This window comes from Phytohabitans aurantiacus (assembly GCF_027923225.1).
Classification (GTDB): domain Bacteria; phylum Actinomycetota; class Actinomycetes; order Mycobacteriales; family Micromonosporaceae; genus Phytohabitans; species Phytohabitans aurantiacus.
This window is the reverse complement of the sequence record NZ_BSDI01000011.1, coordinates 1-224,123: the sequence shown is the minus strand read 5'-3', so window position 1 is coordinate 224,123 and position 224,123 is coordinate 1. Positions and strand designations below refer to the sequence as shown.

Annotated in this window: 172 protein-coding genes and 2 pseudogenes; 66 read left to right on the top strand and 108 right to left on the bottom strand. The window is 70.6% G+C overall.

What is annotated here, in order from left to right; genetic code table 11:
* Positions 1-35: 35 nt before the first annotated feature.
* Entirely contained in the window at positions 36-944 is a 909-nt protein-coding gene (locus QMG73_RS14690) for a COX15/CtaA family protein (RefSeq protein ID WP_407676802.1), read from the top strand.
* 11 nt (positions 945-955) lie between these two features.
* On the opposite strand, the gene QMG73_RS14685 is transcribed toward QMG73_RS14690, so the two are convergent.
* The 10 genes from QMG73_RS14685 to QMG73_RS14640 all read right to left on the bottom strand — a co-directional run bounded on the left by QMG73_RS14685 (position 956) and on the right by QMG73_RS14640 (position 12,030).
* Positions 956-1,132: a hypothetical protein gene (locus QMG73_RS14685; RefSeq protein ID WP_281895724.1), complete on the bottom strand. Its 177-nt coding sequence runs from the start codon at positions 1,130-1,132 to the stop codon at positions 956-958.
* Positions 1,133-1,139: 7 nt separating this feature from the next.
* Positions 1,140-2,378 (bottom strand): ABC transporter permease, encoded by a 1,239-nt coding sequence (locus QMG73_RS14680; protein ID WP_281895722.1) that lies wholly within the window; start codon positions 2,376-2,378, stop codon positions 1,140-1,142.
* Positions 2,375-3,073 carry an ABC transporter ATP-binding protein gene (locus QMG73_RS14675; protein WP_281895718.1) on the bottom strand — a complete coding sequence of 233 codons (699 nt, stop codon included), beginning with the start codon at positions 3,071-3,073 and terminating at the stop codon, positions 2,375-2,377. Before QMG73_RS14675 ends, QMG73_RS14680 begins: the two co-directional genes overlap by 4 nt.
* Complete coding sequence (locus QMG73_RS14670; RefSeq protein ID WP_281895716.1) at positions 3,070-4,473, bottom strand: peptidoglycan-binding domain-containing protein; 1,404 nt, start codon at positions 4,471-4,473, stop codon at positions 3,070-3,072. Before QMG73_RS14670 ends, QMG73_RS14675 begins: the two co-directional genes overlap by 4 nt.
* Positions 4,473-5,393 carry a hypothetical protein gene (locus tag QMG73_RS14665; protein WP_281895714.1) on the bottom strand — a complete coding sequence of 307 codons (921 nt, stop codon included), beginning with the start codon at positions 5,391-5,393 and terminating at the stop codon, positions 4,473-4,475. The genes QMG73_RS14670 and QMG73_RS14665 overlap by 1 nt, the downstream gene beginning before the upstream one ends.
* Before the next feature lie 193 nt (positions 5,394-5,586).
* Positions 5,587-6,000 carry a peptidase inhibitor family I36 protein gene (locus QMG73_RS14660; RefSeq protein WP_281895713.1) on the bottom strand — a complete coding sequence of 138 codons (414 nt, stop codon included), beginning with the start codon at positions 5,998-6,000 and terminating at the stop codon, positions 5,587-5,589.
* Between the two features lie 241 nt (positions 6,001-6,241).
* Positions 6,242-9,448, bottom strand: coding sequence for a S8 family serine peptidase (locus QMG73_RS14655; protein WP_281895712.1), 3,207 nt, complete (start codon positions 9,446-9,448; stop codon positions 6,242-6,244).
* A 152-nt stretch (positions 9,449-9,600) separates the two neighbouring features.
* Entirely contained in the window at positions 9,601-10,509 is a 909-nt protein-coding gene (locus QMG73_RS14650; protein ID WP_281895709.1) for an ATP-grasp domain-containing protein, read from the bottom strand.
* A gap of 3 nt (positions 10,510-10,512) precedes the next feature.
* Positions 10,513-10,848, bottom strand: a complete 336-nt coding sequence (locus QMG73_RS14645) for a hypothetical protein (RefSeq protein ID WP_265252679.1) — start codon at positions 10,846-10,848, stop codon at positions 10,513-10,515.
* A 210-nt stretch (positions 10,849-11,058) separates the two neighbouring features.
* Positions 11,059-12,030, bottom strand: a complete 972-nt coding sequence (locus QMG73_RS14640; protein ID WP_281895706.1) for a heme o synthase — start codon at positions 12,028-12,030, stop codon at positions 11,059-11,061.
* Between the two features lie 244 nt (positions 12,031-12,274).
* On the opposite strand from QMG73_RS14640, the gene tkt reads away from it, so the two are divergent.
* From tkt to pgl, 6 genes are read left to right on the top strand one after another with little or no spacing between them, the layout of a single operon-like run.
* A complete protein-coding gene (tkt, locus tag QMG73_RS14635; RefSeq protein ID WP_281895704.1) occupies positions 12,275-14,404 on the top strand; it encodes a transketolase in 2,130 nt (709 codons plus the stop codon).
* A 14-nt stretch (positions 14,405-14,418) separates the two neighbouring features.
* A complete protein-coding gene (tal, locus tag QMG73_RS14630; protein ID WP_281895703.1) occupies positions 14,419-15,525 on the top strand; it encodes a transaldolase in 1,107 nt (368 codons plus the stop codon).
* Between the two features lie 12 nt (positions 15,526-15,537).
* Positions 15,538-16,842 (top strand): glucose-6-phosphate isomerase, encoded by a 1,305-nt coding sequence (locus QMG73_RS14625; protein ID WP_281895701.1) that lies wholly within the window; start codon positions 15,538-15,540, stop codon positions 16,840-16,842.
* Between the two features lie 12 nt (positions 16,843-16,854).
* Entirely contained in the window at positions 16,855-18,372 is a 1,518-nt protein-coding gene (zwf, locus tag QMG73_RS14620; protein WP_281895698.1) for a glucose-6-phosphate dehydrogenase, read from the top strand.
* Positions 18,373-18,403: 31 nt separating this feature from the next.
* Positions 18,404-19,417 (top strand): glucose-6-phosphate dehydrogenase assembly protein OpcA, encoded by a 1,014-nt coding sequence (locus QMG73_RS14615; RefSeq protein ID WP_281895696.1) that lies wholly within the window; start codon positions 18,404-18,406, stop codon positions 19,415-19,417.
* Positions 19,410-20,180 carry a 6-phosphogluconolactonase gene (gene pgl / locus QMG73_RS14610; RefSeq protein ID WP_281895695.1) on the top strand — a complete coding sequence of 257 codons (771 nt, stop codon included), beginning with the start codon at positions 19,410-19,412 and terminating at the stop codon, positions 20,178-20,180. The genes QMG73_RS14615 and pgl overlap by 8 nt, the downstream gene beginning before the upstream one ends.
* A 72-nt stretch (positions 20,181-20,252) precedes the next feature.
* Here pgl and QMG73_RS14605 read toward each other — a convergent pair whose 3' ends face one another.
* The 12 genes and pseudogenes from QMG73_RS14605 to rsgA all read right to left on the bottom strand — a co-directional run bounded on the left by QMG73_RS14605 (position 20,253) and on the right by rsgA (position 35,190).
* Positions 20,253-20,597, bottom strand: a complete 345-nt coding sequence (locus tag QMG73_RS14605) for an RNA polymerase-binding protein RbpA (protein ID WP_281895692.1) — start codon at positions 20,595-20,597, stop codon at positions 20,253-20,255.
* A gap of 125 nt (positions 20,598-20,722) precedes the next feature.
* A complete protein-coding gene (gene secG, locus QMG73_RS14600) occupies positions 20,723-20,977 on the bottom strand; it encodes a preprotein translocase subunit SecG (RefSeq protein WP_173038233.1) in 255 nt (84 codons plus the stop codon).
* A gap of 50 nt (positions 20,978-21,027) precedes the next feature.
* The gene (gene tpiA, locus QMG73_RS14595; RefSeq protein WP_281895688.1) at positions 21,028-21,819 is read right to left on the bottom strand and encodes a triose-phosphate isomerase; all 792 of its coding nucleotides are present in this window, start codon (positions 21,817-21,819) and stop codon (positions 21,028-21,030) included.
* Complete coding sequence (locus QMG73_RS14590) at positions 21,819-23,012, bottom strand: phosphoglycerate kinase (protein WP_281895686.1); 1,194 nt, start codon at positions 23,010-23,012, stop codon at positions 21,819-21,821. Before QMG73_RS14590 ends, tpiA begins: the two co-directional genes overlap by 1 nt.
* Complete coding sequence (gap, locus tag QMG73_RS14585; RefSeq protein ID WP_281895683.1) at positions 23,009-24,013, bottom strand: type I glyceraldehyde-3-phosphate dehydrogenase; 1,005 nt, start codon at positions 24,011-24,013, stop codon at positions 23,009-23,011. Before gap ends, QMG73_RS14590 begins: the two co-directional genes overlap by 4 nt.
* A gap of 127 nt (positions 24,014-24,140) precedes the next feature.
* The gene (gene whiA / locus QMG73_RS14580; RefSeq protein WP_281895681.1) at positions 24,141-25,121 is read right to left on the bottom strand and encodes a DNA-binding protein WhiA; all 981 of its coding nucleotides are present in this window, start codon (positions 25,119-25,121) and stop codon (positions 24,141-24,143) included.
* A 75-nt stretch (positions 25,122-25,196) separates the two neighbouring features.
* Complete coding sequence (locus QMG73_RS14575; protein ID WP_281895679.1) at positions 25,197-26,195, bottom strand: gluconeogenesis factor YvcK family protein; 999 nt, start codon at positions 26,193-26,195, stop codon at positions 25,197-25,199.
* Entirely contained in the window at positions 26,192-27,079 is an 888-nt protein-coding gene (rapZ, locus tag QMG73_RS14570; protein WP_281895677.1) for an RNase adapter RapZ, read from the bottom strand. The genes QMG73_RS14575 and rapZ overlap by 4 nt, the downstream gene beginning before the upstream one ends.
* A 9-nt stretch (positions 27,080-27,088) precedes the next feature.
* Positions 27,089-29,008, bottom strand: coding sequence for an excinuclease ABC subunit UvrC (uvrC, locus tag QMG73_RS14565; RefSeq protein WP_281895675.1), 1,920 nt, complete (start codon positions 29,006-29,008; stop codon positions 27,089-27,091).
* 31 nt (positions 29,009-29,039) lie between these two features.
* Positions 29,040-29,495, bottom strand: coding sequence for a Rieske (2Fe-2S) protein (locus QMG73_RS14560; RefSeq protein ID WP_281895673.1), 456 nt, complete (start codon positions 29,493-29,495; stop codon positions 29,040-29,042).
* Positions 29,496-31,084: 1,589 nt separating this feature from the next.
* Positions 31,085-34,039, bottom strand: a pseudogene (gene uvrA, locus QMG73_RS14555) (excinuclease ABC subunit UvrA); the annotation flags it as partial.
* Between the two features lie 98 nt (positions 34,040-34,137).
* Positions 34,138-35,190: a ribosome small subunit-dependent GTPase A gene (gene rsgA, locus QMG73_RS14550; protein ID WP_281895671.1), complete on the bottom strand. Its 1,053-nt coding sequence runs from the start codon at positions 35,188-35,190 to the stop codon at positions 34,138-34,140.
* A 305-nt stretch (positions 35,191-35,495) separates the two neighbouring features.
* Between rsgA and QMG73_RS14545 the strand changes: the two genes are divergently transcribed.
* From QMG73_RS14545 to QMG73_RS14525, 5 genes and pseudogenes are all read left to right on the top strand, one after another.
* Positions 35,496-36,236: a maleylpyruvate isomerase family mycothiol-dependent enzyme gene (locus QMG73_RS14545; protein WP_281895668.1), complete on the top strand. Its 741-nt coding sequence runs from the start codon at positions 35,496-35,498 to the stop codon at positions 36,234-36,236.
* 2 nt (positions 36,237-36,238) lie between these two features.
* Positions 36,239-36,889, top strand: coding sequence for an MBL fold metallo-hydrolase (locus QMG73_RS14540; protein ID WP_281895666.1), 651 nt, complete (start codon positions 36,239-36,241; stop codon positions 36,887-36,889).
* A 79-nt stretch (positions 36,890-36,968) separates the two neighbouring features.
* Complete coding sequence (locus QMG73_RS14535) at positions 36,969-37,178, top strand: type II toxin-antitoxin system VapB family antitoxin (RefSeq protein ID WP_281895664.1); 210 nt, start codon at positions 36,969-36,971, stop codon at positions 37,176-37,178.
* A complete protein-coding gene (locus QMG73_RS14530; protein WP_281895663.1) occupies positions 37,175-37,600 on the top strand; it encodes a PIN domain nuclease in 426 nt (141 codons plus the stop codon). Before QMG73_RS14535 ends, QMG73_RS14530 begins: the two co-directional genes overlap by 4 nt.
* A 16-nt stretch (positions 37,601-37,616) precedes the next feature.
* Positions 37,617-37,787 (top strand): annotated as a pseudogene (locus QMG73_RS14525) (MBL fold metallo-hydrolase); the annotation flags it as partial.
* A 475-nt stretch (positions 37,788-38,262) separates the two neighbouring features.
* On the opposite strand, the gene QMG73_RS14520 reads toward QMG73_RS14525, so the two are convergent.
* The 3 genes from QMG73_RS14520 to QMG73_RS14510 all read right to left on the bottom strand — a co-directional run bounded on the left by QMG73_RS14520 (position 38,263) and on the right by QMG73_RS14510 (position 40,339).
* A complete protein-coding gene (locus tag QMG73_RS14520) occupies positions 38,263-38,697 on the bottom strand; it encodes a hypothetical protein (RefSeq protein ID WP_281895661.1) in 435 nt (144 codons plus the stop codon).
* Complete coding sequence (locus tag QMG73_RS14515; RefSeq protein WP_281895659.1) at positions 38,694-39,125, bottom strand: HIT family protein; 432 nt, start codon at positions 39,123-39,125, stop codon at positions 38,694-38,696. The genes QMG73_RS14520 and QMG73_RS14515 overlap by 4 nt, the downstream gene beginning before the upstream one ends.
* Positions 39,126-39,487: 362 nt before the next feature.
* A complete protein-coding gene (locus tag QMG73_RS14510; RefSeq protein ID WP_281895657.1) occupies positions 39,488-40,339 on the bottom strand; it encodes an AfsR/SARP family transcriptional regulator in 852 nt (283 codons plus the stop codon).
* 96 nt (positions 40,340-40,435) lie between these two features.
* On the opposite strand from QMG73_RS14510, the gene QMG73_RS14505 reads away from it, so the two are divergent.
* A complete protein-coding gene (locus tag QMG73_RS14505; RefSeq protein WP_281895655.1) occupies positions 40,436-41,623 on the top strand; it encodes a hypothetical protein in 1,188 nt (395 codons plus the stop codon).
* A 5-nt stretch (positions 41,624-41,628) separates the two neighbouring features.
* Positions 41,629-42,567: a carbohydrate kinase family protein gene (locus QMG73_RS14500; protein ID WP_281895652.1), complete on the top strand. Its 939-nt coding sequence runs from the start codon at positions 41,629-41,631 to the stop codon at positions 42,565-42,567.
* Here the strand turns inward: QMG73_RS14500 and QMG73_RS14495 are convergent.
* Both QMG73_RS14495 and QMG73_RS14490 read right to left on the bottom strand, forming a co-directional pair.
* Positions 42,517-44,667 (bottom strand): ATP-binding protein, encoded by a 2,151-nt coding sequence (locus QMG73_RS14495; protein WP_281895650.1) that lies wholly within the window; start codon positions 44,665-44,667, stop codon positions 42,517-42,519. The two genes, QMG73_RS14500 and QMG73_RS14495, sit on opposite strands and share 51 nt — an antisense overlap.
* Positions 44,668-44,701: 34 nt before the next feature.
* Positions 44,702-45,082, bottom strand: coding sequence for a hypothetical protein (locus QMG73_RS14490; RefSeq protein WP_281895647.1), 381 nt, complete (start codon positions 45,080-45,082; stop codon positions 44,702-44,704).
* 236 nt (positions 45,083-45,318) lie between these two features.
* On the opposite strand from QMG73_RS14490, the gene QMG73_RS14485 reads away from it, so the two are divergent.
* Both QMG73_RS14485 and QMG73_RS14480 read left to right on the top strand, forming a co-directional pair.
* A complete protein-coding gene (locus QMG73_RS14485) occupies positions 45,319-47,877 on the top strand; it encodes an ATP-binding protein (protein WP_281895645.1) in 2,559 nt (852 codons plus the stop codon).
* Complete coding sequence (locus tag QMG73_RS14480) at positions 47,874-48,734, top strand: LLM class flavin-dependent oxidoreductase (RefSeq protein ID WP_281895644.1); 861 nt, start codon at positions 47,874-47,876, stop codon at positions 48,732-48,734. Before QMG73_RS14485 ends, QMG73_RS14480 begins: the two co-directional genes overlap by 4 nt.
* Here QMG73_RS14480 and QMG73_RS14475 read toward each other — a convergent pair.
* Entirely contained in the window at positions 48,731-49,765 is a 1,035-nt protein-coding gene (locus QMG73_RS14475; protein WP_281895643.1) for a LysR family transcriptional regulator, read from the bottom strand. The genes QMG73_RS14480 and QMG73_RS14475 overlap by 4 nt on opposite strands.
* A gap of 449 nt (positions 49,766-50,214) precedes the next feature.
* Between QMG73_RS14475 and QMG73_RS14470 the strand changes: the two genes are divergently transcribed.
* Both QMG73_RS14470 and QMG73_RS14465 read left to right on the top strand, forming a co-directional pair.
* Positions 50,215-50,484 (top strand): hypothetical protein, encoded by a 270-nt coding sequence (locus QMG73_RS14470; protein ID WP_281895641.1) that lies wholly within the window; start codon positions 50,215-50,217, stop codon positions 50,482-50,484.
* Complete coding sequence (locus tag QMG73_RS14465) at positions 50,433-50,894, top strand: aminoacyl-tRNA deacylase (RefSeq protein ID WP_281895640.1); 462 nt, start codon at positions 50,433-50,435, stop codon at positions 50,892-50,894. Before QMG73_RS14470 ends, QMG73_RS14465 begins: the two co-directional genes overlap by 52 nt.
* On the opposite strand, the gene QMG73_RS14460 is transcribed toward QMG73_RS14465, so the two are convergent.
* From QMG73_RS14460 to QMG73_RS14440, 5 genes are all read right to left on the bottom strand, one after another.
* Positions 50,875-53,619 (bottom strand): ATP-binding protein, encoded by a 2,745-nt coding sequence (locus QMG73_RS14460; RefSeq protein ID WP_281895638.1) that lies wholly within the window; start codon positions 53,617-53,619, stop codon positions 50,875-50,877. The two genes, QMG73_RS14465 and QMG73_RS14460, sit on opposite strands and share 20 nt — an antisense overlap.
* Positions 53,586-53,786 (bottom strand): hypothetical protein, encoded by a 201-nt coding sequence (locus tag QMG73_RS14455; RefSeq protein ID WP_281895772.1) that lies wholly within the window; start codon positions 53,784-53,786, stop codon positions 53,586-53,588. Before QMG73_RS14455 ends, QMG73_RS14460 begins: the two co-directional genes overlap by 34 nt.
* Positions 53,787-53,920: 134 nt before the next feature.
* Positions 53,921-55,615, bottom strand: a complete 1,695-nt coding sequence (locus tag QMG73_RS14450; RefSeq protein WP_281895636.1) for an AfsR/SARP family transcriptional regulator — start codon at positions 55,613-55,615, stop codon at positions 53,921-53,923.
* A 99-nt stretch (positions 55,616-55,714) separates the two neighbouring features.
* A complete protein-coding gene (locus QMG73_RS14445) occupies positions 55,715-56,524 on the bottom strand; it encodes a class I SAM-dependent methyltransferase (protein ID WP_281895634.1) in 810 nt (269 codons plus the stop codon).
* Positions 56,525-56,548: 24 nt separating this feature from the next.
* A complete protein-coding gene (locus tag QMG73_RS14440) occupies positions 56,549-58,684 on the bottom strand; it encodes a molybdopterin oxidoreductase family protein (RefSeq protein ID WP_281895631.1) in 2,136 nt (711 codons plus the stop codon).
* Positions 58,685-58,757: 73 nt separating this feature from the next.
* Between QMG73_RS14440 and QMG73_RS14435 the strand changes: the two genes are divergently transcribed.
* A complete protein-coding gene (locus QMG73_RS14435) occupies positions 58,758-59,426 on the top strand; it encodes a hypothetical protein (RefSeq protein WP_281895630.1) in 669 nt (222 codons plus the stop codon).
* On the opposite strand, the gene QMG73_RS14430 is transcribed toward QMG73_RS14435, so the two are convergent.
* Positions 59,416-60,405 carry a GlxA family transcriptional regulator gene (locus QMG73_RS14430; RefSeq protein ID WP_281895628.1) on the bottom strand — a complete coding sequence of 330 codons (990 nt, stop codon included), beginning with the start codon at positions 60,403-60,405 and terminating at the stop codon, positions 59,416-59,418. The two genes, QMG73_RS14435 and QMG73_RS14430, sit on opposite strands and share 11 nt — an antisense overlap.
* Positions 60,406-60,458: 53 nt before the next feature.
* Between QMG73_RS14430 and QMG73_RS14425 the strand changes: the two genes are divergently transcribed.
* The 3 genes from QMG73_RS14425 to QMG73_RS14415 are packed head-to-tail and all read left to right on the top strand — an operon-like array spanning position 60,459 to position 64,064.
* Positions 60,459-61,775, top strand: a complete 1,317-nt coding sequence (locus QMG73_RS14425; RefSeq protein WP_281895626.1) for an MFS transporter — start codon at positions 60,459-60,461, stop codon at positions 61,773-61,775.
* Positions 61,772-62,677 carry a threonine/serine dehydratase gene (locus QMG73_RS14420; protein ID WP_281895624.1) on the top strand — a complete coding sequence of 302 codons (906 nt, stop codon included), beginning with the start codon at positions 61,772-61,774 and terminating at the stop codon, positions 62,675-62,677. The genes QMG73_RS14425 and QMG73_RS14420 overlap by 4 nt, the downstream gene beginning before the upstream one ends.
* Positions 62,678-62,717: 40 nt before the next feature.
* On the top strand, positions 62,718-64,064 hold the full coding sequence (locus QMG73_RS14415) for a glutamate-cysteine ligase family protein (protein WP_281895623.1): 1,347 nt from the start codon (positions 62,718-62,720) through the stop codon (positions 64,062-64,064).
* 55 nt (positions 64,065-64,119) lie between these two features.
* On the opposite strand, the gene QMG73_RS14410 is transcribed toward QMG73_RS14415, so the two are convergent.
* Positions 64,120-65,691, bottom strand: coding sequence for a hypothetical protein (locus tag QMG73_RS14410; RefSeq protein ID WP_281895620.1), 1,572 nt, complete (start codon positions 65,689-65,691; stop codon positions 64,120-64,122).
* Between the two features lie 22 nt (positions 65,692-65,713).
* A complete protein-coding gene (locus tag QMG73_RS14405) occupies positions 65,714-66,766 on the bottom strand; it encodes an ROK family transcriptional regulator (RefSeq protein WP_281895618.1) in 1,053 nt (350 codons plus the stop codon).
* A gap of 71 nt (positions 66,767-66,837) precedes the next feature.
* Between QMG73_RS14405 and QMG73_RS14400 the strand changes: the two genes are divergently transcribed.
* From QMG73_RS14400 to QMG73_RS14390, 3 genes are read left to right on the top strand one after another with little or no spacing between them, the layout of a single operon-like run.
* Complete coding sequence (locus tag QMG73_RS14400; RefSeq protein WP_281895616.1) at positions 66,838-68,091, top strand: Gfo/Idh/MocA family protein; 1,254 nt, start codon at positions 66,838-66,840, stop codon at positions 68,089-68,091.
* Positions 68,088-69,659, top strand: coding sequence for an alkaline phosphatase D family protein (locus QMG73_RS14395; protein ID WP_281895615.1), 1,572 nt, complete (start codon positions 68,088-68,090; stop codon positions 69,657-69,659). The genes QMG73_RS14400 and QMG73_RS14395 overlap by 4 nt, the downstream gene beginning before the upstream one ends.
* Before the next feature lie 2 nt (positions 69,660-69,661).
* Positions 69,662-70,480, top strand: coding sequence for a polysaccharide lyase family protein (locus QMG73_RS14390; protein WP_281895614.1), 819 nt, complete (start codon positions 69,662-69,664; stop codon positions 70,478-70,480).
* An 836-nt stretch (positions 70,481-71,316) separates the two neighbouring features.
* Here the strand turns inward: QMG73_RS14390 and QMG73_RS14385 are convergent.
* Positions 71,317-71,961 (bottom strand): glycerophosphodiester phosphodiesterase, encoded by a 645-nt coding sequence (locus tag QMG73_RS14385; RefSeq protein ID WP_281895613.1) that lies wholly within the window; start codon positions 71,959-71,961, stop codon positions 71,317-71,319.
* 146 nt (positions 71,962-72,107) lie between these two features.
* Here QMG73_RS14385 and QMG73_RS14380 point away from each other — a divergent pair, with 146 nt between their 5' ends.
* A complete protein-coding gene (locus tag QMG73_RS14380) occupies positions 72,108-72,578 on the top strand; it encodes a general stress protein (protein WP_281895769.1) in 471 nt (156 codons plus the stop codon).
* Positions 72,579-72,624: 46 nt separating this feature from the next.
* On the opposite strand, the gene QMG73_RS14375 is transcribed toward QMG73_RS14380, so the two are convergent.
* Positions 72,625-73,212, bottom strand: a complete 588-nt coding sequence (locus QMG73_RS14375) for a DUF1684 domain-containing protein (protein ID WP_281895611.1) — start codon at positions 73,210-73,212, stop codon at positions 72,625-72,627.
* A 150-nt stretch (positions 73,213-73,362) separates the two neighbouring features.
* On the opposite strand from QMG73_RS14375, the gene QMG73_RS14370 reads away from it, so the two are divergent.
* From QMG73_RS14370 to QMG73_RS14355, 4 genes are all read left to right on the top strand, one after another.
* Positions 73,363-74,223, top strand: coding sequence for an NAD(+)/NADH kinase (locus QMG73_RS14370; RefSeq protein ID WP_281895609.1), 861 nt, complete (start codon positions 73,363-73,365; stop codon positions 74,221-74,223).
* Between the two features lie 29 nt (positions 74,224-74,252).
* Positions 74,253-74,720, top strand: coding sequence for a MarR family winged helix-turn-helix transcriptional regulator (locus tag QMG73_RS14365; protein ID WP_281895606.1), 468 nt, complete (start codon positions 74,253-74,255; stop codon positions 74,718-74,720).
* Position 74,721: 1 nt separating this feature from the next.
* Positions 74,722-75,675 (top strand): pirin family protein, encoded by a 954-nt coding sequence (locus tag QMG73_RS14360; RefSeq protein ID WP_281895603.1) that lies wholly within the window; start codon positions 74,722-74,724, stop codon positions 75,673-75,675.
* Between the two features lie 195 nt (positions 75,676-75,870).
* Positions 75,871-77,454 (top strand): phospholipase D family protein, encoded by a 1,584-nt coding sequence (locus QMG73_RS14355; RefSeq protein WP_281895601.1) that lies wholly within the window; start codon positions 75,871-75,873, stop codon positions 77,452-77,454.
* Here the strand turns inward: QMG73_RS14355 and QMG73_RS14350 are convergent.
* From QMG73_RS14350 to sthA, 3 genes are all read right to left on the bottom strand, one after another.
* Complete coding sequence (locus tag QMG73_RS14350; protein ID WP_281895600.1) at positions 77,439-78,524, bottom strand: protein-L-isoaspartate O-methyltransferase family protein; 1,086 nt, start codon at positions 78,522-78,524, stop codon at positions 77,439-77,441. The two genes, QMG73_RS14355 and QMG73_RS14350, sit on opposite strands and share 16 nt — an antisense overlap.
* The gene (locus tag QMG73_RS14345; protein ID WP_281895599.1) at positions 78,524-79,762 is read right to left on the bottom strand and encodes an asparaginase; all 1,239 of its coding nucleotides are present in this window, start codon (positions 79,760-79,762) and stop codon (positions 78,524-78,526) included. The genes QMG73_RS14350 and QMG73_RS14345 overlap by 1 nt, the downstream gene beginning before the upstream one ends.
* 98 nt (positions 79,763-79,860) lie before the next feature.
* Positions 79,861-81,267: a Si-specific NAD(P)(+) transhydrogenase gene (gene sthA / locus QMG73_RS14340; RefSeq protein WP_281895598.1), complete on the bottom strand. Its 1,407-nt coding sequence runs from the start codon at positions 81,265-81,267 to the stop codon at positions 79,861-79,863.
* 58 nt (positions 81,268-81,325) lie between these two features.
* Between sthA and QMG73_RS14335 the strand changes: the two genes are divergently transcribed.
* A complete protein-coding gene (locus QMG73_RS14335; protein ID WP_407676798.1) occupies positions 81,326-82,360 on the top strand; it encodes an MBL fold metallo-hydrolase in 1,035 nt (344 codons plus the stop codon).
* A 385-nt stretch (positions 82,361-82,745) separates the two neighbouring features.
* On the opposite strand, the gene manD is transcribed toward QMG73_RS14335, so the two are convergent.
* The 7 genes from manD to QMG73_RS14300 form a co-directional block, all read right to left on the bottom strand.
* Entirely contained in the window at positions 82,746-83,954 is a 1,209-nt protein-coding gene (manD, locus tag QMG73_RS14330; RefSeq protein ID WP_281895597.1) for a D-mannonate dehydratase ManD, read from the bottom strand.
* A 694-nt stretch (positions 83,955-84,648) separates the two neighbouring features.
* Complete coding sequence (gene alc / locus QMG73_RS14325) at positions 84,649-85,746, bottom strand: allantoicase (RefSeq protein ID WP_281895595.1); 1,098 nt, start codon at positions 85,744-85,746, stop codon at positions 84,649-84,651.
* Positions 85,743-87,017 (bottom strand): allantoinase AllB, encoded by a 1,275-nt coding sequence (gene allB, locus QMG73_RS14320; RefSeq protein WP_281895593.1) that lies wholly within the window; start codon positions 87,015-87,017, stop codon positions 85,743-85,745. The genes alc and allB overlap by 4 nt, the downstream gene beginning before the upstream one ends.
* Entirely contained in the window at positions 87,014-88,177 is a 1,164-nt protein-coding gene (locus QMG73_RS14315; RefSeq protein WP_281895591.1) for a DUF6986 family protein, read from the bottom strand. The genes allB and QMG73_RS14315 overlap by 4 nt, the downstream gene beginning before the upstream one ends.
* Positions 88,178-88,181: 4 nt before the next feature.
* The gene (gene aceB, locus QMG73_RS14310) at positions 88,182-89,708 is read right to left on the bottom strand and encodes a malate synthase A (RefSeq protein ID WP_281895588.1); all 1,527 of its coding nucleotides are present in this window, start codon (positions 89,706-89,708) and stop codon (positions 88,182-88,184) included.
* A gap of 15 nt (positions 89,709-89,723) precedes the next feature.
* Entirely contained in the window at positions 89,724-91,259 is a 1,536-nt protein-coding gene (locus tag QMG73_RS14305; protein WP_281895586.1) for an NADH-quinone oxidoreductase subunit NuoF family protein, read from the bottom strand.
* Entirely contained in the window at positions 91,256-93,274 is a 2,019-nt protein-coding gene (locus QMG73_RS14300; protein ID WP_281895584.1) for a hypothetical protein, read from the bottom strand. The genes QMG73_RS14305 and QMG73_RS14300 overlap by 4 nt, the downstream gene beginning before the upstream one ends.
* Positions 93,275-94,413: 1,139 nt before the next feature.
* Between QMG73_RS14300 and QMG73_RS14295 the strand changes: the two genes are divergently transcribed.
* Both QMG73_RS14295 and QMG73_RS14290 read left to right on the top strand, forming a co-directional pair.
* The gene (locus QMG73_RS14295) at positions 94,414-95,505 is read left to right on the top strand and encodes an LLM class flavin-dependent oxidoreductase (RefSeq protein WP_281895582.1); all 1,092 of its coding nucleotides are present in this window, start codon (positions 94,414-94,416) and stop codon (positions 95,503-95,505) included.
* Positions 95,502-96,101 (top strand): FMN reductase, encoded by a 600-nt coding sequence (locus QMG73_RS14290; protein ID WP_281895581.1) that lies wholly within the window; start codon positions 95,502-95,504, stop codon positions 96,099-96,101. Before QMG73_RS14295 ends, QMG73_RS14290 begins: the two co-directional genes overlap by 4 nt.
* A gap of 119 nt (positions 96,102-96,220) precedes the next feature.
* Here the strand turns inward: QMG73_RS14290 and QMG73_RS14285 are convergent, their stop codons facing one another.
* From QMG73_RS14285 to uraD, 8 genes are read right to left on the bottom strand one after another with little or no spacing between them, the layout of a single operon-like run.
* Complete coding sequence (locus QMG73_RS14285) at positions 96,221-96,706, bottom strand: potassium channel family protein (RefSeq protein WP_281895579.1); 486 nt, start codon at positions 96,704-96,706, stop codon at positions 96,221-96,223.
* A 5-nt stretch (positions 96,707-96,711) separates the two neighbouring features.
* The gene (gene pucD / locus QMG73_RS14280) at positions 96,712-98,922 is read right to left on the bottom strand and encodes a xanthine dehydrogenase subunit D (RefSeq protein ID WP_281895577.1); all 2,211 of its coding nucleotides are present in this window, start codon (positions 98,920-98,922) and stop codon (positions 96,712-96,714) included.
* Entirely contained in the window at positions 98,919-100,253 is a 1,335-nt protein-coding gene (locus QMG73_RS14275; RefSeq protein WP_281895576.1) for an 8-oxoguanine deaminase, read from the bottom strand. Before QMG73_RS14275 ends, pucD begins: the two co-directional genes overlap by 4 nt.
* Positions 100,250-100,696: a (2Fe-2S)-binding protein gene (locus QMG73_RS14270; RefSeq protein WP_281895575.1), complete on the bottom strand. Its 447-nt coding sequence runs from the start codon at positions 100,694-100,696 to the stop codon at positions 100,250-100,252. The genes QMG73_RS14275 and QMG73_RS14270 overlap by 4 nt, the downstream gene beginning before the upstream one ends.
* 34 nt (positions 100,697-100,730) lie before the next feature.
* Positions 100,731-101,588 (bottom strand): FAD binding domain-containing protein, encoded by an 858-nt coding sequence (locus QMG73_RS14265; protein ID WP_281895571.1) that lies wholly within the window; start codon positions 101,586-101,588, stop codon positions 100,731-100,733.
* Entirely contained in the window at positions 101,588-102,442 is an 855-nt protein-coding gene (pucL, locus tag QMG73_RS14260; protein ID WP_281895568.1) for a factor-independent urate hydroxylase, read from the bottom strand. The genes QMG73_RS14265 and pucL overlap by 1 nt, the downstream gene beginning before the upstream one ends.
* Before the next feature lie 2 nt (positions 102,443-102,444).
* Entirely contained in the window at positions 102,445-102,771 is a 327-nt protein-coding gene (gene uraH, locus QMG73_RS14255; RefSeq protein ID WP_281895565.1) for a hydroxyisourate hydrolase, read from the bottom strand.
* On the bottom strand, positions 102,768-103,256 hold the full coding sequence (gene uraD / locus QMG73_RS14250; RefSeq protein ID WP_281895562.1) for a 2-oxo-4-hydroxy-4-carboxy-5-ureidoimidazoline decarboxylase: 489 nt from the start codon (positions 103,254-103,256) through the stop codon (positions 102,768-102,770). The genes uraH and uraD overlap by 4 nt, the downstream gene beginning before the upstream one ends.
* 114 nt (positions 103,257-103,370) lie before the next feature.
* On the opposite strand from uraD, the gene QMG73_RS14245 reads away from it, so the two are divergent.
* A complete protein-coding gene (locus QMG73_RS14245; RefSeq protein WP_281895559.1) occupies positions 103,371-104,897 on the top strand; it encodes a PucR family transcriptional regulator in 1,527 nt (508 codons plus the stop codon).
* Positions 104,898-105,363: 466 nt separating this feature from the next.
* On the opposite strand, the gene QMG73_RS14240 is transcribed toward QMG73_RS14245, so the two are convergent.
* Positions 105,364-106,503, bottom strand: coding sequence for an epoxide hydrolase family protein (locus QMG73_RS14240; RefSeq protein ID WP_407676797.1), 1,140 nt, complete (start codon positions 106,501-106,503; stop codon positions 105,364-105,366).
* Positions 106,504-106,508: 5 nt separating this feature from the next.
* On the opposite strand from QMG73_RS14240, the gene QMG73_RS14235 reads away from it, so the two are divergent.
* Both QMG73_RS14235 and QMG73_RS14230 read left to right on the top strand, forming a co-directional pair.
* The gene (locus QMG73_RS14235) at positions 106,509-107,084 is read left to right on the top strand and encodes a nucleotidyltransferase family protein (protein ID WP_407676796.1); all 576 of its coding nucleotides are present in this window, start codon (positions 106,509-106,511) and stop codon (positions 107,082-107,084) included.
* Positions 107,077-108,186 (top strand): XdhC family protein, encoded by a 1,110-nt coding sequence (locus tag QMG73_RS14230; RefSeq protein WP_281895550.1) that lies wholly within the window; start codon positions 107,077-107,079, stop codon positions 108,184-108,186. Before QMG73_RS14235 ends, QMG73_RS14230 begins: the two co-directional genes overlap by 8 nt.
* 6 nt (positions 108,187-108,192) lie before the next feature.
* Here QMG73_RS14230 and QMG73_RS14225 read toward each other — a convergent pair whose 3' ends face one another.
* Both QMG73_RS14225 and QMG73_RS14220 read right to left on the bottom strand, forming a co-directional pair.
* Positions 108,193-108,573, bottom strand: a complete 381-nt coding sequence (locus tag QMG73_RS14225) for a VOC family protein (protein WP_281895547.1) — start codon at positions 108,571-108,573, stop codon at positions 108,193-108,195.
* 123 nt (positions 108,574-108,696) lie between these two features.
* On the bottom strand, positions 108,697-108,990 hold the full coding sequence (locus tag QMG73_RS14220) for a hypothetical protein (RefSeq protein WP_281895544.1): 294 nt from the start codon (positions 108,988-108,990) through the stop codon (positions 108,697-108,699).
* Between the two features lie 129 nt (positions 108,991-109,119).
* Here QMG73_RS14220 and QMG73_RS14215 point away from each other — a divergent pair, with 129 nt between their 5' ends.
* The 6 genes from QMG73_RS14215 to QMG73_RS14190 all read left to right on the top strand — a co-directional run bounded on the left by QMG73_RS14215 (position 109,120) and on the right by QMG73_RS14190 (position 118,420).
* Positions 109,120-110,001: a fructosamine kinase family protein gene (locus QMG73_RS14215; protein ID WP_281895542.1), complete on the top strand. Its 882-nt coding sequence runs from the start codon at positions 109,120-109,122 to the stop codon at positions 109,999-110,001.
* Positions 109,998-110,954 (top strand): DNA polymerase domain-containing protein, encoded by a 957-nt coding sequence (locus QMG73_RS14210; RefSeq protein ID WP_281895540.1) that lies wholly within the window; start codon positions 109,998-110,000, stop codon positions 110,952-110,954. Before QMG73_RS14215 ends, QMG73_RS14210 begins: the two co-directional genes overlap by 4 nt.
* Before the next feature lie 774 nt (positions 110,955-111,728).
* Positions 111,729-113,834 carry a glycogen debranching protein GlgX gene (gene glgX / locus QMG73_RS14205; RefSeq protein WP_281895538.1) on the top strand — a complete coding sequence of 702 codons (2,106 nt, stop codon included), beginning with the start codon at positions 111,729-111,731 and terminating at the stop codon, positions 113,832-113,834.
* Positions 113,835-113,836: 2 nt separating this feature from the next.
* Positions 113,837-116,071 (top strand): malto-oligosyltrehalose synthase, encoded by a 2,235-nt coding sequence (treY, locus tag QMG73_RS14200; protein ID WP_281895536.1) that lies wholly within the window; start codon positions 113,837-113,839, stop codon positions 116,069-116,071.
* The gene (locus QMG73_RS14195; RefSeq protein WP_281895533.1) at positions 116,068-117,561 is read left to right on the top strand and encodes an alpha-amylase family glycosyl hydrolase; all 1,494 of its coding nucleotides are present in this window, start codon (positions 116,068-116,070) and stop codon (positions 117,559-117,561) included. Before treY ends, QMG73_RS14195 begins: the two co-directional genes overlap by 4 nt.
* A gap of 184 nt (positions 117,562-117,745) precedes the next feature.
* Positions 117,746-118,420: an O-methyltransferase gene (locus QMG73_RS14190; protein WP_281895530.1), complete on the top strand. Its 675-nt coding sequence runs from the start codon at positions 117,746-117,748 to the stop codon at positions 118,418-118,420.
* Between the two features lie 830 nt (positions 118,421-119,250).
* Here the strand turns inward: QMG73_RS14190 and QMG73_RS14185 are convergent.
* Positions 119,251-120,057 (bottom strand): cyclase family protein, encoded by an 807-nt coding sequence (locus QMG73_RS14185; RefSeq protein ID WP_281895528.1) that lies wholly within the window; start codon positions 120,055-120,057, stop codon positions 119,251-119,253.
* A complete protein-coding gene (locus tag QMG73_RS14180; RefSeq protein WP_281895527.1) occupies positions 120,054-120,653 on the bottom strand; it encodes a SigE family RNA polymerase sigma factor in 600 nt (199 codons plus the stop codon). Before QMG73_RS14180 ends, QMG73_RS14185 begins: the two co-directional genes overlap by 4 nt.
* Before the next feature lie 34 nt (positions 120,654-120,687).
* Between QMG73_RS14180 and QMG73_RS14175 the strand changes: the two genes are divergently transcribed.
* On the top strand, positions 120,688-121,506 hold the full coding sequence (locus QMG73_RS14175; RefSeq protein ID WP_281895526.1) for an alpha/beta hydrolase: 819 nt from the start codon (positions 120,688-120,690) through the stop codon (positions 121,504-121,506).
* On the opposite strand, the gene QMG73_RS14170 is transcribed toward QMG73_RS14175, so the two are convergent.
* Positions 121,436-121,798 carry a YciI family protein gene (locus QMG73_RS14170; RefSeq protein ID WP_281895523.1) on the bottom strand — a complete coding sequence of 121 codons (363 nt, stop codon included), beginning with the start codon at positions 121,796-121,798 and terminating at the stop codon, positions 121,436-121,438. The two genes, QMG73_RS14175 and QMG73_RS14170, sit on opposite strands and share 71 nt — an antisense overlap.
* 123 nt (positions 121,799-121,921) lie before the next feature.
* Here QMG73_RS14170 and QMG73_RS14165 point away from each other — a divergent pair, with 123 nt between their 5' ends.
* Positions 121,922-122,563 (top strand): Crp/Fnr family transcriptional regulator, encoded by a 642-nt coding sequence (locus QMG73_RS14165; protein ID WP_281895521.1) that lies wholly within the window; start codon positions 121,922-121,924, stop codon positions 122,561-122,563.
* 175 nt (positions 122,564-122,738) lie between these two features.
* Here QMG73_RS14165 and QMG73_RS14160 read toward each other — a convergent pair whose 3' ends face one another.
* Complete coding sequence (locus QMG73_RS14160) at positions 122,739-125,030, bottom strand: putative bifunctional diguanylate cyclase/phosphodiesterase (protein ID WP_281895519.1); 2,292 nt, start codon at positions 125,028-125,030, stop codon at positions 122,739-122,741.
* A gap of 102 nt (positions 125,031-125,132) precedes the next feature.
* Positions 125,133-125,855, bottom strand: a complete 723-nt coding sequence (locus QMG73_RS14155) for a PP2C family protein-serine/threonine phosphatase (protein ID WP_281895516.1) — start codon at positions 125,853-125,855, stop codon at positions 125,133-125,135.
* A gap of 30 nt (positions 125,856-125,885) precedes the next feature.
* On the opposite strand from QMG73_RS14155, the gene QMG73_RS14150 reads away from it, so the two are divergent.
* Positions 125,886-126,278, top strand: a complete 393-nt coding sequence (locus tag QMG73_RS14150) for a CPCC family cysteine-rich protein (protein WP_281895514.1) — start codon at positions 125,886-125,888, stop codon at positions 126,276-126,278.
* 176 nt (positions 126,279-126,454) lie between these two features.
* Here the strand turns inward: QMG73_RS14150 and QMG73_RS14145 are convergent, their stop codons facing one another.
* A complete protein-coding gene (locus tag QMG73_RS14145; protein ID WP_281895513.1) occupies positions 126,455-127,831 on the bottom strand; it encodes an Nramp family divalent metal transporter in 1,377 nt (458 codons plus the stop codon).
* Positions 127,832-127,972: 141 nt separating this feature from the next.
* Here QMG73_RS14145 and QMG73_RS14140 point away from each other — a divergent pair, with 141 nt between their 5' ends.
* Complete coding sequence (locus tag QMG73_RS14140; RefSeq protein ID WP_281895510.1) at positions 127,973-128,410, top strand: DUF3307 domain-containing protein; 438 nt, start codon at positions 127,973-127,975, stop codon at positions 128,408-128,410.
* Between the two features lie 117 nt (positions 128,411-128,527).
* Here QMG73_RS14140 and QMG73_RS14135 read toward each other — a convergent pair whose 3' ends face one another.
* The 5 genes from QMG73_RS14135 to QMG73_RS14115 are packed head-to-tail and all read right to left on the bottom strand — an operon-like array spanning position 128,528 to position 133,024.
* On the bottom strand, positions 128,528-129,484 hold the full coding sequence (locus tag QMG73_RS14135) for a TIGR03885 family FMN-dependent LLM class oxidoreductase (RefSeq protein WP_281895508.1): 957 nt from the start codon (positions 129,482-129,484) through the stop codon (positions 128,528-128,530).
* 25 nt (positions 129,485-129,509) lie between these two features.
* Entirely contained in the window at positions 129,510-129,767 is a 258-nt protein-coding gene (locus QMG73_RS14130) for a UBP-type zinc finger domain-containing protein (protein ID WP_281895506.1), read from the bottom strand.
* A 2-nt stretch (positions 129,768-129,769) separates the two neighbouring features.
* Entirely contained in the window at positions 129,770-131,338 is a 1,569-nt protein-coding gene (locus QMG73_RS14125) for a Na+/H+ antiporter (protein ID WP_281895505.1), read from the bottom strand.
* A 17-nt stretch (positions 131,339-131,355) separates the two neighbouring features.
* A complete protein-coding gene (locus QMG73_RS14120; protein WP_281895503.1) occupies positions 131,356-132,729 on the bottom strand; it encodes an NADP-dependent succinic semialdehyde dehydrogenase in 1,374 nt (457 codons plus the stop codon).
* 31 nt (positions 132,730-132,760) lie between these two features.
* Complete coding sequence (locus QMG73_RS14115) at positions 132,761-133,024, bottom strand: DUF6343 family protein (protein ID WP_281895501.1); 264 nt, start codon at positions 133,022-133,024, stop codon at positions 132,761-132,763.
* A gap of 57 nt (positions 133,025-133,081) precedes the next feature.
* Here QMG73_RS14115 and QMG73_RS14110 point away from each other — a divergent pair, with 57 nt between their 5' ends.
* Positions 133,082-133,936, top strand: a complete 855-nt coding sequence (locus QMG73_RS14110; RefSeq protein ID WP_281895499.1) for an SGNH/GDSL hydrolase family protein — start codon at positions 133,082-133,084, stop codon at positions 133,934-133,936.
* On the opposite strand, the gene QMG73_RS14105 is transcribed toward QMG73_RS14110, so the two are convergent.
* Both QMG73_RS14105 and QMG73_RS14100 read right to left on the bottom strand, forming a co-directional pair.
* Positions 133,933-134,640 (bottom strand): EcsC family protein, encoded by a 708-nt coding sequence (locus QMG73_RS14105; RefSeq protein WP_281895496.1) that lies wholly within the window; start codon positions 134,638-134,640, stop codon positions 133,933-133,935. The two genes, QMG73_RS14110 and QMG73_RS14105, sit on opposite strands and share 4 nt — an antisense overlap.
* Positions 134,641-134,699: 59 nt before the next feature.
* Positions 134,700-135,584: a hypothetical protein gene (locus QMG73_RS14100; RefSeq protein WP_281895494.1), complete on the bottom strand. Its 885-nt coding sequence runs from the start codon at positions 135,582-135,584 to the stop codon at positions 134,700-134,702.
* Positions 135,585-135,798: 214 nt separating this feature from the next.
* On the opposite strand from QMG73_RS14100, the gene add reads away from it, so the two are divergent.
* Both add and QMG73_RS14090 read left to right on the top strand, forming a co-directional pair.
* Entirely contained in the window at positions 135,799-136,800 is a 1,002-nt protein-coding gene (add, locus tag QMG73_RS14095) for an adenosine deaminase (protein WP_281895492.1), read from the top strand.
* A 34-nt stretch (positions 136,801-136,834) separates the two neighbouring features.
* Complete coding sequence (locus tag QMG73_RS14090) at positions 136,835-137,743, top strand: proteasome assembly chaperone family protein (protein ID WP_281895490.1); 909 nt, start codon at positions 136,835-136,837, stop codon at positions 137,741-137,743.
* A 61-nt stretch (positions 137,744-137,804) separates the two neighbouring features.
* Here the strand turns inward: QMG73_RS14090 and QMG73_RS14085 are convergent, their stop codons facing one another.
* A complete protein-coding gene (locus QMG73_RS14085) occupies positions 137,805-138,443 on the bottom strand; it encodes a hypothetical protein (protein ID WP_281895488.1) in 639 nt (212 codons plus the stop codon).
* Between the two features lie 121 nt (positions 138,444-138,564).
* On the opposite strand from QMG73_RS14085, the gene QMG73_RS14080 reads away from it, so the two are divergent.
* Entirely contained in the window at positions 138,565-139,455 is an 891-nt protein-coding gene (locus QMG73_RS14080) for a TAXI family TRAP transporter solute-binding subunit (RefSeq protein WP_407676801.1), read from the top strand.
* Here the strand turns inward: QMG73_RS14080 and QMG73_RS14075 are convergent.
* From QMG73_RS14075 to QMG73_RS14040, 8 genes are all read right to left on the bottom strand, one after another.
* Entirely contained in the window at positions 139,408-140,841 is a 1,434-nt protein-coding gene (locus tag QMG73_RS14075; RefSeq protein ID WP_281895486.1) for a sensor histidine kinase, read from the bottom strand. The two genes, QMG73_RS14080 and QMG73_RS14075, sit on opposite strands and share 48 nt — an antisense overlap.
* Positions 140,842-140,987: 146 nt before the next feature.
* Entirely contained in the window at positions 140,988-141,644 is a 657-nt protein-coding gene (locus tag QMG73_RS14070) for a response regulator transcription factor (RefSeq protein WP_281895485.1), read from the bottom strand.
* Between the two features lie 15 nt (positions 141,645-141,659).
* A complete protein-coding gene (locus tag QMG73_RS14065) occupies positions 141,660-143,495 on the bottom strand; it encodes an AfsR/SARP family transcriptional regulator (protein WP_281895483.1) in 1,836 nt (611 codons plus the stop codon).
* 103 nt (positions 143,496-143,598) lie between these two features.
* The gene (locus QMG73_RS14060) at positions 143,599-149,679 is read right to left on the bottom strand and encodes an RHS repeat-associated core domain-containing protein (RefSeq protein WP_281895481.1); all 6,081 of its coding nucleotides are present in this window, start codon (positions 149,677-149,679) and stop codon (positions 143,599-143,601) included.
* Between the two features lie 11 nt (positions 149,680-149,690).
* The gene (locus QMG73_RS14055) at positions 149,691-155,684 is read right to left on the bottom strand and encodes an RHS repeat domain-containing protein (protein WP_281895479.1); all 5,994 of its coding nucleotides are present in this window, start codon (positions 155,682-155,684) and stop codon (positions 149,691-149,693) included.
* A gap of 147 nt (positions 155,685-155,831) precedes the next feature.
* Entirely contained in the window at positions 155,832-159,137 is a 3,306-nt protein-coding gene (locus tag QMG73_RS14050) for a LamG-like jellyroll fold domain-containing protein (RefSeq protein ID WP_281895477.1), read from the bottom strand.
* Positions 159,138-159,201: 64 nt separating this feature from the next.
* Complete coding sequence (locus QMG73_RS14045; RefSeq protein WP_281895475.1) at positions 159,202-159,954, bottom strand: ROK family protein; 753 nt, start codon at positions 159,952-159,954, stop codon at positions 159,202-159,204.
* Between the two features lie 56 nt (positions 159,955-160,010).
* The gene (locus tag QMG73_RS14040; RefSeq protein WP_281895474.1) at positions 160,011-161,507 is read right to left on the bottom strand and encodes a PQQ-dependent sugar dehydrogenase; all 1,497 of its coding nucleotides are present in this window, start codon (positions 161,505-161,507) and stop codon (positions 160,011-160,013) included.
* An 84-nt stretch (positions 161,508-161,591) separates the two neighbouring features.
* Here QMG73_RS14040 and QMG73_RS14035 point away from each other — a divergent pair, with 84 nt between their 5' ends.
* Positions 161,592-162,104: a hypothetical protein gene (locus tag QMG73_RS14035; RefSeq protein ID WP_281895473.1), complete on the top strand. Its 513-nt coding sequence runs from the start codon at positions 161,592-161,594 to the stop codon at positions 162,102-162,104.
* A 2-nt stretch (positions 162,105-162,106) separates the two neighbouring features.
* Here the strand turns inward: QMG73_RS14035 and QMG73_RS46380 are convergent, their stop codons facing one another.
* Both QMG73_RS46380 and QMG73_RS14020 read right to left on the bottom strand, forming a co-directional pair.
* Positions 162,107-162,907, bottom strand: a complete 801-nt coding sequence (locus QMG73_RS46380; protein ID WP_407676800.1) for a class F sortase — start codon at positions 162,905-162,907, stop codon at positions 162,107-162,109.
* Between the two features lie 348 nt (positions 162,908-163,255).
* A complete protein-coding gene (locus QMG73_RS14020; protein ID WP_281895470.1) occupies positions 163,256-164,359 on the bottom strand; it encodes a cellulose binding domain-containing protein in 1,104 nt (367 codons plus the stop codon).
* A gap of 46 nt (positions 164,360-164,405) precedes the next feature.
* Here QMG73_RS14020 and QMG73_RS14015 point away from each other — a divergent pair, with 46 nt between their 5' ends.
* From QMG73_RS14015 to QMG73_RS14005, 3 genes are read left to right on the top strand one after another with little or no spacing between them, the layout of a single operon-like run.
* Positions 164,406-165,095 (top strand): hypothetical protein, encoded by a 690-nt coding sequence (locus QMG73_RS14015; protein ID WP_407676795.1) that lies wholly within the window; start codon positions 164,406-164,408, stop codon positions 165,093-165,095.
* A gap of 19 nt (positions 165,096-165,114) precedes the next feature.
* Positions 165,115-165,801: a tRNA (guanosine(46)-N7)-methyltransferase TrmB gene (trmB, locus tag QMG73_RS14010; protein WP_281895468.1), complete on the top strand. Its 687-nt coding sequence runs from the start codon at positions 165,115-165,117 to the stop codon at positions 165,799-165,801.
* 58 nt (positions 165,802-165,859) lie between these two features.
* Positions 165,860-166,819 carry a C40 family peptidase gene (locus QMG73_RS14005; RefSeq protein ID WP_281895465.1) on the top strand — a complete coding sequence of 320 codons (960 nt, stop codon included), beginning with the start codon at positions 165,860-165,862 and terminating at the stop codon, positions 166,817-166,819.
* Here the strand turns inward: QMG73_RS14005 and QMG73_RS14000 are convergent.
* Entirely contained in the window at positions 166,808-169,645 is a 2,838-nt protein-coding gene (locus QMG73_RS14000) for an AfsR/SARP family transcriptional regulator (protein WP_281895462.1), read from the bottom strand. The genes QMG73_RS14005 and QMG73_RS14000 overlap by 12 nt on opposite strands.
* Positions 169,646-169,726: 81 nt before the next feature.
* Positions 169,727-172,867, bottom strand: coding sequence for a S8 family serine peptidase (locus QMG73_RS13995; protein WP_281895459.1), 3,141 nt, complete (start codon positions 172,865-172,867; stop codon positions 169,727-169,729).
* A 233-nt stretch (positions 172,868-173,100) separates the two neighbouring features.
* On the opposite strand from QMG73_RS13995, the gene QMG73_RS13990 reads away from it, so the two are divergent.
* Positions 173,101-174,084 (top strand): TrmB family transcriptional regulator, encoded by a 984-nt coding sequence (locus QMG73_RS13990; RefSeq protein WP_281895455.1) that lies wholly within the window; start codon positions 173,101-173,103, stop codon positions 174,082-174,084.
* 79 nt (positions 174,085-174,163) lie between these two features.
* Positions 174,164-176,632 (top strand): DEAD/DEAH box helicase, encoded by a 2,469-nt coding sequence (locus QMG73_RS13985; RefSeq protein WP_281895453.1) that lies wholly within the window; start codon positions 174,164-174,166, stop codon positions 176,630-176,632.
* Positions 176,633-176,693: 61 nt separating this feature from the next.
* Here the strand turns inward: QMG73_RS13985 and QMG73_RS13980 are convergent, their stop codons facing one another.
* Genes QMG73_RS13980 through QMG73_RS13940 form a run of 9 tightly spaced genes read right to left on the bottom strand, consistent with a single transcriptional unit; the run spans position 176,694 to position 187,543 of the window.
* Positions 176,694-177,785, bottom strand: coding sequence for a DUF4185 domain-containing protein (locus QMG73_RS13980; protein ID WP_281895451.1), 1,092 nt, complete (start codon positions 177,783-177,785; stop codon positions 176,694-176,696).
* Between the two features lie 15 nt (positions 177,786-177,800).
* Positions 177,801-178,574, bottom strand: coding sequence for an SDR family NAD(P)-dependent oxidoreductase (locus QMG73_RS13975; protein ID WP_281895449.1), 774 nt, complete (start codon positions 178,572-178,574; stop codon positions 177,801-177,803).
* Positions 178,571-179,551 (bottom strand): DUF4432 family protein, encoded by a 981-nt coding sequence (locus QMG73_RS13970; RefSeq protein WP_281895446.1) that lies wholly within the window; start codon positions 179,549-179,551, stop codon positions 178,571-178,573. Before QMG73_RS13970 ends, QMG73_RS13975 begins: the two co-directional genes overlap by 4 nt.
* Entirely contained in the window at positions 179,548-180,759 is a 1,212-nt protein-coding gene (locus tag QMG73_RS13965) for an enolase C-terminal domain-like protein (RefSeq protein WP_281895443.1), read from the bottom strand. Before QMG73_RS13965 ends, QMG73_RS13970 begins: the two co-directional genes overlap by 4 nt.
* A complete protein-coding gene (locus QMG73_RS13960; protein WP_281895440.1) occupies positions 180,756-183,779 on the bottom strand; it encodes a glycoside hydrolase family 38 N-terminal domain-containing protein in 3,024 nt (1,007 codons plus the stop codon). The genes QMG73_RS13965 and QMG73_RS13960 overlap by 4 nt, the downstream gene beginning before the upstream one ends.
* 14 nt (positions 183,780-183,793) lie before the next feature.
* Positions 183,794-184,600: a carbohydrate ABC transporter permease gene (locus QMG73_RS13955; protein ID WP_281895437.1), complete on the bottom strand. Its 807-nt coding sequence runs from the start codon at positions 184,598-184,600 to the stop codon at positions 183,794-183,796.
* Positions 184,597-185,547, bottom strand: coding sequence for a carbohydrate ABC transporter permease (locus QMG73_RS13950; protein ID WP_281895434.1), 951 nt, complete (start codon positions 185,545-185,547; stop codon positions 184,597-184,599). Before QMG73_RS13950 ends, QMG73_RS13955 begins: the two co-directional genes overlap by 4 nt.
* On the bottom strand, positions 185,547-186,803 hold the full coding sequence (locus QMG73_RS13945; RefSeq protein WP_281895431.1) for an ABC transporter substrate-binding protein: 1,257 nt from the start codon (positions 186,801-186,803) through the stop codon (positions 185,547-185,549). Before QMG73_RS13945 ends, QMG73_RS13950 begins: the two co-directional genes overlap by 1 nt.
* A 26-nt stretch (positions 186,804-186,829) precedes the next feature.
* Positions 186,830-187,543, bottom strand: a complete 714-nt coding sequence (locus QMG73_RS13940; protein ID WP_281895430.1) for a FadR/GntR family transcriptional regulator — start codon at positions 187,541-187,543, stop codon at positions 186,830-186,832.
* A 105-nt stretch (positions 187,544-187,648) separates the two neighbouring features.
* Between QMG73_RS13940 and QMG73_RS13935 the strand changes: the two genes are divergently transcribed.
* The 3 genes from QMG73_RS13935 (at position 187,649) to QMG73_RS13925 (ending at position 190,018) form a co-directional block, all read left to right on the top strand.
* Complete coding sequence (locus QMG73_RS13935; RefSeq protein WP_281895429.1) at positions 187,649-188,341, top strand: FadR/GntR family transcriptional regulator; 693 nt, start codon at positions 187,649-187,651, stop codon at positions 188,339-188,341.
* A 1-nt stretch (position 188,342) separates the two neighbouring features.
* Entirely contained in the window at positions 188,343-189,215 is an 873-nt protein-coding gene (locus QMG73_RS13930) for a helix-turn-helix domain-containing protein (protein ID WP_281895428.1), read from the top strand.
* A gap of 65 nt (positions 189,216-189,280) precedes the next feature.
* A complete protein-coding gene (locus tag QMG73_RS13925; RefSeq protein WP_281895425.1) occupies positions 189,281-190,018 on the top strand; it encodes a phytanoyl-CoA dioxygenase family protein in 738 nt (245 codons plus the stop codon).
* Between the two features lie 66 nt (positions 190,019-190,084).
* Here the strand turns inward: QMG73_RS13925 and QMG73_RS13920 are convergent, their stop codons facing one another.
* The 3 genes from QMG73_RS13920 to QMG73_RS13910 all read right to left on the bottom strand — a co-directional run bounded on the left by QMG73_RS13920 (position 190,085) and on the right by QMG73_RS13910 (position 198,481).
* Entirely contained in the window at positions 190,085-191,680 is a 1,596-nt protein-coding gene (locus QMG73_RS13920; protein ID WP_281895423.1) for an alpha/beta hydrolase, read from the bottom strand.
* 66 nt (positions 191,681-191,746) lie between these two features.
* Complete coding sequence (locus QMG73_RS13915; protein WP_281895422.1) at positions 191,747-194,842, bottom strand: M14 family metallopeptidase; 3,096 nt, start codon at positions 194,840-194,842, stop codon at positions 191,747-191,749.
* A 135-nt stretch (positions 194,843-194,977) separates the two neighbouring features.
* On the bottom strand, positions 194,978-198,481 hold the full coding sequence (locus QMG73_RS13910; RefSeq protein WP_281895421.1) for a S8 family serine peptidase: 3,504 nt from the start codon (positions 198,479-198,481) through the stop codon (positions 194,978-194,980).
* A 127-nt stretch (positions 198,482-198,608) separates the two neighbouring features.
* Here QMG73_RS13910 and QMG73_RS13905 point away from each other — a divergent pair, with 127 nt between their 5' ends.
* The gene (locus tag QMG73_RS13905) at positions 198,609-199,739 is read left to right on the top strand and encodes a metal-dependent hydrolase family protein (protein WP_281895420.1); all 1,131 of its coding nucleotides are present in this window, start codon (positions 198,609-198,611) and stop codon (positions 199,737-199,739) included.
* Positions 199,740-199,746: 7 nt separating this feature from the next.
* On the opposite strand, the gene QMG73_RS13900 is transcribed toward QMG73_RS13905, so the two are convergent.
* The 3 genes from QMG73_RS13900 to QMG73_RS13890 form a co-directional block, all read right to left on the bottom strand.
* Entirely contained in the window at positions 199,747-200,190 is a 444-nt protein-coding gene (locus QMG73_RS13900; protein WP_281895418.1) for a DUF6232 family protein, read from the bottom strand.
* An 81-nt stretch (positions 200,191-200,271) separates the two neighbouring features.
* Positions 200,272-203,937 carry an ATP-dependent RNA helicase HrpA gene (gene hrpA / locus QMG73_RS13895; RefSeq protein ID WP_281895416.1) on the bottom strand — a complete coding sequence of 1,222 codons (3,666 nt, stop codon included), beginning with the start codon at positions 203,935-203,937 and terminating at the stop codon, positions 200,272-200,274.
* 118 nt (positions 203,938-204,055) lie between these two features.
* Entirely contained in the window at positions 204,056-205,411 is a 1,356-nt protein-coding gene (locus QMG73_RS13890) for a type I glutamate--ammonia ligase (protein WP_281895414.1), read from the bottom strand.
* Between the two features lie 73 nt (positions 205,412-205,484).
* Here QMG73_RS13890 and QMG73_RS13885 point away from each other — a divergent pair, with 73 nt between their 5' ends.
* The gene (locus QMG73_RS13885; protein WP_281895412.1) at positions 205,485-206,354 is read left to right on the top strand and encodes a response regulator transcription factor; all 870 of its coding nucleotides are present in this window, start codon (positions 205,485-205,487) and stop codon (positions 206,352-206,354) included.
* Between the two features lie 8 nt (positions 206,355-206,362).
* On the opposite strand, the gene QMG73_RS13880 is transcribed toward QMG73_RS13885, so the two are convergent.
* Complete coding sequence (locus tag QMG73_RS13880; RefSeq protein WP_281895410.1) at positions 206,363-208,624, bottom strand: peroxidase family protein; 2,262 nt, start codon at positions 208,622-208,624, stop codon at positions 206,363-206,365.
* Positions 208,625-208,926: 302 nt separating this feature from the next.
* On the opposite strand from QMG73_RS13880, the gene QMG73_RS13875 reads away from it, so the two are divergent.
* Positions 208,927-209,835, top strand: coding sequence for a carbohydrate-binding protein (locus tag QMG73_RS13875; RefSeq protein ID WP_281895409.1), 909 nt, complete (start codon positions 208,927-208,929; stop codon positions 209,833-209,835).
* A 26-nt stretch (positions 209,836-209,861) separates the two neighbouring features.
* Here the strand turns inward: QMG73_RS13875 and pdxR are convergent, their stop codons facing one another.
* The gene (gene pdxR, locus QMG73_RS13870) at positions 209,862-211,289 is read right to left on the bottom strand and encodes a MocR-like pyridoxine biosynthesis transcription factor PdxR (RefSeq protein ID WP_281895407.1); all 1,428 of its coding nucleotides are present in this window, start codon (positions 211,287-211,289) and stop codon (positions 209,862-209,864) included.
* Between the two features lie 77 nt (positions 211,290-211,366).
* Here pdxR and QMG73_RS13865 point away from each other — a divergent pair, with 77 nt between their 5' ends.
* Positions 211,367-212,632, top strand: a complete 1,266-nt coding sequence (locus QMG73_RS13865) for an APC family permease (RefSeq protein ID WP_281895764.1) — start codon at positions 211,367-211,369, stop codon at positions 212,630-212,632.
* On the opposite strand, the gene QMG73_RS13860 is transcribed toward QMG73_RS13865, so the two are convergent.
* Both QMG73_RS13860 and QMG73_RS13855 read right to left on the bottom strand, forming a co-directional pair.
* Positions 212,587-215,586, bottom strand: a complete 3,000-nt coding sequence (locus QMG73_RS13860; RefSeq protein WP_281895405.1) for an AfsR/SARP family transcriptional regulator — start codon at positions 215,584-215,586, stop codon at positions 212,587-212,589. The genes QMG73_RS13865 and QMG73_RS13860 overlap by 46 nt on opposite strands.
* A gap of 185 nt (positions 215,587-215,771) precedes the next feature.
* On the bottom strand, positions 215,772-216,209 hold the full coding sequence (locus QMG73_RS13855) for an acyl-CoA thioesterase (protein ID WP_281895402.1): 438 nt from the start codon (positions 216,207-216,209) through the stop codon (positions 215,772-215,774).
* 37 nt (positions 216,210-216,246) lie between these two features.
* Here QMG73_RS13855 and QMG73_RS13850 point away from each other — a divergent pair, with 37 nt between their 5' ends.
* Entirely contained in the window at positions 216,247-217,623 is a 1,377-nt protein-coding gene (locus QMG73_RS13850; protein WP_281895761.1) for an acyl-CoA synthetase, read from the top strand.
* 75 nt (positions 217,624-217,698) lie between these two features.
* Here the strand turns inward: QMG73_RS13850 and QMG73_RS13845 are convergent, their stop codons facing one another.
* The 3 genes from QMG73_RS13845 to QMG73_RS13835 are packed head-to-tail and all read right to left on the bottom strand — an operon-like array spanning position 217,699 to position 220,553.
* Positions 217,699-218,682, bottom strand: a complete 984-nt coding sequence (locus QMG73_RS13845; RefSeq protein ID WP_281895399.1) for an EamA family transporter — start codon at positions 218,680-218,682, stop codon at positions 217,699-217,701.
* Entirely contained in the window at positions 218,682-219,728 is a 1,047-nt protein-coding gene (locus QMG73_RS13840; protein WP_281895397.1) for a winged helix DNA-binding domain-containing protein, read from the bottom strand. Before QMG73_RS13840 ends, QMG73_RS13845 begins: the two co-directional genes overlap by 1 nt.
* A gap of 48 nt (positions 219,729-219,776) precedes the next feature.
* A complete protein-coding gene (locus QMG73_RS13835; RefSeq protein ID WP_281895395.1) occupies positions 219,777-220,553 on the bottom strand; it encodes a hypothetical protein in 777 nt (258 codons plus the stop codon).
* 178 nt (positions 220,554-220,731) lie between these two features.
* Here QMG73_RS13835 and QMG73_RS13830 point away from each other — a divergent pair, with 178 nt between their 5' ends.
* Positions 220,732-221,409, top strand: a complete 678-nt coding sequence (locus QMG73_RS13830; protein WP_281895394.1) for a FadR/GntR family transcriptional regulator — start codon at positions 220,732-220,734, stop codon at positions 221,407-221,409.
* On the top strand, positions 221,406-222,026 hold the full coding sequence (locus QMG73_RS13825) for a bifunctional 4-hydroxy-2-oxoglutarate aldolase/2-dehydro-3-deoxy-phosphogluconate aldolase (protein ID WP_281895391.1): 621 nt from the start codon (positions 221,406-221,408) through the stop codon (positions 222,024-222,026). Before QMG73_RS13830 ends, QMG73_RS13825 begins: the two co-directional genes overlap by 4 nt.
* 183 nt (positions 222,027-222,209) lie before the next feature.
* Here QMG73_RS13825 and QMG73_RS13820 read toward each other — a convergent pair whose 3' ends face one another.
* Positions 222,210-223,325: a hypothetical protein gene (locus QMG73_RS13820; protein ID WP_281895390.1), complete on the bottom strand. Its 1,116-nt coding sequence runs from the start codon at positions 223,323-223,325 to the stop codon at positions 222,210-222,212.
* Positions 223,326-224,123 lie beyond the last annotated feature (798 nt).

The following is a 224,123-nucleotide window of genomic DNA, read 5'->3' as shown; positions in this document are numbered from 1 at the left end:
CCCCCCGCACCCCACCGCAACTACTACGTAGGATAGTGACCGTGCTCCCCCGCCTAGCCCTGACCTCCGTCGTAGCCAACGTAGCCATCGTCGTAACCGGCGGCGCCGTAAGGCTGACCGACTCCGGCCTAGGCTGCCCCACCTGGCCCAGATGCACCGACCAGTCCTACACCGCGAACCAGGAAATGGGCATCCACGGCGCCATCGAGTTCGGCAACCGCCTGCTCGGCGTCGTCGTCGTCGGTGTCGCCATCGCCTGCCTGGTGGGCGCCCTGCGGCGGCGGCCCCGCCAGCGCCGGCTCGTGTGGCTCTCCGGCGCGGTCGTCTTCGGCGTCTTCGCGCAGATCCTGATCGGCGGGCTCACCGTGCTGACCACGCTCAACCCGTGGTTGGTGGGCGTGCACTTCCTCGGCTCGATGGCGGTACTGATCGCGGCCTACGCCTTCTGGCGTGCCCTCCGCGCGCCGGTCACGCCTGAGGCGATCCCGGGGCCGCTGCGCGCACTCGGCTGGGTGATCGTGGCGGTCACGACGGCCACGATCACCGTGGGCACGTGGGTCACCGGCAGCGGCCCGCACGCCGGCGACCACGGCGCCGCCCGCATCGACATCGACGCCGAGACGATCTCCCAGGTCCATGCCGACCTCGTGTTCCTGCTGATCGGTCTCTCGGTGGCGGCGTGGCTGGCGCTGTGGGGCATCGGCGCTCAGCGCGCCGCAAAGGCGGCTCTGGTACTGGTCGCGGTCGAGCTCGCGCAGGGGTTGATCGGTTTGGTCCAGTACTTCACGGGCCTTCCCGAGATTCTCGTGGGCGCCCACATGCTCGGCGCCTCGCTGGTGTGGCTCGCGACGCTGGCCCTGCTCGCCAATCTTGCCGATGTCAGGTTCCAAACCAGGCTCATCGACATGACACCCGCAAGATCGGCGGACTACTCCGTGAAGTGAGCGTTGCGGGGCTACGTCGGGCTGGGTTCGCCGGGCAGTGGCGGAAGGTGCGCGCTGTCGGCGGGGCTGGGCGACTCGAACGGGGTCGGGTCGTCGCTGGAGTCACCGCTGGGGCAGCCGGCCAGGGCGGTGGCCAGGAGTAGGGCGAGGGTCAGGCGACCGATCGTGGCCGCGACAGTACGGCTCATGGCTCTCCTATCGCTGCAGGGCTTGGATGGGTGGGATGCGGGAGGCCCGCAGGGCCGGGTAGAGGCCGGCGACGATGCCGGTGAGGGTGCCGAGGGCGGGCGCCGGCAGGACGGCCCAGGGTTCGAGGACGGCGGTCCATTCCCACAGGACCGCGACGGCGACGACCGCGGTGGCCCCGAGGGCGGTGCCGGCAAGGCCGCCGAGGGTGCCCAGGACGGCGCTTTCGGTGAGGAACTGGGCAGCCACGTGCCGGCCGCGGGCGCCGAGGCAGCGGCGCAGGCCAATCTCCGGTACGCGTTCGAGGACGGCGACCAGCGTGGTGTTCGCGATGCCGACGGCACCGATGACCAGGCAGATCCCGGCGAGCAAGAGGAACAGGGCGCTGAGGTCGGCGGCGACGCCTTCCTGGAGGCTGCGTGGGTCGGGCGGCGCGGTGACGCGTAGCCGGTTCGCCGCGTCGGGACGCAGAGCGACGGCGAGCTGCGCGGCGACGACCTGGGCGGCGCCGAGCCGGGTCTCGACGATCATGCGCGTGGGATCACCGCTGGCCGGCGGTCCCCAGAGGTCTTCCGCCGTGGCCCGCGGGACGGTGACCGAGAGCAGCAGCTCACCGTGGCGCTGGGCATCGGCGACGATGCCGATGACGGTGAGGGGCACGCCGTCGACGAAGACGGCGGGCTGGGTATCGAGGCGGGTGATGCCGAGGCGTTGGGCGACGGCCTGCCCGAGTACGGCGACGTGTTGCCGGTGGCCGTCGTGGAACTCGTCGTAGAGGCGGCCGGCGGCCAGAGTGGGGCGCATGGCGAGGACGGCACCGGGGCTGGCGGCCACGACAGGGTAGGCGTCGAGTTTGGCGGAGTCTGCCATAGGCAGCCTGCCGACCGGGCGGCTGCCGGCGAACCAGTAGACGCCAGCCTGGTCGACGCCGTCGATGGCCAGCGCCCGGGACTCCGCGTCGGGGGTGAACGGAGGGCCTTCCAGATCCGCGTCGGCGGCTATGTCCTCGACGGTGACCTCGGTAGCCGCCAGCACCGTGAACCGCTTGCTGATCTGGGCGCCGGTGGTGGCTGTCAGGCCGAGCACGGCCACGAACGTCGCGACGCCGACGACAGTGCCCAGGGTTGTCAAGGTGGAGCGAGCCGGGCGTTGCAGCACGCCAGCGAGCGCCTCTCGGACGAGGTCGCGGGTGCTGATCCGGGCCGGCGGCACGGCGTGCGGCCGGCGCCACCGGCCCAGCACCCTCACGGCCGCGCCTCGGTGGGGTAACGGCGCTCCTCCAGGATGCCGTCGCGGATCGTGATGACATGTTGGGCGCGGACCGCCACGTCGTCATTGTGGGTGACCACCACCAGGGTGACGCCGGTGCGGTGCAGGTCGTCGAAGAGGTCCAGGATGGCGGTGGCGGTGGCCGAGTCGAGGTTTCCGGTGGGCTCGTCGCACAGCAGCAGGCTGGGCCGGTTGACCAGGGCCCGCGCCACCGCGACGCGCTGGCGCTCGCCGCCGGACATGGTGGTGGGTAGGGCGGCGACGCGGTGCGCGAGCCCGACACTGGCGAGCGCGTCTGCTGCGCGGGCAGCCCGCTCGCCGTGCTGGACGCCGGTGTAGAGCATCGCGAGCATCACGTTTTCCGTGGCGGTGCGGTGCGGCATCAGGTGGAACGCCTGGAATACGAAGCCGATCCGGCGTCCGCGCAGGGCGCCGCGTTGCGGTTCGGACAGCTGCCCGACGTCGATGCCGTCGAGACGGTACCGGCCGGTGGTCGGCGTGTCGAGCAGGCCGATCAGGTTGAGGAACGTGCTCTTGCCCGAGCCGGAGGGGCCCACCACCGCTACGTACTGCCCCTGCTCGATGATCAAGTCGGCGGGTTGGAGCGCGCGCACCGGCGGCGGGCCGGGATAGGTGCGTCCGACCCCGGCGAACTCGACCGCGGGAGTGCTCACCGCTGCCCCACCACGACCCGGTCGCCCGCCTGGAGCTGACCGGCGGGTGCGGACACCTCGACGTATCCGTCACCAGTGCGCCCAACGGTCACCGGCACCGTGCGTTGCTCGTCCGCCCCCGCGACGACGGTGACCGTCGCCTGCGAATCCGCGCCGGCCGAAACGGCGGCCACCGGCACCACCAGCACCGGCTGCGCCGAGCTGGCCACGACGATGCTGAGCCGCACCCCCTGCCCGACCAGTGCCTCGTCGAGTTGCGCATCGCCGGCCACCGCCACGGCGTACCCGGTCGGGACCGTCCCGCCGCTGGAGTCACCGGACTCGCCCGAGCCGCCCGGGGCGGCCGCCATCGCGGCTGCCGCCTCACCGACCGCGACGACCTTGCCCGGCAGGGTTTCGCCGCTCTCGCCGGCTCTTATCTGCACCGGCAGGTCGACCACCACACCCTGTGGATCCGCTCCGGCCAGGGTGCCCACGGCCACCACGTCGCCCACCGCGAGAACGGCCAGCGTCCCGGTCACCTCCTGGCCGACCACCGCGTCGACCTTTACCACCCGCGCCGGAAACCGCGGCACGAACGCGACCTCGCCCATCGGCAACATCGGCCCGGTGCGCGCCACCAGCGCCGCGAGGTCGGCCTTCGCCTGCGTCAGCGCCTGCTTGGCGTCGGCCACGCTGGACGTACCCGGCGCCGGCGTGGCCACCGCCTGCGCCTGCCGCAGCGCGCGCTCGGCCGCCGTCACCTGAGCGCGGGCGGCCCGCACCGCCTGCGCGTCGGCCTCACCCGTCGTCGGCACCGGATAGCCCAGCGCGTCGTACAGTCGGGTCAGCGCCGCCTTCGTCGATGGCCCGAACACCGTCTCCGTCGCCACTCGGTACCCCAGGCTGCGCAGCGCCGCCTGCAACTGCGCGACGTCCTTGCCTCGCGCGCCCGGGCGAATGTCTCGATACGCGGGAAACGCGCCCGGCAGCACCACGACCGGGCGGCCGGACACCTCGGCAACCACCGCGCCCTTGGCCAGCCGCTGCCCAGCCTTGACCCGGACCCCGGTGACGACCATCCGCTCCGCCTCGAAGACCGCGGCCGGGCGGATCTCCACCGGGCGGGTCTGCACCACCGTGCCGCGTAACACCACTGTGTCTTCGAGCAACCGCTGCTCCACGACCGCGGTCAACACCGTGCGCTCGGGCGCCTCGGTCTCCGCCGCGACCTGCGCGGGCGACCGGACCAGCGTGGACAGGCCGAGCACGGCTACGCACAGCAGCGCCACCACGGCCGCGCCCCAGGTCAGCCAGCGCTGCCGCCGCGCCAGCACCGAACCTACCGCCGGCGCCCCCTCGGCCACCTCGCCGGCATCGGGCGCCTCGTCGGCCCGCCCAGGCTCGTCGGGCGTCGCCATCAAGCGCCGCCGCTGGCCAGCACCCGCCCAGCTGTGGCCGCCCGTGCCTGCACGTACGCCTTGACCGCGGTCAGCTCGGTGCCGTGCTGCTCGACCTGCCGCCGCTGGTAAGCCCGCTCCACCGCCAGCATCGTCCCGACCACGTTGGCCTTGTCCTTGCACTTCACGTCGGCGACCGCCGTCGCGGTCTCCTCCGCACTGATCGTCTCGCTCTGCCACCGCTGGTCGTCGTTGGCCGCGAACGGATCGGGATAGCTGAAACCCTCATCCTTCATGCACGCGCTCCACGCCGCGAAGACCTTCACCACCCGGCTGTCGGCCATCGTGCGCCCCCGCGCCTCGACCTGGAGGCGTTGCACGAGCGCCAGGTCGGCCTCCCGCACACCCCCGGCGAGCTTGTCCGTCGCCTCCTTCGCACAGCCGCCGGCGGGCACCGGCTCCCCGTTGTACGAGCTCTGCCCGCGTCCCGCCCACACGTTCATCGCCTCCCTCGACGGCGTCGGAGCATTCGCGTCCAGCTCGGCGAGGGCGCGCTGCCGCTTGATGATGTCGACCGCGTGATAACCCTCCACCGACGCCTTCTCCACATCAATGATCGAATAACGCCGGGCATACGGATCGACCTCGAACGAGCCTGACACCCGCGCCGCTGGCCAGTCAAGACCGAAACGCTTCATGCACTGCCGACCCAGAATGTTGACAGCGTCGGTAATGGCGTGTTCTTGATCTTCGGTCTGTGCGAAGTCATCCAATGGGAGAACCAGTTCCGAAGACGACCGGATCACCGGGACCGCGTCGATGGCCGGCTCGTCCGCGTCATCTGAGGCGTCTTTGGTGCAGCCAACCAACACGACGACCAGCGCCGCGACGGCGATGGCGCCCCATGTGGATGACCGTCGCCCTTGCGGGACTGGAATCATTTAGATCTCCTCGATGGGACGTGATACACCGTTCGCAGTTGTAATGAAATATTCTGCGCGAATTCATATTTGGAGCGTGTTGGCCAACGGGCCCTAACGGTGCCCCGCCCGGCCACGGCCAGGCCGTGGCTTGGACGGGACACCGCCTCTCACCGTTCCATGTCCCGGAGCGCCGCGCGCCCCGCGACTAGAGCTAGAAGAACAAGTGGGAGCTCAGGTTGTCGTTGAAGCTGCCCAGGCTGTAGTACGCCCAGCTGACGTTGCCTGACGCCTGCCCGTACGGGAGGACCGAGATGTACGGGTAGGTGTAGTTGGCGTGCTGGTATGTACGAAGGCTCCGGGTCTGGTGATAGTTGGCAATGCTGCTCGCGCGGTCGTTGAGCTGGGTGCCCGAGTTGACGAAGAAGTACCCGCTGTAGTTAGCAAGGTTTCCATTGCTGTCGTACAGCGCCCCACCGTAGTTGGAGTGCTCCCACAGCACGAACTCGCCGTACTCGATCACGCCATTGCCGGGCGCGGCGGCGGCGGGCGCCGAGGCCCCGAACACTCCGACCGCCGCGACGCCTGCGAATGCCGCAGCAGCGGCAATCGCCTTCTTGATTCTCATGGGTCTGTATTCCCCCTTGGTGAATTCACACCAGGACCTCGCTGGATGCGTTGCCGAGGCGCTCTGCTTGTTGGCACTTCCGGACCTACGCGCAGGAATCCCCGAGGAATATCTCGGCCGCCGAACCCCCCGAAGACATGAGCCGCCCAGTCGCGAGCCGGGCAACCCGCTATAACCCTGCCACAGGATGCGTTGGCGTCAATACATCAGTCGGCTTTAGGCAGCTGCGTATCAAGGAGGATCAAGCGAGCTTGTAGGCGCGGATCACCGTCTGCTCGACCGTGTTGCCTGATTCGTCCTCCGCCACCGCCCTCAGCGATACGTAACCGGGCCCAGCGGGGTGCTGCAGCACGACCGCGTTGCCGGCGCGCGTGGCGACGACCCACGACTTGCCGTCGTCGAACGACGCCTCCACGCGCAGCGACGCGTTCGGGGCGGCCGCCGAATCCGGTTGCGGCGTCACGGTCACGGGGATCGTGGCGGGCTGGCCGGCGGGCGCGGCGTTTTCGCTGTTGACCGGCGGCGCGAACTGCACCGTCGACAGCGGCATCCGCACCGCCTCCGCACCTTCCACATGCCCGGACCGGAACGTCCACGCCACCCGTACCTCGGTCGACAGCGTCGCCGGGCCTGACCGCTGCGCCACCATCTCCAGGCGGTAGTCGGCTGGCTCGGGCGGCACCTCGAACTCCCCGTTCAGCTCGCTGAGCTCGGCGTTTTTGACACCATCGAGGAAGAGCGTGATGCGGCCCGTCGCGATGCCCGAGTACCCGGCCCGACCCACCCCGTCGCCGTACAGCGGGGCGAGCACGAGCAGCTTGTCACCGGTGCGGGTGACCCACTGGTGCTCGTACGCCGGTGACGCCACCGTCGGGCCGAAGACGCCGCGGCTCCACTGCTCCTGGTACGCCTGACCGGGCTTGTAGGAAAGCGGCGGCGCGACGGTGGTCGTGACGTACTCGTCCGCGGTCATCTCGTCGAACGACCGGAACCACCGCATCCGCCCGCCCGCGTTGTAGTACTCGGTGCGGGTCGACGGCAGCGCGAACGCCAGCGGATGCGCGAAGCCGCCCATCAGCGCGTCGGGCAGTACCGGCCAGGCCAGCTTCCGTCCCGTCGTGCCGGACGCCTCGTGACCGTGGTCGGCCCGTACCGTGGCGAGGTCGGCGGCGGTCAACTCCTGCGCCATCCCCGTGATCATGTGATCCTCGGTGAGCCACCCCAGCAGGTACGCCGTGTCGGGCGCCTCGAACGTCGCCGTCACGCGCGACACGAAGCCCTCTGCGGTGCTGGCGTCGACCGCGCCCGCGTACAGGCCGGCGAACGTGCGGCCGAGCGTGCCCACCTCGACGGTGCGCCCGGTGGCGATGGCGCTGGCCGCCACCTCGGCGAAGGCCTGGCCGGCATCCGCGCGCGGCACCGACGCCGACAGCGGCCGGCCCGTTCGCGAGTCCAGCGTGATGGTCACGGCGCCGCCCACGTCGAGGCTGGGCTGGGCGAGCATCGTCGTGGCATAGCCGGCACCGTCCGGCGCGGTGATCGCGCTGAGCACCGTGTACCGGCCCTTGGGCAGCCGGGTGCGCACGGTACCGGTGGAGGCGGGCAGCGTGCGCGCGATCTTGCCGTCCCAGCTCGCCAGGACCGTCACGTACCCCTCTGCGGGTGCGCCGTCGCGGCCCAGGTGCGCCACCGTGACCTCGTAGCTCTCCACCTCACGGTCGAACGCCAGCGGCGTGTGCGTGTCACCGGCCGTCAGGTGGCCGGTGAGCAACCCGTTCGCCCCGTCCACCCGCCCGTCGACGGTGACCGTGACTTCGGCGGTGCCGCCCGCCGGCACGGTGACGGCGGCCGGCTCGACGGTGACCATGGCGGCCGGCAGCCCGTCGACAGCGGGCGTGAGGGTGACCGGTTCGGTGCCGTCGTTGCGGTACGTGACGGTCTTCGCGACCGGGGTGTCGTCGTCGTGCGGCCACGGTTGCCGCCCGAAGCTGAGGCTCGCCGGCACGGCGGTGACCGTCCGGGTGACCGCCGCGGCCACGTCGAGCCGCCCGGCACCCTGCGCGAACACGCTCAGCGCCGGATCGGGCTTTGCCGCACCCATCAGCCCGGCCTTGATCTGCGCCGGGGTCCAGTCGGGACGCCGCTGAGCGAGGATCGCGGCGGCGCCAGCGGCGTGTGGGGCGGCCATGGAAGTACCGGACAGGGTGGTGTGCGTGTCACCCGGCAGCGTCGAATCGGCGCTGCGGGCGGCGGTGATGGCGACGCCCGGGGCGGTGATGTCCGGCTTGAGCGCGCCGTCCTCGGCGCGCGGGCCCTGGCTGGAAAAGTCGGCGAGCCGGTCGGCTTTCGTGACCGCACCCACCGCGAGCGCCGCGTCCGCCGTGGCCGGCGACGAGATCGTGCCCGCGCCCGGGATGTTGCCCGCCGCGACCACGAAGAGCGTGCCGGTCAGGACCTGCACCGCCCGCTCCACCGGGTCGAGCCCGGGGGTGTCGGGGCCACCGAGGCTGAGGTTGGCGACCGTGGCGCCTTGCTTGGCCGCCCACTCCATCCCGGCGACGATCCACGACTCGGCGCACCCACCGTCGACACACACCTTGCCGTCGAGCAGCCGGGCGCCCGGCGCCACACCGTCGGCACCGGCCACCGTCGCGGCCACGTGCGTGCCGTGACCCGTGTGATCCTTGTCGTCCTCGTTACCGTCGGTGAAGTTCTGCCGCGCGGTCACCCGGCCCGCCAGATCCGCGTGACCCGCGTCCACACCACTATCAAGTACGGCGACCGTGCTGCCCGTGCCGTCGAAGCCGGCCGCCCACGCCGCCGGCGCGCCGATCTGCGGCACGCTCTCGGCCAGGGCCGGCTGGCGCAGCCCGTCGAGCCAGATCGCGTCGACACCGATCGTCATGCGCCGCTCGGCCGGCCCCCCAACGGTGAACGTCGACCAGAAGTCGGTGAGATTGTCAGTATCCGCCGCGACCGCGTGCCCCTCCACCGGCACGAGATCACGCACGACCCGCGCACCGCCCTCGGCCACTCGTTCCCGCCCCCGGGCCCGCGCGTCGGTCCCGTCGTAGGTGACGATGAGCGGCAACTCGGCCAGTCCGTCATAGCCAAACTCGAACAGGGTGGTGACGTCGAACAGCCGCGGATCCAGATCGCCCGCTCGCAGCAGCGCCAACGCGTCGGCCGGAATCACGTGCAGATGGTCGCCGTCCCGCCGAGTCACGAACCGCATGTCCTCGCGCCCTTCGCCGGGCGAGACCGACGCCTTGTCGCCAGCGGTGACGGTGACGCGATCGCCGCTGACGAGCGTGACAGAGCGGGCGTCCGCGGTGGGCGCGGCAGCGGCGGACACGGTGGGCGCCGCTTCCCCGTTGGCGACAGCGGGTACGGCCGCAGCCGCACACAGCACCACAAGCGCGACCACACCCCGCGTACCCACCCTCACCTAGATCCACCTCCACAAAGCAACCAAAGCCAGACATAGACCAAAGCAGATGCCTCCCAGATCCGCAACCCCACCACTGACGTGATCAGGGCGTCCCTCAAGTCGTTCTAGCGACTTGAGGGACGCCCTGATCACGTAAATGCGGGGTGGAGTTAGCGGTGGGAGGCGATTGCCCTGGCTAGGCGGGCGGGGGCGGCCTCGGCGGTGGCCAGGAACAAGGAAGGCTCGGTCAGCTCGAGCTCTACCAGCAGCGGCCGGCCGGCTTCGTCGGGGATCACGTCGACGCGGGCGTACAGCAGGCGGTCGGGGCCGCCGGGGATCGCTGCCAGCGCCTGCTCGCCCACTGCCAACTCGGCGTCGATCGGCACGCGGGGCTTGATGGTCTCTTCCTTGTAGAGGCCGGTCGCACCGGTGTCGGGGCCGTCGAGCATGGCGCCCTTGCGGATGGCGTGGCTGAACGCCAGCTTGCCGGACTCGTCGGGGAGGTACAGCAGGGCGGTCTCGCCGTACGTGTCGACGGCTGGCAGGTACGGCTGGATCATCACGGTGCGGCCGGCGGCGATCAGGCGGGCGGCGTGTTCGCGGGCGAGCCGCGCCTCGTCGGGGTCGCCGAGGCGGTACCGGCCGGTGTCGACGCTGCCGGCACCGACCGAAGGCTTCACCACGTACGCCTCGCCGGCCGGCGGGGTCCACGTGTCGTCGGTGGCCCACGCGGTCGGTACGACGGGGACGCCAGCCGCCGTCAGGTCGCCCAGGTAGCGCTTGTCGGTGTTCCACTGGACGATGTCGGCCGGGTTCGCCAAAGACGGCACACCGGCGGCCCAGGCCACGAACTCGTCGCGGCGTGCCGTGTAGTCCCAGGGAGAGCGGAGCACGGCGAGGCGGAAGGACGACCAGTCGACGCCGGTCGCGTCCCAGGCGACCGGGGTCGCCTCGATGCCGAAGGCGCGCAGGGGCTCGATCAGCAACCGGTCGTCGGGGTCGAGATCGGGCAGTTCGGCGCACGTAACGAGAGCGACCCGGGATCGCTCCCGGGCCGCTGGGTCGACGTTAACTGTCACGGGTCAGCGGGCCAGATTGCGCCGGCCCATCGAGCGCCAGAGGTCGTTGCTCGGCCGCATCTGGTCCATGAGCTCGCGCTCCCACTCGTTCTCCACCTCGACGCCTGCCTTGACGCATGCCGTGCGCGCCACGTCGGTGGCCTCAGCGAACTGGTCTGCCCACACGCCGTCTTCCCCCACGAGGACGATTCGTGCGCCACGCTTGCCGACGTACTCGATGACCGCCTTAGCTCCCCCGTGCCCGGCGGCGAACGCCCGAATGCCCGCGACGAGACCCGCAGGGGTCGACGCCGGAGCAGTCGGATCAGTAGCCAGCTTCGTATCGGAACCATCTGCCATGAGCCGAAGCCTATGCAGACGCAGAGGCTTGGCGCGGGGCACCGACAATTATTTGTGATGCCAATTACCCAGACGTTTACCTCGACCAGGCGACACTTTCGCCCGATTTTTCCGGACATTTTGGTAAACGCCGGGACGGCAAATCAGACCTATTGCCGGGTGCCAAAAAGTCGACCCGTAACTGCGGAGATTCGCCTCGAAAAGGACAATTTAGATGAGCGCGTCGGCGGCGACCGCGACGAAGAGGATCGTCAGGTACGTCGTCGACCAGTGGAACAGGCGCATCGGACGGAGCGGCTCTCCCCGCCGGGAACGACCGACCAACCGGTGCGCCTCCAGTACAAAGAGCGCTCCGAAGACCAGCGCTGTTACTCCGTACACGAGACTCATGCCCAGCGGCCAGACCGCGAGTGACGTCGCCAGCGTGAGCCAGGCGAAGATCAGGATCTCGGCATTGACGCGGCGTGCCGAGGCGACCACCGGGAGCATCGGAATGCCCGCCCGCGCGTAGTCGTCCTTGAACTTGATCGCCAGCGCGTAGAAGTGCGGCATCTGCCAGAAGAACACGACACCGAACAGCGCCCATGCGAGCGGCGACAGCCCGCCCGTGACCGCCGCCCAGCCGATCAGCACCGGCGCCGCGCCGCACGCGCCACCCCAGAAGGTGTTCTGCGGCGTCGAGCGCTTGAGCCACAGCGTGTAGACGACGTCGTAGTAGATGATCGCGGCGAGCGTCAGCCCGGTGGCCAGCCAGTTGGTGAAGGCGGCCATCAGCGCGATCGACACGACGCCCAGTACGAGGCCGAAGACCAGCGCGTTGCGCGGCGCGACCCGGTGCGCGGGCAGCGGGCGGCGGGACGTGCGCTTCATGACCTGGTCGATGTCGCGGTCGATATAGCAGTTCAGCGCGTTGGCGGCGCCGGCCGCGAGCGAGCCGCCGACCAGGACCACCGCGACCAGCCACAACGACGGCAGGCCGTCGGCGGCGAGCATCATCGCCGGTACCGTCGTCACGAGCAGCAGCTCGACGATGCGCGGCTTGGTGAGCGCGACGTACGCCTTGACCACCGCCGCCACGTCCGGACGGGACCGCGTGCGGCTCCGCGCGAGGTCACGCGGGGCGACCGGACGCGGATCGACGACGCCCGCCGGTGGGGCTGGGCGCTCGGTGATCATGCTCACGTAACCAGGCCACCTTCCGGCGTCGCGGGCGCTTGGATGGCGTGCGACCAGCAAGGTCAGCGCGCCGACCGACAGGGTACGCGCAGGGTTGATCCGCACTGACTCCTACCCCGTGTAGAAGAACCGGGCGTGTGCCCCGTCACAGCTCGTGAACGGACGTGGCGTGAGATCCGGGCGCAGACGTTTAGCACGGGTAGATAGGGTCAACGCAAGAGGGTCGACGCATTGCCGAGGAGCACACATCGTGACCGCGAACGAAACATCTCTCACCTGGTCAGAGCTCGACCGCAAAGCGGTCGACACCGTACGGACGCTGGCTATGGACGCCGTGGAGAAGTCCGGCAACGGTCATCCCGGCACCGCGATGAGCATGGCCCCGGCGGCGTACCTGCTCTTCAACAAGCTGCTGAAGCACGATCCGACCGACGCGAACTGGGCCGGCCGCGACCGGTTCGTGCTCTCCATGGGCCACTCCAGCCTGACCCTCTACATCCAGCTGTACCTGTCGGGCTACGGCCTGAGCCTTTCCGACCTCAAGTCCCTGCGGCAGTGGGGCTCGCTCACCCCGGGTCACCCCGAGCACGGGCACACGGTCGGCGTCGAGACCACGACTGGGCCGCTTGGCCAGGGTGTGGGCAACGCGGTCGGCATGGCGTTCGCGGCGCGGCGCGAGCGGGGCTTGTACGACCCGGAGGCGGCGCCCGGTGAGTCGCCGTTCGACCACCACATCTGGGCGTTCGCCTCGGACGGTGACCTCGAAGAGGGCATCAGCCACGAGGCCAGCGCGCTCGCCGGCCACCAGAAGCTCGGCAACCTGATCCTCGTCTGGGACGACAACGAGATCTCGATCGAAGACGACACCCGCATCGCCAAGAGCGAGGACATCGCGGCGCGGTACGAGGCGTACGGCTGGCACGTCGAGACGGTCAACTGGCGCAAGGGTCACCCCGAAGAGGGCGAGTACCACGAGGACGTCGAGGCTCTGCACGCCGCCCTGCAGCGGGCCAAGGCCGAGACCGACCGCCCCTCGTTCATCGCCCTGCGCACGATCATCGCGTGGCCGGCACCCAACAAGCAGAACACCGGCAAGTCGCACGGCTCGGCGCTCGGCAAGGACGAGGTGGCCGCCACCAAGAAGCTGCTCGGCTTCGACCCGGAGCAGTCGTTCGCCGTCGACGACAAGGTGCTCGCCCACGCCCGCGAGGTCGTCGACCGGGGTCGGGCCGCGCACGCCGAGTGGCAGCAGAAGTTCGACGCCTGGGCCACCGCCAACCCCGAGCGCAAGGCCCTCTTCGACCGCCTCTCCACCCGCAGCCTGCCCGAGGCATGGACCGAGGCGCTGCCGGAGTTCCCGGCCGACGCCAAGGGCATCGCCACCCGCGCGGCGTCCGGCAAGGTGCTCGACGCGCTCGCCCCGGTGCTGCCCGAGCTGTGGGGCGGCTCGGCCGACCTGGCGGAGAGCAACAACACGACGATGAAGGGCGAGCCCTCGTTCGTGCCGACCGAGCACGCGACGAAGGAGTTCCCCGGCAACGAGTACGGCCGCACGCTGCACTTCGGCATCCGCGAGCACGGCATGGGCGCGATCCTCAACGGCATCGTGCTGCACGGCGGCACCCGCCCGTACGGCGGCACCTTCCTTGTCTTCAGCGACTACATGCGGCCGGCCGTGCGGCTCGCCGCGCTGATGAAGCTGCCGGTGATCTACGTCTGGACGCACGACTCGATCGGCCTCGGCGAAGACGGCCCGACCCACCAGCCGATCGAACACCTGTCCGCGCTGCGGGCCATCCCCGGCCTCGACGTCGTACGCCCCGGTGACGCCAACGAGACGGCGTGGGCGTGGCGCCTGGCGCTGGAGCACACCGACCGGCCGACCGCGCTCGCGCTGACCCGGCAGGCGCTGCCGGTGTTCGACCGCACCGAGCTGGCGCCGGCCGAGGGCGTGGCCAAGGGCGGATACGTGCTGGCCGAGGCGTCCGGCGGCCAGCCCAAGGTGATCCTCATCGGCACCGGCTCGGAGGTGGCGCTCTGCCTGACCGCCCGCGAGCGGCTGGAGGCCGAGGGCACGCCGACCCGGGTCGTGTCGATGCCCTGCCAGGAGTGGTTCCGCGCCCAGGACCAGGCATATCGCGACTCGGTGCTGCCGAGCGACGTCAAGGCCCGCGTCTCGGTCGAGGCCGCGATCGCCATGTCGTGGCACGACATCGTGGGCGACAGTGGGGAATGCGTCAGCATTGAACACTATGGGGCAAGCGCGCCGTACCAGGTGCTGTTCGAGCAGTTCGGCTTCACTCCCGACCGGGTCGTGGCCGCGGCGCACGCGTCGCTGTCCCGCGTCGGCGACATCACAGGTACGACGACCGGTAACTGAGGGAGCGTAAAACTATGACGGACCGGCTTGGTGAGCTTTCCGCCGCTGGTGTAGCGGTGTGGATCGACGATCTCTCCCGGGTGCGGCTGGAGTCCGGTGGGCTCGATCAGTTGCGTCGGGAAAAGCACGTGGTCGGCGTGACGACCAACCCGACCATTTTCGCCAAGGCGCTCAGCGACGCCGAGGCGTACGACGGGCAGGTGCGCGACCTCGCCGTGCGCGGGGTCAACGTCGAGGAGACCGTGCGCATGCTGACCACGTACGACGTGCGGTGGGCGTGTGACGTGATGAAGCCGGCGTACGACGCCTCGGCGGGCGTCGACGGCCGGGTCTCCATCGAGGTAGACCCGCGGCTGGCGCACGAGACGGAGAAGACGGTCGCCGAGGCCAAGGCGCTGTGGTGGCTGGTCGACCGGCAGAACCTCTTCATCAAGATCCCGGCGACCGTCGAGGGCCTGCCGGCGATCACGGCGGTACTCGCGGCGGGCATCAGCGTCAACGTGACGCTGATCTTCTCGCTCGAGCGGTACCAGCAGGTGATGGAGGCGTTCCTCGCCGGCCTGGAGCAGGCCAAGGCCAACGGCCACGACCTGACCAAGATCGGCTCGGTGGCGTCGTTCTTCGTGTCCCGTGTGGACACCGAGGTCGACAAGCGCCTCGACAAGGTCGGCTCGGCGGAGGCGAAGGCGTTGCAGGGCAAGGCCGCCATCGCCAACGCGCAGCTGGCCTACGAGCGGTACACGCAGGTGTTCTCCTCCGACCGGTGGCAGGCGCTCGCCGACGCGGGCGCGCACCCGCAGCGTCCACTGTGGGCGTCCACCTCGACGAAGAACCCGGCCATGCGTGACGTCATCTACGTCGAGGAGCTGGTCGCTCCCGGCATCGTCAACACGATGCCGGCGGCCACCATCGACGCGTACGCCGACCACGGCGAGACCCGCGGCGACACGGTCACCGGCTCGTACGCGCAGGCTCGCAAGGTGCTCGACGACCTGGCGCAGCTCGGCATCGACTACGACGACGTGGTGGAGACGCTGGAGCGCGAGGGCGTCGAGAAGTTCGAGCAGAGCTGGCTGGAGCTGCTCCAGACCGTCGACGGTCAGCTCCAGACGAGCAAGTAAAGGTACAGGGACGTGAAGGAAGTCGAGGCGGCGGCCGGGCTCGCTGTTTGGCGAGCCAGCCGCCTCGGCGCCGACTTGACGGCGGATCACGGGCCGCCCGGGCTCGACCCCCTGCTTCCGCTGCTGGCTGAGCTGGCGGAGGAAGTGGCCGACCTCGACCACGTCGTGGCGGTGGGTCCGTCGCTGGCCGCTCAGGCGATCACGCGCACGCTCGGGCGCCCGCTGACCGCTCTGGACACGGCCGACCCCGGCCCTGTCGAACGCGCGCTCGGCGACCGCCTCGACCGCACGGTCGTGGTGGTCACCGCCGCGTCCGACGTCACCGACGCGATCCGCCGGGCATACCTGAGCGCGTTCCTCGACTCGGGCCTGACCGAGGCGGAGGCCGCACGCCGGTTCGTCCAGGTCGACGACGTGGTGCCCGCCGGCCGTTCGGCGCTGAGCGCCGCCGCGCTCGTGCCGGCGGCGCTGGCGGGTGTCGACGTGGCCGAGCTGGTCGACCAGGCCAGCGAGCTGTCGGCCGCGCTGGCGCGGGGTGAAGACAACCCCGCGCGGGCGCTGGCTTCGACGCTCGCCGCCGGCTACGACACGGTCGCGGTGGTATCGGACGGCACCGGCCTGATCGGCCTGACCGACTGGGTCGGCCGGCTGCTGGCCGCGTCGCTGGGCGTCCTGCCCGTGGTACTGGAAGACCCGGCCGCCCCGGTGGCCGGCGACCGGACCCTCACCGTCACCGTGGGTGGCTCGCTGGGTGCGGGCACGGTGCCAGGCGGCGGCGTCTGGCCCGACGTGGCGGTCAACGGGCCGCTGGGCGCCCAGTTCCTGGTGTGGGAGCACGCCATCGGGCTCACCCCTCAGCGATCCACTCCTTCGGCGACGCCGGCCCCGCATATCGGGGAGACGTTCACCGAGGGCTCGGTGACCGGATACGGGACGTCCGCCGGGAGCGTCGTCGAAGCGCTTGGCGGGCTGCTGCTCGGCAGCCGCCCCGACGGATACCTGTCGATCACCGCGTACCTCGATCCGGTCGCCGATGCCCAGGTCGCGCGGCTGCGGCCGCTGCTGGCCGAGGTGGCCGGCCGTCCGGTCGCGTTCGGCTGGGGGCCGCAGCCCCGCCCGCCGGCCGGCACTCATCTTCAGATCACCGGGGCGGTCGCTTCTGACCAGTACCAACTCGGCGATCTTCAGGCGGCGCAGGCCGCCGCAGACCGCGCGGAGCTGGCGCGAGACGGACGCCGGATCGTGCGTCTCGACCTGGCCGAGCGCGCAGCAGGGATCGTTCAACTGTTGGACGCCGCCCGGGCCTTGGGAAACTGAGAGGATAAGTCCGTGGGTAACCCGTTGCGCGATCCACAGGATCGCCGGCTGCCACGTATCCCGGAGCCCTGCGCTCTGGTGATCTTCGGGGTGACCGGCGACCTGTCTCGCAAGAAGCTTCTTCCCGCCATATATGACCTGGCCAACCGGGGTCTGCTGCCACCCGGCTTCGTGGTTCTGGGCTTCGCCCGCCGCGACTGGGGGCATGGCGACTTCGAGTCGATGGCCTATGAGCACGCCAAGGCGCACGCGCGCACACCGTGGCGCGAGGAGGTGTGGGCGCGGCTCTCCGGCAACATGAAGTTCGTGGGCGGGGCGTTCGACGACGACGCCGCGTTCGACAACCTCGCCTCGACGCTCGACGAGCTGCGCGACTCGCACGGCATCCACGGCAACGCGGCGTTCTACCTGTCGATCCCGCCGTCGGCCTTCCCGACCGTGCTCAAGCAGCTCGCCCGCACCGGCATGGCCGACAACGAGCGCTGCGGCGGCTGGCGCCGGGTGATCGTGGAGAAGCCCTTCGGCACCGACCTGACCTCGGCCAAGTCGCTCAACGACCTCGTCGACGACGTCTTCACCGGGCCCGACGTCTTCCGCATCGACCACTACCTGGGCAAAGAGACCGTCCAGAACATCATGGCGCTGCGGTTCGCCAACTCGCTGTTCGAGCCGGTGTGGAACTCCAAGTACGTCGACTCGGTGCAGATCACCATGGCCGAAGACGTCGGCATCGGCACCCGGGCCGCCTTCTACGACGCCACCGGCACCGCCCGCGACGTGCTCCAGAACCACCTGCTCCAGCTCCTGGCGCTGGTCGCGATGGAGGAGCCGACCAGCTTCGACGCCGCCGAGATCCGCGCCGAGAAGCTGAAGGTGCTGCGCGCGATCAGCCTGCCCAAGGACATCAAGGCCGGCACGGTGCGCGGCCAGTACCTGCAGGGCTGGGTCGCCGGCGAGCGCGCCAAGGGATACCTGGAAGAGGAGGGCGTGCCGCAGGACTCCAACACGGAGACGTACGTGGCGGTGCGGCTCGGCATCCAAAATAGGCGCTGGGCCGGCGTGCCGTTCTACATCCGGGCCGGCAAGCGGCTGCCGCGCCGGGTCACCGAGGTGGCGGTGCTGTTCAAGAAGGCGCCGCACCTGCCGTTCAACCCGGCCGACGTCGAGGCGCTCGGCGAAAACCAGCTCGTGATCCGGGTCCAGCCGGAAGAGGGCGTGGTGCTCAAGTTCGGCTCCAAGGTGCCGGGCACCACGATGGAGCTGCGCGACATCGCGATGGACTTCCAGTACGGCGAGGCGTTCACCGAGTCCAGCCCGGAGGCGTACGAGCGGCTGGTGCTCGACGTGCTCATCGGCGACCGGACGCTGTTCCCCGACGCCGCCGAGGTCGAGCAGAGCTGGCATGTGGTCGATCCGCTGGAAGAGGCGTGGGAGGGCGTGAAGCCCGAGCAGTACCGGTCCGGCGAGTGGGGGCCGCGCGCGGCCGACGAGATGCTGGCCCGCGAGGGCCGTCACTGGAGGCGTGCATGAGCGAGCGTAGCGAGCGAACCAGGAGCTCAGGATGATTGGTCTTTGGGACACCACCGGCAACGAGGTGGTCAAGGCGCTGTCCGCGGAGCGGCGCAGCGCTGGTGGCGTGGCCAGCGGCATGGCACTGTCGCTGATCGTCGTGGTCGACGAGAAGCGGGTACGCGAGGCCGAGGCGGCCGCCACGATCGCGGCGGCCGCGCACCCGTGCCGGCTGCTGATGGTCGTGCGCGACGACTTCGAGCGCCCCAACAACCGGCTCGACGCCGAGATCGTCGTGGGTGGGCGGCTCGGCCCGTGCGAGGCCGTGGTCATGCGCATGTACGGCCGGCTCGCGCTGCACGCCGAGTCGGTGGTCATGCCGCTTCTGGTACCCGACGTGCCGGTGGTCACCTGGTGGCACGGCGAGCCGCCGGACCGGATCGCCAACGACTACCTGGGCATCGTGGCCGACCGCCGCATCACCGACAGCGCGATGGCCGCCGACCGGGTCGGCGCCCTGCGGCAGCGGGCCGTCGACTACGCGGCCGGCGACACCGACCTCGCCTGGACCCGGATCACCCCGTGGCGCACCCTGCTGGCCGGCGCTTTCGACACCGTCGAAGCCAAGGTCACGAGCGCGACGATCGTGGCGCCGGAGAGTGACCCGACCGCCGCGATCATGACCGGTTGGCTGGCCGCCCGCCTCGGCATCCGGCCCCGGCTGGAGCCGACGACCTCGTTCCCGCGCATGCGTTCGGTCGCGCTGGAGTGCGCCAACGGCGACGTGCTCACGCTCACCCGCGAAGACAGCAGCGCCATCTTCACGCGTACCGGCCAGGCCGACCGCACGCTGCCGCTGGTCCGCCGGCCGGTGGGTGACGAACTGGCCGAGGAGCTGCGCCGGCTCGACGCCGACGGCGTGTACGCCGAGGCGCTGAGCGCCTTCGCCCGGGTGCCGGGGCTCAACAGCCGGCCCCCGAAGCGGGTGCACGAGTGGAAGGACCCGGCCGTCGAAAAGCGCAATGTCGGCGCGGTGGGCCCGGTCAATGCGGGCGTCAATGGCTGAGACCGGCGTCGTCGTCCACGCCGACCCAGACGTCCTCGCGCAGGCGGTGGCCGCTCGGCTGATCATCAAGCTGATCGACGCGCAGGCCGAGCGGGGCAGCGCGGGCGTGGTGCTGACCGGTGGCCGGGTCGCCGCGGCGGTGTACCGCGCCGTCCGCGACCTGCCCGCCAGTGACGCCGTCGACTGGTCGCGGGTCGACGTGTGGTGGGGTGACGAGCGGTTCCTGCCCGCCGGCGACCCCGACCGCAACGAGACCCAGGCACGGGCGGCGCTGCTCGACGCGCTGCCGCTCGACCCGGCCCGGGTGCACCCGATGCCGGCCTCCGACGGTCCCGATGGCGCCGATCCGGAGGCGGCCGCCGCCCGGTACGCGGACACGCTCGCCGCGGCTGCCAAGCCGGGTCACGCCGCCCTGCCGCACTTCGACGTGCTCATGCTCGGGGTCGGCGAAGACGGCCACGTGGCCTCGGTCTTCCCCGAGCACCCGGTGGCGTACGAGACACGGCCGGTGAGCGCCGTGCGTGGCAGCCCCAAGCCGCCGCCGATCCGCACCACGCTCACCATCCCCACCATCAACACGGCGGAAGAGGTGTGGCTGGTCGCGGCCGGCACCGACAAGTCCAAGGCGGTGGGCATGGCGATGGCGGGCGGCGGCCCGGTGCAGGTGCCGGCGGCCGGCGTCCACGGCGTCGAGCGCACCCTGTGGCTCCTGGACCGCGCGGCAGCCGCCGAGGTCGCTCCCCGCCTACGCAGCCTCCGCTAGCCACGTCCTTCCGTGATCATTGCGTCATTCAAGGCGTCATAGCGACTTGAATGACGCAATGATCACGGGGCGCTAGAGCTCGCCGCGGCGGTGGCGGAGGGCTGCCAGCGCCTCGGCGAGGATCGCCTCGCCATCGGCGTCGGAGCGCCGCTCCTTCACGTACGCCAGGTGGGTCTTGTATGGCTCGGCGCGCGACGGGCCGGGCGGGTTCTGCGCGTCCTGGCCGGCCTGCTGGCCGCAGCGCGGGCAGTCCCAGGTCGGCGGCGCGGGGGCGTCAGCGGCGAGCAGTACTTCCAACGAGTGGCCCTTCGCGCACCAGTAGGTGACTTCGCGTCGGGGGGCTGGTTCGCACCGTTCGACGGGTCGGATGGGACCGGAACCGACTCGGGTGCCTCGGATGGCGCTGCCATGTGGCACGACTCTTCGCTCCTGTCGATGGAGGGGGGTTCTCGACCGGAATGAGGCTCTAAAGGAAAAACTCTACGCGCGGCCCGAAAACGGACCGCGCGCAGAGTCTACGACTACCAGTGGTGCTGGTGGGACTAGCTGTTCATCGCGAGTTTGAGCCAGAGGCCCAGGCCGACAATGCACGCAAACCACACGATGCCCACCAAAATGGTGTATCGGTCGAGGTTCTTCTCAGCGACCGACGAGCCGGCCAGGCTGGTGCTCACGCCACCGCCGAACATGCTCGACAGGCCGCCACCCTTACCGCGGTGCAGCAGAATCAGGAGCATGAGCAGGAAGCTCGTGATGACAAGCAACACGATCAACGTGTATGCGAACGCGATCGGCATGGCGGCGGTCAATCCTCTCGAAATGGGAGCGGACCAAGGATAGCCGAACGTCAGCGGCTGACGTGCTCCGGGAAGCGGCAGATCTGTACCCACTCCTCGGCGTCGATGCTCGCGCCGCCGACGAGGGCCCCGTCGACGTCCGGCTTTGCCATGATGCTCGCGACGTTTACGGCCTTGACCGAGCCTCCGTAGAGCACGCGCACGACGGCCGCGGTCTCGGCGCCGAACTTCTCGGCGATGCGTGCCCGGATCGCGGCACACACCTCCTGGGCGTCTTCCGGCGTCGCCGTCTTGCCGGTGCCGATGGCCCACACCGGTTCGTACGCCACGACGACCTTGGCCACCTGCTCGGCCTTGAGCTTGTCGAGAGCCGCGTCGAGCTGGCTCACGCAGTGAGCGACGTGCTCGCCCGCCTCGCGGATCGGAAGGCCCTCGCCGATGCACAGGATCGGCGTGATCTCGTGCCCGAGTGCCGTCTTGACCTTGGCGTTGACCAGCGCGTCGTCTTCGTGGTGGTACTGCCGGCGCTCGGAGTGCCCCACGACGACGTACTGGCAGCCGAGCTTGGCGAGCATCGCACCGGAGATCTCACCGGTGTAGGCGCCCTTGGCGTGTGGCGACAGGTCCTGCGCGCCGTATCCGATCATCAGCTTGTCGCCGTCGACCAGGGTCTGCACGGTGCGGATGTCGGTGTACGGCGGGAGGACGACGACCTCGACGTCGCTGAGCTGCTGCTCGTTGAGGCTGGCCGCCAGCTTCTGCACGAAGAGGTTGGCCTCGAGGTGGTTGAGGTTCATCTTCCAGTTGCCGGCCATCAGGGGCCGGCGAGCGGGGGCAGCCATCACTTCTCCAGAGCAGCGACGCCGGGGAGGGTCTTGCCCTCCAGGTACTCCAATGACGCACCGCCACCGGTCGAGATATGACCGAACGCGGTCTCGTCGATCCCGAGCGTGCGCACCGCCGCGGCCGAGTCACCGCCGCCGACGACCGAGAACCCGTCGATCTTGGCGATCGCCTCGGCGACCCCGCGGGTGCCGGCGGCGAACGGGGCGAGTTCGAACACGCCCATCGGGCCGTTCCAGAACACGGTCTTCGCGGTGCTGACCGCCTCGGCGAACAGCGCGACGCTCTCCGGGCCGATGTCGAGGCCAAGCCGGTCAGCGGGGATCCCGTCAGCGGGGACGACGTCATGATCAGCGTCGGCCGCGAAAGCCGTCGCCGCCACCACGTCGACCGGCAGCACGATCCGGCCTGCGGCACGGTCGAGCAGGTCGCGGCAGGTGTCGATCATCTCGGCTTCGAGCAGCGACTTGCCGACCTCGTGGCCCTGGGCCTTGAGGAACGTGAAGCACATGCCGCCGCCGACGAGCAGCTTGTCGACCTTGGGCAGGAGCGCCTCGATGACGGCCAGCTTGTCGGAGACCTTCGAACCGCCGAGCACCACCACGTACGGCCGGTCGGGCTGGCCGGTCAGGCGCGCCAGCACCTGCACCTCGCGCAGCACCAGGCCACCAGCGAAGTGCGGCAGGCGCGCCGGCACGTCGTACACGCTGGCGTGCTTGCGGTGGACGGCGCCGAACGCGTCGTCGACGTACGCCTCGCCGAAGGCGGCCAGCTGGTCGGCGAACGCGCCGCGTTCGGCCTCGTCTTTGCTGGTCTCGCCCGCGTTGAAGCGCAGGTTTTCGAGCAGGGCCACCTGCCCCGCGCTCAGGCTCTCGACGATCGAAACCGCCGATGAGCCCACCGTGTCGGCCGCGAACGCGACCGGCGCGCCCAGCAGCTCACCGAGGCGAGCGGCGACCGGCGCGAGGGTGTACTTCGGGTCGGGCGCGCCCTTCGGACGGCCCAGGTGGGACATGACGATCACCGCGGCGCCGGCGTCGCGCAGGGCGACCAGCGTCGGCAGCACCGCGCGGATGCGGCCGTCGTCAGTGATCGTCGACCCGTCGAGGGGGACGTTCAGGTCGGCGCGCACGAGCACGCGCCGACCCTGCACACCCTCGGCGAGAAGATCGTCGAGAGTCTTGATCGTCACAGCGAGGAACCCACCAGCTTGACCAGGTCGACGAGGCGGTTCGAGTAGCCCCACTCGTTGTCGTACCAGCCGACGACCTTGACCTGGTCGCCGATGACCTTGGTGAGGCCGGCGTCGAAGATGCAGGAGGCCGGGTCGGTGACGATGTCAGCCGAGACGATCTCGTCTTCGGTGTAGCTGAGGAAGCCCTTGAGCGGGCCCTCGGCGGCCGCCTTCACCGCGGCGTTGACCTCTTCGACGGTGACCTCACGGGCCAGCGTCACGGTGAGGTCGGTCGCCGAGCCGGTCGGGATCGGCACGCGCAGCGCGTAGCCGTCGAGCTTGCCCTTGAGCTCCGGCAGCACCAGGCTGATCGCCTTGGCGGCACCGGTGGAGGTCGGCACCACGTTGAGCGCGGCGGCGCGGGCCCGGCGCAGGTCCTTGTGCGGGCCGTCCTGCAGGTTCTGGTCCTGCGTGTAGGCGTGGATCGTGGTCATCAGACCGCGCTCGATGGTGAACGAGTCGTGCAGCACCTTGGCCATCGGGGCGAGGCAGTTGGTGGTGCAGGACGCGTTCGAAATGATCGAGTGCTTCGCCGGGTCGTACGACTCGTGGTTGACGCCCATGACGACCGTCACGTCTTCGTTCTTCGCCGGGGCGGAGATGATGACCTTCTTGGCGCCGGCGTCGATGTGCGCCTTGGCCTTGGTGGCGTCGGTGAAGAAGCCGGTCGACTCGATGACGACGTCGGCGCCCAGGTCGCCCCAGGGCAGCTTGCCCGGGTCGCGCTCGGCGAGCGCCTTGAACGTCTTGCCGTTGACGGTGATCTCGTCGCCGGTGGCCTTGACCTCGTAAGGCAGGCGGCCCAGGATGCTGTCGTACTTGAGCAGGTGCGCAAGCGTCGCGTTGTCGGTGAGGTCGTTCGCGCCGACGAGCTCGATGTCGGCGCCGGAGGCGAGCACCGCCCGGAAGAAGTTACGGCCGATACGGCCGAAGCCGTTGATGCCAACCCGGATGGTCACAGGTCCATCTCCTCGTGTTCTGGTCCGCCGGGCGGAAGCCATAACCGGCGGAGAGTGTTTCGGCCCCGTCGCCGTTGCACCTCGACCCTATCCGAGTTGCGGTGCCGACCCGGGGCCGGGGTCCACGTCAGCCGACCAGCATCTCAGGTGTGACGGCCGCCTCAGTGTCCGGAATGCCCAGGTCACGGGCGCGCTTGTCGGCCAGCGCGAGCAGCCGGCGGATGCGTCCCGCGATCGCGTCCTTGGTCAGCGGCGGGTCGGCCAGCGCACCCAGCTCTTCCAGTGACGCCTGACGATGCTCCAGCCGCAGCTGGCCCGCCGAGGTGAGGTGGTTGGGCGCGTCTTCGGACAGGATGTCGAGCGCCCGCGTGACCCGTGCCGCGGCGGCCACCGCCGCCCGGGCGGAACGCCGCAGGTTGGCATCGTCGAAGTTGGCCAGCCGGTTGGCGGTGGCCCGCACCTCACGACGTACCCGGCGCTCCTCCCACGCGAGCACGCTGGAGTGCGCTCCTATGCGGGTGAGCAGCGCGGCGATCGCGTCTCCGTCCTTGACCACCACGCGGTCGACGTGGCGCACCTCGCGCTGCTTGGCCGTGACGCTCATCCGCCGCGCGGCACCGACCAGCGCCAGCGCGGACTCCGGCCCCGGGCTCGTGATCTCCAGCGCGCAGGAGCGGCCGGGCTCGGTCAGCGAGCCGTGCGCCATGAACGCGCCCCGCCAGGCGGCCACCGCGCAGCACACTCCCGCCGACACCACGTGCGAAGGCAGGCCGCGCACCGGACGGCCACGCACGTCGAGCAGCCCGGTCTGGCGGGCCAGCGCCTCGCCGTCCTTGACGACCCGGACGATCCAGTGGCTGCCCTTGCGCAAGCCGCCCGACGCCAGCACGTGAATCTCGCTCGGGTAGCCGTACACCTCGGCAACCTCGCGCCGCAGGCGGCGCGCGACGTTGCCGGTGTCGAGCTCGGCTTCCACGACGACTCTCCCCGAGACGATGTGCAACCCGCCAGCGAAGCGCAACAGGGCGGCCATCTCCGCCCGACGGCAGCATGGCTTGGGTACGTCGACCCGGCTCAGCTCGTCTTTGACCGCCGCGGTCATCGCCATTTCGGTGTCATCTCCTGGACATCTGTGAGGTGCTTTATTTGGGTCTCTGGATATCTCTGCGTGCTTTATTTGGGTCTAACGACCGGAGGCCAATACCGGCACCAATGCGGCGCCGAGAGCGCCGGGATCGTGCCGAGCGGTGCCGTCCGGTGCTGCCACGGGCGCCACCGCGAGTTGCGCACCCAGAGATTCTGCCGCATGCCGCACGGGTTCGGGGTCGCCTACCGCTTTCCCGTCGGCGAGAACCGTGTCGACTTTCAGGGCGGGCAGGTACCACCGGAGGGCCGCGAGGTGGTCAGCGAGCGACAGTCCGAGGGTCTCGCTCTCCTCCGCCAGGTTGAGGGTGACCAGCCGGCGGGCCGGGCTCGCGACGATCGCCGCGGCCAGTTCGGGCACGAGCAGATGCGGGATCACGCTCGTGTACCAGCTGCCCGGGCCGAAGATCAACCAGTCGGCGTCGGTGATCGCCGCCACGGCCTGCGGGCAGGCGGGCGCGTCGGCCGGTGTGATCCGCACCGACTCGACCTGGCCCGGTGTCACGGCGATGTTGTGCTGGCCGCGCACGATGACCACCTCGTCGGGGCGCGCCGGATCGGCGCCGCGCACGTTGGCCTCGATGCCCAGCGGCTGGCACGACATCGGCAGCACCCGACCCACCGCCCGGACCATGCCGGCGGCCTGCGCGAGCGCCTCGACCGGGTCACCGAGCAGCTCCATCAGCCCGAGCAGCACCAGGTTGCCCACGGTGTGGCCGGTGAGCGGGCCGGGCGGCTCGAAGCGATGCTGGAAGAGGTCGGCGGTCAGCTTGCGGTCGTCGTCGGCGAGGGCCGCGAGGGCCTGGCGCAGGTCGCCCGGTGGCAGGCCGCCGCGCTCCGCACGCAAGCGACCGCTGGATCCGCCATCGTCACCGACGGTGACTACAGCCGTGATGTCCAAATCAAGATCAGGAGCGGTGCGGCGCAATGCCCGTAACGAAGCGCCGAGCCCGTGGCCGCCTCCAAAAGCGACAACTTTGGTACGCCGTCCGGCGCCCCCGGGTGCCGTTGGTGCTCCCGCGGCGGCGTGTCCGCTCATTCCCGCCCCAGGTCGCGGTGCTGGGCGTTGGCGGCCAGGCGGGCGTGGCGCAGCCGCGTGGCCAGCTCCTCCGCGATCGCGACGCTGCGGTGCTTTCCACCGGTGCATCCGACCGCCACGGTCAGATACCGCTTGCCCTCCCGCTCGAAGCCGGGCGCCGTCGCGTTGATCAGCCGGGCGTACGTCTCCACGAACGTCACCGCGCCCCGCTGCCCCAGCACGTACTGGCTCACTTCTTCCTCACGACCCGTGTGTTCACGCAACTCCGGTACCCAGTACGGGTTGGGCAGGAAACGGGCATCGAGCACGAAGTCGGCGTCAGGCGGCAGGCCGTACTTGAACCCGAACGACAGCACGGTGACCCGCAGCCGGCGCGCGTCTTCCCCGCCGAACATCTCCTCCACGCGCCGCCGAAGCTGGTTGACGTTGAGGTGGCTGGTGTCGATGATCACGTCGGCCTGGTCGCGGGCCTCCTCCAGCAGCTTGCGCTCGGCCGCGATGCCGTCGGCCAGCCGCCCGTCGCCCTGCATCGGATGCGACCGCCGCACGCTCTCGAACCGCCGGATCAGCACCTCGTCGTCGGCGTCGACGAACACCACCCGCGGCTGGAACCCGCGTTCCTTCAGCGCCCGGATCGCACCGACCAGATCGGCGGAGAACGCCCGGCTCCGCACGTCGAGCACCATCGCGGTGCGCTGGGCGGCGCCACCGGCCTTCTGCGCGAGCTCGGCCATGTCGAGCATCAGCGCCTGGGGCAGGTTGTCGACCACGTAAAAACCGACATTTTCCAAGGCCCGCGCCACCGTGCTGCGGCCGCCGCCGGACACACCGGTGACCACCACCAGCTCGGTTTCCTGATCGTCCCGCCGGGCGTCGTCGTGCACCACTAGATCCTATGGGGTGGGTTCGGCAGGTGCGTTCAACGCCGCCACGATCGCTTCGGCTGTTCGCCGTCCGATACCCGGCACCTCGGCGATCTCCTCGGGCGTGGCGGCGGCCAGCCGCTTCAACGACCCGAACTGCCGCAGCAACGCCTTGCGCCGCACCTCGCCAAGCCCCGGCACACCGTCGAGCCCAGAGGTGATCATGCGCTTCGACCGCCGCTGCCGATGGAACGTGATCGCGAACCGGTGCGCCTCGTCACGCAGCCGCTGCAACAGATACAGCCCTTCGGACGCTCGCGGCAGGATCACCGGGAAATCGTCGCCGGGCAGCCACACCTCTTCCAGCCGCTTAGCGAGACCGCAGAGCGCGACGTCGTCGATCCCGAGGTCCGCGAGCACCGCGGCCGCCGCGGCCACCTGTGGTTGCCCACCGTCGACCACGACGAGCTGCGGCGGGTACGCGAACTTGCGCGGCTTTCCGGTCGTCGGATCGATGCCGGGCGTCTCTTCCGCGTCCAGCTCGCCGATCTCGGCCCGCGCCTCTATATATCTGGCGAACCGCCGCCGCAGCACCTCAGACAGCGCCGACAGGTCGTCCGTGGCGCCCCGCACCGCGAACCGCCGATACTCGCTCTTACGCGCCAACCCGTCTTCGAACACGACCATGCTCGCCACGACATCGGTGCCCTGGATCTGCGACACGTCGTAGCACTCGATGCGCAGCGGCGCCGTCGACATCCCGAGCGCCTCGGCGATCTCCTCAAGCGCCTTGCTGCGGGTGGTCAGGTCACCGGACCGCCGCAGCTTGTGCCGCGTCAGCACCTCGGCCGCGTTGCGCGCCACCGTCTCCAGCAACGCCTTCTTATCTCCACGCTGCGGCACCCGCAGGCTCACCCGGCTGCCCCGATGCTGCGTCAGCCAGTCGGCGAGCGCGTCGGCGTCGGCGGGCAGCGCCGGCACCAGCATCTCCCGCGGCACATCGCTCTCACCGTGCTCACCGCCGTAGACCTGGCTGCAAAAATGGTGCACCAGATCTCCGGTGGACAGATCCTCGACCTTTTCCACGACCCAGCCGCGCTGGCCGCGCACCCGCCCACCCCGCACGTGAAACACCTGCACCGCCGCTTCGAGCGGATCCTCCGCGAACGCCACCACGTCGGCGTCGGTGCCGTCGCCCAGCACCACGGTCTGCTTCTCCATCGCCCGCCGCAGCGCCACCAGATCATCGCGGAGCCGCGCCGCCCGCTCGAACTCCAGCTCCTGCGACGCGGCCATCATCTCCCGCTCCAGCCGCTTCACCATCGCGTCGGTGCGCCCGGCCATGAAGTCGCAGAAGTCGAGGACGATGTCGCGGTGCTCTTCGACGGACACCCGCCCGACGCACGGCGCCGAACACTTGCCGATGTCGCCCAGCAGGCAGGGCCGGCCAATCTGGCCGGCACGCTTGAAAACACCGGAAGAACAGGTCCGCGCCGGGAAGACCCGCAGGAGAAGGTCGAGCGTCTCGCGGATCGCCCACGCGTGAGAATACGGACCGAAGTAGCGCACGCCCTTGCGCTTGGCGCCGCGCATCACCTGCAGCCTCGGGTACTCCTCGTCGAGCGTGACAGCAAGAAACGGGTATGACTTGTCGTCGCGGTACTTCACGTTGAACCGCGGGTCATACTCCTTGATCCAGGAGTATTCGAGCTGGAGCGCCTCGACCTCGCTGCCCACCGTGACCCAGTCGACCGACGCCGCGGTGGTGACCATCTGCTGGGTGCGCTGGTGCAGGTGCCACAGATCCCCAAAGTACGAATTCAGCCGACTGCGCAGGCTCTTCGCCTTGCCGACATAGATCACCCGGCCGCTGGGATCGCGAAAGCGGTAGACCCCAGGAGCGTCGGGAATGGTGCCCGGCGCGGGACGGTAGGTTGCGGGGTCGGCCACGCAATCAGCCTAGCCCGCACCAGTGACACTCCTACGCGAGCGTGATGTTCTCGCCTTCGACGTTGAGCTGACGCTCGGTCAGCGGCTTGGTGGCCGGCCCCTTCTTCACGGAGCCGTCCTCAATGGAAAACTTGCTGCCGTGGCAGTTGCAGTTGATCGTGCCGCCATCGACACTGGTGACCGGGCACCCTTGATGCGTACAGGTACTGCTGAACGCCTTGAACTCCCCCTGCGCCGGCTGAGTCACCACGACGCTCTGCGCCGCGAAAATCGTGCCACCCTCGACGGGGATCTCGCTCGTCTTGGCCAGCGCCCCGCCACCGCTACCCTGCGTGGCGGTCGGTGACTGACTGCCGCTGCCCGCATCCTCATCGGGATCAGTGCCGCAAGCCGCCAAGACAGCGGTGGCGCCGATCGCACCCGCGCCCGCGAGCAGCACCCGCCGGCTCGTGACGGCCGGATCAATCACCGGCTGTTCCTCGCTCATGGCTCACCCTTCCTGTTGAACGCGACCACGCCAATAGACACGGAGCGTCACCCCGATCGGTTCACTTTGAGCCGTACGCCCTTTTCCACCCCACCCCCTAGCCCACTCCCCCGAACCCGCCCCGCCCGCCGCGCCGCACCGCGGCGAGCGGCGGGCCGCGCGGCAACGCCGCCCCGCCCCGCCCGCCGCGCCGCCCGCCGCGTCGCATCGCGCGTCGCATCGCGGCGCACGACCCGCGGCAACGCCGCCCTCTCCCCGCCGATCAAGGGCGCCGCGCACCGCCCAGCCCAGCCCAGCGCGACGCGACGCGACGCGACGCGACGCGCGATAGCGCCGCCCTCTCCCCGCCGATCAAGGGCAAATGCACGTGCTTCGATCGCTTTTCCGCGTGCGTTCGCCCTTGATCCACGCAGATGCCCTTGATCGCCGCCCGCCGTCCGCCGCCGGCAGCCCGCCGCCCGGCGCCCGCTGCCCCGCCGCCGCTCGTCCGCCCGCAGCCCGCAGCCCGCAGCCCGCACCGACAAGGCCGGCATATAACCGGCATATAACCCGCCCGATCGCGGGCGAATACCCCCGCCGCCGGCCAGGTCGCTGGCCGTCCATGGCCCACCCGCGACACGCCGCGCGACACGCCGCCCCTCCCATCGATCAAGGGCGAATGCACGCGGAAAGCGATCGAACCGCGTGCATTCGCCCTTGATCCATGCAGATCTCCTTGATCGCCGAGCCACCAGACCGCCGGACCCGCCGGAATGAGAGCGCGGCGCGGTCGCTCCGACCGCTATGCCCCTGATATCTGGCGCCGGAGATCGACACACGGGCGACCCAGCCCAATGCGGCCCGCGGACCCGGCGGCGTTACGACAACTTCAGGGAACTTGCTGGATCAGACCCGGTCGGAAGGCGCACTTTCCCGGAAATTGCGGCATCCCACACCGCGCCAGCGTCGCGACGCCAGGCCGCCCGGCTTAAGGCCGCGAGGCGGATGTGGTCGAGACCGCCGCGAAGCCCGCCGATCAAGGCCGTTCGCATCGATCAAGGGCGAACGCACGCGGAAAAGCGATCGAACCACGTGCATTCGCCCTTGATCGGCGAGAAGAGGCAGCAGCGCAGAGGGGAGCCCAACCGCCAGCGCGCAAGCACGCAGAGCGCAAGGCCCGCGCGGAGCGCAACCACCAGCGCGCAGCGCCAGTCCCGCCGCAAGCGCAAGCACACAGAGCGCAACGCCGGCGCACAAGCGCAACCACCAGCGCAACGCCCGCGCAGAGCGGCGACGTTGTACAGAACCGGGCGTTAGCCCCGAGACCTGGCCGGAGCGCGCCGAGCCTTCGGCGCCGCCGCCTTCGCGGCCTTCGCCGCACCGGGAGCCTCGCCCTTCGACGCAGCCGCCCCCTTCGCCCCGGCCGCGCTCTTCGAGCCCGGCGTCGCCTTCGACGCCGGTGTCGCCTTCGACGCTGACGCTGCCTTCGATGCCGTCGCAGCCTTCGACGCTGGCACCGCCTTCGAGGCAGCCGCCGCCGTCTTCGACGCCGCCCTGGTCTTGGACGCGCCCGCGGCTACGCCAGCCGCCGGAGCGGCCCCGGACGACGAGGCCGACGAGGCTGACGAGCCCGCCCCGGATGCCGACCGCGACGTCGCCTTCTTCGCCACCCCATTGGCCTTGGCGGCGCGCGACGTGGCCTCCGCGCCTCCGGTCGGTGTGCCGTCGAGCCCGAACACGTGCCGCAGGTACTGCCCGGTGTGGCTCTCGGGCACCTCGGCCACCTCCTCGGGCGTACCGGTAGCGATCACTGTGCCGCCCTTGTGACCGCCCTCGGGACCCATGTCGATCAGCCAGTCGGCCGTCTTGATCACGTCGAGGTTGTGCTCGATGACGATGACCGTGTTGCCCTTGTCGACCAGGCTCTCCAGGACTCGCAGCAGCTTGCGGATGTCTTCGAAGTGCAAGCCTGTCGTCGGCTCGTCGAGCACGTACACCGTGCGGCCGGTCGACCGTTTCTGCAGCTCGGACGCCAGCTTGACGCGCTGCGCCTCGCCACCGGACAGCGTCGGTGCCGGCTGGCCCAGGCGCACGTATCCGAGCCCCACGTCGACCAGAGTCTTGAGGTGCCGGTGGATCGCCGGGATCGCCTCGAAGAACCCGGACGCCTCCTCGATCGGCATCTCCAGCACCTCGGAGATCGTGCGCCCCTTGTAGTGCACCTCGAGGGTCTCGCGGTTGTATCGCGCGCCCTTGCACACCTCGCAGGGGACGTACACATCGGGGAGGAAGTTCATCTCGATTTTGATCGTGCCGTCACCGGCGCAGTTTTCGCACCGGCCGCCCTTGACGTTGAACGAGAACCGCCCCGGCCCGTAACCCCGCACCTTCGCCTCGGTGGTCTCGGCGAAGAGCTTGCGGATGTGGTCGAACACGCCCGTGTAGGTGGCCGGGTTGGAGCGCGGGGTGCGCCCGATCGGCGACTGGTCGACGCCGACCACCTTGTCGACCTCGTCGAGACCGGTGATGCGGGTGTGCCGCCCCGGCACCATGCGGGCGCCGTTGATCTGGTTGGCCAGCACCGTGTACAGGATGTCGTTGACCAGGGTCGACTTGCCCGACCCGGACACACCGGTGACCGCGATGAACTGCCCGAGCGGGAACGCCACCGTCAGGTTGCGCAGGTTGTGCTCGCGCGCGCCCTGCACGACCAGCTCGCGCCCGGGGATGCGCATGCGCCGCATGCCCGGAGTGGGGATCGACCGCCGGCCCGACAGGTAGGCACCGGTGATGGACTCTTCGCTCGCCAGCAGGTCAGCCACCGATCCGGTGTGGACGATGCGGCCGCCGTGCTCGCCCGCGCCCGGCCCGATGTCGACGATCCAGTCGGCGGTGCGGATGGTGTCTTCGTCGTGCTCGACGACGATCAGCGTGTTGCCGAGGTTTTTCAACCGGACCAGTGTCTCGATGAGCCGGTGGTTGTCGCGCTGGTGGAGGCCGATCGACGGCTCGTCGAGCACATACAGCACGCCGACCAGGCCGGATCCGATTTGGGTGGCGAGCCGGATCCGCTGCGCCTCGCCGCCGGAGAGGGTGCCCGCCGGCCGGTCGAGCGACAGGTAGTCCAGACCCACGTCGACCAGGAACCGCAGCCGCGCGTTGATCTCCTTGAGCACCCGCTCGGCGATCATCTTCTGCCGGTCGTTGAGCACCAGCGAACCGAGCATTTCGGCGCAGTCACCCACCGACAGCCCGCAGACCTCGGCGATGCTGCGGCCGTCGATGGTGACCGCCAGCACCTCTGGCTTGAGCCGGGCGCCGCCACACGCGGGGCACGGCACGTCGCGCATGTACCCCTCGTACTTGTCGCGCGACCAATCGGACTCGGTGTCGGAGTGCCGCCGCTCCAGCCACTGCACCACGCCCTCGAACCCGGTGTAGTAGGACCGGACCCGCCCGTACTTGTTGCGGTACCGCACATGAACCTGGTCTTCGACGCCGAACAGGATGGTCTTCTGCGCCCGCGCGGGCAGCGCGCGCCACGGGGTGTCGATGTTGAAGTGCTCGGCCTCACCGAGCGCTTCGAGGAGCCGCAGGAAGTACTCCAGGGTCTGGTTGGTCGCCCACGGCTGGATGGCGCCTTCGCGCAGCGTGCGCTCCGCGTCGGGCACGACCAGCTCGGGGTCGACCTCCTTCTTGGTGCCGAGGCCGGTGCACTCGGGGCAGGCGCCGTAGGGCGCGTTGAAGGAGAAGCTGCGCGGCTCCATCGCCTCGAACGACAGGTCGTCGTACGGGCAGGCCAGGTGCTCGGAGAAGGTGCGCTCGCGGTGCTCGTCGTCTTCGGGCAGGTCGACGAATTCGAGGATCACCACGCCCGCCGCCAGCCGCAGCGCGGTCTCGACCGAGTCGGTGAGCCGCTGCTTGGCGCTCGCCTTGACGGTGAGCCGGTCGATCACGACCTCGATGGTGTGCTTTTCCTGCTTCTTCAGCTTGGGCGGCTCCGTGAGCGGGTGCACCACCCCGTCGACCCGCACGCGCGCGTAACCCTTGGACTGGAGCTCCGCGAACAGGTCGACGTATTCACCCTTGCGGCCGCGCACGACCGGCGCGAGCACCTGGAAACGGGTGCCCTCGTCCATCGCGAGCACGCGGTCGACGATCTGCTGGGGCGTCTGCCGCGAGATCGGCCGCCCGCACTTGGGACAGTGCGGCTCGCCCACGCGCGCGAACAGAAGCCGCAGGTAGTCGTAGACCTCGGTGATCGTGCCCACGGTCGAACGCGGGTTGCGCGACGTGGACTTCTGGTCGATCGACACGGCGGGCGAAAGGCCCTCGATGAAGTCGACGTCGGGCTTGTCCATCTGCCCGAGGAACTGCCGCGCGTATGACGACAGCGACTCCACGTAACGTCGCTGCCCCTCCGCGAAGATCGTGTCGAAGGCGAGGCTGGACTTGCCCGATCCGGACAGCCCGGTGAAGACGATCATCGCGTCGCGCGGCAGGTCGAGGTTGACGTCGCGAAGGTTGTGCTCGCGCGCGCCACGGATGATCAGTCGGTCGGACACTACCTGCCCCCGGGAGAAGGTTTTCGAACACGTGTAACTGCCGGAGCAACTCTAGTCCCGGGGTACGACAATTTCCCGCGCGAGGGCATTCCCGCACCTCACGGGCGATGCCTGGCACGCACCTCCCGGTGAATCCGGCGCCACCGCGCGCGCTCCTCAGCGGCCAGGCGGACGTCTCTCCGGCGCGCCTCGAACGCGACCTCCCGCTGCAGTCGCCGCCAGCTCGCGAGCCGCCGCGGCGCCAGGTCGCCGGACTCGATCGCCGCCCGCACCGCACACCCCGGCTCGTCCTCGTGGCGACAGTCACTGAACCGGCACTCAGCCGCCAGCTCCGCCACATCGGCGAACGCCTGGTCGAGCCCCTCCGACCCGTCGAGCAGCCCGACCGACCGCACACCAGGCGTGTCCAGGATCGCCCCTCCACCCGGTACAGGAATCAATGCCCGATATGTGGTCGTGTGCCGGCCTTTACCGTCCGCACGACGGATTGATTGTGTGCCCATGACCGTCGCGCCCGCGAGCGCGTTGACCAGCGTGGACTTGCCCGCGCCCGACGGACCGAGCAGGCCGAGCGTGCGCCCGGCCGCGACCAGCGGCCGCAGGCGCTCCAGGCCATCGCCGCGCGGCGCGCTCGCCGCGACAACATCCACACCAGGTGCGAAAGCCGCGATGTCCGCGGCGACAGCATCCGGGTCCGCCGCCAGATCGCTTTTTGTGAGTACGACGACAGGCTGAGCGCCGGAATCCCAGGCGAGCGCCAACAAACGCTCGATCCGCCCGACATCGGGCGTTGGATGCATGGGCTCGACGACAGCGGCCGCGTCAATGTTGGCGGCGAGCACCTGACCCGTCGAGTCCTTGTCGGATGTGCGCCGGACGATGGCGGTGCGACGAGGTAACACTGACTCGATGGTCAGCCGGTCGTCGGGCCACGCGCGCACAGCCACCCAGTCTCCGGCGCACGGCAGGTTGGCGGGATCGTGTGCGGCGGCCGCCATCACGCCTCCGCCGAGGCTGGCCCGCACCGTGCCATCGGCGCAAAGCACGGTGCAGATCCCACGGTCCGCGCGGACGACGCGGCCCGGACGATGGTGGTTGTCTAGTTTCGGATACGAGTCATCCCAACCAAGGGACGTCAGATCGAACGTCATCGGAAAACCTTTGTGAGAGAAAGGAAGCCCTATCGCTGCGGGCGGGTCGAGGCGAGGAAGCTCATTTCGGTCCTCACCTCCTCTCGGGCCTTCGTGACGCGTCTGAAGAGACAGTAAGGTCAAGCCGGGCTGGGGGGAACTGATTTCTGTAGGGTCGGGGGTGTGACCGAGCTAGCTGGCGCCCGCTCCGCGAGCGCGGATCATGCGCCCTTTGAGCCTCCCTGTAGCCGCCAGTCCCTCTGGTCGCTGTCCTTGCTGTCTTCAGGTGGCACCACCCGCTTTGTGGCGGCGGCGGGAGGCGGCGCATGACCACTGATCCGCTCGTGTTGTTGCCTCAGCTCGACCAGGCCACCGACCGGCTGCTGCGCACCGCCGCCACCCTCGGCGACGCCGCCGGACCGTCGTCACTTCCGGGCTGGACCCGAGGGCACGTGCTGACCCACCTCGCGCGCAACGCCGACGCGTACGTCAACCTGCTCAACTGGGCACGCACCGGCGTTCGCACGCCGGCGTACCCGAGCGCGGAAGCCCGCGCCGCCGACATCGAGGCCGGCGCCGGCCGTCCCCTCGCCGAGCAGGTCGAAGACGTGCGCGCGGCCGCCACCCGCTTCGCCGAGCTGGCCGCCGACATGCCCGCGTCCGCCTGGGCGGCGACCATCGAAAAGCTCGGCGGCCGCGAAGTGCCCGCGACCATCGTGGTGTGGGACCGTTTGCGCGAGGTAGAGGTGCACCACGTCGACCTCGACGCCGGATACACCACCGCCGACTGGCCCGACGCGTTCAGCCAGCACCTGCTCCGCGAGCTCCTCAATGGCTTCGGAAAGCGCCACGACGCCCCCACCCTGATCCTGCGCCCCGACGAGCTCGGCCACGACCTGTCCCTGCGCCCCGCTCCCGCCGGCGACGACGCTGGCGACGCGGCCGGCGTTCCAGTCGTCGCCGGCCCGTCACACGCCCTCGCCGGCTGGCTGTCCGGCCGTTCCGCCGGCGACAATTTGCGCGTCATCCCCGACGGCCCGCTGCCGTCCGTGCCCGCTTGGATGTGAAAATGCCCTACACCGGAGACGTCAGCCCCGGCAGCCCGCCCGACGTCCGCGAGCTTGACGCGCTCACCATCACCAAGGTGTCCGTCGGCCCGATGGACAACAACGCATACCTTCTGCGGTGCCGCGCCACCGGCGAGCAAACTCTCATCGACGCCGCCAACGAGGCGCCGCGCCTGCTTTCCTTGATTGGCGACAGTGGACTGTCCACAGTGGTAACAACACACCAGCACATGGACCATTGGGTAGCGTTGGAAGAGGTGATCGCGGCGACCGGCGCACGCTCAGTCGCCCACGCCGCCGACGCCAGCGAGCTCCCCGTACCGTCCGAGACGGTGGCCGACGGTGAAACGGTGTCGGTGGGCGACTGCACCCTGGAAGTCATCCATCTGGTCGGGCACACGCCAGGATCGATATCCTTGCTCTACCGCGACCCAACCGGCGTCCCCCACCTCTTCACCGGCGACTCCCTCTTCCCCGGGGGTCCTGGCCGGACAACAAATCCGCGGGACTTCGACTCGCTGATGACCGATCTGGAGGCGAAAGTCTTCGGGCGGTTCCCTGACGATACCTGGTTCTATCCGGGCCACGGCAGGGATTCGACCCTGGGAGCCGAGCGCGACTCGATCCCAGAGTGGCGAGCCCGCGGCTGGTGACCAGGCGTCGGGGGATCACACCCGCGCCCGCACGAGATATACTCGGCCGCAGTTCGGTATATACGGGAGATGATCAACTATGACAAAGGTGCTTGTCGATGTTGACGATGACGCCCTCGCGGAGGCGTCGGTGCTGCTTGGCACCAAGACGAAGAAGGACACCATCAACACTGCCCTACGCCAGGCGGCTAACCAGCTACGACGGGCAAAGGCCCTGGCTCGCCTCGCAGAGCTCGGAGAGACCGGCACGTTCGACGAACTGCTGGACAAGACCACATACCGCGCATGACCCCAGCCCGCTTCCTGATCGACACCAGCGCAGTGGTCCGGCTACTGCGCGATGGTGAGGTCCGTGCCCGGTGGCAGCCACAGATCACCGCTGGTGTCATGGGTATCTGTCCGATTACCGAACTCGAACTTCTGCACAGCGCTCGGTCCAAAGCCGACCGAGAGGAATGGCTTGAGCTACTTGGCGCGACCTTCACGTGGATCGCCATGCCCGACCGGGTCTTCAGCCGTGCGACCGAGGTCCAGGCCGCCATGACCGCTCGTGGCACCCACCGCTCAGCCGGTGCGGTCGATCTGCTCCTTGCCGCGACCTCTGAGCTGAATGGTCTCTCACTCGTGCACTACGACCACGACTTCGACGAAATCGTCAAGGTCACGAGCCAGCCGGCGGTATGGATTGCCCCGCCTGGCTCCATCGCCTGACCCGGTGGTTCCGATCGGTGGGGTCGGCAACACGCGCGGAGACGCCGCCAACTTCGTGTCGCTCATCAACGACGTCGAACGTAAGCTCTTCGACCGCCTCCCCGACGAGACCTGGTTCTACCCGGGCCCCGGCAAGGACTCGACCCTGGGAGCCGAGCGCCCGTCCCTCGCGGACTGGCGATCCCGCCCTCTCCCGCCGATCAAGGGCGAATGCACGTGGTTCGATCTCTTTTCCGCGTGCATTCGCCCTTGATCGATGCGGTCGCCCTTGATCGGCGGGCGCGACCGGCGGATCTTGTAGGCCTTCGGGATTCGACTTTGAGCTGCCGCGACGTCCGCCGCGGTCATTACCGTCGCTCCCGCGACCTCACCCTGCGTGCTCCCACAAACCCGCCACACCGGCCGAGCCGGTCTTGCTCAGCTTCCTATCGGAAGCTGGAGGTGTTTCCTCCGGGCAAGCAGAGCAAAGCAGCGCAGGCATCCACCCGGGGTTGGATGCGGCGTGAACTGACCTGACGGCCGTCGCGGTCGGCGCCGTCGCTCCAGGGCCGCCCGCCGTGTCCCGCAACCCGCCTTCCTGGTAGCCGGGGGCGCCCGCTGTCCCGCTGATCAAGCCGCTCGCCGTGGCAGCGCGGACGCGATCGGCCCGATCCGGAAGGTCTCTAGGCGCCCAGTAGCGCGGCTAGTGATACGACGGCGCCGGCGACGGCGAGCGGGGAGTAGAAACCGATCACCGACCAGGAGAAGTAGATCCTGGCCCTGGAGTCGACGGACCCTTGAAACTCGTCCTTGTCCATCGAGAACGATGGCACCGCACCGTCACAGACGCCCTTGTACAGGCGCCGAAAGAGCCGCTCCTCGTGCAGGTAGTACATGTCGAGCACCGAGAACGGCAGGATCACGGCGAGCCCGAGAAGCGTCAGGTACCACCGCTCGCCGAAGGACGAGAAACCGAAGACCGCGCCGGCGATGGTCAGGGTCCATCCTTTGGCGACGGTCGACGATTGCGCCAGTCGGGCGATGACGGCCTGCACGAGTTCGAGATGCTTGCGAAGGTCTTCCGGGTCGAAGTCGGCGTCGTTCCTGTTGCTGCTCATCGCTGGCCCAGCACGGCACGGAGCTTGTCCTGCGCGGCGTCGATCGCACCGTCGCCCCAGTTGGTCTTCGATGGCCAGCCGATATCCATGGCGTCTCCCCACTGCCGGGGGACGACGTGGATGTGCAGGTGCGGCACCGATTGCGTGGCCGCCTCGCCGTTTGACTGGATCACGTTAAGACCGTCTATGGGGAGCGCCCGCCGGACGGCTTCGGCGATCTCGAGCGTGGCGTCCATGAGCGCATGACCGGTGTCTCGATCGATGGACCAGATATCGGGGGCGTGCGAGTGCGGCACTACGAGGGTGTGTCCCGGAGCGACCGGGTCCAGCGGAAAGAACGCGACGATCCTGTCGGTCCGCAGCACCTCGCGAGCGGGTCCTTCGCCTGCGACGATGGCGCAGAAAACGCAGTCAGACCGTTGGCTCACCGAAGACCCGCCTTCTTGGACGTGAGGCTCTTGTATACCAGCCCACGCGCCACCGGATTGGGTCCGGCTGATGGCTGGCAGCCGGACCCCACCGATCAGCGGATCATCTGAGCTATCAGTTTGAAGACTTCCCAGTGCACATACCCAGGTTGGATGATGGATGCCACGTCCACGGCGGCGGATGCCGTTGCCAGCAGCCAAAGTGCTCCGGCCAAAAGTCACTCCCTCATGCGCGCCTAGATCACCGAAAGTGACGCACCGTCACAGAAGGTGATCGTCCATTGTGGGGCAAGCACCCCAAGCGCGGAGGAGGCTACCTCAGACAAAGAGGGATAGGACGCGAAATCGGGAGGATCGCAGCGCTAACCCTCTGTGATGATTTGGTCGCCGGCTGACTGCCAGACCATGCCGTTGTGGGTGGCGGTCATGTGGACGCCGGCCACAGGCGTCGACGTCGCTGCCGGCTGCTCCACCGTCACGGGTACACCACCGGTCGCCAGCCGCCGCGCCAGCGCCTCGATCTCGGGGCCTGGCCGCACCTTCGCTATCTGCCACATGCGTTCGCGGGCCTGTGTCAGAAGGTCCGGGATCAGGGCGCGGTACCCCGCGTGCGCCAGCCCGCGCATGGCGAGCGACAGGACCCGCTCGGTCGCGTAGTCGTGGACGAGTTGCCGCGCCTGGGTCGCCACGATGGCGTACTCACCTAGCTTGAGTCGCAGCTCAAGGAGGGCGCACAGCGCGTCGAGATGCTCGGTGCGCAGCGCGTGGCGGCGGCCGTCGGCCCAGTCGCCGGTTATGCCGGCCAACGGCTCGCCTCGCCACAGGTCGAAAGCGCGCTCGTAGGCGACGAGGGCTTCCGCGTTGTCGCCTTGCCGAGCCGCCGAGACGATACCGGCGCGGAACCGGTGGTAGTCCACCCAGGACGGATCGACCCGTAATTCGTACGCCCTCGGGCGGTGGTTGCGGATCATTTGGCGGTCGCCGCCGGCCTGGGAGAGGATTCGCCGCACGGCGCGCACATGGGTCGCGACGGTCTCGTCGGCCTTCGCGGGTGGCTCGTCGCCCCAGATGTTGTCGATGAGGGTGCCGATCCCCACCGGCCGGCCTGCGTTGAAGGCGAGGGTGGCGAGCACGCAACGCTCCGCGGATCGGCTGAGCGAGAAGACCGATCCAGCAGATGCGATCTCGACGTTTCCCAGGAGTCGAAGGTCCATTCGCAACCTCCCGCCAACAACCCCCAGTGTCGCATGGCCCACGTGTCCGGGTTCGCGTCCGGATTTCTGTCCGACCGAGGGTCGCACCCTCTCGGCATGGAATGGCTACGAGTACCGGTGGGGCGGGACGCGGCGGCGTGGCGCACGGTACCCACCGAGCGCACGGTACTGGCGGTGGTGCACACCCTCGCGTGTCTGGGATACGTGCTGGACGCGGTGGAGCTGCTGGAACCGGATCAGCGGGTCCAGGTGGTCTTCGCACAGGCGCCGGATCTCTTCGCGGGCGGCGTGCCGGAGCGACTGCGGGCCCTGGACGCGATCACGATCGGCTGGCACCAGGCCACGCACACCGACTTCGATCTCGTGCTGGCGGCCGACTCGGGCAGCGTGCACCAGCTGCACGGGCCGGTGCTGGCGCTCGGTCACGGCGTACCGAACAACAAGCTGGCGCCGCCGGCGCTTGGCGGCCCGGCCAGCAACATGGTCGTCGGCCTGAGCCCGCCCTGGCTCACCTGGTACGGGCGGGTGGTGCCGGCCGCGGTGGCACTGCCGCACCGAAACCTCCTGCCGGTTCTCGAACGGCATTGTCCACAAGCGACTCCGGTAGCGGTCGTCACCGGCGACCTGTGCCTGGACCGGCTGCGCGCAAGCCGCCCCTACCAGCACCGGTACCGGGACGCGCTCGGCGTGAAGCGCCCGCTCGTGGCGGTCACCTCGACGTGGGGGCCCGAGTCGCTCTTCGCGCGCGGCTGGGGCGTCGTGTCGGAGTTACTGCGCTCCGGCCAGTACGACGTCGCGGCCGTGCTGCATCCGGCGGCCTGGTACGGGCACGGCACCCGCCAGGTTCTCGGCTGGCTGCGAGAGCAGCGGCGTGCCGGCCTGCTGGTCGTGGAGCCGACGAGCTGGCGTGGCCTGGTCGCGGCGGCTGACGTACTCGTCGGCGACCACGGCTCCGCGACCGCGTACGCGGCGGGTGCGGGCGTGCCCGTGCTGCGTGCGGGCGGCCCGGCGACTCACACCGCGCCGGGGTCGCCGGTCGCGCTCACGCCGATGTTGGCACCCGATCGCCCCCTCGCCGCCCAGCTCCGCGAGGCGGCCGAGAAAACCAGCGATGCCACCCAAAAAGCGAGCGAGGCCAGCGAAGCCGCGAACGCGCTCACCTCCGAACCCGGCCGGGCCGCCGGACTGCTGCGCACCCACATGTACCGCCTCATGAGCCTGCGCGAGCCCGAAACCGCCTGCGCGGCCGCTCCGGTCCCACTACCGACGCTCATCAAGGAGTGAAAAGCATGGCCAGTCGCATTGTCGTCGCCGGGGTGTCGAGCCTCGCCGTACACCTGCCGGTCTCCGGGTTCCCCGTCGAGTATGAGCCGGTGGTCAGCCCGCCATGGGTCGATACCGGCCCGGGCGGCGCCGGCGCCCAGATCGCCACGATCCTCCGGTCGCTCGGCGACGACGTCGAGCTCTGCACGGTCGTCGGCGCCGACCCGGTCGGCTCCGTCCTGCGTGGACAGTTGCGCTCCGCCGGCCTGGACGGCCCGGCGGTGGTGGAGGGGCCGGCCTCGTCGCAGTGCGTCATCCTGGTCGCGCCGGACGGCAGGCGGATGGTGTACCCGCATCTCAGCGTCGTCAACACCGTCCGGTACCCGGAGGATCGTTTCGTCGAAGCGCTGGCCGGCGCGGACCTGGCTGTGCTCACGAACACCGACTTCGTCCGCGCGCTTCTGCCACCGGCGGTGCTGCGTGGCGTACCGGTGGCGGTCGACGTCAACGTGATCGCCGACCTCGACGAGCCGTACTACCAGCCGTGGCTGGACGTGGCCGACATCATCTTCTGCAGCCACGAGCGCCTGCCCTGCCCGCCCCGGCAGTGGATCGCCGAGGTGCTGACCCGCCACCCGGGCGCCGCGATGGCGGGAGTGGGCCGCGGCCCGCGCGGAAGCATGCTGGGGCTGCGGGACGGGCAGCTGGTCACCGCGGGAGCTGTCGCGCCGCTGGGTGTGCGAAACACGTCGAGCGCTGGAGACTCGCTGTTCGCGGCGTTCCTGCACGGCTGGCTGGCGACCGGCAATCCGGTCGAGGCGTTGAGTGACGCGGTCGTCTTCGCCGGCTGGCGTATCGGCCACCGGCAGCCGACGTCGGTGACCCTCTGCGCGGACGACCTGGCCGGCCTGCGGTCACGCCACCCCGTCCGGATCAGCCTCGGTTGGTGGGACGCTGGCGAGTAACCGCCGCACCGGCTCGGCCTCAGCGTCCCCCAAGTCTTCGAAAAGCCGCAGCGCCTCGACGAGCTGCGCACGGGCCTCGGCAACCGGCCCGCCGGGCCCGAGCTGCGCACGAGCCGCGCCACCCGAGCCGACCGGAGCAACAGACGAGGACAGTGCCAGCTCGCCCAGCCGCCACAACGCACCGGCGACGCCACGCGGCGAGCCGAGCCGGCGCATCTCGCCGAGCGCGGCGGTCAGCTCCTCGCGGGCTGCCGCGCTCTCGCCGAGGCCGGCCAGCGCCCGACCGGTCTCGGTGCGGATCCGGGCCGCGTTGAACGGGTCCGGGGCGGGCAGACCGGCGAACACACCGGCCGCCTCGCGCAGCCGTTCCAGCGCCGCCCGGTGGTCGCCCAGTTCATTGTGGACGGTGCCCAGGTACTTCAACGCCATGCCGGAGCGGCGGTGCTCGCCGATGTCGCGGCAGAGCCCCACCTGCCGGTCGAAGTGGGCCACCGCATCGGCGTACCGCCGCGAGGCGAACGCCACGAGCCCCAGCCCTTCGAGCGCCGCCACCACGCCGTACCGGTCGCCGATCTCGCGGCAGATCTCCGCGCTGCGCTCGAACAGCTCCCGTGCCTCGTCGACCCGGCCGGCGTCGACGTGTGCGTGCGCCCACCGCCGCAGTAGCGCCGCCTCGCGATCGGGAGCGCCGAGCCGGCGCGCGCAGTCGACCGCGATCCGGTCGACGAGCATCCGGTCGTGGTGGTGGCGCCGGAAGTGGAACAGCGCCCACATGGCGTCGGCGATCCGCCAGGCGAGTAGCGGTTCGTCGCGGGCGGCGCGTTGGATTCCGGCGATCACGTTGACGCGCTCGGCCTCCAGCCAGTCCAGGGCCTCCCGGTGACCGGCGTGCCGCACCGCGCCCGTGTCGAGTTGAGTGAAGGGGTCGGCCGGGTCGCGCCGCCGGTGCGGTGTCAGCAGCCGGTCGGCGGCCATCACGCCCGCCAGGTACCACTCCAGCGCCCGCCGCTCGATGGCCGCCGCCTCCGGATCCGCCTCGGCTCGCTGCCGGGCGTGCAACCGCACCAGGTCGTGCAGCCGGTACCGCTCCCCCGCGACCTCCGCCACGAGGCTGGCCTCGACGAGGATGTCGAGCAGGTCGCCCGCCTCCAGTTCGTCGACACCGAGCGTCGCCGCCACCACGGGCAAGCCGAACTCGGTGCCCGGGTGCACGCCGATCGCCCGGTAGCAGCGTGCGACCGGGCCGGGCAGCGCCGCGTAGGACATGTCGAAGACGCCCTGGAGGCCGCGCAGCCGCCGGTGCTCCTGCGCCAGCTCGTCCGCGATCCGCTTGACGGGCCAGCCGGGCCGGGTGGCCAGTCGCGCGCTGGCGACGGTCAGCGCGATCGGCAGGCCCGCGCACAGGCGTACCAGCGCGGCGGTGGCGGCGGAGTCGCTGGCCGCCCGGTCGGCTCCGATCGCGCGGGCGAGCAACTCGGTGGCCGCGGTGGCCGGAAGGGGCTCGACGGCGAGGAAGGCGGCGCCGTCGCTCAGCAGGCCGCCGAGGCGCCAGCGTGCGGTCACGAGCACCGCGCAGGACGCCGACGCGGGCAGCAACGGCCGCACCTGCGCGGCCGAGACGGCGTTGTCGAGCACGATCAGCAGCCGCTTGCCGGTCGTGACGGTGCGGAACAGAGCGCTCAGGTCGGCGGTGCCGGTGGGCAGCCGCTCGGCGGGCACACCGAGCGACCGCAGCGCCTGCCCGAGGACCGCGCCCGGGTTCGCCGGGCCGGCCGCGTCGAACGCGCCAAGGTCGACGTACAGGTCGCCATCCGGGTACCGGTCGCGGGCCTCGTGCGCCCAGCGAAGAGCGAGTGCTGACTTGCCGATGCCGCCGACGCCGCTGACCACCACCAGCGCGGGACCGGCGCGCGATCGCCCGACCAGTTCTTCGATCGCGGCCAGTTCAGGCTCGCGCCCGACGAAATGGGGTGGCTGCGCGGGGAGCTGGTGCGGCACCGGTGCACTCGCGAGGGTGCCGTGCAGGTGGACTCCACCGTGGACGGTGCCGGCCTGCACCACGGGACCGCCCGCGTCGCCGTCGATGATGTTGCCGCTCATGGCCCGCCACCCGAGCAAGCGCCAAAATGCACACTCATGGCCCCGGCGCGCCGCCGAACCTGATTCCGCCGTGCACGTCGCGGGCCTGCACGACCGGCCCGTGCACGGCTCCGCCGATCGTGTTGGTGACACCCCCGTCGCGTGCGGCTGTCCACAGGAGAGTCAGCTCATCTCGGAAAGCCCGATCGCGGGCGCACGCCTCGTCGAGCGCCGCCGCCAGCCTCTCGACGAGAGCCGCGTCGTCAGGCCGGGCTTCCGCCGCTTCCAGCGCCGCCGCATCCGCCGGATCCCCGCGCAACCTGCCGCGTACCGCCCGGGTCAAAGAAGCGAAGGCGGCACGGCTCGCATCCGAAATTCCCTCGGCCAGCTTGCCGGCTATCGCCGTGGCAATGGCGACCATGATCGGATCGGTCATACGTTACCTCCGGTTTCCCGAGAACCCAGTAATACACACATTTCTCGTGGGTTCCCGATTCCAATGAGATCAACATGAATGAATACACGACACAACGAACCACTATCGATTTGTTCTCGTACCGTAGTCAAGAAGTAACTCTCTGCTCAAGGGGTGGTATCTGTGATCGTGACAACGCTGTCCACAAGCGACCGTCCCGCCGCCGCACATCGGCCACACTTACCCGGGCTCCTGTGATGACCACCGCCGACCGGAATCTCCAGGCGCGCAGCAGCGATCGCGTCTATCAGGCGGCCGGCAACCAGTACATCATCGACCGGATGCCACGCGCGGACGCCGGCTCGGCCGGCAACACGCTGCCGCGCGACACCGCCGCCTTCACCGGTCGCGAGCGCGAACTGCGCGGCCTCGTCGAGAGCGTCCGGCAGCACGCCGAGTGCGGCCGGACGATTCCGGTGTACACGATCGACGGCATGCCCGGCGTCGGCAAGACCGCACTGGCTGTCCATGCTGGACACTGCCTCGCGGACCAGTTCCCCGACGGGCAGTTCTTCCTCGACCTGCACGGGTACACCGCGGGGCGCCGCGACCGCCCGCCCGCCGGCGCGCTCTTCGACCTGTTGCTGGCGACCGGCGCCAGGCCGTCCCAGATCCCGACGGACCTCGACGCCCGCACAGCCTTGTGGCGCAAGCGAATGGCGGGACGGAAGGCTCTCCTCGTTCTCGACAACGCCGCCGGACGGTCGCAGGTCCAGCCCCTGCTGCCGGGCGCGGGCAGTTGCCTGGTGATCGTCACCAGCCGGCGCCGGCTCCTCGGCCTCGGCGCCAGCCAGTCGGCAGTACCGCTGGCGCTGGAAACGCTGCCGCCGCAAGACGCGGTCGCGCTCTTCGCGGCGACGGCCGGGCGCGATCGTGATCTCGAGGAAGCCGAAGCCGTCGCCGAGCTGGTCCGGCTGGCCGGATACCTGCCGCTGGCCATCTGCCTGCTCGCGGCCCGCATCCGTCCGGAGCCGGGATGGCTGGTCGGCGACCTGGTGGCCGACCTGGCCCGCGCGACCCGCCGCCTGGACCACCTGCGCGCCGAGGATGTCGCCGTCGGCGCGGCGTTCGACCTGTCGTACCGCCGGCTGCCGCCCGCCCGAAGGCGCTTCTTCCGCCGGCTCGGCCTGCACCCGGGCATCGACCTGGATCAGGACGCCGCCGCGGCGCTCGGCGGCACCGCGCCCGACGACGCGCGGCGGCACCTGGAGGCGCTGTACCGCGACCGGCTCGTCGACCAACCGGTGTACGGCCGGTACCGCCTGCACGACCTCATCGGCCAGTACGCGCAGGCCTTATCCGATCAGGCGGGCGCCGAGCGGGAGGCGGCCCTCGACCGGCTGGCCGCGCACTACCAGCGGGCCGCACAGGCCGCGGATCAGCGCCTCGCCCGCGGCAGCGACTGCCCGCCACCCGCCCGCCAGCAGGCGCTGCAGTGGATGCGCGTCGAGTCCGCGAACGTCTTCGCCTGCGCCGCCGCGCTGCCGATCTCCGCCGGGCACCGGTTGACCGCACTGGCCGCGGCGATGGCCGGGTACCTGCGCGCCGCCGGGCCCTGGGATCGGGCGACCGCGCTCCATCAGGCCGCGGCGCTGGCCGCCGAGCGGGTCGAGGACCGGGGTGCCCAGGCGCGCGCGCTGCTCGACCTGGGCGAGGTGTACCGGCTGACCGGGCGGTACCTCTCCGCCGAGCACGCGCTGCTGCAGGCCCTCGATCTGTTCGAGCGCGCCGGCGACGGGCTCGGCGTCGCCGGCACGCTGACCCAGCTGGCGCACGTCCAGCGGCGCACCGGTGACCAGCGGGGAGCGGCGGATCGGCTCACCGAGGCGGTCGCCGGCTACGAGAAGCTGGGAAACCTGCGCGGCCAGGCCGACGCGCTGGACGAGCTGGGCGTGGTTCGTTACCAGATCGGCGACCACCGCGCCGCGCTCGACGCGATGCGGCAGGCGCTCGCGATCCACCGCGACCTGGACGACCGGTCCGGCGAGGCGACCGCCCTCTGCCAGTTCGGCGCCTTCCAGTTGCTCACCGGCGAGTACCCGCCGGCGATCGACGCGTTCGAACGGGCGCTGGCCGTCCACCGGGAGCTGGGTGACCGGCACGGTCAGGGGTGCGCGCTCAACTACCTCGGGATCGCGCACTGCCACGCGGGCGGGTACGCCGCCGCCACCGCCGTGCTGACCGAGGCCCTGACCCTCCACTGTGAACTCGGCTACCGGCCCGGTCAGGCCAACGCCCTCAACTACCTCGGCGTCGTCGCGTGCCGCACCGGCGACCTGCCGGCGGCCGAGCGTTCGCTGACCGGTGCGCTCGCGCTGTACCGGGACCTCGGCAGCCGCCCGGGCCAGGCCGACGCGCTCAACCAGCTGGGTGTGGTCAGCCGGTTGGCCGGTGACCACGGTGCCGCGCAACGCCGGCACGAGGAGGCTCTGGCGCTCTTCCGCGGCGCCGGCGATCACCTGGGCCAGGCCGAGGCCCTGTCGAATCTCGGCGACCTGCTCCTCGCCAAAGACGACCCGGAAGCGGCGCTCGACCGGTACCGGCGTGCCCTGCCGCTCGGCCGCCGAGCGGGCAACCCGCGCGCGGAAGCGAATGCGCGGGAAGGGCTGGGCCGGTGCGCCGCGATCCTGGGCGACCACGGCAAGGCCGCCGACCAGTTCCGGCGCGCCCGTGCGATCTGGCTGCGCGTCGGCGCGCCGCACGCCGTACGGGCTCTCGACGAACTGTCGGAGGGTCTGGGCAGAATGGCGGCATGACGACCTTGGGCGCGGTGTTCCTCCCCTACCTCCCGCCGGAGCGGTTGCGCTCAGTGGCGCGTGCCGCCGACGAAGCCGGTCTCGACGAGCTGTGGCTGTGGGAAGACTGCTTCTGGGAGAGCGGCATCGCCACCGCCTCGGCCGCCCTCGCCTGGACCGAGCGGCTGCGCGTCGGCGTGGGCCTGCTGCCGGTGCCGCTGCGCAACGTCGCGCTCACCGCCATGGAGGCCGCCACGCTGCACCGGCTCTTTCCGGGGCGCGTCGACATCGCCGTCGGCCACGGCGTGCAGGACTGGATGGCGCAGGTGGGCGCGCGCGTCGAGTCGCCCATGACGCTGCTGCGGGAGTACACCATCGCGCTGCGCGCGCTGCTGCGCGGCGAGCGGGTGTCGACCCAGGGCCGCTACGTGCGGCTCGACGGGGTCGAGCTGCAATGGCCGCCGGACCAGTCACCCACCGTCTACATGGGCGCGGTGGGACCGCGCACGCTGAGGCTCGCGGGCGAGACCGCCGACGGCACCATCCTGACCGGGGGCACGACAGCTGATGCGGTACGCCGTGCGCGTGCCCTGATCGACGATGGCCGGACGGGCGACACACCGCATCGCGTGGTGGTCTACCTGCACGCCGCGACCGGCCCGGATGCCGCCGAGCGCATGGCCGCTGAGCGCCGCCGCTGGAAGTACCCGGACGACGCCGACGTGACGGTGACCGGCGACGCGGAGGCCGTGGCCGGCGCGGTCCGCCGCTGGGCCGACGCGGGCGCCGATTCGGTGATCCTCCAGCCCACCAGCGACGACCCCGATCCCGAGGGCTTCGTGCGCTTCGCCGCCGAGGAGGTCCGCCCCCTGGTCTAGCCTTTCAGGCCGGGTTGGTTGGGCGTGGCGTTGAGGCGCTCGACCGCTGTCGCCAGCGCCGCCACGATCCCGCCCAGCTTGTCGCGGTTGCCGCGCCGGATCGTCACGCACACCTCCATGCGCAGTGACCGGCCCTCGTGCCTGATCGGCACCCACTTGAACCGGTCCGCGTGGCGGCCGCCGAACTCCATGCCCTCCTTGAACGCGAGAGCGACGTCAGACGGTACGACCACCACGCGGCGGTCGCCGCGGCGCCGGCTGTACTCGTTGCGCAGCCGCATCACGCTGGTGCCGACCTCGTACGTCTCGCCGGCGACCCGCACCTCGGGGCCCGGATCGTCGATCCCCCATTTCGCGATGCTGTCTTCGAGCAGCCGGCGGGATCGCATATCGCCGGGTGGAACAAGCATCCGGTACTTCGTCACCAGGTCGGCCAGCGGCATTTCCTCGCCCGGGAAGTCGCGGTCGACCATGGCCTCCAATTGCCAGTGGTAGAGCGTCGTGGAGTCATACGTCTTCGTATCGGTGACGCGGGGTCCAATGATCAATTGGTAGACGTTCTCCCGAAGCCGGGTAACCGCGTGACGGTGAAACTCACCCTCGCCGCGATGATTCTGCTGGAGGTACTCCACGACGATCTTTTCGGTGCTTTGTGGCGTCGCGTCGAAAAGGATGTTCTCGGCGAGGGCGACGAAATGCGTATGGTGCGGCATGCACGCCAGCGTCGGCAACTTCCGGCCCGTGCCCTCGCCACGCATCACCTGGTACTGGGTGACCACCGCGCGAGCCGCTTCCAGAAACTCCTGGCCACGGTCGGTCGGATAGAGCTTGCGGTCGGCGTGGCGCTCCAGCAGCGTCTCGCCGACCCACGACTCGATCTTCTTGAGGATCTTCTCGACCGACTGGCGCTCGTACCGCCCGCCCCGCAGGGCTTTCAGGCGCTGGGCAGCCGCCTCCGCACCGTGCGTCTCCGCTACCGCGATGAACACCCGGCATTCCCACTCGTCCGGTGCGCGGAAATCGTTGGACACGTGTTCAACCTTGGAGTAGTCGACGTACTACGGAAAGTTGCCTGCCATGAATCCGACGGTTACCCATCGATCCGGAAGTTACTCACTGGTTCCTTCATACCGCAACGACTCATCGACACTCCGTAATGAGTCGGTATTGCCCGCAGTAAATTGGTAATGTGACGTACGTCACGTCAAATTTACCGTCAAAACTGGACAAGGTTCGCCGCCATCCGTTTCCAAACGACCGTAGGTGCCGATGCGATCTACCCACAGCATTCGCAGCGCACTCAGCAGTTGCCCGAGGTCCAATTACGTACTGTGACGGCAGAGCGGGACACGTACTAAGAATGACGCGGCCGGTTTCCAGGATCACGGGGTCGCCTCGAACCTGACGCACACGGCGTGCGTCGTTCTCGCTGTGGGGATCGGTCGCGCAGTCAGAAATCTGAGTCGGGAGGCGAGAAGCGGTGACGGACGTCCATCTGCAGGCCGCGATAGCCGAGGTGCACGCCGCCCGGCTGTCGCTGCAGGGTGCGCTCATCGCGCTCGACCAGGCACGCGAGGCGGGCGAGCGGCTCGCCGGCAGCACCTTGCGGGTCCTCGACGCCGAGATCCGCGGCGCCACCGAGGAGGCGGCGCTCATCACCGCCCGGCTGGCCGACGAGATCGCCTGTACTGTGCTGCCATGTCCGCCGCCACGGAGGCCCTCGACAAGGCCGCAATCGCGTACCGCGTGATCGACCACGGACCTGTCCGCAGCGTCGCCGAGGCCGCGACCGCCCGCGGCGTCGATGTGATCGACGTTGTCAAGACCATCGTCGTGCGCCGTGGCGACGGCGACTTCCTCTTCGTCCTCGTCCCCGGCGACCGGGTCATCTCATGGCCGAAGCTGCGCACGCTGCTCGGCGTCAGCCGGCTGTCCATGCCCGACGCCGCGAGCGCCAAGGAGGCCACCGGGTACGAGCGCGGCACGATCACCCCGTTCGGCTCGATGACGGCCTGGCCGGTGGTGGCCGACGAGCGCCTGCGCGGCCGCACCATCACCTTGGGCAGCGGCGCGCACGGCGTCGCCATCGCGGTCGACGCGGACGCGGCGGCGGAGGCGCTCGACGCCACCTACGCCGACGTCACCGACCCCGAGCCGTGATCACGGAGGCCACGTCTGTGCGCGAGGAGACGCCCAGCTTGCGGAGGATGTTCGACACGTGCACGGCGGCGGTCTTCGGCGAGATGTAGAGCCGCCGGGCCAGCTCCGCGTTGGTCAGCCCCTCGCTGATCAGCACCGCCACCTCGCGCTCCCTCGGGGTCAGCGCGCCCGGCCCGGTCACCGCGTCAGGGGCGTCCACCGGGGCGAGGCCGAGCTGGGCCCGCACCTGGTCGAGCTGGGCCACCCGCCAGCCGCCCCACCCCGCCAGCAGCGGCTCGGCGGCCGCCACCTGCGCGGCCGCCTCCTCCCGGCGGTCGGCCGCCAGCAGGCAGCGGGCCGCCCCGACGCGCACCGTGCCCTGGATCGCCGGCCACAGCACCGGCGCGTCGATGATGGACAGGTACCCCTCCAAGGCTGGAGCGTGCCGGCCGTACGCCTCGGCGACCTGCGCGTCCACCAGCGTCCGGAACGCGTCCCACACCGTCTCGCCGAGCAGCGCCTCGGCCAGCTCGGAAAGGCGCGCCGGCGGCAGCCCCAACGCCAGGGCGGCGGAGACCAGGTCGTGCGCCGTCGAGCCGCTGCGCCAGTCCTGCTTCGCCATCTCGGCCAGGTAGGCGTCCAGCGCTGCATCGGCGCGGGCCGCCTGGCCGCGACGGGCGGCGAGGTGGAACACCAACCCGGGTATTGACTGCGCCGGCAGGTTGGGCACCGCCTCCAGGTCGGCCACGAGCTGCTCGACCTTGTCAAGATCGCCGGCCTCCAGGGACAGCCCGGCGAGGAAGACGGCGTGCGGGTCCGCCCAGCGGCCGTGCCGCAGGTACCCGCGGTCCTGCTCGCGCCCGTCTTCCAGCGCGTCGATCGCCGCACGCAGGTCGCCCGCGCGCATCGCCAGCCGGGCACGCCCCTGGAAGTACGCGGCGACGGCCAGGGACTCGAAGCCGGCGCGCTCGGCGTCGACACGCATGCGCTCCAGCCGCTCGGCGAGCACCTCCGGGGAGTCTTCCGGCTCCTCCTGGAGCAGGTTGTTGAGCGCTCGCGCGGCCAGTACCCAGTCGCCGCGCTTCTCCGCCTCGTCGACGAGCCCGGCGAGGATCGCACGCCCCTCGGCGGCGGTCTGCGGCCGCTCGGCGAGCGCCGACCCCTTCTCCACCAGCGCCGCGAGCCGCACGTCCGGCAGATCGAACTCGTCCGCGAGCGCCACGGCGCGGTCCGTCCAGTCGAGCGTGGCCTCGAACTCGTCGCGCAGCATCGTCGACTGGGCGATCGCGGTCATCGCGCGCGCCTGGGCGCCGCCGCGCGGCAGCTCCTCGATGAGCGCCTCGATCTCGTGCGTGAGCTCGGTCATGCGGGCGAACTCGCGGGACTCCCACGCGAGGCGGACAAGCAGGTACAGCGACTCGGCCCGGTCGGTGGTCGAGGCGGCCGCGTCGTGCCAGCGGGTGCCGTACTTCAGCGCGTCGGCGAGGAGCCCGGCCAGCCAGGCGGCCCGAGCCGCGCCGGCGAGCAGCGTGGTGTCGTCGGGTGCCTCGTCGAGGCCCATCTCGGCGAGCTGCAGCGCCTGGTAGGCCGACCCGATCGACAGGTACAGCGCGGTGCCCCGGCGAGCGGCGGCGAGCATGTCGTCGTACCGGCCAGCGGCGCGGGCGTGGTGCGCGACCATGGCCGGGTCGGAGGCGCCGCCGGCGAGCAGCGCGTCCAGTGCCGCCTCGTGCAGGCGACGCCGCTGGCGGCCGAGCATCTGATCGGTGATCGCCTCGCGCACCAACGCGTGCCGGAACAGGAACTCGTCATCGCCGGACTCCACCAGCACACCCCGGGTGACCAGGTCGCGTAGTACCTGAATCAGCTCGTCCTCACCGGCACCGCTCACCGCGGCCAGCAGGTCGAAGGGCACGCGGTGCCCGAGTACCGCCGCGGCCTCGACGATGCGGTGGGTGATCGGGTCGAGGTCGTCGACCTGCCGGCGCAGCAGCTCGGCGAGGCTCCACGGCAAGGGCTGGTCGGCCAGCGTCTCCGGGTCGCCCTGCGGCAGGTCACGCAGCAGCTCTTCGAGAAAGAACGGGTTGCCGCCGGTGCGGTGGTGCAGCGCGGTCACGGCGCGCAGCGGGGCGGGCGCCCCGGTGGCGGCGGCCAGCATCGCGGCGGTCTGCGCGGGAGTGAGCCGGTCGAGGCGCACGTGGGCCACGGCGTGCCGGCGCTCCAGCCGGCCGAGCAGCCCCGCGACCGGGTGGCGGCGGGTCACCTCATCAGGCCGGTACGTGCCGATGAGCAGGCGCGGGCCGCGCTGGTCGGCGATCCGCTCGAACAGCGCCGCACTCTCCGAGTCGGCCCAGTGCAAATCCTCGAAAATAAGGACCGCCGGCGCGTCGCCGACCAGGTCGGCCACGATCGCGAGGCCCGCGTGCAGCCGCTCGACCGGGCTGCGGGCCGGGTCAGACAGCCCCGCGAGCCGCTCGTCGCCGACCTCGGGCCGCCCGTCGATCGCGTCCAGCAGCACCTCGTACGGCCGGGACAGCGAGCCGGGCTCGGCATGGCCGACCAGGACGACGGTCTCCTCGGGGAGCGTGTCGAGCAATTCTTGTACCAGCCGGGTCTTGCCGATGCCGGGCTCACCAGCGACGACGGCAACGGCCGGCTCACGCGATGCCGCGAGCTGCACCAAACGGCGCAGCTCGCGGTCGCGTCCGATCATCACCGGGCTGGCACCACCGCGCGAGGGTCGCACGAGGCCAGGGTACCGGCGGGTGCGCCACGCACCGGCTCCTTGTGCGCCCGCCGCTGGCGGCGGACGCGCAGCGCGAAGGCCAGCAGGCGGCCCCGCTCCGCTTCTTCGATCAGTTCGTGCTGCCGGTCGTGTGCCATCGCGAGCATCAGATCCGGGTGAACCATCATCACTACTGTCTCCTTGTTTGCTTACCGCTGATGGATCAATACTCGGCCGGCAAGCGTGCGGAGACATCGGACGCCGTTACCTATCTTGAGCGCCCCCACCCTGCCAGGAGGCCCTAGGTATACCTAGCCCCTACCTAGATGGACGTTAGTAAGGGAGACAGGGCGGGGTTGTCGATGTTGGCGGCTAGTAGGCGGGCGGCGTTCAGGGCCGCTCCGTCGCCCAGCCGGTACCGGTGAACATGGGCGCGCACGACCAGCTCGCGCAGGTCACAGCGGGCCGCCAGCGACCACAGCGCGTCGACCAGCCGGCGAGCACGGTCGTGGTCGCCACGGGCCAGGGCCGCTGCCGCCGCGGCGTCCAGTACGTGACCGTGCACCCATTGGTACCGGTCCGGCACGCGGTTGCAGCGCTGTGCCGCCTCGTCCAGCCACGCGCCAGCGCTCGCCGGGTCGCCCCGTCCGGCGTGTAGGAGCGCTAGGCCGCGGCCGGCCATCCCCTCCCAGCACGGGTCGCCCAACTGGCAGGCCAGCGCCCACGCCTGCTCCAACCCGTCGGCGGCGCCGTCGAGGTCGCCGCCGCGCAGGTCGAGCTCGGCGCGCAGCGTCTGGGGCCAGGGCAGGAATGCCATCCACCGCTGCTGATGTACCAACTCTAGCGAGCGTGCCAGCGCGGCCGCCGCCTGGCTGCGGTCGTCGCGCAGCAGGTGCGACCGTGCCAGTACGCCAGCCGACCATGCTTCCTGCCGCTGGTCACCGCAGCTCCGGGCCAGCTCTACCGACTCGCCGAGCTGGGCCAGCGCCACGGGATAGTTTGCCGCGTCGGAGGCGCTCATGCCGCGGATGGCCAGTACAGCGGCCAGTTCCGCGTCGGTCTCGGCCAGCTCTTGCGCTTGGGCCAGCCACGCGTCGGCGGTACCCCTGCGGCCAGCCTGGACCTCGACGAAGCCGAGCTCGCGGCGGGCGGTGACCGCGGTCGCGCGCTCGCCGGAGCGGGCGGCGACCTCGACCGCTTCCCGCAGCACGACGGCGCCTTCGTTGTCGCGGCCCCGCACCGCGTGCACGAGCGCCGACCCCAGCGCGGCCAGCGCCCGCGCCTGGAGTGCGGTGTCGCGGCAGCGCGCCGCCTCGGTGGCGGCCCGGCGCAGGCACTGGATGCCGGCGTCGGCGGCGCCGGCCACGATGGCCGCGCGTCCGGCTTCGAGCTGGCTGACCGCCGCCGCTCGTCCCCGCAACGGTGCGCCTGCCGCCGAGCCGACGCCGAGGCGGGCGGCGTCGCGGACCGCTGGCGACGGCTTCGCGCCCAGCTCGCGGCGGAACAGGTCCTCGCAGATCGCCACCTGCCGGAGCGCCGCGGCCTCGTCGCCGGCCGCCGCGAGGCAGCGCACGAGCAGCTCGTGGTTGCCCTCGTCGAGCGGCTGGCGGGCGACGGCGCGGGAGGCGTACCGGATGGCTGCTCCGGCCCGGCCGCCCGCGAGCAGCGCGACGGCCTCCTCGCGCAGCCGCGCTTCCACGGCCGCCGCGACCCGGTGGCGCGCCACCAGCAGCCACGACTCGAATTCCAGGCACGCCGGCAGGTGCACGCCGTCGAGCAGGTCACCCTCGGCGTCCGGCAGCGGCTCGCCGGCCAGCACGTCGACCTCGGCGCCGTCGAGCGCCGCCACCACCGGATCGCCGGCCAGCGCGCCCGGCACGCCCAGCGCCCGTCGCAGCTCGGCCAGCGTCCAGCGGAGCGCGCCGAGCGGGTCATCGGCGTCCGCGAACAGCAGCTCCGCGAGCTGCCGCCGGCTTGGGGCCGGTCCGACAGCACCGTGTACGCCAGCAGCGCCCACGCCTTGCGACCGCGCGGCGGACGGGTGGGCCGGCCATCGCGCTCGATGGCCGGCGCCCCCAGCAGGCGGATCGTGAGCATTCGCGCCCACCCCTCAGGTTCAGGCGCGGCGGACGCCGACCGCCTCAAGGTACTCCGACGGCGCGACCACGGTGCCGTCGTCGGCCCTGTTGTACTGCCGGGCCACCCCGGCGAGGTCGTCGGCGAACCGGTCGAGGTCGGCTTCGCTCAGCGTCCCCGAGAGCCGCGTGATCGGCCCGTAGAACCGCCGGAACCACTCCGAGAAGTGCTCGGGCGAGTGGTACCGGAACACGTAGTCGCGGCGGTGCAGCGCGGTCCACTCGACCCGGTCGCCGAACAGCTCGGTCAGGTGCTCCGGGGTACCCCACAGCGTCGGCGGGCGCACCCCTGCCGGCGGCGGCGCCCACCCGCTCACGGTCTTGAACATCTGCCCGACCATGCCGCCGGGCGTCCAGCAGGCCAGCCCGATCCGCCCGCCCGGCACCGTGACCCGGACCAGCTCGTCGGCGGCCTTCTGGTGGTCCGGCGCGAACATGACGCCGACCGTGCTCACCACCGCGTCGAACGACTCGTCGTCGAACGGCAGCTTCTCGGCGTCCCCCTCCTCGAACGTCACCGGCAGGTGCTCGGCCACGGCCCGCTCCCGCCCCTGCGCGAGCAGGTTGGCGGCGTAGTCGACGCCGGTCGCTTCGGCGAACCGCCGGGCCGCCGCGAGAGCCGCGTTGCCCTGGCCGCACGCCACGTCCAGTACCCGATCCCCCGCCCGGACGTCGATGGCCTCCACCAGCAGCTCAGCGATGATCTGCAAGGTGTTTCCGACCCGCGGGTAGTCGCCTGTCTCCCACCCTGCCCGCTGGTTGTTCTTGATCGTCTCGAAGTCGACGCTCATATGCCCCCTCCTCATGGAACGGGCTCAGCCAACCTCCCCACCGTGTGACGTGGCGTGTGACGGCGCGGCCGCCACCGTCACCCGTACGCCGTTGAACGCGGCGTTGCCGGACAGCCCGTCGAGGTACGCGTCGTCGGTGAGGTCGTTGACGCTCACGCCGGGCGTGCGACTGGCCACCGTGAGCCGTACGTCGGGGTGCCGGTGGCCCCAGCCGTGCGGCAGGCTCACCACGCCGGGCATGACGTCGTCGGTGGCGGCGACCTCGACCTCCACCTCGCCGACCCGCGACGTCACGCGCACCCGCTGCCCGTCGGCCAGCCCGCGAGCGGCCAGGTCGTCGGGGTGCATGAGCAGGTGGTGGCGGGCGCGGCCCTTCACGAGCCGGGGGTAATTGTGCATCCACGAGTTGTTGCTGCGCAGGTGCCGGCGGCCTATCAGGCGCAGCTCGCCGGGTGCGGGCGGTGCCAACAGCTCTTCGGTGGCCTCGCGCAGCGCCGCGACCAGCTCGGGCGGTGCCGCGTGCACCCGCTTGTCCTTGGTGCGCAGCCCACCGGGCAGGCTGGGCCGCAGCGGGCCGAGGTCCACACCGGACGGTCGGTGCCGCAGCGTGCGCAGCTTCACCTTGTACGGGCCGAGTCGCAGCAGGAGAGCGACGAGCTGGTGCGGTCGCGCCCGCATCTGGAGGCGCCGCGCGAGCGTCATCTTGGCGCCGATTCGCTTGCGGTACCGCCGCGCCAGCTCGGTGAAGATCTCCCAGTCGTCCTTCGAGCCGGGCGGCTTCGGCAGCACCGGCGGCGAGTACCGTGCCGTGTTGCGCACCGCGAACGTGTGGAAAATCAGGTCGTAGTGGTCGTGTTCGAGCGCGGTGGTGGGCGGCAGGATCACGTCGGCGTGCCGGGTGGTCTCGTTGACGTAGAAGTCCACCGACACCATGAAGTCGAGCTGCCCCAGGGCCCGGTCGAGCTGCGCACCGTTCGGTGTGGACAGTGCCGGGTTGCCGGCCACCGTGACGAGGGCCCGGATCTGGCCGTCGCCCGGGGTCAGCATCTCCTCGGCGAGCGCCGCCACGGGCAGTTCCCCGGCGAACTCGGGTAGCCCCCGCACCCGGCTGCGGAACTTGTCGTAGTGGCCCCGCCCGACGAGGCCGCGGCCGATCAGGTCGACGGCGGGCTTCGTAAACAGCGTGCCGCCGGGCTTGTCGAGGTTGCCGGTGGCCACGTTGAGAAGCTGGATCGCCCACTGGCACAGGGCGCCGAAGCGCTGTACCGACACACCGATCCGGCCGTAGCAGGCCGCACCGTCGGCGGCGGCGAACTCGGCGGCGATCCGTTCGATCGCCTCGGCGGGCACGCCGGTGACCTCCGCGGCGCGCTCGGGCGTGAACTCGGCGACCGCCTCGCGCACCTCGTCGAGCCCCTCGACGTACTCCTTGGCGCGGTCCTCCTTCAACACCAGGCGTACCAGCGCGAGCAGCAGCGCCGCGTCGGTGCCCGGCCGGATGAAGTGGTGCTCGTCGGCCAGCGTCGCCGTCTCGGTGCGCCGCGGGTCGAAGACGACGACCTTGCCGCCCCGTGCCTTCAGGTCGGCCAGCCGGCGCCGGACGTCCGGCACGGTCATGAGGCTGCCGTTGGAGGCCAGCGGGTTGGCGCCGAAGACGAGGAAGTAGTTGGTGCGGTCGATGTCGGGGATCGGCAGCAGCAGCTGGTGCCCGTACATCCAGTACGCGACGAGCTGGTGCGGCAACTGGTCGACCGAGGTGGCGGCGTACCGGTTGCGGGTGCGCAGCAGGCCGAGGAAGTGCCGGCCGTGCGTGAGGATGCCGTAGTTGTGCACGCTGGGGTTGCCCAGGTACACGGCGACCGCGTTGGTGCCGTGCCGCTCGCGTACTTCGACGAGCTTGTCGACCACCAGGTCATACGCCTCTTTCCAGGTGATCTCGCGCCAGCCGTCGGCCGTGCGGCGCACCGGGTGGCGCAGCCGGTCAGGGTCGCCCTGAAGGTCGGTGAGCGCGACCGCTTTGGGGCAGATGTGCCCGCGCGACAATGGATCGTCGGGGTCACCGGTGATCGACGTGATGTGCCCATCACGAATCTCGAAACGCAGCCCGCAAATGGCTTCACAGAGGTTGCAGGCGCCGTGGACGGTCCGGACCGCTCCCATCGCCCGATACTCCCCTACCGATCGGTAGAACGGAAGGGATGCCAGGGAGACGGTGAAGGGGCACACTGAGGGTATGTGGACCGCCGAGATCCGTCTCCCCGACGTGGTGCCGGTCCTGTCTCGGGGCAAGCACCGCAATCCGCGCAAGGGCGCCTGCTTCATGGAGCTGGCGTCGTTCCTGGCCGGCGAGCCGTGGAACGACCACCCGGCCTGCACGCACCCGCTGCTGGCCGGCCTCGCGCGGCTGGTCAACGACTACACGACCGATGCCGGCCGCCAGCGGCTGGCCACCCTGGTTCCGTCCGTGATCGGGCTGACCGGCGACGACCTGCACGTCGACGCCCGCATCGCGCAACGGGCCGCCACGACGGCACTGCCCGTCGTCGGCGCCGAACGGCAGAACGTGCTCGCCGTGTCGGTGCTGGCATGCGACCGCATCCTCGCCGAGCTCGACGGCCGCTCGCCCAGCCAGTTGGAGCAGACCACGCGCGACGCGCTGGCCCGGGCACCGCACGCCGCCCGCTGGGCCCGCCGCTTCGCCGAGGGCATAGCCATCTCCCCGGAGTCCTTCCGCCGCCGCAGCGCACCCATGACCGTCGAGTACGCGGTCGAGGGCATCGCGAAGGCGTGCGTGGACGACCCCGATCGCATGCTCCACACCCTGCTGGACGGGGCGATAGAGGACACCCGAGCCCTACTGACCCCCACTCCGGTGGACACCCGCGGTCTGGTCAAGGGGTAGGAGCGCGGAAGGTGCGGCGGTAGGCCGCCGGCGATACGCCTAGCGACGCCTGGAACTGGGCGCGCAGCGCGGCCGGCGTGCCGAAGCCTGCCCGCCGCGCGACCTGGTCCACGGGCAGGTCGGTCGTCTCCAGCAAGGTACGGGCGCGCTCGGTGCGGTGGCCCAGCAGCCAGCGCGCCGGGCTCACGCCGGTCTCCTCGCGAAACCGCCGGGTAAACGTGCGCACGCTCATCCGGGCGTGCCCCGCCATCGCGGCCAGCGTCAGCGGGTCGCCGAGCCGGTCCAGCGCCCACGCCCGCGTCGGCGCCGTGCCGGCCGCGCCGGCGACGGGCACCGGACGCTCGATGTACTGCGCCTGGCCGCCGTCGCGCCAGGGCGGCACCACGCAGCGCCGGGCCGCGCGGTTGGCGATCTCCGCGCCGTGGTCGGCGCGGATGATGTGCAGGCACAGGTCGAGGCCCGCGGCGACACCGGCCGAGGTCAGCACCTCGCCGTCGTCGACGAAGAGCACGTCGGGGTCCAGCTTGACGTTCGGGTACAGGTCGCGGAAGCGCTCCGCGTGGTACCAGTGAGTGGTCGCCGGGCGATCGTCGAGCAGGCCCGCCGCGGCCAGCGCGAACGCACCGGTACAGATGGACACGATGCGGGCGCTGCGGGCGTGAGCGGCACGGAGCGCCCGCGACACGGCCGGGTCGATCGTGCCGTCGGTCATCGGCGGGCCGCCGTGGATGCCGGGTACGACCACGGTCTGCGCCTCTTCGATGATCTCCAACCCGTGGTCGGGCAGCACCTGGAACCCGGCCACGCTGCGCACCGGCCCGCCGGTGGGCGTACACGTGCGGATCTTGTATCGCGGGGCGCCCGACGCGTCTCGCGCGGCGCCGAAGACCTGGGCCGGCGTGCCGAGGTCGAGCGCCACGACATGGTCGAGGGCCAGGACGGCGATCTGATGGCGGGCCATGGCCCAATTCTTGCGCATGATGGCTTGTGGGCCACTCGTCAGGGCGGATCACGACCCGAACACTGGTTCCAGTGAACCAAGACCGCCGCCTCCATCCGGCCTGGATCGTCGCCGTCGTGGCCTTCGCCGCGCTGGTCGGCGCCGCTGGCTTCCGGGCCACCCCGTCGGTGTTCCTGCATCCGCTGCACGCCGAGTTCCACTGGCCGCTGGCCACGATCTCCGCCGCCGTCTCCGTCAACCTCCTCCTCTTCGGCCTCACCGCCCCGTTCGCGGCGGCGCTCATGGACCGGTTCGGCATGCGGCGGGTCGTCTGCGCCGCCCTCCTGCTGGTCGCGGCGGGCAGCGGGCTGACCGTGTTCATGACGGCGAGCTGGCAGCTCATCCTCTGCTGGGGCGTCCTCGTCGGCCTCGGCACCGGCTCGATGGCGCTGGCCTTCGTGGCGACCGTGACGGGCCGCTGGTTCGTGCGCCGGCGCGGCCTGGTCACCGGAGTGCTGACCGCGGGCGGGGCGGCGGGCCAGCTCGTGTTCCTGCCGCTGCTGGCGTCGGTGGTAGAGGCGCGCGGATGGCGTACCGCGGCATTGATCGTCTCCCTGGCGGCACTGGCCGTCGTCGTACCCGTGCTGTTCTGGCTGCGCGACCACCCGGCGGACGTCGGGGTGACCGCCTACGGCGCGTTTTCAGATGAGCCCGCGCCGCCGGCGGACGGGCGAGGAGCGGCCCGGCGCGCCCTCGGCGCGCTCCGCGCGGCCGCCCGCACTCGCGCCTTCTGGCTGCTCGCCGGCGGCTTCGCGATCTGTGGCGCCACCACCAACGGCCTGGTCGGCACCCACTTCATCCCGGCCGCGCACGACCACGGCATGAACGAGACCACGGCGGCGAGCCTGCTCGCGCTGGTCGGGCTCTTCGACATCGCCGGCACGATCGCGTCCGGCTGGCTCACCGACCGGGTCGACAGCCGGGTACTGCTCGGCGCCTACTACGCCCTGCGCGGCCTGTCCCTGCTGGTACTGCCCAGCCTGTTCGCGGCGACCGCCCAGCCGAGCATGCTGGTGTTCGTGATCTTCTACGGCCTCGACTGGGTGGCCACCGTCCCGCCGACCGTGGCCCTCTGCCGCGAGTACTTCGGCGCCGACGGCCCGGTGGTCTTCGGCTGGGTGTTCGCGTCGCACCAGGTGGGTGCCGCGCTGGCGGCGACCGGCGCGGGCCTGGTTCGCGACCAGCTCGGCACGTACGCGATGGCCTGGTACATCGCGGGCGCCCTCGCGATCGGGGGGTCCGTACTGTCCCTGATGCTGCGCCGGCCCCCGCTCGCTCCTGCTCCCGCGCCCGGTTCTGCTCCGGCTTCCGCGCCCGCTTCGGCTTCCGCGATAGCGTCGCAGTCGTGATCACACGTGATGACGCCGTCGCGGCGGCCGCCCGCGTCGCCGGTTATATCCGGCGCACGCCCGTGGTCGAGGCGGAGCCCGGCGCGCTCTGGCTGAAGCTGGAGTTCCTGCAGCACAGCGGCTCGTTCAAGGCACGCGGCATGTTCAACCGCATCCTCGCCGGCGACGTGCCCGCAGCTGGCGTGATCGCGGCGTCCGGCGGCAACGCGGGCGGCGCCGTCGCCTACGCCGCGCAGACGCTCGGCCTGCCGGCCGAGGTGTTCGTGCCGGTCACCACGCCACCGGTCAAGATCGAGGCGCTGCACCGCCGCGGAGCCACCGTCGTCCAGCACGGCAACGAGTACGCCGAGGCGTACGAGGCTGCCACCAAGCGCGCCGCCGACAATGGCGCCCTGTTCTGTCACGCTTACGACCAGATCGACGTGTGCGCCGGCCAGGGCACGCTCGGGCTGGAGCTGCTCGAACAGGTGCCCGATGTGGACACCGTCTTGATCGCGGTCGGTGGCGGCGGCCTGATGGCCGGCGTAGCGGCCGCGCTCGAGGGGAGCGCCCGGGTGGTCGCCGTCGAGCCCGAGACGTGCCCGACGCTGCACTCCGCGCTCGCGGCGGGCGCCCCGGCCGACGTGGAAGTCTCCGGGGTGGCCGCCGACTCGCTCGGTGCCCGGCGCGTGGGCACGATCGCGTACGAGGTGGCCGTCCGCACCGGTGTGCACTCTTTGCTGGTCAGTGACGACGACATCGTGGCCGCGAGGCGCGCCCTGTGGGACCGGTACCGCGTCCTCGTCGAACACGGCACCGCCGCCGCCTACGCCGCCCTCCTGACGCGCGCCTACACGCCCGCGACGGGCGAGCGGGTCGCACTTGTCCTCTGCGGCGCCAACACCGACCCGACCCGACTCTGACTCTTGCGGTGGAGTGCCGGAGTGTGGTCAGGTCGTTGCTATGCGTGACGAGCCCGAGCTGACCCTCACCGACCTCGCCACCCTCTTCACCCCCGCCCGCGAGGAGCGCATCGGCATCGAGTTGGAGTGCGGCCTGGTCGACCCGCGTACGGGTCACAACGTCGGGTACCACCGCGCGCACGGCTTCCTCGACGCCCTCCGCCAGGAACTCGGCGGCACCCCGATGGACGAAGCCGGCGCGCTGGTCGGCGTCGAGCTGCCCGGTGGCGCGCAGGTGTCGCTGGAATTGGGCGGCGCTATCGAGTACTCGTCGGCCCCGTACCGTTCGCTGACCGACCTGGTAGGAGCGGCCCGCCGCGACATGCTCGCGGTCTCGTCCGTCGCTCGCCGGCTCGGGCTGTCGATCCTGCTCGGGGCGCTGCTGCCCTTCCCGCCTCCCGAGGGCATCCCGTGGGCGCCGAAGCCCCGGATCGGCATCATGCGCGACTATTTTCGCCGGCTCGGCCCGCCCGCCTCCTACGCCGAGCGGGTCATGGGGCTCACCCTGTCGACGCAGACCACAGTGGACTTCCTGTCACCGGTCGACTTCCGCGAGAAGCTGCGGTTGCTGGCGAAGGTCGCGCCCATCGCGGCCGCCCTGTTCGTCAACTCACCTCTCGACGACGGCCAGCCGGCGGGAGTGCTCTCGCACCGCATGCGCATGTGGGAGCGCGTGGATCCGGCCCGGTGCGGGGTGCTCGGCTTCGCGACCGCCCCTGACGTGTCCACAGAGGATGTACTCCGCTGGGCGCTCGACCTGCCGATGATCTACCGCCACACGCACGGCGGGTACACCGCCGCACCCGACCGGACGTTCGCCGAACTGATGCGCGACGGCTTCGGCGACGGCACGCGACCTGCCTTCGGCGACTGGCGGGCGCACCTGTGCCAGGTCTGGCCGCACGTGCGCGCCCGCAACACGCTGGAGATGCGCGCCTTTGACGGGCTGGGCTGGTCCGCGTTCGCGGCGGGGCCGGCGTTCGTGGTCGGCCTGGCGTACCACGCACCGTCTCGCCGGGCCGCGCTGGCGCTGCTCAGCGACCTCACCGCCGCAGACCTGGCTCGCGCCACCAGCGACGTGGCCGCCAAGGGCCTCGACGCGCTCGCCGGCCGCCACTCGGTGGGCGCGCTGGTGGAGGCGCTGCTCGGCTTGGCGCGGCAGGGTCTGCGGGCGCGGGTCGACGCCGGCATCGACTCCCCGGACGGGCCGGACCTGCTCGACCCGCTCGACGGCGTGGTGCGCAGCGGCGTCACGTTCGCCGAGCGGTACCTGAGTGACTGGGCGGGCCCCTTCCGCGAGCGCCCCGACGCCCTCGTAGCCGCCCACCGCATCCCCCCATCCCCGTGATCAGGGCGTCCCTCAAGTCGCTCTAACGACTTCAGGGACGCCCTGATCACTGCGCTCACGAAGTGAGGGTGCTTCGGAGGGTCGCCAGGTTGTCGGTGGCGCGGTGGCCGGCCGCCGTTAGGGAGTCGCGCAGGGTGCCCAGGTCGGCGACGGCCTGGTCGGCCCGGTGACGCACGGCGTTCAATGCGGTGGCGCGCGTGGCGCGACGGTGCGCGCGGTTCTGCGACTCCCGGTGCCAGCGCTTGGCTCCGACACCCACGACGACGAGTCCAGTGAGGACACTCAGGACGGCCAGCACGTGCGGCCAGCCGATCACCGCGAGGCACAGCAGTCCGCCCGCCACGAGCGTCGCGATGGTCGCCCTCGTCGGGACCCGCTCGTCCGGGTACCGGGTCTCGACCACCCGTAGGGCGCTGGCCAGGTCGGTCTCGTCTACGCCGTCGACGCCGACCCGGACGGAGACCCGCTCGATCGTCGCGGTGGCCTGTGCCGGTGGGTCGACCGCCGCCGCCTCCGCGAGCCGTTCCCCGGCCGACAACAGCCAGCCGGCGCCTGCCGTGCGGGCGAGCCGGGCAAGTGGCGAGCCGTCGGCGCGGAACGCGTCTTCCTCCAGCAACTCCAGCGGCGGCGAGAGCGGCGCGTTCCACGACTCCGGGACCGGGCGGTCTTCGAGGACGGCGCGCAGCTCGGTTGCCCTGCGCAGCAGCGCGACCTCCTCCGCACTGCCCTCGTCAACGAGCGCCCGCAACACCTCGGCAAGTGCCTGCTGCCCATCCCCACCGGCCGCCGCATCCGGGGCTGGCGCGGTCGCGCAGAGGTCGCGTAGGCGCTCCAGGCGGACGCCTGCTGTGAGCGCGTCCGCCGCGTCAGGGACGCGGTCCAGTGTGGACGGCAGCTTGGGCGCGAAGGCCTGGATGGCGTCCACGCGCTGCCGCCAGGCTTGACCTACGAGATGGGAGCGCTCCGGCGGCAGCCCGTCGACAAGCGCCTTGAGCCGCTCCGCCAACACATCCTGGCCGGTTGGGCCGAACGTGCCCGCCGCCGCTTCCGTCCACAGTGTTCGCTGGGCGCGACTGATCGGGGAACCAGGCGACAGGGTGCCCAGCGCACGCGGCAACCAGGACGTGCTGAGGTCGGCGCGTCCGGCCACGGCGGTCGCCACGGCGAGCAGCAGCGCGGTACGCCCCTCGTCGCGCTCCTGCGCCAGTGCCAGGTGCTCGCCGGCGCTCTCCCCGCGCAGCAGGGCCACCAACGCCTTCGTGGCGGGCGCCAGCCAGTACCCGGAAACGTCCTCGAACGACGCCGCGCCGGCCTCGGTGCCCTCGCTCGACGCGGCTATGACCGTGCGGGCGCGATGCCGCACCAGGGCCGGCGGCGTGAAGAGCGCGAGGATCATCCGCAGGTCGCTCAGCTCCACGAACGCGTCGAACGCGCGCGTCAGCCGGGTGAGCCGTTCCTCAACGGAACCGCGCAGGCTGCTCAGCTCGGACCGCAGCCGGCTGCTCTCCTGGAACTGGATCGAGATCGTCGAATTGAGCGACGCCACCTCGTCGTCGAGTTCCCGCAGCGCTCGCTGCTGCCGGTAGTCCATCCAGCTGTCGGAGGCGATCCAGTCCCCAAAGGTCACCGCACCACCGTAGGAGCCCTGGTCAATCCACCCGCATGAGGTCGGTCTCGATGCGGTCGAGGGCGAGCCGGACGGCACCGAGCGCCACTGACTCGTCACCCAGTTCGGAGGGTGCGATCCGGGTCGGGCTCAGGCACAGCGGGGGCACGTGCCTGGCGAGCGCGCCGGCGAGGTCGCCGCCCGTCAGCGTGAGCGGCCCGCCGACCACCACCATCTCCGGGTCGAACGCGAGCACCATCGCCGCCACGCCGGGCGCCATGCGGGCGGCCATCGCGTTGAGGCCGGTGCGTTCCCGCACCGCCGCCGTGTCGCGCAGGCCGAGCACGGGCAGTACGCCCACTTCGCCCGCCGCGCCCCACCTGCCCCGGTGCAGCCGGCCGCCGATCAGCACTCCCGCGCCGGTATGCGAGCCGGCGAGCACGTAGACGACGTCGTCGACGTCGCGGGCGGCACCGCGCCAGCGCTCGGCCACCGCGGCCAGGTTGGCGTCGTTCTCCACGAGGATGGGGCAGTTGAACGACCGGCCCATCTCCCGGCCCAACTCGAAGCCCTGCCACTCGGGCACCACGTTGCAGTACGCGATGGTCCCCTCGGGATCGACCACGCCGGGCGTGCCGGCGGCGACCGCCCACAGTTGCTTGCGGCCGATGCCGGCCGCGGCGAGGCAGGCGCGCACGGCCGCGCGCACGGCGGCGAGCCGGTCGCGGGCGGGGGCGTCGGGCGCCAGGGCCTCGCGGTGCGCGCTGACCACCTGCCCGTCCAGGTCGGTCAGGAAGAGCAGCGTGCGGTCCGTCGCTATCTCGACACCCAGCGCGTACCCGGCTTCGGCCCGGAACCTGTATCGCCTCGCCGGCCGCCCGAGGCGTTTGCCCTGCTGGGGGGCCACCTCTTCGGCGAGGCCGCGCCCGGCGAGTTCGACGAGCGCGCCTTCGGTGGTGGGCCTGGACAGGCCGACGGCACCGGCCAACTCGGTCAGGGTGGGCTCCCCGGCGCCGCGCAGCGCGCGCAGGGTGGCGGCCGCGTTGATGCGGCGTAACACCGAGGGGTCGCCCCCATGAAGTGGACGTTCGCTCACCGGCACCTCTTGACACGGCTCAGGACAGGGACAACTCTATTGCAAGATACTTTCGAAAGGATCTTGCATAAATGGTGACGCTCGCCGTCGCCGGCGCTGGCCTGCGCGGCGCCGGATACGCCCGCCGGGCAAAGGCCACCGGCGGGGCACGCGTCGTCGCGGTGGCTGAGCCCGATCCGGTACGCCGAGCCAGATTCGCCGCCGAGCACGGGATACCCCCGGAGCGCGCCTTTACGCACTGGCGCGAGCTGGCAGCGGCCGGGCGGCTCGCGGACGGCATCGTCATCGCGACCCAGGACGCCGACCACGCGGAGCCAGCCGTGCGCTTCGCCAGCCTGGGCTATCACATCCTGCTGGAAAAGCCCATGGCGACCACCGAAGCCGACTGCGTGCGCATCGTCGAGGCGGTCGAGCGTGGTGGTGTCATGCTCGCCGTCGGTCATGTCCTCCGTTATACGCCCTACACGCGTGCGATCCGGGACATTATCCGCAGTGGACGGATCGGCGATCCCATTAATGTTCAGCATCTGGAACCGGTTGGCTGGTGGCACCAGGCGCACTCCTTCGTGCGCGGCAACTGGCGAAGCGAAGCCGAGTCCGGCCCGATGCTGCTCACGAAGTCCTGCCACGACATCGACTGGATCATGTACGTGCTCGGCGACGTGCCCGCCCGGGTCAGTTCCTTCGGGCGGCTCTCGCACTTCCGGCCCGAACACCGGCCGGCCGGCGCCAGCGACCGGTGCGTGACATGCACCGTCGAGCCGGACTGCCCGTACTCGGCGACCCGCCTCTACCTCTCGTGCCTCGGCGACCCCGAGCGCGAGAGGTGGCCGCTGGGCGCCGTCACCGACGACACCACCACCGAAGGCGTGCTCGCCGCGCTCCGTGACGGCCCGTACGGCCGCTGCGTGTACGCCTGCGACAACGACGTGGTCGACCACCAGGTGGTCAACATGGAGTTCCCGTCCGGGGCGACCGCGTCGTTCACGATGACCGCGTTCACGCCACTGGCACAGCGGCAGACCCGCGTCTTCGGCAGCCGGGGCTATGTCGAGGGCGACGGCCACCGCCTGACGGTGCACGACTTCGTCAGCGGCGAGGTCGAGGTCGTCCACACCGGAGCGCCGGACGCGGCACCGACCGGGCACCAGGACGCCGACGACGCGCTCGCGGACGCGTTCGTCGCCGCGCTGGCCACCGACAACCCGACCCTGCTCAGCTCCGACGCGCGGCAGAGCCTCGCCGGCCACCGGGTGGTCTGGGCGGCTGAGGAGGCCCGCCGCAGCGGCACCGTCGTCGACATCCCTTTTGGAGGCAGCCCGTGATCCCCTTGGAACGCCGGTCGTTCCTGGCCCTCACCGGGGTCAGCACCGCGGCCGTCGTGCTCGGCACCGGCCATCCGGCCGCCGCCGGCTACGACGGCAAGGTGCCACCCGCGCCGTTCACGCTCGGCGTCGCGTCCGGCAGCCCGTTGCCCGATGGCGTCGTGCTGTGGACCCGCCTGGCACCGGAACCGCTCGCGGCCGACGGCCACGGCGGCATGCCGCGCCGTCCGTACACAGTGCACTACGAGGTCGCCGACGACGCCGCGTTCCGCCGGGTGGTCGCGCGCGGACAGGCACTCGCCTCGCCCGAGCTGGCGCACACCGTGCATGTGGAGGTCCGCGGGCTGCGGTCGAACCGCGAGTACTTCTACCGGTTCCGCGCCGGCGGCGAGATCAGCCCCGTCGGGCGTACCCGCACGGCACCCGGGCCTCGCGACACCCCCACCGAGCTGCGCTTCGCCACCGCCTCCTGCCAGGCCTGGTACCACGGCCATTTCACCGCGTACGAGCACATGGCGACCGAGGACCTCGACGTACTGTTCTTCCTCGGCGACTACATCTACGAGTACGCCATCAACGCGAACAACCTGTGGCGGCAGGGCGTGCCGATGCCGGCCCCCGAGCACAACACCGAGACCGTGACGCTTTCGCAGTACCGCCTCCGGTACTCCCTCTTCAAGACCGACCCCAACCTCCAGGCGATCCACGCGCACGTGCCGTGGCTGGTCACCACCGACGACCACGAGGTGCAGAACAACTACGCCGACGAGTGGTCCGAGACCGGCATCACGCCCGCCGACTTCCTGCGCCGGCGTGCGGTGGCGTACCGGGCGTTCTACGAGCACCTGCCGCTGCGCGCCGTGTCCCTTCCGGACGGTCCGAGCATGGCCCTGTATCAGCGGCTCGGTTGGGGCCGGCTGGCCGAGTTCACGATGCTGGACAACCGGCAGTACCGCGACACGTACCCGGCAGGCGTGGTCACCGACAACTCTCCCGAACGCCACAACCCCGACCGCACGATCCTCGGCGCTCAGCAGGAACGCTGGCTGTACGAGGGGATCGCCCGCACCCGCGCCACGTGGAACCTGCTCTCCACGGGTGTGGTGATGGCGCAGATCGACCGCGACACCGGCCCGGGTGAGCTGTACAGCAACGACATGTGGGACGGCTTCCCCGCCAACCGCGACCGGCTCTTCGCGGCGCTCCAGCGCTCGTCCGCGACACCCGTCGTGCTGAGCGGCGACATCCACCGCCACGTGGCCGCCGAGCTCAAGACCGACTGGCGCGATCCCGACTCGGCGACGCTGGGTGTGGAGTTGGTGGGCGGTTCCATCGGGTCCGATGGGGACGGTGCCGAGACCGACAGCTTCGGTCCACTGTGGCTCGGCAACCCGCACGTCAAGCTGTACAACGCCCGGCGCGGGTACCTGACCGGCCGGCTCACCCCGACCGAGCTGACCAGCGAGTTCAAGACCGTCCCGTACGTCACCCGGCCCGGCGCGCTCGTCACGACGGCGGCGCGGTTCGTCACCGAGGCCGGCCGGCCCGCCCTGAACCGAGAGGTGTGACCATGCCCGACGTCGTGCGCCGCCTGCGCGCCACCGGAGAGCTCGGCCGCATCCGGCTCTCCTGGGAGGGCGAGGCGTACCACCCGCTCGTCGACCACTACGCCATCTACGCCTCCGTCGACGGCGCCGACGAGGCGCTGCTCGCACAGACCGTCTACGCCACGTTCGTCCACAGTGGCCTCGGTGGGAGGGCGCGCAGCGTCCGGTACAGGATCGTCACGGTCGACGCCGCCGGACGCCGCAGCCGCCCGTCTTCGGCGGTCACGGGCACCAGTGTCGAGTCGGTGGCGGTGAGCGGCGCTCCTATCGCGACAGTGGGAAGCTTCGACCACAAGAGCCTGGAGTTGGCGCTCGCACCGAACGGGTACGCGCAGTTTCCGACCCGGTTCCCCAACGACGTCGACTTCACACACGGCGTACACGCACCGGGAACCGACTGGGCCTACCTGCACCCCGGCCCCGCCGACGCCTGGGCCGGACGCAAGGCGCACCGGTTCACGCTGCGCTTCGGGCTCGACGCCGTCCCGGCCGCCGACCCGTGGCTCGCGATCTGGCTGATCGACACGCACGCCACGAATCCGGGTACGGTGACGATCGCACTGAACGGGACGCCGGTGCGCGACGTGGCGCTGGAGAAGGGTGCCACTCGCGGTTCGCTGGAGGGCGACGCGACGCTCCCCGGTACCGTCCTCAAACCCTCGTACGTGGAGCTGGCGCTCCCCAGGGCGGCGCTGGCGCCGGGCGAAAACACCCTGACCATCGACAAGCCCGCCGGCTCCTGGCACGCCTACGACGCGATAGGCATCTTCACCCACCCGTAGCCCTCCAGCGGCGACTCCGCCGCGCCACCTCTCTCCGCCGATCAAGGGCGAATGCACGCGGTTGGATCTCTTTCCGCGTGCGTTCGCCCTTGATCGATGCGGATGGCCTTGATCGGCGAGGTCCGCACAGCGACAGGCCCGTGCCCGACAGCACCCACCGCGCCACGCCCAGCACCCACCACGCCCAGCACCCACCACGCCCAGCACCCGCCGCGCCCACAGCGACAGGGCCCATGCCCGGCGCGCCCGATGCGCCGCGCCCAGCGCGTCCGCACGGATAGGCCGTATGCCCGGTAGCGCCCTCACCGCGTCCATCGAACCTCGCGGCAGCGCCGCCGATGACTGTGTGCCCTCCGGGGCACCAACTCGCCACGGACGCCGCGGGCGTCCAGATCGCGGCAAGCCCGTGGCCATGCGGAGGCGCCACCCAAGGTGACGCCGACCGTCCACCCGGCGTGGGTTACGGATGCCACGCCGTCAAGGGCGCAAGCTCGCCGTTGCACCGGGACGCTGTGAACAGTTATGGCTGCTATCGCAGCCATAACTGTTCACAGCCCGAGGGGTCCGCTCCGCGGATCGGGACAATCCGGCCACCCACGGCGCCGAGCGGCACCCGGCCGCGCGGTTGCGGTGGGCGCCCCTGGACGCCGCGCCAGATCGCCTACCGCAACAGCGCCGATCAAGGCCATCTGCGTGGATCAAGGGCGAACGCACGCGGAAAAGAGATCCAACCGCCTGCATTTGCCCTTGATCGACGAGGAAAGGCGCCGCCCGGCGGCGCCACGGGCGCTGGGGGCCGCGCCCGCGCGGCAACGTTCGGCGCCGCGCGGGCGCGGCTAGCGGGAGGTCAGGACTTCGCGGAGTAGTGCCAGGTCCTTGCTGATTACCGCTGTCACGCCCAGCCGCCGGGCGTGGGCCAGGGCCGCAGGCGTGTCCACCGGCCAGACCATGACCTGCTCGACGTACCGGCGCAGCTCCGCCACCACCGGCGGGGTCAGCAGCCCGAGGCGGATCGACACGCCGTACTCAGGCTGCCGCCGCAACCGCCGGATCAGCCGACCCAGCGAGGCCCGGTTGCTCGATGACAGCACCCGCCGCACCGGCGGCTCGAACGAGTCAAGCATCCGCCAGTGTTTCGTGCACACCGTCACCGCCGCCGACGGCATCCGCTCGCGCAGCAGCGTGGCGGCCTTCGGGGCGACCGCCGCAGCCGGCCCCTTCAGGTCGAGCATCAGCCGCGGGTCGCCAGCGGCCGCGTCGAGCACGTCGGACAGTTCGGGCAGCACGATGCTGCGGCGGCGGACCAGCTCCCATTTGTCCCACAGCAGGTGCGGCCCGAGCGTCTTGCGGTGCCTGATCTCCAACGCGCCCCGGAACAGGTGTACGTCGGCCTCGACGAGGTCGACCCCCGCGTCGAGGGCGGCCCGCAGTCCGGCGACGTCGTTGCCGGCGCGGTGGGCGACAGCGAGCAAGGGCGGCATGGCGCCCACGGTAACCCGGACCGATCTCACCGTTTGCCCAGACAGCCGGCGGGGAATTCGGCAAGGTTGGATCGGAGGAGGCAAAAGTGACTACTGGACAGATACCACCATCACCCAGCGGGTTTCCCGCAACGCCCGACAAAGCCGTGCCCGCGGACGCCATCCGGCCAACCGTCTCCGTCGCGACGTACAGCGACTACCCTTCCGCGCAGCGCGCGGTCGACTACCTGTCCGACAACGAGTTCCCGGTCGAGAACACCGCGATCGTGGGCACCGACCTTCGGCTGGTCGAAAACGTGCTGGGCCGCCTGACGATCTGGCGTGCCGCGCTCGCCGGTGCGGCCAGCGGTGCCTGGTTCGGTCTGTTCATCGGGCTGCTCTTCGGCATCTTCAGCACGTCGAGCTGGGTGGGCGTGATCCTCGCCGGCCTGCTGATCGGCGCGTTCTGGGGTGCCGTCTTCGGCGGCGTGGCGCACGCGCTGACCGGTGGCCGCCGCGACTTCACGTCGACCAGCTCGCTGCAGGCGTCCCAATACGCGATCATGGTCGACGCCGAACACAGCGAACAGGCGCGCCAGCTCCTAACGAGGATGACCTGGCAGGCGGCCAACCCATGATCAAAGCTTCATTCAAGTCATAAGGGCGACTTGAATGAAGCTTTGATCATGGGACGTAGCGGAGCTCGCCCGCCTCGATAGGGGCGGGCAAGCGGTTCTCCTCGGGCGCTAGTGGACACAGCCACTGGTCGGAGTACGCGCAGCTCGGGTTGTACGCGTAGTTGAAGTCGAGCCGCACGCGCGACCCGGGCAGCACGCTGACCCCGCGACCGAAGGTGCCTTTGACGGTGTCGGTCAGGTATCGCCCGCCACCATATGTTTCGTCCCGATACGTCCCGTCCCGGAACGGTAGGAACAGCCCGCCGCCGTACGCCTCGATCCACCAGAGCGTCAGCGGTCCCCACGGCGTCTCGGCGATCGCCACCCGGCGGTACCGCACGACACCGTCCGGCCCGCCGGTGTCGATCTCCATCGCGCCGTGCGCCGGCCGGAGTGGAACATCGACGACCGCCTCATCGCGCCGTGGGAAGTACCGGAGCCCGCGGAATCCGGAGCGCGCCAACGAAGGAATTGGTGACTGTGGGTGACCGGCAAACAGCAGATCGCGTGCGGTCCGGAAGCCGGTCAGGTCGAGGTCGGAGAGGTACATCCGGGTCGTCTGTTCGCGCCAGTCCAGCAAGTCCAGGTCATCCACGGTTTCGAACCGTAACCGGAAAATTGGTGAACCGCCCATTGATCGGTAGCGGACCGCATAACGTACTCCCGCGCGATGAGGCACTATTTCGCCCCCGCTCCCCCGAGAGCGTCGCTGATACCGTTTGTCCGTGATTTCTCGGACACCACGATGATCCGCACGGTCGGCTTGGTGCTGCACCCCGAACGGGACAGCCGCGCCGCCATGTCGACCATCGCCACCTGGGTCCGCGGCCGGCAGGCGAAGCTGCTGGGCCTGCCGGAGGAGGTGGCGCGCACCGACGGCGCCATCCCAGTACCGGCCGACGAGCTGGCACACCAGTCCGATCTCATCGTCAGCCTCGGCGGCGACGGCACGATGCTGCGCTCGATGCGGCTGGCCCGCGGCGCCCGCGCACCCGTGCTCGGCGTCAACATGGGCCGGCTCGGCTTCCTGGCGGAGATCGACGTGCCGCAGCTGCCCAGCGCGCTGTCCGCGATCGACGACCGGAAGTTCACCGTCGAGGCGCGGTCCGCGGTCCGCTCGACCTTCAAGGGCCAGGAGACGGTCGGCTTCAACGAGGTCGCGCTCGTCCGCCGGCCCGGCGGGCCGATGGCGGCCATCGCGCTGTACGTCGAGGGGTGCCCCTTCATCCACTACGTCGCCGACGCGCTGATCGTCGCCACGCCGACCGGGTCGACCGCGTACAGCTTCTCGGCCGGTGGCCCGATCGTGTCGCCGCGCACGCAGGGCCTGGTGGTGACCCCGGTGGCGCCGCACTCGGCGTACAACCGGTCGCTGGTGCTCTCGGAGGGCGAGAAGGTGGCGCTCAAGGTGCTGCCCGCGAGCGGCGCCATCGGCATCGAGGCGGACGGCGCGGTCGTGGGCGAGTTGGGCCCCGGCGACGTGCTGGAGGTCACCGCGGTGCCGGCGGCCGCCAACGTGGTACGCCTCGGCCACACCACGTTCTACCAGCGCGCCCAGCGCAAGCTGCGGCTCACGGGAGCCACCGAGGTCGACCAGAGCTGGTAGCTCATTAAAATTTGAAGTACTCTCGGGGCATGGCCGAGCCGTTCACCGAGACCCAACTGGCTGGCTGGCGGGCGTATATCGAGTCCAGCCAACTGCTGATGACCCGGCTCGAAGAAGACCTGCGGGCCAGCAGTGGCCTGACGTTCAACGACTACCACGTGCTCGTGCTGCTCTCCGAGGCCCCGGGCCGCCGGCTGCGCATGGGCGAGTTGGCGAGCCGGCTGGTGTTCTCGCCCAGCCGCCTGACGTACCAGATCGGCTCGATGGAAAAGCGCGGGCTCGTGGCCCGCGAAGCGTGCCCCGCCGATCGCCGGGGTAGCGAGGCCGTCCTGACGGCCGAGGGCCTGCGCGTGCTGCGCGAGGCCGCGCCGCACCACCTCGCGTCGGTGCGCCGCCACTTCATGGACGACCTCGACGACACCGACGTCGCCCACCTCGCCAAGATCTTCAGCCGGTTGGGCAAACAGCTGAGGTCCGCACCAGGAAAAGAGAACTGACATGCCAGCCGTCACCGTGGACGACGTCCTCGTCCTCCCGCGCCTGCCGAAACTCGATCCCGCGGCCACGGCCTATCGGCCGGTCCGCCGCATGATCACCGCGCCCAGTGGCTACGAGGGCGAAGGGTTCCCCGTCCGCCGGGCCTTCGCCGGTGTACCGCTCAGCGAGCTGGACCCCTTCATCCACCTCGACCAGATGGGTGAGGTCGACTACGCCCCCGGCGAGCCGAAGGGCACCCCGTGGCACCCGCACCGGGGCTTCGAAACCGTCACGTACATCATCGACGGCGTCTTCGACCACCAGGATTCCAACGGCGGCGGTGGCACGATCACCAACGGCGACACCCAGTGGATGACCGCCGGCGCCGGGATCCTGCACATCGAGAAGCCGCCGGAGCACCTGGTCGTGAGCGGCGGCCTGTTCCACGGCCTGCAGCTCTGGGTCAACCTGCCCAAGGTCAAGAAGATGAGCCCGCCGCGCTACCAGGACATCCGCGGCAAGCAGTCCGGCCTGCTCACCACCCCGGACGGCGGGGCGCTGATCAGGGTCATCGCGGGCGAGTTGGCCGGGGTGACCGGTCCCGGCTCGACGCACACGCCGATCACGATCGCGCACGTCACGCTCCAGCCGGGCGCGGCGCTCGACCTGCCCTGGCGGCAGGACTACAACGCGCTGGTCTACGTGCTCGCCGGCAAAGGAACGATCGGCGCGGACGGCCGCCCGATCGAGACCGGGCAGCTAGCGGTGCATGGAAGTGGTGACGCCATCCGGGTCACCGCCGGTTCGCGCGAGGTGCTCGACCTGTACATCATGGGCGGCGAGCCGATCCGGGAACCCGTCGCCCACTACGGCCCATTCGTGATGAACACCCGCCAGGAGCTGATGCAGGCGTTCGAGGACTATCAGGCTGGCCGCCTCGGCGTGATCCCCGCCGAGCGCGTGCCGCACACCTGATCAGGAAATCAGGAACACACCGGCAACGCCGAGCAACACCATCACCAGCAGGACCATCAGCAGGCCACGCTCGGACTCGACGGGCTGTTGTGCCTTGGTGGGAAGGGTCTCGCTGCTCATCGTGGTCGCCCCCTAGCTGGTCGTTGATGTGCCTTTGACGGTAGGGCGGCACGGCGCCTGGGTAATCCTGGCTTCGTGCCACCCGACGACTGGTTCCTCACGCCCCCCGAGCGCGGCAACCCATATACGGCAGTACCCGGCTGGGTTGGATCAAACACCGCCGAGCCGCTAATTCACGGCAGTTCGTACTTTGACCAGCTTGTGACAGATGTGGAGGCGCTCGAAGCGGGCGATCACCTCTACTTCACCGACTGGCGCGGTGACCCCGACCAGCTCATGCGCCCCAATGGCCCCACGATCGCCGAGCTCTTCTGCCAGGCCGCCAAGCGCGGCGTGGTCGTCAAAGGGCTGATGTGGCGCTCACATTTGGACGCGCTCCAGTACAGCGAGGAGGAGAACCGGCACCTCGGCGACGCCATCGAGGAGGCGGGCGGCGAGGTACTGCTCGACCAGCGGGTGCGGCGGGGCGGCTCGCACCACCAGAAGCTCGTCGTGCTGCGCCATCCCGGCCGGGTCGAGCGCGACGTCGCGTACGTCGGCGGCATCGACCTGTGCCACAGCCGCCGCGACGACGCCGACCACCACGGTGACCCGCAGGCCGTGCGGATGTCGACCCGGTACGGCGACCGGCCACCGTGGCACGACGTGCAACTGCGGCTCCAGGGGCCGGTGGTGGGCGCGCTCGACCAGGTGTTCCGGGAGCGCTGGAACGACCCCACCTCGCTCGACACCCACCTCCCCCTGGCACACCTGCGCGACTGGCTCAGCCACGCCGACCTGTCGGCCGAGAAACTGCCGCCCCAGCCGCCCGACCCGCCGCCGTCGGGGCCGCACGCCGTGCAGGTCATGCGCACGTACGCCGCGATGCGGCCGCCGTACGACTTCGCGCCGAAGGGCGAGCGCACCGTGGCTCGCGGGTACACCAAGGCGATCCGCCGGGCGCGACGACTCATCTACCTGGAGGACCAGTACCTGTGGTCCGGCGAGGTGGCGCAACTGTTCGCCGACGCGCTCACCCGCCACCCGGACCTGCACCTCATCGTGGTGGTGCCGCGGTACCCCGATGTGGACGGTCGGCTCGCCTGGCCGCCCAACCAGGTGGGCCGTGCGAAGGCGCTGGAGGTGTGCCGGGCCGCCGGCGGCGACCGGGTGCACTCGTTCGACGTGGAGAACCACGCCGGCACGCCCGTGTACGTGCACGCGAAGGTGTGCGTCGTCGACGACGTATGGGCCAGTGTGGGCAGCGACAACTTCAACCGTCGATCGTGGACACACGACAGCGAGCTTTCGTGCGCGGTACTCGACGAAACGCGCGACGAGCGCGAGCCTGCCGACCCGGCCGGCCTCGGCGATGGCGCCCGGGTCTTCGCCCGCGACCTCCGGTTGCGGCTCCTGCGCGAGCATCTCGACCGGGAGCCGTCCGCCGACGCCGACCTGGTCGACCCGGAGTCGGCCGTGCGCGCGGTGACCGAGGCGGCGCGGGCGCTGCAGGCCTGGCACGAAGGCGGCAAGCGCGGGCCACGCCCACCCGGCCGGCTGGTGCCGCACGAACCCGAGGCGCTGCCCCGGCGCACCCGGCTGTGGGCGATGCCGGTGTACCGGATGGTCTACGACCCCGACGGCCGGCCGTGGCGGCAGCGCCGTCAGAAGTCCTGGTAACGCCACTCTCGCGGTATCCAAATTGGACGGTCGGGATCACCGGACAGCGCGAGGTCGGCGCGCCACGCGGCGACCGCTGGCTCGCCGGCGTCCTGCCAGCGGTCGAGCAGCGCGGCCAAGCGAGCGGCGTACTCCTCGGCGTGCGCGCCGCTGCCCCCGATCGCGCCATCCGAACTGACAGCGGCGCCCGCGGCGGCGGTCTCGTCCAGCACCGCGCACGCCGTGCTGTCTCCCCGGTGCGCGAGCGTGGCGCGGGAATCCCAGACGCCACAGGCGAAACAGAGATCGTGGTACCGGAAGACGTCGAGCGGCGGCTCGAACCGCGGCGGCAACATGACGACCGGATCCGGTAGCGGGCCGGCCGGCTGCGGATGCTTCCACGGGTACGCCGCGCCGAGCGGCCCGGCCGCCGCCATGAACCCGGCCGCGCACATCCCGCGCGCTCCCTCACCTGGTGTCACCCGCAGCACCGGATGGTGGCCGGCGTGCGCCACCGGCGCGAGCACGAAGCCGCCCGGCACCAACTGGTCGAACCACTGTGGAGAGACGCCGTTGATCCCGACCGTGACGACGATCCGGTCGTACCTGCCAGGAACTCCCTCGTATCCGTCGCCCTCATGAAGCTCCACATCGGACACTCCTGCCCGGGCGAGGCCGGCGAGCGCCCGGTCCAGCACGTCGGGCTGCACGTCGATGCTGGTGACGCGGGCACCGACCGCCGACATCAGCGCGGCGTTGTATCCGGTGCCAGCCCCCACCTCCAGCACGGACATGCCGGGCGCCAGGTCGAGCGCCTCGATCATCGCGGCCATCAGCGAGGGCTGGCTGGAGGAGCTGACCGGCGTCCCGTCGACGATCTTGGTGACGAGAACGTCGTTGGTGTAGACCGCGTCGAGAAAGCCCTCGTCGTCCGGGGCGACCCAACCACCGTCCCGCGCGTGGAACCCGCTCGCCACGAACGCCTCGCGCGGCACCGCCGCGAACGCCGCGGCCACTTCGGGCCGCGTGATCCCGCCTTCGCCCCGCAGGGCGTCGGCATAGCGCCGGCGCAGCTCCTCGGCAACCGCCATCAGTCCACGGTATGCCACTCCGGGTTGCCCAAAGTGGTCACCCACTGACGAACCTTCTCCACATCACCCGGCGCGAACGCCAGACTGAGCAACAGCAGCAGTCGCGCCTTCTGCGGCAGAAGGTCGTCACCGGCGACGATCGGTTGCGTGGTGCTCCCGCCGTACACCGACCCTGAGCCGGTGCGCGTGGTGGATACGAACACGACGCCCTTCGCCGCGGCCGCCGTACGCGCCGCCGTCTGAGCCGCCGACACGCCACCGGCACCGGTGCCCGCGGTCACGATGCCCTTGACGCCCGCGTCCGCGAACGCGGTAATGGCCTCACCGCCCGCCTGCTGGTAGCTCGTCACCACCTCGACGCGCGGCAGCGCCTCCGGCGCCACCTTCGCCACGTTGAACGGGGTCAGCCAGCGCTGCTTCAGGTCACAGTCCGCTACCCGAGACGGCGCCCGCCCGACCTTGATGTTCGGCCCGTCGATCCAGCCCAGTACACCGAACTCTCGCGTCTGGAAGGTGTCCATCCGGTACGCGCTGGTCTTCGTGACGTCGCGCGCCGCGTGGAACTCGTCGCCCAGCATCAGCACGGTGCCGTAGCAGTACGTGGCCTGGCTGGCGGCGAGGACGATCGCGTTGTACAGGTTGGCCGGCCCGTCCGCGCCGATCACCTGCGGCCCGTTGACCGTGCCCGCCGCCCACGGACGCATCGCGCCGGTCATGACCACCGGCTTCTGGTCGCGGACCGTGAGATCCAGCCAGTACGCGAACTCCTCCATCGTGTCGGTGCCACTGGTCACCACGACACCGTCAGAATCCTTGAGCGCCTTCTGGACGGCGAGCGTGAGCGCTTGGAACTCGGCGATCGTGTATCCGCCCGAGCCCTTGTTGCCGAACTGCACCGTCGTCACGTCGGCGACGTTGCCGAGTTCCGGCTGGAGCTGGCCGACCATGTCCGCGATCGGGATCTGCCCAGCGCGGTAGTCGGTGAAGCTGCTGCGCGACGTCGCGACACCGGCGATCGTGCCGCCCGTGCCGATGACAGTGACCTTGGGCTTCCTGGCTTTGGCGGCGGCGACGGCTTGGCGGTAGGCGACACTCTCGACGCCGTTGTCCAGGTCCACGCCGCTGACGGTGTTCTCGGGGGTTTCGGGGTCGCTGGCGGTCACGGTGATCACGACGGCTGCGGTGAGGGCGGCACTGAGAGCGGGCAGTAGGAGCGCTGAAATCGATATCTTCTTCAACAAGGAGTACCTCCACGAGGCGAACGAAGATCAACAACATCCTGTCCGCCACGCGTTACCACCCCGTTGCTCCCACATTTCTTCGTGAGACGGGAAGGTCAGTCACGCAAGCGATCTATATGCCGCATCTTGTTCATGGCGTCGAGCGCCGCCACCTTGTACGACTCAGCGAGCGTCGGGTAGTTGAACACCGTGTCGACCAGGTAGTCGATGGTCCCGTTGCACCCCATCACCGCCTGCCCGATGTGGATGATCTCGGTCGCCCCGGTGCCAAAGACATGCACTCCCAGCAGCGTCCGATCGTCCGGCGACACGAGCAGCTTCAGCATCCCGTACGAGTCGCCGATGATCTGCCCGCGCGCCAGCTCCCGGTACCGCGCGATGCCCGTCTCGAACGGCACGCCCGCCCCCGTCAGCTCCTCTTCCGTGCGCCCGACGAAGCTGATCTCCGGGATCGTGTAGATGCCGATCGGCTGGAGCTGGTGCATCGCGCGCACCGGCTCGTCGCAGGCGTGGTGGGCGGCCAGCCGGCCCTGCTCCATGGAGGTCGACGCCAGCGCCGGGAACCCGATCACGTCACCGACCGCGTAGATGTGCGAAACCGGGGTGCGGAAGTGCTCGTCGACCTGGATACGGCCGCGATTGTCGGCGCTGAGCCCGGCCGCCTCCAGCGAGAGCTGGTCGGCCATCCCCTGCCGCCCGGCCGAGTACATGACCACGTCGGCGGCGATCCGCTTGCCGCTCTCCAGCACCGCGATCGCGCCACGCGGGTGCCGCTCGACCGACGCCACCGCCTCGCTGAACCGGAAGGTCACCGCCAGGTCGCGCAGGTGGTACTTGAGCGCCTCGATGATCTCCAGATCGCAGAACTCGAGCATCCGCTCGCGCCGCTCGACCACCGTGACCTTGGTGCCCAGCGCCGCGAACATCGACGCGTACTCGATGCCGATCACCCCGGCGCCCACCACGACGAGCGACTGCGGGATGTTCTCCAGGTTGATGATGCCGTCCGAGTCGATGATGGTGCGTTCGTCGAACTCGACCGCGGCGGGACGCGCCGGCCGCGTCCCCGCGGCGATAATGATCTTCTCGGCGGTCACCTTGGTGTCTCGCCCCGCGCTGTCCTCCACCACCCGCACCGTGTGCTCGTCGGCGAACACGCCCGTGCCGGTGAGCAGCCGGATCCGGTTGCGGGCGAGCTGGCTGCGGATCACGTCGATCTCGCGACCGATGACGTGCTGGGTGCGGGCTGCCAAGTCGGCGACCGTGATGTCATCTTTGAGGCGATAACTCTGGCCGTACATCTCTCGCTGGCTCATGCCGGTGAGGTAGAGCACGGCCTCCCGGAGGGTCTTGGACGGGATGGTGCCGGTGTTGATGCACACCCCACCCACCATGTGCCGGCGCTCGATCACGCCGACCCGCCGGCCTAGCTTGGCAGCGGCGATCGCGGCCTTCTGTCCACCGGGGCCGGAGCCGAGGACGAGCACATCGAAGTCGTACACCGCATCATTGTGTCAAGATGTCGGGCCGGGTGGTGGGTTGCAGTAGAGCTACGGTTGCGTGGTGAGTCTTTTACCGGCGTCCCTGGGCGCGCGGCCCGAGGGCGAGCGCGCCACCCGGATGGGCCAATCCGCGCAGTACCGCGATGGCGCCTTCCACAACACCGTGCCCGGAAGCTCGCGCCCATCAGGCGGCGAGGTCTACCGCGAGTGGCGCTCCGGCAAGCAGCGGCGCAAGCCGCAACTTCCTGTGCCGCTGGTCAGCGAGAGCGCCGCGACGCCCGTCGACGGCCTGCACATCACCTGGTACGGGCACGCGTCCGCGCTGGTCGAGGTCGACGGCCGCCGCGTGCTGCTCGACCCCATCTGGAGCGAGCGCTGCTCGCCGTTCTCGTTCGTGGGCCCGCGGCGGCTGCACCCGCCGCCGGTGCCGCTCGCGGCCCTGCCGCCTATCGACGCCGTGATCATTTCTCATGATCACTACGACCATCTCGACCTCCGCACCATCCGCACGCTCGCGCGGTCGCAGTCGGCTCCTTTCCTGGTACCTCTCGGAGTGGGCGCCCATCTCGACCGCTGGCGCGTGCCCAGCGACCGCATCGTCGAGCTCGACTGGAACGAGAGCGTCGAGGTGGCGGGGCTGCGGTTCACCGCCACGCCGGCCCGGCACTTCTCGGGACGCGCCTTCGCCCGCGACCGCACCCTGTGGAGTTCGTGGGTGATCGCCGGCGCGACGCAGCGGGTCTACTACAGCGGCGACACCGGATACTTCGACGGTTTCGGTGCGATCGGCGCCGAGCACGGGCCATTCGACGCGACGCTGATGGCGATCGGCGCGTACAGCCCAGCCTGGCCCGACATCCACCTCAACCCTGAGCAGGCCGTCCAGGCCCACCTCGACCTGCGTGGCGGGCTGCTGATCCCGGTGCACTGGGCGACGTTCAACCTGGCGTTCCACGGCTGGAGCGAGCCCGCCGACCTCGTGTGGCGCGAGGCCAAGGCGGTCGACGCCCGCCTAGCGGTGCCCCGCCCAGGCGAGCGCGTCCAGGTGGCCGAACCCCCAGCGGTAGACGGCTGGTGGCAACCAATCGCCTAGCCCCTCTGCCGCCGATCAAGGGCAAACGCACGCGGTTCGATCTCAAAACCGCGAGCATTCGCCCTTGATCCACGCGCATGGCCTTGATCGACAATCCTTCGCGGCGCAAGGGCAGGCCCAGAACCAGGACCGACATCCGAGCTACCGCGATGCCCGTCGCGGGGCCGACCGTCGCTCCCGCAGCCTCACCCTCCGCGCCCAGTCACGTTAAAGATCCCGACAAAATCCCCGATTTTGTCGCCTCAACCGCGCCCGGAGGCAGCAACATCCGGGATTTCGCTGCTACGCGCCGGGCGGGTCGTGTAGCCGCGGAGGGCGAGGCCGCGGGAGCAACGGGCCTGGACCGCCGCGGACGTCGCGGTAGCCCAATGTCCCTTGCTCTGACTCACCAGCTGTGCAGGGTGCCGTCTTCCAGGCGGTTGACCGGGAGGGCGGCCGGGCGGTACGGATACTTGGCGGCCAGCTCCTCGTCGATGTCGACGCCCAGCCCCGGCGCCTCGCTCGGATGCAGGTACCCGTTTTCGAACCGGTACCCGTGCGGGAAGACCTCGTCGGTCTCCTCGGTGTGCGGCATGTACTCCTGCAGCCCGAAGTTGGGGATGCTCACGTCGACGTGCAGCGCCGCCGCCATGCACACCGGCGACAGGTCGGTGGCGCCGTGCGAGCCGCTGCGCACGTGATACAGCGCCGCCAGGTCGAAGATGCGGCGCAACGCGCTGATGCCGCCCGCGTGCACGACCGTGGTGCGGATGTAGTCGACGAGCTGCTCGGTGATGAGCTGCTGGCAGTCCCAGACGCTGTTGAAGACCTCGCCCACCGCCAGCGGCGTCGTCGTGTGCCGCCGGATCAGCCGGAACCCTTCCTGCAGCTCGGCCGGCACGGGATCCTCGAGCCAGGTCAACGCGTACGGCTCCAGGCTCTTGCCCAACCGCGCCGCCTCGATGGGGGTGAGCCGATGATGGGCGTCGTGCAGCAGCTTGAGCGTCGGGCCGAACTCGTCACGGACCCGCTCGAACAACGACGGCACATGATGCAGATACCGCTCCGTCGACCAGACCGCCTCGGCGGGCACCGCGGCCGACGCCGGCTCATAGACTCCCGGCCCGGTGTGCACACCGTACACACCGGACAGTCCCGGTATCCCGGCCTGTAGCCGCACCGCCTTGTACCCGTCGGCGACGTACTTGGCCACCTCGGCGAGCACACCGTCCACAGTGTCCGCACTGGCGTGCCCATACACCGTCACGCCTTCACGCGACCGCCCGCCCAGCAACTGGTACACCGGCAGCCCGGCCACCTTGCCCTTGATGTCCCACAACGCGGTGTCGACAGCGGCGATAGCTGTCATCGTCACCGGCCCACGCCGCCAGTACGCTCCCTTGTAGAGGTACTGCCAGATGTCCTCGATGCGGTGCGGATCGCGCCCGATGAGCAGCGGCACGACATGCTCGTTGAGATAGGCGGCGACGGCCAGCTCACGCCCGTTGAGCGTGGCATCGCCAACGCCGGTCACCCCCTCGTCCGTGACGATCTTCAGGGTGACGAAGTTGCGCCCCGGGCTGGTGACGATCACCCGGGCATCACTGATCTTCATTCCGCTTCCCTGAGCCGCTATTTCCGAAAGGATTCCGGAAGAACCTACCCACTCCCACCACCGACAGTCAACCTCTTGAATACCCCCCGCCACCCCATCCCCTCCCCCGCATCCCGCCACACCCCCCACGTCGCGCCACCCGCACGCGTGCCGCCCGCCACGCAGGCCCCGTCGCCCGTGCCGCACTGCCCGCAGCCCGCAGCCCGCAGCCCGCAGCCCGTGGACGCTGGCAGGCCGCGGGCGCTGGCGCTGGCGGGCCGCGCGGCCACCGCGCGCCACCCATCCCCGCCGATCAAGGGCGAACGCACGCGGTTGGATCTCATTTCCGCGTGCACTTGCCCTTGATCCATGCAAATGCCCTTGATCGGTGCGGCGGGTGCGGCGCTCGGCGCCGCGACATCACGCCCCGCGCAGCCGCGACAACGCGGCTTCCGGGCGCGGCGCGGCGGCGAAGAAGGGGATGGCGTGAGGGGCGCGGAGGGTGAGGCCGCGGGAGCTACGGTCTGGGCCACGACGAGCATCGCGGTAGCTCAAATCCCGGTTTGGACCAGATCACCCCTTGGGATCATTCGCTTAGGCGCGGGCCGCCGGCGGACCGCGCTGCCCTCGACGACGCCGTCGCGGAGCGGCCCGATCCGGGCGCCGCGATCAAGGAGAACCTCATGGATCAAGGGCGAATACACGCGAAAAGAGATCAAAGCGCGTGCGTTTGCCCTTGATCGGCGGGCCGGGCCGGGGCCCCTTGATCGGCGGGAGAGAGGGCCGGAGCGGGAGAAGGAGGGGGCGCGGAGGTTGCCTGCCAGTGGGACGTCAGCGTCGTGCGGGCGTCGTCGGTCAGGTCCCCCCACAGGCGGAGGCGGGCCATGCCACCGTCGGGGTAGATGTCCATGCGGACGTGTGACACCACCGGGCTCTCGTCCAGCGGGAAGCGATGCCGGGTGTCGGGCTGGAGGGGGATGCGGGGTAGCAGCTCGGCCCACGCCGCCGGATGGTCCATGTCGGCCGTGCGGGCGTCGAGGCCGCGCAGGCTGGCGGCGCCGGGCGCGTTGCCCTTGAAGTGACTGGTGTCGAGCTCGGCCAGCCGCACCCGCCCCGGTGCCGCCAGCTTGACCACGACCCAGTCGTTGGCGTCGTCGCGGCGGCGGGCGGTCTCCCAGCCCTCCCCCATCACCCGCGCCAGCCCGGGCGCGATGAGCTGGTGCGGCGGGCCGTAGAACATGTTGCTGCACGCCACGACCTGGCCACCATGCTCCATCGCCGCCAGGTCGATCACCGCCGGCAGCAGGCGGGGATCGGGCACGACCTCACCGTGTATCCGCAGCCGCGCCACCCCGCCGTCAGGGTAGATAGACAGCCGCACGTGCGTGACGCGACGCTCCACATTGGACACGACGAACTCGTTGCGGCTGTCGCCCGCCAACGGCGAGCGCGGCACGAGCGGAAACCATTCCGACAGCTCCGACGGGCCGGGGTGGCCGTCGACGCAGCAACCCTCCACAGAGGCGTACGGCGGGTAGTTGCCGGTGAAGAACGACGTGTCGACCACGACGCCGCGCACTATGCCGGGCGCGCCGAGCCGGACGATCGCGTGGTCGTGGCCGGGCTCGCGGCGCCGGCGGGTCTCCCAGCCGTCGTACACCTGCCCTTTGGGGCCGAAGGTGCGGGCGGAGAACGACGGTGGTTCGTCCAGTACCAGGTGGTCGGCGGCCGCGAAAAGCTCGTCGTTGGCGGCGACGACACCGCCACCGAGCCGGCGGGACGCCAGATCGGGCAGGTGGTCCCATCGGGTCATGAGTCACCTCGCACGAGCAGGCGCCCTCGCGGGGACGCGAAGTCGACGAGCACGCCGCGCAACCATGTCGAACGAACGACTCCGTGGAGTGTGCGGCCGTGGTACGGCGTAACGGGATTGCGGTGGTGCAGCGCGCCAGCGTCCACTGTGAACTCCGCTGAAGGGTCGAACGCGACCAGATCGGCGTCGTACCCGGGTGTGATCCGGCCCTTGCGTCGCAGCCCGGCGATCTCGGCGGGGCGCTGGGCCATCCACCGCGCCACGTCGGCGAGGCCGAAGCCGCGCGCCGACGCGCCCGTCCACACCAGAGAGAGGCCGAGTTGCAGCGACGAGATCCCACCCCAGGCCGCCGCGAAGTCACCGCTGCCGGAGCGCTTCAGGTCGGGAGTACACGGCGAGTGGTCGGACACGACGCAGTCGATCGCGCCCGACGCGAGCCCCTCCCACAGCGCCTCGCGGTTGGCTGAGTCGCGAATCGGCGGGCAGCACTTGTACTCGGTGGCACCGTCTGGCACGTCTTCGGATGCCAGGGTCAGGTAGTGCGGGCACGTCTCGAACGTCACGCCCGGCGCGAGCGCGTCCGCCGCCGACAGGTGCAGGATGTGCATCCGCCCACCGGTGTCCCGCGCCACCGAAGCGGCCAGCGACACCGCGCCGACCTCGGCCGCCGGCGGGCGGGAGGCCACGAAGTCGGCGTACCGGCGGGAGGCTGGCGCCGGACCCACGACCAGCGGGTCCTCGGCGTGCACGACGAAGAGCGCGTCCACCGCGCGCATCGCCTCGCGCAGGCCGCGCGCGTCGAGCGGCGGAAACTCCGGTACGCCGGAGTCGATGAGGAACGCCTTGAACCCGAACACCCCGGCGTCGTACAGCACGGGCAGGTCGGCCGTGTTGCCCGGCACCGCGCCGCCCCAGAAACCGACGTCCACATGGCACTGTCCGGTGGCCGCCTTGCGCTTGATGTCCAGGGCCAGCGCGTCGACCGTGGGCGGCAACGAGTTCAGCGGCATGTCCAGGATGGTCGTGACCCCACCCGCCGCGGCCGCCCGGGTGGCGGTGGCGAACCCCTCCCACTCGGTGCGGCCGGGCTCGTTGACGTGCACGTGGGTGTCGACGAGGCCGGGCAGCAACACCAGATCTTCAAGATCAAGACCGTCGTCCGAGTACCCTTCCACCGCCGCGATCCGTCCATCGTGGACGTAGACAGTGGCCGGTCGCTCTCCCTCCGGCGTGACCACCCGCCGGGACCGCAGCACCAGGTCATAGCTCATACCGTCTCCAGGATCGCGCGGTCGTACTCGTCCGGGTCGAGCGCGCCGCAGTCCTGCCCGCGCCGCAGAAAGCCCGCCAGCGCCCGGGCGGTGGCCGGCTCGTCGAGCACCCCGGACGCACGCCGCTCCCGGTACGCGGTCAGCCTGTCCCACGCGGCGGGCGCGCCCTCCCGGAAGAACGCGTACGTCGCCGCGAACCGGGTCGGCAACTGTGCCGGGTGCAGGTCCCAGCCCTGGTAGAACCCGCGTTCCAGGGAGCGCCGCACCAGTCCCGCGTGCAACCGCCAGGCAGCCTGCACCGCGGCCGTATCGCCGACGGGCAGTACGTTTGACGACCCGTCGGACAGCCGTACCCCGGTGCCGGCGGCTGCCACCTGCATGACCGCCTTGGCATGGTCGGCCGCGGGATGGGCCATGCTCTGATACGCGGCGGCCACCCCGACCGAAGCGCTGTAGTCGTAGGTGCCGTAGTGCAACCCGGTCAGCCGGCCGTCAGCAGCCGCGATGAGGCGGGCAACGGTCGCCGTGCCGTCGACGCCGAGCACGGCGGGCGGCGTCTCGATCTGCGCCTCGAAGCACAGCACCCCGCTCTCCAGACCGTGTGCGCGTTCGAAGAATCCACACAGGACAGCCATGGCCGCCACCTGCTCAGCGACGGACACCTTCGGCAGGGTCACCACGAATCCTGGCGGCAACCCGCCATACGCGTCGAGAAACACGTCGAGCGTGCGGATCGCCCGGTGCCGGGTCGCGCCTTCGAGGCTCTTGACGCGTAGCCCGACGAACGGCGGTGCCTGCTCCGCACGCAGCGCCGCGGCGGCGGCCCGTGCGGCGGCGTCTTCGGCCGAGTCGGAGCGCACGCCGTACCCGTCTTCGAAGTCGATCCGCAGGTCTTCGATCGGCTCCCGGTCGAGTTTGGACTCCACCCTCGCGCGCAGCGACTCGTCGAACGGCAACGGTGGGTGCGCCTCCAGCGCGTCGCGGGCGGCCGCGCCCCACTCCCCCGCCAACCCGGCACGGAACGCGTCCGCCGGCACGTACACGGTGTGCACCGGCTGGCGCCCGTCCCGGTCGCCGGGGTACCGGGACGCCAGCGCCGCGTCGACCGGCGCCAGCCGCCGATCGAGCTCCGCGTACACGTCGGCCGGTAGGCGTGCCACTTGATCAGTCAATCAGTTCGTACGCCGGGACGGTGAGAAAGTCTTCGAAGTCGTCAGCCAGCGCCACCCGTTCGAACAGCTCCCGGGCATGCTTGAACCGTGCCGGGTCACCGAGCCGGGCCAACTCCTCGTCGCCGATGCGCCGCACGAGTTCCGCCGTGATGGGGGTGCCGTCGTCGAGGCGTACCCCTTGATGGATCCACTGCCAGATCTGCGACCGCGAGATCTCCGCGGTGGCCGCGTCTTCCATCAGGTTGTTGATGGCGACCGCGCCGTTGCCGTGCAGCCACGCCTCCAGGTATTGCAGTGCCACCGAAACGTTGCCGCGCAGGCCGGCCTCGGTGACCGCGCCCGGTGTCGCCGCCACGTTCAGCAGCGCGTCGGCGGTCACCACGACGTCGGGGCGCTGCCGGTCGAGCTGGTTCGGACGGTCACCGAGCGCTCGATCGAAGACCTCGCGGCACACCGGTACCAGATCCGGATGTGCCACCCACGAGCCGTCGAATCCGTCGCCCGCCTCGCGCTCCTTGTCTTCGCGCACCTTGGTGAGCGCGACCTCGTTGACCGCCGGATCACGCCGGCTCGGTATGAAGGCGGCCATGCCGCCCATCGCGAACGCGCCGCGCCGGTGGCAGGTGGCGACGAGCAGGTCGGTGTACGCCCGCATGAACGGCGCCGTCATCGTCACGGACGCCCGGTCGGGAAGCACGAACGACGGGCCGGCATCGCGAAAGTTCTTGATGATGCTGAACAGGTAGTCCCACCGGCCGGCGTTGAGGCCGGACGCGTGCGGACGCAGCTCCCACAGGATCTCGTCCATCTCGAACGCGGCCGGGATCGTCTCGATGAGAACCGTGGCACGGATGCTGCCCTGCGGCACGCCGAGCGCGTCCTGCGCATGCGTGAAGACATCGTTCCAGAGCCGGGCTTCGAGGTGACTCTCCATCTTGGGCAGATAGAGGTAGGGCCCGCTGCCGCGCTCCAGCAGCTCCCGCGCGTTGTGGAAAAAGTACAGTCCAAAGTCGACGAGCGCGCCGACGGCCGGCTGGTCGTCCACCGGCAGGTGCCGCTCGTCGAGGTGCCAGCCGCGCGGGCGCATCACGATCGTGGGATAGGGGCCACCGCCCAGCTCGTACCGCTTCTCCGGCGTCTCGTGCGAGATGGTGCGGCGCACGGCGTCGTACAGGTTCTGCTGGCCACCGACCACGTTGGACCAGTGTGGTGTGTTGGCGTCTTCGAGGTCGGCCAGCCACACCTTGGCGCCGGAGTTGAGCGCGTTGATGGCCATCTTGCGCTCGGTCGGGCCCGTGATCTCGACGCGCCGGTCGCTCAGGTCGGCCGGCGCGGGCGGCACCTGCCACTCGGTGAGCCGGATCTCGGCGGTCTCGGGCAGGAAGTCGAGGCGCCCGGTGGCGGCGATCTCCTGCCGGCGCGCGGCCCGACGGGCCATCAGCTCGTTGCGGCGCGGCGCGAACCGGCGGTGCAGGTCGGCGACGAACTCTCGGGCTTCAGCGGAGAGAATCTCGGTCACCCCTGCAATTTAGTCCTACCTGAGCCGTTTTTCCCTGGATGGAGGCTTGGGCTTCGTCTTGCGCCTGGGCTTCGACTCCACGCCGGTCAGGCGCAGCGCGAGGCCCGGGCACATGTCGACCGCGCGCCGGGCGTCCTTCTCCAGCCACTCGGGCACCGGGGTGTCCGCGATGGCCGGGTACCCGTTTCCGTCGAGCCGCACCAACTCAGGCAGCAGGTGCGCACAGAGCCCATGCCCGTCGCAGCGGGTCCAGTCGACGACCAGCTTGCCGACGCCGCCGGTGTTCTCCTGGTGGTCGGGCGAGCTGGACAGGGGCAGGATGCCCTTGACCGGACGCCCGCACCCGTCGTGAAACGCGTGTGCGGCGATGTCCTCCGCGAAGACGTCCAGGGCCGAGAGCGCGAACCGCGACGTACCGTCAGGGTGGCTGCACGCGCCGCGGCCCTTGACCACGCCGACGGCGGCGCGGACGGCGGCTTGGCCGCCGCCGCCCTCGTAGAGCTTCTGCACGGTCCGCGCGAGGTCCGGCAGGCCGAGGCGGCAGGGACCGCATTGGCCGGCCGACTCCGCTGCCATGTAGTGCATGACCCGGGCTACCTCGCCGAGAGGACAGGTGTCCTCCGGCAGGGGGACCATGATGCCGGCACCGAGGGTGCCGCCAACCTCCGTGAGGCTCGCCTTCGAGATCTCCGCGCGGCTCGCGGCCTCCACCGAAATCCACTTTCCGTGGTACCCGCCGAGCAGCAGACCCTGACCCGCGGTGGTCCCGCACATGCGCAGGACCTCCTTCAGGGGTACTCCCGTCGGTGCCTCCACCACCATCGGCTTGCCCTTGGCGGTGATCGACAGCAGGACCGTCCCGGGCTCCTTCTCGGTGCCGACCGAGCAGTACTCGTACGGGCCGAGGCCGGCGGCGAGGGCGAGCTGGGCGTACGTCTCCGCGTTGGACAGCAGGGTGGGCAGCCCGTTGACGCCGGAATCGCTGGCACGGATCTTGCGGCCGGGCGGGATGTGCGCCTCGCCGTTGATGCCCCGGACCAACGCGCCGCCTTCGCCGGAGATGAACCGGTGCGGCACCGACACGATCCGGGTCGGCGCCGGCATCCGCCGCTCGGCGAGGGCCATGCGCAGCGACTTGCTCCCGACGTGGTCCTTCTCCACGCCGATGACGATCTCGTCGGCCTCGAGTGCCCATGCCGCGAGCGACGCGCCGTCGAGGATCAAGTGTGGCGCGCGCGCCAGCAGCACCTTGTCCTTCCAGGCGGCGGGCTCGCCCTCGGTGGCGTTGACCACCACGACGATGGGCTTGTCCTGCCGCTGGGCGGAGTCGATGACCGCCTTCATCTTCCGGGCGAACGGGAAGCCGGCACCACCGCGACCGGTCAGCTTGATCTGCTCGGCGAGCGACATCAGCTCGGCGGCCGTCATGGGCCGCAGATCGCCGTGTACCTCCTGGTGCTCGTAGAGGTCGAGACGTCCGAACTCTTCGAAGCCAGCGGTCACGCGTGCCGGCCCAGCACGGCCGACAGCAGGAACCTTGCCGCCGGTCACCTGCCGTATCCTCCCCGCGGCTGAGTCCAGTATTCGCCCGTGCCGACGTCGAGGTCTTCGCCGCCGGCCGCGCGCCGGCCGCGGCGCGGCCGGTCAGCGGAGTCGATCATGTCAGTCGCCGGAGCCGGTGGGTAGGGGCCCAGACGACCGGTGCGCCGTTCGCGTGGTTGCTCGGTCTCGTACTCGTCAGCCTGGCTGTGACGCGCGGAACGTGACCGGCGTCGCGGGGACTCGGCCTCGTCGTCGCGCACCAGCCGCAGCCCGCGGCGCGGGCGGTCCTCGGCCGGCTCGGGCCGCTCCCAGCGCTCGCCGGAGACGGGCCGGTCGGCCGAGTCCCAGCGGGCGCCGGACACCGGCGTGTCCCAGCGCTCCCCGGAGACGGGCGCGTCCCAGCGCCCTCCGGACACCGGGCGGTCGGAGGCGTCCCAGCGAGCACCCGAGACCGGACGCTCGGAGTCCCAGCGGGTACCGGAGACCGGCTCGACCGGCTCGTCGCGGCGGCTGGCCCGCTCGCGGCGGCCGCCCCGACCGGTGTCCTCACGGCGCCCGGACCCCTCACGGCGCCCAGACTCCTCGCGGCGCCCAGACTCCTCGCGGCCCGCTGCCGAGCCGTACCGCTCGTCGGCGGGAGAGGTCCAGCGCTCCGGGTCCGGCTCGCCACGGCGGCTCGAGGAGCGGCGCGAGGCGTACTCGTCCTCCCGCGGCCGGCTGTACCGGTCACGCTCGGCTTCGCGCTCCGCGGGCTGCTCGCGCAGGCTCTCGTACCAGTCGACGCCATCCTCGGCGGCGCGCTCCCGGCGGCCTCGCTTGCTCTCCGGCTCCGCCGGGCGGCTCCGCCGCTCGGCAGGCTCGGCGCCCCGGCCACCGCGTCCCTCGGCCGACCGGCCGCGACCCTCCGCGGACCGCCCGCGGCGCTCGCTGCGCGGCTGCTCGCCGGTGGACCAGCGCATCTCGTCCTCAGCGGTCCGCTCCTTCGCGGCGCGCCCGCCGCGTCCACCGGACCGTGCCGCGGCCGGCTCCTCGACATAGCGCTCCGCGCTCCGGCCCCGCCTGGTCTCCTCCACCGGCGGAACCGCGTACCCCTGGCGACCCGACCGCTCGCGCGGTGCGCCGGCCATCGTGTCGCGCTTGACGACCCGGGTCTCCCGGGTGGGCGTGGCAACCGGCTCGGGCTCCGGCTCGGCCTCGCGCGCCGCCCGCGCCGGCATCATCGGGTCGGTGATGCGCGGCATGACGGCGGTCTCCACGTTGACCCCGACCACGGCCACACCGGCCTTGGGCCCGATGGTCGTGCCGGTGGTACGGCGGCCGAGCATCACGTACAGGCGCACGAGCAGCGCGACCGCGACACCGGCCACGCAGGCGCCGTAGCTCAGGAGCACCCAGGTAGCGGCCGGCCGGCCGGCGTTCAGGCCGTGGCCGAGGGCGATCGGCCAGGCGAGGTACGCGCCACTGTGCAGTGCGCGCCACATCCACGGCCGGCCGCTGCCGGCGAACTTCGCCCGGATGATGCCGGTCCAGAACACCGAGAGCATCAGGTAGCTCGCGACCGTGCCAAGCCCGACATACATCGGGTCCGCCAGGTTGCCAAACGGGACGAACGGGTCAAGTACCGTCGCCGTCCCTTCCATGATCTTCATGGACACGTGCAGCCCGAGCGAGATGATCGCGATAATCGCCGTCGCGCGGTGCAGGCCCTGGAAGAGGACCCGGTGACCGATCTTCAGGAAGATCCGGTCGGTCGCCACGAGACCTGCCATGACCGTCAGCGACAGCGCTACCAGCGTGAATACGCCCGCGAAGAAGTTCAAGAACGCGTAGACGTACACCGAGGCCAACGCGCCGCCCGTGGTCGAGCTGGCGGCCCAGAGGCCAAACAGGAGGAACGCACCACCGCCGAGCAGCGGAAGCTTGGGCAGCTTCCGGCGCTCGCCCGTCGTACTACTAGTCGTCTCCACCGTCACCGCCACTTCACCCCGCTCCTCGTCCCGCTCGTCGTTCTTCTTTTTCAGCAAGAGTTACCGACCTTCCACATCCGCGTCGCACGCGGTCGCACCTAGTGACCTGCCTTCACCGGTTCGGATCGGACTCAATGCATTCGTCGCTCACCTCGCCCATCGCCCAAATCGCCCATATCGCGGCTCGCGCATACGTCTCCGTCCCACGTGTACGTACCGAGGGCCGAACTTGGTTGAACCATGTTTGAGGAAGTTGCGTGCCTTAAGAGACGCATAAGACGGCGCTAACCGCGGTCTGCGGTCCGAAACCGCCCCGACACCACCCTTAACCCTCCGCACCCACCCCCACACCGACGTCTCGCCCCGCGCCGCCACCGCAGCCACGCCCCGCCCACCCTGCTCGGCCCGCCCGGCGGGCCTGGCCACCCCGGCGCCGCCCGGCGCGCCGCCCGGCGCGCCGCCCGGCGGTCCGTGCCGCGCGGCGTCCCCTCCCGCGCCGATCAAGGGCGAATGCACGTGGTTGGATCGTCTTTTCCGCGTGTTTTGCCCTTGATCCATGCGATGTTCCTTGATCGACGCCCTGCGGGCGCCGCATCGCAGGGCGCCGATCGCGCGCAGCCGGACCTACGCGCGGGCGGCCAGACCTGTCCGCGCGAACGGCCGATGCCGCGTATTCGGGGAAAGTGCGCCCTCAACCCGCCGCTGATACAGCAAGTTCCCCGAACATGCTGTATCAGCGGCGCGGTCGGGGCCAGCCGCCGGGTATGAGTGAGTTTGGCAGCGGCATGTCGCCGCGCCCTGCGCGCCGATCAAGGGCAATCGCATGGATCAAGGGCAAAAACACGCGGAAAGAGATCCAACCACGTGCACTCGCCCTTGATCGACGCGCCGGGCGCGGCGACACGCCGTCGCGCGCGGGCGGCGCCGGGGAGCGGCGGGAAAGGACGGGCGTGGGCTGGGCGCCCCTCTTTCACCCACCTGTGGGCGGCGGGAGGGCGAGGGCTTCTTGATCGGCGGAGCGCACGACCAGCGCGACCAGTGGAGAGCGCGCGGCGCGGAGAGCACGAGCCGTGGGAAGAGCGACCGGCGCAGGACGAGCGCGGAGAGGATGGTCGGCGGGTGGGAATGTTGGGTGGGCGGGTATTGTTCAAAACTGAAGTAAGTGGCCGAGAGCTACCGCGGGAGAGCTGATCGAGATGCAGTTCGGAGTGTTCAGTGTGGGCGACGTGACGCCGGACCCCACCAACGGGCGCACGCCGACCGAGCACGAGCGGATCAAGGCGATGGTCGACATCGCGCTCAAGACCGAAGAGGTGGGCCTGGACGTATTCGCGACCGGCGAGCATCACAACCCGCCGTTCGTCCCGTCGTCACCGACCACGTTCCTCGGGTACGTGGCGGCGCGCACCGAGCGGATCATCCTGTCGACCGCCACGACGCTCATCACCACCAACGACCCGGTGAAGATCGCCGAGGACTACGCGTACCTCCAGCACATCGCCGACGGCCGCGTCGATCTCATGATGGGCCGTGGCAACACGGGTCCTGTGTACCCGTGGTTTGGCAAGGACATCCGAGACGGTATCGCGCTGGCCGTCGAGAATTATGCCCTGCTGCACAAGCTGTGGCGTGAGGATGTCGTCGACTGGGAGGGCAAGTTCCGCACGCCCCTGCAGGCTTTCACCGCGACGCCGCGCCCGCTCGACGGGATCCCGCCGTTCGTGTGGCACGGCTCGATCCGGAGCCCGCAGATCGCCGAGCAGGCCGCGTACTACGGCGACGGCTTCTTCCACAACAACATCTTCTGGCCGGTCGAGCACACCAAGCGCATGATCGAGCTGTACCGCCGACGGTACGAACACTATGGCCACGGCGCCGCCGACCAGGCGATCGTCGGCCTCGGTGGCCAGGTTTTCATGCGGAAGAACTCGCAGGACGCGGTGCGCGAGTTCCGGCCGTACTTCGACAACGCCCCCGTGTACGGCCACGGGCCCTCGCTCGAGGATTTCTCCCGTGAGACCCCGCTCACGGTCGGCAGTCCGCAGCAGGTCATCGACCGTACGCTGACGTTCCGGGATCACTTCGGCGACTACCAGCGCCAGCTCTTCCTGTTGGACCACGCGGGCCTGCCGCTGAAGACGGTTCTGGAGCAGCTTGACATGCTCGGCGAGGAGGTCGTACCGGTGCTGCGCCGCGAGTTCGACGCCAAGCGCCCGGCGCACGTGCCGGACGCGCCCACCCACGAATCCCTGAAGGCCGCCCGAGACGCCGCCGGAGCATCGGCATGACACGCCGTACCCTCGCGGTCGTCTCGGCGGGCCTCAGCCAGCCCTCGTCCAGCCGGCTCCTTGCCGACCAGCTCGCGGCGGCGGTCCGCCGCGAGCGGCCGGGCGTCGACGTGGTGACGATCGAGCTGCGCGACATCGCGCACGACATCACCAACAACCTGCTCACCGGCTTTCCGCCGGCGGGGCTACGGGAGGCGCTCGACACCGTGGCGCGGGCCGACGGCCTGATCGCGGTCACGCCGATCTTCAACGCGTCGTACAGCGGGCTGTTCAAATCGTTCTTCGACGTGGTCGAAGAGGGCAGCCTCGCCGACAAGCCCGTGTTGATCGCGGCGACCGGGGGCACGGCCCGCCATTCGCTCGCGCTGGAGCACGCCTTGCGGCCGATGTTCTCGTACTTGCACGCGGTCGTCGTGCCGACGGCGGTGTTCGCCGCGCCGGAAGACTGGGGCGGCGCGACCGTCCAGGGCGCGCTCGCGAGCCGCATCACCCGGGCGACGGGCGAGCTGGCACGTGAGATCTCTCGCCGCGAGCCGGTGACGGTGATCGACCCGTTCGACGAGCCCACCCCGTTCGAGGAGCTACTCGCGTCCTAAAGGATCTATTCCAAGGGATATTTGGGCTACCGCGATGCCCGCCGCGCTCCGGGCCGTTGCTCCCGCGGTCTCACCCTCCGCGGCTACACGACCCGCCCTCGACGGGCATCGCGGTAGCGCTAATTGTGGCGGGCGCGGGAGCTCAGCTCGCGGGTCAGGACCGATGCGCCGGTCGCGATGATCACCACGTTGAAGACCAACTGGGCGGCCACCACGCCGCGGGCGATCTGGCCCTCGGCGTGGATGTCGCCGTAGCCGACCGTGGTGAGCGTGGCCAGGGCGAAGTACAGCGCGTCCGTCTTGGTGGTCAGCCCGACGAACTGCCCGGACGCCGAGATCGCGGTGATGTAGTCGGCCAGGGCGAAGAACGCCACGCCGCCCACGATCGCGGTCAGCAGGCCAGCCAGCGAACCTTCTCCGGGATGGCGGATGCTCTGCCGCGCCTGGTGGACGATCAGCCAGGTGATCAGCACTCCGACCACGACCGTGGCGAGAGCGCGCACGACCATGACGGTGGTGCTGACGCCCGGCTCGACCGGTACCAGGTAATAGAGACCGACGATCAGCGCGCCCGTCAGGAGCGGCCGGCCGAGTGCGGCGCGCATCGGGGTTAGCCGACGATGTGCTCGGGCCGCACCGGTACCCGCGTCAGCGCCTTGCCGGTCGCGGCCCTGACGGCCGCGACCACCGCCGGGGTGGATGAGATCGTCGGCGGCTCGCCGACGCCGCGGAGCCCGTAGGGCGAGTGCGGGTCGGCCATTTCGAGGACGTCGACCTTCATCGGCGGCATATCGAGGATTGTAGGGATCAGATAGTCGGTGAATGACGGGTTTCGCACGATGCCGTCCACCATCTGAATCTCCTCCATGAGGGCGAGGCCGAGCCCTTGCGCGGTGCCCCCGTGGATCTGGCCCTCGACGGCGAGCGGGTTGACCGCCTTGCCCACGTCCTGCGCGGTCACGATCTCGACCACCCGCACCAGGCCCAGTTCGACGTCGACGTCGACGGTGGCCCGGTGGGCGGCGAACGCGTACTGCACGTGGGCATTTCCCTGCCCGGTCACCGGATCGAGCGGATATGTGGGCCGGTGCCGCCACTCGACGGTCTCCTCGATCGGCCCGTCGCCGATGACGGAAGCCAGGTCGGCGATGACCGCGCCACTGTCCGACAGCACCTTGCCGCCGTCGAGGCGGGCGCCGCCGACCCGGGCGAGTAGCGCTGCCCGCACCGCCTGGCAGGCGGCCCGCACGGCACCGCCGGTCATGTACGTCTGCCGGGACGCCGAGGACGAACCCGCGCTGCCCACCGACGTGTCGGCGGTCGCCACCGTCACGCGCTCGACACCGAGCTCGGTGCGCGCGATCTGCGCCTGTACGGTCACCAGGCCCTGGCCGACCTCGGCGGCGGCGGTGTGTACGAGTACCGCCGGCTCGCCGCCGATGAGCTCCAGGCGGACCCGCGCGGTGGCGTAGTCGTCGAAGCCTTCGGAGAACGCGACGTTCTTGATGCCGATGCCGTAACCGATGCCGCGGACCACGCCCTCGCCGTGCGTCGTATTCGATACGCCGCCGGGCATTTCGCGGAGGTCGCCGCTGCCTTCCGGTGCCGGTGGCGCCGACCGCACCCTGATCAGCAGGTCAGCCACTGGCGCCGGGCCCTCCACGATCTGCCCGGTGGGCATGCGCGATCCGGTGGTCATCGCGTTACGCAGCCGCACTTCCACCGGATCGAGACCCAACGCGGAAGCGAGTTTGTCCATTTGGGACTCGTACGCGAAGCACGCCTGCACCGCGCCGAACCCGCGCATCGCGCCGCACGGCGGGTTGTTCGTGTAGTACACGGAGGCGTCCATCACGACGTTTGGCACCTCGTAGGGGCCGATGCCCAGGGTGGCGGCGTTGGCGGCGACGGCGGTGGAGCTGGAGGCGTACGCGCCGCCGTCGAGCACGATCTTCGCCTTGACGTACACGAGCTTTCCGTCGCGGGTGGCGCCGTGCTCGTACCACATTGTGGCCGGGTGCCGGTGCACGTGGCCGAAGAACGACTCCTCCCGGCCGTACACCATCTTCACCGGCCGTCCAGTGTGTAGCGCCAGCAGGCTCGCGTGCACCTGCATCGAGAGGTCTTCGCGGGCACCGAACGCGCCACCGACACCGGCGAGCGTGAGCCGCACCTTCTCGGCGGGCAGACCGAGACAATCGGCGACCTGCTTCTGGTCGACGTGCAGCCATTGCGTGGCGATGTAGAGGTCGACGCCGCCGTCTTCGGCCGGCACCGCGAGTCCTGACTCGGGACCCAGGAACGCCTGATCCTGCATGCCCACCTGGTACTCGCCCGTGACGACCACGTCAGCCGTCGCATCCGGGTCGCCGGTGCGGATGGGCACGTGTCGCAAGAGGACACCCAGCGATGCCTCGGTGACGGCGGGCAGCACCTCGTAGTCGACGACGATCCGGGCGGCGGCCCGGCGGGCGGTCTCCGGGTGGTCGGCCGCCACGACGGCGACGGGCTCGCCCTGGTACTTCACCTCGCCCATCGCGAGCACCGGCTGGTCGACGATCTCCAACCCGTACCGTTTGGCGCCCGGCACGTCCTCGTGGGTGAGAACCGCGTAGACGCCGGGAAGCGCGACCGCCGCGGTGATGTCGATGCCACGGATGCGGGCGTGCGGGTGCGGGCTGCGCAGCGTCGCGCCCCACAGCATGTCGTCGGCCCACAGGTCCGAGGAGAACGCGAACTCCCCCCGTACCTTCAGCCCACCGTCGGGGCGCTTGGGACTCGTGCCCACCCCGCCGGCGACGCCAGCCTCCACAGTGGTCATCGCAGGAGCCTTTCGTGCGCCCGGACGGTGCGCCGGGCCAGGTCGCGCTCGTCGGCGGTGCGCAGGCGTCCCGCCTCGACCACCGGCCGGCCACCGACGAGGAGCAGCTCCACAGTGGCCGGTGGGCCGAACACCAGTGCCGCCACGGGATCGTCGATGCCGGCGTGACCCAGGCCGTCGATCCGCCACAGCGCGACGTCGGCGAGCTTGCCGGGCTCGAGCGAACCCAGCTCCTCGGACCGGCCAAGGCAGCGCGCACCGCCGATGGTGCCGACCGACAGTGCCTGCCGGGCGGTCAGTGCCGCCGGCCCGCTACGCAGCCGCGCGGCGTACAGCGCCTGTCGCAGCTCGCCACCGAGCTGGCTCGCCTCTTGCGACGCGGACCCGTCGACACCGAGGCCGACGGGCGCGCCAGCGGCCAGCAGATCGGGTACCGGTGACACGCCCGCGCCCAGCCGCGCGTTCGAGCTGGGACAGTGGGCCACCCCGGTGCCGGTGGCGCCGAACTTGGCCACAGCGCTCGCGTCGAGATGCACGGCGTGCGCGTGCCACACGTCGTCACCCAGCCAGCCGAGCCGTTCGGCGTACTCGACCGGGGTGCAGCCATGCTTCTCCCGGCAGTACTCCTCTTCCTCCACGGTCTCGGCGAGATGGGTGTGCAGCCGCACGCCGCGCCGGCGGGCGAGCGCCGCGGCTTCGGTCATCAGCTTCCCGGTGGCCGAGAACGGCGAGCACGGTGCCACGGCCACCCGCAGCATCGCGTCCGGCGCCGGATCGTGGTACCGGTCAATGGCAGCCTCGGTGCCGGCGAGTGCCGCCTCGGTGTCCTCGACCACTTCGTCGGGCGGCAGGCCGCCGGCTGACTTACCGAGGTCCATCGAGCCGCGGCACAGGTGGAAGCGCAGCCCGATCTCGGCCGCGGCGTTGGCCTGGGCGGCCACCAGGTCGCCGGCCCCGCTGGGAAAGACGTAGTGGTGGTCGGAGCTGGTCGTGCAGCCCGAAAGGGCCAGCCAGCCGAGTCCGGCGGCCGTCGTGTCGGCCACCACCTGCTCGTCGAGGCGCGCCCAGATGGGATACAGCTCCGTCAGCCAGCCGAACAGGTTCTCCTGCTGGGCGAGCCCGCGCGTGGCCCACTGGTAGAGGTGGTGGTGGGTGTTGACGAGGCCGGGCGTGGCGAGGCAGCCGGTGCCGTCGACCCGCTCCCCCGGTCCGGGGTACCGGCCGGCGCCCACCGCGACGATCCGGCCGTCTTCGACGGCGACATGCCCTTCGGCGTACTCGGTGCCGGCCGCGTCCACTGTGGCCACCGCGCAACCCTCGATGATCATCATCGCTGTACCGCCAGCCGGACCGCGTCGAGGATCTTCTCGTACCCCGTGCATCTGCACAGGTTGCCCGCCAACGCCTCGCGGATCTCGGGGTCGGTCGGCGCTGAGTCACGGGCCAGCAGGTCGTGCACCGCGACCACCAGTCCGGGAGTACAGAATCCACACTGGACCGCGCCGGCCGCCAGAAACGCCTGCTGCACGGGCCCGTCGGCGATGCCTTCGACGGTCACCACGTCGCGCCCCTCGGCCTGACCCGCCGCGACCAGGCAGGCGCACACCGGTGTGCCGTCCATGTAGACCGTGCACGAGCCGCACTCGCCCTGCTCGCAGGCGTTCTTGCTGCCCGGCAATCCGAGCCGCTCGCGCAGCACGTAGAGCAGGCTCTCGCCCGCCCACACGTCGTCGGCCTGCCGAGCCTCCCCGTTGACCGTGCAGTTCAGCCTCATGCTCGATTTCCTTCCCGGTGTTGCCGCGCGGCACTCATGGCCCGACCTCCCGGAACCCCTTCCAGGCCCACGCGAGCGTGCGGCGTGCGAGCACCGACAGCGCGTGGCTCCGGTACGCCGCGGTGCCGCGCACGTCGTCGATCGGCGACGCTGCCGCGGCGACCAGCTCACCGAAGCGCTGCGCCACCGATGGAGGCACCGGGCCGCGCGCCTCCCAGTCCAGCTCTCTGGAGAGAAACTCCTCGGCCTCCGTTGCCCGCAGCGGCGTCGGCGCCGCCGACCCGATACCGGTGCCGACGCTCCGCGTCTCAAGAGACAGCGACAGCGCGAACGAACACACCGCGATCACCATCGCGTTCCGCGTGCCCACCTTCGCGAACTGCTGCGCCCCGCCCGGCCGTACGAGGAACCCGGCGATCAGCTCGTCAGGCTCCAGCACGCTCCGTTTCGGACCGCGGAAGAACCCATCGACCGGCACCCGCCGCACTCCGCGTACCGACGCCAGCTCCACCAGCGCGCCAGCGGCGAGCAACGGCGGGTGCGCGTCGCCAGCGGGCGATGCCGAGCCGAGGTTGCCGCCGACCGTGCCACGGTTGCGGATCTGCGGCGAGCCGACCGTGCGGGACGCCATCGCCAGGCCGGGTAGCCGGGAGCCGAGCTCCTCGATGATCCGGCGGTACGAGACACCGGCTCCCACCCGCAACAGGTCGCCGTCGGTGCCCCACTCGGTGAGCGGTGCGACCCGGGTCAGGTCGAGAAGCGCGGGTGGGCGGCGGCGGTCGAAGTTCAGCTCCACCATCACGTCGGTGCCGCCGGCGATGGGTACCGCGTCGGGATGCGCCGCCTTGGCCGCCAGCGCCTCGTCCCATGTGGAAGGTCGCAGGAAGTCCATCAGAACGCCCCGTCGACCGGTGACGCGCCGGCACGCAGCACTGAGCCTTCGATCAGCCCGTATGGACGGTCGGCGGCGACGAAGACCTCGTTGGGGTTGTCGAGCCCGAACGGCGACAGGTCGACGAGGAGGTGGTGCTTGTTGGGCAGGGCCAGCCGCACCTCGGCGATCTCGGGCCGCTCCTCCAGCACCCGACGCCCCATCGCGTAGAGGGTCTGCTGGAGCGACAGGCTGTACGTCTCGACGAAAGCGGCAACGAGCGCGGCGCGCACGCCGTCGTAGGAGGCCGCCCAGTCCATAGTGGAAGAGGCGTGCAGCCACCGCGCGGACACCGCCGTCGCCAGCACGCGGTCCTTCGTCTCCGGCAGCGTCGTGTACTCGTCCTTCGCGTACCCCCAGAACTCCGAGTCGGTGGAGTTCAGCAGTACCAGGTCGGTGAGGCCGGAGACCACCCACTCGCCGTCACTGTCCACTGTGACCGCACACGTGCGTGTCTCGCCACCGTCGCGCTGGAAGGAGTGCGGGCCGAGCCGCCGCCACGCGTACTGCTCGATGGACACGCGCGCCCGGCCGATCGACGGTTGCGACGCGACGAAGTGCCGCGCCAGCCGCAGCCCGAACTCCTCCGGCTCACCGATGCCGTACCGCTTCGCGAACGCGTACACGGTGTTCTTCTGGGTGTCGGTCGGGAGTACCGCCGTGTTGTCGCCCGTGAGGTGGGTGCCGGCCAGGTCACCGGCCAGCGCGACACTGACGTTGAGGTCGCGCAGCTCGTGCCGTGCGCCGTCGCGCACCACCCGTACGACGCGCGTCTCCGCCTTGCCGTACTGGTTGGGGCCCAGCACGATACTCATCGTCAACTCCCCCGATAGGTGGTGTAGGCGTACGGGCTGAGCAGGAGCGGCACGTGGTGGTGCCTCCCGGTGTCGGCGACCTGGAAGACCACCGCCACCTCCGGAAAGAACGCATCGGGTCCAAGGTGGACGGCCGTGTCGAACACCAGCCGGTACACGGCCGCCCGCCACTCCCCCTCCGGTACCCAATCGCGCAGCCGCCCGTCGGCGTCGGTCTCGCCCGCGGCGACCGGCGACCAGCTGTCGCCGTCGCGGCGTTCCAGCCTCACCGGCACCCCCCGGGCCGGCGTGCCGGTGGCGTTGTCCAGTACGTGCGTGGAAAGGCTCATGACACGAGCCGCTCCAGCCGCAGCAACGCGATCTTGCGTAGTTCGTTCCGCACCACGCCCCGCTCGGTCTCCTCGTCGTTCGCCAGGCGCTCCCGGGCGGCCGCCAGCATCTCCGCGTCGGTCTTGCCCGTCGCGAAGATCAGGAAGACATGCCCGAAGCGCTCCTCGTACGCCCTGTTCGCCTCCGCGAGCGACTCCTTGGCCGACTCGGCGACGCCGGCCTGCTCGCGGCGCGACCAAGCCGCCTCCCGGTCGTCGCCCGCGGGCCGCTCGCCGATGCGCGGGTGCGCGGCCAGGGCCTGCGCGGCGTCCTCCCAGGTCAGGTGCCGCCCCGCGCGATCACCCGCCGCGCGGAGCGCCAGCACGTCCCGGTACGGCCGGCCAGCGGCGACCTCCCGGGCCCACGCGGGAGCGGCACAGCAGGCGAGCAGCTCGTGTTCCGCGTCGGCTACCGATAGGGCGTTGAACTGCGCGAGTTCCCCCATTGGACGAGTACAACAGTCGGCCGTTACGTCGTAGAAGCGGCGACAACACCGAAACCGATACACGGTCGCCGTATGGTTTTCGTAGGTTCCTCCAAACGGCCCGAAGGATCCGCGATGCTGCTGCACGAGCTGCTCGACCAGCCCCGGCTGAAGCTCGCCCTGCTCACCGGAGACCAGGGCGCCGATCGGCCGGTGAACCGGATATACGTGACAGATCTCCCCGATCCGCGCCGCTATCTGGCCGGCGGCGAGGTGGTGCTGACCGGCCTCATGTGGCGGCGCGAGCCCGGCGACTCGGAGGCGTTCGTCGCGGCGTGCGCAGCCGGCGGGGTCACCGCGATCGGTGCCGGCGACGCGGTTTACGGCTCAGTGCCGCCTGACCTGGTCACCGCGTGCCGGCGCCACGGCGTGCCGCTGTTCGAGGTACCCGTCGAGGTGTCCTTCCGGGAGATCGTCGACCAGGTCAACCAGTCGCTCTGGGCGCACCGCGCGAGCGGCCTCGCCTCGGTACTCGGGCGCCAGCGTGGCCTTATGGCGGCGATGGCCGCGGGTGCCCGCCTGGCCGACCTACTCCCGCCCATGGCCGCCGACCTGGGCGTGGCCTGCTGGATCCTGTCACCGGCCGGGCGGCTGATCGCCGGCACCGCGCCGCTGGGCGCCCCGGCCGCGGCGCTCGCGCGGGCGTTCCTGGCCGCCAGCCGGCTTCCCGCCGTGGTCACCGTCGACGGCCAGCGATACCACCTCGTCGCCGTGCCCGGCCGGCCCGAACACCGCCTGGCATCCTGGTTCCTCGCGTGTCCCGCCGAAGGCGACACGCACCGCCCGCCGGAAGCCCTCGACGAGCTCGCCAGCCTCGCGGTACTCGAACGCACCCAGCTCGACGAGGTCGTCCGCGTCGAACACCGCCTCGCCGACGGCCTCGGCCACCTCCTGGCGACCGGCGCCGAGCCGGCCGACGTGCGGGCCGGGCTGCTGTCGTGCGGCCTCGCTCCCGACGCGACGCTCGTCGCGGTGGTCGCCGACCTGACCGGCCTGCGCGCCCCGCCCGAGCTGGCCCTCGCGGTACTGCAAGAGGCGCTACGCACAGTCACCGACCGCCCCGTGGTGACACCCCTGCCCGAGGCGGGGGTGCTCGCCCTCGTCGCGGCGCCACCGGGCGCCGACATCGCCGCCGCGCTGCGCACGGCGATCGACGCGCTCGCGCCCGGCCTGGGCTCGGGCCAGCTCGCGATCGGCGTCAGCGGTCCGGCAACGGGCCCGTCGACGCTGGCGGGCGCCGTCGAGGAGGCCAGACACGCATACCGGTCCGCCGCCGGCCGCACGGCCGTGGTCGCGTCCAGCGACCTGGCGTCATATCAACTCCTGCTGGCCCGGGTACCGATGGAGGCGCGCGCCGCCTTCCGGGAGCGCCTGCTCGGGCCGCTCTTCGACTACGACCGCGCGCACGACGCCGACCTGGTCAGGACGCTCGGCGACTTCCTGGACTGCGGCGGCTCGTGGACGCGCTGCGCCGAGCGGCTGCACGTACACGTCAACACGCTGCGCTACCGCGTCGGCCGCATCGAGGCCCTGACCGGCAGAGATCTGACAGCGTTCGCCGACCGCGTCGACCTCTTCCTAGCCCTCCACCTGACCCCCTAACAGCCCAACGCAGGCCGCCCGCCGCGCCGCGCGGCGCGCGGCGCGCGGCTCCGCACGGTGGCCGCGCGGCTCGCCGCAGGCGCCTTTTCCGCCGATCAAGGGCGAATGCACGTGGTTGGATCTCTTTTCCGCGTGCCTTTGCCCTTGATCCATGCAGATCTCCTTGATCGACGTCGCTTCGGGGCATGCGCCGCGTCGCCGCGTCGCGGCGACGCGACCCGGCCGCGATCTTGTAGTGGTCATGGCGGAATGCCTGGTTTGGGCCGTGACAACTGCAAGATCGCGGGCGCCCGACGCCCCTCGGGCCTCGCCACGCAGCTCACCAGACCCGCGATCAAGGAAGTCCGGGTGGATCAAGGGCGAATGCACGCGGAAAAGAGATCCAACCACGTGCATTCGCCCTTGATCGGCGGGCAAAGCGGCGCGGGACGCGCAGGCGCGGGCGGGCGCGCGCGGGCGGGCGCCGCTAGGGCGGTGTGTTCACTGTGGTGAAGAAGGCGGTCAGGTCGTCCGCCACCAACTTCGGCTCCTCGGCTGCGGCGAAGTGGCCGCCGCGCGGCATCCGGGTCCAGCGGACCACGTTGTAGAGCCGCTCGGCCCATTCGCGCGGCGCGGCGCCCTCGTCCGAGAAGTTGTTGTCGAAGGCGGCCACCGCGGTCGGTACCCGCACGATGTCGTCCGGACCGAGCGGCGAGGCTGACCACCTGTTGTCGTAATAGTCTCGCATCGAGGTGGTGATGCTGCCGGTCACCCAGTACAGGGTAAGGGTTGTCAGGAGGAAGTCGCGCCCGAAGCGCCCATCCACATCACCGTCCGAATTGGACCACGACCGCCACTTTTCCAGGATCCACCCTGCCAACCCGGCCGGCGAGTCGGTCAGCGCGTACCCGAGCGACTGCGGTTTCGTCGCCTGTACCTCCTTGTAGCCGCCCTCGGCCCGCCACCAACCCGTGTTGTGCGCGACGTACGCACGCTCCTCTTCGGACAGTGGCCGCGATCCCGGCCCGGTGTACGGCGCCACGTCGAGGTTGCTCAGGTGTATCCCCACGAGCGGCGACGGGTCGTCCAGCGCCATGTACGTGGTGACCGCCGATCCGAAGTCCGACCCGTGCGCCCCGTACCGCTCGTATCCGAGCTCCCGCATCAACCGGTGCCACAGCCCCGCGACGTACCGCGTGGTGACGCCGGTGCGCGCCGGCCGCTCCGAGAAGCCGTACCCGGGCAGCGACGGCACCACCACGTCGAAGCCACGTTCGACCAGCATCGGCACCAGCGCCAGCATTTCCAGAAACGTGCTCGGCCAGCCGTGGGTCAGGATGAGCGGCACCCCACCACCACGCCCACGCCCACGCTCGTGTACAAAGTGGAGCGACACGCCGTCGACCACCGTCCGAAAATGGTGAAACCGGTTGAGCTCCCGCTCTCGCGCACGCCAGTCGAAGCCATCCGCCCAGTACGCCACGATGTCGCGCAGGTAGGCGAGGTCGGTGCCCTGCGACCACGGCTCGCCGGGCGCCGCGTCGGGCCAGCGCGTGTGCCGCAGTCGCGCGGCCAGGTCGTCGAGGACCGCGTCGTCGACGTGGATCTGAAAGGGTTCCACCGGCATAGAGTATGACCGTGACCGCCGCTGGACTGCTGCTCGCCGCTGGCGCCGGCCGGCGGTACGGGATGCCGAAGGCCCTGGTCCGCCGCGATGGGCGGCTGCTCGTCGAGCACGCCGCCGCCACCCTCCGCGACGGCGGTTGCGCACCGGTGGTCGTGGTGCTCGGCGCGGCCGCCGACCAGGTCCAGGCCGAGGCCCGTCTGGATCGAGCCGTCGTCAACCCGGACTGGCCGACCGGCATGGGCTCGTCGCTGCGCGCCGGCCTCGCGGCCCTGGCCGCCACCGACGCCGAGGCCGCCGTCGTGCTGCTGGTCGACCAACCCGGAGTCACGGCCGCCGCCGTGCGCAGGCTCGTCGCGCTGTCCGGGCCCGACGTCCTCGCCATGGCCGGGTACGCCGGCCGGCGCGGCCACCCCGTGCTGCTGGGACGGGATCATTGGGCCGGTGTCGCGGGGCTGGCCACCGGCGACGTGGGCGCCCGGCCCTACCTTTCGGCGCACCCGGTGCGGATCGTGCCGTGCGAGGACGTAGCCGACGATCGTGACGTGGACACGCCCGAGGAGCACACTGGGTCTCATGCGTGAGGTCATCGACGACCTGCTTCCGTGGTGGCGCGAGGGCAAGCCGGTGGGCATGGCCACGGTCGTCGCGACGTGGAGCAGCGCGCCGCGCCCGCCGGGCGCGACCATGCTGGTCGGGCCGGACGGCACGGCCGTCGGCAGCGTGTCGGGCGGGTGCGTGGAGGGCGCGGTCTACGAGCTCTGCCAGGAGGCCGTCGCCGGTGGGCCACCGCGCCTTCAGCGGTACGGGGTGAGCGACGACGACGCCTTCTCGGTGGGCCTGACGTGCGGGGGCACCATCGAGCTGTACGTCGAACGGGTCGACCGGGAGACCTTTCCGCAGCTTGCTGACGTGGCCGAGTCGATCGACAAGCAGGTGCCGGTGGGTGTACTCACCTGTGTCGAAGGGCCGGAAGAGCGGCTCGGCCGCCACCTGGTGATCTGGCCGGACCGGCGAGACGGCACCCTCGGCTCGGCACGGCTCGATGACGCCGCCACCGACGACGGGCGCGGGCTGCTCGCCGCCGGGCGTACCGGCGTGCTGCACTACGGCCCGGACGGGCAGCGCCGGGGCGGTGGGCTGAGCGTGCTGGTGCGGTCGTACGCGCCGCGACCCCGGATGATCGTCTTTGGCGCGATCGACTTCGCGGCGGCGGTCGCCCGGATCGGCGCCTTCCTCGGTTACCGCGTGACCGTCTGCGACGCCCGACCGGTCTTCGCTACCCAGCGCCGCTTCCCGGAGGCCGACGAGGTGGTGGTGGCGTGGCCACACAAGTACCTGGCGGCCGAGGCGGAAGCGGGCCGGCTCGACGAGCGCAGCGTCGTCTGCGTGCTCACACACGACCCAAAGTTCGACGTACCGGTGTTGCGGATCGCCCTGGAGATGCCGCTCGCCTACGTCGGCGCGATGGGCTCCCGCCGCACACACGACGACCGCCTCGCGCGGTTGCGTGAGGCCGGTGTCGGCGATGCCGCGCTGGGGCGGCTGTCGTCACCGATCGGGCTCGACCTCGGTGCGCGGACCCCGGAGGAGACCGCCGTGAGCATCGCGGCCGAGATCATCGCGAGTCAGTGGGGCGGTCACGGGCGCCGCCTGACCGAGACAGAGGGCCGCATCCACGGCTAGCCGCGTCTAGCTCTCCTGGAGCACCGCGATGATGTTGCCCGCCGGGTCGGTGAACCAGGCGATACCCGGGCCCATCTCGTCGCGCACGATGCCTTTTTCGTCCTGCTTGAAGCCGTCGTACCGCTCGAAGCGGACGCCCCGTGCCGTAAGAGCGTCGACCGCTTGGTCGATGTCGTCGACGGGGAAATTCAGCACCGTGAAGTTTGCCGGTGCGTGGTTGTCTTTGGGGTAGACCATGATGCGGCTATCGCCGTTTGCCGGGTGCAGGAACACCACCCCGAACTCGCTGTCGCTCACCCGCAGCCCCAGCGTGCCGCCGTAGAACTCCTTGGCCTTGGCCAGGTCGTCGACGGAGAAGCTGCTGAACGCCTTCGTGTCGCCAAACATGGATCTCTCCCTACTGCGCCTGTGGGTCGCTCGGTCGTGCGGCGCTGAAGGGCGACGCCTTCCCTCGCCGCTTCGCTCCTCAGTCCAGACGCCGCCGCGCCAACTCCCTCGCTCCCGGAGGGGTTATGCCACCAATGCCCAGCTTCGCTGATCGGGGGTGACCGGCGCTGGGCGAACGCCGTAAATTTCGTCGACGACGCCCCGGGCCCACCGCATGCGCGGCGCGGCGATCTCGGGGTGGTCGCCATAGGCAGCGGCCACGTCGGCGGCGCAGCCACGGGTGCCGCCATGGGCGCGCACCGCGGAGCGGATCGCGTCGGCGACGTCGGCCGCGGTGGGGCTGCTGCTGGTGGACAGGTGGCTGGTGAACAGCGCTTCCGCGCGAGCGGCGGTGAGCGGGTCAACCTTCGCGATCATCGGACTCATCTCCTTCTTCCTGTGTCGAACGGTTAGACGGCGCAGCGGGTGCGGACTCATCGGTGTCGAACAAAGAAATCACCCTCCTCTTGGGCCGAACGTAACAACGGGGTACGACACAATCGCGGGATGACGGAGACCGATCTCCTCGCCGCGCGACTCGCCGCTAGCGGCTTCACCGACATCGTTTCGCTGGAGCCGGCGGCCGGTGGCGTCGTCGCCCACGCCGGGCTCGCTACCAGGGAAGATGGCACGCGGCTGTTCGCCAAGACCCTCGACGACCCGGGCGCCGACATCTTCGCCGTCGAGGCTGAGGGCCTCCGGGCGCTGGCGGCTGTACCGGGTGTCCACACCCCGGGGGTACGCCTGGCGACGGCCGACCTCCTGGTGCTCGAACCGGTCGAACCGCGCCTCGACACCGCCGAGTTCTGGGCGACACTGGGGCACATGGTGGGGACGCTGCACACCACGACGGGGTCCGAACGGTTCGGCTGGCACCGCGACGGATGGCTCGGGCGGCTGCCGCAGACCAACACGTGGAGCGACGACGGGCACGCGTTCTTCGCCGAGCACCGCCTCCTGCGGTGGTTGACCGAGCCGCTGGTATCGGCCGCGCTCGACGCCGACGACCGCCGCGCGCTGGAGCATCTGTGCGATCGACTGCCGGATCTAGTACCCGATCAGCCCGCCGCCCTCACGCACGGTGACCTGTGGACGGGCAACGTGCTCGCGGACGCCGCGGGTTTGCCCGTGCTGATCGATCCTGCCGTCTCGTACACGTGGCCTGAGGTGGATCTGAGCATGATCTGGTCGTGTGACCGGCCGGCTCCGTCCGAGGCATTCTTCGACGTGTACGAGGAGGTCGCGTGGCCGCATGATGGTTGGCGCGACCGGATGCCGCTGCTTCACTTGCGCGAACTGCTCAGCCAGATCGCGCACGGCGACGGCGAGTGGGGTGCTCTCGATGTGATTCGCAAGACGATCGCGCCGTTCCGGAGGGTGAGGGCATGAGCAGCGACGAGGTGACGCTCACCAATCTCGACCAGCCTCTGTTCGAGGGGTCTGGTGCGACCAAGCGGGATCTTGTCGAGTACCTCGACGCGATGCACGACCGGATCATCCCCGAGCTGCGGGACCGGCCGCTGTCGGTGATCCGGGTACTGCGTGGGCAGAAGCCGTTCATGCAGAAGAACGTGCCCAAGTACACGCCGGAGTGGGTGCGGACGGTGACGATGTGGGCGGAGTCCTCGCACCGCGACGTCTCTTATGCGTTGTGCGACGACCGGCGGACGCTGATGTGGTTCGCGAACCAGCGCGCGATCGAGTATCACCCGGCGCTGATGCGCACCGAGCGGCGAGACCGGCCGACGCACCTGGTGCTCGACCTGGATCCGCCGGAGGGCTCCGGCGATGGCGTTCCCGCGTTCCGGCAGGCGGTGCGGGCGGCGCTGCTGGTCCGGCAGGCGCTGACCGACGTAGGTTTGGCCGGGGCGGTCAAGACGAGCGGCGCCAAGGGCGTACACGTGTTCGTACCGGTGGCGGACACCCCCTTCGACGACGCCGCGGCCGCCACCCGGGCGATCGCGGCGCGCGCCGAGCGGCTCGACCCGGTGCTCGCGACCACGGCGTTCATCCGTGAGGATCGCGGCGGCAAGGTCTTCATCGACTCGACCCGGGCGGGCGGCGCGACGGTGGTGGCGGCGTACAGTCCACGCCTGCGCCCTGGTGTGCCAGTGTCGTTTCCGGTGGCCTGGGACGACGTCGAGTCGGTGGTGCCGGCCGACTTCACGATCCACACGGCGCCGGGGCTGCTGGCGGGCGCCAACCCGTGGGCCGAGCGGCTCCCGTCGCCGCAGCACCTTCCTGAAGCGCTGGTGGCGGAGGGGCACACGATCCCGATCGCCCGAGTGCAGGCCATGCACGAGGGCAAACGCCGAGCCCGAGCCCGCCGCCCCGACCAGTAACGCTCCGCTTTCCCAGCACTCCGCCCGCGGACCCCGCTCTGCGCGCGCGGCCCGCCCTGCGCACGCTCTGCGCGCGGCTCGCTCTGCGCGCGACGTGCTCCGCGTGCGCGGCTCGCTGTGCGCACGCGCCGCGCGGCTCGCTCTGTGTGCGCTGCCCGCGCTTGCCGGGTGCTTGCCGCCGATCAAGGGCGAATGCACGTGGTTGGATCTCTTTCCGCGTGCATTTGCCCTTGATCGCTGAAGATGTCCTTGATCGGCGGCGGCGAGCCAGGGGCGCTGGCTCCGCGTCAAACCCGATCACCGCGGCGGGCCCGGCGCCGCTAGGCGCCGCCACCCGACCGGATCGTCCCGATCCGCGCAACGCGCCGTCCGGCCTCGCGCTTGACTCAACGGCGTTGCTTCCTTGATCGCGGGTCTGGCGCCTCCGGGCGAGGCCCGAGGGGCGTCGGACGCCGCGATCTTGCAGTTGTCACGGCCCAAACCGGGCATTCCGCCATGACAACTGCAAGATCGCGGCGAGGGCTGTCGCCGCGCCTCGGCGTGCGACGCAGCGCACGCCCCGAAGCGACGTCGATCAAGGAGATCTGCATGGATCAAGGGCAAAGACATGCGGAAGAGAGATCCAACCACGTGCATTCGCCCTTGATCGGCGGCAAAGGCGCCGCGCGCGGTGCGGAGCGGCGCCGCGCGCCGACGCAACGTGGGACACATCTGCGGATCGAATGATGTGTCTATGCCCGAGATGAGGTGATCATCCGACGTACCCTGGCGACCATGCTGGTTTGGCCTGGGCGCCGCTATCCATTGGGCGCGACATACGACGGGGTAGGCACAAACTTCGCAATCTACTCAGAGGTGGCTAAAGGCGTAGACCTCTGCCTGTTCGCCCCAGACGGTACGGAGCAGCGGATCGAGCTGACCGAGGTCGACGCGTTCGTCTGGCATGTCTTCCTCACCGGCGTGGAGCCGGGCCAGCGGTACGGCTTCCGCGTGCGCGGGCCCTATGATCCCGGCCGAGGGCTGCGGTGCAACCCCAACAAGCTGCTCCTCGACCCGTACGCCAAAGCGGTCGACGGGGACGTGTCGTGGCACCCGTCGCTGTACGGGTACGACATGGAACACCCGGAGCGCATGTCGGAAGCGGACTCGGGCCCGCACATGCCGAAGGCGGTCGTCGTCAACCCGTACTTCGACTGGGGCAACGACCGCCCGCCCCGGACTCCGTACCACGACACGCTCATCTACGAGGCGCACGTCAAGGGGCTCACCTGGCGGCACCCTGACATCCCCGAGGAGTTGCGCGGCACCTACGCCGCCATCGCGCACCCGGTGATGATCGACCACTTGACCCGGCTCGGTGTCACCGCGATCGAGCTGATGCCGGTGCACCAGTTCGTGCACGATCATCGCCTCGCCGAGCAGGGCAAGCGTAACTACTGGGGCTACAACACCATCGGATACTTCGCGCCCTACCACGGATACTCGGCCATGGGCCACCTCGGGCAGCAGGTGCAGGAGTTCCGCGGCATGGTGCGCGCGCTGCACGCCGCCGGCATCGAGGTGATCCTCGACGTGGTCTACAACCACACCGCCGAGGGCAACCATCTCGGACCGACGCTGGCCTTCAAGGGCATCGACAACGCCGCCTACTACCGGCTGGCCGACAACGCACCGCAGCAGTACCTGGATTACACCGGCTGCGGCAACAGCCTCAACATGCGCGGCCCGCAGACACTGCAGCTCATCATGGACTCGCTGCGGTACTGGGTCGAGGAGATGCACGTCGACGGGTTCCGCTTCGACCTGGCGGCCGCCCTGGCCCGCGAGTTCTACGAGGTCGACCGGCTATCGACGTTTTTCGAGGTGGTGCAGCAGGATCCGGTCGTCAGCCGGGTCAAGCTTATCGCCGAGCCGTGGGACATCGGGCCCGGTGGCTACCAGGTGGGCAACTTCCCTCCACTCTGGACGGAGTGGAACGGCAAGTTCCGCGACACCAGCCGGGACTTCTGGCGCTCCGCGCCGGTACTCGCCGAGTTCGCCAGCCGGATCAGCGGCTCGGCCGACCTGTACCAGGATGATGGGCGCCGGCCATTCCACAGCATCAACTTTGTCACCTGCCACGACGGGTTCACGCTCGCGGATCTGGTGTCCTACAACGATAAGCACAACGAAGCCAACGGCGAGGACAACCGGGACGGCGAAAGCTACAACCGATCGTGGAACTGCGGTGTCGAGGGTCCCACGGACGACGCGAACATTCTCGCGCTGCGCGCCCGGCAACGGCGCAACTTCCTCGCCACGCTCCTGCTCTCGCAAGGCGTGCCGATGCTGAGCCACGGCGACGAGCTTGGCCGCACCCAGCACGGAAACAACAACGGGTACTGCCAGGACAACGAACTGTCCTGGGTGGACTGGGACAATGTGGACGAGCAGATGCTGGAGTTCGTCCGGCGGCTCACCGCGTTCCGGGCTCGGCACAAGGTGTTCCGGCGACGGCGCTTCTTCACCGGCCGCCTCGTCCAGTCGCGCAACGCCGCCACACCCGTCGCCGACATGGAGTGGTTCACACCGGACGGCCGGCAGATGAACGGCACCGACTGGGACAGCGACGTCGGGGCGCTCGCGGTATTCGTCAACGGCGACGGCATCAAGGAGCGTGGCCGGTACGGCGAACGCCAGTGTGACAACTCGTTCCTGCTGTGCTTCAACGGCCACCACGAGCCGGTCGACTTCGTGCTCCCACCGGAGGAGTACGCCGAGAAGTGGCAGACGGTCGTCGACACCGCCGACGCCGGGCCGTCCACACCCGCGATGGTGGGTGCGGGTGCGCGAATCCGCGTGCCTGAGCGCTCATTGCTGGTTCTCGACCGGGCGGTCTGAGGATGAAGCCGGCAAGCACCTATCGCGTCCAGGTGCGGCCGGACTTCGATCTGCACGCCACCGCCGACCTCGCCGACTACCTCGCCGCGCTCGGCGCCACCCACCTCTACACCGCACCGCTGCTCACCGCCGCACCCGGCTCCACACACGGATACGACGTGGTCGATCACTCCCGGGTCAACCCGGAGTTGGGCGGCGAGCCGGGCCGGGAACGGCTGGTCGACGCGCTTCGTGCCCATGGGCTCGGCCTGGTCGTCGACATCGTGCCCAACCACATGGGCGTCGCCGTGCCGGCGGCGAACGCGGCCTGGTGGGACGTGCTGCGTCGCGGGCGCGAGTCACGGTTCGCGGGCTGGTTCGACATCGACTGGTCGCGCGGTCCGCTCCGGCTTCCGGTACTGGCCGACGACCCGAACGCGCTGGATGACCTGAAGGTCGTCGACGGCGAGTTGGTGTACCAGGAATCGCGTTTCCCCATCGCCGACGGCACCGGTGACGGCGAACCCAAGGACGTGCACCGGCGCCAGCACTACCGGCTGATCTCGTGGCGGCTCGGTGACACCGACGTCAACTACCGGCGGTTCTTCGCGGTGTCCACATTGGCCGGTCTGCGCGTCGAGGACCCGGCGGTCTTCGAGGCCACCCATCGGGAGGTACTGCGCTGGGCGCCGGACGGCATCCGCGTGGACCATCCGGACGGGCTGCGCGACCCCGCCGGCTACCTGGCGAGGCTGCGAAAGGCGGCGCCGCACGCGTGGCTGCTCGTCGAGAAGATCCTGGAAACGGGCGAGCAGCTGCCCCGCGAATGGCCGGTCGACGGCACCACCGGGTACGACGCGCTCGGCGAGGTGTGCGGCCTGTTCGTCGACCCGGACGGCGAAGAGCCCCTGCACCGGCTCGCCGGTGAGCCCTCCTGGCCCGGCATCAGGTACCAGGGCAAGAAGCGCGCCGCCACCACCCTGCTGGCCGCCGAACTGGGCCGCCTCGCCCAGCTCGCGCCCAACGTGCCGCACGCCGCCGAGGCGCTCGCCGAGTTGGCGGCCGCCTTCGAGGTGTACCGCTCCTACCTGCCCGCGGGCGCCCGCCACCTCGCCTCCGCCCGCACCGAAGCCGTACGGAGGCGGCCGGACCTAGCCGAGGCGCTCGCCTCGCTCAGCACCCGTCTCGCCGACCCGGCCGACGAGTTGGCTCAGCGGTTCCAGCAGTACACGGGCGCGGTCATGGCCAAAGGCGTGGAGGACACCGCGTACTACCGCCACACCCGGTTCGTCGCGCTGAACGAGGTGGGCGGTGACCCGGCCCGCTTCGGCGTAACGCCGGAGGCGTTCCATCGGGCGGCCGCCGTGCGACAACGCGACTGGCCGCGCGGCATGACCGCACTGTCCACACACGACACCAAACGCTCCGAGGACGTGCGGGCGCGGCTGGCGGTACTGTCAGAAATGCCGGCGGAATGGGCGGCGACGCTGCGCCGGTGGACGCGGGCCGCGCCGCTTGCCGACGCGAGCCTCGCGCTGTTGCTCTGGCAGACGGTGGCGGGCGCGTGGCCGGTCGAGCGCGAGCGCTTGCACGCGTACCTCGAAAAAGCCGCCCGGGAGGCCGCGACCAGCTGGGCGAACCCTGACGTGGCGGCAGAGGCCGCGCTGCACGCGGCGGCCGACCGGGCCTACGACGACCCGGACCTGCGCGCGGACATCGACGCGTTCGTCGCGACGATCACACCGTACGGCTGGACGAACTCGCTCGGGCAGAAGCTCGTGCAGCTCGCCATGCCAGGCGTGCCCGACACCTACCAGGGCACGGAACTGTGGGACTACTCCCTGGTCGACGCCGACAACCGCCGGCCGGTCGACTTCGCCCTCCGGCGGGAAATGTTGCGCCGGATCGACGCCGGGTGGCTGCCGCCCGTCGACGCCACGGGCGCCGCCAAGCTCCATGTCACCAGCCGCGTGCTCCGCGCCCGCCGGGATCACCCGTTCGACCGCTACGAACCGGTAGCCGTCGAGGGGCCGGCCGCCGAGCACGCGTTCACCTTCGATCGGGGCGGCGTTGTCGTGATCGCCACCAGATTGCCGGTGAAGTTGGCATTTCGGGGCGGCTGGGGCGGCACTAAGCTGGCGTTGGCGCCGGGGCGGTGGGGCGATGTGCTTACCGGACGCACATGGCAAGCCCGGCGGGTGCCGCTGTCCGACATGCTGTCCGCCTATCCAGTAGCGCTCCTGGTGGTGAAATCGTGACCAGGTTCAGTGTGTGGGCTCCTGACGCGCCGACGATGCGCGTGCGGGTCGCCGGAACCGACCATCCAATGACCCTGCAAGACGCCGGCTGGTGGCGTGTCGAGGTCGACTGCGCCACGCACGGCGCCGACTATTCGTACCTGCTGGGCGATTCCGAAGACGCGCTGCCCGATCCGCGTTCGCGCTGGCAGCCGCATGGAGTGCACGGCCCGAGCCGCACCTACGACCACGCGGCGTTCCGCTGGACAGACGGTGACTGGGCGGGCCGCGAGCTGACCGGCGGCGTGGTCTACGCGATGCACGTGGGAGCGTTCACACCGGAGGGCACGTTCGACGCGGCGATCGACAAGCTCGACCACCTGACGGCGCTGGGCGTCGACGCGGTCGAGCTGCGCCCCGTCAACGTCGAGCGCGGGCCGCTGCACTACACCGCTTGTTGGTACACGCCGCACCCCACCTACGGCGGCCCCGACGGCCTCAAGCGCTTCGTCGACGCCTGCCACGCGCGCGGCATCGCCGTGGTGCTCGACCTGCACTACGACCACGTCGAGGCCAGTTCGCCCCGACTGGGGCCGTACCTCGCCGACGTCGTCAACACCTGGGGCCACACGCTCGCGCTCGACGGGCCGCACGCCGACGGCATCCGCAGCTTCATCGTCGACAACGTGTCGATGTGGCTGCGCGACTACCACGCCGACGGCATCCGGCTCGACGCCGCGCACACGCTGATCGACCGCCAGGCGATGCGGCTGCTGGAGGAGCTGACCATCCAGGTCGAGACCATGTCCGCCCGGCTCGGCCGCCCGCTGTCACTGATCGCCGGCTCAGACCGCGTCGGCGCACGCCTGATCACGCCGCGCTCCGCGCCCGGCGACCTCGCCGCGCTCTGGGAGCCGGAAGACCCGCTCGACCGCAGCTACCGGGCCGAGTTCGGCACGCTGGAGCAGCTGTTCACGATCCTGCGCCAGCGATACTCCGACGTGGGCGGCACCGACCGGCCGCTGACCGCGCTCTCCCCCGGCATGCTGCGACTCGGCGCCACCCTGCTGATGACCGCGCCGTCCACGCCGGTCATCCAGATGGGCGAGGAGTGGGCGGCCCGTCCGCCCGGCGAGACCGGAGCGCACTGGCCGGCCCACGAGGCGCGAGCCCTGTCGAGCCTCGACTGGTCAGAGCTGGACAAGCGCGAGCACAGCGACATGTTCGACCTGTACCGGCGGCTGATCGCGATGCGGCGCGCGCACCCCGACCTGTCACAGCCGATGCTGCGCCGCTCCGACGTCTGGCACGGTGCCAGCTTCCTCGCGATCCGGCGCGGCCGCAGCGTGGTCGTCACCAACCTGCGCCGCACGCCGCAACGGGTCAACCTGCACGGCACCGCCCGCTCCGTCCTGGTCGCGACCGAGCCCGGGTTGGCACTGGTCCACGACTCAGCCGACCTGCCCGGCGAGTCAGCGGCGGTAGTGTCCTGCGCCCGCTTCGACCGCTAACAGCGAGAGTGCGTCCCCGCCCCCCGCACGCCCAGCGCCCGGCGTCCGGCGTCCGCGCGGTCCGCACGGTCCGGCCGCGCCTGGCCTCCGCGCGCGGCCCGCGCTTTTCCCGTCGATCAAGGGCGAACGCACGTGGTTGGATCTCTTTTCCGCGTGCATTCGCCCTTGATCGACGGAGGTTTCCTTGATCGACGCGCCACCGCCGGACGCACCGCCGCCCGGCGACGCACCGCCGCCCAGCGACGCGCCGCCACCTGGTAACGCACCGCCGCCGGACGCGCCGCCGCCCGGCGACGTGCCAGCGCTCGTGCGCGCCGCGCGCGCCGCAGCGGCCGCGCTCGGCTTCACCATGGCCTGCGACGACCACACCGGCTCGCTGCTGCGCACGCTCGCCGCCAGCAAGCCCGGCGGCCGCTTCCTAGAGATCGGCACCGGCACTGGCGTCGGCGCCGCGTGGCTGCTAGCCGGGATGACCCCCGACGCGAGGCTGACCACCGTCGAGGTCGACCCGACGACCGCCGCGACGGCGCGCGACGTCCTCAGTACAGACCCCCGCGCGCAGGTCACCGTCGCCGACGCACGATCGTGGCTGATCGGGTACTCAGGCCCGCCCTTCGACCTCGTCTTCGCCGATTGGATGACCGGCAAATTCGAGGACCGCGACCTGCTGCTGCGCCACCTCGCGCCCGGCGCCCTCTACATCGTGGACGACCTGCTCCCCCACCCCACCTGGCCCGCGGAGCACCATGAGCGCGTGGCGACCTTCCGCGCGGACCTAGCGCGCGACGCCCGCCTCCTACCCACGCTGATCGACTGGTCAACGGGCGTCGCGGTCGCGGCCATCCGTTTGAAGGTCTAAACCAGGATCTGGGCTGCCGCGACGTCCGCCGCGGTAGATGCCGTTGCTCCCGCGGCCTCACCCTCCGCGCCCAGTCACGCCCAAGATCCCAACAGAATCCCTGTTTTTGTCGCCTCTAACGCCCCCGGAGGCCGCAATATCAGGGATTTCGCTGCCACGTCCGCGCGGTTTGTGAAGCCGCAGAGGGTGAGGCCGCGGGAGCAACGGCCTGGGGCATGACGGGCGCCGCGGTAGCCCAATGTCTCTTGGGCTAGATCGGGTCCGGCGCGTCGATCAACAAGCCCTAGCCCTGCGGGCCACCCACAGGTGGGTGAAAGAGGGCAACCCAGCCCGCGCCCGTCCTCTCCCCGGCGCCGCCGCCCGCCCGTGACGGCGTGTCGCCACGCCCCGCACGCCGATCAAGGACGAACGCACGTGGTTGGATCTCTTTCTCCGCGCGCGTCCGCCCCCACGCCAGCCCGGCACGGCGTGTCGCCACGCCCGGCACGACGATCAAGGGCGAATGCACGCGGTTGGATCTCTTTTCCACGTGCATTCGCCCTTGATCCATGCGATTGGCCTTGATCAGCGCGCAGGGCGCAGGGCGTGGCGACACGCCGCCGGCGGCGATGCCAACCCCTCAAACCCGGCCAGCCCCGACCGCGACGACGCGCCGCCTCACACCCCGGAGACCTCTTCGGCGATCAAGGCCATGTGCGTGGATCAAGGGCGAACGCACGCGGAAAAGAGATCGAACCACGTGCGTTTGCCCTTGATCGGCGGCAAAAGCCGCCGCGCGGGCGGCAAAAGCGCCGCGCGGACGGCAGAGCCGCGCGCAGGGGCGGCGGAGGTTAGTGGGGTGGGATGAAAGCGAAGATGGTCGCCGTCGAGCCGGAGCCGGCCTTGTGGATCGGGCCGCCGGCCAGGACCCAGGCGCCGGTCACCGGCAGCGCGGCCAGGTTGGCGAGGTTTTCCAGGCTGATCCGGTGCTCCTGGTAGAGCGCGACCGACACCGCGAAATCGGTGTCGACGCCACGGTCGGGGCTGAACGTGTCGGTGCCGAGCGCGCCTCGGGTCGCCAGCCGGCCGGTGTCGATCAGCCACTGCGCCGCCTCGATCGTGAACCCTGGCTGGTGGATCACGCCCTCATTGTCGAGGTTCGGGTAGGCGGGCGTGCCCCACTTGTCCTCCCACCCGGTCCACAGGATCACCGCCGCGCCGGACGGGATGCGCCCGTGCCTGCGCTCGAACCGCCGCAGGTCGTCGACCGTCACCCCGTAGTCCGGGTCGGCGGCCGCCTTGCGGCGGATGTCGACCTTGACCGCCGGCAGGAACAGGTCGCCCGGGTCCAGGTCGTCGGCCAGCAGCCCGCCCTCCTGGAAGTGGCCGGGCGCTCCCCAGTGCGTGCCGGTGTGCTCCCCCTCTTCGACATACTGCATGTAGAACCCGTCCTGCGGGATCGTCGTCATCACCGTCAGGCGGAACTCGGGGTCGCCGGGGAAGACGCTGGTCGTCGCGGGATCGTTGACGTGCGAGAGGTTCACGAGCGTGAGCGCGCCGAGCCCGTGCTTGCCAGCCGCCTCCGCGGGGGCGGCGCCACCCACCATCGCGCCGAGCACGCCGGCAGCCGCCGTGCTCACCATCTGTCGTCGTCTCATGTGGTCAAACTATGCCCGACGTCCACTGCGGACACTCGGCCGATCAGCGGGTGCTGACCGGCCGTCGCATCGAGTTCCTGCGGCACCCGAATCATCAGTACCACCAATAGGGCGACCGCGATGCCGGCGGCCACGTGCTTGCGGTGGCGGCGATGCTCGTACGCGTGCCACCAGGCGACCGCGGCCTCGGCCAGCGGGCGGGCCTCCGGCCGGCGGGTCGTGCTGACCTGCGACGCCAGCCGCAGCGCGACGCTCGACCACGGCGGCGGCATGCGGTACGGGGCCGGGGCGGCGTCGCCCGGGCCGACCAGCACCTCCACCTCGACGGGGCCGAGTTGGGGCGGCTGCCACCGTTCCGAGCGGCGGGCGAAGGAACGAGCGAGGTACAGGTCAGCGGCACGGGTCTCGCCCAGCCACACCCGTGACAACTCCAGCCATCGCCACCGTCCCGCCACGTCAGCCAGCACGTCCGGGTAGAGCAGGTCGGCGTCGTGCTCGTCGCCGACCACCCGCGCGGACTCGCGGCGCAGCGCGTCGAGGTGCCGCTCGACGAACGCCACGTACTCCGGCGGAGGCTCCGTCCCCATGCGGGGCATGGCTTCATTTTCGCTTGCCGGCATACAATTTGGCATGCCTGCGGGTGGGCTCCTGCGCCTTACCTGCGCGGTGCTCCTGACGGGGGAGATCGCCGCGACGGCTGACTGCGGCGGCATCCGCGTCGATCCGCCCGTGCGGCCGCCCGCTACGACAGCGCCCGCCGAGCCCGCCCGTCCACCCGACCCGGCGGCCCGCTGCTTCGGCCCCACCGCCGTCAACGTGCCGATGACCACCGCCGATGGCGTGCGGCTGGCCGGTGTGCGGCTCGGTTCCGGCCCGCGCGGGCTGGTGCTCATCCACCAGGAAGACGGCGACATGTGCCAATGGCACCGGTACGCGCCGCGGTGGGTCGCGCAGGGGTACCACGTGCTGGTGTTCGACCTGCGATGCTTCGGTTTCAGCGAGTGCGGCGCCGTCGACGACTACGTGGCCGATACGACGATCGCGGTGGCCACGCTGCGGGCGGCGGGCGCGGCCGAGGTGGTCGTCGTCGGCGCCGGCGTCGGCGCGGGCGTCGCCCTGGTCGCCGGTGCCCACCTCGGAGACCAGGTGAGCGGGGTGGTGGCGCTGTCGGTGCCGAGCCTCACCGAGCCCGCCGCGCCGGCGGGGCGCGATCCGCGTACACCGCTGGCGGCGCGCACGGCGTTTCGCGTGCCGCTGCTGCTCGTGTACACCGAACGTGATCGCAACGCGATGTCGGCCCGCTCGGCGACCCGGTTCGTCAACGAGTCGCCGAGCCCCGACAAGCGGCTGGCCGCCTTCAGCGGCACGGCACACGGGGTCAACATGCTGCACACCGGTGGGGAGATTCCGGTACTGGTGGAGGGCTTCCTGAGGGCCCACACAGCGTGAGCGGCGCCCATTCCCGCTTGCTGATCACCTCGACGCCGGGCGTGGCGAAGTAGGGGTCCGCTGCCAGCACCTCGTCGAGCTCACGTGTCTGAAAAATGAGCACCGCACCCGACCCGTCGGCCAGCGGGCCGGCCATCCGCACGACACCGGCACGGTGCAGCTCCGCCAGGCGTTCCCGGTGCGCGGGACGGGCAGCGAGCCGCTCCGGCGCGTCCGTAAACCTCAGCTCCACGATCCACATGCCGGCACCGTACGGGCGGGCGGCGGCCGGGCGCTGTATCACTGGATACATGACCGGATTCGCTGGCGCTCGCTCCGCTCGCGCGGGTCATGCGCCCTTGACGCCTCCCTGTAGCCGCCAGTCGCTACGGTCGCTGCGCTCCCTCCGCTTTGTGGCGGCTGCGGGAGGCGGCGCATGACCTCACTGGCGACGATCCCGGCGTTCGCGGCGCTCGACGCTCGCACGCTGGTCGCGCTCGAGCGCGAGAGCCATCCCATCCGGTACGCCGCCGGCGCCGTGATCCGCCCCGCGACCGCGCCCGGTGTGGTCTGCTCGGGGCCGGTCATCTTGTTGACGCGCGGCACGATCGTCGCCGCGTATCCGGCCGCGTCCGGCGGGCAGTTCTGGGCGGGGCGCTGGGACGGCCCGGCGATCGTCGACAAGCCGGCCGCTCTCGGTGGACCTACGCCGTCCGGTGCATTGCTGGCGACGACGGCCGTGACCGGCAGGGTACTGCCCGCAGCCCGCTTCCTGCGCCTGCTCGACGAGCAGCCGTCCGTACGCCGGCACGTGCTCGGCAAGCTGGCCGCCGACGCGCTGGCACAGCGGCAGCGCATGGCCGACGCCGTCACGCTGCCCGCGGTGGCGCGGGTGGCGCGGTCGCTGCTCGCGGAGGGGACGTGGCGAGGCTCCCAGGAGGAGTTGGCTCGGGTACTGGGCCTGAGCCGCGTCACCGTCAACCGGGTCCTGGGCCGCCTGGCGGCCGCGTCCGCGGTCCGCCTGACCGAGGGTGGCGTAAGAGTGGTCAATCCGACCCGTTTGGCGACCTACACCTGACCCGCCTGCCCCCGGCGCGCCCGCGGAATCGCGCGGCGCCCGTACTGGGCGTCGTCGATCAAGGAGATTCGCGTGGATCAAGGGCGGATGCACGCGGAAATGAGATCCAACCACGTGCGTTCGCCCTTGATCGGCGAGAAAAGGGCGGCGCGCGGGGCGCGCGGCGGGGCGGGGGTTAGCCCACGGGGGCGGTTAGGCCCTGAAGGGGGCGGGGCGGGCCGTACAGGTAGCCCTGGCCCAGGCGGCATCCCAAGCGGGCCAGGGCACCCGCCCGCGATACCGTCTCGACGCCCTCGGCGACGACCGCCACCTGCAACTCGGCGCAGATCGCCAGTACCGAGCGGCAGAGCGCCTCGGCCCGCTCCGGCTCGGTCTCGATGTCGGTGAGCGCCGCGTCGAGTTTCACCACGTCGACCGGCAACGCGTGCAACTGGGCGAGCGCGTTGAAGCCGGACCCGAAGTCGTCCAGCGCGACCCGTACACCTCGGGCTCGGATGCGGCGCGCGGCGGCCGCGGCGGCGGGCAGGTCGGTGATCCGGCTGGTCTCGGTGATCTCCAGGACGAGCCGGCTGGGCCGCAGCCCGTGTGCGGCGAGGGCGCGGTCGAGCGCCGCCTCCAGCTCCGGGCGTCCCAACCGGCCCGCGGACACGTTCACATGTACGTCGATGGCCTGCCCGTACGTCTCGGCGAGCGCCGCCGCGTCGCCGCAGGCCCTGTCGAGCACGAAGTCGTCGAGGTTGGCGACCAGCCCGGCTCGCTCGGCCACCTTCACGAACACGTCGGGGTCGACCGCGCCGCCAACCGGGTGCGACCAGCGGGCCAGCGCCTCCACGGCCACCGTCGCCGCGTCTTCGAACCGCACGATCGGCTGGTAGTGCACCTCGAACCCGGCCGACGCCGGGTCACCGGTCAACGCCGCCGCCAGCAGGTCGGGCAGGTGCGGGTCGCCGCTGCCGTCGCTGACCCCGGCCTCGTACCGCACGAGCAGGCCCTTGCCGCGGCGCTTGCCCGCGTACATGGCGGCGTCGGCCCGGCGCAGCAACGAATCCGGCGTGAGCATCTCGTCGGCGTCCGGCACGACCACACCGACGCTGCCGCTGACCCGCACGGTGTGCGCGTCGACGGTGAACGGCTCGCTCAACGCGGCGATGATCCGCTCACCGACCCGCTCCGGCACCGTCGGATCACCGTCGAGCAGTATCGCGAACTCGTCGCCGCCCAACCGCGCGACGGCGTCGTCCCGGCGTACACAACCTTGAAGCCGGTCGCCGACGGCGCGCAACAGGCGGTCGCCGGCCGCGTGCCCGAGGCCGTCGTTTACCAGCTTGAAGTCGTCGAGGTCGACGAAGAGCAGCGCGACGGGCTGCCCGTGCAGCCGGTGCCGGTCGACGGCGTGCTGCAGGCGTTCACGGAAGAGCGCCCGGTTGGCGAGGCCGGTGAGCGGATCGTGAAACGCCTGGTAGGCAAGGCGCTGCTGACCTTCGGAGACCCGGGCGAGCAGCGCGGTGTTTTCCACCAGCGTCACCATCTGGCGGGCGACCACCAGGCCGAGGCCGAGCCAGCCGACGTAGATCTCCACGCTGGACAGTGCGTGGCCACCGATCGCGCGGATCACGACGAGCAGCCCGGTGGCGATGACGGGCACGTATGGGACGAGCAGGTGCAGCCAGTCCGAACGGCGGCGCGGCGCGGGCACGGGCTCCGGCGGCTGCCGGTCGACGGTGGCGGCACCGGCCAGCGCGATCAACGCGGGTCCGGCGATGAAACCGGTGTTGGCAAGGGGCGACATCGACTCGGCGCCGGTCGCCACCAGGTACGCGTAGACGCAGTCGGACAGCGACAGCGCGACCAGGCCGAGGCCCAGCAGCGAGAGTTGCGGGCGGTAGACCCGCGGCACCGGGCGGGTCGAGAACATCAGCACCACGATGGCGGTCAGCACCAGGTCGGTGATCGGATGGGCGATCGCGACGGCGAACGCGCCGCGCGTCTCCGCCCCGGCCTCGACGACCTTGCCGAGCACCGTCGCCCAGGTCAGCACCAGCAGCGAGGCCACGACGATCAAACCGTCGAGCACCAGCACCGCCCGGTCGCGATGCCGCGACTGCGGGGAGGCGGCGGCCGGTCGCGGCACCGAGGCCGCGATCGACAACAGCGCGAGCAGCGCGAAGACCGGCAGCGAGAGGTACCCGAAGTCAGCCAGCGAAGGCGACGGCAGGTGCTCGGTGCTGAAGATCTGGTACCAGCTCCAGATGATCTGACCGAACGCCCAGCCGGCCATGCCCAGCGCCATGAACCGGCGCCACGAGCGCTCCGCGCCGGTGAGCCGGCGGGCGGTCCAGGCGCAGGTCGCCACGGCAGCCAGGGCCGCCGCCAGCTGGGCCCCGTTGTCGAGGGCCGCCACGGCGCGGGCCGGCAGCCAGCCACTGCTGTTGACGCCAACTATCGCGGCGACGGCTGTCAGCGTCACCGTGACACGGGCATAGAGACGTGTCAGTCCACCCCTCCCCTGGCAGACTCGAGCACCCCCGCACGACCGGAGTAACGTACCGCAACCAAGCGCCGGGCGTGGTCAGGCGCCGCCAGTCACGTCCGCGATGATCACCGTTACGTTGTCGGGGGCGCCGGCCCGCAGCGCGAGGTCGACCAGGCGCTGTGCGCAGTCCGGCGGCTCGGGGTACGCGCCCAGCGTCTCCGCGATCGTCTCGTCTGAGACCACATTGGACAGACCATCGCTGCAGAGCAGCCAGCGGTCGCCGTCGACGGGACGCATGTACGTGAACGACGGGGTCGCGTCGCCGCCCTGGATCGCCTGGGTCACCACCGCCCGGCGCGGGTGGCTGCCGGCCTCCTCGCGCGTGATCACGCCCTCGTCGACCAGCATCTGGACGAAGGTGTCGTCGCGGGTCATCTGCCGCAGTTCCCCATCGCGCCGCAGGTACGCCCGCGAGTCGCCGACGTGCCCCAGTACCAGTGCGCTGCCGGTGAAGAGCACCGCCGTCAGCGTCGTACCCATGCCCTCGCGGTTCGGATCTTCGGCCACCGCGGCCCGGATGCGACTGTTGGCCTCGTCGAGCGCGTCCCGCAGCGCGGCGATGAGCCCATCATCGGCTATCTCTATGTCCAGCCCGGCGATGACATCGATGACGATGCGGCTGGCGAGGTCTCCGGCGGCCATCCCACCCATGCCGTCTGCCACGGCGAGCAGGCGCGGCCCGGCGTGTACCGAGTCCTGGTTCGCACTGCGAACCAAGCCGGTGTCACTCACCGCCGCGTAGCGGAGCTTGAGGGTCATGGCAGGCAGCCTGCCAGGGTGGGGGCAGGCATGTCTCTAGTAGATCACCTCAACGACCGAGAAGTACCGAAAATCCGTGTTTGTTCTTCTCCCCTTTTGGGGAGCGCAGAACCGTCCACAAAGGTGCCGCACCCGGGTTACCTCACACCCTGTTGTCGTGAAAAGCTATGGCGCGTGGTGGGTGGTCAGGCGTCAGTGATTAACCGGTGTCCCTGTTGTGGCTACCGGACAGGGTGCATAACGTGCCCGGTCTGTTTCTGGACCGACCCGGGGCAGGCCGATCCGAGCGCCTTCGTGGCGGTCGGCGGCCCAAATGGCGACCTCAGTCTCAACGAGGCACGGCTCAATTTCGCGCTGTACGGCGCGAGCCACCCGCGCTACCGCGAGGTGGTCCGCAAGCCCCGTCCAGACGAGATCCCATAGGGCGAGGAGCGAGCTAGCGCGGCGACGCCTTTCCGGCGGCGCCGCGCACGTTTACCTGCGCGGACGCGGCCGCCGCCGGAAAGGCGTCGCCTTTCAGCGCTGCGCGAGCGACCGAGCCCAGCAAGCACAGCGTCGCCTTTCAGCGCTGCGCGAGCGACCGAGCCCAGCAAGCACAGTCACCTCAACCAGTCCAGCAGGCGGTCGCCTTGCTGCCATATGGTCAGCGCCGAGAAGACGCCGAAGAGCGCCACCGCCCAGGCGAGCGCGGCCACCCGGTACGACCGCGGCTTGATCTCGTCGGGCAGCACCCGCCGATTCAGTACCAGCAGCAGGATCGAGTACAGGAACATCATCAGCCCGCCCACGCAGGCCGAGATGACGAGCAGCGGCAGCGGCTGGTCGAACCCGGCCAGCAGGATCGCGCAGCCCAGCACCACCAGGCCCCACACCAACGCGAAATAGATCCTGCTCTCGGAGACGCGCCGCAGGTACGACGTCTTCAGCACGTCGGCGGCCAACCGGCTGGTGTAGTCGACGATGCCCATCGCCGCGGCGAACAGTGAGATCGCGCCGATGAGCCAGAAAAGCACACCGAACCACGGCGCGACGAGCTCCTTGAGCCGCTCCCCCTCGACCTCGAGGAACGCGACGCTGTTGGCAAGCCCGGGCACGCCGTACACGGTCGAGTAGGCGAGCATCGACATCAGCACGATCGTCACGAACGAGATCAGTACGAACGTGGCGAGCTGCTCCTGGTTCGCGACCTTCCACCAGCGCCGCCACCGCACCAGGTTGTCAGGGGTCGGCTCGAAAACGTACCCGGCACGGTCCGGCGCCGCCTCCTCCTGCCCCGTCACCGGGCTGACCAACCGCGGCACGTAGGCGCCCATCCCGTACCGCTTGTCGCGGATCCAGTTGCTCTGGCAGAGGTTCTGGCCGCCGCCCGCACCCGCGAACACCAGCGCCGAGAGCATGAGCGCGAACCCCAACTCGGTCGGGAACTCCGGCGACGTGACGGTGCTGGGCAGCTCCTGCCACGCGTCGACCGAGATCGCGAACACCACCGCCACCACGATGAAGAGCACCACGAGGCCGACCTTGACGAACTCGACCCGCTCCAGCGCGTTGTAGATCACGGGCGCCAAGGTGAGCGTCGCGCCGATCACCAGCAGCAGGCACACCGCTATCCACTTGGGTTCGCCGCCGAAGATGTACGTGATCATGGTGGCCGAACTCGACGCCCATCCCGGCCACAGGTTCGCGAAGTACACCATGATCGCGAAGACCAGGCCCCAGTGCCGCCAGAACCGGGAAAATCCAGTCAACGCGGTCTCGCCCGTCGCCAGCGTGTACCGCTCGATCTCCATGTTGATGAAGTACTGCGTGATGATGCCGACCGCCGCCGCCCAGAGGAAAACCAGCCCCACCTGCGACGCGATGTACGGGAAAAGAATGAACTCGCCGGAGGCGAGTCCCACGCCGGCCGCGACCACTCCAGGTCCGATGATGCGCCAGGGAGAGGACGGCAAGTCCGGCAGGTCGCGTACCGTCACGCCCGGTAGATGGCGCGTCGGAAATCGATCAGCGGCGGTCTGCGTCATGGATCGTCAATACCCAGGCGACGTCCGACACATTCCCGCAAACTGTCAGCTAGCACGCAGAAACAAACCTGAGTCTTCACGCAGTATGCGTAGATGACAGGCGAGCAGTTTGGCGTGCAGACGACGTTCCTCGTGGCGCTGCTCGCGATGCTGATAGGCCACCAGGTCGGCGATCACGTCGCGCAGACCGACAAGCAGGCCATATGCAAGTCGATGGGCGGCTGGGCCGGGGCGCGGGCGCTCGCCGGACACATCACCAGCTACCACCTGACCGTCTTCGGCGTGCTCGCCGTCACGGCGTACACATTGGACGTCTCACTGTCGCCGACGGGCGTGGCGGCGGGGCTCGCGTTCAGCGTGGTGACTCACGCGGTGCTCGACCTGCGCTTCCCGGTACGCCATATTTTGCGCCTGACCCGCTCCCCCGCCTTCGCCGAACAAACGACTCCGGTCTCCGGCATGTACGTGGCCGACCAGGCCCTCCACTGGCTAGCCCTCCTGATCTCCGCCCTCATGATCGCCCGCCTCTAAGTTTCGTGATCAGGGCTGTGAACAGTCCGAGTCGCCTACCCATCGTGCGCAGGCGCCGCGCAGCGACTCGGACCGTTCATCCCTCAAGTCGTTAGGGCGACTTGAGGGACGCCCTGATCACGAGAGGTTCGGGAGGAGTTTTTCGGCGGCGGCGTCCAGGAAGGGGCGTTGGTCCTGGGCTACCTGGTGGAGGTAGATCTCGTCGAAGCCCAACTCCGCGTACGAGCGGATCCAGTCGGCGTGCTGGGACAGGTCGGAGGAGATGTTGACGACCTTCGCCACCTCTTCGCGGGTCACGAAGCGGGACGCCTCGTCGAAGTGCTCGGTCAGTTCAAGGTCCCAGCTCACCGGCGGCGCGAACACGTTGCTGCGCCATTGTTCGTGCGCGATTCGTGCCGCCTCGTCCGGGTCGGGAGCCCAGCTCAGGTGGACCTGGAGGCACAGCCTGCCGCGACCGCCGGCCGTGCGGTACGCGTCGATCATGTGGCGTAGGTGGTCGAGTGGGGCGTTCACGGTGATCAGGCCGTCGGCCCAGGTGGCGCACCACAGGGCGGTCTCGACGCTCACAGCGGCGCCGACCAGGGGCGGCGGCTCCTCGGGGCGGGTCCAGAGGCGGGCGCGGTCGACGGTGACCAGGCCCTCGTGGCTGACCTCCTCGCCGGCCAGCAGCGCGCGGATCACGTCGACGCACTCGCGCAGGCGGGCGGCGCGGAGGCTCTTTCGGGGCCAGCCGTCGCCCGTGATGTGCTCGTTGCTGGCCTCGCCGGTGCCGAGGGCGGCCCAGAAGCGGCCGGGAAACATCGCGCCGAGGGTGGCGATGGCCTGCGCGGTGATCGCCGGGTGGTAGCGCTGGCCGGGTGCGGTCACCACGCCGAACGGCAGGTCGGTGGAGGCCAGCGCGGCGCCGAGCCACGACCACGCGTACCCGGAATGGCCCTGCCGGGCGCTCCAGGGTGAGAAGTGGTCGGAGGACATGGCGGCGCCGAAGCCGGCACGCTCGGCGGTGACCACCGCGTCGAGCAGGGCGCGGGGGTGGACCTGCTCGTGGGAGGCGTGGATGCCGTACACCGTCATGCCACGGTTCTACCCAAGCGGAAAGTCAGCCAACCGCCTCGTCGACGTAGCACCAGCGCCACGACTCAGCGGGCTGGAACGACCGCACCACCGGGTGGTCGGTCGAGTGCCAGTGGGCGGTGGCGTGCTTGCGGGGCGACGAGTCGCAGCAACTGACCCGGCCGCATTCCAGGCACAGCCGCAGGTGCACCCAGTCGCGGGAACCATCGGCGAGGCAGTCCTGACAGCCATCGGTGCTCTGTGGCGCGGCCGCCTCAGCGGAAGCCAGGTGGGTACAGATCACGCTTACTCCTCCACGGTGCGGTGCAGCATGGTCTCCTCCAGGTCGAGATCGCGCTGGGCCCGGCGGAGCACCTCCTCGGGGATACGACCTTCGTCCCGTGCCGCGCGGAACACGCCACGCTCGGCGTCGATCATCTCGCGGCGCAGTCGACCGTACACCCGTGATGGGGTCTCGCCCTCGCCGCCGAGGCGTTCCCACGCCTTGTTGACGCGGTGCTCGCCGAGGTCGCGCAGCTTGTGGAGCACCCGTTCGGGTACGCCGTCGCCGGCGAGCTCGTCGAGGCGGTCGCGGGCCGCCTTGCTGGCGGCGTTCTGCACGGACGCCTCGGCGAGCGCGTCCTGGGTGGTCTCGTCCTGCGGCAGGCGGAGCCGGCGCGCCACGGCGGGCAGGGTGGCGCCCTGGAGCACCAAGGTCACCACGATCACGGCGAACGCCAGCCAGATGAACAGGTCCCGCGGGTACTCGACCTCGCTGGTGGCCGGCAGGGCGAGCGCCGCCGCGAGCGTCACCACCCCCCGCATGCCGGCCCAGCCCACCACGATCGGGTGGCTGACCGGCGGGAAGGGGTCGCGCTGGCGGATTCTCGGGATGAGGCGGGGCACGTAGGTGGACGGGAAGACCCAGAGGAAGCGGGTGACGATCAGCGTCCCGATGACGGCCGCGGTGATCCACGCGACCTCGCCCCACGGGGTGTCGAGCTCGCGGACGATGTCACGGAGCTGGAGGCCGACCAGCAGGAACACCAGGCCCTCCAGCAGAAACCGGGTGAGCTGCCAGAACGCGTCGCTCTGCAGGCGGGAGGCGGCGGACATGAGGGTGGGCATCCGGTGCCCGAGGTAGAGGCCGGCGACCACCACGGCCACGACGCCGGACGAGTGGATCTCCTCGGCGACCATCACGATGAGGAACGGGGTAAGCAGCGACAGGGCGGTGTCGAGCAACGGATCGGTGATCTTCTTGTGCAGGAAGCCGATGATCACCGCGCCCACCGCGCCGACCGCGATGCCGCCGCCGGCCGCGATGACGATGTCGCGGCCGATCTCCAGGAACCCCACAGCGGCACCGGTGGCGGCGCCGGTCGCGACGCGCAGGAGTACCAGTGCGGTCGCGTCGTTGATCAGGCTCTCGCCTTCGAGGATCGTGACCAGCCGTCGCGGCAGCCCGATGCGCCGGGCGATGGCGGTGGCGGCGACCGCGTCGGGCGGCGCCAGCACCGCTCCGAGCGCTATGCACAGCGACAGCGGCACCTCGGGCAGCAGCATGTGCAGCACGAAGCCGACCACGAGCGCCGTGAAGATCACCAATCCGACGGCGAGCAGCAGGATCGGGCGCAGGTTGAACCGGAAGGCCGGCACCGAGGTCTCGATGGCGGCGACGTAGAGCAGCGGCGGGAGGATGCCGACGAGCACCATCTCGGGTTCGAGGTGCACCTCGGGGAACCCGGGCACGAACGACAGCGCCAGGCCACCCACCACCAGCAGGATGGGTGCCAGCATGCCGAGGCGGCGGGCGAGCGCTACGCCCAGCACCGCCACCGCGACCAGAATGACGACCTCAAGCAGCCCGTCCATGCGGGGAGCTTATGTGTTCAGGCCACCCAGACGGTCTTAAGGTTGCAGAACTCACGGATGCCGTGTGCCGACAGTTCCCGCCCGTACCCGGAGTTCTTCACGCCGCCGAACGGCAACTCCGGATACGACGTGGTCATGCCGTTGAGGAACACCTGGCCGGACTCCAGGTCGGCCACGAACTGCTCCTGCTCGCCCGGGTCGGTGGTCCACGCGTTGGCGCCGAGCCCGAACGTCGTGTCGTTGGCCACCGCGACCGCCTCGTCGTACGAGCCGACCTTGTAGAGCCCGGCGACCGGACCGAAGACCTCCTCGGACCACATCCGCATCTCCGGTGTGATGCCGGCGACGACGGTCGGCGGGTACCACCAGCCGGGCCGGTCGGGGCGCTCGCCGCCGCACAGTACCCGGGCGCCCTTCTCCCTCGCGTCCGCGACCTGTTCCTCGACGTCGGTGCGGCCCTGCTCGGTCGCGAGCGGGCCCACGTCGGTGTCCGACGCCATCGGGTCGCCGAGCGTCATCGCGGACATCCGCCCGACGAACGCCTCGGCGAACGCGTCGTACGCGTCGGCGTGCACGATGAACCGCTTGGCCGAGATGCACGACTGGCCGTTGTTGAGGCAGCGGGAGGTCGCGGCGACCTGCGCGGCCCGGTCGAGGTCCGCCGAGGGCATCACGACGAACGGGTCGCTGCCGCCCAGTTCCAGGACCGTCTTCTTGAGGGCGCGGCCGGCGATCGCGGCCACCGACCGGCCCGCGGCCTCGCTGCCGGTGAGCGTGGCCGCCCGTACCCGATCGTCGGTGAGCACCCGCTCCACGGCGTCCGAGCCGATGAGCAGGGTCTGGAACGCCCCCTCGGGGAAGCCCGCCCGCTTGAACAGGTCTTCGAGGCGCAGCGCGGTCTGCGGCACGTTGGACGCGTGCTTGAGCAGGCCGACATTACCGGCCATCAGCGCCGGCGCAGCGAAGCGCATGACCTGCCACAGCGGGAAGTTCCAGGGCATGATCGCGAGCACCGGGCCGAGCGGCTGGTAGTGCGCGTACGCCAGGTGGGCGCCGACCGCGGCGGGATCGGCCGGCTCATCGGCGAGGAACCCGGCGGACCGCCCGGCGTAGAAGCGGCACGCGTACGCGCACTTGGTCACCTCCGCCTTGGCGGCGGCCAGCGTCTTGCCCATCTCGGTGGTCATCAGCGCGGCGATCTCGTCGCGCTCGTCGTCGAGCAGGTCGGCGAGGGCGCGCATCCACTCGCCGCGCTCCTTGAAGGACAGGTGCCGGACCTTGTCGAATCCGCCCATCGCGCGGTCGAGCGCGGCGTCGATCCGGTCTTCCGGCATGGGGTCGAACGTCTTGAGCACCTCGCCCGTAGCGGGGCTGACGCTAGCGATTGCCACAGCGGCTCCCTTCACTCGAATGGTGACCCTGCTACTCGAAGAGTGAATGGTGTGTGCCGGGCGGCTCGATGCGGCGCCGGGCGGCCCGGCGCTTAATGATTACCACCAGGTCGACGAGCGCGACCAGAGCCAGCACGGCCAAAACGACGGCCGCGACGGGCAGGTCGGCCCGCGCGGTGAGCACGGCCAGCACGCCGCACGAGACAAGCCCGAAGAGCGCGAAGATCAAACGCAGGTTCAGCGCGCTGTACGGGCGCCCGACCGTCCCGCGCGCGCCGCGCGGTTGCGGCTTCATGGGTACTCCCTACCCGCGGTTATCAAAGATTTAACACCCGACCCGTACAGTGTCCGTGTGCACCGACGGTGGACGACAGCGTTACTGGCAGTGGCCGCGCTCGTCGCGCTGGCCTGCAAAGAGGGTGGTGCGTCGGCAGACCCGGACCCGCCGTCGGGCTCGACGCCGCCACGCGGTGACCTACCCTCGTCGATGGCCGCGCTGGGCGACTCGGTCACGTCGGGCTTCGGCACCTGTCTCACCCTGGTGAAATGCCACCGCAACTCGTGGTCGACCGGTGACAGCGCCCGCGTCGACAGCCACTACCGCCGGATCAAGCGGGACAACGAGGCGATCGACGACCGCGCCTTCAACTACTCGGTGCCGGGCGCGCGGGCGTCGGGCCTGACCGCGCAGGCCCGTCAGGCTGTACAGTCCAAAGTGGAGTATGTGACGGTGCTGATCGGCGCCAACGACGCGTGCCGCGCCACGGTCGCCGACATGACGCCGGTCGCGTCGTTCCGGTCCAGCGTCGACGAGGCGCTCGCCGTGCTCAAGAAGGGCCTACCGAAGGCACGCGTGCTGGTGGTGAGCATCCCGGATCTCAACCGGCTGTGGCAGATCGGCCACCAGGACGAGGGCGCGGTCAAGGCGTGGCGTAAGGGGGTCTGCCCGGCGTTGCTGGCCAACGCCACGTCGACCGCCAAGGCCGACGCCGACCGCCGGGCCGCCGTCGGCAAGCGGGTCGACGGGTACAACAGCCAGCTCGCCGCGGCGTGCAAGGCGTACGGGAAGCGGTGCGTGTACGACGGCGGTGCCGTGCACAAGTTCCGCTTCACGCTCGACATGCTGAACCGGCTCGACTACTTCCACCCCGACACGGAAGGGCAGCACAAGCTGGCCGAGGTGACGTTCGGTCGCGCGTTCCGTTAGGCGGTGCGCTGCTGGGGTATCGCTGGGCGGGGGCGGTACATCGCCACGGTGCGGCGGGCCAGGTCGGTGGTGGCCGACGAGTTGGCCCAGGTGCCGAGCACGATGCCGGCGCCCGGGATGAGCTTGGCGAACAGTCGCTTGGCGGCGCGTACGCCGGCCATCTGGGCCAGCTTGACGCCGAGGCTGGCCACGGTGCGGGCGAGCGGCAACGCGGCGCGCCCGAAGAGCGCGCCCGCCCGCTCGCGCCCGGCCGCGACGCCGAGCGCCAGCCGTGCGGTCTGCGCGACCTTGTGCACCTTCTGGAGCACCAGGAGGTCGATCGCGCGGTCGTTGTGTGTCGGGTCGACGCCGTACGCCGCCGCGATGTGCAGGACCATCCGGGCCTGCGTCCACGCCAGCACGCCCACGTCGACCACCGCGCCGGGCAGTCCGGCGGCACCGGACACTGCCCCGGACAGCCGGGCCAGCTTGACGAACTTCCGGGTCGCCTGCTGTGCGAGCGCGTCGGCGTCGACGCCGGGGCCTTCGGCTCGGGCCCGGTCGGCCCAGGCCCGCGCTTGCGGGCCCAGGCGGCGCACCGCCTCCAGCGCCAGGTGTTCGGGCGCGTACTGGGGGTCGTTGCGCATCCGGTCCCAGAGCCCCGCCGGGAGTTCGGCGGTGCCGTCCGGGACGGCTTCTTCGACAGGTGGTGTGGGGTCGGTCACGTAGGGCCTCCGGGGGGCAGAGGTCAAGGGTTGCCTACCTCCATAGTGCCCGGAGCCGGCTACTTCCCGGTGACGCCGGCCTTGAGTAGCGCGTTCACGATCGCGGCCGCCCGCTGCTCGTGCTTGGCGTAGGCGTACGGGTACGCGGACACCTGTACCGCCTGCGCGGCGAGCGTCAGCGACATCCGGTTCCAGCCGGGGACCTGCATCAGGCCCGCGTAGAACTTGCCCGCGGCGTAGTCCGGCTGCATCAGCTTGGCGACCGGACCCCAGCCGCTGCTGGGCCGCTGCTGGAACAGGCCGACCGAGTCGTGGTCCGATCCGGTGCCCTGGTGGGCGTACCGCTTGGACTCGGGCAGCACCTCGCTGGCCCGGTTGAGCAGGGTGCTCTCCTGCATGGCCGTCGCCACGGCGATGACGAGGCCCCGCTGCGGTACCCCGCGCCTCAGCCCCGCCTTGACGATGGCGTGCGCGTTGTTCATCTGTACCTGGGACAGGCCGGCCACCGGCGCGACCTGGGTGGGCTCCTTCGGGGCGGGCGCGGGTGCCGCCTTCGCCGGAGCGGGAGCCGCCTTCGTCGCGGGCGCCGGGGCGGCCTGGGGCGGCTTGGGCGCGGTCCGCTGGGAGCGCGTCGCGGCTTCCGCCTGCTGCGCACGTTCCGTAATCGACCGCTCGACCGCGGCCTTGTTTCCGGCGATCGGCGAGGCCGCTTCGGTGGTCCCGTCGCGGGTCTCGGTGACCGCCGCGACCCCGAGGGCGGCCACCATGCTGGCGGCCACGGTGACCCTCGCCCATGACGGAGCGTTGATGTAGGCGGTGACGAAAGGACGGACTCGGTCGGTGCTCCGCCGGCTCTTCTTCGATAGGTCGGATACGACATCCGCCAAACGGCGGAAGGGGGATGCCGCGGCGAACTGGGGGGATTTCTTGTCGTCGTCGTGCATCCAGCGAGGCTAGGCAGGGACCCTCCGCGATTACACACGGTGATCATATGACGCTGATCACTTTGGGGTTTGGTTTTCTACGCGGCGAGTGACGGGGTGGCGCGGCACGCGTCAGACATCGCAAAACAGACATGTCCCACTCTGTCCGATTTGGACACTACGTGTAGAAAGATCCGCTACTCTCCGTATACTCAACCGTTCAGAGGAGGGGGCTATGGTCGATCGGGTGCGCGACCTCCGCAGGCTCCCCAAGGCGAACCTTCACATCCACCTCACCGGCGCCATGCGCCCCACCACGCTAGCCGAGCTGGCGGACCGGTACGGGCTGCCGCTGCCGCCGCCGCTGGATCTTGGTCGCACGCACGGCTGGGCCGCCTTCCAGACGCGCTACGACACGGCGCGTGCCTGTCTGCGTACCGCTGAGGACATCGCCCGCGTGGTGGCCGAAGCCGCCGCGGACGACGTGGCGGACGGCGCGGGCTGGGTCGAGCTCCAGGTCGACCCGACCTCGTACGCCGCGCGCCTCGGCGGCCTGGAACAGGTCGTGGAGGCCGTGCTGGCGGGCGCGCGCGGCACGCCGACCGGCGTGGTACTCGCGGCGAGCTGGGCGCGATCACCCGACGACGCGGTCACGGTGGCCCGCCTCGCGGCGAAATACGCGGGCTTCGGTTCGGGGGGTGGGAATGGCATCGTCGGGTTCGGGATCTCCAATGACGAGCGGTTGGGACGCGTCGCCGACTTCGCGCCCGCCTGCCGGATCGCCACCGAGGCGGGGCTGCTCACCGTGCCGCACGCCGGTTTCTACGAGCCCGCCTGGCATGTACGCGACTGCGTGACCCTCCTCGGCGCCGGCCGTATCGGCCACGGTCTGACCGCCCTCACCGACCCGGCGACCCTCGACCTGCTCGCCGAGCGGCGCGTGGCGCTCGAGGTGTGCCCCACGTCATATCCGCCGCTCGGTGTCACGCCGGACCTGGCCGGGGTGCCCGTCCGTGCCCTGCTCGCGGCCGGTGTGCCGGTGGCGTTGGGCTCCGACGACCCGCTGCTGTTCGCTGCCGGCTTAATCCGGCAGTACGAGATCGCGAAACACGACCTGACCTGCACGGATGCCGAGTTGGCGCGGCTCGCGCGGCACTCCGTGGAGGCCTCCGCCGCCCCGCCTGACGTGCGCACCGCGCTGCTGGCGGGAATCGACGCCTGGGTCGCGGGGGTTTAATTGCCAAAGGTGGTTTTGCCAGCGAGGAGGACCTGTGCTCGATCCGCATGCCCTGTACGACCTCACCGGGGATCTGCCCGAGCTGGGCCGGCCGGTGCTCGTACAGGCCCTGAGCGGCTACGTCGACGCGGGCAACGGCACCAAGCTGGCTCGTGAACACCTCACCAAGACGCTCGAGCACCGCACGGTCGCGACGTTCGACGTCGACCAGCTGCTGGACTACCGGTCCCGCCGCCCACCGATGATCTTCGTCGAGGACCACTGGACAGAGTACGAGGACCCGACGCTCGAGCTGCACCTGCTGCAGGACGACGCGGGCACGCCGTTCCTGCTGATGACCGGGCCCGAGCCCGACCTGCAGTGGGAGCGGTTCGTCGCGGCGGTCATCGGGCTCATCGACCGGCTCGGCGTGCAGATGACCGTGGGGCTCAACTCGATACCGATGGCGGTGCCCCACACCCGGCCCACCGGCGTCACCGCGCACGCCACCCGGCGCGACCTCATCGCCGGGTACGAGCCGTGGCTGCAGCGCGTGCAGGTGCCGGGCAGTGCCGGCAACCTGCTCGAGTACCGGTTGGGGCAGCGGGGTCACGACGCGCTCGGCTTCGCGGTGCACGTGCCGCACTACCTGGCGCAGGCCGAGTTCCCGGCGGCCGCCGAGCAACTGCTGGCGTCGCTGTCCAAGGCGACCGGGCTGTTGCTGCCCACCGATGGCCTACGGGAAAACGCCGAGCTGGTGCGCGCCGACATCGACCACCAGGTGGCGCAGTCCGAGGAGGCCACCCAGCTGGTGCGGGCGCTGGAGGAGCAGTACGACGCGTTCACCCGGGGGCGCGCGCCGGGGCGCAACCTGCTCGCCGACACCGGGCCGCTGCCGACCGCCGAGGAGCTCGGCGCCGAGCTGGAGCGCTTCCTGGCCGAGCAACAGGGCGACGGCTCTTGATGATCAGGGCGTCCCTGAAGTCGCTAGAACGACTTGAGGGACGCCCTGATCACGGAGCAGGTCAGGCGACGCGGCGCGTGGCGGGGAGCAGGGCCGTGGTGCTCAACGTGTTGAGGATGCGGGTCCGCTCCTCGGGCTCGGAGACGGTCACCAGCAGGCACCCGGGGCGTGACTCCACCATGGGCGTCACGCCGAGCAGCCGGCCGGCTCGCACCAGTACCGCTGCCATCTCCTGATCGCAGAGGCGTACCCCCAAGGAATCCGCGCGAAGCCGGCGGCCGCCCGCGAGCAGCGCGGCCCGCCACGCGGCGCGCGCCAGAGTCGCGCGTTGCGCGTTGCGCGGCGACGACGCGCCGACCAGCTCCGTGCTCAGCAAGGTGCCGCGGCCCTGCCGCCAGTACCCGGTCAGCGCGCGGACAACACTGTCGCGGTCGGCCGGCACGACGACCCGGTGCAGCCGGAACCGCCGGCGTCCGCCGCCGACGCGCACGTCGTGCGAGGCCGCGACGCCCAGGTCGGACAGGAGAAGCGCGAGCCGGTGCGCGGCGTCCTCGCGATTGAACTCCGCCAGTACGGCGGGCAGGTTCGGCCGGTATCCCTCGCCGTGTGCCCATGCGGGGCGACGCCGTCCAGCCGCCCGCGTAAGGTCGGTGCACTGCACGAGACTCATTGCCTCGAAACCGAGCTGTTCCCGGATCATCCGCGTCCCCTCTCCCCGGTCACACCCACACCGTGGCTGATCCGCCGTTCGGCCGGTACACCGCCGCCAAGGACTTGAGGGAAACTTGCGAGTGCGCCGGATTCGATCGACTGTGACGGCGATTGTCGTGTTACTCGCCGCAACCGGATGTGACGGCGGCGAGGTCGAGCAACGGCAGATCCGCATCGCGACCGGCAGCACCACGGCCGTCTACTACGCGGTGGGCTCCGCCCTGGCCCGCATCATCGAGCGCGACCTGCCAGAAGTCGACGCCAGCGTGCAGGTGACCGCGGCGTCCGCGGAAAATGTCGCGCGGGTAAACAGGGGCGACGCCGAGATCGGCTTCACGCAGGCCGACATCCTCGACGACGGCAACAGCGCCAACCTCACCGCGATCGCCCGGGTGTACGACGACCTGCTGCACCTGATCGTGCGGGCCGACAGTCCGATCCGGACACTCGCGGATCTGCGTGGCCGCCGGGTTTCGGTTGGAGCGAAGGGCTCGGGCACCGAGGTGACCGTCAAGCGGCTGCTGACCGTCGCCGGCCTTGCCAGTCCCGAGGCGATCCAGCAGGAACGGATGGGGATCGACGACTCGTCCGCGGCACTCGCCGATGGCCGGATCGACGCGTTCTTCTTCTCCGGTGGCCTGCCGGTGGGCCGCATCGCCGACCTGCGCGCCCAGGTGGCGCCGCGCCTCGTCGACCTCAGCGAGTGGGCGGAGCCGCTGCGCGACGCTTACAGCGACGCCTACGTGGTGCGTGACGTGCCCACGTCGACGTACGGGCTCGGGGCGGTCAGCACGGTCGCCGTTCCCAACCTGCTGGTCGTGTCGAGCACGATGCCCGACGACCTGGCCTACGAACTGGCCAGGCTGTTGCTGGAGCGGCGCGACGAGCTCGCCGCCGCGCACCCGGCGGCCGAACGGCTGGACTTCCGGTCGGCGATCGCCACGGCGCCGCTGTCACTCCATCCGGGTGCCGCCCGCTACTTCAAGTCCGTCAAGCCCTGACCGGCGGGCTGGCGGCGGCTCGGCCGCGGGAAACCACATGCGCACCACGAGCCCTGGCGTGCCGGGAGTCAGCGCGAGGCGGCCGCCGGACGCCTCGACGAGTACCGCCACGATGGGCAGGCCGAGGCCGGCGCCGTCGACGTTCTGGGTGTCCGGCGCGCGCCAGAACCGGTCGGTCGCCAACCGGCACTGCTCCTCGGTCAGGCCCGGCCCGCTGTCGCGCACCGAGACCGCCACGCCGCCGCCCGCGGGCTCGACCACCACGGTGACCCGCCCACCGGACGGGGTGAACTTGAGCGCGTTGTCGACGAGGGCGTCCAGCGACTGGTCCAGCGCGGTCGACACCAGCCGCGCCCACACGGGCTCGTCCGGCACCTCGGTGACCAGCTCGATGCCGCGGCGTTCGGCGAGCGGCTGCCAGGCCACCACCCGGTCCTGCGCCACCGCCACCGCGTCGAGCACCTCCACCCGGTGTTGGCCGCGCTCGGCCCGGGCCAGGGCGAGCAGGCCGTCGAGCACACCCGCCAGCCGGTCCGTCTCCGCCAGAGCGATCTCGTGGTCGGCTTTCGCCAGCGGGTCGACCAGGCCGAGGCCCAGCTCCTCGACCCGCAATCGCAGTACCGTCAACGGGTTGCGAAGCTGATGGCTGGCGTGTGCGACAAACGACCGCTGCCGTTCCAGCGCCTCGGCGACCGCGTCTGCCATCTCGTTGAAGCTGTCCGAGAGCCGCCTCAGCTCCGGCGGCCCCAGATTGGGCTGTACCCGGGCACCGCTGTCGCCGGCCGCGATCTCGTGGGTGGCGGCGTCGAGCCGGGTCACCGGCCGCAGTACCCAGCCCGCCAGCCGGAGCGCGGTGATCACGCACGCGGCCACCGCGAGCAGGCCGACGAGCCCCAGCTCCAGCCATGACTCGACGACCGCGCGCCGGACGTGGCCGGTCGGAGAGACCGTGACCACGGCGCCCAGCACCGCACCGCCGTCGCTGACCGGTACCGCGATGACCAGGGGGTCCTCCTGCCACGGCCAGATGGTGGTCGGCAGGCTCATCTGACGGCCGGCGAGCGCGCCGCGAATCGCGCGTTCGGTGGACTCCCGGTACGGCCGGGGCGCCCCGAAGACGCTGAGCACCTGCCGGTTCTGGTCGACCACGAGCGTGGCGATGCCGTAAAGCTCGTGGTACGGGCGCAACTCGTTGACGAGGGAGTCAAGCTCGCCGTCGCGCACCGCGGGCGCGGCGAGGGAAGCAAACCGGGTGGCGTCGGCCAGCCGGTCGGCGACCACACCCTGTGTCTCGCGGTTGGTCAGAGAGATGGCGAGCGGGATCTCCAGCGCCAGCAACACCATGCACAGCAGCAGCACATACGTGCTCACCAGCCGTCGCCGCACCGTACCTCCCGCCTCGCGCCGTCCCCCAGCGCTAGCCGTACCGGTCGCCTTCGGATCCGGCTAGGAGCCGTGGCGACCAACGACAGCGAATGACCCGTATTCCGGTTTGGGTTGCGCTGTCCCCCAACCCGCCCCGTGACCGCTGATCAGCCTGTTTGTAGCCGGTAGCCCACCCCCCGAACCGTCTGCACCAGGTTGGGCACCCCCAGCTTGGCGCGCAGCGACGCGATGTGTACTTCGAGAGTGTGCCGGCCAGACCAGGTGGTTTGCCAGACATCGAGCAGGATTCGCTCGTAACTGACCGCCGCGCCCGGCTGCCGGGCCAGCGAGACCAGGATGTCGAACTCCTTGCGGGTCAACGTGACGCACGCGCCGTTGACCTCGACCGCGCGCGTGCCAAGGTTGATCCTGATCGGAGCCACCTCGATCAGCTCGCACTGCGGCGCCTGCCGGACGGTGCGGCGCAGCAGCGCCTCGATGCGCGCGTGCAGCTCGGCCATCGAGAACGGCTTCACCACGTAGTCGTCCGCGCCGGTGCGCAGGCCCACCACCCGGTCGCGCTCCTCGCCGCGCGCGGTCACCGCGATGATGCCGAGCTGCTCGCTGCGCGAACGCAGCGAGCGGCACACGTCGACGCCGTCGCCGTCGGGCAGGTTGAGGTCCAGCAGGACCAGGTCGCAGGGGGCCGCGGCGAGGGCAGCCGCGGCGGTGGCGGCGTGCTCCACTTCGTACCCGCGGCGCTGGAGCATCGTCATCATCGCCGCGCTCACGCGGTGATCGTCTTCAACGAGCAGGATGCGCATCGGTCATCACCCCTTTCACGCACTCACGCTTCGGCCGGACCACGCGTCCGCGGCCGTGTGGCGATTGGGAAACCTCAAATACAGCCGGATCAGCTCCGGGAACCGGTACCGGTGCTGGCCGGCGTCGTCGACACCGGCGTACTCGACGACCTGCCGGTCCACCAGTTGGTCGACGAGGTCTTCGGCGGCTTCCGCGGTGACGCCGAGGATGGCCACCACCGTCCAGAGTGGAAAGCTGCCGACGCCCAGCAGCGCGAGCCGGCGCGCCGGCAGGGCAAGCTCGGGCGGGAGCGTGCCGATGCCCGCCGCCATCGTGGAGCGGACGTCGAGGTCGCCGGCGCGCAGTTCGTCGAGCCGCCGCTCAGGGGCGCCGAGCCGCTCGGCGAGCCGGCGCAGCGACAGCTCGGGCCGGGCCGCGGCGCGGGCGCCCGCAACCCGCAGGGCCAGCGGGTACCGGCCACACAGCTCAGCGATCATCTGAGCGGCGGCCGGCTCGGCGGTCACCCGGCCTGGTCCCGCGGTCGCGCCGAGCAACGCCACCGCGTCGTCGCTGGACATGGCGCCCAGCGTGATCCGGTGCGTGCCTTCGAGGCCGGTCACGGCGCTGCGGCTGGTGATCAGCACCGCGCATCCCGGGTCGCCGGGCAGCAGCGGCCGGGCGTGCGCCGCGTCGGCCACGCCGTCGAGCACGATCAGCAGCCGTCGCTGGGCGGTCAGGGAGCGGTACAGCCGGATCCGCTCGGGCAGGTCTTCGGGGATGGCGCCGGGCGGCGTACCCAGCGCGCGCAGCATCTCGGCCAGTACCTCGCCCGGATCGCGATCGCCACGAAGGCTGGTGTGGAGCTGGCCACCCGGGAACTCCGCGCGCAGTCCGTGTGCGACGTGGTTGACCAGCGTGCTCTTGCCGACACCGGGCGGGCCCACGACGGCGACCACCCGGACCGCGGTGCTCGCCGGAGCCTGGAGCCGCTCGCGTATCGCCGCGATCTCGGCGCGCCGACCGGTGAAGTCCGCGATGTCGCGCGGCAGCTGCGCGGGCGGGCTGGTAGGCGCGGCGGTCGCGGGCTCCGCCACCTCGGTGTCGGTCAGGATCGCCCGCTCGATCCGCTGCAGCGCCGCGCCCGGCTCCAGGCCGAGCTCGTCGACCAGCAGCCGGCGACCGCTGCGGTACGCCGCCAGCGCCTCCGCCGTCCGGCCGGCCGCGTGCAGGGCGAGCATGAGCTGGCCGCGCAGCCGCTCCCGCAGCGGGTACTCGGCAACGAGCTGGGTCAGCTCGGGTACGACCTCCCGGTGCCGCCCCGCGGCGAACTCCGCGTCCATCAGCTTCTCGACCGCGGCAAGCCGCAGCTCGGTGAGGCGCCGCGCCTCGGTCGCCGCGAACGGGGCCGGCACGTCGATGAGAGCCGGCCCGCGCCACAGGGAGAGCGCGCCGCGCAGCGCCCGTGCCGCGTCCTCCGGCCGGCTCGCCGCGCTCGCGGCGTCGGCCGTGCGTACCAGCCCTTCGAACTCTTCGAGGTCGAGCTGGCCTGGACCGAGCCGGACGACGTACCCGGGTGGCTGGGTCTCCAGCCACCCTTCGCCGGCCGCTCTGCCGACCAGGCGGCGCAACGCGGACACCACGTTGACCACCTGGTCGCGAGCGGTCGCTGGCGGCCGCTCCGGCCAGACCGCGTCGACGAGATCGCCGAGCGGCACCACCCGGTTGGCCCGCACCAGCAGCGCTGCCAGGACGACGCGCTGCCGAGCGCCGGTTAACGGGACCGGTCCCGAAGTCCCGCGCACCTCCAACGGACCGAGCACCCGGAAGACCGGACGCCCACCACCAACCACACTGCCGCGCGTCAACTCCATGAACCCGACCGTTCCTCGCGATTGACACGCCCCCGGTCACACCGTAGGGATCCGCGAGTGAACGATCATTAGTCATATGGTCACGAAACGATAACGCAGCCCATCACTTACAGCTACCGATGAAGCACTGGCTCCACCACGTCCTGCTGAGGCTGCCCCCGAACCTCTTGATGCCGCTGTTTTCGGTGCCCACCAGACCGCCCTTGATGCTCGTGCCAACCGAGACGTCCCAGTCCTGCCGGTTGATCGAGCCGTCGGGATTGATGCCCACGCCGGCGCCCCATCGGCCGTACGAACCGCTGTAGCTCTTCTTCTCCCTGCCGCTGGACTTGTTGGCGAGTCCCACCGTGGGGAAGAGCGAGTACAGGCTCGGCTCGGCGGGCGAGGTGGTGACGGCGCTGAGGATCGAGATCCGACCGTTCTGAACCTTGATCTTCCCGCACACCATGTGCGTCGGGCTGCACAGCTGCCAGCTCAGGAACCCGTGCTTCCACAGCGTCTTGGGTAGGCTGTCGCTCTTCCTGGGCATCGGATCACTGCCGCATTTACCGTCCATGCCGCGGTTCAGGGCAATGCACTCCATCCACTTCTGCTTCTTCGCCTTCAGGGCGGCCAGCTTGGCCTTCTTCGCCTGCTCCTCGCGCTTCTTCTTCGCCGCGTACTCCCGCGCCAGCCGGCGCGCCTCCGCCGCGATCTTGTTGTCGTGCTGGCGCAGGTCGGCCGGGTAGATCTTCTTGCGCGGCGGGTGGTAGTGGTGGTTGCCGCTGCCGCCGTACTCGCAGCCGTCGCAGAAGTGCCCGCCGTACGACTTCTTCTTCTTGGACTTCTTCTTCTTGCCCTTGGACTTCGACGGCTTGTTCACCTTGTTGCCGCTGCACCCGTCGCAGTAGTGCCCGCCCGGCGTGTACGACCACCGGCCGTCCGGATCGTGCATCGTGACCGGCGTGTTGTTGGAGTACGCGTACGCGTTCATCTGCTGCGGGTCGTCGTGGTTGATGACCGGGTCCACCGAGATGAACCGCCCAAGGTCCGGGTCGTACTCCCGAGCACCGAGATGCGTCAGCCCGGTGCCGTCGACGGTGCCGCCGATATAGCCCTTCTCCGTCGGCCAACTCGCCGGTACCGCCCCGCGGGGCTCGCCGAACGGCAGGAACCGCCGCTGGGTCACCGCCAGATCGTCGGCGTCGACCGAGAGCTGCGCGGTGCCCAGCCGGTCCTGCGCCTCGAACGACAGGCCACCGCCCGACGAACGCACGGCGTTGACGGAGCCGAGCTGGTAGAAGCGGGTCGCCGCCACCGCGTTGGTCGCCTTCGTCAGCTCCAGCTCCGTGCCGCCCAGGTAGAGGGTCACCGTGTCGGCCTCACGGCGGATCAGCCGGCTGCCCTCCGCGTCGTACAGGTACTCGGATGTCTTGCCGTTCTCCGTCACGGTGGCGAGGCGTCCCTCGACGTCCCAGGTCAGGCTCTGGCCGGGCCGGCTCGTCGTGTTTCCGGTGGCGTCGTATTCGTAGCTGGACGTCTGACCGTTGGTCGTCACGCTGGTGAGCGCGTGCGGCCGGATCCCGCCGGCGGCCGGGTAGGTGTAGCTGCTGGTGACGTTTGCTTTGTGGTCCGTCTCCGTCAGCCGGTTACCGGTCTTGTCGTACGTCCACGCCTGCCAGTACGGCGCCGGTCCACCCAGGACAGACGCGCTCGGGCCGGTGGCGCACTGGTTCGTCGCCGTCCACGCGCTCGACAACCGCTTCAGATAGTCGTACGTGAAGCACTGCACGTCCGCACCATCAGCGATCTTCGTGACATTGCCCGACGGGTCGTAGCCGTAGGTCACATCCGCCAAGCGGGTGGGTGCGACGCTCCGGTCGACGATCGCCCGGCTCAGCTTCCGCGTCGCGTCGTCGTACGTGAACGTCTGCACCAACTGCTTGCCGGCAGTCGCTTGCAGCGTGTACTGCGACGGCTCACCGTATGGCGTATAGGTCGCGCCGGTGAGCAACGTGGACAGTCCCGTCTGGGCGGTGGTCAGGCGACCGTAGGCGTCGTAGCCGTATCGCAGCGTCTCCGCCGCCAGGCCGCCCGCCGCCGGATAGGTGACGAGCAGCGGCTGGCCGGTGTCGGTGTATCCATTGTTGACCCGGTAGCTGCCGGCGAGCGCGCCCTCCGCCGCCGGGATGGTGACAGTGGTGCCGAGCGGGCGGTAGCCGAGGTCGTACCCGTTGACAGCGACGGTGTACGCGTTTCCGTTCACGTAACGGGTGGCCGCGGTCGGATTGCCCTTCGCGAGCGTGTCCCACGTCCAGTCGGCCATCTTCGTCCCGGCCGTCGAGCCCTCGTACTGCGCGGTCTTCCGGCCAAGTGCGTCATAGGTGTGCGCGACCGTCCTGCCCCGGGCGTCCGTCGCCGTGAGGATCTGGTCGGCGTTGTCGAAGGTGTACGACGTGGTGCCCTTGTCGGGGTCCTCCTCCTTGATCTTCCGCCCCCGCAGGTCGTACGTGTACCGCCAGACGTTGCCGACCGGGTCCGTGACGGTCGAGACCTCGCCGCCCCGGGTGTACGTGTACCTCGTGGCGTCGTACCCGCTGGCCGGCGTCGCTCCGGTGTGCTGCCGCAACTCGGTCGTCTGGCCAGCGGCGTCCATGACGGTGGTGGTGGCGGTGCCGCCGGCGGGCGGCGTGATCGCGACCCGGTCCCCGCCGTACGTGGTCAGCGTGCGCCACTTCTCGGCGCCGAACGACCGGAAGATCACCGTGGTCTCGCGGGCCGCGCCGTCGTATGCGTACGCGTGTTGCGCCGGCACGGCGTTGTCGCTCACCATCGCGAGCGTGGTGCCGGCCGCGCCGTCGTTCCAATAGGGGGTGTTGGCGCGAGACTTGAGACCACGCGAGTCGTAGTAGGTGTCGGTGAGGATCCGCCCACCACCGGGCGCGGGCCGCTGGGTCTGGCGCTGGCGCAACTGCCCGTCGTAGAACGCGTACTCGATGTCGTAGCTGCCGTCGTTGCGGATCGCCTCGCTGCTCACCACGGTCGGCGCGTCCGCACGGATCAGGTACGAGAACTTCTGGCTGGGCGGCTCGCTGTCCGCTTTGGACTGACCGGGAAGCCACACCGCGGTGAGCTGGCCGAGAGGGTTGTACGTCAGGTCGGTGCGCCGGCCGTTGGCGTCCACAAGGGAGGTCTCGTCGCCCCATGCCGTCTCGTACGTGGTGGTCTGCGCGTGCCCCAGCGGGTTGGTCGTCGTGACACTGGTCGCCGGACCACCGGTCGCCGGCGTGAAAGCGGTACTGGTCTTGCGGTCCAGCGCGTCGAAGCTGTCCAGCGTGCGGCCGTAGATGTCGTACGTGGCTCGCGTCGACTGCACGTACACCGGCGTAGAGCCCGAGTACGAGGCCAGCTCCTGGGTCAGCGTCTCGTCGCCCTTGGTGGGTGCCGTGCCGAAGGTCGTGGAGCCGTCGTAGAACGTGCGCGTGTCGGACAGCACATCGGCGGGGCGCGACGGCGTGGCCGTACAGGCGACGGAGACGCGCTCCTCGCGCGACTTGAGGTTGATCAGCATCTTGGACGTGTCCCGGGCATAGGTGAGCCGCACGCACTCGTCGTCATCCGTCCTCGACGTGTCGCCCAGATCGTTCACCTGGTACGGCAGGCCGTACGAGTCGAAGGCGGTCTGCTCCTCGGTACGCCGCCAACCACCGGCGGCGAGCGCGAGCCGGTTGCGCGACTTCGACACTCCGGTGAGATACGCCTTGTTGGTGCCTCGGGTCGCGGTGGCCGCCGAGATCCAGTAGTCGAGGATCTCCCCGTCGAGCACCGCGCCACCCGGACCGTCGTACGTGATGACCTCACGCGCCTGCCCAGCGAGCGCCTCGTGGTCGGCCACAGCCACGCCCTCGGAGTCGGTCACCGTCACATTCCGGGTGCCGCTTCCCAGCTTGTCGCCGTCCATACCGCGGTAGAAGAGCGTCTCGTTCTGCGACCGGATGTCACCCGAGGCGCCGTTCGTCACCTTGACCCGGGCGAAGCCGCGCCACTCGCTCCACGTCCGGTACTTCGTCTGGGTCAGCTCGTTGTCGTCGTAGTGCCAGGCGCCGCCGCCGAGGTACTCGTAATCCGTCTGCTGGATCCCAGCCACCCCGGACTGGTCGTCCTGGAGCACCTGCACAGCCACGTACTTGTGGAACCAGTCCAGCTTCGGGTTCAGCGCTCCCTCCGGCGTCCAGTACTGCGGGAAGCACCGCTTCGTGTTCGAGTCCGGCGTCGGTGGCGCGGAACGCGTGCACTCCTTGGCCGAGTAGTTGACGCGGGTGTGCCCGCCGAACTCGTCGTAGACGTCGCTGAGCCGCCACTTGATCATGGGCGGGATGCCCTCTTCGGCGTCGACCCGGTTCTCCAGTTGCACGCCCTCGAAGGTGACCGCCGGCAACGCCGCGGTCCCGCCGACCTTGCCGGTACGGGTGAGCGACGACAACCACAACAGGTTCGACGTGCCGTCGCCGGGCTCGCGGAACTGGTACCCGAGCGCCCAGGAGTCGACGTCCTTGTAGGTGGTGCCGGAGACCAGCACCTTCGTGGTGACCCCCGCGAGCCGCTTCCGTGTCCAGAACGTCGGCGAAAACATGTCCGTACAGGTCGCGCCGGAGTTGCACTGCTGGTCGTACGGCACGTCCGGCCAGTTCTTCGCGGTGTCCTTGGTGATCGCGCCGGTGCCGCAGGTGGCGCCGGCCGCGCAGCGCTCCTCGACGGCGAACACCACTCGCATCGGGGCGGCCGCCGAATACATCGTGTCCGAGCGCTGCCCGTAGTCGATCCGGCTCAGGTAGCCGTCGCGGTGGTACGCGGTGCCCGCCGAGGCGGTGCGGTTACGGCCGTAATAGTTGGTGACCGGCGTGTAGAAGTACGACATCGCGTTGCCGTTGGAGTCGACAACGTAGTCGAGATTCCACCGCCACGCCTGGGTGCAGTACGACGCGGCGAACGTCGAGGCGTGGCAGGGCTCGCCCGAGTCGTTGCCGAACACCGGCGCGCTCCATGTCGAGTTCGTGACCTCGTTGCCGCTCGCCCAGCCGGGCAAGCGGTTCAGCCCGAAGAAATACTGCATCCCGTCGCGATCGGTGACTTTCCAGTACTCGCCGTCGTTGTCACCGTTCGTGGCTCCGGTCAGGCGCTCCACCTTGGACGCGTCATCGTTCCGTAGCCGCCATACGCCCGTGGTGGCGTCCTTGACCAGCTCGACGGTCTTGTCACCCAGGTTGAGGAAGGCGTTGTCGGTCTCCCAGCACATGTCGAACGGCTTGGGCGTGGTCGTGATCTCGTCGGAACAGGACTTGTAGCGCCGCTCGACGAAGCCTTCGGACAGGTCCCAGCCCTCGCCGACCCAGGACGGCTGGTTGTTCGTCGACGCCGTCCGACCGTCCACGCTCCCCGAGTTGTACCTGAGGTCCAGGTCGGGTTCCGGGCCGCCGAGCGCTGGTGGCGTGTCCATCTCGTACGACCACGAGAAGTCGCCCGCCGCGCCGCCCACCTCCCAAGAGGACGAGCGCGCCAGCGGAGTCGCGCTGTAGTCGCCGGAACTGCCCGACGGGGCCGCCGCCGCGGCGAGCACCGCCGCGCTGGCCGTCACCTCGGCCGACAGCGTGCCCTCCTTGACCGCGTTGCGGCTCGGAAGCGGCTTTCCGGCGCGGCACTCCGCCCGCTCCGGTGTGGACAGTGCGCACGCCGGCAGCTCCACCAGGCGCAGCCGGGACGCCCAGTCGCCGCCGTAGGCGTACCGGAAGGAGGAGTAGTCCACTTCCACGGTCAGCCGCGCCCGGGCGACGCCGGCGTCCACGGTGAACAGCAGGCCCGGCACGCCGGCCTTGTCGGCGGCGGCCCGGTCCAGCACCTTCACCTTGGCCGAGCCGGCGCCCTTGCCGGCCACCCACACCGGCAGCTGTCCGGCACGTGCCCGGGTACCGCGCAGCGACACCGACGCCTCACCGGCGGCGGGCCAGCTCACCGCGGGAGGGGCCTTCTCGGGTACCGTCGCGACCCGCTGCCGGCGCGGGGCGAACGGCTTGGTCCGAACCGACTTCTCCGCCTGCGTGGTGGGCGGCTGCCACGGCCTTGGTGGCGCGGCGGCGGCTGGGGAGGCCACCAGCAGGCTGGCCACCATGATTCCGGCAGCCGCACCGGCTGTCCACTTGCGACTCACGGGGTCTCCGATCACTTACAGCTGCCGATCACGCACCAGCTCGCGAGGCCCCACGTGATGCTTCCGCCGAACATCTCGACACCGCTGTTCTCGGTGCCGAGCCAGCCGCCACCGGACTTCGTGAAGTTGGTGCCCACCGACACGTCCCAGTCACTCCAGTTTCTGGTGCCGTCCTTCCTCACACCGACCCCGACGCCGTAGCGGCCGACCGACCCGCTCACGCTCGTCTTCTCCCTGCCACTGGACTTGTGCGCGTAGCCGACCGTCGGGAACAGCGAACCCAGCCCAGGCTTCGCGGGCGTGGTGGTGAACGACGTGAGGATCGAGACCCGGCCATTCTGGATCTTGAACTTGCCGCACATGTGGGATGCCGTGTTGCACACCTGCCAACTCGCGAATGTGTGCTTCCACAGGTGCGTGCCGGCGCTCTTGAGGGGGCCCAGGATGCTGAAGCCGCCGCCCTTGCTGCCGCCCGGGTTCGGGCCGCATTTGGCCGAGCGCTGCCTGCCGTACTGCTCCACGCAGGCGTCCCACTTCTTCTGCGCCGCCTTCTTCGCGGCCAGCCGTGCCTTCTTGGCCGCTTCCTCGCGAGCCTTCTTCGCGGCGTACTCCCGAGCCAGCCGCCGCGCCTCGGCAGCGATCTTGTTGTCGTGCGCGCGCAGGTCGCCCGGGTACACCTTCTTGGGCGGCTTGTAGGTCCGGTAGTAGTGGCAGCTGTCGCAGTAGTAGCTCGACGCGCTGCTCTTCTTGGCCTTCTTTTTCGCCTTCTTCTTGGCCTTCTTCTTGGACGGACCACTGTCATAACCGCCGCAGCCGTCGCAGTAGTGACCACCCGGCAGCAGCCGCCACCGGCCGTCCGGGTCGTGCATGGTGACCGGCGTGTTGTTGGAGTACGCGTATGCGTTCATCTGCTGCGGATCGTTGTGATCGATGATCGGATCCACCGAGATGAACCGCCCGGTGTCCGGGTCGTACTCCCGCGCACCCAGATGGGTCAGCCCGGTGCCGTCCATCGTGCCGCCGATGTAGCCCTTTTCCGTCGGCCAGGACGCCGGCACCGCGCCACGCGCCTCACCGAACGGCAGGAACCGCCGCTGGGTCACCGCCAGATCGTCGGCATCCACCGAGATCTGCGCGGTACCCAGCCGGTCCTTCGCCTCGAACGACAGGCCACCGCCCGTCGAGCGGACCGCGGCGACCGAGCCCAACTGGTAGAAGCGGGTCGCCGCGACGGCGTTCGTCGACCTGGTCAGCGCCAGCTCCATGCCACCCAGGTAGAGCGTCACGGTGTCCGCGTCCTTGCGCATCAGGCGATCGCCGTCCGCGTCGTACAGGAACTCGGAGGTCTTGCCGTTCTCCGTGACCGTGGCCAGGTGGCCCTCGGCGTCCCAGGTCAGGCTCTGGCCGGGCCGGGTCGTGGTGTTGCCGGTGGCGTCGTAGCCGTAGCTGGTGGTCTGGCTGCCCGTGGTCACGGTGCTCAACGCGTGCGGGCGGGCCGCACCGGCCGCCGGATAGGTGTAGTTGCTGGTGGTGCCGGCACCGCTGGCCGTGTTGTAGTTGGTCTCCGTGAGCCGGTTGCCGGTCTTGTCGTACGTCCACGCCTGCCAGTACGGCGCCGGTCCACCCAGGACAGACGCGCTCGGGCCGGTGGCACACTGGTTCGTCGCCGTCCACGCGCTCGACAACCGCTTCAGATAGTCGTACGTGAAACACTGCACGTCCGCACCATCAGCGATCTTCGTGACGTTGCCGGCCGGGTCGAACGTGTAGTTCACGTCCGCCAGGCGGGTGGGCGAGACATTCCGGTCGACGATCGTGCGGTTCAGTTTGCGCGTGGCGTCGTCGTACATGAGCGTCTGCACCAGCTGCTTGCCGGTCACCGACTGCAACGTGTACTGCGACGGCTCCCCGTACGGCGTGTACGTCGCGTCGGTGAGCAACGTGGACAGTCCCGTCTGGCCCGTGGTCAACCGCCCGTACGCGTCGTAGCCGTATCGCAGCGTCTCCGCCGCCAGGCCGCCCGCCGCCGGATAGGTGACCAGCAGCGGCAGGCCGGTGTCGGTGTACCCCGTGTTGCTCCGGAAGGTGCCCGCGAGCGCGCCCTCGGCGGACGGGATCGTGACCGTGGTGCCCAGTGAGCGGTAGCTCAGGTCGTACCCGGTGACCGCTGTCGTATAGGCGTTGCCGTTGATGTACCGGGTGGACGAGGTCGGCTGCCCCTTTGCGAGCGTGTCCCACGTCCACTCGGCCAGCTTGGTGCCCGACGTCGAGCCCTCGTACTGCGCCGTCTTGCGGCCCATGTCGTCGTAGGTGGTCGCGAGCGTCTTGCCGCGGGCGTCGGTCGCCGTGAGCATCTGATCGCCGTTGTCGTAGGTGTACCTCGAGGTGCCCTTGTCAGGATCCTCGTCCATGACTTTCCGGCCACGCAGGTCGTAGGTGTACCGCCAGACGTTGCCGACCGCGTCGGTGACGGTGGAGATTTCGCCGCCCCGGGTGTACGTGTACTTCGTGGCGTCGTAACCGCTCGACGGCGTGGCCCCGGTGTGCTGCCGCAACTCGGTTGTCTGGCCAGCGGCGTCCATCACGGTGGTGGTGGCGGTGCCGCCCGCCGGTGGCGTGACCGCGACTCGGTCCCCGCCGTACGTGGTCAGCGTGCGCCACTTCTCGGTGCCGTATGACAGGAAGATCTCGGTGGTCTCCCGCTCGTCACCGTCGTACACGTAGACGGTCTGCGCCGGCACCGTGTTGTCGGTGACCGTGGCGAGCGTGGTGCCCGCCGCGCCGTCGTTCCAGTAGGAGGTGTTCTCGCGAGACTTCAGGCCGCGCGAGTCGTAGAAGGTGTCGGTGAGGACCCGGCCGCCTTCGGGCACCGGCCGCTGGGTCTGGCGCTGGCGCAGCAACCCGTCGAAGAACGCGTACTCGGCGGTGTAGCCGCCGTCGTCCCGGAGTGCCTCACTAGTGACCACGCTCGGCGCGTTCGTACGGATCAAGTACGAGAACTTCTGGCTGGGCGGCTCGCTGTCCCCTTTGGACTGGCCAGGGAGCCACACCGCGGTGAGCTGGCCGAGAGGGTTGTACGTCAGATCGGTGCGCCGACCGTTGGCGTCCACAAGGGAGGTCTCGTCGCCCCACGCCGTCTCATACGTGGTGGTCTGCGCGTGCCCCAGCGGGTTGGTCGTCGTGACACTGGTCGCCGGACCACCGGTCGCCGGCGTGAACGCGGTCGTCGTCTTGCGATCCAGCGCGTCGAACGAGTCGCGCGTGCGGCCGTAGATGTCGTACGTGGCGCGCGTCGACTGCACGTACACCGGCGTAGAGCCCGAGTACGACGCCAGCTCCTGGGTCAGCGTCTCGTCACCCTTCGTCGGCGCGGTGCCGAACGTGGTGGAGCCGTCGTAGAACGTGCGCACGTCGGAGAGCACGTCGTTCGGCCGGGACGGGGTCACGGTGCAGGCGACGGAGACCCGCTCCTCGCGCGACTTGAAGTTGATCAGCATCTTCGAGGTGTCGCGCGCGTACGTGAGCCGCACACACTCGTCGTCATCCGTCCTCGACGTGTCGCCCAGATCGTTGACCTGGTACGGCAGGCCGTACGAGTCGAAGGCGGTCTGCTCCTCGGTACGCCGCCAGCCACCGGCGGCGAGCGCAAGGCGGTTGCGCGTCTTGGAGACGCCAGTCATGTACGCCTTGTTGGTGCCGCGGGTCGCGGTGGCCGCCGAGATCCAGTAGTCGCGGATCTCACCGTCCAGCACCGCACCGCCGGGCCCGTTGTAGGTGATGGTCTCGCGCGGGTTTCCCGCCAGCGCCTCGTGGTCGGCGACCGCCACGCCTTCGGAGTCGGTCACCGACACGTTGCGGGTGCCGGAGGACAGCTTGTCGCCGTCCATCCCCCGGTAGTACAGCGTCTCGTCCTGTGACCGGATGTCGCCGCTCGCGCCGTGCGTCACCTTCACCCGGGCGAACCCGCGCCACTCGCTCCACGTCCGGTACTTCGCCGGCGTCAGCTCGTTGTCGTCGTAGTGCCAGGCGCCGCCGCCGAGGTACTCGTAGTCGGTCTGCTCGATGCCCGCGACACCGGACTGGTCGTCCTGGAGCACCTGCACCGCGACGTACTTGTGGAACCAGTCCAGCTTCGGCGCGGTGGCGCCCTCCGGCGTCCAGTAGTGCGGGAAGCAGCGCTTGGTGTTGGAGTCCGGCGTCGGCGGGTTGGCGCGCGTGCACTCCTTGCCGGAGTAGTTCACTCGGGTGTGCCCGCCGAACTCGTCGTAGACATCGCTGACCCGCCACTTGATCATGGGCGGGATGCCCTCTTCGGCGTCGACCCGATTCTCCAGCTGCACGCCCTCGAAGGTGACCGCCGGCAGCGCCTGCGTGCCGCCCACGTGGCCCGTGCGGGTGATGGAGGAGAGCCAAAGCAGGTTCGACGTGCCGTCGCCGGGCTCGCGGAACTGGTACCCGAGCGCCCAGGAGTCGACGTTCTTGTAGGTGGTGCCGGACACCAGCACCTTCGTCGTCACCGACTTGAGCCGCTTGCGCGTCCAGAACGTCGGCGCGAACAGGTCGGTGCAGGTCGCGCCGGAGTTGCACTGCTGGTCGAACGGCACGTCCGGCCAGTTCTTCGCGGTGTCCTTCGTCATGGCACCGGTGCCACAGGTGGCGCCCGCCGCGCAGCGCTCCTCGACCTCGAAGACGACCCGCATTGGCGCAGCCGCCGAATGCATCGTGTCGAAGCGCTGCCCGTAGTCGATCCGGCTCAAATAGCCGTCGCGGTGGTAGGCGGTGCCGGCCGAGGCGGTGCGGTTACGGCCGTAGTAGTTGGTGACGGGGGTGTAGAAGTACGACATCGCGTTGCCGTTGGTGTCGACAACGTAGTCGAGATTCCACCGCCACGCCTGCGTGCAGTACGACGCGGCGAACGTCGAGGCGTGGCAGGGCTCGCCCGAGTCGTTGCCGAACACGGGTGCGCTCCACGTGGAGTTCGTGACCTCATTGCCGCTCGCCCAGCCGGGCAGGCGGTTCAGGCCGAAGAAGTACTGCGTGCCGTCCCGGTCGGTGAGCTTCCAGTACTCGCCGTCGTTGTCACCGTTCGTGGCTCCGGTCAGGCGCTCCACCTTGGACGCGTCATCGTTGCGCAGCCGCCAGGCGCCCGTGGTGGCGTCCTTGACCAGCTCGACGGTCTTGTCACCCAGGCTGACGAACGCGTTGTCGGTCTCCCAGCACAGGTCGTACGGCTTCGGTGTCGTGGTCACCTCGTCCGAACACGACTTGTAACGCCGCTCGACGAAGCCCTCGGACAGGCCCCAGCCCTCGCCTACCCAGGACGGCTGGTTGTTCGTCGACGCCGTCCGACCGTCCACGCCCGCCGAGTTGTACCTGAGGTCCAGGTCCGGTTCCGGGCCGCCGAGCGCCGGTGGCGTGTCCATCTCGTACGACCACGAGAAGTCGCCCGCCGCGCCGCCCACCTCCCAGGACGACGAGCGCGCCAGCGGAGTCGCCGAGTAGTCGCCGGAACTGCCCGACGGGGCCGCCGCCGCAGCGAGCACCGCCGCGCTGGCCGTCACCTCGGCCGACAGCGTGCCCTCCTTGACCGCGTTGCGGGTCGGCAGCGGCTTTCCGGCGCGGCACTCGGCCCGCTCCGGAGTGGACAGTGCGCACGCCGGCAGCTCCACCAGGCGCAGCCGCGACGCCCAATCACCGCCGTAGGCGTACCGGAAGGAGGAGTAGTCCACCTCGACCGTCATCCGGGAGCGCGCGGCGGCGGGGGTTACCGTGAACATCAGACCCGGCACGCCGGCCCGGTCGGCCGCGACCCGGTCCAGCACCTTCACCTTGACCGTGCCCGCGCCGGCACCGGTAACCCACACAGGCAGGTTGCCGGCCCGCGCCCGGGTCGCACGCAACGGCACCGTGGCCTCGCCCGCCGCCGGCCAGGCGACCGCCGCCGGACCCTTCTCCGCCACCGGGGCGACCCGCTGGCGGCGCGGCGCGAAGGGCTTGGTCGGCACGGACTTCTCCGCCTGCGTCGCGGGCGGAGACCACGGCTTCGGAGGCGCGGCGGCAGTAGGGGAGGCGACTAGCAGGCTGGCTGCCATTACCGCGGTGCTGACACCAGCCATCCACTTGAGATTCACGGTGCGCCTCCCTTTCATCGCCTAGTCGCCGCTTGCGATCGCGCCGTAGATGTCGAAGATCTCCTGGTCGCTGAGGACGCCTGAGTACGTGCGCACGTCGTCGATCCCACCGGTCAGGTACTGCGAGAACGTCACGTTGGACGCCTGGCCACGGCCGATGAGCACGCTGCCGCCCGCGTTCCAGGCGCTCGCGTGGTACGTCTCGTCCACCGCCTGGCCGTCCACGTACAGCCGCAGCTTGTGCGCCGCCGCGTCGTAGACCGCCACCAGATGCGTCCACGTGCCAGCGGTGGGGACGTTGAACAGGTCGGTCGCCTCCCGCACCGCCGAGCCGGAAGCGTCCGTCGACGAGGTGCGCACCGACCACTGGTACGCGCCGTAGTCGGCGTTCCAGGCCCAGCCGAGGTTGAAGCCGCCCACCGCCGAACCGAGCTGGCTGACCGCGATCCCGTTCTTGCTCACCGCGTCCGGCCGTACCCAGGCGCTGATCGTGAAGCTGCCGTCGGTGCGCAGCGCCGGGGCGGTGGTGGCGAGGGCGCCGGTGCTCCCGTTGACCGCGACCGCGTTGCCGCTGACCCCGGTGGTCCGGGACACGCCGCTCGCCGACCAGGTGGCCGTACGCCCACCGACCGCGTCCGCCGCCGTGGTGCCGGAGGTCTCGTCGAGCTTCCAGTGGCTGGTCAGCTTCGGCACCTGCTGCACCTCACCGGGCAGCAGCACCCGGTCGTACACTCGCAGCCCGTCGATGTCGCCCGGCCAGTACTCGCCGAGGTTCCCGGCCACTTTGGACCGTCCGATCTGGAGGCCGCCGGTCGCGCTCCACGGCGTCGTGAAGGACGCGCTGCCCTCCAGTGCACCGTTGACGTAGAGCTTGACCTGCTGCGCCGTGGCGTCGTACACGCCAGCCAGATGCACCCACGTGTTGACCGCCGGAACAGTGGTCGACAGCGCCCGGGTGTACGTCTGGGTATCGCCGTCCACCGCCGTCCGGTTGAAGATCCACTTGTTGTACGAGCTGGAGTAGTAGAGGGCGAACGCGCTGGCCCGGTTCCCCACCTGGGTCAGGGCGACCGCGTTGCGGGACTTGTCGGTCAGCCGGATCCACGCGCTGACCGAGAACGACTTCGTGGTGTCGAGCACCTGGCCGGGCGTCGCGGCGTACCCGGTGGTGCCGTCCAGGTGCAGCGCGCCACCGGATACGCCGTCGACCCAGGTGGCCCCGCCGGCCAGGGCGGCGTGCCGCGCGTTGGCCGAACTGTCCTCGGCCACCAGGCCGTCCTCGGTTTCGTCCAGCGTCCAGTCACCGACCGGCCCCGACGGGATGTCGGCATAGAAGACGACGGTCGCCACGGCGGACTTGTTACCGGCCGCGTCGACGGCGCGCACGTGGATCCAGTTGACGAACCGGTCGGGGGTGACCGCCGCGTTCGCCGGCCCGCCGGCTGACGCCGGTGTCGCCTTCTTGGTCAGCGCCGTCGAGTCACCGTTCAGCACGTACTCGTACGAGGTGACGTCCGTGCCGCCGTTCGCACCGATCACCACTGTGGACGCCCGACCCATCACGGCGTCGCCCTCGGCGCCGTCCGGGAAGGCGGTCGAGGTGAGCGTCGGGATGGGCGGCCGGCTGGTGTCGATCCGGAACTCGCAGAACGGGCTCCACGCGCTGCTGTCGGTGCCGTCCTCGGCGCGTACCCGCCACTTGGCGATCTCCCCGTTGGCGAACGCACCGGACGGGATCGCCTTCGCCACCGTCGTCGGCTTCTTACCGGCGAGCGACCCCGACGTCCACTCGCCCAGATGCGTCGTGCCGTCCACCTTCCACCACTGGAAGTGGGCCATCACCGCGTTGTCGGCATCACTGACCGAGGCCCGCATCGTCGGCGTGGCTGTGCCGATGACCAGCCGGCCCGCGCCCGTCGTGCAGGTCGACGAGCCGTCCGTGGTCAGGTTGGTCGGCGACCCCGGCACCGTGTTGTACGTGATCGTGATGGACGGGTTGTTGCGGAACCGCTTCCACGACAGCGTGTCCTTGTTGGACTCCGCCGTGGCGGAAGCCCGCAGACCCTGTGTGACGTTGCTCCACCCGTTCTTCGCCGAGTTCTTGATATGCGCCGTCACGTCGAACTCCACGCCACCGGCGGGGCAGCTCGACGAGTACCCCTTGGCGAAGCTCTTCTCGGTCAGCTTCGTGACCCAGCTCGGCTGCTTGCTCCACGTCGTGGCCGACGAGATCGGGTTGACCGCCCACACCTGTACCTGCCGGGCCGTGCACGAACGCGACCACACCTCGAAGGTCTGGAGCGTGGCCTTGATGATGTGCTTCCCCTTGACGCCTGTGGTGTCGAAACGGAAGAACGAGCGTGTCTTCTTGCCATCCGTCGCGTCGTACCCGACCCGCGCCTCGTCCTCGGCGTCGTTCGCGCCGTTCCAGAACGACGTCGTCGGCAGGTTGCTCCACACCTGCGTCCACGCCGTACGCGAACCCGACCACGACGGGTCGATGTAGACCGGATACTTCGTGCGGGCACCGGTCAGCAGCGTCTTGTCGGGCTCCAAGGCCACCTCGCGCGCACTGAGACCCACCCGCATCGACCGCACGGTGCCGCCCGGCTTGCTCGCGGTGGCGCCGCTCCCCGAGGAGTCCCACATGTACGGTGCCGGCGCCTCGAACACCGGCGCGCCCTTCGCGTCCACCGCCGCGAGCGCGCCGCCCTCGGCCGCCCGCACGGTCACGCCCTTCGTGGTGGTGCCCAGCCGCACCCGCGCCAGCGCCGGGTTCTTCGCCGCCGTCGCCGACTTCACCACCAGCAGTTGCGAGAAGCCCTCGACGCTGGCCCGTACCGTCAGATCGACGCCGGGCAGCACCTCGCGGTACGTGGCCGTGTCGCCGCTGAGTACCGGCTCAGGCAGTCGCCCCGGCCAGCTGAGCGCCAGCTCGGTGCCGTCGCGTCGCATCCGCACCAGCGGGCCGGTGCCGCCGCCCGAGAACGCCATGTCCAAAGTGGTCGCCGCGGGCGCGACGCTACCGTCAGCGTTCCTGCGCAGCGCGGTGTCGACCGGTACCCAATCGGCGCCACGGCGAACCCGCACCGGGATGACCGACTGTTGCAGCGTGAAGCTGCCGTCGGGGTTCGCGAACACCTGCTGGCGCTCGGTGCGCAGCGCGGTAGCCTCGACGCGCTTGCCCGACGCGACCGCGGCGGCCCGGGCCGCCGCCTCTCCCACCGTGCGCGGCGCCGCCGGTTTCGCGGCCACCGCCGGCACCGGCACCACCACCGCGGACGCCGCGACGACCGCGCCCACCACCAACCAGCTCCGGGTACGCATGGCGGCAGCATCCACGTGGCGGCCATCACACGGCCACCACGCGGCCATTTTTCCTTAACGAGTATTACGGGCGGGCCAGGGACCAGGCGCGGACGCCGCCGATGATGCCGGCCGTGTTGGGCACGATCACCACGTCGTCGCCCATGCGTTCGAGCTGCTCAGGGCGGATGCGCCGGGAGTTGCCGCCGCCGATGTACAGGCGGTCCCACAGGAAGACGGGCCGCAATCCTTCGACGATGGTCCGGATGCGCCGGGACCAGAACGCGTCGCCCAGCCGGCGGCGTTCGTGCTCGCCGATGTAGGTGTCGTAGCTGAGGCCCCAGCGCACCGGCGCCTGCGACAACTCCAGGTGCGGAGCCAGCACGCCGCCGTCGAAGAGCGCGCAGCCGAGCCCTGTGCCAAGGGTCAGCACCAGCTCCAGGCCGGTGCCGGCGACGACGCCGGCGCCGTGCACCTCGGCGTCGTTCAGCACGAGGGTCGGCACGCCGAACGCCTCGGCGAGCGCGGTGCGGGCGTCGAACCCGGCCCACTGGGTGACGAGGTCGGGGTCGACCTTGGTACGCGGGCCGTTGCGGGTCACGTAGTGCGGGGTGGCCACCACGACGCCGTGCCGGATCATGCCGGGCATGCCCACGGTCGCCCGGTCGGCCGCGGGCAGCTTGCCGCCGAGGTCCTTGAGCGTCTGTACGAACAGTGCCGGCGGCAGGGGGTACGGCGTCGGCACCCGCACTGGATGGGCCCGCATGGTGCCGGCCTCATCCAGGACGGATGCCTTGATGCCGCCCCCGCCGCAGTCGATCGCAAGCGTGGTGGTCACGCTCCGATCATCGCACCGGCGATGCCGTCACGCTCCGCACGCAGCGCAATATGTGATCAAGCCACGGTGCACGGGTTGTTGTTGAGCCGGAATTCGGCGGGTCTCGCGTTGGTGCCCGAGTAGCTGGCCTGGAAGCCGAACGTCACGCTGGCATTCGTCAGGATCGAGCCGTTCCAGGAGACGTTTCGGGCGGTCACCGCCGCACCACTCTGCGTGACCGTCGAGTTCCACGCGTTGCTGATCGTCTGGTTGCCGCCGAAGTTCCAGGTCAGCGCCCACGAGTTGATCGAGGGACCGCGGTTGGTGATGGTGACGTTCGCGGTGAAGCCGTTGCTCCACTGGTTGAGCTGGTAACCGACCGTGCAGGGCCCGGAGCCGGGCGGCGGGGTGGTCGGCGTCGGCGGAGGGGTCGTGGGCGGTGGCGTCGAGGGCGGCGGCGTGGTTGGTGGCGGGCTGGTCGGCGTACCGGTGGACACGAAGCGCAGGATCCGGTCGTCGGTGGCGGCGGGCGTGCCGCGACCGTCACGGTTGCTGGTCGCGACCCAGAGGGAACCGTCGGGAGCCACGGCCACCGTACGCAGCCGGCCAAACTGGCCCTGGAGCTGCGCGGTCGGGGTGCCGGCGCCGCCGTTGCCGGTCAACGGCACGAGCCACAGCCGGGTACCGCGCAGCGCGGCCACCAGCAGCGTGTTGCCGTCCACCACGGCACCACTGGGGGACGCCTCAGCGGTGGTCCACTGCACGATCGGGTCGCGGAAGCGCGGGTCGCCCGCCCGGCCCTCGACGGTGGGCCAGCCGTAGTTGCCACCGGGCACGATGTAGTTGACCTCGTCCCAGGTGTTCTGCCCGAACTCGCTCGCGTACAGCCGCCCGGCCGAGTCCCAGGACAGGCCCTGTACGTTGCGGTGCCCCAGGCTGTAGACCAGGGAGCCGGCGGTCGGGTTGTCCGGTGGCACGCTGCCGTCGGGCCGCATCCGCAGGATCTTGCCGTTGCGGCTCTGCATGTTCTGCGAGTTGGCGGTGTTACCGGCGTCGCCGACACCGGCGTACAGCATGCCGTCTGGACCGAAAGCGATCCGGCCGCCGTCGTGGATGCTGGCCCGGGCGAGCCCGGTCAGGATCGGCGTCTGGGTCTGCGGCGCGTCCAGCCGGAACCGGACGATCCTGTTGTCGGAGGCGGACGTGAAGTACGCGTAGACGAGGTTGTCCTGCGCGAAGGTCGGCGCCACGGCCAGCCCGAGCAGGCCCGCCTCGCCGGTGGCGGAGACCCCGCTGATCGTGGCAACCTGCTGGGGCGACTGCCCGGCCTGCACGCGCAGCACCCGGGCCGTGTTGCGCTCGCTGACCAGGGCACTGCCGTCCGGCAGGAACGCGAGGCCCCACGGTATCTGCAGGTTGGACGCCACGGTCTGCGGCTGGGACCAATTAAAGTTACCGTTGGCGAGTGGCACCACCGGCCCGGGATCCTCGACGGTCTGGGCGGCGGCCAGTCCGGCCCCACCCGCGCCGATCACCAAGGCCGCGAAGCCGGCCACGGCTAGACGTGTACGCACGATCCACTCCCTCAGTCAGACAGTGATCATTGTCAATCTAGCACTCGCCTTGACAGCCGTCGATTCCATCGGTAAACCGCAGCGGTGGGGTCTGAGCTCGACGTCGTACGCACCGTGATCTCTCGCTTGGGCGGGCGGCAGCGCCGGGTGCGCGTCACGCATCCGTGGCACGCCGCCGAGCGGCCCGGATCGGTGCTGACCAGCGGCGTGGCGGCGGCCGCCATGGCGGTCATACTGACGTGTCTCGCCGCGCCGCTGCTCTCCAGCTTCGTGCGGACCCCGGTGCCGAAGCCGGTCGCGCTCGTCTTCGGGTGCGGGCTCGCGATCGGCGCGGTCGCGGCGGCGTACGTGGCGGTGCGCGCGGTGTACGCGGGCGCCCGCAACATCACCGGCCGGCACACGGTGGAGGGCGTGGTCGTCGATCGGCTCAGCCGCCAGTACGGCGAGGAGATCTACAGCGTCGCCGTCGACGACGGCACGAGCGACGAGATCGTCGCGTGGACGGTCGACAGGGCGACCTACGACCGCCTGATCGAAGGCACCCGCGTCCAGGCCGTAGTCTCCGCCGACGCCCGCTACGCCTACGAGATCAGATAGTGCTAAGGACCCTTGGTGTCTACCAAGGAAGCGAAGACGACGATGTTGTCGGCGTAGCCGATGCTGCCGCCGCGCCACTGTCCACCGCACGTGATCAAGCGGAGTCCGGGGCGCGAGAAGTCGCCGTACACGCGCTGGGCAGGCAACTTCGCCTTGTTGAAGCGCTCGATCGAGTTCACCTCGAAGATGGCCACGGCGCCGTCGCGGCGGGTCACCTCGACGCGCGCGCCGGCGCGCAGCTTCGACAGCTTGTAGAAGACCGCTGGGCCATCGCGGGTATCGGCGTGCCCGACCATGATCGCCGGCCCGAACTCGCCTGGCGTGGGCCCGTCCTTGAACCAGCCGGCCTCGTTGTGCAGGCGTAACGAGGGCACCGCGATCGAGCCGTCGTCGGCCAGCCCGACGCCGTGGACCGGAGCCTCCACGCCGATCGAAGGGATCTCGATTTTCCTGGGGCGGCTGGGCTCCAGTACAGGAAAATCATGCGGCGGAGGCTTCTTCTCACCGCCGCCCAGGAGTGCCCCCCAGCCGCTCTCCCACCCCAGCCCCGCGCCCACAGCGAACACGCCGACCAGGGCCAGGACGATGGCGGCCGGCCCGGTCCAGCGGGTCTTCATGCGCGGCGCCGGCGCACCGTGACCAGGGCGAGCGCGGCCGCGGCGGCGAGCGCCGCGAGCCCCGCGGTGAGCAGCAGCGTGCCGGTGCCGCCGCCGGCCATGCCGCCGAACCCGGTGGCCGGGCCGTGGCTGGGCTCGACAGCCGCGAGCACGTTGAGCTCCGCGGTCGTCGAGTCGTCCGCGCAGGTCAGGGTGACGTCGTACTCGCCGGGCTTCGCCGCTTTGGGCACCGTCACCGCGGCGGTGAGCTTCTGGCCCTGCGGTTGCACCGTGACCTCGCCGAACGCGTCGGACTTCACGGTCACGGATTTGGTGTTGTCGGTGCAGGTCGCCTCGATGCCGACCAGATAACCGGCCTGCACGGTCGAGGGCGTCAGTTTGAGCGTGGCCGCGGCGGCTCGCGCGGGCGCACCCGTGACGAGCACCACCGCGGCGGCGAGAAGGAACGCCGCGACCTTCATAGACAGATCTTCCCCGCCTCGCGGCGGGGCCACAAGTCACCCATGTGGACACCCGCCGCGAAGGACCGCGCTATCAGGTAACGGTGCAGGTCGGGGTCGGGGCGGTGTTGGTACCGGTCCAGGTGGCGAGGAACCCGAAGGTCGTCGTGCCGCCCGCCGGTATCGCGCCGTTGTAGCTGACGTTGGTGACGGTGACGTTCGCGCCGCTCTGGCTCCGGACGCCGTTCCATATCTGGGTCAGCTGCTGCCCGTTCGCGAACGTGAACCGCACCGTCCAGCTCTGCGTGGTGGACGCGCCGCCGTTGCGTACCGTCACCTCGCCCTGGAAGTTGCCCTGCCACTGGCCCGCGATCCGGTACGTCGCGGTGCAGCCGCCCGGCCCGGTCGTGACCGGTGGCGTGGTGACCGGCGGGGTGGTGACCGGCGGGGTGGTGGTCGGAGGCGCGCTGCCGAGCGCGGACACCAGAGCCGGGTACCACCTGTCGGACATCTTCTGGTCACCGGCGCTGTTGGGGTGCACGCCGTCGTACGTGTCGCTGGCCGTGCTGAACCCGGTCCACTGGTCGACGACCGTGATCGGCGACGCCGACGTGGTCTTGCCGGCCGCCCAGCCGGGGATGGCGTTGTTGAGGTTGATCACGCGCTGGGCGCATTCGGAGCAGCTCCGGGCCGAGTCCATCGGGATGATCTTCGCGACCAGGATGCGCATGCCCGCGTTGCTGGCCCGCATCTGGTCGACCAGCTTGCTGTACGCGGCGAGGATCGTGTCGGTGGAGCGGGCGCTCCAGACGTCGTTGGTGCCGAAGTGCATCAGCACGATGTCGGGGCGGGTGGCCGACAGCCAGCCGACGAGCTGGTTCTGGTCGGCGACGGTGGTGACCAGCGCCCCGCCGTGCCCCTCGTTGTTGCCATCGTGCGCCTGCGCGCAGCCCTGGGGCGGCAGCGTGCCGACGAAGTCGATGTCGGTGTGTCCGGTGCTCTGCAGGCGGTTCCACAACAGGGAGCGCCAGCAGCCGGGCGAGCCGGTGATCGAGTCACCGAGCGGCATGATGCGGACCGGCGCGGCCGCGGCGCTCGTTTCCAGCGACAGCGCCGGCCGTGCGACGGCCAGCGCGAGGGCGACGAGCACGCCGGCGAGCGCGGCGGCGAGGAGCGATCGGGTTCTCACGCAACGCATTGAAACATCTAGATCTAGCGAACTCAACCGGTTCAGATGCGTTAGAATGTATGTACGAAAGCAGCTCGCTACAGACAGCAAGGAGAGCGTCGTGATCGCCCGTTCTTCCGGTGGATCAGCCCCCTACGCCACGCTCCTCACCTTCACCCGCTATGTCGGTCGCACCGGCCCCGGCAAGGCCACGTTCGTCAGCGGCGTCCGCAAGCAGCGCGAGTCCGGCTCGGGGTTCAACCCGCACGGAACACTGATCAAAGCACTCAAAGCAGACATCCAGTTTCGCTCGGGCGGCACACAGGTCAAGGCCGCCGTCGACGTCGTCCGGCCCAGGTGGCGGCCGCTCTACGAGGCACTCGTGCCCGGCACACTCGCCTACCTGGAGTCCCTCGGTGACCCGACCAGCGTGGGCCTCGCGCAGGCCCGCGACGCGCTCGGCGTGATCGGCGGCCTCTCCGTCAAGGTCAACCCGCACCTCGGCCTGCGATACGAAGACGGGCGCGCCGAGGCGGTCCGGCTGTACTTCGATCCCGAGCCGCCCACCGGCGAGGCCCTCGTGGCGACCCTGCACCTGATGTCCCGCCACATGGAGCAGGTCCTGCCGCACGCCGAGCCGGTGCTGGTCGACGTGCGCCGGGGTGCGGTGCACCGGCCAAACCCGGCCACCAAGCCGGCCGACGTCGAGCGCTGGCTCACCGGCGAGGCGGCCGCCTACTCCGCGATGTGGGGCGCGGCCGCATAAGCCGTATCCTGGGCGGGCCATGACTCTGTTAACCGGCGCTCGCCCCGCCCAGGTTCGGACGTTTCATCCGCGCCGCGGGCGGATGAACGGCCGGCATTTCGACGCTCTGGAGCGGCTCTGGCCGCTGCACGGCGTGCCCATTCCGGGCTCGCCCCTCGACGTGGCCGCTCTTTTCGGGCGGCGCGCGCCTCTGGTACTGGAGATCGGCTCCGGCATGGGCGAGGCCACACTCGCGATGGCCGGAGCCGATCCCGGGCGCGACTATCTCGCCGTCGAGGTGCACACGCCCGGCGTCGCCAACCTGCTCGCGATGGTCGAGCAGCACGGGCTGACCAACGTGCGGGTCGGTTTCGGCGACGCGCTCGAACTGGTACGCCACATGCTGCCGCCCGCCAGCCTCGACGCGGTGCACGCCTTCTTCCCCGATCCTTGGCCCAAGTCGCGGCACCACAAGCGCCGCCTGATCCAGCCGGAGCATGTGGCGCTGCTGCGGTCCCGCCTCGCCCCAGGCGGGGTGTTCCGGTGCGCCACCGACTGGACCGAGTACGCCGAGGCGATGCTGGAGACGCTGGCCGCCGATCCGGAGCTGCTCAACGAGCACGACGGGTACGCGCCGCGCCTTGCCGAGCGGCCCGTGACCAAGTTCGAGCAACGAGCCCTCGACGCCGGCCGCGAGATCCGAGACCTGTCCTTCCGCAGGCGGTGACTCCCACGATGAACATTGATGTATTGGGCGTGTATCTCGCGGGGGCACCGTAACGAGCATGTTGGACACCACGCCACGGATCGGCATCAACGGGCACGCGCTGACCGACGTACAGGCCGACGTTCGCGCGGTCGCCGTCGCTGGCGCCAACCTCTGGACGTCTCCGGACGCCGTGCGCGCGCTCGACGCGGCCGCCGTCTCCGCGAAGCCTGACCTGCGCCGCTGGACCGGGGCGCACGACGTGGAGGAGCGCCGGGCACTGTGGGGCCGGATCACCAGCCAGCTGCTGCTCGGCGAGCCGGTCACGGTACACGAGGAAGTCGACGGCTGGGTGAGGGTGACCGCGCCGTGGCAGCCTTCCGCCCACGATCCTCGCGGGTGGCCGGGTTGGCTGCCAGCGGGGCAGCTCGCGCCCGCCGGCAGCCTCGCCGTCCCGATCAGGAACGCGGTGGTGACGGCCGCGACCACCGCGCTGCGCGACGCCCCCGCCGGGCGGGTGATCGTGGCGGACGTCAGCTTCGGTACCGTCCTGCCGCTGCGCGACGAGACCCCTGGCTGGCGACAGGTGGCGCTGCCGGATGGCGGCACCGGCTGGCTGTCGGCGGCGCACACCCGCATCCGCCCCGCGCTCGTCGAGCCGCCGACCGCGACGCAGGTGATCGTGGCGGCCCGGCAGCTGCTCGGCACGCCCTATTTCGTGGGCGGCATGAGCGGGCTCGCGGTCGACTGCTCGGGCCTCGTGCACCTGGTGTACCGGCGGTTCGGCGTGACCGTGCCGCGCGACGCCGACGAGCAGTACGCGCTGGGCGAGCCGATCGACCTGCCCGACGCCGAGCCCGGTGACCTGCTGTTCTTCGCCCCGCCCGGCGCGGCCCGCTTCGACCACGTGGCGCTGTGCCTGGGCGGCGACCAGGTCCTGCACGCCTCGCAGGCCGGCTGGCAGGTACTGGAGGAGCCGCTCCCGAGCTCGCGCAGGAGCAACCTGATGGGCGTGCGGCGTTTCGTGTCAACCCGATAGGGCGCGCAGGCGGGCGACCACGGCCGCCTCCTGGGCCGGCTCCGCCAGGTCACGCCAGGTGGAGAGGGCCCGGGTCAGGTACTCCTTGGCGCGATGGGTACGGCCGGCCGCGCCGTGCCACTCCCCGAGGAGCGCGGCGATGGTCGCTTCCGCCCGGCGGTCGCCGAGCCGCCGCTGCACATGGAGCGAGTCGGCCAGGAACTCCACCCCGCGCCGCGGGTCACCGAACCGCAGGTGCAGCTCGCCGATGCTCTGCCGCACGTAGGCCGCGCACGCGTCATCGCCCAGCTCCTCCAGCAGCGCGAGGGCGCGGTGCAGCTCCTCGCGAGCCCGGTCGGGCCGTCCACGCTCCTTGCGCAGGGTGGCGAGCCGGTGCAGGGCCAGCGCCTGGCGGTGCCGGTCGCCCAGCTCGACGGCCAGCTCGTACGAGGCGGTCAGCCACCGCTGGGCCGGCCCGTACCGCCGCAGTCCGAGGTGCGCGAGCCCCGTCGAGCCGTACACGACCGCTTGACTGTGCCGGTCGCCGAGCCGCTCGAAGACCTCGAGTGCCCGGCGGTACAGGTGCAGGGCCCGGTGGTACCGGCCGGCGATGCGGTGCACGGTGGCCTGCCCGGTGAGCGCGATCGCCTCGCCGATCGTGTCACCGGTCGCACCGAACAGCACCCGCGCCGTCGTGAACGCCGCCGCCGCCTCGTCGTACCGGTCGCGGTACAGGTGCAGCTGGCCGATGTCGCGCAGGATGGTCGCCTCGCCGCGCTGGTCGCCGGCTCGCCGCGCGCTGGCCAGCCCGGTCTGGTGCACGCGCCACCAGGTGTCCCGGCGGCCGCGCAGGTCGAAGTACGGCGCGAGGGTGGCCGCGATGCGCCACGCGTGCCCGTCGAACCCGTTCGCGTGCGCCAGCTCGACGGCCGCCACCAGCGCGGGTACCTCGGCCTCGAACCAGGCCATCGGGTCGCCCTTGATGTCCGCGACGGAGACGCCGGAGACGGAGATGCCGAAATAGTGCACCGGCATGCGCTCGCGCACAGAAAAGGCCCGCGCGAGCCACCCGTCCAGCACCCGTTCGATCGCCGCGCGCCGGTCTGCGAGAGCATCGCCTTCGGCAAGCTCGGCGCCGTAGCAGCGCAGCAGGTCGTGCAGCCGGTACCGGGCCTGGCCGGCGCCGTCCATGCCGACGAGTTGGAGCAGGTTGGCGTCGACGAGCAGGTCGACCACGTCTTCGGTGGCCGGGGCGTCGATCAGCGCGCCCACCACCCACGCCGGCACGGGGCCGGGGCCGAGCGTCCCCAGCAGCCGGAACGCCCGCGCGGCCACGGGTGGCAGCAGCCGGTAGCTCAGCTCGACGCTGGCGCGTACCGCGAGGTCGCCGGCGCGCAGCTCGTCGAGGCGGTGCCGTTCCAGCTTCAGGCGGTCGGCCAGGACGGCGAGCGACCACCCCGGTCGCTGGGCCAGCTTGGCGCCCGCGATCCGCACCGCGAGCGGCAGGTGGCCGCAGGCGCGCAGGATGTCGCGGGCGCTGTCGGGCTGCTCCACGACCCGCCGCCGCCCCGCCACGCGGCTGAACAGCTCCTGCGCCTCCTGGTCGGTCAGCACGTCGACGTTGACCTGGAGCGCGTCGCACAGGTCGGGCAGGCGCATCCGGCTGGTGGCCAGCACCGCGCACGCCCCCGCCCCGGGCAGCAGCGGGCGGACCTGGCCGGCGTGTGCCACGTCGTCGAGTACGAGCAGCATCCGCTGCGTGGACAGGCGAGACCGCAGCAACGCCGCGCGCGCCGGCACCTCGGCCGGGAGTGCCGGCTCGGCGACGCCCAGCGCCCGCAGCAGCTCCGCGAGCACCTCCGCGGGATCGCGGGGCGCCCCGCCGGTGCCCCGCATGTCCACGTACAGCTGCCCATCCGGGAACGCCGCGCGCACCGCGTGCCCGACGTGGACCGCGAGCGCAGACTTGCCGACGCCAGGCGCTCCGGAGATCGCGACCACCGCCGGGTGGCGGCCGGTCAGGTGCGCCACGATCCGCTCGACCAGGGGCCCGCGTCCGGTGAAGTCGGGCGGGTCGAGCGGTAGCTGGCAGATCGGGCCGGGCGTCTGCGGCCCGGCCCGCAACACCAGATCAAAGGCGGCGCGCAGCTGCGGTCCGGGCTCGACGCCCAGCTCGTCGGCGAGGATCTCGCGGGCGTCCGCGTACGCCCGGAGCGCCTCCGCCGTGCGCCCGCTCGCGTGCAGCGCCAGTACCAGCCGGCGCCAGAACCCCTCGTGCAGCGGGTCGGTGGCGAGCAGCCCGCGCAGTTCGGCGGCGGCCACCTCGTGCTGCCCCAGCCCGATGCGGATCTCCATGGCCAGCTCGACGAGCGAGGTCTTGAGCGCGGTCAGGCGGCTCTCCACCGCCTCCCACGCGGGGCTGGCCGGCAGGTCCTCCAGGAGCCGGCCGCGCCAGAGCCCGATCGCGTCCTCCAGCAGCCGCAACGCTCCCGCCGCGTCGCCGGCACCCCACGCCATCCGGGCCCGCTCGGCGCGCGCCTCGAACAGCGTCAGGTCAAGGGCCGCCGGCTCGACCGCGACCGCGTACCCGTGCGGTTTTGTAATAATCGCGTCGCCGGACAGCCGCCCGCGGAGCCCGCGCACGTACGTACGGAGGTTCGCCACCGCCGACGGCGGTGGCGCGTCCGGCCACAGGACGTCGACCAGCACGTCCGTGGAGACCACCCGACCGGGCTGCAGCAGCAGCGTGCCCAGCAGGATCCGGGGCATCCGCCCGCCGAGAGGCACGGTGCTACCGTCCGCTCCTACCTCGAGCGGACCGAGGACGCGGTACGAATGCGTATGCACCGGGGCCGATCGTACGGATCGGGGGTTACCAGATCCAGAGTTCGGGCTCGTCGTTCGGCGGGGGTTCATCGCAGATTGGGCTCACCGTTTCACCTTCCACGCGCGGGTGATGGTCTGGTCGATCCGGTTGCCGGCGCCGTCAGTAGCGATCACCCGGATCGTCGCGAACTCCGCGCCGGGCGGAGCCGCCGGCACCGTCGCCGTCAGGCTCCGCCCGCCGGTGGTCGGCACCGCGCGCCAGTGCGCGCCGTCGTCGTAGGAGACCCGGACGTCCGCGGCGATGCGGCCGCCGCGGTCATAGCCGGGCTGGTAACCGAGGTCCAGCTTCATCTTGTACGCCCACCGGGCGACCACGGTGTTCGATAGGTCGGTGCTGATGTCATACCCGATCTGGAGCAGCGGCAGCACGGCGATCTTGTCTCCGCCCGGCCGCCCGGACCGGAACGTCCACGTCGTCGACGTCGCCGTGGAGGTGGTCCACCACTCGCGGTCGTCGGTGAACCGGTCCCGGGCCACGTCCAGCGTCAACCGGTACGTCGCCTCGCGCCCCGGCACCGTGAACTGCGTGTACGGCAGGGTGGTGTCGCCGATGACGGTGTTGCCGCGGCGCAGGGTCAGCCGGCCCCGGTCCGAGCGGTAGTCCAGCCACCCGTACTGCCCGACGGCGCCGTCCGCGTACTGCGGCACCGCCACCCGGATCGCGTCGTGCGCCCGGTTGACCGGTGCCCCGTACACGTAGTCCGCCCCTGTTTCGGGCAACGCGGGCCGCACCAGCGCGCCGAACCACACCTCGCGCACCCGCTCGCTGGCCTTGTACGCGCGGCTGAGCTGGTGCATGCCGCCCTTGCGCCCCCACCCGAAGTCGAGTTCCTGCACCACCTCGTGCCGCCACGTGACGCCTCGGGTGCTGACATAGTCGGTGCGTACGCCGACGCGCTCGACCGGCCGGCTGAAGCCGAGCGCCAGGTCCATCCCGTCGACGAACCCGCTCCGGGTGTCGCGGGCCCGCAACTCCACGCCGTGCCCGTGGAACTCGCTCTCCACAGTGGCCAGTCCGGTGGCTGCCTGCCGCAGGTCGGCCGGCACCCGCCCGTCCTCCACGAACAGCAAGTCGTACCGGTAGTCCTCGCCGGCCGTCCCTGGGCCGGTCAAGTCCCAGCGGGTCAGCAGGCGGAACGTGCCCACGCTCGCCTGGCCCGTCGACGCGATGGCGTAGACAGCCGTTTCCGGGGTGAACGAGTTGCCCTCCAGCAGCGACCGGTTGGCGGTCACGCGCTGCCAGACGACGCCCAGAGCGGCCACAGTGGCCGGTCGCGGAGTGTCCACGCGCAGCCGGGTGGCCGTGCGGCCGTCGTAGCGCAGGGTCCGGTCGCCGCTGATCGTCAGCTCAGGCTCGGAGATGACGGTGGCCTCCCGGGTCACGCCCTCCTCGTCGACCACGAAGAGCAGGCCCGTCATGGCGTACCGGCCTTCCGGAACCTCCACAGTGGTCGTGGTGTTCCCGCCGAAGTGTGCGTAGTGGCGGGCGCCGCTGTCCAGGTTCCAGAGCATGACGTTGCTCCAGCTGACCGGCGCGCTCCCGTCGTGGTTGACGCCCTCGACGGTCAGCGTGCGCACCGGCGCGGCCTTCGTCACGCCCACCGGGGTCCGTACCTCCTGGCCGCCCCCACGGGCGATCAGCAGGCCGGCGTACATGCCCGCGGGCGTGCCGGCGCCGACCCGCACCGTCGCCGTGACCTTCTCCCCCGCCGGTACCGTCAGCCGGCTGGGGGTGACGTCGAGGCTCGCCGGCGTGGGGGTGGCGCCGGTGCTGGCCGCGGTCGCGGAAAGCGCGAGCGTCACCGCTTTAGCACCGTTGTTGCGGTACGTGACCTCCGCCTTGTCCTGGTTGACGGTCAGCGCCGCCGGTTCGGCGACGACCTCCTGGTCCAGCGCCGCCGCCACGTCGACCCGCCCGCTGCCGACCGCCCACAGCGGCTCCTTGCGCAGCGGGGTCGCGCTCGCCACGAGCGCCGCCTTGAGCTGTCCGGCCTTCCAGTCGGGGTGCCGCTGTGCCAGCAACGCCGCCGCGCCCGCCACGTGCGGGGTGGCCATCGAGGTGCCCGACATGGCGGTCAACGACTTGCTGACCACCTCGCCGAGACCGGTACCGGCGGCCCGCGCGGCGACGATGCCCACGCCCGGTGCGGTGATCTCCGGCTTGACCGCGCCGTCGCCGAGTCGCGGGCCACGCCCGGAGAACGCGGCCAGCTCGTCCTCTTTGGACACCGCGCCGACGGTCAGCGCCGAGGTGGCGGTGCCGGGCGTGGTGACGGTCTGCATGCCGGAGCCGGAGTTTCCGGCGGCCACCACGAAGAGCGCCCCTGAGCTGGCGGTCAGCGCGTCGACCGCTTCGGTGACCGGGTCCGGCCCCTCCAACGCCTCGGCGCCCAGGCTGACGTTGACGATCCGGGCGCCCTGACTGACCGCCCACTCCATGCCGGCGATGACCCACGACAGGTCACCGGCGCCGGCTCCGTTGAGTACCTTGCCGACCAGGAGATCGGCGCCGGGTGCGACCCCTTTGGCGGCACCCCGACCGGCGACGGTGGCCGCCACGTGCGTGCCGTGGCCGAAGCGGTCGACGGTGTCCTCTTCGTCGGTGAAGTTCGCCGCCGTGCTCACCCGGCCGGCGAGCGCGGGGTGCGTGGGGTCGTACCCGCTGTCGAGCACCGCCACCTTGACGCCCCGGCCGTCGTACCCGGACCGCCACGCCGCCGGCGCACCGATCTGCGGGACGCTGTCGTCGAGCGTCGCCCGCACCTGGCGGTTCAGCCACACCTTGCGTACCTGGCCGGCGGTCACCGCGTTCCAGTACTGGCGAGCCTGGTCCTTCTCCGCGTCGAGGGCGACCGCGCCGATGCTGCGCAGCTCCCGCCCGCGCAGGTTTTTCATGCCACTACCCGCCACCAGCAGCGGCAGCGTGTCGCTCGCCTCGTCGTGGTACCCGGCGGCCACCAGGTCGGTCAGGTTGAACAGCGCCTCGTCCACCTGACCGGAGCGCACGTACGGCACCGCGGCGTGCGGCACGGCGTACACGTCGCCGTTTCGCTGGGAGATCTGGAAGCCGCGTCCCTCGTCGGCGGTCGCGATCTGCCGCCCGTCGGCCAGTGTGGACAGTCGCACGACGTCGCCGGTAACGAGGGTGAGGCTGTGCGCCTGCCGGACGGTCGCGGGGGCCAAAAATGGCGCTACTGCGCCACTGGGGGGCTCGGCCCCCGCGGGTCCGGCCGTCGCGGTGACGGTGATCAGGGAAGCCGCCAGAATCAACACGCTGCGTAACTGCCTGGCCACGACTCCCCCAATGACGTCCCGCGCGGTACTGAGGGCAGCGTCACACCTTGTCATCACCGCCGTAAAGGATCTACGGTCAGCGCAGGTGCGCCATGTCCCAGTTGCGTCAAAGGGAGGTCCAATTGCTCCAGGCAGCCGGCCTCACCGCCGCGGAGGAGTCCACCTACCTCACGCTGGTACGCCAGGGCAGCGCACCCCTCCCCCAGCTCGCCGATCGCACCGAACTGACCGCCGCCCAGGTCCGGCGCGCCCTCGCCGGACTGCACCGCAAGGGACTGGTACACCGCACGCCGGCGCCGCACGACAAGGTGGTGCCGGTGCCGCCCGACCTGGCTGTCGAGCAGCTCATCCAGCGCCGGTTGGAGGAGCTGGAACGCACCCGTGAGGCCGCGCACCGGCTCGCCGACGAGGCGCAGCACCGCGTCGCGAACCGCAGCACCGAAGACCTCATCGAGATCGTGTCCGGCCGGGCGGCTGTCGGCCGGGCCTTCGACCGGGTGCAGCGCACCGCCCGCCGCGAGATGCGGGTGCTGGTGGCGCCGCCGTTCGCCAAGCCCAACGAGGTCAACCGCACCCAACTCGACCGGGAGGCGGCCGGCGTGGTCTACCGGGGCGTGTACGACGCCTCCGTGCTCGACGACCAGGCGAGCGCCGCGGCGGCGGCCGTGCACGTGCGCTCCGGAGAGCAGGCCCGGCTCATCCACTCGCTGCCCACCAAGCTCGCCATCGCCGACAGCGAGCTGGCCCTGCTTCCGCTGTCGTACAGCACGTCCGCACACGACGCGGCCCTTCTCGTACACCCGTGCGGGCTGCTCGACGCACTTGTCGCGCTCTTCGAGACGGTCTGGGCGCTCGCCACCCCGCTCTCCCTCGGCGACGGCTCCCTCGGGGACAGCGCCACGCTGGTCGCCGCCCCGGACGTCTCGGCCGGCGACCGGCAGCTCCTGTCGCTCCTGGTGGCCGGCCTCACCGACGAGGCCGCCGCCGCCCGGCTGGGCGTGAGCCGCCGCACGGTGGTGCGCCGCGTCCAGCACCTGATGGAGATGACCAGCTCCCGATCCCGCCTCCAGCTGGGCTGGCAGGCCCGCGAACGCGGCTGGCTCTAACCCCTCCCATGATCAGGGCGTCTCTCAAGTCGCTCTGACAGCTTCAGGGACGCCCTGATCATGGCAGTATTGACGGGCTATGACGCTCACCGACCGCATCCCACCGGACCCCGGCCCCGACGCCGTCTTCGACGCGTTCGCGGGCTGGGCCGCTGACCAGGGACTCAGCCTCTACCCCCACCAGGAAGAGGCGCTGATCGAGGTGGTCTCGGGCGCCAACGTGATCCTGAGCACGCCCACCGGGTCCGGCAAGAGCCTGGTCGCCACCGGCGCGCACTTCGCCGCCCTCGCCACCGGGCGCACCACCTTTTACACCGCGCCCATCAAGGCACTGGTGTCGGAGAAGTTCTTCGCGCTCTGCGACATCTTTGGCGCCGCCAACGTCGGCATGCTCACCGGCGACGCGAGCGTCAACGAAGACGCGCCCATCATCTGCTGCACGGCCGAGATCCTCGCCAACATGGCGCTGCGCGAGGGTGCCGACGCCGACGTGGGCATCGTCGTCATGGACGAGTTTCACTTCTACTCCGAGCCCGACCGGGGCTGGGCCTGGCAGGTGCCGCTGCTCGAACTGACACAGGCCCAGTTCGTGCTCATGTCCGCGACGCTCGGCGACGTGGCGTTCTTCGAAAAAGACCTGACGCGGCGCACGGGGCGGTCGACCGCCGTCGTCCGCTCGGTCGAGCGGCCGGTCCCGCTCATTTTCTCGTACGCGATGACGCCGTTGCACGAGACCATCGAGGATCTGCTCGCCACCAAGCAGGCACCCGTCTACATTGTCCACTTCACCCAGGTGGCCGCGCTGGAACGCGCGCAGGCGCTCATGAGCGTCAACGTCTGCACCCGCGCCGAGAAAGACGCGATCGCCGAGATGATCGGCAACTTCCGGTTCACCGCGGGCTTCGGCAAGACGCTGTCGCGGCTGGTCCGGCACGGCATCGGCGTGCACCACGCAGGGATGCTGCCCAAGTACCGCCGGCTCGTCGAGACGCTCGCCCAGGCCGGGCTGCTCAAGGTGATCTGCGGCACCGACACGCTCGGCGTCGGCATCAACGTACCTATCAGGACGGTGCTTTTCACCGCGCTGAGCAAGTACGACGGGCAGAGGGTGCGGCTGCTCAAGGCCCGCGAGTTCCACCAGATCGCCGGCCGGGCCGGGCGCGCCGGCTTCGACACGGTCGGCACCGTGGTCGTGCAGGCACCCGAACACGTCATCGACAACGAAAAGGCCCTCGCCAAGGCCGGCGACGACCCCAAGAAGCGCCGGAAGGTGGTGCGCAAGAAGCCGCCCGAGGGCTCCGTGGGTTGGGGCCAGCCGACGTTCGAGCGGCTGGTCGCCGCCGAGCCGGAGCCGCTGACGTCGGTTTTCGCCGTCAGCCACTCGATGCTGCTCAACGTCATCGGCCGGCCCGGCGACGCGTTCGCCGCCATGCGACACCTGCTCACCGACAACCACGACGACAGGTCCGTCCAGCGCAAGCACATCCGGCGCGCCATCGCCATCTACCGCGCGCTGCTGGCTGCCGGCGTCGTCACCGCGGCACCGGTGAGCCTCACCGTCGACCTGCAACTCGACTTCGCGCTCAACCAGCCGCTGTCGCCGTTCGCGCTCGCCGCCATCGACCTGCTCGACCGCGAGTCGCCCACGTACGCGCTCGACGTGCTGTCGGTCATCGAGTCCATCCTGGACGATCCGCGCCAGGTGCTCTCCGCGCAGCAGTTCAAGGCCCGCGGCGAGGCGGTCGCCGCGATGAAGGCGGAGGGCATCGAGTACGAGGCGCGCCTCGAACTGCTCGAAGACGTGACCCACCCCAAGCCGCTCGCCGACCTGCTCGACGTGGGCTACGAGGCGTACCGCAAGGGCCACCCGTGGGTCTCCGACTACCAGCTCTCGCCGAAGTCCGTCGTGCGCGACATGTACGAGCGGGCGATGACGTTCACCGAGTACGTCGCCTTCTACGGGCTGTCGCGCTCCGAGGGGCTGGTGCTGCGATACCTCGCCGACGCGTACAAGGCGCTGCGCCAGACGGTGCCCGACGAGGCCAAGACCGAGGAGCTGATCGACCTCATCGAGTGGCTCGGCGAGCTGGTCCGCCAGGTCGACTCCAGCCTGATCGACGAGTGGGAGCGGCTGCGTTCCGGCCTCTCCACCGTCCCCACGACAGAACAGCGCCCGCCCGACGTCTCCCGCAACGTGCGCGCGTTCCGGGTACTGGTGCGCAACGCCCTCTTCCGCCGCGTCGAACTGGCCGCCCTGCGCCGCTGGTACGAGCTGGGCGAGCTGGACGCCGAGTCCGGCTGGGACGCGGAAGCGTGGGAGGAGGCGCTGGCGCCGTACTTCGAGGAGCACGACGAGATCGGCACCGGCCCCGACGCCCGCGGCCCCGCCCTCCTGATCATCGACCAGGGCCGCGAGACCTGGACGGTCCGCCAGATCCTCGACGACCCCGAGGGCCATCACGACTGGGCCATCACCGCCGAAATCGACCTCGCCGAGTCCGACGACCTGGGCGCCGCCGCAGTCCGCATAATCTCCGTAACCTCATGATCAGGGCGTCCCTCAAGTCGTTAGAACAACTTGAGGGACGCCCTGATCACGGTGGGGGTGGTCAGGAGAAGTTGACCGTGATGAAGCGGCCGCGGTAGATGGTGACGTCTTCGTACAGGTCGTCGCCGTTCAGGCTGTTGACGTTGTACGAGACGACCACCTTGTTGTTGGTGCTCAGCTCGGGATGGGCGTGCGGGTTGTACGTGTACACGTTGCCGTTCCCGTACGTGCCCAGCACGCCCGTCTCCGGGGTCGTGTAGAGCAGCGTCTTGTCGGTGAACGGGCCGGTGGGGTTGTTGCCTACGTAGCCGACGATCTTCGCGCTGAACAGCTCCGTGGTGTCCTGGGTGATCAGCAGGTACTTGCCGCGCCACGGCGTGACGCTGTGCTCGTTGCTGACGCCGTCCATGATGCGCACCGAGTCGGACTCCGTCGTGGACCAGCCGCCGCCGGTCCAGTACTCCCACTGGCCGCGCAGGTTGCGGTCAGCCGCGCGGGCGACGTGCAGGTACTTGCTGACGCCCTTGTCTTCGACGCCGTAAATGTAGATGTAGTTGCCGATGATCTGGAGCCACGCCGCCCACGTCACCTCGGTCGACGAGGGGAGGGGCGTGAAGCTGATCGGCTGGGTGAGGTTGGCGGTGGGGATGCGGGCGAGGTGCGTGCCCACCCAGGCGAAGTCCCACTGCTCGGGGCCGGTCTTGGCGAACTCGACGACGATCTGGTTGAGCACGCCACCGATGCAGATGCCCGCGCCGAGCCAGCACCAGTTGTCGGGGTTGGACGGCTTGAGCAGCGTGTCGGGCGCGGAGGCGGTGCCACCGTAAACGGTGGTGAGGCTGTTGCCGTTCTGCACGATGAAGGAGTTGCGCAGGAACGGGGTGTCGAGGGGGCGGCCGCCGCCGGGGTTGACCGGGCCGAGAAACGTGTCCGAATAGATCCAGAGCCGCTTGCCGCCGGGGATGCTGGTGGAGTACGTGCTGTCGGCACCGGTCCAGCCGACGCCGCTGTTGCCATACGTGTTGAAGAGGTTGTTGAGCGCGGCATTGGGCGCTGCCGACGCGACGGGGAGGGCGGCGGAGGCGGGTCGGGCACCGGCGAACGTGAGGGCCGCGGCGCCGGCTACGCCACCGAGGAGGGTGCGTCTTTGCATGACTCTCCTTTTTGGTTAGTGCGGGTTGTCCTGGTGCGGGGTTGGAAGAGCGGCCGGGTTGACGGCGAGGAGGCCACCGTCGACCCGGTATTCGGCCCCGGTCACAAACGACGCGCGGTCGCTGGCGAGGAACGCCACCACTTCTGCGACCTCGGCGGCGCGGGCGACCCGGCCGAGCGGGTGGCTGCGCCCCCAGCCGGCGACCGTATCGTCCACGGTGGACCCACCGCGGAAGATGTCGGCGGCCCAGCGCAGCATGGGTGTGTCGACTGATCCGGGACAGACGGCGTTGACGCGGATGCGGTCGGCGGCGTGGTCGAGCGCCATCGAGCGCACCAGCGCGTTGATGCCGGCCTTGCTGGCGGCGTACGCGGCCACGCCCTGCTGCGACACGAACGCCTGGACGGACGAGACAGCCACGATCGCGCCGCCGCCTCGGGCGCGCAGATGCGGTATGGCGGCCCTGCAGGCCACGAAGACGCCGGTGAGGTTGACGTCGATGATCTCACGCCACAGCGCGTCGGTGGTGCTTTCGACGGTGCCGTAGCGCTGGATGCCGGCGCTGGTGACGAGGATGTCGAGGCCACCGAAGCGGTCGACGGCGGTGGCGACGAGGCGCTCCATGTCGGCGGGCACCGTGACATCTGCCCGCACGCCGACGACCGTCTCGGTCGCCGGCGGCGGATCGTCGAGTCCACAGTAGACGACCGCGGTGCCGTCGGCGGCCAGCCGCTCGACGACGGCGGCGCCGATCCCCTGTGAGCCACCGGTAACGACGGCGACCTTCATATGACCTCCACCGACCAGTCGACGGAACGGGACGACCAGGGCGCGAGAGTCATGGCCGAGCCGTTGGCGACGGCGTCGGGCAGGCCGTTGGTCGGGTAGCTGGAGAACGGTTCGAGGCCGGCCACGTACGCCCGGCCCCACCACGGATGGCCGGTCGTGTCGCCGAACTCGTGCCACAGCCACAAGTACGGCAGCGTGGCGGCATCCCACTTGACGCGTACCCCGGCGTCGCCGTCGGGGCGCCGCAGCTCGTACCAGCCCTCCGTGAAGCCGGTCAGGTAGCAGACGTCGCTGGGCGCGCCGGGCTCGGGAATCACCGACAGGTCGACGGTGCCGCCGTCGGGCGTGGGGACGACCGGCCACGGGTACGGGCCGCCCTCGGCGACCGCCCGGCGCGGCGGGTTCAGCGTGACCTCGTGCGGCTGGACAGTCACGCCCGGCGGGAGGGTGATCCGCGATCCGGGGATCAGAAACGGTGCCCCGTACGCCAGGTGCTGCCCCCACATCGCGTGCGTCTCGACCGGCGCCTCGCTGGTGACCGTCGACGACACGGAAAGGCGCGCCTCGCCCGAGGCCAGGCTGAGCACCTTGGAGACCCGGAACGGCGTGCGCTTGGTGCGCACGGTGAGGCGGACCGCGACACGTGCGGGGTCGTCCTCGACGACCTCGCACTCCCACGGCAGCGCGACCGCCTCATCGTGCTGGTCCAGCACCGCACCCCGGTACGTCGCCGGGGCGCCACCACTCGGGAAGATCTCCTGCCAGCCCCCCGGGTACGAGTCGAAGAAGTCGCCCTGTCCCGGCCAGGAGGTGCCGGGCGTCAACCAGATGAAGTCGAGGTCGCGCGGCTTGTGGTTGAACTCGATGATGTGCGCGCCGTGCAGCAGCACGGTGACGCGGAGCAGTTCGTTTTCCAGCACCACGGCGGGCGTGCCGCGCAGGGCGCCGTGGTGGATGCGAGCAGCGAAGTTTCTCACGATGGGTCCGCCCAGCGGTCGTTGGGAATCAACGGGTACCAGCCAGGGCGGGCGGGGTCGCGGTCGTACGGGTACCCGCCGAGCTCGCGGTACAGCTCGGCGTATCGGGCCACCCGCTCGCGGTCGAGCCGCACGCCGAGTCCCGGCCCGTCCGGCACCGCGATCGTACCGTCCACATAGGGCATCTTCCCGCCAACGATGACGTCGTCGCGCAGGTGGTGATAGTGCGCGTCGGCGGCGTACGTGAGGTTGGGCAGTACGGCACCGAGATGCAGCATCGTGGCGAGCTGGATGCCCAGCTCTCCCGACGAGTGCACGGCGACGCCGAGCTGGAACGTCTCACACACCGCGGCCGCCTTGACGCACGGCCGGATGCCTCCCCAGAACGTGGTGTCGAGCAGGATCACGTCGACGGCGGGGTCGCGCACGTTCGTGGCGAGCTGCTCGAAGTTGACGACAACCGTGTTCGTGGCCAGCGGGATGCCGAGGTCGCGCAGCTGCCGCATCCCGTTGAGGCCCCAGGTCGGGTCCTCGAAGTACTCGTTGGGCAGGTCGCGGATCGCCTGCCCGAAGCGCCGCGCCTCCGCCACCGACATCGACCCGTTGGGGTCGTACCGGAACCGGTCTTCCGGCCACGCCGAGGCGAGCGCCCGATAGCACTCCAGCTCGTACCCGGGCGGAAACACGCCACCCTTGAGCTTGTGCACGGTGAACCCGTGCGCGTCGCGCAGCTCGCGCGCGTGTGCCACGAGCTGCTCGGGCGTCCGCACCTCCCCGTCGCCGCTCGCGGAGGCGAGCCGGAAGAACAGGTACGACGCGAATGGCACCCGGTCGCGCAGCTTGCCGCCGAGCAGGTCGTACGCCGGCACGTCGAGGTGCTGTCCGATGAGGTCGAGGCAGGCGAACTCGACGGCGGCGAGCAGCTGCGTGCGGTTGTTGTAGAGGCTCGCGGTCGGGTTGGCGATCGCGAACCGCAGCGCCTCCAACGCGAACGGGTCGTGCCCCACCAGGTACTCGCGCAGCCCTCGGATGGCGGCTTCCGCGCTCTCTCCCCCGCCGCCCAGCTCGCCGAGGCCGATGAGGCCGTTGTCGGCTTCCACCTCGACGATCGTGCGGACGAACCGCCCCCAGTGGGCGCCGTTGGAGTGCCGCAGCGGCGCTTCGAGCGGCACCGTCACGGTCGTGGCGCGGATGTCGACGATTTTCATCGGAGCCGGGCCGTCCGGTCGATCGAGACGGCGACGAAGCCACCGGCCGGTATCTCGACGTCGATGACGCCGTCCGATATGGACAGCGGTTCGAGCGATCGTTCGAGGCTGGTGCCGAGCCAGGCGCGCTCGGCACCGGGGAAGCGCAGGAAGGTGCGCACGGCCGTCTCCGAGACCGACGCCAGATACACCACGACGTCGTGGTCGCGGCGCGACGGTCCGATGCCGGCGACCCGCACCTGCGGGTGGTCGACCGAGGCGACCCGCCCTTCCGCTGGAGACGGCGCACCGGTACCGGTTAGCGGCACCGCCACGAACGCGTCGGTGAACCCGGCGGCGGTGGCCGGTCCGAGCACACGCGGATCGGCGCCCGCCGCCGAGGCGACCGCGTACCGGAACGTGGTCTCGCCCTGCTGCTGCGCGGGAAAGTTGGTGTCCCAGATGTTGTTCATCGCCCAGGAGTAGACGGTGCCGGGCTCGGCCGGCGACGGCTCGAGCGTGGGCGGGAACGGCGCGTACGGCAGGAAGATGTCGCCGTACATGACGAGCGGTGCCTGCAGCGTCGCCCACACCGCGGTGACTTCGCCGTCGTCGAACGCGACCCAGTGCCGCACCGGCGTCATGTGGCTCGCGGCACCCGGCACGACCGGAGCGTCGCCGCCGCCTACGCCGCCGGTCAGCTCCCACGCGACCGGTGCCGGCATCGCGAACGGGAACGCGAAGAACACACTCTCCTTGGCCGGCGCGCCGTCCTTGTAGAGCTTGTTGGTGATGTCGACGCGCGGCACGCCGGCGATCAGCGTGATGGTCGTTCGCAACCACCGCACGCCTTCGCCGTCCAGCTCGATCTCCAGCGTCTCGCCGACGGCCGAGCGGGTGGCCCGGATCAGCGAGGCCCGCCGCCCGATCGAGCGCCCCGCGAGCAGCGCCAGGTCGCCCTCGGGCGCCTCGATGTGCCCGGAGAGGTGGTTGACGTGCGGTGCGGTCGAGTACCGCTCGTACACGTACTGGTTCATGCCGGCGTACGCGCCGCCGTTGACGAGCTCGCGGCCGGCGCGCTTGTCGAATATGGACCTCAGCACGCCGTCGCGCGGGTCGACACTGACCCGGTAGTACTCGTTCTCGATCTGCCACGAGTCAAGAGATTCGACCGAGGAAGGTCCCGATCCGGGGACCACATCGACGCGCGCGTGCCCCACCGATGGGACCGCGACGACGAACCGCAGATGCCGTCCCGCCGGGCGTGTAGGCCAGTCTTCGGGCCGCACCGCCGACTCCTCGAAAGGCAGCACCGCACCGGAACGCGCGTCCACGATGGACACAGCGGTGTCGAGCGGCACGACGCTCGCCGGCAGGAAGGCTTCGACGAGATCCGTCCGGTCCGCCGGGCCCAGGTTGGTGACGAGGTACGAGGTCAAAGCATCCGCTGCCGGAGCGAGGCGCGCGCCCAAGCGGTGCGCGCCCGCGTGCCGCAGGTCGTCGGCGTCGTCGGCGCCCGAATACGCCATCTCGCACTTGCGGGCCCACTGCAACCCGCCCGAGTCGAACCCGTCCTCGTGGTCGTGCCACGGGTTGGCGGCGCCCCACGTGTGCTCGTCGAAGAGGCCGAGCTTGTCGTAGACGGCGTCCACCTCAGCGGTGGCGTCCGCGCCCGCGAGCGTGTGCAGTGTCTCCGCGTGCCGCACCGCGTGCTGGGCCCGCCGGGCGTACCCGAGCGGCCGCGCGCCGGAGCCGAGACCGTCGGCCCACCAGTCGGTCCAGTCGCCGCTGTGCTCGGGGACGCGGTCACCGATGCGCGCCTCGGCGTCGACGAAGAAGTCGGTGTTCGTCGACATGCGCAGTTTCGGGTACGCGTACTTCTCGTTCCAGGCACGAATCACGGATGGCGGCACGATGGACGGTCCGGCGTTGTCGGCGTTGCCGCCCTGCACCCGCAGATGCAAGACGTCGTGCGGGTACGGTTCCTTCTTCGTGAGGGTGTGACCGCTCCAGCCGAACGCCTCCCGGCCATACGGCACCGGCTCGTTGGCCAGCAACCACAGGTACCCGGGCAGGAACTCCTCCGCGGCCGGGAAGCTCTCCGCGAGCCCGACCACGTTGCCTTCCATGTACGCCATGCCGTGTGGCGTGTCCGTGAACCACACCAGCAGCCGGTTTCCGGCCGGCGACCGCCACCAGAACGGGCGACCCAGCTCCTGCCCACCGGTGAGGAACGGCACCGAGCGGCCGGCCCAGTTGTGCGCCGCCGAGAGGTACCGCACGCCGCTCGCGGCCAGCGCGTCGACGAACCCGATGACCGCGCCGGGCACGTCGGTGTGCATCGCGGAGGTGACCGGGATGCCGTGCCGCTCGCGCAGGTCGTCGGTGAAGCGCAGCAGCCGGTGCAGTTCCTCCACCGAGCACGCCTCGGTGTGCAGTTGGAACGGCATCGCCGTCACCTCGATGCGCCCGTCTCGCGCCAGCGCCAGGAACCGGTCGACGGCTGCCTTGTCGCGCGCGTCGAGCCAACGGCGTACGGGCAGCGCCGACTCGACGGTCCAGCGGAACCGGGCGTCGTCGGGCCAGTCGTCGGTGGCCGCGGCCAGGTCGAGCGCGGAGTCCAGGTACTCCAGGTGGTTGCGAAGCACCACACCCTGCCGATCGGTGTATCCGATGTCGAGGTGCGAGTGGTGTACGACGTGGACCGTCCACTTGCGCTGTGGCTGTACGACGAGCGTGCCCGAGCCGACACCCTCCACGGACACCGTGACCGCACGCGGCGAAGCAACCTCGGGCAGCCACAGGTCGTCTCCGGCGACGCCGCTGTCGAGTACGGTGTCGCCGTCACGCAGTTCGATCGAAGCGCCGGCAGGCGCGCCGGTGACCCGGACGGCCTGGTGGAGCGGATCGCCCCGAAACAACGGCAACGCGGCGGCTCTGACCGAGCCCGCGACAACAACCGTGCCGGCACCGGAAAGCGTCGAGCGCATGTCGTCGTAGCCAGGCGAGCCCAGGCTCGCGCGCAGCAACCGACTGGTCATGGTGTCCTTTCGAGTCAGAACTGGCCCAGGGCGAGACCCCGCGCGAAGATGCGCTGGGCGCCGAGGAACACGAGCACGGTCGGCAGCGACATGACGAGGCCGGCCGCGAGCACCACCGGCACGGTGCTGCCGGAGTATGCGCTGGACAGCGACGACAGGGCGGTCATCACCGGGCGCACGGTGTCGGTCTGGGAGAGGGTGAGTCCAAAGAGGAGGTCGTTCCAGACGAAGGCGAACTCCAGGATCAGTACGGCGCCCAGTGCCGGCACCGCCAGCGGCAGGTAGACGCGCCAGAAGATGCGCCATACCGACGCGCCGTCGACCCGGGCCGCCTCGTAGATGGAGTACGCGATGCCGGTGAAGAAGTTGCGCATCACGAACGCGGCGAGCGGCACGCACACGGCGGTGTAGACGAGCAGCAGCCCGGCTCGCCGGTCGTACAGGTCGGCGCTGCTGTATCCGAGGAACAGCGGGATCAGCAACATCTGGGTCGGGAAAATGGTGCCGCCGAACAGCAGCATGAACCACCAGAACCCGGCCCGCAGCCGGAGCACCACGATGGCGTATCCCGCCATGGCACCCAGCACCACCGCGATCGCCGGTGACGCGACGCTGTACAGCAGCGTGCTGGCGAGGCTCGGCCCGAGGCCGGCGGCGTCCCACGCGAGCTTGACGTTGTCGAAGAACCCGATTTCGGTGTCCGGCACCCAGATCTTCGACACCTCGAAGTCGGTGCTCGGCCGGAACGCGTTGACCAGCAACAGGTACACCGGCACGAGCCACAGCGCGCCGAGGAAACCCAGCACCCCACGACGGATCATGACAACTCCTCCCGCGCCCTGACCTGGCGGCGCAGGTACGCCAGCGTGATGGCGCCGGTGGTCAGCGTCAGCACCATCGCGACCGCCGAGCCGTACCCGTACTCACCGGCGACGAACGCGTCGCGGTACATCGTCACGGCGAGGGTCTCCGAGTTGCGTCCCGGCCCACCCTGCGTCATCACCCACACGATGTCGAACGTCTTGAGGCTGGCCACCAGCGAAAGCCCGACGACCACTGTGGTCAGTGGCGCGAGCAGCGGCCAGGTGACGTGCCGGAACAGGCGCCAGCCGGTGGCACCGTCCATCCGCGCCGCCTCCAGCGGCTCCTTCGGGATCGACTGGAGGCCCACCAGGAAGAGCAGCGCGTTGACGCCGGTCTGCTGCCAAGTCCACGCGACGATCATCGAGAGCGTGTTCCACGGCTCTTCCAGGAGGAACGACGTGTGGGCGCCCGGCAGGCCCAGCGCGCCAAGCACGTCGTTAGCCGCGCCACCGCTCTGCAGGATGAAGCCCCAGATGACGCCGAGCCCGGCTCCCGACAGCGCGTACGGGAGCATGAACGGCAGCCGCAGCCAGGTGCCGCCCCGGACTCCGAAGCTGAGCAGCGCCACCAGCAATCCCAGCCCCACCGGCACGACGGTGGTGCCGACGACCCACATCAGCGTGTTGCGCACCGACGTGATCAGGGCCGGGTCGTCGAAGAACCGGGTGAAGTTGTCGACGCCGATCCACTGTGGGGAGTTGAGCCCGTCGTACTCGGTGAAGCTCAACACCACCGTGTAGAGGAATGGCGCGTAGAGCAGCAGCGCGACGATGATGGCCGCCGGCGAGACGAACCCGATGCCGCCCCACTGGGCGCCGCGGTCCTTCCGCCCGCCGTGCCGGCCCCGGCCCCCGGCGGCCGGAGCCGCCGGGGAACGGGAGGTAGTCGCCGTGGCGACCGACATCAGCGGCCCTTCCAGTACTCGTCAGCCGCCTTTTGGATGTTCTGGAGCTGCTTCATGTAGCTGCCCGTGTCGACCATGAACGCCCCGAACGCGTCGAGCGCCGCGGTCAGCACCGGCGCGGGCGCCGCCTCGAAGTACCGGTTGGCGAGGCTGTACTCGCCGTCGCCGGCCGCCTTGGCGATGGTCGCGAGACCCGGGTCGGGGATCGTCACCTTCGGGTTCGCCGACACGTCACCGCGGCTGTTGGCCCACTTCTCCTGTGCCGGCTGCTGCACCCACCACTTCATGTACTTGGTGCTGGACGCGGTGTCCGGCGCCTTCGCGAGTGAGCACAGTGGACCACTCTCGAACGCCACCGTGTTCTTGCCCGAGCCCGGTGTGACGGTGGGGATGACGAACATGCCGTAGTCCTGGCCGGGCTTCATGCCCTGCTGGGTCATGCTCGTGTTGAACCAGGTACCGAAGATGCCCATCGCCGTCTTGCCGGTCTTCAGCTGGACGGCCGGGTCCTCCTTGCTGCCCGGGTCGGAGAAGTATCCACCGTCGATCATCTGCTTCCAGCGCTCCATCACCGCGACCACACCGGGATCGGTGTACTTGGCCTCACCGGTGGCGAGCTTGTTGTACAGCTCAGGGTCGGTGCCGATGAGCAGCTGCTGGAACCACACGAAGCTGAACAGCACGGACGTGTGGTAGAAGGGCTTGATTCCCTTGCCCTTCAACGTGTCCGCCGACGCCATCAGCTCGGCCCACGTGGTCGGCGGCTTGACGCCGTTGTCGTCGAAGACCTTCTTGTTGTAGAACATCACCCAGTACGAGATGTTCAGCGGGACGCAGTACTGCTTGCCGTTGTACGTGTAGGTGCTCTCCAACTCCTTGGAGAGGTCACCCGCCGCGACGGCTTCCTTCCACAGGTCCGTGGTCTCCGCGACCTGCCCGGACTCGACGATCTCCTCCAGCCGGCCACCGGTGCTCCAGGTGAACAGGTCCGGCTTGTTGTTGGTGCGGAAGGACGCCTTGATGAACGCCGAGTAGGTCGGCTCGTCGGTGTACCCCACCGGCTTCATGCCGATGCCGATCTGCTCCTGGCTCAGCTTGCCCACTTCTTCGAAGTACGGGCCCCAGGCGCCCTTGTCGTTGTAGAGCTTCAGCTCGGTCTTGGTGCCGCTCCCGCTGTCCTTGTCGTCGCCGCCTCCGCAGGCGGTCAGAGCCAGCGAGGCGGCCGCGACCAGAGCGGTGAGTACGCGTGCCCGCACGAACTTCACCTTTCGTTCGTATCTATTCAGGGGGTGGTGGATCGGCGGCGCGCCACAGCGGCCGCCACGTCTTCCAGGTGTCGCCGCATGAGATCGCGCGCCAGTTCCTCGGAGCCGGCTTCGATAGCGGCGAGGACGGCCCGGTGCTCGTCATGGTCGAGCGACCGGTCGTCGAAAATCAGCAGGATCTCCCGCTGCTCACCGGCGTGGACCGACAGCAGCGAGTCGAGAACTTCGTGCAGGATGCGGTGGCCGCTGGCGGTGGCGACCGCGCGGTGGAAGGCCATGTTGGCCTCGTGCAGCCGCGCGTCGTTGCCGTCGGCGAGGTGCTGCTCCGCCGCGTCGAGCGCCCGCCGCAGGGCCACCGTGGTGGCCGCGCCACCGCGCCGCGCCGCCAGCCCGGCGAGGTGCGGCTCGATGACGAGCCGGGCGTCGATCAGCTCGATGAGCTGGTCGACATCCAAGACGGGCAGATTCGGGTTGGCGATGACGATCCGGTCGAGCGCCGCGTTCACGTACATGCCGGAGCCGTGCCGGATGTCGATGGCGCCGGTGGCCTGGAGCTGCCGCAGCGCCTCGCGGATCGTCGGGGTGGCCACAGCGAAGCGTTTGGCCAGGTCACGGGCTGCCGGCAGGCGATCGCCGGGCCCGAGCCCCTCACTGCGGATCAGGTCGACGACGCGGTCGATGAGCGCGTCGGAGAGGCTCCGCCGCAGCACATCGTCGTCGGCGACCGTCACGCCCCCGCCTCCTCATGTTTCGGGTCGGTTAAAAGTGAGCAAGAGATTAGATGACTTGTTCACCTGGTGTCTAGCCCTCCACGCGATCAACCGCGAGAATGGGGCGTGTCGCAACCCATCGCCCGCCGCCGGCTGCTCGACGAGGTCACCGAGCGCATCCTGGCCCACATCCGCGACGAGGGCCTGCGCCCGGGCGACCGGCTGCCCTCCAACCGCGCACTCTCCGAACGCTTCGTGGTCGCCACCCCGACGCTGCGTGAGGCCCTGCGCCGCCTGGAGGCCACCGGCGCGGTCGAGCTGCGGCACGGCTCCGGCGTGTACGTGCGCGCCGATCTCGCGCGCATGATCATGGTCAACCCCAACCGGTTGCGCCTCGACCGGAGCGCGATCCTCGACCTGCTGGAGGCGCGCGAGCTGATCGAGCCGCACATCGCCGAGGCGGCCGCCCGCAATGCCACCGACGCCCAGCTCGACGAGCTCGCGGCCAGCCTCGACGCGGCCGGCGCCGCGCTCGCCGAAGACAGCGCCCTCCATACGGCCAATATGAACTTCCACCGCATCCTCGCCCGCCTCGCCGGCAACGGCGCCCTGGCCCAGGTGCTCGACTCGCTCATCGAGCTGCACGACGAGGAGCAGCGGCACATCCTCGCGCTGTACGGCGACCGCGACCACGACCACCAGGCACACCGGGCGATCCTCACCGCCGTGCGCGGCCGCCACCCCCGCAAGGCCCGCCGGCTCATGACCGAGCACCTGCGCGACGTGCGCGAGGTCGTCACGCGAGCGCTGGACCAGTGAGATGGCCTGGACCGAACGCCTGAACGCCCGCCCAGGCCGCATCGCGCTCGGCGGCGCCGAAATCGACGTGTACCACTGGGCCGAGATGGCGGACACGGTCGTCAACCCGCCCCACCGGCACACGTACTTCGAGGTGTGCTGGGTGGAGGGCGGGCACGGCGAGTTCGTCGTCGAGGGCGAGACGCACCCGATCGGGCCCGGGTCGCTGCTCTTCGCCCGGCCCGGCGTCCGCCACCAGATCATCAGCGCCGAGCCGCCCGGCATCCGGCTCGCCTGGGTGGCGTTCCACCTGCGGGTGGCGGGTGGCAGCGACCTGTTCGAGGCGTTCGCGCACTCCGCCCGCGCGCTCTCACACGACGCCAGCGACCAGGTGGCGGCGCTGTGGACGGCACTTCGCACCACCGGCAACGGGCCCGCGCTCCCCGGCCAGGACGTGGCCACCAACGCCGTCGCGCAGGCGCTCGTGGTGGCGCTGGCACAGGCCGGCACCGAAGGGCTGCGCTCCGAGCCGGTCGAGCCGCCGGACGCCGGTGCGAGCACGGTCCAGCAGGCGCTGCGGTACGTGCAGGACAACCTTGACCGGCCGCTCAGCGTCGACGAGCTGGCGCGGCACGTGCACCTGTCGGGGCGCCACCTCACCCGCCTCTTCACCGAGCACGTCGGGCGCTCGCCGGCCGCGTATGTCGAGCAGGCCCGGCTGGACCACGCGGCCGCTCTGCTGGTCCGCACGGACCTTCCGATCAAGCAGGTGGCGAGTGCTGTCGGCTACGCCGACGTCACGCAGTTCACCAGGGCGTTCACGCGCCGGCTGGGCACTCCCCCGGGCCGTTTCCGCACTGCCGCAAACCTTCATTCCGTGCTCAGCGTGTCCTGAATCGCCAAAGCGGTGGCCGGGCGATGCAATGACCTGGCACCCCTGGCGGCCACAGACTCTGAGGCATGACACCACTCGGCACACCCCAGGTCCACCAGTTCGAAACCGACGGGTACGTCCTGCATCGCCAACCGGTGCTGCCGGCGCCCGAATTCGCGCGCCTGAAAGCACTATTCGAGGAGCACCTGGCCGGCGCGTCCCGCGGCGACAGCGGCGAACTCGACATGCCGCACCAGCGCGACCCGAGACTGCTCGAATTCCTGCTGGCCGACGAGCTGCTCGATCTGGTCGAGCCGGTGATCGGCCCAGACATCGGCCTGTTCGCCAGCGCGTTTCTCTCCAAGGAGCCGCGCAGCGGGCGCGCCACGCCGTGGCACGAAGACTCATACTTCTGGGAGGACCGCTTCGACCGCATGAGCGGCATCGCGACGGTCTGGCTGGCGCTCGACCGGGTCGACCGCGAAAACGGCTGCATGCGCGTGCTGCCGGGCACCCACCTCGACCCGGGCGCCGAATACGAGTTCGCCGACCTCGACGCCAACAGCTTCGACCGGGTCGTCAAGGGCGACGTCGACGAAAGCCGCGCGGTCTACTTCGAACTGGACCCCAACCAGTGCTCGCTGCACGACGCGCGAATCATCCATGGCGCCGAGGCAAACCGCAGCGACCGCCGCCGCGCCGGATACACCATCCGATACTTCAACCAGTCCCTACGCTTCAACAAGGACCACCCCAAAAACGCCGGCCACCTCCTATGGCACGCAAGAGGCCGCAACGTAGCGGGCAACCCAGTCCAAAACTGACGGGTGTGATCAGGGCGTCCCTCAAGTCGTTAGAGCAACTTGAGGGACGCCCTGATCATGGAGGTGTTAGCGGGCCCAGACTGGGCGGGCGCCGGATGGGAGGAGGTCGCGGCGGGACGGGGGGTCCGTCGCGCGGGCGCCGGTCGTTGCCGCGACCGGTGCTGGTGCGCAGCTTGTGCCGGGTGCGGGCAGGGTCTGGGAGACGAGGTATGCGTCGACGGCGTTGTCGATGCACGGCGTGCGGGCGTATGCCCCGTGGCCCCAGCCTTCGTATGTCAGCAGGACCGCCGACGATCCCATCTGCTGCGCCGCCGCCGTCGCCCAGTTGTACCCGGTGGCCGGGTCGTGCTTGGCGTTGACGAGGAGCAGCTTGTTGGAGGGCGAGACGACGTTCAGCGGGTGCTGCGGGTTTTGCACCTTGCCCGGCCAGCCGTGGCAGGTGACGGTGGCGTCCAGGCCCAGCGGCGAGAAGCGCATGTCCGGCGCGACCGCCCGCTGCTTGGCCATCAGCGTCGTGTACTGCTGGAAGCTCGCTATCGGCAGCGCCCAGTCTTCGCAGAAGACGGCGGGGAACGGGTTCTCGTACGCCTCGTCGATCGGTGCGTATCGCAGCGCCGCCCGCGCCTCGGCCACCGTCGCGGTCTGCGGCTGGCCCGACCCGCCGTTCAACCAGTTGATGGTGTCGGCGAGGAAGAACCAGTCGGGGCCGTAGAACGAACTGTACGCGAAACCGATCAGGTCCATTGTGGTGTAGTGCCACGTCGGGTCGCCGGGGTCGGTGAGCTCGCCGTTGTCGGCCTTGACGAGCAGGCTGCGCCAGACCGCGCTGATGTCCTGCCCGTACATGGGACAGCTCGGCTCGGCGTTGCAGCCCTTGACGAACTCGTCGAACGAGTCCTGTGCCGTGGCCGCCTCGGTCTCCAGGAAGGCGGTGGTGCCGACGCTGTGGTCCATGTTGCTGTCGAGCGCTATCGCCCGCACCTTGTCCGGGTACAGCTCGGCGTACTGCTGGCCCATCAGCGTGCCGTACGAGACGCCGTAGTAGGTCAGCTTCGAGTCGCCGACCGCGCGCCGGATGGCCTCGATGTCACGGGCGACGCTGATCGTGTCGACGTGGTCGAAGACCGGGCCGGTGCGTGCCTTGCAGTCGTTGCCGAGCGCCTGGTTGTAGGCGCCCCGGCGCTGGAACTCGCCGCGGGTCTCGATGATCGGTCCCGGGAACTTGAGCAGCAGGTCGGCGCCGCACACCACCGGGTTGCTGCGGGCCACGCCGCGCGGGTCGAACCCGACGATGTCGAACTTGTTGCGCAGTTCCTCGGTGAAGTAGTAATAGCCCCACAACGCGAAGTCGACGCCGGAGCCGCCGGGACCGCCGGGGTTGATGACCAGCGAGCCGATGCGGTTCGCCGAGTCGAGCGCGGGGCGCTTCGCGACCGCGACCTTCATGGTCGGCCCGGACGGGTTCGACCAGTCGATGGGGACGGTCAGCGTGCCGCATTGGGCGGGCGGTTCGAAGGGTTTAGGATCGGGGGCGCCGGCACAGGGACCCCACGTGATCCGCGGGATGTTGGGCGGTGGTTTTGGTGCTGCCGCGGCGGCGCTTGGCGGCACGAGGACGGTGGTGACGAGAGCGAGAGCGATCAACTTCCCCGTTGTACGCATCCGCTCACGGTATGCCTCGAAGTCAATGCCGTGGGGCCCCGCGAAAAGCGGGGCCCCACGTTCCAATCAGGACCCGAGAAGGTGGTCCATGGACCGTTCGACGAGATCGTCGCGAACGGCCGGTGCCAGACCTTCCAGGCCGAATCCGGTGTATACGGTGTCGGGCGTTACGACGATGCCGCCCTCTTCGAAAGCGGTCTGCGTGCGTACCCAATCGGAGCTGTTCGGACCGGAGCCCGGTGCGGCACCCGCGATCGTCCAGCCGCCGAGGTCGGTCTCGAACGACGTCTCCGCCACCGGCGAGCCGCCCGCGAGAACGCGTACGTCGTCGAGGAAGACGCCCAGACCCTGGGTTCCCCAGTCCGACACGTAGGAGATGGACAGTTCAACCTGCTTGCCGGCGTACGCCGACAGGTCGACCGACCACTCCTGCCAGCCGCCCGACGCACCGGACGCCGCGTTCCACGTGCCGGTGGTACCGGTCGGCGAGCAGTCCGCGCCCTGGTAGTGGGCGAGGAACGGGTGCAACTGCGACACCCAACCCGCGGCGCAGCTCTCACCGGTCTCGTTGCCGGTGTGGCCGTTGGCCTCGGGCAGCGTGGTCCAGTTGTCGGTGCCCACCTCGTGCGCCTCGACGAAGAGGAAGTCCCACTCCGCCTCGGTGTCGTACGAGGTCCAGAAGTTCAGCTCCGCCGCCGTGACCCCGGTGAGGTCGACGGTGCGCATGAGCCGCTTGTACGACTGGTCAGCCTGCCCGCTGTAGAGGTACCAGTCACCGGTCAACGGGTCGAACGGCGCCGGGCCGGGCCGCACCCAGTCCGCCGCGATCTCGCTGGTGAACTGCGGGAACTGCGCCGGAGGCAGGAAGCTCGACGTCGGCAGGAACGAGGCCGTGTGGTCCTGGTTCCCCGCCGAGCCGGGCGCGTTGAGCTCACCGGTCCAGCCGCTGAGCTCGCCGATGCCGCTAAGCGGGTAGGTGCCGCCCTCGGCCGTCGTGCCGGCGCCGTCGACGTACGTGTGCGCGCCCAGGTAGTACTGCTGGAAATCGTTGATCAAGGGCAGGCACGGGTACGTGTCGGGCGTGGTGCACTCGGGTGGCCCGAACGGGTTGTAGTCGTACGTGTTGAACGCCTGGGCGTACAGCGCGTACTTGCCGGAGACGAGCAGCTTGCCGCCCTCGTTGACGTAGTCGCGGACGGCCAACTCGGTCTCCAGCGCCGACAGTGCCGCGGTGCCGCCGACCTGGCCGGTCGCCCGCTGGATGATGTCGTCGCCGGTCTCCCAGACCACCGCCTTGTAGTGCGAGAGCACGCCAAGGTGGTGCGGCGCCTTGCGGCCCCGGGTGTCGAAGTCGTACACGTCGGACGTGTGCCCGGCGGCCGTGAGCGCAGCGACGTACTCGTCGGCGTACTTCGCCGAGGTGACGCCCTGCGCCGGGCTGATGCCGGTCACGTCTTCGGCGGCGAGCACCAGCACCTCACCGCCGATGTCGGTGCTGACGGTGTAGGTGAAGCGGTCACTCGACACCTGCCCGACGTTCGGCTTGCGGCCGGAGAACCAGACTTCGACCCGGTCACCCGCCTTCGCGCCGCTTACCGTGCCACGCAGTTCGGCGTAGTAGTCGTCGTGCGTGTCGCCGTACCGCTCGCCGCCCTTCCACTCCTTGACCCCGACGGTCTTGGGACGGCCGCCGTTGATCGTGTAGTGCATCTTGACGTCCTTGAGCGCCCGGCGGGCGATCGTGGCGACCGGCTGCTTGCTGCCGTAGGAGACGTCGAACGGGTCGGTGACGAAGTCGGGCGTGCTGCGCCCCACCACGGACACCGGCTCGTCGGGGTCGAGCGCCGACTGGCCCACCGCCAGCGCGAACGGGATGTTCTTGGCGACCTCTGCCGCGATCAGCTCTTCGTCGTCCGGGAAGATGAAGGTGCTGACGCAGTCGTCCGGCTCCCACTCGTCGTCGGGCACCGACGCCGACACCGTCTGGCAGGTCGACATCTCGGGCGTGAAGCCGAGCGTGCCGTACTTGACCGTCATGTGCGTGTCGGTGTCGCCGTTGGTGATGTACAGCTCGGCCGAGATGTCCGGGTCGTAGCCGGGGACCGCCGGGTTGGCGTCGTCGCCGACCATCGCCTTGTAGATCTCGTCGTCCGGGCTGGGCGTGCTCACCTGCCAGCCGATGCCGTACAGCAGGAGCTCGGCCGCCGAGTGGTAGTTGATGAAGAACTCGAACCCGACCCGCTTGAACAGGCGGTCCAACGCCCGGGTCTCCGGCTCGGACGCCGGCCCGGTGCCGCGGAACGTGTCGCTGGCCGGGTCGGTCGACGAGCCCTCGTTGTCGTAGCCCCACTTGTAGGGGTAGTTACGGTTCGGGTCGACACCGTCGAGAGTGGTGAGCTGGCCGTCGCCGTCGTTGTCGCGCAGGTTCTTACGCCACAACCGGTTGCCCTCGGTGAACGTGTAGTCGTAGCCGTCCGGGTTGGCGACCGGCAGGAACCACAGCTCCGTCTTGTCGACCAGCGCCGTGATCTGCGGGTCGGTCCCGTATCCGGTCAGCACGTGGTGCATCAGCCGCCGCACCATCTCGGGGGTGATCCACTCTCGGGCGTGCTGCGCGCCGAGGTACATCGTGGCCGGCCGCTTGCCGTCTTCGACGTTGCGCGCGTTCTTGGTGACCTTGACCGCCAGGATCGGCTGCCCGTTGAGCGACTTGCCGACGTTGACCAGCTTGGCGATCTTGGGGTACCGCGCCGCGGTGGCCGTGAACTCGTCACGGATGCCGCCCGGCTCGCTGTACGACCGGAACGCGTCCCAGCCGGCACGCGCCTCCGAGCGGAGCACCTCCTGGGCGTCCTTGCCGTTGACCTTCTTCGGCGCCAGCTTGATGCCCTTGGACGCCAGCCGTGCCGCCTCGCGCTCACTGAGCACGGCCTCTACAGTGGAATTGCCAGACTTATCCGTCGAAACCGCCAGGTCTTCGTGGTCCAGACCGGTCTCGCGCAGCTCCTCCAACTGCGGTGCGGTCACGGTGCCCACAAAGATGCCGAGCTCGTCCTGGACCGCGCTCGGTTGCGTCGGTCCCTGTGCCCGCACCGGATCGGCCAGTGCGAGCGCACCTACCAGAGTGAGCACGCAGGCTGTTGCCAATCGTGCTTTCCTCATCGCGCCTCCTCTATTTTGAAGCAGGTCCACGCGTGAGCTTCCTGTCACTCCGGGTAGCTGTCAATCAACCCTTTGGGTCCCGCCGGTCCCTGATCTTCTCCGGAGAAGAGCGATTTGTGCGGGTGACACGCTGATCTACCGCGACGCCCCGTATGCACGGATGACCGTTTGCGTCACCGCGACGCCACCGGCCCCGACCGCGTGTACGCGGAGTGAGACGCTGCCCGTGCCGGCGGGGATCGCCGCCTTGCCCGCGGTCACGGAAACCGGCCGCCACGTACGCCCCTCGTCGAAGGAGACCTCGGCGCCGGCGATCCGGCCGCCGGACGCGCTGAGGCCGACCCGGTGCCGTCCCGACACGTACCCGCTGAGGTCCGCCGGCACGTCGTAGTCGATCCGGAGCAACGGCAGCTTCTGCGCGGACGCGGTCGTCGACGAGCGGAAGCTCCACACCGTCTCGGTGCGGGTGGCCCACCGCCACTCCTCCGACGTGCGGGCCGTGGTCAGCGCCAGCCGGTACGAAGCCGCTCCGGCGGGCACCGTGACGTCCTGCCAGGCGTCGGGCAGCGTCGCGACCAGTGCACCGTCACGCCACAGCTTCGCCTCGACGGCGTCGTCGAAAGTAGACACTCCCCAGTGGTCGGTCGAGCCGAACTCCGCGACCCGCAGCGCCATCGTGTCTCCGGTGCGCGTCGAGCCGACCGAGGCCGGCCGCACCACCGGCTTGTACCACTCCTCGGTGACCCGGTCGCCGCCCCGGAAGCGGCGCGGATCGTCTGCCTGGCCGCCCCGCAACGGGCCAGAGTCGTCCCATGTGTACTCATGGTGGACCACGTGCTGCCACCACGAGTCGCCTGCCGACACCCATTCCTCGCGCCGCGCCGGCGTCGCCACGAAGCGCTGCCGGTCGTTCCAGGAGTACTGCTGCCACGGGCGCCAGCCGAACCGCTGCTCCTTCGCCCAGCCGAACCCGCCCATGTCCGCGTACTGCGCCGTCACGCGAGTGGTGTTCGCCTCGGTCACGCGGTGCACGATGCGCTCCGGCACCCGGCCACGCTCCACATGGAACACGTCGTACAGGTACGGGCTGGAGACGGTCAGCGTCAGGTCGAGCGTGGCGTTGCCGGCCCGCGCCCGGGCGAGCAGCCGCTGGCCGTCGTCGTGCGCCACCACCATGGCCGGGATCGGCAGCCGGTCGCCGACGGGGCGCCACACGGTCCAGGGCGAGAAATCCGGCGGGCGCACGATCAGCGCCACCGCCGCGCCGGCTTGCGCCGCCGCCGCGATCTGCTCCTCCTCCGAGAGGGTGTCCGACGCCTCCAGCAACGCGGCGACGCCCTTGCCCGCGGCCAGCTTCAGCGGGTACCGCCGGCTGCCGTCGAACGCGGGCGACTGGTGGAGCAGGTTGATGTCGAGCGGCGCGGCGACCCCCGGCACCCGCGCCTTCACCATCGGCGCGACGAGCTGCCAGCGGGACGAGAACTCGAACTGCCCCGCGGACGGGCGCCGGGTGGGCGTGACGTTGACCTGCTGCACGGTACTGAAGTGCATGACGCCGTGGCTGACCGACCGCCCGTTGCCGTGCACCCGGTGCACGTAGTAGCTCAGCACCGCCTGCTGCTCGGCCGGTCGCGGCGTCTCGATCCGGATGGGCGTACCGGTGCGGGCGTCCAGCAGCACCTCCAGGTCACGGGTCACCCGTAACTCCGGGTTGGTGATGAGCGTCGCCTGCTCGTCCAGCGGAGCGCCGTCTTCGATGAGCGCGTGCAGCAGGTACGGGCCCTCGGCCACCTCGGCGGTGAACGTGCCGCCCGGTGACAGCCAGCCCAGCGCGTCGAACCGGCTGTCTTCGCCGTGCAGCGCCACGACCGGTACGCCCACGGGGGCGCCGGAGCGGTCGACCGCGCGGAACGTCACGGTGTGCCGCGGCCCGTCGAGGGTGACGGCGACGGCGGTGCGCACGGTCACGCCGCCGGGGCCCGTGGCGGTGACCCAGCCGGTGTGCCGGCCGCGCGCCGTCAGCTCGGCGGTCACCGGTACCTGGACGGTCTGTCCGCTGGGGACGGTGACGCTGGCCGGGGCACGGAAACCCGCCGGGGCGCTGATGGCGAGCGTCACGGCGCCGGCGGAGTCGTTGGTGTACGCCAGGTTCCGCGTCACCGGGGGCGCCGGATCGGTGTGCACTCCAAAGTCGAGGGTGCCGCCCGCGTACACGTGCTGCGTCACGGCGCGTGCGATGTCGACCCGGCCGCCGCCCTGCGCGAAGACCGAGAGGGCGGGGTTTGTGCGCGCGGTGCTGACGAGCGCGTCCTTGAGGCGCGGAGCCGTCCACTTCGGATTCGCCTGGGCGAGCAGCGCCGCGGCGCCCGCCACGTGCGGGGCGGCCATCGACGTGCCGGAGGCCGCGGTGTAGTTGGCGTCGACCGGCGTACCCATGGAGGTGCCCGCGGCACGGGCGGCGACGATGCCGACGCCCGGCGCGGTGATCTCGGGCTTGATCGCGAGGTCGCCGAGGCGCGGGCCCCTGCTGGAGAAGTCGGCGAGCCGCTCGTCGCGGTCGACGGCCCCGACGGTGAGCGCCTCGCTGGCCGCCCCCGGTGTGCCGACCGACGAGTCGGCGCCGTCGTTGCCGGCCGAGACGACGAAGAGCGTGCCGCTGTCACGGGAAAGCTCGTTGAGCGCCTGGCTGAGCGGGTCGGTGCCGTCTGTGGCGTCGTCGCCGAGGCTCATGTTGACGATTTCGGCGCCGGACGCGACCGCCCACTCCATACCGGCGATGACCCACGAGTCGTACCCCGACCCGCTGTCGTCGAGCACCTTGCCGATCAGCAGGTCGGCCCCCGGTGCCACGCCCTTGCGCGAGCCGCCGGTCGCCGCCCCCGTGCCGGCGACCGTCGCGGCGACATGCGTGCCGTGTCCAAAGTGGTCAACGCTGTCCGCGCTGTCGGTGAAGTTCTGCGCCGCCTCGATCTGGCCGGCGAGGTCGGGATGGGTGGGGTCCGCGCCGGTGTCGAGCACCGCCACGTCGATGCCGCTCCCGTCATACCCGGCCTGCCACACCGCCGGCGCCCCGATCTGGGCGACGCTGCGGTCGAGCACCGGCCGCACCCGGCCGTCGAGCCAGATCCGGGCGGGCTGCCTGCGGGAGCTGGTGGACCGCCAGAACGCCGCGAGGTCGTCGCTGCCGACGCGGAGCGCCGTCGCGCCGATGCTCGGCAGCTCGCGCACGTCGCGGGCAGCGGCCCGGAAGTCGCCGCCGCCCTGGACGATCAGCGGCAGGGCGCCCACATACCCGTCGGCGATCAGCTCCTGGACGTCGAAGAGGTCGGCGTCGAGGGTGCCCGCCGAGACGGCGGGAACAGCGTCGCTGGGCAGGACCCGCAGGCCGCCGTCGACTTCGAGGGTGTGAAACGTGATGCGCTCGCGCCCGGGCGCGGGTCGCACGCTCGCCGCATACCGGCCGGGCGCCGCCTCGGCGAGCTCGACCACGTCGCCGGTGATGAGCGTGACGCTGCGTGAATCGGCGCCCGGTTTGGGCAAGCCGCCTGGTTTCGGTGCGCCCTGTGCGGGCGTCCCCACAGCGGTGACTGTGAGGACGCCCGCGATGACCGCGGCCACCCCTCTGGTGAGCGGCGTCATGGCGGCATGCTCCTTCGTGAGGGCGACAAGATCGCAGTCTGCGGGTTTACGACACCGCAGGTCACTAGCTACGACGTGCGCAAAAGAGACATGGCGCTAAGGCGACAGCCCGGTAGGGTGTGGCTCCATGCTGGCCATTCGGGCTGCCCGGCTCTTCGACGGCCGCACGGTGACCCGCGACCCGGTCGTGCTGGTCGACGCCGGGCGCATCGTCGAGAAGGGTTCTCCCGCCGAGGTCCTCGACCTGGGCGACGCCACACTCCTGCCCGGACTGGTCGACGCACACACGCACCTCGCGCTCGACGCCAGCGACGACCCGGTCGGTCGTGTCGTCGCCGCGAGCGACGACGAGCTGCTCGACAGCATGCGCGCCGCCGCGCGCACCGCGCTGGCCGCGGGCATCACCACCGTCCGCGACCTCGGCGATCGCGGATACCTTTCTCTGGTACTGAGAGACGAGCTGGCCCGTGACCCGATGGCCGGCCCGCAGGTGCTCGCCGCCGGCCCACCGATCACCACGTCGGGCGGCCACTGCTGGTTTCTCGGCGGCGAGGCGGACGGCGTCGAGGGGATCCGGGCGGCGGTACGCGAGCGGGCCGAGCGCGGCGTCGACGTCATCAAGATCATGGCTACCGGTGGCGAGCTGACCCCGGGTTCCCTCGCGGACACGGCGCAGTACGGGCCCGACGAGCTGCGCGCCGCCGTCGACGAGGCGCACCGGCACGGCCTGCCTGTCACCGCGCACGCCCACGCCGCGGGCACGATCGTCGACGCGGTGGCAGCGGGAGTCGACACGATCGAGCACTGCTCATACGCCACGGACGAGGTGATCGGTGTTCTCCGCCAGGCGGGCACGGTGGTCTCGGTGACCGTCGGCGCCGACCCGCGTTTCCCGTACCCGCCACGGCTCGTCACGCTCCTCGTCGAGTACTTCCAGATGGTCGCCCGGCTCCGCGAGGCCGGCGTGCCCGTCGTGTGCGGCAGCGACGCCGGCATCCGGGAGGCCAAGCCGCACGGCGTCCTCCCGTACGGGGTGGCCGCCCTGGTCGAGCGCGCCGGCTTCTCCCCCGCTGAGGCGCTGCGCGCCGCGACCTCGCTGGCCGCCGACGCGTGCGGCGTAGGCGATCGCAAGGGCCGGATCGCCCCCGGCTACGACGCCGACCTGCTGGCCGTGCGGGGCGACCCCCTGACGGACATCACCGCGCTGACCCGCGTGAGCGCGGTGATGCGCACCGGCAGGCTGCTCCGCTCCCCGTGATCAGGTGTCAGTAGCGTTGCTGGTGCTCGATCGCGCGTAGCAAGGCGCGGCTGACCTGGCCGAACTCCTGCTCGTCCCAGGTGGTGAAGAGCAGCGTGGGGCGGTGCTGGTATTCCGCCCAGAGGTGGAAGCTCGCCGGCCAGCGGCGGCCGCAGAAGAGCACGCCACCAGCGGCGGCCAGACCGGTGAGCAGCGCCAGGGCCAGCACCGCCGGCGACCGGAAGACGAAGGCCACCGGAGTGACCACGAACAGCTCACCCAGCGCGACGACCATGGCGGCCCGGGTGGACGGCGAGAGCGGGCCGCGACCCCGCTCGATGCAGTAAAGATCCGCGATCGGGAAGCGCACGCCGTTGACGAGCAGGCTCTGGTCGTCGACGATCACGCCGCGCTGGTTGTAGAAGGTGACTCTTGCTGGCCTTGTGGGCCGGCTGAGGTGGCCGATGGTCATCGTGACCTCCTTCGCTACCCCTCATGATGGGGTGCGAGGAGGCTGGGTGCAAGCTGGCTTTCTGCCAGGTGGCAGATAGTGCTATAGCTCGTCCATCGCGCGGTAGATGCGCTGCTCGGAGACCGGGTACGGGGTGCCGAGCGCCTGAGCGAAGAAATTCACCCGCAACTCCTCGATCATCCAGCGGATCTGGTACAGCCCCGGGTTCCCTGCCAGCTCCCGCCGCAGCTGGTCGTACTCCTGCTGGACCTGCTCGATCCGCCGGGTCTGCTCCAGGTCGCGAGCCGGGTTCTGGGTCAGCCGCTCCAGGCGCCGCTCGATCGCGGTCAGGTAGCGCGGCAGGTCCGGCAGGCGCTGCCAGCCGGTCGCGGTGACGAAGCCGCGGTACACGAGCCCGCCGAGCTGAGCGCGGATATCGGTCAGCGACGGCATCAGGTCGAGCCGGTTACTGCTCTTGAGACGCTGCTCCACTGTGTACGCCGCCGCGAGCACGCGCCGCACCTTGTCGACGACGTCGACGAGCGCGTCGACAAACCCGGCACGCACATGGTCACGCAGCACCCCGAACCCGGCCTCGTCCCACGCCGGACCGCCATGCTCGGCGAGCAGCCGGTCGACGGCCGCGCCCGCGCAGTCGTCGAGCAGGTCGACCACGCTGCGGTGCGGGTTGCGGCTCAGCGCCAGCTTCGTCTCGTTCGTCAGCCGGCCCTGCATCACCTTCGAGGGCGCGGGCAGGCCGATCAGCAGCAGGCGGCGGGTGCCCTGCCACATCGCGTTTCGCTGCTCCGCCTCGGTCTCGAACACCCGCACGCCGGCGGTCTCGCCCTCGTCGACCAGCGCCGGATAGGCGGTCACCGCGTAACCGGCCCGGTCCTGCCGGATGCTGCGCGGCAGCGTGCCCGCCTCCCATGCGCGCATGCCCTGCTTGCTCACGCCGGGCGCCGCCGCCGCGACCGTCTCCCGCACGGTCGGCTTCAGCTTCGCCTGCAACGCGGCCAGGTCCTTGCCCTCGCCGAGGGTGGCACCCTTGTCGTCCAGCACCCGAAACGTCATTCGCAGGTGATCGGGCACTTTGGACAGATCCCAGGCGTCGCGGGGCACCGGCACGCCGGTCAGCCGGCGCAGCTCGCGCTCAAGGGCATCGAGCAGCGACCCGTCACTCGCCGCGATCCGGTCCAGCACCGCGCGGGCATAATCGGGTACTGGCACGTAGTTGCGCCGCACCGCCTTGGGCATCGACCGGATCAGCGCGATCACGAGGTCTTCGCGCAACCCCGGTACCTGCCAGTCGAACCCGGCCGGTGACAGCCTCGGCAGCAGCGGCAGTGGAATGTGGACGGTCACGCCATCGGCGTCGGTGCCCGGCTCGAACTGGTACGTCAGCTTCAGCGCGACACCGTCCTGGCGCCACTCGTCGGGATAGTCCGCCGCGTCGACCCGCCGCGAGCCCTCGTTGATGAGCATCGTCTTTTCGAACGCCAGCAGGTCTGGCTGCGTGCGGCGGGTCTGCTTCCACCAGCTGTCGAAGTGCCGGGCCGACACCACGTCCGGCCCGATCCGCTGGTCGTAGAAGTCGAAGAGGGTCTCGTCGTCGACGAGGATGTCGCGCCGCCGGGCCCGGTGCTCCAACTCCTCCACCTCGTCGAGCAGTGCCCGGTTGTCGTGGAAGAACTGGTGGTGGGTGTCCCAGTCACCCTCGACCAACGCGTGGCGGATGAACAGCTCCCGCGACAGGCGCGGGTCGATGCGGCCGAAGTTCACCTTGCGCGAGGCGACCAGCGGCACGCCGTACAGCGTCACCTTCTCGTACGCCATCGCCGCGCCCTGCTTCTTTTCCCAGTGCGGCTCGCTGTAGCTGCGCTTGACGAGGTGGCCGGCGAGCTTCTCCACCCACTCGGGCTCCACCTTGGCGACGATGCGCGCCCAGAGCCGCGAGGTCTCCACCAGCTCGGCGGCCATCACCCACTGCGGTTGCTTCTTGAACAGCGCCGAACCCGGGAAGATGCCGAACTTCGCGCCGCGCGCACCCAGGTACTCGTGCTTCTGGCTGTTTTTGAGGCCAACGTGCGACAGCAGGCCCGCGAGCAGCGACTGGTGGATGCGCTCGGCGTCCGCCGGTGGCGCTTTGGCTGGTTTGACGGCCTGACGCAGTTGCGAGTACAGGTCCTGCCACTCGCGCACCCGCAGGTAGTTGAGGAACTCGGTGCGGCACATCCTGCGGAACTGGCTGCCCGACAGGGCCTTCTGCTGTTCCTGGATGTGATTCCAGAGGTTGAGGTACGCGAGGAAGTCCGATGGGGAGGTGGCGGCGAACCGCGCGTGCATCTGGTCGGCCGCCTGCTGCCGGTCGGTGGGCCGCTCGCGAGGGTCCTGAATAGACAGTGCGGCGGCGATGACGAGCACCTCGTGCACGCAGCCGTTGTGCTCGGCCTCCAGCACCATCCGCCCGAGCCGCGGGTCGATCGGGAGCTGCGCGAGGCGCCGGCCGAGCTTGGTGAGGTTGGGGTCGAGCGCGCCGAGCTCGTGCAGCAGGTCGACGCCGTCCTTGATGTTGCGCCGATCCGGCGGGTCGATGAACGGAAACGCCGCCACCTCGCCGAGCCGCAGCGCGGTCATCTGGAGGATGACGGAGGCGAGGTTGGTGCGCAGGATCTCCGGATCGGTGAACTCGGGGCGGGAGGCGAAATCGTCCTCGGAGTACAGCCGGACGCAGATGCCGTCGGAGGTGCGGCCGCAGCGACCCTTGCGCTGGTTGGCCGACGCCTGCGAGACCGGCTCGATCGGCAGCCGCTGCACCTTGAGCCGGTGGCTGTACCGGGAGATCCGCGCCGTCCCCGGATCCACCACGTACTTGATGCCCGGCACCGTCAGCGAGGTCTCCGCGACGTTGGTGGCGAGCACTATCCGGCGGCCGGTGTGCTGTTGGAAGACGCGGTGCTGCTCGGCGATGGACAGCCGGGAGTACAGGGGCAGGATCTCGGTGTTGCGCAGGTTCTGCTTGTTGAGCGCGTCGGCGGTGTCGCGGATCTCCCGCTCACCGCTGAGAAACACCAGGATGTCGCCCGGCGCCTCGGCCGACAGCTCGTCGACGGCGTCGAGGATCGCCTGGATCTGGTCTCCCTCTTCGTCTTCCTGCGGGCGATACCGCACCTCGACCGGGTAGGTGCGGCCGGACACCTCGACGATGGGAGCGTCATCGAAGTGGCGCGAGAACCGTTCCGGGTCGATCGTCGCCGACGTGATGATCAGCTTGAGGTCGGGGCGCTTGGGCAGGAGCCGCTTGACGTACCCGAGAATGAAGTCGACATTGAGGCTCCGCTCGTGCGCCTCGTCGATGATGAGCGTGTCGTACTGCCGCAGCATCCGGTCACGCTGGATCTCGGCGAGCAGGATGCCGTCGGTCATCAGCTTGACGAGCGTGCCGTCGCTCACCTTGTCGGTGAACCGCACCTTGTATCCGACCGTGGTGCCGAGCGGTGTGTCCAGCTCTTCGGCGATGCGGTCCGCGACCGTGCGGGCCGCGATCCGGCGCGGCTGGGTATGGCCGATGACCCCGTCGACGCCGCGGCCCAGCTCTAGGCAGATCTTGGGAAGCTGGGTCGTCTTACCCGAGCCCGTCTCGCCGGCGACGATCACGACCTGGTGGTCGCGGATCGCGGCGAGGATCTCGTCCTTTTTCTGGCTGACCGGCAGCGCCTCGGGGTACGTAATCTTGGGCACGCTGGCGCGACGCTGACTGGGATCCATTTCGCCTGCCAGGCTACCCGGCTCGGGAGTTTCCCCCCACCGACTTTCCTCCGTCCGTGATCAGGGCGTCCCTCAAGTCGTTAGGGCTACTTGAGGGACGCCCTGATCACGAGAAGGGTCAGTAGCGCCAGCGGGTGGCTGCCGCCACATCCGCCGGGGACGCGTCGGCGTAGAGGGCCTGTTCGGCGTCGCGCACCGCGCAGAAGGCTTCCAGCAGGACCTCCCCCATCGCGGGCGGGAGGATGTCGTCGGCGCGGAGGGCGGCCACCGCGCCGGGCAGCGAGGTGGGCAGGCGTGGGGGCTGGTCGGCCTCGGGCAGGCCCGCCGGGTCGACGGTCACCTCTGGCGGCAACGTCAGGCCGGCGTCGCGGGCCGCCGCGGCCACCGTGGTCACGGCGCCGGCGAGCAGGTACGGGTTGGCGGCCCCGTCGAAGCACTTGAGCTCGGCGTTGGCCGCCGTGTCGCGCTCGCCCACGCTGCCGGTGACCAGGCGCAGGCCGGCCTCGCGGTTTTCGCGGCCCCAGCACTGGTACGGGCCGGCCCAGTGCCGCGGCACCAGGCGCAGGTAGCTGGCCGGGCTGGGCGCCCCGATCGCGAGTAGGGCGGGGAGGCGGTGCAGGAGGGCGGCGAGGATGGATTCGCCTTCGGCGGTCACCCCGTAGGGACCGCCACCGCCGGCGAACAGGTTCTGCTCCCCGGTCCACGCCGACAGGTGCAGGTGCCCGCCGTTGCCCACCTGGCCGGCGACCACGACGGGTGCGAACGAGACCTGAAGCCCGAAGGTGGCGGACACCGCACGGATGGTCTGCCGCACCAGTACCGCCCGGTCGGCGGCGGTCACGGGGTCGGCGGGAGCCACCGACAGCTCCCACTGCCCGGCCGCGTACTCCGGATGGAACTGCTCGACGGGTACCCGCTGGGCGGCTAGGGCGGCGAGCACGGCGTCGGCGTACCCGGACAGCTCCACCAGCCGCGTCATGCCGTACGCCGGACCCGTCGTGGACGGCGCGGCGTCAGAGGTTCCCGCCGTGCCCGCGAACCACTCGAACTCGTACGCCATGCGCAGTTCGAGACCGGCATCGCGGGCGCGCTCGGTGGCCGCTCGCGCGAAGAGGCGCTGGCACCCGGGGTGCGGCGCGCCCTCCTGGGTGTACCGGTCGACGGGCGCCCACGCCCAGCCGGGCTGCGCGGCGAGCGCGGTCACGCGGGACAGGTCGGGATGCAGCCGGAGATCGCCCACCGGCCCGCCCGCGTACCGGCTCGTGGTGATCGAGTCGTCGACGCAGAACACGTCGAACACGGGCGACATGCCGACGCCCCACTCGGCGGCCCGTTCGAGCCGATCGGTCGGCACCGCCTTGACTCGGGTCACGCCCGCGTTGTCGACCCAGGTGAGCGCGATGTTACGGACGTCCTGCGCCGCCAGGTCGGCGGCGACGCGCCGAGCCTCCGCAGCCTGCTGCTGGCGATCCACGCACTGGATTATCCCCGCCCCAAATTCCCCTGGGGGTGATGTGCGGGGCGGCGCGTCGCACGAGACTGACGCCGTGACCGGAATTGGAACGACACCAAAAAGTGGTGTGACGGTGGTGGCGCACAGCGGCCGCCGGCTCTTCCGGGACGCCCTGGTCGCGTGGCTGGGGCGGCAATCGCGGTTCGACGTCGTGGGGCAGGCGTCCGATGTGGCCGAACTCCCCCGGTTGTGCGCGCTGCGAACACCCGACCTGGTACTCGTGGACGGGGGCTCCGATGTGGTCGCCACGCTGGGATCACTCACCGAGATTCGGGGAGGCTGTGGGCGTACCCGAATAATCGTCATCTGCGACGAGGTGCCGGCGGCGGCCGTGGTGGCGGCACGCCGCGCCGGGGTCGACGCGCTCGTGCCGGGCGCGCTCGGCCTGGACGCGCTGCTCAGCGTGCTGCACCAGCAGGCACGCGGGCCGCGCGCGGGCGTCACGGTCCCGACGCCGGGCGGCCTGACGCCGCGCGAGCGCGAGATCCTCTCGCTGCTCGGCGCGGGCCATCCGGCCCGGCGCATCGCCGCCATGCTGGGCAGCAGCGTCGGCGCGGTCGAAAACACCAAACGACACATCTACGCGAAGCTCAATGTGGCTACGCAGTGCCAGGCCGTCGCCCGGGCGGCCGCGCTGGGACTGGTACCCGCTCGCCGCGCCCCCGTGCGGCCGGACCAGCCCACCCGGGTACCGGAGCTGACCGCACGGGAGGCGGACATCCTGCGTTCGATCGCGATGGGTCATTCGGTACGCCAGACCGCGGCGCTGCTCGAAATCGCCGAAAAGACCGTGGAGAACACGCAAGCGAGGTTGTTTCTGAAGTTGGGCACGCACAACCGGGCCGGTGCCATCGGCGCCGCACACGGCATGGGCCTGCTCGACCACCTGGTCCCCGAAGCGTGATCATTGAGTCAGCCGACAGCGCAGGTTGTGGTGTTCAACGAGAATGCCGCTGGTCTGCCGTTCGTGCCGGACCAGGTCGCGGTGAATCCCACACCGCCAAGGGTCTGCCCCGGATTCAGGCGAGCGTTCCATGCGGCGTTCGCGACCGGCACCCTGGCGCCGTCCTGAGCCACCACCCCGTTCCACAACTGGGTGATCTGCTGGCCGTTCGGGAAGACGAAGCGCAGCGTCCAGCCCGCCGGTATCGGGGTGGAACCGGTGTTCTGAAGGCTCATCGTGACTCCGAAGCCACCGGAGCCGCTGCCCCACTGGGTGTCGACGCGATACGTCACCCGGCAACTCGCCGGCGGCACGTTGCCCTCGGCGAAGAACACGTTTCCGGGAAGGTCGGCCCGCGGTACGTCGCTGTTGGCGGCGATGAGGTCGCCGAGCGAACGCCGGAAGTCGATCCCGTACGTGGTGCGGATGGTGTCGAGTGCGGCGCTCTGGTTGCCGAAGAAGAACCGGTCACCGTCGCGCAGCCGCTGGAACTCGCGGGCCCAGATCGCCCGCTGCAGCTCGCCGAACTCGGTGCCCGCGACGTGCGGCTCGGCAAGCGCACCGACGAACGCGTCCACATTGTCCACTGAGCCGTAGATGGCCGCCAGGCGGGCGGCGAGCGGCGCCCCGCGGGTGAACCTGGTCGGCGTCCCCTCGACGGCGTCCTCGTCGGCCTGATCGACCTCGGCGTTGAACACGTCGAAGAGTTGCGGGAAGTCAAGACTGGCGGGACTGTCCACAGTGGTACCGGGCGGGAACGCCGCGCTCGACTCACCGGTGATCTGGGTGAACGACGTGCGGGCCGGCAGCCCGTACGCCTGGCGCATCTGGTTGTACGTCGGCATGCCGTGGTCGCGGCCACGCTCGACGTCGATCGCGCCGAGGTCCAGTACGCCGTCGAAGCACTCCGGCAGCTCCTCCCCGTCGAGGCACTCCGGGTTGCCGGAGACCGGGATCTGGAAAAGCACACTGCGGAGCTGGTTGTCGATCATCTCCTCGTTGTTGTATTGCGGCTCGCCGCCGATCGCCTGCAACAGCGGCCCGAGCCCGATGCCCGGCACGAGGTTGGGGTTGAAGAAGCCACGGTTCAGGGGAATGACCAGTTCGACCTCGCCGTCCTCCTGGACGATCTCGATGCCCTGCGCCTCGAACGCGGCGAGCTGCGCCGGGGTGTAGTGGCCCTCCTCGACCGCGACCTCCATCTCGCCGTGGATCTGGCTGTGCACCCGGTACCCCACGGTGGCGAACTCGTTACTCAGCGCGGCGTTGACGCCCGGGTTGTACCCGCCGTACGCGGGCAGCGCCACGCCCATCGCCGGCAGCCACTCGTTGTACGTGATGTACTGCTGCTCGGCGATGATGACCCGGCGCGCGATCTGGAACTTGTCCTCCTCACTCAGCGACGCAGGCAACGCGTTGACGATCCGGTTGTGCTCGCGCGCGAATAGCGTGTGAGTGGCGGTGAGGAACAGGTTCTCGTTGGCTCGGACGTCACCGGCGATCATCGCGTCCGCCGGGTTGGCGCGCAGGATTCCGTCGACCTCCATCGGCGGCGCGGTCCCCGCGTTGCCGCGCGCGTTCGCCCGGGGCAGGTAGCTGTTCTGGAGCAGCAGCCGGCCGTTGTTGTTGGCCGGATTGCCGTCGACCGAGCCCTCGCGCAGCCAGTCCAACCGGGTGTTCGTGCCGCCGTAGACCGCGAACGCGTCAATGTACGAACTGGCCGTGTTGACCTGCTGCCGGGCGTTGGTGACACCGGTACCCGGCGCGGGGTCGGACCGCGCGAACGGGATGAAGCCGAGGGTGTTCTCGAACTCCTCCATTGGGTCGTTCTGGTTGAACGGGATGTTCGCGGTCTGGCCCGCGGGGTCGCCGGGCGCCCGGCCCAGACGCAGCCCGAACGTGTGGTCGAGGAACTGCCCCCAGGTCCAGCCCCACGCGGTTACCTGGCGTCCGGAAAAGACGTTCTGCGCGACATCATTGAAGACCCGGTTGCTGATGTACCGCGAATTGGGTCCGGCGACCGGCTGGCTCCGCCCGTCCGCGTAACGCGCCGCCGCCACCCGGGAGTACGGGGTGTTCGCCTGTCCCCAGGACGGATTGGCGGCGTTGTTGCCGCTGCCGTCCAGGCTCTGCACCTCGAATGGAACCGCCAGCGCGCTGGCGTACACAGCCAACGACGAGCCGGCCACTGTCATCAGCGCGACGAACGCGACAAGAAGTGAACGCCGCATCGTTCCTCCCTTGCGGCGGCGCCAATAACAGGAGTCGCGCGATTCGCGCCCCGACGGGACCGCTCGCTGGTTCGGAACACTGATCCTTATCTATTTTGAAGTCAACAGATCAGAATGCACTGCTTGCCCTTGGGGGCTAACATCCCCTGGGGGTTTGCGCTGCCATTCGGCAATCGCAAGGAACCGACATACATTCCTTACGATTGCCCTGAGCGGCTGATCAGGATACTCTCCACGCCGCGTGTTGGTCTTGGGGGCCGGGGGACGAGAGGTGGCATGGTGTCGGCTGCGGAAGACGGCGCATGACCAGGCCAGGTGACGGTCCGCCAGACCGGTTGAGGGTCGGTGGCTGGCTCAACAGCTCGCCAGATGACGCGCCGGACGGCTCGGTGGAGAGCCCCAGCGGTCCGGCGAGCGTGAGTGGCGCGCCCACGAGTGGCGGCCGGCACGCGGCCGAGCCCGACTCCGGCGACGACGGCGATCGGGGCGTGACCCCGTACGCGGCGCCCTCGCTGCCCGACGAGGACGAGCCGGCCAGCGGCCCGGCGCACCGGGCACGCCGCCGCCGCACGCCGATCGCCGTGATCGCCGGCGGTGCCGTCGCGGTCGCGCTCGCGGTGACGGTCTCGATCATCACGCTCGACGACCCGCCCACCGGCGACGGGGTCGCGCTCGGCACGCCGACCGCCCCACCCGCACAGGTCACCGCCGACTCCGGTCTCGGCCCCGGCCCGACCGGTGCGCCCACGACCCTGCCGCCAACCCCCGACGACCCGCCCGCCACGACGCCCGCGGTCAGCCCGACGAACACCGGTGGGTCCCTGACGACGTCCGTCGAGGCCGAGGACGCGCTGCTCGTCGGTGCCGCCGAGGTACTCGCCGAGCCGGCGGCCTCGGGCGGTCGGCTCGTGCACCAGATCGGCACGGACCAGGCCGGCAACTCCGGAGCGCTCGTCTTCAACGGGGTGACGGTGGCGCGGGCGACCCGGTACGCGCTGACCGTCGCGTACGTCACCGGCGAAGACCGCAACGTGCTGCTCTCCATCAACGACGACCGGCCGCTGCTGCTGCGCTTTCCGTCGAGCGGCGGGTGGGACACGGTGGCGACGCAGACGTTCACGATCGAGCTGCGGGCCGGGAGGAACAAGCTGGCTTTCAGCAACCCGGGCTACTTCGCGCCCCGAATCGACAAGATCAGCCTCCTGGGCTAATCGTGATCAGGGCGTCCCTGAAGTCGTTAGGGCGACTTGAGGGACGCCCTGATCACGGATAGACCCTTGGCTATGCGATCGGTGGGCAGCGCGCCGTAACCGATCACCAGGCCATGCTGGGCGGGGCGGTCGCCGCAGAAGCGGGCCAGCTCGGTCACCGCCACGCCCGCCTCGGCCGCACGGCGTACCACCGCGGTGAGGTCGACATCCGCGCCGGGCGCCAGCCGGGCGCAGACGTGCAATCCGGCGACCGATGGCACCGGCTCCAGCCAGCCGGCGAAGTCGCGCCGCAGCGCGCCGACCACCGCGGCGTGCCGGTCGGCGTACACCCGGGTGGCCCGGCGCACGTGGCGAGCCAGGTGCCCGTCGTCGAGGAACCGGGCCAGCGCTGCCTGATTGGACAGTTCGCCGTGCCAGTCCGTCAGGCGCTTGGCGCTCACCAGCGCCGGTCGCAGGGATGCCGGCGGCACCAGGAAACCGAGCCGCAGCATGGGAAGCATCGTCTTGGAGAACGTGCCAATGTAGACGACGCGGCCATCGCGGTCGATGCTCTGCAACGGTTCCAGCGGGCGATCCTCGAAGCGGAACTCGCTGTCGTAGTCGTCCTCCACCACCACCGCGCGGTGGCGTTCGGCCCAGGCGAGCAGCGCGGCGCGCCTGCGCAGCGACATCGGCACGCCCAGCGGGTACTGGTGGGAAGGCGTGACGTAGACGAGGCGGGCGTCGGCCGGTAACGCGGCCACGTCGAGGCCCTCGCCGTCGACGGGTACGCCGGTGACCCGCGCGCCCAGCGACTCGAAGAGCAACCGCGCCGGCGGGTACCCGGGCTCCTCCACCGCCACCCGGGTGCCCGGCTCGATGAGGATCCGGCCGACCAGATCGAGGGCCTGCTGCGCCCCGTGCGTGACGAGCACATCGTCGGGTGCCGCCCGCACCGAGCGGGCCACGCCGACGTACCGGGCGATCGCCGCCCGGAGACCGGGGTGCCCGGCGGGCTCGCTGTAGTCGGCCTGCTGGATGGTGGCGAGCCGCAACTCCTGCGCCACCAGGCGGCGCCACGTCTCCAACGGGAAGATCTGGATGTCCGGTACCCCGACCGTGAAGTCGTACGGCCCCGTGCCGAACCCGGTGACCGGCGACGGCGCGGTGCGCCAGAACCGCCTCGGCTCCACGCCCCGCCCAGCCGGCGCCGTACGCGTCCGCCGCCGGTCGAGCGCCTCGCGGCAGACGAACGTGCCGGCGCCGACCCGCCCGACGAGGAAGCCCTCCGCGGTCAGCCGTTCGTACGCCAGCGCCACCGTGTTGCGCGACACCGCCAGGCGCCGGGCCAGTTCGCGGGTCGGCGGCATCCGCTCGCCGGGGCGTAACCGGCCGTCGACCACCGCGTCGAGGATCTGGCGGTAGATCTGGGTGGCCAGGTCACCGCGCCCGGCGAGGCTAATGTGCAGGTCCATGATTGGCCCAATCACTTCTGCCAGCATTGGCACTTCTACCGGGCCAATGTACGTCCTTACGGTAGGGCGTGAATAGAATGACCGTGCCGCAAGGGGCTGCCCTGTCGATCGGAGCCGTCCTCGGCACCGGCGTGATCGCCCTGCCCGCGCTCGCCGCCGAGACCGCCGGACCCGCGTCGCTTCTCGCCTGGCTCGCGCTGATCGCACTGTCGGTGCCGCTGGCCACCACGTTCGCGGCGCTCGGCGCCCGGTACCCGGACTCGGGCGGCGTCTCCACGTACGTGCGGCGGGCGTTCGGCCGGCGCGCCGCGGCGGTCGTTGGTTGGTGCTTCTACTTCGCGATCCCGGCCGGTGCGCCAGCGGCCGCGATGTTCGCCGGCGCCTACGTGTCAGCGGCCGTCGGCGGCGGTACCCGCACCACGCTCATCACCGGGGCGCTGCTGATCGCGTTCGTCACCGCCACCAACGCGGGCGGGTTACGCGTCTCCGGCAGGCTCCAATTTGGACTCGCGGCGCTTCTGGTCGTCCTGCTGCTGACCGCCACGCTCACGGCGCTGCCGCACGCGCGACTGTCCAACCTGGAGCCGTTCGCACCGCACGGCTGGCTCGCGATCGGGCCCGCCGCCGCCCTGCTCGTGTGGGGCTTCGCGGGCTGGGAAGCGGTCACCCACCTGGCCGCCGACTTCCGCCACCCGGCACGCGACCTGCCCCGCGCCACCGTCATCGCCGTGGTGGTGGTCGGCCTGCTGTACTTCGCCATCGCCGCCGCCAGCGTGCTGGTGCTCGGCTCCGCCGCGGGCACGTCCGACGCGCCGCTCGCCGAGTTGCTCGCCATCGGGGTCGGTGGTGAGGTGCGGGTACTGGCAGCCGGGGCGGCACTGTTGCTGACGCTCGGCGCGATGAACGCCTACTTCGCGGGCGCCGCCAAGCTCGGTGCCGCGCTGGGCCGCGACGGCGCCCTACCGGCCTGGTTCGCCCGTGGCAGCGAGGCCGGCACGGTACCCAGGCGCAGTCTCGCCGTCATCGCCGTACTGTCCACTGTGTCGCTCGGAGCGGTCGCGGTCACCGGTGTCGACCCGCGCCCCTCCGTGCTGCTGACGACCGGCTGCTTCGCGACGGTGTACGTGCTCGGCATGGCCGCCGCCCTGCGCCTGCTGCCCCGGGGCACCTGGTCGCACCGTATGGCGACGGTGGCACTGGTCGCGGTCGTGGTGCTCCTGCTCCTGACCGGACGGTACATCGTGTGGGCGCTGGCCATCGCCGCCGCCGCGCTCCTCTACGACGCCCACACCCGCAATCAGGGGAGAGCGGCTGCGGCCTCGGCGTTGTCGAGGCGGAGATAGAGCTCGCGCGCCTCGTCGAAGGCTGCCTTCGCGGCCTCGGGATCCGTCTCCGTGTACGCCTTGCCCAGCTCCGCCAGGGCGCCCGCCAGAAACGACAGCCAGCCGCGGGTGCGCCACAGCGCCACCGACTCTTCCAGGTGCTTGGCCGCCTTGTCGGGCCGGCCGGCGGCCAGCTCGATCTCGCCGAGTACGCCGAGCGAGTCGGCGACGTGGTGGCTCATGGTGTACTCGCGCCCCAACGCCAGCGAGGTCTCCGCCGCCGTCCGTGCTCTCGGGTCGCCCCGGCGCAGGTACAGGCGGGCCAGCTCCAGCATGGTCAGCACCTCGGTGTAGCTGTCGCGGAGGCGCCGGGAGATGGCGAGCGACTCGTCCAGTACCCGCTCCGCCGAGTCCAGGTCGCCGGCCCGCACGTACCCGATCCCCATGAACTGCAGGACGGCCGCCTCGTAGCGCGGGTTGCCCAGCGTGCGTATCCGCTCCAGCGCCTGCGTCAGATGCCCGAACGCGGCCATGAGATCCTGCTGCTCGGCGCGGGCGACCGCGATCGCGACGTGCGCACGAGCCTCGCCTCCGATGTGGCCGGTCTCCTGAGCGAGGCTCAACGCCCGCAGGCCATGCTCCACCGCCTCGGCCGAGGCGCCCTTGGCCGAGGCGGCCCACGCGCAGTTGACCTCAGCGTCGGACATGCCGCGCTGCTCCCCCAACGCCTCGAACATCGCCACGAGCTCGTTCGCCTCGGTATCGAACCGCACCATCGCCTCACCGGTGTGGTCGATGGTGTTCCAGGTGACGACCTCGGTGAGGCCGCGCCGCATGACCGCCTCGCCGCGCAGGTTGCCGTTGGCGCGGCACACCTCGATGACCCGCGTGTTGATGGCCTGCCATTCGGTGTACATGCCGCGGATGTCGAAGTACTTCTCCATGCACCCGGCCAGGTCGAACGCCAGCTCGTCGAGGCCCAGCGCGCACGCCTGGCGGATCGCGGCGATCAGCGCGCTGCGCTCCGCGTCGAACCACGTCAGCGGGTCGCCACCGTCGTCGTCCCAGTCGAGAGCGGGCCGTGGCGCCGAGCCACTGATCGGCGCGAACGGGGGCCCCGGTACTCGATCAGCCAGGCGCTCGGCGACGGCGAGCCATCCCCCGAAACCCCGCGCCAGCGCGGCGGCCCGGTCTTCCTCGCTGTCTTCGCGCTCCGCGCGTTCGCGGGCGTAGAGCCGGACCAGGTCGTGGAAGCGGTAGCGGTTCTGGCCGGCCTCGTCGGTGCCCGTGCCGCCCAGCAGCTGCGCGTCGACCAGCGCCTCCAGGTGGGCGGCGGCGTCGTCGACGGGCCGTTCCAGTACCGCGGCGGCCAGCCACGCGGAGAAGTGCGGCACGTCGAAGAGGCCGAGCAGCCGCAGCAGCCGCCTGGACTCCGGGTCGAGAGCCTGGTAGCTGAGGGCCAGCGAAGCGCGCACCTCAAGATCACCAGTGGCCAGCCGGTCGAGCCGTTGACGCTCGTCACCGAGCATCCGGGCCAGGTGCGCGAGCCGCCAGGTCGGCCGGGCGGTCAGCCGCGCGCCGGCCACGCGTACCGCGAGCGGCAGCCCGCCGCACAGCCGGACGATCTCGGCGGCGTCCGACCGCTGCGCCGCGACCCGGCCGTCGTCGGCCACCACCGCCAGCAGCTCGATGGCCTCGCCGGGGCTGAACACCTCCAGGTCGATCCAGCGGGCCCCCTCGACGCCGGTGAGCCGGGCGCGGCTGGTGATCAGCACGGCGCAGGTGGGCGCGCCCGGCAGCAAGGGGCGGATCTGCTCCTCGGACGCGGCGTTGTCGAGCACGACCAGCACGCGACGGCCGGCTACCCGGCTGCGGTACAGCTCGGTGCGCTCCGCCAGGTCGTGCGGGATGGCCCGGTTGTCGACGCCGAGCGCGCGCAGGAACCTGGCCAGCACGTCACCGGGGTCGAGCGGGCTCGCCTGCGCGCCGCGCAGGTTGACGTAGAGCTGGCCATCCGGGTACCCGGTCGCGGCGAGGTGCGCCGACCGCACCGCAAGCGTGGTCTTGCCGACGCCGCCCATCCCCGCGATGCCGGCGATCGCCAGCGCGGTGGGCTGGCGGGTCTCGGTCAGCAGCCGGTAGACGGCGTCGACCTCGCCGGACCGCCCCGTGAAGTCGGGGATGTCGGGCGGCAACAGGGCCGGCACGGAGGCTTCGGTACGCTGGGGCGCCTCGGGCAGTTCCGCACGCAGGATCAGGCTCTCCAGGTCGGCGATCTCGCGCCCCGGGTCCAGCCCTTCGTGCTCGGCGAGCAGCGTGCGGTACGCGCGGTAGCTCTGCAGCGCCTCGACCTGCCGGCCGCTGCGGTACAGCGCGGTCATCTGCCGGGCCCGCAGCCGCTCCCGCATCGGGTACTCGTCGACGAGCGGCGCGATCTCGGTGACCACCGCCTCGGCGCGGCCAAGCTCCAGTTCGGCGTCGGCCAGGTCCTCGTATGCGGTCAGCCGGCGCTCGACGAGCCGGGCGCGGGCGGCGTCGACGTAGGCCCCGCTCGCGTCGGCGAGCGGGGCGCCCTGCCACAGCGCGAGGCCCTCGCGTAGCAGCGCGGCGGCCTCCTCGCGCGCGCCCCGATCGGCGACCTGCCTCGCCTGGCGGGCCTTCGCCTCGAACGCGGCCGCGTCGACCTGGTCGGGCTCCACCAGCAGCTGGTATCCGGACGGCCCGCCCACGAACACCTCGTCGGCGCCCAGCTCGGCGAGGCGGGCCCGGATCACCGTGATCGCGTTGTGCACCTGAGACTTGGCGGTCGACGGCGCCGCCCCACCCCACAGCGCCTCGATCATCGCCTCACGGGACACCCGCTGTCCGAGGTTGAGCAGCATGTATGCGAGCAACCCGCGGGTCTGCGCGCGCGGAAGCCGGTGCTGGTGCTCCGCGGTGACCACCGTCACCGGTCCGAGCACCGTGTACCGCATCCAACCTCGCAGGTGTGTGGGAGTGTATGAACGTTTGTATCACGGGGTCCGACAGGCTGGATTTCGTCCACGGGGTTCCCGCGTAGTGCCCACCGGCCACACCGTTTGCGATGCGCACGGGGGAGCGTGAGCTTGAGTGTGACCGACGGTCACCACATGGGGGCGTGGGAACCCCGGTTGGACGTTCAGTTGTAGTAGCTGGCGCTCTGCTCCAGGGCGATCAGCTCGTCGCGGATCTCGTTGCCCAGCTGACGAGGCTCGCCCGTCGCCGCGTCGTCAAGCCGGACCACGCACGAGGCGTTGACGGGAATCTCCCGGTCACCGCCACCCGGCCGCACCCGCACCGCGATCGTGAACGACGCCGGCCGGAACTCCTTGACGCTCGCGGTGACCACGACGTCTGTGGGCCGGCCGAGCAGCGCGCCGCCGGGCAGCGCGGCCGTCCGGTGCCGCAGCGCCACGCCGGGCTCCCGGCCGGCGGCGAGCAGGGTGGGACAGCCGTCCAGGTACGCCTCGCGCGCGGCGTCGACCCAGCGCGCAAGGGCGTCGTCACTGACCGTGCCGGCCGCGTCGAGGTCCTTGTCGCTGATCTGGTACTCCTGAAGGACAGCCCACTTCGTCATGATCCCGCTCATCGGGCTCCACGATAGGGCCTGCATGATGAGGTTCGTGACCCTATTTCCGCGCCTCGCTTTGGGTGATCGGCCGGCATTGCGCTTCGGCGACCAGGTGACCACCTACCGGGAGTTGGACCGATGGACCGCCGAGGTGGCCGGCGCGTTCGCGGGGGCACGCCGGGTCGCGGTGTGGGCCAGGCCGCGCGTCGAGACCGTGGTCGCCGTCGTGGCCGGGCTCCGCGCCGGGGTCCCGGTGGTGCCGCTCAACCCCAAGGCCGGCGAGCGCGAGGTCGCGCACATCCTGGGCGACAGCGAGCCTGATCTGGTACTGGACGAGTCGCTGCCGGTCAGCTCCGGTGTCGAACTGGCCCCGGTCTCGCCGGCGGCGCCCGCCCTCATCGTCTACACCTCGGGCACCACCGGCCCGCCCAAGGGCGTGGTGCTCTCCCACGGCGCCATCGCTTCGAATCTCGACGCGCTCGCTGCCGCGTGGCAGTGGACGGCCGACGACACGGTGGCGCACGGGCTACCGCTCTTCCACGTGCACGGCCTCATCCTCGGGATGCTGGGTCCACTCCGGCTCGGCGGCACGGCGTTTCACATCGGGCGGTTCTCCCCGGGCGCGGTCGCGGCGGCACTGCGCTCCTCGGCGACTGTCCTGTTTGGAGTGCCCACGATGTACCACCGGCTCGCCGAGGCGGCCTCGACCGACACGTCGGTGGCGTCGGCGCTGGCCGGGGCCCGGCTGCTGGTCTCCGGCTCGGCGGCACTGCCGGTGGTCGACCACGAACGCATCGCGCGAGCCACGGGGCAGCGCGTGGTCGAGCGGTACGGCATGACCGAGACGTTGATGAACTGCGCGGTACGCGCCGACGGCGACCGCGTCCCCGGCACCGTCGGGCCCCCGCTGCCCGGCGTCGACGTGCGCCTGGTCGACGACGAGGGCAACGACCTGCACGCTGCAGGCGAGGTGGGCGAGATTTTTGTCCGCGGGCCGAACCTCTTCCTGGAGTACCTCAACCGCCCCGACGCGACGGCCGAGGCGATGCGGGACGGCTGGTTCCGCACCGGCGACGTAGCGACCTGGACGGGCGACGGCGCGATCAAGATCGTGGGGCGCCGGGCCACCGACCTGATCAAGAGCGGCGGGTACAAGATCGGGGCCGGCGAAATCGAAAACGTGCTGCTGGACCACCCCGCGGTCGCCGAGGCGGCGGTCACCGGCGCCCCCGACGCGGACCTCGGCGAGCGGGTGGTGGCCTGGATCGTGGCCGCGCCCGGCGCCGTCCCGGACAAGGACGAGCTGGCCGAGTGGGTGGCCACGCAACTGTCACCCCACAAACGCCCGCGCGAGATCCACGTCCTGGATGCCCTCCCCCGCAACGCCATGGGCAAAGTCCTCAAAAACGCCCTCACCTAACAGTGATCAGGGCGTCCCTGAAGTCGTTAGGGCGACTTGAGGGACGCCCTGATCACGGAAAGCCGCGGGTGGGGGTTACGTGGGGACGGCGAGGAGGACGACTCCCGCGGCGACGGCGACGCTCGCGGCGATCCGGACCCGGCCCATCGGCTCGCGGAACACCAGCACGCCCAGCACCGCCGCGACCACGACACTGCTCTCCCGCAGCGCGGCCACGGCGGCGAGCGCGCCACGCGACTGCGCCCACAGCACGAGCCCGTAAGCCGCCGTCGACATCATGCCGGTGAGCGCCGCCATCCCCCACATCGCCGGGCCGGACCACCTCGTCCCCCCGCCGGCCGGCAACTGGTCGCTGGCCTGCGGCTGGGCGCTCGCGGGCGGCTGGGCGCTCGCGGGCGGCTGGGCGCTCGCGGGCGGCTGGGCGCTCGCGGGCGGCTGGGCGCTCGCGGGCGCGGCGAACCGGGTGCGGCGCAGGATGGCGGTCGCGGCGATCGTGCCGAGCGAGTGCAGGCCCATCAGCCAGGCGATGTATCCGATCGGGGTCCCGCTGCGGCGTACCCCCATGCCGTCGAGCAGCGTGTACGTCGCGATCATCACGCCGGTGCCGGTGGCCGCCAGCACCGCGGCCCGGTTGCCGCGGATCCGCCGCCACGGCGTCAGCCCGAGCACGCCGACCGCGACCGCGATCAGCAGCACGCCGAGGGCGGGCACCAGCGGCAGCGGCTCGCCGATCACCGTCACGGCGACCACCGCCACGACCAGCGGACCGATGCCCCGGGCGAGCGGGTAGGTCTGGTTGAAGTCGCCGACGCGGTACGCCGCCATGAGCCCGACGATGTAAGCGACCTGGACGACGACCGAGGCGAGCAGCCAGGGCCAGGACGCGGCGGCTGGCATCGGCAGCCACCACACGACCGCGAACATGACGGTAACGTCGACGACGCTCGCCCGCGCGAACAGGCCGATCCGGTCGTCGACACCTTTCGCGATCGCGTTCCAGCCGGCGTGCAGCACGGCGGCGGCCAGTACAGCGGCCACGACCAGTGGGCCGGACTCCATCAGGCGCGCAGGGCCAGCGTGGCGTACACCTTGGGGATCGCCTTGGCGACCGCGTCGGGCAGCGTCGTGAACGGACTGACGACCGGCTCGTCGCGCCCGCGTTTCCAGGTGCCGACCACGCGGCCGGCGCTGATCACCGTGGGTTGGAAGACGCCGTTGCCGCCCGGCACGACCCGGGTGGCGTATTCGGCGGGCAGTGCCGTGGTGCGATCAAGGTAACCGAGCATGAACTCGTCGAAGCCGGGCAGCAGGAAGACGCCCTTGGCGCGGCGGCGACAGGAGGCGAGCACGTCGGGCGTCTCCGGCGCCATGAGGTGCTCGACGCCGCCCACCTCGATGCTCGCCAGCCGGGGCCGGGCGATCGCGAGGCCGGCGCGCACGTCAGCGGCGGTCAGGTTGGTCCACCGCGTGAAGTCTTTGACGGTGGCCGGGCCGTGACTCCGGAAGTACCGAAAAGCCAGCTCGCCGAGCGCCTCGTCGCGCTCCAGGCGGCGCGGCTCGGTGATCCACTCGTCGACCAGTACGACGAGCTGCTCGCCACCCCGCGTCGGTCCAAAGCAGAGGGTGCCGGTCTCCGCCAGGTAACCCAGCATGTGGTAGCCCCGCTGGCCCGTGGTGCCGATCCCGGCCTCGTCCCAGACGGCCATCAGCTCGGCGCGCGACAGCTTGCCGCCGCCCGAGAGCGCGCCCACCGCGGTCTCCTCGGCGCGCGCGAGGGTCGCGGCGTCGAGACCCAGCTCTGCCCGGCGCTTGGCCGCGGAAGCGATGATCCGCGGTGCGGTGAGCGAGAGGATCCACGGCAGGTCTTCGGCGGCGACGAGGTGCAGGGTGCCGCGCATCGGCCAGCTCTTGACGATCTGACCGGCATCGAAGGCACGCTCGACGCCGGCACGGCTGCCCGACTCGGTGCGCAGCGCGACGGACGCGACGGCGCCATTCGGGTCCTGCGCCTGGAGCGCGGTCAGCCACCGCACCGTTTCGACGGCGCTGGGCAGATGGTGGCCGGCGATGCGCAGCGCCGCGAGCCGGAGCAGCGGGATGTCCATGCCGCCCACCGTAAGCCAACCCACCGACACCGCCGGCCGCGCGAGTTCCTACGGCTGGGAGAGGATGGCGCCCACCGCTGAGGCGCGGTCTCCGAGTACCACGCGTAGCCGCGCCGCCACGACCTCGGGCGAGCCACCGTTTCCGATCGCCTCCACGACCGCCTCGTCGACCTGGTCGATGGAGGTCATCAGCTCGTCGTGCGCGGCGTCGATCTGCTCGAACTCGACGCGCAGCTTCGCCGCCACCTCCTCGTCGATCGCGGCGACGGCGGTGGTCAGGGCGTTCACCTTCTGCTCGATGGCGACGATCCGCTGGTTGATCACGACGGGTTCGCCCCGGGTCGGGCCGCCAGCGACGGCGAGCCGCCCCGCGGTGATCCCCTCGACGCGCCAGATCAGCGCCCGCTGATCGGCGTCGGATATCGCTGCCATGAACTCCTCCTCCAGTAAGCCCCACGTGCGCCGGTCCTGCTCCGCCGCCGCTGACTGGCGGATGCTGAAGTGGACGTGCTGGGTGTGCGGGTTGACACCGCTGTAGGCGCGGCGGCGCCAGCCGTCGTCCTTGTCAGCGATCTGCCGGTTATAGATCCAGTAGTGCGACGAGGGGTGGCGCTGGAACGCACCGATCACCGCCCACACGTCCACGCCGTCCTTGTCCATGTCCCATGCGTCGACCGACTCGCGCGCGTTCGGGTTGTGATCGGATCGGGTCGCCTGATGCGCCGCGTCACCGATCGTGCCGTCGGAGGCCTTGTCCCGCGTGGGCCACCGGCGGTTGACCTCCGAGCGGCCGACGGCGAGCGCCGGCGCCAGGTACCAGGCCATATGCCTATCTCCAGTCGGGTCGGGGGGATCACCGTAGCGATCGTGAACACGGTCAAACCCGCCTTCGGAGTTCATGTTGCCCCGAAATTCGGTCAGGTATGCGACAAGGCGTCCCACTTCATCCTGATCACAGAGAGGTGGCACGATGTTTTCGTAATTAATGACTACCGGAGGCACCGTGAGACGACTCGCGCCGCGCGGGATACACGGTCAGACCGTCGAGGCGCTCGGCGGGCGGATCGTGGCCGGCGAGATACCCGAGGGCGCAACACTCGACATCACCGCACTCCGGGCCGAGCTCGACGTCAGCCTCACCGCGCTGCGTGAAGCGCTCAAGGTGCTCTCCGCCAAGGGCATCGTCGACGCGCGTCAGAAGCGGGGCACGTTCGTCCTGCCGCGCGCCGAGTGGCACCTGCTCGACCGCGACGTCATCCGTTGGCAGGTCGCCGGAGGGGCGGGCGGCTCGCTCCTCGAGAGCCTCCAGGAGATACGCGAAATCGTGGAACCGGCCGCGGCTCGGCTGGCCGCGACGCGCGCCTCCGCCGGCGATCTGGTCGCGCTCGACCGCGCGATCGACCAGATGGCCGCCGCGAACGGCGACCTGGCGGCAGCCGTGGACGCCGACCTAGAGTTTCATCGCACGCTGCTCGCCACGGCGCACAACGAACTCTTGCAGCGCATGGAGGTCGTTCTGGACACCGGCCTCGCCGAGCGTGACCGCACCGTCCACGGTGGACCACACGACGATCCGGTGCCGAATCACCGCGCGGTCGTCGACGCGATCCGAGTGGGCGACGCGGCGGGAGCCGAGGATGCCATGCGACGCCTGCTCGCCGTGATAGGTGGTACCCGATGAATCTGTTGGACGCGCTGCGCGAGCACCGGCTGTTGGCCATCGTGCGCGGGCCCGATCCGGCGGCGGCGCTCGCCGCTGTGCTGACACTGGCAGAGAGCGGCGTCGCGCTGATCGAGGTGTCGCTCACCAGCGCCGAGGCTTTGGAGACTGTACGCCGTGCGCGCGCCACGCTCGGCGACGGTTTCGCCCTCGGTGTCGGCACCGTTCTGAGCGTGGTCGACGCGCAGCAGGCGACCGACGCGGGTGCGAGCTTCCTTGTCACGCCGGCGATCGCGCCCAGCGTCGACGAGTCGTCGCTGCTCGGGATGCCGGTGCTCGCCGGTGCGCTGACACCGAGCGAGGTCGTGCAGGCGGTGTCCGCTGGTGCGGCCGCGGTGAAGCTGTTTCCCGCGTCCCTGGGCGGCCCGGCCTACCTGAGCGCACTGCGCGACCCGTTCCCCTCAACGGCTTTCGTACCGGTCGGTGGCGTCGACGCGGCCAGCGCACGCTCCTATTTGGACCGTGGCGCGGCGGCGGTGGGTGTGGGTTCGCCGCTGCTCGGTGACGCCGCGCGCGGCGGCGACCTGTCGGCACTCCGCGACCGCGTGGCCGAATTCCGCGCGGCGGTAGCGAAATAAAGAGATTTTGGGCTACCGCGATGCCCGTCGCGCTCCATGCCCGTTGCTCCCGCGGCCTCACCCTCCGCTGCTACACAACCCGTGCGGCGCGTAGCAGCGTGACTGGACGCGGACGGCGAGGCCGCGGGAGCAACGGTCTGAGCCACGACGGGCATCGCGGTAGCTCACCTTGAAATAGGTTGTCTAGGGCGCGAGCAGTGAGAAGACGGTGTCGTTGGTGCCCACCGCGGACGGTCCTGACAGGGCCGACCACGCGGAGCCGTTCCACCGGGCGACGTGGTTGACGGTCACGCCGCCCGCCTCGTCGAAGAACCCGCCCGCCACGAGGTCACTGCCGTAGACGCCCAGCGAGTACACGAAGTCGTCCGTGCCGCTGCCCAGCGCCGACCACGCCGTGCCGTTCCAGCGCGCGATGTGGTTGGCCGCGACGCCACCCGCCTGCGTGAACCAGCCTGCCACGACAACGCCCCCATTGTGGACGGTGATGGCGCGAGCGTGCTCGTTGAGCCCAGCGCCCGACGGGCCGGGCAACGCTGACCAGGTGCTACCGTTCCAGCGGGCGATGTTGCCGACCGGCACGCCGCCCGCCTCGGCGAAGCTACCCGCCACAATCAGCTCTCCATTGTAGACGGTGATGGCCAGGATGTCACCGGTGGTGCCGCTGCCGAGCGCGGACCACGTGCTGCCGTTCCACCGAGCGACGCGGCTGGCGGATACACCACCAGCGGCCGTGAAGCCACCCGCCGCGATGAGCGCGCCGTTGTAGACCGTCAGATCCCACACCGACGCCATGTCCATGCCGGTGCCCGAGGGTCCGGTGAGCGGCGACCACGTGCTGCCGTTCCAGCGCGCGATATGATTGACGAACTGCCCGCCGGCCCGCAAGAACTGGCCGCCCGCAATAAGCTCGCCATTGTAGACGGTCAGCGCGTCGACGAAGTCGAGCCCCATCGTCATCAGCCCGTTGCCGAGCGGCTGCCAGGACGTGCCGTCCCACCGAGCGATGCCGTTGACACGCACCCCGTCGGCGTTGAGGAAGTTGCCGCCGATCACGAGCTGCCCATTGTAGACAGTCTGAGCATGCACCGAACCGTCCAACCCGGTGCCGCCGGGCCCGGTCAGCGCGGACCAGGCCGCACCGTTCCAGGTGGCGATGCGGTTGGCGGTGACGCCGCCGGCCTGCGTGAACGTGCCCCCCGCGACGAGCGTGCCGAAGACCGACGACTCTGCCCGCGCTGGCGTGCCTGGCAGCAGCACGCACATGACGGCGATCGCCAGCATCAGGACTCTTGCCCGCATGTTCATGACCCTCCAACCGATAGTCCTCAGTGGACGCGGTGTGGCGAGGGCGCGCCGGCGGGCCGGTGTCCGCAACCGAACCAACCATTGGCTCGGATCGCCCCCGCGTGTGGACACCGCTACAGGCATTGAGTCTTTGCAATGTGTCTTCGGATGTCAACGCCCGCCCGCGACTGTGACGGCCGCCATAGAAGCGGGGGGCGGATGGGGTGGAGTCGATCATACGTTCGAGGGTTGGATAGACCTTGGCGGTGCTACGGGGGTGCCGCCAGACACCGTGGAGGCCGTCATGCCCCATCGTTCAGCCGTGTTCGCGTTCACCGTCCTGGTCGGGGCGGGCGCCGCGCCCGGCGTACGGCAGTCGCGCCAGCAGCATCACGGTCTCTTGACGGCGCACCGGCGCGGCTAGCTCCGGGCGCAGCTAGCGCCACTTGGCTAGCACTCAGCGCGGCTGTAGCGGTCCGCGCGGCTAGCACTCAGCGCGGCTGTAGCGGTCCGCGGCTTAGCGGTCCGCGCGGCTTAGCGCTCCCGCCGATCAAGGGCAAACGCACGTGGTTCTCTTTCCGCGTGCGTTTGCCCTTGATGGGCGGCCCCAGAGGGTCCGGCGCCGCACAACGGGGGGCGGCGCCGGCCCTTCGCCGCGGCGGCGGCGACCTTGCTGTGCGACCAGAGGTCGCCGCAGATCTTGGCGCTCGACCGTCGCTATGGCGGTTTCAAGATCTGGCTGCAACACCCACGTTTCTGCAGGTAGGAGTGGGTTGTGGCAGAGAGATTGTCCGCGTTGGAGCGGGAACGGAT

Bases quoted from the DNA above. Each gene is read 5' to 3' on its own strand.
- QMG73_RS14685 (WP_281895724.1), bottom strand. From the start codon at position 1,132: ATGAGCCGTACTGTCGCGGCCACGATCGGTCGCCTGACCCTCGCCCTA.
- QMG73_RS14670 (WP_281895716.1), bottom strand. From the start codon at position 4,473: ATGGCGACGCCCGACGAGCCTGGGCGGGCCGACGAGGCGCCCGATGCC.
- QMG73_RS14665 (WP_281895714.1), bottom strand. From the start codon at position 5,393: ATGATTCCAGTCCCGCAAGGGCGACGGTCATCCACATGGGGCGCCATC.
- QMG73_RS14660 (WP_281895713.1), bottom strand. From the start codon at position 6,000: ATGAGAATCAAGAAGGCGATTGCCGCTGCTGCGGCATTCGCAGGCGTC.
- QMG73_RS14645 (WP_265252679.1), bottom strand. From the start codon at position 10,848: ATGGCAGATGGTTCCGATACGAAGCTGGCTACTGATCCGACTGCTCCG.
- tal (WP_281895703.1), top strand. From the start codon at position 14,419: ATGACGGACCGGCTTGGTGAGCTTTCCGCCGCTGGTGTAGCGGTGTGG.
- QMG73_RS14615 (WP_281895696.1), top strand. From the start codon at position 18,404: ATGATTGGTCTTTGGGACACCACCGGCAACGAGGTGGTCAAGGCGCTG.
- pgl (WP_281895695.1), top strand. From the start codon at position 19,410: ATGGCTGAGACCGGCGTCGTCGTCCACGCCGACCCAGACGTCCTCGCG.
- secG (WP_173038233.1), bottom strand. From the start codon at position 20,977: ATGCCGATCGCGTTCGCATACACGTTGATCGTGTTGCTTGTCATCACG.
- tpiA (WP_281895688.1), bottom strand. From the start codon at position 21,819: ATGGCTGCCCCCGCTCGCCGGCCCCTGATGGCCGGCAACTGGAAGATG.
- whiA (WP_281895681.1), bottom strand. From the start codon at position 25,121: ATGGCGATGACCGCGGCGGTCAAAGACGAGCTGAGCCGGGTCGACGTA.
- QMG73_RS14575 (WP_281895679.1), bottom strand. From the start codon at position 26,195: ATGAGCGGACACGCCGCCGCGGGAGCACCAACGGCACCCGGGGGCGCC.
- QMG73_RS14560 (WP_281895673.1), bottom strand. From the start codon at position 29,495: ATGAGCGAGGAACAGCCGGTGATTGATCCGGCCGTCACGAGCCGGCGG.
- rsgA (WP_281895671.1), bottom strand. From the start codon at position 35,190: ATGACGTTCGATCTGACGTCCCTTGGTTGGGATGACTCGTATCCGAAA.
- QMG73_RS14545 (WP_281895668.1), top strand. From the start codon at position 35,496: ATGACCACTGATCCGCTCGTGTTGTTGCCTCAGCTCGACCAGGCCACC.
- QMG73_RS14540 (WP_281895666.1), top strand. From the start codon at position 36,239: ATGCCCTACACCGGAGACGTCAGCCCCGGCAGCCCGCCCGACGTCCGC.
- QMG73_RS14535 (WP_281895664.1), top strand. From the start codon at position 36,969: ATGACAAAGGTGCTTGTCGATGTTGACGATGACGCCCTCGCGGAGGCG.
- QMG73_RS14530 (WP_281895663.1), top strand. From the start codon at position 37,175: ATGACCCCAGCCCGCTTCCTGATCGACACCAGCGCAGTGGTCCGGCTA.
- QMG73_RS14520 (WP_281895661.1), bottom strand. From the start codon at position 38,697: ATGAGCAGCAACAGGAACGACGCCGACTTCGACCCGGAAGACCTTCGC.
- QMG73_RS14510 (WP_281895657.1), bottom strand. From the start codon at position 40,339: ATGGACCTTCGACTCCTGGGAAACGTCGAGATCGCATCTGCTGGATCG.
- QMG73_RS14505 (WP_281895655.1), top strand. From the start codon at position 40,436: ATGGAATGGCTACGAGTACCGGTGGGGCGGGACGCGGCGGCGTGGCGC.
- QMG73_RS14500 (WP_281895652.1), top strand. From the start codon at position 41,629: ATGGCCAGTCGCATTGTCGTCGCCGGGGTGTCGAGCCTCGCCGTACAC.
- QMG73_RS14495 (WP_281895650.1), bottom strand. From the start codon at position 44,667: ATGAGCGGCAACATCATCGACGGCGACGCGGGCGGTCCCGTGGTGCAG.
- QMG73_RS14490 (WP_281895647.1), bottom strand. From the start codon at position 45,082: ATGACCGATCCGATCATGGTCGCCATTGCCACGGCGATAGCCGGCAAG.
- QMG73_RS14485 (WP_281895645.1), top strand. From the start codon at position 45,319: ATGACCACCGCCGACCGGAATCTCCAGGCGCGCAGCAGCGATCGCGTC.
- QMG73_RS14480 (WP_281895644.1), top strand. From the start codon at position 47,874: ATGACGACCTTGGGCGCGGTGTTCCTCCCCTACCTCCCGCCGGAGCGG.
- QMG73_RS14465 (WP_281895640.1), top strand. From the start codon at position 50,433: ATGTCCGCCGCCACGGAGGCCCTCGACAAGGCCGCAATCGCGTACCGC.
- QMG73_RS14455 (WP_281895772.1), bottom strand. From the start codon at position 53,786: ATGATGGTTCACCCGGATCTGATGCTCGCGATGGCACACGACCGGCAG.
- QMG73_RS14445 (WP_281895634.1), bottom strand. From the start codon at position 56,524: ATGAGCGTCGACTTCGAGACGATCAAGAACAACCAGCGGGCAGGGTGG.
- QMG73_RS14440 (WP_281895631.1), bottom strand. From the start codon at position 58,684: ATGGGAGCGGTCCGGACCGTCCACGGCGCCTGCAACCTCTGTGAAGCC.
- QMG73_RS14435 (WP_281895630.1), top strand. From the start codon at position 58,758: ATGTGGACCGCCGAGATCCGTCTCCCCGACGTGGTGCCGGTCCTGTCT.
- QMG73_RS14430 (WP_281895628.1), bottom strand. From the start codon at position 60,405: ATGCGCAAGAATTGGGCCATGGCCCGCCATCAGATCGCCGTCCTGGCC.
- QMG73_RS14415 (WP_281895623.1), top strand. From the start codon at position 62,718: ATGCGTGACGAGCCCGAGCTGACCCTCACCGACCTCGCCACCCTCTTC.
- QMG73_RS14400 (WP_281895616.1), top strand. From the start codon at position 66,838: ATGGTGACGCTCGCCGTCGCCGGCGCTGGCCTGCGCGGCGCCGGATAC.
- QMG73_RS14390 (WP_281895614.1), top strand. From the start codon at position 69,662: ATGCCCGACGTCGTGCGCCGCCTGCGCGCCACCGGAGAGCTCGGCCGC.
- QMG73_RS14385 (WP_281895613.1), bottom strand. From the start codon at position 71,961: ATGCCGCCCTTGCTCGCTGTCGCCCACCGCGCCGGCAACGACGTCGCC.
- QMG73_RS14370 (WP_281895609.1), top strand. From the start codon at position 73,363: ATGATCCGCACGGTCGGCTTGGTGCTGCACCCCGAACGGGACAGCCGC.
- QMG73_RS14365 (WP_281895606.1), top strand. From the start codon at position 74,253: ATGGCCGAGCCGTTCACCGAGACCCAACTGGCTGGCTGGCGGGCGTAT.
- QMG73_RS14360 (WP_281895603.1), top strand. From the start codon at position 74,722: ATGCCAGCCGTCACCGTGGACGACGTCCTCGTCCTCCCGCGCCTGCCG.
- QMG73_RS14350 (WP_281895600.1), bottom strand. From the start codon at position 78,524: ATGGCGGTTGCCGAGGAGCTGCGCCGGCGCTATGCCGACGCCCTGCGG.
- manD (WP_281895597.1), bottom strand. From the start codon at position 83,954: ATGAAGATCAGTGATGCCCGGGTGATCGTCACCAGCCCGGGGCGCAAC.
- alc (WP_281895595.1), bottom strand. From the start codon at position 85,746: ATGACCCGATGGGACCACCTGCCCGATCTGGCGTCCCGCCGGCTCGGT.
- allB (WP_281895593.1), bottom strand. From the start codon at position 87,017: ATGAGCTATGACCTGGTGCTGCGGTCCCGGCGGGTGGTCACGCCGGAG.
- QMG73_RS14295 (WP_281895582.1), top strand. From the start codon at position 94,414: ATGCAGTTCGGAGTGTTCAGTGTGGGCGACGTGACGCCGGACCCCACC.
- QMG73_RS14290 (WP_281895581.1), top strand. From the start codon at position 95,502: ATGACACGCCGTACCCTCGCGGTCGTCTCGGCGGGCCTCAGCCAGCCC.
- QMG73_RS14285 (WP_281895579.1), bottom strand. From the start codon at position 96,706: ATGCGCGCCGCACTCGGCCGGCCGCTCCTGACGGGCGCGCTGATCGTC.
- pucD (WP_281895577.1), bottom strand. From the start codon at position 98,922: ATGACCACTGTGGAGGCTGGCGTCGCCGGCGGGGTGGGCACGAGTCCC.
- QMG73_RS14275 (WP_281895576.1), bottom strand. From the start codon at position 100,253: ATGATGATCATCGAGGGTTGCGCGGTGGCCACAGTGGACGCGGCCGGC.
- QMG73_RS14270 (WP_281895575.1), bottom strand. From the start codon at position 100,696: ATGAGGCTGAACTGCACGGTCAACGGGGAGGCTCGGCAGGCCGACGAC.
- QMG73_RS14265 (WP_281895571.1), bottom strand. From the start codon at position 101,588: ATGGACTTCCTGCGACCTTCCACATGGGACGAGGCGCTGGCGGCCAAG.
- pucL (WP_281895568.1), bottom strand. From the start codon at position 102,442: ATGAGTATCGTGCTGGGCCCCAACCAGTACGGCAAGGCGGAGACGCGC.
- uraH (WP_281895565.1), bottom strand. From the start codon at position 102,771: ATGAGCCTTTCCACGCACGTACTGGACAACGCCACCGGCACGCCGGCC.
- uraD (WP_281895562.1), bottom strand. From the start codon at position 103,256: ATGGGGGAACTCGCGCAGTTCAACGCCCTATCGGTAGCCGACGCGGAA.
- QMG73_RS14245 (WP_281895559.1), top strand. From the start codon at position 103,371: ATGCTGCTGCACGAGCTGCTCGACCAGCCCCGGCTGAAGCTCGCCCTG.
- QMG73_RS14240 (WP_407676797.1), bottom strand. From the start codon at position 106,503: ATGCCGGTGGAACCCTTTCAGATCCACGTCGACGACGCGGTCCTCGAC.
- QMG73_RS14235 (WP_407676796.1), top strand. From the start codon at position 106,509: ATGACCGTGACCGCCGCTGGACTGCTGCTCGCCGCTGGCGCCGGCCGG.
- QMG73_RS14230 (WP_281895550.1), top strand. From the start codon at position 107,077: ATGCGTGAGGTCATCGACGACCTGCTTCCGTGGTGGCGCGAGGGCAAG.
- QMG73_RS14225 (WP_281895547.1), bottom strand. From the start codon at position 108,573: ATGTTTGGCGACACGAAGGCGTTCAGCAGCTTCTCCGTCGACGACCTG.
- QMG73_RS14220 (WP_281895544.1), bottom strand. From the start codon at position 108,990: ATGATCGCGAAGGTTGACCCGCTCACCGCCGCTCGCGCGGAAGCGCTG.
- QMG73_RS14215 (WP_281895542.1), top strand. From the start codon at position 109,120: ATGACGGAGACCGATCTCCTCGCCGCGCGACTCGCCGCTAGCGGCTTC.
- QMG73_RS14210 (WP_281895540.1), top strand. From the start codon at position 109,998: ATGAGCAGCGACGAGGTGACGCTCACCAATCTCGACCAGCCTCTGTTC.
- glgX (WP_281895538.1), top strand. From the start codon at position 111,729: ATGCTGGTTTGGCCTGGGCGCCGCTATCCATTGGGCGCGACATACGAC.
- treY (WP_281895536.1), top strand. From the start codon at position 113,837: ATGAAGCCGGCAAGCACCTATCGCGTCCAGGTGCGGCCGGACTTCGAT.
- QMG73_RS14185 (WP_281895528.1), bottom strand. From the start codon at position 120,057: ATGAGACGACGACAGATGGTGAGCACGGCGGCTGCCGGCGTGCTCGGC.
- QMG73_RS14180 (WP_281895527.1), bottom strand. From the start codon at position 120,653: ATGCCCCGCATGGGGACGGAGCCTCCGCCGGAGTACGTGGCGTTCGTC.
- QMG73_RS14175 (WP_281895526.1), top strand. From the start codon at position 120,688: ATGCCTGCGGGTGGGCTCCTGCGCCTTACCTGCGCGGTGCTCCTGACG.
- QMG73_RS14170 (WP_281895523.1), bottom strand. From the start codon at position 121,798: ATGTATCCAGTGATACAGCGCCCGGCCGCCGCCCGCCCGTACGGTGCC.
- QMG73_RS14165 (WP_281895521.1), top strand. From the start codon at position 121,922: ATGACCTCACTGGCGACGATCCCGGCGTTCGCGGCGCTCGACGCTCGC.
- QMG73_RS14155 (WP_281895516.1), bottom strand. From the start codon at position 125,855: ATGACCCTCAAGCTCCGCTACGCGGCGGTGAGTGACACCGGCTTGGTT.
- QMG73_RS14150 (WP_281895514.1), top strand. From the start codon at position 125,886: ATGTCTCTAGTAGATCACCTCAACGACCGAGAAGTACCGAAAATCCGT.
- QMG73_RS14140 (WP_281895510.1), top strand. From the start codon at position 127,973: ATGACAGGCGAGCAGTTTGGCGTGCAGACGACGTTCCTCGTGGCGCTG.
- QMG73_RS14135 (WP_281895508.1), bottom strand. From the start codon at position 129,484: ATGACGGTGTACGGCATCCACGCCTCCCACGAGCAGGTCCACCCCCGC.
- QMG73_RS14125 (WP_281895505.1), bottom strand. From the start codon at position 131,338: ATGGACGGGCTGCTTGAGGTCGTCATTCTGGTCGCGGTGGCGGTGCTG.
- QMG73_RS14115 (WP_281895501.1), bottom strand. From the start codon at position 133,024: ATGAAGCCGCAACCGCGCGGCGCGCGCGGGACGGTCGGGCGCCCGTAC.
- QMG73_RS14100 (WP_281895494.1), bottom strand. From the start codon at position 135,584: ATGCACGACGACGACAAGAAATCCCCCCAGTTCGCCGCGGCATCCCCC.
- add (WP_281895492.1), top strand. From the start codon at position 135,799: ATGGTCGATCGGGTGCGCGACCTCCGCAGGCTCCCCAAGGCGAACCTT.
- QMG73_RS14085 (WP_281895488.1), bottom strand. From the start codon at position 138,443: ATGATCCGGGAACAGCTCGGTTTCGAGGCAATGAGTCTCGTGCAGTGC.
- QMG73_RS14070 (WP_281895485.1), bottom strand. From the start codon at position 141,644: ATGCGCATCCTGCTCGTTGAAGACGATCACCGCGTGAGCGCGGCGATG.
- QMG73_RS14065 (WP_281895483.1), bottom strand. From the start codon at position 143,495: ATGGAGTTGACGCGCGGCAGTGTGGTTGGTGGTGGGCGTCCGGTCTTC.
- QMG73_RS14050 (WP_281895477.1), bottom strand. From the start codon at position 159,137: ATGCGTACCCGGAGCTGGTTGGTGGTGGGCGCGGTCGTCGCGGCGTCC.
- QMG73_RS14020 (WP_281895470.1), bottom strand. From the start codon at position 164,359: ATGCGTTGCGTGAGAACCCGATCGCTCCTCGCCGCCGCGCTCGCCGGC.
- QMG73_RS14015 (WP_407676795.1), top strand. From the start codon at position 164,406: ATGTATGTACGAAAGCAGCTCGCTACAGACAGCAAGGAGAGCGTCGTG.
- trmB (WP_281895468.1), top strand. From the start codon at position 165,115: ATGACTCTGTTAACCGGCGCTCGCCCCGCCCAGGTTCGGACGTTTCAT.
- QMG73_RS14005 (WP_281895465.1), top strand. From the start codon at position 165,860: ATGTTGGACACCACGCCACGGATCGGCATCAACGGGCACGCGCTGACC.
- QMG73_RS13985 (WP_281895453.1), top strand. From the start codon at position 174,164: ATGACGCTCACCGACCGCATCCCACCGGACCCCGGCCCCGACGCCGTC.
- QMG73_RS13980 (WP_281895451.1), bottom strand. From the start codon at position 177,785: ATGCAAAGACGCACCCTCCTCGGTGGCGTAGCCGGCGCCGCGGCCCTC.
- QMG73_RS13975 (WP_281895449.1), bottom strand. From the start codon at position 178,574: ATGAAGGTCGCCGTCGTTACCGGTGGCTCACAGGGGATCGGCGCCGCC.
- QMG73_RS13965 (WP_281895443.1), bottom strand. From the start codon at position 180,759: ATGAAAATCGTCGACATCCGCGCCACGACCGTGACGGTGCCGCTCGAA.
- QMG73_RS13960 (WP_281895440.1), bottom strand. From the start codon at position 183,779: ATGACCAGTCGGTTGCTGCGCGCGAGCCTGGGCTCGCCTGGCTACGAC.
- QMG73_RS13955 (WP_281895437.1), bottom strand. From the start codon at position 184,600: ATGATCCGTCGTGGGGTGCTGGGTTTCCTCGGCGCGCTGTGGCTCGTG.
- QMG73_RS13950 (WP_281895434.1), bottom strand. From the start codon at position 185,547: ATGTCGGTCGCCACGGCGACTACCTCCCGTTCCCCGGCGGCTCCGGCC.
- QMG73_RS13930 (WP_281895428.1), top strand. From the start codon at position 188,343: ATGGCCTGGACCGAACGCCTGAACGCCCGCCCAGGCCGCATCGCGCTC.
- QMG73_RS13925 (WP_281895425.1), top strand. From the start codon at position 189,281: ATGACACCACTCGGCACACCCCAGGTCCACCAGTTCGAAACCGACGGG.
- QMG73_RS13920 (WP_281895423.1), bottom strand. From the start codon at position 191,680: ATGCGTACAACGGGGAAGTTGATCGCTCTCGCTCTCGTCACCACCGTC.
- QMG73_RS13915 (WP_281895422.1), bottom strand. From the start codon at position 194,842: ATGAGGAAAGCACGATTGGCAACAGCCTGCGTGCTCACTCTGGTAGGT.
- QMG73_RS13910 (WP_281895421.1), bottom strand. From the start codon at position 198,481: ATGACGCCGCTCACCAGAGGGGTGGCCGCGGTCATCGCGGGCGTCCTC.
- QMG73_RS13905 (WP_281895420.1), top strand. From the start codon at position 198,609: ATGCTGGCCATTCGGGCTGCCCGGCTCTTCGACGGCCGCACGGTGACC.
- QMG73_RS13900 (WP_281895418.1), bottom strand. From the start codon at position 200,190: ATGACCATCGGCCACCTCAGCCGGCCCACAAGGCCAGCAAGAGTCACC.
- hrpA (WP_281895416.1), bottom strand. From the start codon at position 203,937: ATGGATCCCAGTCAGCGTCGCGCCAGCGTGCCCAAGATTACGTACCCC.
- QMG73_RS13880 (WP_281895410.1), bottom strand. From the start codon at position 208,624: ATGCGGCGTTCACTTCTTGTCGCGTTCGTCGCGCTGATGACAGTGGCC.
- QMG73_RS13875 (WP_281895409.1), top strand. From the start codon at position 208,927: ATGACCAGGCCAGGTGACGGTCCGCCAGACCGGTTGAGGGTCGGTGGC.
- pdxR (WP_281895407.1), bottom strand. From the start codon at position 211,289: ATGGACCTGCACATTAGCCTCGCCGGGCGCGGTGACCTGGCCACCCAG.
- QMG73_RS13865 (WP_281895764.1), top strand. From the start codon at position 211,367: ATGACCGTGCCGCAAGGGGCTGCCCTGTCGATCGGAGCCGTCCTCGGC.
- QMG73_RS13860 (WP_281895405.1), bottom strand. From the start codon at position 215,586: ATGCGGTACACGGTGCTCGGACCGGTGACGGTGGTCACCGCGGAGCAC.
- QMG73_RS13855 (WP_281895402.1), bottom strand. From the start codon at position 216,209: ATGACGAAGTGGGCTGTCCTTCAGGAGTACCAGATCAGCGACAAGGAC.
- QMG73_RS13850 (WP_281895761.1), top strand. From the start codon at position 216,247: ATGAGGTTCGTGACCCTATTTCCGCGCCTCGCTTTGGGTGATCGGCCG.
- QMG73_RS13845 (WP_281895399.1), bottom strand. From the start codon at position 218,682: ATGGAGTCCGGCCCACTGGTCGTGGCCGCTGTACTGGCCGCCGCCGTG.
- QMG73_RS13840 (WP_281895397.1), bottom strand. From the start codon at position 219,728: ATGGACATCCCGCTGCTCCGGCTCGCGGCGCTGCGCATCGCCGGCCAC.
- QMG73_RS13835 (WP_281895395.1), bottom strand. From the start codon at position 220,553: ATGGCCTGGTACCTGGCGCCGGCGCTCGCCGTCGGCCGCTCGGAGGTC.
- QMG73_RS13825 (WP_281895391.1), top strand. From the start codon at position 221,406: ATGAATCTGTTGGACGCGCTGCGCGAGCACCGGCTGTTGGCCATCGTG.
- QMG73_RS13820 (WP_281895390.1), bottom strand. From the start codon at position 223,325: ATGCGGGCAAGAGTCCTGATGCTGGCGATCGCCGTCATGTGCGTGCTG.